Source organism: Sorangium sp. So ce363 (assembly GCF_051520435.1).
GTDB classification, from domain to species: Bacteria; Myxococcota_A; Polyangia; order Polyangiales; family Polyangiaceae; genus Sorangium; species Sorangium cellulosum_B.
The window spans coordinates 11,283,233-11,513,918 of record NZ_CP150333.1 but is presented as its reverse complement, the minus strand read 5'-3'; the positions used below and the strand labels follow the sequence as shown (position 1 = coordinate 11,513,918).

Annotated in this window: 158 protein-coding genes, 2 tRNA genes and 9 pseudogenes (1 of these 169 only partly in view); 93 read left to right on the top strand and 76 right to left on the bottom strand. The window is 71.1% G+C overall.

The annotated features are described in order from the left end of the window. The 3 genes from WMF12_RS43330 to WMF12_RS43320 form a co-directional block, all read right to left on the bottom strand. Positions 1-265: the 5' portion of a GNAT family N-acetyltransferase gene (locus tag WMF12_RS43330; RefSeq protein ID WP_437854559.1), read on the bottom strand. Its footprint begins 215 nt before the window's first position; the window shows 265 of its 480 coding nt (coding positions 1-265); the start codon lies at positions 263-265; its stop codon lies off the left edge, out of view. A gap of 111 nt (positions 266-376) precedes the next feature. Further along, positions 377-1,297, bottom strand: a complete 921-nt coding sequence (locus tag WMF12_RS43325; RefSeq protein ID WP_437854558.1) for a hypothetical protein — start codon at positions 1,295-1,297, stop codon at positions 377-379. Positions 1,298-1,391: 94 nt separating this feature from the next. After that, positions 1,392-2,246, bottom strand: a complete 855-nt coding sequence (locus WMF12_RS43320) for a M55 family metallopeptidase (RefSeq protein WP_437854557.1) — start codon at positions 2,244-2,246, stop codon at positions 1,392-1,394. A 203-nt stretch (positions 2,247-2,449) separates the two neighbouring features. Between WMF12_RS43320 and WMF12_RS43315 the strand changes: the two genes are divergently transcribed. Then, entirely contained in the window at positions 2,450-3,475 is a 1,026-nt protein-coding gene (locus tag WMF12_RS43315; protein WP_437854556.1) for an NADP-dependent oxidoreductase, read from the top strand. On the opposite strand, the gene WMF12_RS43310 is transcribed toward WMF12_RS43315, so the two are convergent. Genes WMF12_RS43310 through WMF12_RS43300 form a run of 3 tightly spaced genes read right to left on the bottom strand, consistent with a single transcriptional unit; the run spans position 3,476 to position 5,866 of the window. Beyond that, the gene (locus WMF12_RS43310) at positions 3,476-3,628 is read right to left on the bottom strand and encodes a hypothetical protein (RefSeq protein WP_437854555.1); all 153 of its coding nucleotides are present in this window, start codon (positions 3,626-3,628) and stop codon (positions 3,476-3,478) included. It lies immediately after the preceding gene. Positions 3,629-3,661: 33 nt separating this feature from the next. Beyond that, positions 3,662-4,870, bottom strand: a complete 1,209-nt coding sequence (locus WMF12_RS43305) for a hypothetical protein (protein WP_437854554.1) — start codon at positions 4,868-4,870, stop codon at positions 3,662-3,664. A 9-nt stretch (positions 4,871-4,879) separates the two neighbouring features. Further along, complete coding sequence (locus WMF12_RS43300; protein ID WP_437854553.1) at positions 4,880-5,866, bottom strand: ArsA family ATPase; 987 nt, start codon at positions 5,864-5,866, stop codon at positions 4,880-4,882. 78 nt (positions 5,867-5,944) lie between these two features. Here WMF12_RS43300 and WMF12_RS43295 point away from each other — a divergent pair, with 78 nt between their 5' ends. From WMF12_RS43295 to WMF12_RS43280, 4 genes are all read left to right on the top strand, one after another. Further along, complete coding sequence (locus tag WMF12_RS43295) at positions 5,945-6,712, top strand: phosphoadenylyl-sulfate reductase (RefSeq protein ID WP_437854552.1); 768 nt, start codon at positions 5,945-5,947, stop codon at positions 6,710-6,712. 129 nt (positions 6,713-6,841) lie between these two features. Then, positions 6,842-7,504: an HAD family hydrolase gene (locus tag WMF12_RS43290; protein WP_437742556.1), complete on the top strand. Its 663-nt coding sequence runs from the start codon at positions 6,842-6,844 to the stop codon at positions 7,502-7,504. 75 nt (positions 7,505-7,579) lie between these two features. Further along, positions 7,580-9,160, top strand: coding sequence for a lactate racemase domain-containing protein (locus tag WMF12_RS43285; RefSeq protein WP_437528366.1), 1,581 nt, complete (start codon positions 7,580-7,582; stop codon positions 9,158-9,160). A 21-nt stretch (positions 9,161-9,181) separates the two neighbouring features. Further along, entirely contained in the window at positions 9,182-10,060 is an 879-nt protein-coding gene (locus WMF12_RS43280) for a 5'-3' exonuclease (protein ID WP_437854551.1), read from the top strand. A 10-nt stretch (positions 10,061-10,070) separates the two neighbouring features. On the opposite strand, the gene WMF12_RS43275 is transcribed toward WMF12_RS43280, so the two are convergent. After that, positions 10,071-11,867 carry a DUF885 domain-containing protein gene (locus WMF12_RS43275; RefSeq protein ID WP_437854550.1) on the bottom strand — a complete coding sequence of 599 codons (1,797 nt, stop codon included), beginning with the start codon at positions 11,865-11,867 and terminating at the stop codon, positions 10,071-10,073. Between the two features lie 47 nt (positions 11,868-11,914). Continuing rightward, a complete protein-coding gene (purB, locus tag WMF12_RS43270; protein ID WP_437742554.1) occupies positions 11,915-13,213 on the bottom strand; it encodes an adenylosuccinate lyase in 1,299 nt (432 codons plus the stop codon). Positions 13,214-13,395: 182 nt separating this feature from the next. Here purB and WMF12_RS43265 point away from each other — a divergent pair, with 182 nt between their 5' ends. Further along, positions 13,396-14,139 (top strand): universal stress protein, encoded by a 744-nt coding sequence (locus WMF12_RS43265; protein WP_437854548.1) that lies wholly within the window; start codon positions 13,396-13,398, stop codon positions 14,137-14,139. 94 nt (positions 14,140-14,233) lie between these two features. Here the strand turns inward: WMF12_RS43265 and ggt are convergent, their stop codons facing one another. The 4 genes from ggt to WMF12_RS43245 form a co-directional block, all read right to left on the bottom strand. Then, entirely contained in the window at positions 14,234-16,123 is a 1,890-nt protein-coding gene (gene ggt / locus WMF12_RS43260) for a gamma-glutamyltransferase (protein ID WP_437854547.1), read from the bottom strand. A 155-nt stretch (positions 16,124-16,278) separates the two neighbouring features. After that, positions 16,279-16,950, bottom strand: coding sequence for a hypothetical protein (locus tag WMF12_RS43255; RefSeq protein ID WP_437854546.1), 672 nt, complete (start codon positions 16,948-16,950; stop codon positions 16,279-16,281). Positions 16,951-17,329: 379 nt separating this feature from the next. Continuing rightward, positions 17,330-18,424 (bottom strand): WD40/YVTN/BNR-like repeat-containing protein, encoded by a 1,095-nt coding sequence (locus WMF12_RS43250; protein ID WP_437854545.1) that lies wholly within the window; start codon positions 18,422-18,424, stop codon positions 17,330-17,332. A gap of 7 nt (positions 18,425-18,431) precedes the next feature. After that, a complete protein-coding gene (locus tag WMF12_RS43245) occupies positions 18,432-19,532 on the bottom strand; it encodes a hypothetical protein (RefSeq protein WP_437854544.1) in 1,101 nt (366 codons plus the stop codon). Between the two features lie 157 nt (positions 19,533-19,689). Here WMF12_RS43245 and WMF12_RS43240 point away from each other — a divergent pair, with 157 nt between their 5' ends. Together WMF12_RS43240 and WMF12_RS43235 are read left to right on the top strand one after the other, a co-directional pair. Beyond that, entirely contained in the window at positions 19,690-19,911 is a 222-nt protein-coding gene (locus WMF12_RS43240; protein ID WP_437296083.1) for a hypothetical protein, read from the top strand. A gap of 91 nt (positions 19,912-20,002) precedes the next feature. After that, positions 20,003-21,208 carry a protein kinase domain-containing protein gene (locus tag WMF12_RS43235; protein WP_437854543.1) on the top strand — a complete coding sequence of 402 codons (1,206 nt, stop codon included), beginning with the start codon at positions 20,003-20,005 and terminating at the stop codon, positions 21,206-21,208. 183 nt (positions 21,209-21,391) lie between these two features. On the opposite strand, the gene WMF12_RS43230 is transcribed toward WMF12_RS43235, so the two are convergent. After that, a complete protein-coding gene (locus WMF12_RS43230; protein WP_437296081.1) occupies positions 21,392-22,693 on the bottom strand; it encodes a citrate synthase in 1,302 nt (433 codons plus the stop codon). A gap of 76 nt (positions 22,694-22,769) precedes the next feature. Between WMF12_RS43230 and WMF12_RS43225 the strand changes: the two genes are divergently transcribed. Continuing rightward, positions 22,770-23,441 (top strand): hypothetical protein, encoded by a 672-nt coding sequence (locus WMF12_RS43225; protein ID WP_437742547.1) that lies wholly within the window; start codon positions 22,770-22,772, stop codon positions 23,439-23,441. Positions 23,442-23,519: 78 nt separating this feature from the next. On the opposite strand, the gene WMF12_RS43220 is transcribed toward WMF12_RS43225, so the two are convergent. The 6 genes from WMF12_RS43220 to WMF12_RS43195 all read right to left on the bottom strand — a co-directional run bounded on the left by WMF12_RS43220 (position 23,520) and on the right by WMF12_RS43195 (position 29,177). Next, positions 23,520-24,956, bottom strand: coding sequence for an ABC1 kinase family protein (locus WMF12_RS43220; RefSeq protein WP_437854542.1), 1,437 nt, complete (start codon positions 24,954-24,956; stop codon positions 23,520-23,522). A 149-nt stretch (positions 24,957-25,105) separates the two neighbouring features. After that, positions 25,106-25,441 carry an HU family DNA-binding protein gene (locus tag WMF12_RS43215; RefSeq protein WP_012240887.1) on the bottom strand — a complete coding sequence of 112 codons (336 nt, stop codon included), beginning with the start codon at positions 25,439-25,441 and terminating at the stop codon, positions 25,106-25,108. A 310-nt stretch (positions 25,442-25,751) separates the two neighbouring features. Continuing rightward, a complete protein-coding gene (locus WMF12_RS43210; protein ID WP_437854540.1) occupies positions 25,752-26,699 on the bottom strand; it encodes an NAD(+)/NADH kinase in 948 nt (315 codons plus the stop codon). Continuing rightward, positions 26,699-27,361 carry an NUDIX hydrolase gene (locus WMF12_RS43205; protein WP_437854539.1) on the bottom strand — a complete coding sequence of 221 codons (663 nt, stop codon included), beginning with the start codon at positions 27,359-27,361 and terminating at the stop codon, positions 26,699-26,701. Before WMF12_RS43205 ends, WMF12_RS43210 begins: the two co-directional genes overlap by 1 nt. Positions 27,362-27,462: 101 nt before the next feature. Beyond that, the gene (locus WMF12_RS43200) at positions 27,463-28,203 is read right to left on the bottom strand and encodes a CPBP family glutamic-type intramembrane protease (RefSeq protein WP_437854538.1); all 741 of its coding nucleotides are present in this window, start codon (positions 28,201-28,203) and stop codon (positions 27,463-27,465) included. After that, the gene (locus tag WMF12_RS43195) at positions 28,203-29,177 is read right to left on the bottom strand and encodes a decaprenyl-phosphate phosphoribosyltransferase (protein ID WP_437742542.1); all 975 of its coding nucleotides are present in this window, start codon (positions 29,175-29,177) and stop codon (positions 28,203-28,205) included. Before WMF12_RS43195 ends, WMF12_RS43200 begins: the two co-directional genes overlap by 1 nt. Positions 29,178-29,655: 478 nt before the next feature. On the opposite strand from WMF12_RS43195, the gene WMF12_RS43190 reads away from it, so the two are divergent. The 3 genes from WMF12_RS43190 to WMF12_RS43180 are packed head-to-tail and all read left to right on the top strand — an operon-like array spanning position 29,656 to position 34,023. Next, the gene (locus WMF12_RS43190; protein WP_044967114.1) at positions 29,656-30,621 is read left to right on the top strand and encodes an AAA family ATPase; all 966 of its coding nucleotides are present in this window, start codon (positions 29,656-29,658) and stop codon (positions 30,619-30,621) included. A gap of 10 nt (positions 30,622-30,631) precedes the next feature. Next, complete coding sequence (locus WMF12_RS43185; RefSeq protein WP_437742541.1) at positions 30,632-31,852, top strand: DUF58 domain-containing protein; 1,221 nt, start codon at positions 30,632-30,634, stop codon at positions 31,850-31,852. Next, a complete protein-coding gene (locus tag WMF12_RS43180; RefSeq protein ID WP_437854537.1) occupies positions 31,849-34,023 on the top strand; it encodes a transglutaminaseTgpA domain-containing protein in 2,175 nt (724 codons plus the stop codon). The genes WMF12_RS43185 and WMF12_RS43180 overlap by 4 nt, the downstream gene beginning before the upstream one ends. A 93-nt stretch (positions 34,024-34,116) precedes the next feature. Here the strand turns inward: WMF12_RS43180 and WMF12_RS43175 are convergent, their stop codons facing one another. Beyond that, positions 34,117-36,105, bottom strand: a complete 1,989-nt coding sequence (locus WMF12_RS43175) for a hypothetical protein (RefSeq protein WP_437854536.1) — start codon at positions 36,103-36,105, stop codon at positions 34,117-34,119. Positions 36,106-36,293: 188 nt separating this feature from the next. Here WMF12_RS43175 and aspS point away from each other — a divergent pair, with 188 nt between their 5' ends. After that, a complete protein-coding gene (gene aspS / locus WMF12_RS43170) occupies positions 36,294-38,243 on the top strand; it encodes an aspartate--tRNA ligase (RefSeq protein ID WP_437854535.1) in 1,950 nt (649 codons plus the stop codon). A gap of 199 nt (positions 38,244-38,442) precedes the next feature. Further along, a complete protein-coding gene (locus tag WMF12_RS43165; RefSeq protein WP_437742537.1) occupies positions 38,443-39,828 on the top strand; it encodes a DUF4388 domain-containing protein in 1,386 nt (461 codons plus the stop codon). 219 nt (positions 39,829-40,047) lie between these two features. Here WMF12_RS43165 and WMF12_RS43160 read toward each other — a convergent pair. From WMF12_RS43160 to mxcH, 6 genes are all read right to left on the bottom strand, one after another. Further along, positions 40,048-40,134: transfer RNA gene (locus tag WMF12_RS43160), tRNA-Ser, on the bottom strand. Between the two features lie 323 nt (positions 40,135-40,457). Beyond that, on the bottom strand, positions 40,458-40,727 hold the full coding sequence (locus tag WMF12_RS43155; RefSeq protein WP_437854534.1) for a hypothetical protein: 270 nt from the start codon (positions 40,725-40,727) through the stop codon (positions 40,458-40,460). Then, on the bottom strand, positions 40,720-41,067 hold the full coding sequence (locus tag WMF12_RS43150; protein ID WP_437854532.1) for a hypothetical protein: 348 nt from the start codon (positions 41,065-41,067) through the stop codon (positions 40,720-40,722). The genes WMF12_RS43155 and WMF12_RS43150 overlap by 8 nt, the downstream gene beginning before the upstream one ends. Further along, complete coding sequence (locus WMF12_RS43145) at positions 41,060-42,673, bottom strand: PepSY-associated TM helix domain-containing protein (RefSeq protein WP_437854531.1); 1,614 nt, start codon at positions 42,671-42,673, stop codon at positions 41,060-41,062. Before WMF12_RS43145 ends, WMF12_RS43150 begins: the two co-directional genes overlap by 8 nt. A 48-nt stretch (positions 42,674-42,721) precedes the next feature. Then, a complete protein-coding gene (locus WMF12_RS43140; RefSeq protein WP_437854530.1) occupies positions 42,722-44,020 on the bottom strand; it encodes a hypothetical protein in 1,299 nt (432 codons plus the stop codon). A gap of 53 nt (positions 44,021-44,073) precedes the next feature. Further along, a complete protein-coding gene (gene mxcH, locus WMF12_RS43135; RefSeq protein ID WP_437854529.1) occupies positions 44,074-46,737 on the bottom strand; it encodes a TonB-dependent siderophore myxochelin receptor MxcH in 2,664 nt (887 codons plus the stop codon). A 134-nt stretch (positions 46,738-46,871) separates the two neighbouring features. Here mxcH and WMF12_RS43130 point away from each other — a divergent pair, with 134 nt between their 5' ends. The 14 genes from WMF12_RS43130 to WMF12_RS43065 all read left to right on the top strand — a co-directional run bounded on the left by WMF12_RS43130 (position 46,872) and on the right by WMF12_RS43065 (position 94,308). Further along, positions 46,872-47,015: a hypothetical protein gene (locus WMF12_RS43130; protein ID WP_437854528.1), complete on the top strand. Its 144-nt coding sequence runs from the start codon at positions 46,872-46,874 to the stop codon at positions 47,013-47,015. 583 nt (positions 47,016-47,598) lie between these two features. Further along, entirely contained in the window at positions 47,599-48,633 is a 1,035-nt protein-coding gene (locus tag WMF12_RS43125) for a sulfotransferase family protein (RefSeq protein WP_437854527.1), read from the top strand. A gap of 393 nt (positions 48,634-49,026) precedes the next feature. Next, positions 49,027-54,375, top strand: a complete 5,349-nt coding sequence (locus WMF12_RS43120; protein WP_437854526.1) for an amino acid adenylation domain-containing protein — start codon at positions 49,027-49,029, stop codon at positions 54,373-54,375. Next, positions 54,372-59,312 carry a type I polyketide synthase gene (locus WMF12_RS43115; RefSeq protein WP_437854525.1) on the top strand — a complete coding sequence of 1,647 codons (4,941 nt, stop codon included), beginning with the start codon at positions 54,372-54,374 and terminating at the stop codon, positions 59,310-59,312. Before WMF12_RS43120 ends, WMF12_RS43115 begins: the two co-directional genes overlap by 4 nt. Continuing rightward, complete coding sequence (locus WMF12_RS43110; protein WP_437854524.1) at positions 59,309-61,129, top strand: cyclic peptide export ABC transporter; 1,821 nt, start codon at positions 59,309-59,311, stop codon at positions 61,127-61,129. The genes WMF12_RS43115 and WMF12_RS43110 overlap by 4 nt, the downstream gene beginning before the upstream one ends. After that, a complete protein-coding gene (locus WMF12_RS43105; RefSeq protein WP_437854523.1) occupies positions 61,126-63,504 on the top strand; it encodes a penicillin acylase family protein in 2,379 nt (792 codons plus the stop codon). Before WMF12_RS43110 ends, WMF12_RS43105 begins: the two co-directional genes overlap by 4 nt. Positions 63,505-63,536: 32 nt before the next feature. Next, entirely contained in the window at positions 63,537-63,758 is a 222-nt protein-coding gene (locus WMF12_RS43100; RefSeq protein WP_437742527.1) for an MbtH family protein, read from the top strand. Between the two features lie 110 nt (positions 63,759-63,868). After that, complete coding sequence (locus WMF12_RS43095; protein WP_437873949.1) at positions 63,869-64,801, top strand: TauD/TfdA family dioxygenase; 933 nt, start codon at positions 63,869-63,871, stop codon at positions 64,799-64,801. Between the two features lie 9 nt (positions 64,802-64,810). Then, positions 64,811-72,625: an amino acid adenylation domain-containing protein gene (locus tag WMF12_RS43090; protein ID WP_437854522.1), complete on the top strand. Its 7,815-nt coding sequence runs from the start codon at positions 64,811-64,813 to the stop codon at positions 72,623-72,625. A gap of 3 nt (positions 72,626-72,628) precedes the next feature. Continuing rightward, positions 72,629-78,985 (top strand): amino acid adenylation domain-containing protein, encoded by a 6,357-nt coding sequence (locus tag WMF12_RS43085; protein WP_437854520.1) that lies wholly within the window; start codon positions 72,629-72,631, stop codon positions 78,983-78,985. A gap of 3 nt (positions 78,986-78,988) precedes the next feature. Next, positions 78,989-87,982 (top strand): amino acid adenylation domain-containing protein, encoded by an 8,994-nt coding sequence (locus tag WMF12_RS43080; RefSeq protein WP_437854519.1) that lies wholly within the window; start codon positions 78,989-78,991, stop codon positions 87,980-87,982. Then, on the top strand, positions 87,979-91,980 hold the full coding sequence (locus tag WMF12_RS43075) for a non-ribosomal peptide synthetase (protein WP_437854518.1): 4,002 nt from the start codon (positions 87,979-87,981) through the stop codon (positions 91,978-91,980). The genes WMF12_RS43080 and WMF12_RS43075 overlap by 4 nt, the downstream gene beginning before the upstream one ends. Beyond that, positions 91,977-93,431: a diaminobutyrate--2-oxoglutarate transaminase gene (locus tag WMF12_RS43070; RefSeq protein WP_437854517.1), complete on the top strand. Its 1,455-nt coding sequence runs from the start codon at positions 91,977-91,979 to the stop codon at positions 93,429-93,431. Before WMF12_RS43075 ends, WMF12_RS43070 begins: the two co-directional genes overlap by 4 nt. A 655-nt stretch (positions 93,432-94,086) precedes the next feature. Then, positions 94,087-94,308 (top strand): hypothetical protein, encoded by a 222-nt coding sequence (locus tag WMF12_RS43065; protein WP_437854516.1) that lies wholly within the window; start codon positions 94,087-94,089, stop codon positions 94,306-94,308. A gap of 300 nt (positions 94,309-94,608) precedes the next feature. Here WMF12_RS43065 and WMF12_RS43060 read toward each other — a convergent pair. The 4 genes and pseudogenes from WMF12_RS43060 to WMF12_RS43045 all read right to left on the bottom strand — a co-directional run. Then, positions 94,609-95,402: pseudogene (locus WMF12_RS43060) on the bottom strand (asparagine synthase-related protein); the annotation flags it as partial. A 171-nt stretch (positions 95,403-95,573) separates the two neighbouring features. Then, positions 95,574-96,773, bottom strand: a complete 1,200-nt coding sequence (locus WMF12_RS43055; protein WP_437873979.1) for a hypothetical protein — start codon at positions 96,771-96,773, stop codon at positions 95,574-95,576. 444 nt (positions 96,774-97,217) lie between these two features. Continuing rightward, on the bottom strand, positions 97,218-97,838 hold the full coding sequence (locus WMF12_RS43050; protein ID WP_437854515.1) for a hypothetical protein: 621 nt from the start codon (positions 97,836-97,838) through the stop codon (positions 97,218-97,220). A gap of 140 nt (positions 97,839-97,978) precedes the next feature. Further along, positions 97,979-98,281 carry a hypothetical protein gene (locus WMF12_RS43045; protein ID WP_437854513.1) on the bottom strand — a complete coding sequence of 101 codons (303 nt, stop codon included), beginning with the start codon at positions 98,279-98,281 and terminating at the stop codon, positions 97,979-97,981. Positions 98,282-98,580: 299 nt separating this feature from the next. On the opposite strand from WMF12_RS43045, the pseudogene WMF12_RS43040 reads away from it, so the two are divergent. From WMF12_RS43040 to WMF12_RS43030, 3 genes and pseudogenes are all read left to right on the top strand, one after another. Then, positions 98,581-99,350: pseudogene (locus WMF12_RS43040) on the top strand (transposase); the annotation flags it as partial. Between the two features lie 199 nt (positions 99,351-99,549). Beyond that, positions 99,550-100,722 carry a helix-turn-helix domain-containing protein gene (locus WMF12_RS43035; RefSeq protein WP_437873948.1) on the top strand — a complete coding sequence of 391 codons (1,173 nt, stop codon included), beginning with the start codon at positions 99,550-99,552 and terminating at the stop codon, positions 100,720-100,722. Between the two features lie 34 nt (positions 100,723-100,756). Further along, positions 100,757-101,467: pseudogene (locus WMF12_RS43030) on the top strand (hypothetical protein); the annotation flags it as partial. A 30-nt stretch (positions 101,468-101,497) separates the two neighbouring features. Here WMF12_RS43030 and WMF12_RS43025 read toward each other — a convergent pair. Further along, positions 101,498-101,758, bottom strand: coding sequence for a hypothetical protein (locus WMF12_RS43025; RefSeq protein ID WP_437854511.1), 261 nt, complete (start codon positions 101,756-101,758; stop codon positions 101,498-101,500). A gap of 128 nt (positions 101,759-101,886) precedes the next feature. Here WMF12_RS43025 and WMF12_RS43020 point away from each other — a divergent pair. The 7 genes and pseudogenes from WMF12_RS43020 to WMF12_RS42990 form a co-directional block, all read left to right on the top strand. After that, a pseudogene (locus WMF12_RS43020) lies at positions 101,887-102,798 on the top strand (hypothetical protein). 5 nt (positions 102,799-102,803) lie between these two features. After that, positions 102,804-103,289 (top strand): TIR domain-containing protein, encoded by a 486-nt coding sequence (locus tag WMF12_RS43015; protein ID WP_437854510.1) that lies wholly within the window; start codon positions 102,804-102,806, stop codon positions 103,287-103,289. Then, on the top strand, positions 103,286-103,984 hold the full coding sequence (locus WMF12_RS43010; RefSeq protein WP_437854509.1) for a hypothetical protein: 699 nt from the start codon (positions 103,286-103,288) through the stop codon (positions 103,982-103,984). The genes WMF12_RS43015 and WMF12_RS43010 overlap by 4 nt, the downstream gene beginning before the upstream one ends. Beyond that, positions 103,981-105,126 (top strand): pyrophosphatase, encoded by a 1,146-nt coding sequence (locus WMF12_RS43005; protein WP_437854507.1) that lies wholly within the window; start codon positions 103,981-103,983, stop codon positions 105,124-105,126. Before WMF12_RS43010 ends, WMF12_RS43005 begins: the two co-directional genes overlap by 4 nt. After that, complete coding sequence (locus WMF12_RS43000; RefSeq protein WP_437854506.1) at positions 105,123-105,680, top strand: TIR domain-containing protein; 558 nt, start codon at positions 105,123-105,125, stop codon at positions 105,678-105,680. Before WMF12_RS43005 ends, WMF12_RS43000 begins: the two co-directional genes overlap by 4 nt. Before the next feature lie 2 nt (positions 105,681-105,682). Then, positions 105,683-106,747, top strand: coding sequence for a nucleotide kinase domain-containing protein (locus tag WMF12_RS42995; RefSeq protein WP_437854505.1), 1,065 nt, complete (start codon positions 105,683-105,685; stop codon positions 106,745-106,747). Between the two features lie 341 nt (positions 106,748-107,088). After that, positions 107,089-107,525: pseudogene (locus WMF12_RS42990) on the top strand (transposase); the annotation flags it as partial. 28 nt (positions 107,526-107,553) lie between these two features. Here WMF12_RS42990 and WMF12_RS42985 read toward each other — a convergent pair. Beyond that, a pseudogene (locus tag WMF12_RS42985) lies at positions 107,554-108,078 on the bottom strand (toll/interleukin-1 receptor domain-containing protein); the annotation flags it as partial. Between WMF12_RS42985 and WMF12_RS42980 the strand changes: the two are divergent. The 6 genes from WMF12_RS42980 to WMF12_RS42955 all read left to right on the top strand — a co-directional run bounded on the left by WMF12_RS42980 (position 108,042) and on the right by WMF12_RS42955 (position 114,704). After that, positions 108,042-109,280, top strand: coding sequence for a hypothetical protein (locus WMF12_RS42980; protein ID WP_437854504.1), 1,239 nt, complete (start codon positions 108,042-108,044; stop codon positions 109,278-109,280). The pseudogene WMF12_RS42985 and the gene WMF12_RS42980 sit on opposite strands and share 37 nt — an antisense overlap. After that, complete coding sequence (locus WMF12_RS42975) at positions 109,277-110,887, top strand: hypothetical protein (RefSeq protein ID WP_437854502.1); 1,611 nt, start codon at positions 109,277-109,279, stop codon at positions 110,885-110,887. The genes WMF12_RS42980 and WMF12_RS42975 overlap by 4 nt, the downstream gene beginning before the upstream one ends. 126 nt (positions 110,888-111,013) lie before the next feature. Beyond that, on the top strand, positions 111,014-111,193 hold the full coding sequence (locus WMF12_RS42970; RefSeq protein ID WP_437854501.1) for a hypothetical protein: 180 nt from the start codon (positions 111,014-111,016) through the stop codon (positions 111,191-111,193). Positions 111,194-111,527: 334 nt separating this feature from the next. Continuing rightward, positions 111,528-113,597 carry a hypothetical protein gene (locus WMF12_RS42965; protein ID WP_437854500.1) on the top strand — a complete coding sequence of 690 codons (2,070 nt, stop codon included), beginning with the start codon at positions 111,528-111,530 and terminating at the stop codon, positions 113,595-113,597. Continuing rightward, positions 113,587-113,715 carry a hypothetical protein gene (locus WMF12_RS42960; protein WP_437854499.1) on the top strand — a complete coding sequence of 43 codons (129 nt, stop codon included), beginning with the start codon at positions 113,587-113,589 and terminating at the stop codon, positions 113,713-113,715. Before WMF12_RS42965 ends, WMF12_RS42960 begins: the two co-directional genes overlap by 11 nt. Positions 113,716-113,744: 29 nt before the next feature. Then, on the top strand, positions 113,745-114,704 hold the full coding sequence (locus tag WMF12_RS42955; protein WP_437854498.1) for a hypothetical protein: 960 nt from the start codon (positions 113,745-113,747) through the stop codon (positions 114,702-114,704). A gap of 67 nt (positions 114,705-114,771) precedes the next feature. On the opposite strand, the pseudogene WMF12_RS42950 reads toward WMF12_RS42955, so the two are convergent. Then, positions 114,772-115,104, bottom strand: a pseudogene (locus WMF12_RS42950) (ATP-binding protein); the annotation flags it as partial. A 15-nt stretch (positions 115,105-115,119) separates the two neighbouring features. Between WMF12_RS42950 and WMF12_RS42945 the strand changes: the two are divergent. From WMF12_RS42945 to WMF12_RS42930, 4 genes and pseudogenes are all read left to right on the top strand, one after another. Beyond that, positions 115,120-115,484, top strand: a pseudogene (locus WMF12_RS42945) (integrase core domain-containing protein); the annotation flags it as partial. 36 nt (positions 115,485-115,520) lie between these two features. After that, positions 115,521-115,835: pseudogene (locus tag WMF12_RS42940) on the top strand (transposase); the annotation flags it as partial. Positions 115,836-116,105: 270 nt separating this feature from the next. Next, positions 116,106-118,958 carry a TIR domain-containing protein gene (locus tag WMF12_RS42935; RefSeq protein WP_437854497.1) on the top strand — a complete coding sequence of 951 codons (2,853 nt, stop codon included), beginning with the start codon at positions 116,106-116,108 and terminating at the stop codon, positions 118,956-118,958. 268 nt (positions 118,959-119,226) lie between these two features. Continuing rightward, a complete protein-coding gene (locus WMF12_RS42930; RefSeq protein WP_437854496.1) occupies positions 119,227-120,375 on the top strand; it encodes a nucleoside 2-deoxyribosyltransferase domain-containing protein in 1,149 nt (382 codons plus the stop codon). 87 nt (positions 120,376-120,462) lie between these two features. On the opposite strand, the gene WMF12_RS42925 is transcribed toward WMF12_RS42930, so the two are convergent. Continuing rightward, positions 120,463-121,137: an RNA polymerase sigma factor gene (locus tag WMF12_RS42925; RefSeq protein WP_437854495.1), complete on the bottom strand. Its 675-nt coding sequence runs from the start codon at positions 121,135-121,137 to the stop codon at positions 120,463-120,465. 112 nt (positions 121,138-121,249) lie between these two features. On the opposite strand from WMF12_RS42925, the gene WMF12_RS42920 reads away from it, so the two are divergent. After that, positions 121,250-122,419, top strand: coding sequence for a hypothetical protein (locus WMF12_RS42920; RefSeq protein ID WP_437854494.1), 1,170 nt, complete (start codon positions 121,250-121,252; stop codon positions 122,417-122,419). Positions 122,420-122,505: 86 nt separating this feature from the next. On the opposite strand, the gene WMF12_RS42915 is transcribed toward WMF12_RS42920, so the two are convergent. Both WMF12_RS42915 and WMF12_RS42910 read right to left on the bottom strand, forming a co-directional pair. Then, complete coding sequence (locus tag WMF12_RS42915) at positions 122,506-125,682, bottom strand: efflux RND transporter permease subunit (RefSeq protein ID WP_437854493.1); 3,177 nt, start codon at positions 125,680-125,682, stop codon at positions 122,506-122,508. Between the two features lie 7 nt (positions 125,683-125,689). Then, positions 125,690-126,778, bottom strand: a complete 1,089-nt coding sequence (locus tag WMF12_RS42910; protein WP_437854492.1) for an efflux RND transporter periplasmic adaptor subunit — start codon at positions 126,776-126,778, stop codon at positions 125,690-125,692. 321 nt (positions 126,779-127,099) lie between these two features. On the opposite strand from WMF12_RS42910, the gene WMF12_RS42905 reads away from it, so the two are divergent. After that, entirely contained in the window at positions 127,100-127,732 is a 633-nt protein-coding gene (locus WMF12_RS42905; RefSeq protein ID WP_437854491.1) for a TetR/AcrR family transcriptional regulator, read from the top strand. Positions 127,733-127,765: 33 nt separating this feature from the next. Here the strand turns inward: WMF12_RS42905 and WMF12_RS42900 are convergent, their stop codons facing one another. Further along, positions 127,766-129,160, bottom strand: a complete 1,395-nt coding sequence (locus tag WMF12_RS42900) for an MATE family efflux transporter (RefSeq protein WP_437854490.1) — start codon at positions 129,158-129,160, stop codon at positions 127,766-127,768. 286 nt (positions 129,161-129,446) lie between these two features. Between WMF12_RS42900 and zigA the strand changes: the two genes are divergently transcribed. Next, a complete protein-coding gene (zigA, locus tag WMF12_RS42895; RefSeq protein WP_437854489.1) occupies positions 129,447-130,733 on the top strand; it encodes a zinc metallochaperone GTPase ZigA in 1,287 nt (428 codons plus the stop codon). A 97-nt stretch (positions 130,734-130,830) separates the two neighbouring features. On the opposite strand, the gene rpmG is transcribed toward zigA, so the two are convergent. Continuing rightward, on the bottom strand, positions 130,831-131,001 hold the full coding sequence (gene rpmG / locus WMF12_RS42890; RefSeq protein ID WP_437854488.1) for a 50S ribosomal protein L33: 171 nt from the start codon (positions 130,999-131,001) through the stop codon (positions 130,831-130,833). A 426-nt stretch (positions 131,002-131,427) separates the two neighbouring features. Between rpmG and WMF12_RS42885 the strand changes: the two genes are divergently transcribed. From WMF12_RS42885 to WMF12_RS42830, 12 genes are all read left to right on the top strand, one after another. Then, positions 131,428-133,899, top strand: a complete 2,472-nt coding sequence (locus WMF12_RS42885; RefSeq protein ID WP_437854487.1) for an AAA family ATPase — start codon at positions 131,428-131,430, stop codon at positions 133,897-133,899. After that, positions 133,896-135,137 carry a hypothetical protein gene (locus WMF12_RS42880; RefSeq protein ID WP_437854486.1) on the top strand — a complete coding sequence of 414 codons (1,242 nt, stop codon included), beginning with the start codon at positions 133,896-133,898 and terminating at the stop codon, positions 135,135-135,137. The genes WMF12_RS42885 and WMF12_RS42880 overlap by 4 nt, the downstream gene beginning before the upstream one ends. A 191-nt stretch (positions 135,138-135,328) precedes the next feature. Then, positions 135,329-136,726, top strand: a complete 1,398-nt coding sequence (locus tag WMF12_RS42875; RefSeq protein ID WP_437854485.1) for a hypothetical protein — start codon at positions 135,329-135,331, stop codon at positions 136,724-136,726. Continuing rightward, complete coding sequence (locus WMF12_RS42870) at positions 136,716-138,767, top strand: phospholipase D family protein (RefSeq protein ID WP_437854484.1); 2,052 nt, start codon at positions 136,716-136,718, stop codon at positions 138,765-138,767. Before WMF12_RS42875 ends, WMF12_RS42870 begins: the two co-directional genes overlap by 11 nt. Beyond that, complete coding sequence (locus WMF12_RS42865) at positions 138,767-141,190, top strand: DEAD/DEAH box helicase (RefSeq protein WP_437854483.1); 2,424 nt, start codon at positions 138,767-138,769, stop codon at positions 141,188-141,190. Before WMF12_RS42870 ends, WMF12_RS42865 begins: the two co-directional genes overlap by 1 nt. Positions 141,191-141,646: 456 nt before the next feature. Then, positions 141,647-142,513 (top strand): fumarylacetoacetate hydrolase family protein, encoded by an 867-nt coding sequence (locus WMF12_RS42860; RefSeq protein ID WP_437854482.1) that lies wholly within the window; start codon positions 141,647-141,649, stop codon positions 142,511-142,513. Between the two features lie 11 nt (positions 142,514-142,524). After that, positions 142,525-144,030 (top strand): aldehyde dehydrogenase (NADP(+)), encoded by a 1,506-nt coding sequence (locus tag WMF12_RS42855; protein ID WP_437854481.1) that lies wholly within the window; start codon positions 142,525-142,527, stop codon positions 144,028-144,030. Then, positions 144,027-145,976 (top strand): YjhG/YagF family D-xylonate dehydratase, encoded by a 1,950-nt coding sequence (locus WMF12_RS42850; RefSeq protein WP_437854480.1) that lies wholly within the window; start codon positions 144,027-144,029, stop codon positions 145,974-145,976. The genes WMF12_RS42855 and WMF12_RS42850 overlap by 4 nt, the downstream gene beginning before the upstream one ends. 443 nt (positions 145,977-146,419) lie before the next feature. Next, positions 146,420-147,670, top strand: a complete 1,251-nt coding sequence (locus WMF12_RS42845) for a sugar ABC transporter substrate-binding protein (protein WP_437854479.1) — start codon at positions 146,420-146,422, stop codon at positions 147,668-147,670. A gap of 81 nt (positions 147,671-147,751) precedes the next feature. Continuing rightward, positions 147,752-149,320: a sugar ABC transporter ATP-binding protein gene (locus WMF12_RS42840; RefSeq protein WP_437854477.1), complete on the top strand. Its 1,569-nt coding sequence runs from the start codon at positions 147,752-147,754 to the stop codon at positions 149,318-149,320. Next, the gene (locus WMF12_RS42835; protein ID WP_437854476.1) at positions 149,317-150,372 is read left to right on the top strand and encodes an ABC transporter permease; all 1,056 of its coding nucleotides are present in this window, start codon (positions 149,317-149,319) and stop codon (positions 150,370-150,372) included. The genes WMF12_RS42840 and WMF12_RS42835 overlap by 4 nt, the downstream gene beginning before the upstream one ends. Before the next feature lie 5 nt (positions 150,373-150,377). Continuing rightward, positions 150,378-151,346, top strand: coding sequence for an ABC transporter permease (locus WMF12_RS42830; protein ID WP_437854475.1), 969 nt, complete (start codon positions 150,378-150,380; stop codon positions 151,344-151,346). A gap of 221 nt (positions 151,347-151,567) precedes the next feature. On the opposite strand, the gene WMF12_RS42825 is transcribed toward WMF12_RS42830, so the two are convergent. From WMF12_RS42825 to WMF12_RS42785, 9 genes are all read right to left on the bottom strand, one after another. After that, a complete protein-coding gene (locus WMF12_RS42825) occupies positions 151,568-152,488 on the bottom strand; it encodes an SMP-30/gluconolactonase/LRE family protein (RefSeq protein WP_437854474.1) in 921 nt (306 codons plus the stop codon). 12 nt (positions 152,489-152,500) lie between these two features. Continuing rightward, positions 152,501-153,400 carry a M20/M25/M40 family metallo-hydrolase gene (locus WMF12_RS42820; protein ID WP_437854473.1) on the bottom strand — a complete coding sequence of 300 codons (900 nt, stop codon included), beginning with the start codon at positions 153,398-153,400 and terminating at the stop codon, positions 152,501-152,503. A gap of 92 nt (positions 153,401-153,492) precedes the next feature. Continuing rightward, the gene (locus tag WMF12_RS42815) at positions 153,493-155,997 is read right to left on the bottom strand and encodes a GH25 family lysozyme (protein WP_437854472.1); all 2,505 of its coding nucleotides are present in this window, start codon (positions 155,995-155,997) and stop codon (positions 153,493-153,495) included. A 298-nt stretch (positions 155,998-156,295) separates the two neighbouring features. Further along, positions 156,296-157,930 (bottom strand): pyridoxal phosphate-dependent aminotransferase, encoded by a 1,635-nt coding sequence (locus WMF12_RS42810; RefSeq protein ID WP_437854471.1) that lies wholly within the window; start codon positions 157,928-157,930, stop codon positions 156,296-156,298. Next, the gene (locus WMF12_RS42805) at positions 157,923-158,651 is read right to left on the bottom strand and encodes a cupin domain-containing protein (RefSeq protein ID WP_437854470.1); all 729 of its coding nucleotides are present in this window, start codon (positions 158,649-158,651) and stop codon (positions 157,923-157,925) included. The genes WMF12_RS42810 and WMF12_RS42805 overlap by 8 nt, the downstream gene beginning before the upstream one ends. Positions 158,652-158,727: 76 nt before the next feature. Next, a complete protein-coding gene (locus WMF12_RS42800; protein ID WP_437854469.1) occupies positions 158,728-159,498 on the bottom strand; it encodes a TauD/TfdA family dioxygenase in 771 nt (256 codons plus the stop codon). A gap of 95 nt (positions 159,499-159,593) precedes the next feature. Beyond that, on the bottom strand, positions 159,594-161,519 hold the full coding sequence (locus tag WMF12_RS42795; protein WP_437854468.1) for a methionine--tRNA ligase: 1,926 nt from the start codon (positions 161,517-161,519) through the stop codon (positions 159,594-159,596). Positions 161,520-161,870: 351 nt separating this feature from the next. Further along, a complete protein-coding gene (locus tag WMF12_RS42790; RefSeq protein ID WP_437742483.1) occupies positions 161,871-162,053 on the bottom strand; it encodes a hypothetical protein in 183 nt (60 codons plus the stop codon). 120 nt (positions 162,054-162,173) lie between these two features. Continuing rightward, the gene (locus tag WMF12_RS42785; protein WP_437854467.1) at positions 162,174-164,066 is read right to left on the bottom strand and encodes a hypothetical protein; all 1,893 of its coding nucleotides are present in this window, start codon (positions 164,064-164,066) and stop codon (positions 162,174-162,176) included. A 174-nt stretch (positions 164,067-164,240) separates the two neighbouring features. On the opposite strand from WMF12_RS42785, the gene WMF12_RS42780 reads away from it, so the two are divergent. The 3 genes from WMF12_RS42780 to WMF12_RS42770 all read left to right on the top strand — a co-directional run bounded on the left by WMF12_RS42780 (position 164,241) and on the right by WMF12_RS42770 (position 167,580). Continuing rightward, positions 164,241-164,489, top strand: a complete 249-nt coding sequence (locus WMF12_RS42780; protein ID WP_437742481.1) for a phosphopantetheine-binding protein — start codon at positions 164,241-164,243, stop codon at positions 164,487-164,489. Between the two features lie 4 nt (positions 164,490-164,493). Beyond that, on the top strand, positions 164,494-166,104 hold the full coding sequence (locus WMF12_RS42775) for a class I adenylate-forming enzyme family protein (protein WP_437854466.1): 1,611 nt from the start codon (positions 164,494-164,496) through the stop codon (positions 166,102-166,104). Positions 166,105-166,383: 279 nt separating this feature from the next. Continuing rightward, the gene (locus WMF12_RS42770) at positions 166,384-167,580 is read left to right on the top strand and encodes a cytochrome P450 (protein ID WP_437742479.1); all 1,197 of its coding nucleotides are present in this window, start codon (positions 166,384-166,386) and stop codon (positions 167,578-167,580) included. 23 nt (positions 167,581-167,603) lie between these two features. Here WMF12_RS42770 and WMF12_RS42765 read toward each other — a convergent pair whose 3' ends face one another. From WMF12_RS42765 to WMF12_RS42750, 4 genes are read right to left on the bottom strand one after another with little or no spacing between them, the layout of a single operon-like run. Continuing rightward, positions 167,604-168,830, bottom strand: a complete 1,227-nt coding sequence (locus tag WMF12_RS42765; protein WP_437854465.1) for a beta-eliminating lyase-related protein — start codon at positions 168,828-168,830, stop codon at positions 167,604-167,606. Then, a complete protein-coding gene (locus WMF12_RS42760; RefSeq protein ID WP_437854464.1) occupies positions 168,827-169,081 on the bottom strand; it encodes an acyl carrier protein in 255 nt (84 codons plus the stop codon). The genes WMF12_RS42765 and WMF12_RS42760 overlap by 4 nt, the downstream gene beginning before the upstream one ends. Position 169,082: 1 nt before the next feature. After that, a complete protein-coding gene (locus WMF12_RS42755; RefSeq protein WP_437854463.1) occupies positions 169,083-170,801 on the bottom strand; it encodes an HAD-IIIC family phosphatase in 1,719 nt (572 codons plus the stop codon). Further along, positions 170,798-172,453 (bottom strand): hypothetical protein, encoded by a 1,656-nt coding sequence (locus tag WMF12_RS42750; RefSeq protein ID WP_437854462.1) that lies wholly within the window; start codon positions 172,451-172,453, stop codon positions 170,798-170,800. Before WMF12_RS42750 ends, WMF12_RS42755 begins: the two co-directional genes overlap by 4 nt. Positions 172,454-172,589: 136 nt before the next feature. Here WMF12_RS42750 and WMF12_RS42745 point away from each other — a divergent pair, with 136 nt between their 5' ends. The 3 genes from WMF12_RS42745 to WMF12_RS42735 are packed head-to-tail and all read left to right on the top strand — an operon-like array spanning position 172,590 to position 175,476. Beyond that, positions 172,590-174,146, top strand: a complete 1,557-nt coding sequence (locus WMF12_RS42745; protein WP_437854461.1) for an amino acid adenylation domain-containing protein — start codon at positions 172,590-172,592, stop codon at positions 174,144-174,146. A 5-nt stretch (positions 174,147-174,151) separates the two neighbouring features. Beyond that, a complete protein-coding gene (locus tag WMF12_RS42740; protein WP_437854460.1) occupies positions 174,152-174,412 on the top strand; it encodes an acyl carrier protein in 261 nt (86 codons plus the stop codon). Continuing rightward, the gene (locus WMF12_RS42735) at positions 174,409-175,476 is read left to right on the top strand and encodes a GNAT family N-acetyltransferase (RefSeq protein WP_437742472.1); all 1,068 of its coding nucleotides are present in this window, start codon (positions 174,409-174,411) and stop codon (positions 175,474-175,476) included. Before WMF12_RS42740 ends, WMF12_RS42735 begins: the two co-directional genes overlap by 4 nt. 17 nt (positions 175,477-175,493) lie before the next feature. On the opposite strand, the gene WMF12_RS42730 is transcribed toward WMF12_RS42735, so the two are convergent. Genes WMF12_RS42730 through WMF12_RS42715 form a run of 4 tightly spaced genes read right to left on the bottom strand, consistent with a single transcriptional unit; the run spans position 175,494 to position 178,917 of the window. Continuing rightward, positions 175,494-176,006 (bottom strand): hypothetical protein, encoded by a 513-nt coding sequence (locus tag WMF12_RS42730; protein ID WP_437854459.1) that lies wholly within the window; start codon positions 176,004-176,006, stop codon positions 175,494-175,496. A gap of 14 nt (positions 176,007-176,020) precedes the next feature. Beyond that, the gene (locus tag WMF12_RS42725; RefSeq protein WP_437854458.1) at positions 176,021-177,112 is read right to left on the bottom strand and encodes an SIS domain-containing protein; all 1,092 of its coding nucleotides are present in this window, start codon (positions 177,110-177,112) and stop codon (positions 176,021-176,023) included. Continuing rightward, complete coding sequence (locus WMF12_RS42720) at positions 177,112-177,918, bottom strand: BtpA/SgcQ family protein (RefSeq protein ID WP_012240823.1); 807 nt, start codon at positions 177,916-177,918, stop codon at positions 177,112-177,114. The genes WMF12_RS42725 and WMF12_RS42720 overlap by 1 nt, the downstream gene beginning before the upstream one ends. A gap of 9 nt (positions 177,919-177,927) precedes the next feature. Next, a complete protein-coding gene (locus tag WMF12_RS42715) occupies positions 177,928-178,917 on the bottom strand; it encodes an aldose epimerase family protein (protein ID WP_437854457.1) in 990 nt (329 codons plus the stop codon). 207 nt (positions 178,918-179,124) lie between these two features. Between WMF12_RS42715 and WMF12_RS42710 the strand changes: the two genes are divergently transcribed. Then, positions 179,125-180,129, top strand: coding sequence for an NAD-dependent epimerase/dehydratase family protein (locus WMF12_RS42710; RefSeq protein WP_437854456.1), 1,005 nt, complete (start codon positions 179,125-179,127; stop codon positions 180,127-180,129). Positions 180,130-180,176: 47 nt separating this feature from the next. Here WMF12_RS42710 and WMF12_RS42705 read toward each other — a convergent pair whose 3' ends face one another. Further along, complete coding sequence (locus tag WMF12_RS42705) at positions 180,177-180,668, bottom strand: N-acetyltransferase family protein (RefSeq protein ID WP_437854455.1); 492 nt, start codon at positions 180,666-180,668, stop codon at positions 180,177-180,179. A gap of 120 nt (positions 180,669-180,788) precedes the next feature. On the opposite strand from WMF12_RS42705, the gene WMF12_RS42700 reads away from it, so the two are divergent. Further along, a complete protein-coding gene (locus tag WMF12_RS42700; RefSeq protein ID WP_437854454.1) occupies positions 180,789-181,283 on the top strand; it encodes a hypothetical protein in 495 nt (164 codons plus the stop codon). A 355-nt stretch (positions 181,284-181,638) separates the two neighbouring features. On the opposite strand, the gene WMF12_RS42695 is transcribed toward WMF12_RS42700, so the two are convergent. The 5 genes from WMF12_RS42695 to WMF12_RS42675 form a co-directional block, all read right to left on the bottom strand. Further along, the gene (locus tag WMF12_RS42695) at positions 181,639-182,973 is read right to left on the bottom strand and encodes a hypothetical protein (protein WP_437854453.1); all 1,335 of its coding nucleotides are present in this window, start codon (positions 182,971-182,973) and stop codon (positions 181,639-181,641) included. Positions 182,974-183,467: 494 nt separating this feature from the next. Then, complete coding sequence (locus WMF12_RS42690; protein ID WP_437854452.1) at positions 183,468-184,082, bottom strand: hypothetical protein; 615 nt, start codon at positions 184,080-184,082, stop codon at positions 183,468-183,470. 9 nt (positions 184,083-184,091) lie between these two features. Beyond that, entirely contained in the window at positions 184,092-184,892 is an 801-nt protein-coding gene (locus tag WMF12_RS42685; RefSeq protein ID WP_437854451.1) for a hypothetical protein, read from the bottom strand. Then, positions 184,867-186,252 carry a hypothetical protein gene (locus WMF12_RS42680; RefSeq protein ID WP_437854450.1) on the bottom strand — a complete coding sequence of 462 codons (1,386 nt, stop codon included), beginning with the start codon at positions 186,250-186,252 and terminating at the stop codon, positions 184,867-184,869. The genes WMF12_RS42685 and WMF12_RS42680 overlap by 26 nt, the downstream gene beginning before the upstream one ends. Positions 186,253-186,272: 20 nt before the next feature. Beyond that, positions 186,273-186,908 carry a PGRP and LysM peptidoglycan-binding domain-containing protein gene (locus tag WMF12_RS42675; protein WP_437854449.1) on the bottom strand — a complete coding sequence of 212 codons (636 nt, stop codon included), beginning with the start codon at positions 186,906-186,908 and terminating at the stop codon, positions 186,273-186,275. Between the two features lie 163 nt (positions 186,909-187,071). On the opposite strand from WMF12_RS42675, the gene WMF12_RS42670 reads away from it, so the two are divergent. The 7 genes from WMF12_RS42670 to WMF12_RS42640 are packed head-to-tail and all read left to right on the top strand — an operon-like array spanning position 187,072 to position 195,125. Further along, on the top strand, positions 187,072-188,091 hold the full coding sequence (locus WMF12_RS42670) for a DUF2169 domain-containing protein (protein ID WP_437854448.1): 1,020 nt from the start codon (positions 187,072-187,074) through the stop codon (positions 188,089-188,091). 15 nt (positions 188,092-188,106) lie between these two features. Further along, positions 188,107-188,997 carry a hypothetical protein gene (locus tag WMF12_RS42665; RefSeq protein WP_437742459.1) on the top strand — a complete coding sequence of 297 codons (891 nt, stop codon included), beginning with the start codon at positions 188,107-188,109 and terminating at the stop codon, positions 188,995-188,997. Positions 188,998-189,017: 20 nt separating this feature from the next. Then, positions 189,018-190,214: a DUF2169 family type VI secretion system accessory protein gene (locus WMF12_RS42660; RefSeq protein ID WP_437854447.1), complete on the top strand. Its 1,197-nt coding sequence runs from the start codon at positions 189,018-189,020 to the stop codon at positions 190,212-190,214. Between the two features lie 15 nt (positions 190,215-190,229). Next, complete coding sequence (locus WMF12_RS42655; protein ID WP_437854446.1) at positions 190,230-190,838, top strand: hypothetical protein; 609 nt, start codon at positions 190,230-190,232, stop codon at positions 190,836-190,838. A gap of 14 nt (positions 190,839-190,852) precedes the next feature. Further along, positions 190,853-191,815: a hypothetical protein gene (locus WMF12_RS42650; protein WP_437854445.1), complete on the top strand. Its 963-nt coding sequence runs from the start codon at positions 190,853-190,855 to the stop codon at positions 191,813-191,815. A gap of 41 nt (positions 191,816-191,856) precedes the next feature. Then, entirely contained in the window at positions 191,857-194,052 is a 2,196-nt protein-coding gene (locus tag WMF12_RS42645) for a type VI secretion system Vgr family protein (RefSeq protein WP_437854444.1), read from the top strand. Between the two features lie 17 nt (positions 194,053-194,069). Continuing rightward, complete coding sequence (locus tag WMF12_RS42640) at positions 194,070-195,125, top strand: hypothetical protein (RefSeq protein WP_437854442.1); 1,056 nt, start codon at positions 194,070-194,072, stop codon at positions 195,123-195,125. 367 nt (positions 195,126-195,492) lie between these two features. Here WMF12_RS42640 and WMF12_RS42635 read toward each other — a convergent pair. From WMF12_RS42635 to rpe, 3 genes are all read right to left on the bottom strand, one after another. Continuing rightward, positions 195,493-195,579, bottom strand: a tRNA-Ser gene (locus WMF12_RS42635). A gap of 157 nt (positions 195,580-195,736) precedes the next feature. After that, the gene (locus WMF12_RS42630; protein WP_437854441.1) at positions 195,737-197,308 is read right to left on the bottom strand and encodes a hypothetical protein; all 1,572 of its coding nucleotides are present in this window, start codon (positions 197,306-197,308) and stop codon (positions 195,737-195,739) included. Next, entirely contained in the window at positions 197,305-198,018 is a 714-nt protein-coding gene (gene rpe, locus WMF12_RS42625) for a ribulose-phosphate 3-epimerase (protein WP_437854440.1), read from the bottom strand. Before rpe ends, WMF12_RS42630 begins: the two co-directional genes overlap by 4 nt. A gap of 174 nt (positions 198,019-198,192) precedes the next feature. Here rpe and WMF12_RS42620 point away from each other — a divergent pair, with 174 nt between their 5' ends. Continuing rightward, positions 198,193-198,627, top strand: coding sequence for a GNAT family N-acetyltransferase (locus WMF12_RS42620; protein ID WP_020741352.1), 435 nt, complete (start codon positions 198,193-198,195; stop codon positions 198,625-198,627). A 172-nt stretch (positions 198,628-198,799) separates the two neighbouring features. After that, on the top strand, positions 198,800-199,303 hold the full coding sequence (locus WMF12_RS42615) for a cyclic nucleotide-binding domain-containing protein (RefSeq protein WP_437854438.1): 504 nt from the start codon (positions 198,800-198,802) through the stop codon (positions 199,301-199,303). A 65-nt stretch (positions 199,304-199,368) separates the two neighbouring features. Here the strand turns inward: WMF12_RS42615 and WMF12_RS42610 are convergent, their stop codons facing one another. Both WMF12_RS42610 and WMF12_RS42605 read right to left on the bottom strand, forming a co-directional pair. Further along, complete coding sequence (locus WMF12_RS42610; protein WP_437854437.1) at positions 199,369-199,854, bottom strand: hypothetical protein; 486 nt, start codon at positions 199,852-199,854, stop codon at positions 199,369-199,371. Positions 199,855-200,009: 155 nt separating this feature from the next. Then, positions 200,010-200,426: a hypothetical protein gene (locus tag WMF12_RS42605; protein WP_437854436.1), complete on the bottom strand. Its 417-nt coding sequence runs from the start codon at positions 200,424-200,426 to the stop codon at positions 200,010-200,012. Between the two features lie 213 nt (positions 200,427-200,639). On the opposite strand from WMF12_RS42605, the gene WMF12_RS42600 reads away from it, so the two are divergent. From WMF12_RS42600 to WMF12_RS42590, 3 genes are read left to right on the top strand one after another with little or no spacing between them, the layout of a single operon-like run. Further along, entirely contained in the window at positions 200,640-201,338 is a 699-nt protein-coding gene (locus tag WMF12_RS42600; protein WP_437854435.1) for a YggS family pyridoxal phosphate-dependent enzyme, read from the top strand. Beyond that, a complete protein-coding gene (locus WMF12_RS42595) occupies positions 201,335-201,919 on the top strand; it encodes a TlpA family protein disulfide reductase (RefSeq protein ID WP_437763446.1) in 585 nt (194 codons plus the stop codon). Before WMF12_RS42600 ends, WMF12_RS42595 begins: the two co-directional genes overlap by 4 nt. Then, complete coding sequence (locus tag WMF12_RS42590) at positions 201,916-203,304, top strand: replication-associated recombination protein A (RefSeq protein WP_437854434.1); 1,389 nt, start codon at positions 201,916-201,918, stop codon at positions 203,302-203,304. Before WMF12_RS42595 ends, WMF12_RS42590 begins: the two co-directional genes overlap by 4 nt. Before the next feature lie 29 nt (positions 203,305-203,333). Here WMF12_RS42590 and WMF12_RS42585 read toward each other — a convergent pair whose 3' ends face one another. Both WMF12_RS42585 and hpt read right to left on the bottom strand, forming a co-directional pair. Further along, on the bottom strand, positions 203,334-203,663 hold the full coding sequence (locus tag WMF12_RS42585; protein WP_437854433.1) for a tetratricopeptide repeat protein: 330 nt from the start codon (positions 203,661-203,663) through the stop codon (positions 203,334-203,336). After that, the gene (gene hpt, locus WMF12_RS42580; protein ID WP_437528234.1) at positions 203,660-204,181 is read right to left on the bottom strand and encodes a hypoxanthine phosphoribosyltransferase; all 522 of its coding nucleotides are present in this window, start codon (positions 204,179-204,181) and stop codon (positions 203,660-203,662) included. Before hpt ends, WMF12_RS42585 begins: the two co-directional genes overlap by 4 nt. A gap of 149 nt (positions 204,182-204,330) precedes the next feature. Here hpt and WMF12_RS42575 point away from each other — a divergent pair, with 149 nt between their 5' ends. After that, positions 204,331-204,777, top strand: coding sequence for an acyl-CoA thioesterase (locus tag WMF12_RS42575; RefSeq protein ID WP_437295991.1), 447 nt, complete (start codon positions 204,331-204,333; stop codon positions 204,775-204,777). A 47-nt stretch (positions 204,778-204,824) separates the two neighbouring features. Here WMF12_RS42575 and WMF12_RS42570 read toward each other — a convergent pair whose 3' ends face one another. After that, on the bottom strand, positions 204,825-206,123 hold the full coding sequence (locus WMF12_RS42570) for a hypothetical protein (RefSeq protein WP_437854432.1): 1,299 nt from the start codon (positions 206,121-206,123) through the stop codon (positions 204,825-204,827). After that, the gene (locus WMF12_RS42565; protein WP_437854431.1) at positions 206,120-206,875 is read right to left on the bottom strand and encodes an HAD family hydrolase; all 756 of its coding nucleotides are present in this window, start codon (positions 206,873-206,875) and stop codon (positions 206,120-206,122) included. Before WMF12_RS42565 ends, WMF12_RS42570 begins: the two co-directional genes overlap by 4 nt. Before the next feature lie 219 nt (positions 206,876-207,094). Here WMF12_RS42565 and WMF12_RS42560 point away from each other — a divergent pair, with 219 nt between their 5' ends. Then, positions 207,095-207,487: a hypothetical protein gene (locus WMF12_RS42560; RefSeq protein ID WP_437854430.1), complete on the top strand. Its 393-nt coding sequence runs from the start codon at positions 207,095-207,097 to the stop codon at positions 207,485-207,487. Between the two features lie 101 nt (positions 207,488-207,588). On the opposite strand, the gene WMF12_RS42555 is transcribed toward WMF12_RS42560, so the two are convergent. Further along, positions 207,589-210,588, bottom strand: coding sequence for a carboxypeptidase regulatory-like domain-containing protein (locus tag WMF12_RS42555; protein WP_437854429.1), 3,000 nt, complete (start codon positions 210,586-210,588; stop codon positions 207,589-207,591). 100 nt (positions 210,589-210,688) lie between these two features. After that, entirely contained in the window at positions 210,689-211,951 is a 1,263-nt protein-coding gene (locus tag WMF12_RS42550) for a LeuA family protein (RefSeq protein WP_437854428.1), read from the bottom strand. Positions 211,952-212,109: 158 nt separating this feature from the next. On the opposite strand from WMF12_RS42550, the gene WMF12_RS42545 reads away from it, so the two are divergent. The 6 genes from WMF12_RS42545 (at position 212,110) to WMF12_RS42520 (ending at position 219,606) form a co-directional block, all read left to right on the top strand. After that, a complete protein-coding gene (locus tag WMF12_RS42545) occupies positions 212,110-214,404 on the top strand; it encodes a heme lyase CcmF/NrfE family subunit (RefSeq protein ID WP_437854426.1) in 2,295 nt (764 codons plus the stop codon). Beyond that, positions 214,401-214,973, top strand: a complete 573-nt coding sequence (locus tag WMF12_RS42540) for a cytochrome c-type biogenesis protein (RefSeq protein WP_437742437.1) — start codon at positions 214,401-214,403, stop codon at positions 214,971-214,973. The genes WMF12_RS42545 and WMF12_RS42540 overlap by 4 nt, the downstream gene beginning before the upstream one ends. Next, entirely contained in the window at positions 214,970-215,719 is a 750-nt protein-coding gene (locus WMF12_RS42535) for a hypothetical protein (protein WP_437854425.1), read from the top strand. The genes WMF12_RS42540 and WMF12_RS42535 overlap by 4 nt, the downstream gene beginning before the upstream one ends. Further along, positions 215,716-217,284 (top strand): carboxypeptidase-like regulatory domain-containing protein, encoded by a 1,569-nt coding sequence (locus tag WMF12_RS42530; protein ID WP_437854424.1) that lies wholly within the window; start codon positions 215,716-215,718, stop codon positions 217,282-217,284. The genes WMF12_RS42535 and WMF12_RS42530 overlap by 4 nt, the downstream gene beginning before the upstream one ends. A 30-nt stretch (positions 217,285-217,314) precedes the next feature. Beyond that, the gene (locus WMF12_RS42525; RefSeq protein ID WP_437854423.1) at positions 217,315-218,187 is read left to right on the top strand and encodes a formylglycine-generating enzyme family protein; all 873 of its coding nucleotides are present in this window, start codon (positions 217,315-217,317) and stop codon (positions 218,185-218,187) included. A gap of 177 nt (positions 218,188-218,364) precedes the next feature. Further along, positions 218,365-219,606, top strand: coding sequence for a CinA family nicotinamide mononucleotide deamidase-related protein (locus tag WMF12_RS42520; protein ID WP_437742433.1), 1,242 nt, complete (start codon positions 218,365-218,367; stop codon positions 219,604-219,606). Positions 219,607-219,656: 50 nt separating this feature from the next. Here the strand turns inward: WMF12_RS42520 and clpB are convergent, their stop codons facing one another. The 4 genes from clpB to dnaN all read right to left on the bottom strand — a co-directional run bounded on the left by clpB (position 219,657) and on the right by dnaN (position 227,802). Then, complete coding sequence (gene clpB / locus WMF12_RS42515) at positions 219,657-222,266, bottom strand: ATP-dependent chaperone ClpB (RefSeq protein WP_437854422.1); 2,610 nt, start codon at positions 222,264-222,266, stop codon at positions 219,657-219,659. A 306-nt stretch (positions 222,267-222,572) separates the two neighbouring features. Next, positions 222,573-225,071, bottom strand: coding sequence for a DNA topoisomerase (ATP-hydrolyzing) subunit B (gyrB, locus tag WMF12_RS42510; RefSeq protein ID WP_437854421.1), 2,499 nt, complete (start codon positions 225,069-225,071; stop codon positions 222,573-222,575). A 452-nt stretch (positions 225,072-225,523) separates the two neighbouring features. Further along, on the bottom strand, positions 225,524-226,675 hold the full coding sequence (gene recF, locus WMF12_RS42505) for a DNA replication/repair protein RecF (RefSeq protein WP_437854420.1): 1,152 nt from the start codon (positions 226,673-226,675) through the stop codon (positions 225,524-225,526). After that, complete coding sequence (gene dnaN, locus WMF12_RS42500) at positions 226,672-227,802, bottom strand: DNA polymerase III subunit beta (RefSeq protein WP_437854419.1); 1,131 nt, start codon at positions 227,800-227,802, stop codon at positions 226,672-226,674. The genes recF and dnaN overlap by 4 nt, the downstream gene beginning before the upstream one ends. A gap of 371 nt (positions 227,803-228,173) precedes the next feature. On the opposite strand from dnaN, the gene WMF12_RS42495 reads away from it, so the two are divergent. Together WMF12_RS42495 and WMF12_RS42490 are read left to right on the top strand one after the other, a co-directional pair. After that, complete coding sequence (locus tag WMF12_RS42495) at positions 228,174-229,910, top strand: serine/threonine-protein kinase (protein WP_437854418.1); 1,737 nt, start codon at positions 228,174-228,176, stop codon at positions 229,908-229,910. A gap of 24 nt (positions 229,911-229,934) precedes the next feature. Then, entirely contained in the window at positions 229,935-230,591 is a 657-nt protein-coding gene (locus tag WMF12_RS42490) for an ATP-binding cassette domain-containing protein (RefSeq protein ID WP_437854417.1), read from the top strand. The last annotated feature ends 95 nt before the right edge of the window (positions 230,592-230,686 follow it).

Genomic DNA, 230,686 nt, shown 5'->3' with positions numbered 1-230,686 from the left:
TTGGGGCAACCCACATGCTGATCAGCTCGCACAGGTCGCTGCTCCGGTGGGCCGCGCCCCGAACCACGCCGACATCGCGGCCATCGAGAACTGCGACGAACGTCGCAAACTCGACCACCTGCGCCTCCCAGCGAGCGGCGTTCCACTGCGCAGCCTCGCCGTACGTCGTGCCAAACGCGTGCGGGGCCTCCTCGAGCGCCTGCAAGCGGATGCTTCGCCACCGGGCGCCATCCCCGGGCCGCAGCTGCTCGATCCGCGCCGTCATCGGGCCGATCGTAGCGCCTTCCCTCGTCGGCGCGAACATACCGCTCCGCATTGTCGACACCGGACACGCGTCAGGCGTCAGGCTAGATCCAATTGGTCGCGCCCGGCGGAGTCAGCCCGCCACGGGCACCCACACGTCCTCGGCCGGCACCTCGATCAGGCGCGTCGGCCACGGCCCTTCACTCGGCGCGTCGAGCGGGTGAATCGACCACACCTGCATCGCGAACGCGTGCATTCGCACGCGCCGCGCCGGCCCGTGCAGGGGGAGCGTCACCTCTTCTGCTCCGGCCGCCATCGCAGCGGCCGCGTCGAGCACGGCGCGCGCGATCTCGTCTTCCACCATCTCCCCGCAGTCCCACCCTGCCGCGCATCGCCGCCCGAAGAGCAGCCCTGGCTCGCTCACCGCCCCTCCGGTCAGCGCGCGGAGGGCCCGATCGGCCCAGCGCGTCCGGCAGAGGTCGAAGAAGCGGGCGCGACCCATCCAGCCGGGCGGCTCCCCCGCGGCCTCCGCGGCGCGGCGCTCCGTATCATGGCGGGATACCCATGCCTGGAACGGCGCGGACCCACCGATCCGGTGCGCCCAGAGCGTGTCCGAGTGCCGCGTATACCCCGCGACCCAGAACGGCGCCCCGCGCGCCTCGAGCGCGCGGCGCTGGGCGGCGTCGAGCGCGTGCAGCCGCGCGCGCCTCAACAGGGTGAGGGCGTCGAGCTCTCGGGGGTCGCTCAGCGGCGGGACGTCGAGCTCCGCCATCTCGCGATCGAGCGCCTCGATCTCCGCGAGGCGCTCCTCCGGCAGCCGGATCCCGGCCTCCGCCCGCAGCTCGGGCGCGAGGGCACGCGCGTCGACGAGCGGGAGGTCGGACTTCCAGTCGTCGAGCTGCTGGAACTCCGGAAACCCTGCGTCGGGCCCGAGCGCCACGTGGAGCGCGCCTCCGAACGAGAGGCTCGCCCGAGCGCGGACGCCGATCACTCCGGGGACGGCGAGGCGATCGACGTCGAGCCGGATGGGGCGATCGTGCGCGCGAGGATCCATCGGAGACGTCTCGACACGCTACGCGGGCCCAGCGCGGGCTCCAACCGGCCGCCTTCAGGAGCAGATCGCCCGCTCTCCCTGCCTGGCTGCCCCCTCAGACCACCACCGTCCCGGCGATCTTCGTGATCGCGAGCACGGCCCGCAGCACCTCGCGCGCGCTCGGCGCCACGTAACGCACGCGGCGCGCGTCCAGGCGGATCACCCCGGGCACGATCTCCGCCGCATCCGCGTAGGCGGTCGTCAGCAGCGCCACCGTCACGCCGATCGGCAGCGGCAGCGTGTACGGCCGCACGCGCGCGAGCCCCCTCAGCGCCTCGCTCGCCGCGGCCCGGATCCGCCGGCACGCCTCGTCCGGGTGGATCGACCGAGCGCTGTACCGCGTGATCGACTCCTTCACCGCCACCGTCGTCACGCCCGGGAACCTCTCGCGCGCGTGCGCCGTCACGGCCTCGTCCCCCGTGACCAGCGCCACGGGCACCCCCGCCTCCCCCACGACGAGCGCGTTGATGGCCGCCTCGTCGACCCACAGCCCGGGATCATCCGCCGCGCTGTTCGCGGGGTGCAGCCGGACCTCGCCCACCACCGCGCCGTAATAGGTGTGATCGAGCACGCTCGCGCGCAGCCCCGCGCCCCCGTGGTACCCGACGAAGAACGCGGCGTCGGGCGGCCCCGCGTCCACGCCCTGGACCATCGACAGCGGCTTCAGCGCGCCCGAGATCACCTCGACGCGCGGCTCCAGCTCCTCGAACAGGAGGTTGCGCATGTCCGCGTGGCTGTCGTTGACGACCACCCGCGTGGCCCCCGCCTCGAACGCGCCGAGCGCGGCGGCGTTCGCCTCGCGGCTCATCCACCGCCGCGCGCGCTCGTAATCGCCGCCGTCCCGGCGCGTCTGGTCGACATGCACCACCCCCGCGCACCCCTCCAGATCGATCGAGATCAGCACGAACATCGGTGTCCCTCCTCGCGCCGCCGCGGCGGTCACGCCAGGGGAATGGCCCCGGCGTCGTTCCAGCGCAACGGGGTGAGGACGCAGGGGCCAGCGGCGAGGTGAGCGCGACAGCCCGACCGTGCGGACGCTGTGAGCCCATACGTCACCGCCTTGCCATCGGCTTGCATCTTCCGGTGGAGCCTCCGGGCGTCTAGCTTCGCATGATGAGCACCTCGTCCCTCTCCAACCGCCACTACATCCTGAAGGCGCGCCCCGAGGGCCCGCCGGACCGCAGCCATTTCGAGCTCCGCGAGGCGCCGGTCCGGGAGCCTGGCGACGGCGAAGTCCTCGTCCGCACGCGCTACCTGTCCGTCGATCCGACGAACCGGCTCTGGATGAGCGACATGAAGCAATACATGCCGCCTGTGAACCAGGGCGAGGTGATGCGCGCGCTCGGCGTCGGCGTCGTCGAGCGCTCCCGTCACCCCGACTATGGCGTAGGAGACCTCGTCTCCGGCCTCCTCGGCTGGCAGGACTACAACGTCGCGGCTCCCGGCGATCTCGCCCTCACGCGCTTGCCCGCGCTGGACGTCCCGCTCGGCGCCTTCCTCTGCCCACTTCACGTGACCGGCGGCTTCACCGCCTACGTCGGCCTCTTCGATATCGCGCAGCCGAGGCCCGGCGAGACCATCGTCGTGTCCGCCGCCGCCGGCTCCGTGGGCTCCCTGGTCGGCCAGATGGGCAAGATCGCCGGCTGTCGCGTGGTGGGCATCGCCGGCAGCGACGCCGGGTGCCGCTATGTGACCGAGGAGCTCGGCTTCGACGCCTGCATCAATTACCGCACCGAGGATGTCGCGGCGGCGCTCGACCGCGCCTGTCCGAATGGTGTCGACATCGATTTCGAGAACGCAGGCGGCGACATCCTGGACGCCGTGCTCGACAAGATGAACCTCTTTGGCAGGGTCACGATCTGCGGCCTCATCTCGACCTACAACGACAAGCAGCCCCGCCCGGGGCCTGTGCGCTTCCCGCTCATCCTGATGCAGCGTCTCCGGGTGCAGGGCTTCGTCATCGTCGATCATCAAGCGCGCTTCCCCGAGGCCTTCGAGAAGATCCACGGCTGGATCAAGGAGGGCAGGATCACCTGGCGCGAGCGCGTGGTGGAAGGCCTCGAGAACACCCCGGATGCGCTCGCGATGCTCTTCCAGCCGAACAAGATCGGAAAGCTGCTGATCAAGGTCTCCGAGTAGTCAGCCAGGCCGGCGCACGCCCATGTCGACGAGGCGGAGCAGGGCCTCATCCCTGAAGTACGGGAGCTCGGCGGCGTAGTCGATGAAGCAGAGAGCCAGGCGGCCATATCGCGCGGGATAGGTCGCATCCCCCCCGAGCGGGCGCTGAAACACCAGCGCCAGCGAGATCTCGAGCTCACCAGGAAACTACCGCAGCCCCCCCGGCGGATCCGGCTCCCGCAGCGCGATCAGCGCCGGCGAGAGCTGCACCGGGTACCTCGCCGGCGCGCGCAGGAGCGCGACCGCGTCCGGCAGCAGCTGGCGCGCCGCCAGGGAGCGCTCGCGCCCGGCGCTCGCCGGCTCCGGCAACTCGAGCGCGCGCCCGCCGCGCATCGCCGCGCGCGCGAGCGGGGCGAGCCTCGCGACCCCGAGCGCGCGCGGCGCAAGCATCCGCTCGTGCGCGAGGTGGATCACGTCGAAGGCCGCGCGCCCCGCCTCGTCGTAGTAGCGCGCCACCATCTTCCGCCCCGCGATCACGTCCCCGCGATCGCTCGCGCCCTGCCGGAGCGCCCACGCGCCCGCCTCCTCGAGCGCCACGAGCTCGCAGCGCGCCGCCGGCAGCCCCTCGACGGCCTCCCCGAGCCCCGACGCGACCCAGCCGCCCGCGCTCGTGCCCACGCGCCTCGCCTCGAGGAGCAGCGCCTCCTCGTCATCGCCCCCGAGGTCGACCATCGGATCGGCGTACCAGGGCCAGCGGCCCTCGAGCGGGGACGGCGGCGGCGCGAGCTCGCCGAGGTCGATCCCCGCCTCGCAGCGGAACGGGATGCCGAGCGCCGTGGCCGCGAGCGCGCTCGTCGTCGCCACGGCGCCGCCCACGTGCGCCGCGCGGGCGAGCGCGAGCGCCTCGTCGGCGAACGGCACGCTCGCCGACGACCCGTCGATGATGTCGCCGCCGCCCGCCGCGATGTGGAGCCGCGCTGCCCGCGTCGCCGCGGCCGTGCCGCGGCGGAGCGCCGGAGCGAGCAGCGCGCCCACGAGCAGCGCCTCGACGAACGGCCCCTCGACCGAGGCGACGGGCGTCCCCGGGAAGGCGATCGTCCCGTCGGGCATCGCGTCGATGTCGACCGAGAGCGGCGCGCCGGCGAGCCGCTCCTCGAGCGCGTCGCTCAGGCCACACGCCGCGCGCGCCGCCGAGACCGCCGCCGCGTCGAAGCGCGCGCCGTCCCCCGCGAGCGCCTCGAGCGCCGCCTCGACCCCCGCGACCACGAGAAAACCCGTGTGGGGCGGCATCGCGGCGAAGGCGAGCTCGAAGCTCGCGCGCCGGTCGGCGACCCCCGCGTGGACGAGGCGATCGGCGTCGAGCAGCGCGCGTCCATCGCGGAGCAGCGGGCTCGCTCGCAGCAGGGGCGCCGGCATCGGCCTCCGTCAGAGCCGCTCGGCCAGCATCCGCGTGCCGGCGACCGTGGAGGCCTCGTCGAAGAGGAACGGCAGCATCACGGTGGGCAGGTCGAGATCGCGGCGCAGGCGGGCCAGGCTCTCGCGCTGCACCGACTCGCGCATCGCCCGCCGCGCGCCGGCCACGAAGGCGCTCTCGACGGTGTCCGCGGCGCGCGCCGGCGCCTGGATGTCGAGGCGCGCCGGGTCGACCAGGAGCGCCCGCTGCTCCTCGGGCGAGAACAGCGCCGGCAGCACGCCGTTGATGATCACCCGGTGGACGGGCAGGCCAAGGTCGCCCCGGACCTCCGCCACGAGCTCGACGGTCTCGGTCGCCGGCATCTCCTCCGGGAGCGTCACGACGACGACCCCGCTCCGCGCGGGATCCCTGAACATCGCCCACGCCGCCTCGGCGTCCCGGCGCAGGATGCCCGGCGGCGCCACGTCGAGGATCACCTTCGGCACCCGCAGCATGTCCACCCCGTGCCCCGTCGCGGGCGCGTCGAGCAGGACCACGTCGAAGCGGTTCGAGCCGTCCGGGAGCAGCTCCGTCGTGTGGAACCACGCCTTGCCGAGCATCGCCCACTCGAACAGCCCGGGCACCGCGCGGAAGAAGGTGCGCGTGTACTTGTTGTCGAAGACGAGATCGGCCGCGGCGCGCATCTTCAGGACCATCTCGCCGTACTCCCGGAGGGCCCTGTCCGGCGCGATGTTCACCGCCGACACGCGCTCGGCGACCTGGATGACCTCCGGGCCGATCGGCTTCGAGCCGAGGATGGCGGAGAGCCGCTCCTTCGTGTGGCACATCGCGACGAGGACGCGCTTGCCGCGGGCGGCGAAGGCGAGGGCGAGGGCGCCGGAGATCGTCGTCTTCCCGACCCCTCCCTTGCCGGTCACGAACAGGAAGCGCCGGCGCTCGAGCTCCGGCAGGTCCTGGCCGAGACCGCCCGCTTTTGAGGCTTGATAGACGCTGGTCATTCCTCGCCAGCGGAGTTACGCGCAAGCTCAGGCGAAGGCAACCCGGATCAAGGAAACGGGCTCTGCTATGCATCGCTCATGCGCATCACCGAGCGACACCTCGAGCCGCTGAACCGACGCTTCCAGGGCGCGTCCCCCGTCGAGCTCCTCCGCTTCGTCCGCGAGTCCTTCGGCCCGCGCGCGGCCATCATGAGCAGCATGCAGCGCGCCGGGACCGCGCTCTGCCACATGGCCGACCGCGCCGGGCTCTCCTTCGACGTGGTCTTCGTCGACACCGGCGTGCTCCACGCCGAGACGCTCGCCACGCGCGACGAGCTCGCGCGGACCCACCCGAACCTGCGCGTCGTCACGCTCTCGCCCGAGCGCAGCTTCGCGCAGCAGACGCGCGAGGAAGGGCTGCTCTACCTCTCGAAGGAGGGCCAGGAGCGCTGCTGCGACCTCCGCAAATCGGCCCCGCTGAGCGCCATCCGGGGCCGCTACGACGCGCTCGTCGCGGCGCTGCGGCGGGGCGAGGGCGGCGCCCGCGCCAAGGTCGCGCCGTTCGGCCTCGACCCCGCGAACAACACGCTCCGCGTCCACCCCTTCGCGTCGCTGACCGGCGAGGAGCTCGACGCGTACTTCGCCGCGCACGAGGACGCGCTCGAGAACCCGCTGCACGGGATGGGCTTCCGCACCATCGGCTGCTTCCCCTGCACGACGCCGGTGCTGCCCGACGAGCCCGAGCGCGCCGGGCGCTGGCGCCACCTGGCGAGCGTCGAGTACTGCGGGATCAACCCGGTGGACCGGGGAGACACCGACGGCGGCGTCGACCTCGACGACCGGTACGAGCGCCTGTTCGCCGCGTGACGGCCCGACGACCTGCACGAGCCCATCGACGCGGCGTGGCACCTCGACGCGGCGTGACGATCGCCTGCGAATACCGGTTCGCGGCAGCTCGATCTTGACTCAAACGGCATGCAGGGAGATTTGCCCCGCATGCCGGCGAGCTACTTCGACGTAGACGGCACCCTGGTCACGACCAACCTCGTGCACCCGACGGTGTTCTACATGCTGAACCAGCCGACGCCGATGCACAGCCTGGCGAAGCTCGGCCGCGCGATCGTGAAGGCGCCCTGGATGGCGATGGCGGAGCTCCAGGATCGGCGCCTCTTCAACGAGCTGCTCTTCAGCTCGTTCGAGGGCGTCTCCGAGGATCGCCTCGTGGCGCTCGCGGAGGAGGCGTTCGCGAAGGTGCTCAAGCCGGCGATCTACGCGAAGGCGCGGGACCTCGTGAAGTGCAGCCTCGACAAGGGGCACGACGTCGTCCTCATCTCCGGCGCGCTGGATTTCCTGATGCAGCTGCTCGCCGATCACCTCGGCGCGACGGGCATCATCGCGAACCGCCTCGAGGTGAAGGACCGGTTCGCGACGGGCAAGCTCCTGCGCCCGGTGGTGGCCGGGCCCGAGAAGGCGCGGCTCATCCGCGAGCACGCCCACGCGCACGGGCACGACCTCGACGAGTGCTTCGCCTACTCGGACAGCTACTCGGACGTCCCGATGCTCTCGGTCGTCGGCTACCCGGCGGCGGTGAACCCGGACCGCAAGCTCAAGATGCTGGCGCAGGCGTACCACTGGCCGATCCTCCACCTCGCCGCATGACCCCTGCCTCCCCCCGCCGGCGGCGGGAGGCCACCACCCAGCCCAACACGTCGCACCCCCTGCTCTGAAGGTCCCATGAGCCATCCTTGCGTCGTCACGCTAGACAGCCGCAGCGCCCCCCGGGTGCTCTTCTCAGGCGACCAGCTGGTCGAGGTCGACTTGCCCACCGGCACCCGGGTGCTCTACGCGAAGCCGCCCATCGAGCCGCTGAAGGACGTCGACGCCGCGATCCGCTACGCGATCAACCACCCGTACAACTCGGAGCCGCTCTACGCGAAGCTCCGCCCGGGGATGAAGGTCACGATCGCGGTGGACGACATCTCGCTGCCGCTGCCGCAGATGAAGCGCCCCGACATCCGCGAGCGGGTGCTCACGATCGTGCTCGATCTGCTCGCCGACTACGGCGTCGACGACGTGGAGATCATCATCGCCACGAGCGTCCACCGGCGGATGAAGGACTGGGAGGTCCGCCACATCGTCGGCGACCGGATCTTCAACGCCTACTGGCCGAAGAGGCTCTACAACCACGACGCCGAGAACGCCGCCAACATGAAGTACGTCGGCACGACCGACGTCGGCGAGGAGGTCGAGCTCAACAAGCGCGCGGTCGACAGCGACCTCGTGATCTACGTGAACCTCAACCTCGTGCCGATGGACGGCGGGCACAAGTCGGTCGCCGTCGGCCTGTGCGGGTACCGGAGCCTGCGCGCGCACCACAACCCGCGGGTGATGCGCGACTGCTACTCGTACATGGATCCGAAGAGCTCCGCGCTGCACACGAGCGTCGAGCGCATGGGCCGGCTGGCCAACAAGAAGCTCAACGTCTTCACGATCGAGACGACGATCAACAACCGCATGTTCGATCGCCCGCTCGAGTTCCTCGCGAAGAACGAGGACGACCTGAGCGCGGGCGAGAAGAGCGCGCTGCGCGCCCTCCGCTTCACGCTCTCCAAGGTGCCGCAGCCCGCGCGCCAGGCGATCTTCCAGCGCGTCCCCTCGCCGTTCGGGGTGACCGGGGTGTTCGCCGGCGAGACCGAGGCCGTCCACGAGCACACGCTGAAGCGCAGCTTCGACCAGTACCTCGTCCCGGTCACGGGCCAGGCCGACATCCTGATCACGGGCATCCCGTACATCAGCCCGTACAACGTGAACTCGTTCCTGAACCCGCTGCTCGTGCAGGTGATGGCGAACGGCTACCTGTTCAACCTCTACCGCGGCGCGCCGATGCTCAAGAAGGGGGGGACGATGATCATCCTCCACCCCTGCACCGACCTGTTCGACAACGAGCACCACGCCCCGTACATCGAGTTCGTGCACCGGCTCCTGCCGGAGACGCGGGACGCGATGGAGCTGCACAAGCGGTACGAGAAGAAGTTCTCCGAGAACCCCGCGTACATCGAGATGTACCGCTTCGGGCACGCGTACCACCCGACCCACCCGTTCTTCATGTGGTACTGGGGCGAGGCGGGGCGGCAGCACATCGGCCGGATGATCGTGGTCGGCGCCGACAACGAGTACATCCCGCAGCTGCTCGGCTGGGAGACGGCGCGCACGATGGACGAGGCGCTGCGGATGGCGAAGCAGTCGGCCCCGCCCGCGCCGGAGATCCTGGCCCTGCACACCCCGCCGATCTTCATGGCCGACGTGACGGCCTAGCGCGCCCGCGGAGGTGCCACCGTGCGGCTGCACCTCATCGACGGCACCTACGAGCTCTTCCGCGCCCACTACTCCAAGCGGCCCGAGCACCGCGCGCCCGGCGGCTGGGACGCGAAGGCGACGGTGGGCGTCGTCGCCTCGCTCCTCGCGCTCCTGCACCACGCAGACGAGGAGGTCACGCACCTCGCCGTCGCGTTCGACAACCCGATCCGCTCGTTCAGGAACGACCTGTTCGCCGGGTACAAGAGCGACGACGGGATGGATCCCGCGCTGCGCCAGCAGTTCGATCCGGTCGAGGCGGCGGTGCGCGCGCTCGGGGTCGTCGTCTGGTCGATGGACGCGTTCGAGGCGGACGACGCGCTCGCGACGGCGGCGGCGCGGTTCCGGGGCGCGGTGGAGCAGGTGCGCATCCTCAGCCCGGACAAGGACTTCGGGCAGTGCCTTGCCGGCGATCGGGTCGTGCAGGTCGACCGCCGGAAGGAGAAGGTCGTCGACGAGGCGGCGATGCGCGCCGCGCGGGGCGTGGCGCCGGCGAGCATCCCGGACTTCCTCGCGCTCACGGGGGACGACGCCGACGGCATCCCTGGCCTGGCAGGCATCGGCGAGCGGACGGCGGCCGCGCTGCTCGGCGCCTACGGCCACATCGAGCAGATCCCGGACGACCCGGCCGCGTGGTCGGTGGCGGTGCGCGGCGCGGACCGGATCGCGCGCGCGCTGGTCGAGCAGCGGGAGGACGCGCTGCTCTACCGGACGCTGGCGACGCTCCGGACCGACGTGCCGCTCGCGGAGGGCCTCGACGACCTGCGCTTCCGCGGCGTGCCGCGCGACCGCTTCGAGGCGTGGTGCGACGCGATGGACGTGCGCACGCTGAAGGCGCGACCGACGCGCTGGGCACCTTAGAGCGGGGCCTTTATAAAGCCTGCTTCCTCATCGGCGCCCTGAGCTCGGCGAGCACGCGCTCGCGGACGAGCGGCAGCGGCGGCGAGCCGTGCGAGAGGAGCGCGTCGTGGAAGCGGCGCAGCGAGAACGCCGGGCCCAGGGCCGCCTTCGCCTCCTCGCGGAGCTTCAGGATCTGGAGCTTGCCGAGCGTGTAGGCGAAGTAGCCGGGGTCGAACGTCGCGCGCACCGCCTGCTCCCGCGCCGTCGCGCGGTCCTGGAAGCAGTCGTCGACGAAGCGGCGCTCGGCCTCGTCGAGGCTCATGCCCTCCGCGTGCACCCCGAGCGACACGACCACCCGGCAGTTGCGCAGCAGCGCGTCCGCGAGCTGGCCGAGGCGACTCTGCGGGTCCTCCTTGCCGAACCCCTGCTCGATCATCATCTGCTCGACGTAGTGGGCCCAGCCCTCCACGAACGAGTAGCTCCCGAACATCTTCTGCGTCTCCGTCGGCGCCCGGTTCCCCCACAGGCCCTGGACGAAGTGCCCCGGGTAGACCTCGTGCACGGTCGTCGAGAGCAGCGTGCCCCGCGGCATCACGTACTCCTCCTGCTCCTTCCGGGGCCACGAGGGGTCCGGCTTCGTGATGTAGTAGAACGCCTCGAGCCCCTTCCGCTCGAACGGCCCCGGCGCGTCGAGGAAGGCGGCGTTCCAGCGCATGTAGGGCGGCGTCTCCTTCACGATCGCCCGCTCGTCGGACGGGAGGCTCACGATCTCCTTGTCGACGAGGAACTTGCGCGCCGACTCCATCATCCGCGTCGCCTCGGCGAGGAGCTGCTCCGCCTTCGGCCGGGAGGTCTTCACCTTCCTGGCGAGCTCCTGGTACGCCGCCTTGTTCGCCGCGAGGTCGTCCTCGCCCATCTTCTTGAACTCGGCGAGCGGCATCGAGAGCCCCTCCTGCGCGAGGAGGAGCTTCCGGTACCGCGCCTCCCCGAGCACATGGCTCGCGTCGCCCTTCGGCAGCTCGACCTTCGCGAGGTGCTCGGCGAGCTTCTCCGCCGCGTCGGCGAGCGCGGCGTTCGTCTTCTCGAAATCGGCCTGGAACGCGGGATCGCCCACGCCCTTGAGCAGCTTGACGACGTCGCCGCGCAGGTACTCGGCGTAGCCCCGGAAGATCTTCACGGCGACCTCGATCACCGGCTTCGGCATCGGGCTCACGAGGTTCTCGAGGACGCGCGGCGCCTGGGCCAGCGCCGCCTTCTCGTGCTCGAGGAGGCGCCGCGCGCGCTCGGGCAGCGGCGCGTACGCGCGATCGAGGTAGTGGTTCACGCCGAACAGATCGCCGTAGAACTGCGGCCGCCGGCGCCACTCCTCGACGTCCCTCCCGGTGAAGATCTTGAGGTCGATCTGCTGGAGCAGCAGCGCGCGGTCGAGCGCCTCGTCCGGGGAGAGCGCCGCGGCGTCGACGGCGGCGAGCGCCGCGCGGTCGCGCTCGAGGCGCGCGAGCCGCCGCTCTATCGCCGCGGCGGCGTAGTCGGAGACCTTGCCGTCCTGCTCGTGCAGCCCGCGCGAGCGCGCGAAGGCCGGCTCGTCCGCGACCCACTCGCGCAGGATCCGATCGCGCAGCGCGGTGAACGGCTCGCGCGGCGCCTCCGCTGGCCGCGTGGGCTCGGCGCTCGCCACAGCCTGAGGGGGCGCCGCGGCCTGAGGGGGCGCCGCGCCGAGAGAAGGAGGCGGCGCCGAGGCGCTCCCGCTGCAGGCGGCGAGCGCTGCGAGCGGCGCGAGCGCCGCGAGCCGGCGCCAGCGCGAGCGGACAGGTGTGGGTGCGGCCATGACGGGGCGAGCCTGTCAAACCGGCCCGCGCAGGTCAACGCCGCAGGTCAGTCGCGGAGCGCGCGATCGATGATCGTGTCTACGTGCGAGAGCGCGTGGTCGAGGTCGAAGCAGCGCGCGATTTCGTCCGGGGCGAGCAGCGCCGCGACGTCGGCGTCGGCGTCGAGGTTGTCGCGGAAGCGCCCCTCGCCCGCGATCGCGCGCATCGCGCAGCGCTGCACCAGCTCGTAGGCCGCCTGCCGCGGCCTGCCCTTCTGGACGAGCGCCAGGAGCACCGCCTCACTGAAGAAGAGCTCGCCCGTGCTGTCGAGGTTCTGGCGCAGCTTCTCGGGGTAGACGACCAGCCCCTCCACGAGCCCGGCGGCGCGGTCGAGCATGAACCCGAGCGTCGAGGTCGCGTCGGGCGCGATCATCCGCTCGACCGACGAGTGCGAGATGTCGCGCTCGTGCCACAGCGGCACGTTCTCGAGCGCCGGGATCACGGCCGCGCGCACGATGCGCGCGAGGCCGCACAGGTTCTCGCTGAGGATGGGGTTGCGCTTGTGGGGCATCGCGCTCGAGCCCTTCTGGCCCACGGTGAAGCGCTCCTCCGCCTCGCGGACCTCGGTGCGCTGCCAGTGCCGCACGTTGGTCGCGAGCCGCTCGATGCCCGCCGCGATGAGCGAGAGCGCGGTGAAGAGCTCGGCGTGGCGGTCGCGCGCGACGACCTGCGTCGAGACCGTCTCGGGGCGCAGGCCCAGGGCGGCGAGCGCGCGCTCCTCGATGCGCGGCGACAGGTGCGCGTACGTGCCGACCGCGCCGGCGATCTTCCCGACCGCGATCGCCTGGCGCGCCGCGAGCAGGCGCGCCCTGCCGCGCTTCATCTCCGCGAGGTGGCCGGCGAGCGCCAGGCCGAACGTGATCGGCTCGGCGGCGATGCCGTGGCTCCTGCCGATCATCGGGGTGCGCCGGTGCTCGTCCGCGCGCCGCGCGAGCGCGCTGCAGAGCTTGTCGAGCCGCGCCGAGAGCAGGTCCGTCGCGCGGACGAGCAGCACCGCGAGGCTCGTGTCGAGCACGTCGCTCGAGGTCATCCCCCGGTGCAGCCACCGCGCGCCCTCGCCCGCGAGCTCCTCGACGTGCGTCAGGAAGGCGATGACGTCGTGCTTGACCGTGCGCTCGATCGCCTCGATCCGCGCGGGATCGAGCGAGAGCTGCTTCGCGCGGATCCCCTTCGCGATGCCGGCGGGCACGAGCCCTTCGGCCTCCATCGCCTCGCAAGCGGCGAGCTCCACCTCGAGCCAGGTCGAGAATCGGGTGGCGGGCGACCAGAGCTCTTCGAATTCAGCAGGAGTGTAGCGGGGGATCATGGGCGGGACGCTGCGAAGGTCTGGAGGGTGCGTCAAGGATGGAGTGGTCCAGGGAGGTCCGGGCGCGCGGGGGCCGGCTCGCGCTGCTCGCCTGCGCGCGCCGCGCCGCGCCGCGCCGCGCGCGACCCGCGCCGTCGGGCGGGGCGCTTGCGGACGCGCGGCGCGCGGCAAACGTTGGCGCGATGCCAACCGAAGCACCGGCGCCTGCGCGCGCCGATCAGGGCAGGTCGTTCGCCCGCACGCCCCACGCGGCGGGCGACGCGCCGCCAGAGACGCTGCCCGCAGGGGCGAGCGAGCCGAACGCCGTCAGCCAGGCGCCGCTTCCCCCGCGGGCCGAGCCTGGGCGCCGCGAGCCGGCGGGGCGCGCTGGCGGCGCGGCCGCCGCTGCCAGCGCGCCGGCTGTCGTGAACGAGCCGGCGCCCGCGAGCGAGACCCGCGCGAGCGTGCGCGGGGGTCGCCGGGTGAAGCCGTACATCGTGGTGGTCGCGATGGACCTGTCCGAGCCGGGCGGGCGGGCGTGGCGCTTCGCCTTCGATCTGGCGGCGCTCCGCGGCGAGACGGAGATCCACGCGGTGGTCATCGGCCCGCGGCAGGTCGCCCCTGCAGTGCGCGACGTGACGACGCCGGGCGCGTCGTCGCCGCCGTCGCTCCGCGTGCTCCAGCACCGGTTCGCGGACGGCCAGGCCCGGCTGATGGCGATGCACTTCCGCACGGGCCGGCCGGACCGGGCCATCGTCTCGCTCGCCCGAGAGCTCAGCGCCGATCTCATCGTCGTGGCCACGCACCCGCAGTCGCCCCTGCAGCGGCTCTTCGGCGGCTCGACGGCCGATCGAATCGCGCGGAACGCGCCGTGCCCGGTCGTCGTCGTGCGCCCCAAGGAGGACGACGACGCCGACGCGGCCAACTACGACCCCAGGCTGCGCTGACGCGGAGGCGCGCGGCGGACCACCGAGCGCTCGATCTGCGCGCTCGGTGTCGCTCGGGCGCGGGCTACCGCGCGCTCGATGCCCGCGCGACGGACTACCGCGCGCTCGACGGCTGAGCGTCGGCCTGCGCCGCCGGGTCGAGCTTGTCCGGCGCGCTGACGCCCTCGGCCTTGCCCCCTTCGCGCGTGTCCGCGTAGCCCCACGCGACGCCGGCCGCGTCGACGAGGAGGTTGTTCGCGTCGCCGATCGGCATCGGGTCCATCACGAGGACGTGCCCTCGCCGCGCGAGGTCGTCGAGGGCGGCCTGCGGCGGAGGCGTCAGCCGCTCGACGCGCACGCGATCCGGCATCCACTGGTGGTGGATGCGCGCGTGGCGGACTGCCTCGTCGATGGTCATCCCGTGATCGACCAGGTTGCGGAGGACCTGCGCGACGGTGTTCGGGATCGTGTCGCCCCCAGGAGATCCGAGGACGAGCGCGACCTTGTCGTCGCGGCTCACGAGGGTGGGCGTCATCGAGCTCGCCATGCGTTTGCCCGGCGCCACCGCGTTGATCCCCGTCTCGGAGAAGGCGCCCATCGCGTTGGCGAGCAGGATGCCCGTGCCGGGGATCACGATCCTCGCGCCGAAGCTCGCCGACAGGGTGGTCGTGCACGAGACCGCGTTGCCCTGCGCGTCGATCACCGAGAAGTGCGTCGTCTGCGGGGACTCCTGCGCGACGGCGCCCAGGGGCGCCGCGATGTCGCCCGCCGGCGTGGCCCGCTCCGGGTCGACGGGCGGCCTGCGGCGCATCAGGTAGGCCCCGTCGAGGAGCTGCGCGAGCAGCTGCGCCGTCTCGGGCGCGACGAAATCGGGGTCGGCGCTCACCTTGCGCCGATCCGCGTACGCCCGCTTCGCCGCCTCGACGAACAGGTGCAGCGACAGCCCCGAGTCGGCGGGCGCCTCGTGCGCCTTGAGCCGCTCGAGCGTGAGCATCATCTCCGCGAGCGCGACGCCGCCCATCGAGGGGGGCGGCATCGTGTCGACGGTGAAGCCGCGGTACGAGAACCGGAGGGGCGCGCGCCACTTCGCCTGGTAGGCGCGCAGGTCGCTCTCGCTGATGTGGCCGCCGCGCTCGCGCATCGCGCCGGCGATCTGCCGAGCGATGGCGCCCTCGTAGAACGCGCGCGGCCCCTCCGCGGCGAGCGTCTCGAGGGTGCGGGCGAGATCGAGCTGCCGCACCAGCTCGCCCTGGGCGACCGGCGCCTTGCCCCGCCCCCAGATGGCGCTCGCGGCCCGATCGGCCTTCAGCCGCGGCCACGCCCAGCGCAGCGTCAGCGCCTGCCGCGCGCCGAGGCGGTGCCCCTTGCGCGCGAGGGAGATCGCCGGGGCCAGCAGCTCGGCGAGCGGGCGGGTGCCGAACCGCTCGTGGGCCAGGGCGAGGCCGGCGACCGAGCCCGGGACGCCGGCGGACGCATAGCCGTACGCGCCGGCGCGCACCATCGCCATGTTCGACTCGGTGGTCACCGACGCGGGCGCGGCCTCGCGGAAGTCGATCGCCTGCGTCTCGCCGTTCGCGAGGCGGACCAGCATGAAGCCGCCGCCGCCGATGTTGCCCGCGCTCGGGTGGGTCACCGCCAGCGCGAACGCCACGGCGACCGCGGCGTCGACCGCGTTGCCGCCGCGCCGCAGCACGTCCGCGCCCGCGCGCGTCGCGTGCTCCTCGACCGAGGTCACGAGCCCGGCGTCGCCGCGCACCGCCCGCGGGCCGCCCGAGGCGAGCGCGATCGGCGGCACCGGCGGCGTCGGCTCCGGCGCCGCGGCGTCGGCCGCGGGCGCCGCCGCGGCGCTCGCGGCCTGCGGCGCGGCGCTCGCGCTGGCGATGGCCGGCGCGCCCGAGGCCGCGGGCGCCGCCGGGTGCGGCGCGGGCGGCGTGCGGGCCTCGCAGCCTGCGAGCAGCGCCAGGGCGAGCGCCCAGCGCGGCTTCGAACGACGGGGCAAGGTCATCAGGGTGCGCGCGAATCTACTACGGTGCCGGAGAGAGCCGGGCCGGGCCGCGCGGGGCGACCCGGCCTGGGGGATTCGTTCAGGACGCGAGGGGGCGCAGCCGGCGCGCGCCGGATCCGCCTCCGGCGCGCGCCGTCAGGAACGCCGGGCCTCGCTCAGGACCGCTTGCGGCGGCGCGCGGCGGCCACGCCCACGCCAGCGACGAGCGCCGCGAGCCCGGTGCCCGCGAACGGCGCGGATGAGGACCCCGGCGCGGCGGCGCAGGAGACGCTGGCCTCGGCCTCGGCGTGGGCGTTCACCTCGATCTCGAGCGTGCTCAGGTAATCGAGGCAGTCCTGGAGGCTCCCGACGACGTCGACATACTGACCGTTGCAGAACAGGGCGCCTTCCGGCTCCGAGCACTTCGCCTCACACCCGCCCTGGAGATCGACCGTGCAGTCCGCATTGCAGTCGATGTCGCAGTCGAAGTTCGCCTCGGCCTTGCACTCGCCCTCGCAGCTCGCGTCGCATTTTGCCTGGCAATCCGCGCTCGGCGGCGTCCCCTCGCAGCTCGCGCCGCACTCGCCGTCGCAGCTCGCCTTGCAGGCCCCCTCGCACTCCGCCTGGGAGCCGCTGCCGCTGGCGCTCGCCGAACACTTGGCGCTGCAGTCCCCCTTGCAGCTGGCCGAGCAGCTCGCCTTGCAGTCGAAGCTTCCGGGATCGACGGTGCAATCAGCTTTGCATTCCCCGGAGCAGTCGACGTTGCAGTCGGCGCTCGCGCTGGCGTTGCACTCGCCCTCGCATTTCCCGGCGCACGCCGCCGTGAGGTTGACCGGCGTGCAGCTCACCTCGCAGCCGCCCGAGGTACGAAACTCGCAGTTTGCGCTCGCTGCGAGCTGGATATTTCCACAAGCCTCCGGGCCGGGCGCCGCCGACGCCGACGAGGCGATGGCCAGAGGGATCGCAAAAGTAAACGCACTCACAAAAAGCTGAGCAATGGTCCGTCGCATGCCAATTCTCCTGGGTTCAGAGCGCGGGATCCGCGTGTGGTCTCCGCAGGTGTTGCAATCGGACGACCAGCGCCACCCTTTGAAGCATTTCCCAAGAAAAAAGTCTCGCTGCTCGTGACCGATCGGCCACAGCGTATCTCCGAGTTCACGGTCCCATGATGCGCCATGCCACACGAAGGGCATGTCCGGGCAGGTGAGGACACCTGCGACGTGGTGATCAGCGGCTCACAGTGTCGGCGATTTGCCCTGTTCCGTAGCGCGCCACCACGCCCTTGCGGGCTCTGCCGGGTGTCGGCCGGCTAAGGAAGTCCCCGCCGACCGCCCAGAAGGCCCCTTCCCCGTCGGCCCAGACGGCGTGGAGATCGGCGTAGGGCTCCTCGGTGAACTCATCGATCCAGGCCCCGTCGACGAGGCGCTGCTTGAGCCCTCCATAACCGACGATCGCGACCTCCCCCGGGCGGCCGCAGGCGACGCCGTTCACGTCGTTGGTGAGCTCTATCTCGAGCCTGTGCCACGACGCGCCGTCCGAGCGGAGCACGTCTCTCCCGCCGACCGCGTATACCTCTTCACGGCTGCAGCCGGCGGCCGTGAACAGGGTGCCCTGCGCGATCGGCGGATCGGATTGCACTTCCCAGGTCGAGCCCGAGCGGTGCCAGATCACGCCGAACTCGCCCACGGCGTAGAGATCCTCGGACGATTCGCCCCACACCTTGTAGAGCGCCCGGCCGGTCGCCGCCGGCAGCGGCTCTCGCGACCATGCGCTGCCATCCCAGCGGAGGACGATGTCTTTCTCCGCGTCCGCGCCGCTGCCGGGCATGCCGCCGACCGCCCAGGCATCGTCGGGTGAAAACGCGATCACGCCCCACAGCGTCGCCTCCGTCCCCGTCTCGTGCTCGGTGAACGTCGCGCCGTCCCACCGCGCGGCGCGACCGCGCTCGCCGACCATCCAGACGTCCTGCGGACCGGAGCCGGCCACCCACCAGAAGGTCGTATCCCCGCCCGCCGGGAGCTCGCGCCACCTCGCCCCGTCGTAGTGCAGCGCGAGCGCCTGGAGGCCCGTGTTGCCGAGCGGCCCCCCGACGGCGAACACGTCGTCGGGCGCCGTCCCCCAGATCGAGAGGACCGCGCGGTCGAGATCGCCCTTGTCGAGCAGCACGCGCCACGCCGGCGGCTCCTGCTCGGGCGGCCTCGCAGGGTCGCCGGGGCAGCCGGCGAGGGCGACCGCGCCGAGCGTCGCCAGAGCCATGGAGTGAAAGCAGGTGCGCATGGGATAGAAGACCCGCCTGGAGAGGTCCTGCCGGCGCGCCGCCATGGAGGGCTCAGTTGCAGAACACGTCGGTCTGCTTCGGATAGTAATAGACGAAGATGTTGCAGTGCTCGTTCTTCTCGACGATCGGCCCGAACGTGTAGCAGCAATCGAGCGACTCTGCGGCGGTCCCGTTCTTGGACACGTCGTAGTCGTCGAGGCCCTTGCACCCCACGGACGGGTCCGGCTGCTGCCACTCGTAGGTGCATCCGTACCAGACGCCGCCGTTCGTCGGGAGCTCCCTGTCGAGCTCCGGCGAGATGAGCATCGGCGGGTCGTCCCACGCGTCCGATGTGTAGAAGCGATCCGAGGCCGGAGGCGTGCCGATGGTCTTGCCGTCCCATGCATACATATCGAACCGCGTGCCCCGGCTGTGGAAATGGCCGTTGGCGCCGATGATCTTCACGGGAGAGGGGCTGTTGATCTGGCACGAGCCCTCGAACGTGGGCGTCGGGTTCGACTGACAGACACGGATCGACTGCTTGGTCGCGAAGACGGTGCCCATCTCGGCCTTGACCTCGGCGGCGGGCAGCGCCCAGAAGTTCACCCGGACGCGGCCGACCGCCTCGGGGGTCTTCTGCGACGTCGCATTCACGTAATGCGTCTGCAGCATCAGCCACTCGTCGGGCGCGAGGACGTTCGCGACGCCCTCGGGGAACTCCCAGTCGACCTGGCCGTTCTGCTGCGAGTTCGCGATGAGCGGCCAGTCGGCCCAGTTGGGGCTCTTGAAGCACTCCCCGACCCCGTTCTGGTTCTTCTGGATGAGCCCGCCCTCCGGCCCCAGCCCCTTCACGGTCTTCACGCGGAAGATGTTCATGTGGTGCGAGCCGTCGCGCTGCGCGATCTGCACGCGGTGGAGGTTCACGGGCGCGGTCGGGTCCAGCCCGTTCGACGCGGCGAGCTCGCTGACCTTGAAGAAGTAGCAGTCCTGCTGCTCGACCCCCGCCGGCACCTCGGTCTCCTCGGTCTGCATCTGGAAGCCCTGGCCGACCGGCGGCACATCGAGCAGCGACTCGTCGACCGGCGCGGGCGTCACGCCCCCGCCCCCGTCAACGCAGGCCACGATCCCCAGCACGACAGGAAGCAAACCAAGCGTCAGGCATCGAACAGCCATGAGTCCCTCCGGGCAATCGCGTCGCGATGAGGAGAGATATACACGGCTGCACAATTTCAGGGCGTTCGTGTCAGGCGGCGGGCATGGTTCCGTCGGGCTCCGGGGCGCCGTGGCCGAGCGCTGGCCGGTGCTGCTAGGATGTGGGAGAGGTTCAACCATGGCGGCGCCCAAGAAATGCGGTCCACACACCGAGCTCGCCTCGAACGAGGCGACACGCATCACCCGGTGCGGGTGTGGCACCGTGCACGTGACACTCATCGGCCCTGGCGTGACGTTTCGCATGCCAGCGGACGCGTTCCGGGGCGTCGCCTCCGGGCTCAAGGCAGCGGCCGAGCGGCTTGACGACGACCCCCGTTTCGGCACGACCTCCATCAATTAGCTTGCGCGCCCGCAGCGGAGCGGCCTACCAGTGGCTTCGCCGCTGAGATCTCTCTCCTCGGATGGCCGCTGGTCGAAAGAGGGCGCCTCTCGTGTACGACGACGACGCGGAGCACTGGGTCGGCAAGACGTTCGCCGGGACGTGGTGGATCGAGCGCGTGCTTGGCACCGGCGGCATGGGGAGCGTGCTGCTCGGGCGTGCGGCGGACGGCTCTCAGGTCGCGCTCAAGGTGCTGCACCCGGAGCTCAACGCGATCACGGAGGTGCGGAAGCGCTTCCTGCGCGAGGGGTTCATCGGCAACACGCTCGGCGGGGCGGACGCGGTTCCCGGCGTGGTGCGCGTGCTCGGCTCCGGCGAGACGCAGGAGGGCCTCGCCTACCTGACGATGGAGGCGCTCCAGGGAGAGACGCTCTTCGATCGGATGGCGCGCACCGGGACGATGCCGGCCGGCGAGGTGCTCGCGCTCGCGGACCAGGTGCTCGAGACGCTGGCGATCGCGCACGCGCGCGGCGTCGTGCACCGCGATCTCAAGCCCGAGAACATCCACCTCGGCAACGATGGGCGCGTGCGCATGCTCGACTTCGGCATCGCGCGCGTCGTCGACGGGCTCACCGGCCTGCCCGAGAAGACCGCGACAAAGACGGGCATGATCATGGGCACGGCGACGTACATGGCGCCGGAGCAAGCGACGGGGCTGATCCACGACATCGACGGGCGCACCGATCTCTTCGGGCTCGGAGCGACGATGTTCCGGCTGCTCGCGGGCCGACAGGTGCACGGCGAGGTGACGGAGGCCATGGAGGTCATCGCCGCCGCGACCGAGGCCGCGCCGCCGCTCGCCTCGATCGCGCCCGGGATCTCGCCCGCCGTCGCGGCCGTTGTCGATCGCTCGCTGGCGTTCATCAAGTTCCATCGCTACCCGAACGCCGAGACCATGCGCGCGGACGTCCGCGCTGTACGCGCAGGCGCGCTGCCTCCGTACGCGCAGGCCGTCATCGAGGGGCGGATCCGCGCCGGCCAGCCGAACTCTCAGCCGGCGCCTCCGCTGCATGCCGGCGGTTCGCCGAGCGCGCGCCCGCAGCCGACCGTGGTGGAGCCGGCCGCGGCCCCTCGCCATTCGCACTCGATGAGCCGACCGGAGCGAACGCTCGACGACAACCCGTCAGCGCCCTCCCGCGCTGGCGCGTCGCTCTCGCAGCTCTCGACGGGCAAGCTGCTCCTGCTCGTCGGCGGCGCCTCGCTCGTCACGGGCGTCATCGTGGCGGTGATCGTCGTCCTGCTGGTGTTCAGCCGCTGAGGGCCACGAGCGCGCCGCCAAGGGCGCGCTCGTCGACGTGGAGCGGAGGGTGTCGACGACTCCGGCGTCGTGCTGTTGCTGAGCCGCTGAGGGGCCACGAGCGCGCCGCCAAGGGCGCGCTCGTCAGAGGTGCAGGGGATCGTCGGTGGAAGGTGCCGGCGGGGCCGCTGGGCCCCGCTGCGGTCACTCGCGCTCGTCGAGCGGCGTGTAGTCGACGGCGTTCTCGCCGGTGTAGATCTGCCGCGGACGGCCGATCTTGCCGGTCGGATCGTCGTTCATCTCCTTCCAGTGGGCGATCCAGCCGGGGAGGCGCCCGAGCGCGAACATGACGGTGAACATGTTCGTGGGGAAGCCGAGCGCGCGGTAGATGATGCCGCTGTAGAAGTCGACGTTCGGGTAGAGCTTCCGCTCGACGAAGTACGGATCCTTCAGCGCGGTCTCCTCGAGGCGCTGCGCGATGTCGAGCAGCGGATCCTTGATGCCGAGCTTCGCCAGGATCTTGTCGGCCGCCGCCTTGATGAGGACGGCGCGCGGATCGTAGTTCTTGTACACGCGGTGGCCGAAGCCCATCAGGCGGAAGTTCGAGGTCTTGTCCTTCGCGAGCTTGACGAACTTCGAGACGTCGCCGCCGTCCGCGCGGATCGCCTCGAGCATCGTCACGACCTCCTGGTTCGCGCCGCCGTGGAGCGGGCCCCAGAGCGCGCAGATCCCAGCGGCGACCGAGGCGAAGAGGTTCGCCTTCGAGCTCCCGACGAGGCGCACCGTCGACGTCGAGCAGTTCTGCTCGTGATCGGCGTGCAGGATCAGGAGCAGGTTCAGCACCTTCACGATGTCCTCGTCGATCTCGTACGGCTCCGCCGGGACCGAGAACATCATGTTCAGGAAGTTCGCACAGTACGAGAGCGAGTTGTGCGGGTAGACGAACGGCTGGCCGATCGACTTCTTGTACGAGAACGCCGCGATCGTGCGCACCTTGGAGAGCAGCCTCGCGATGGTGATGTCGAGGTGCTCGGTGTTCTTCACGTCGATCGCTTCCGGGTAGTAGCTCGACAGGGAGAGCACCATCGCGGACAGGATCGCCATGGGGTGCGCCGTCGACGGGTAGCCGTCGAAGAAGCGCTTCATGTCCTCGTGGATCAGCGAGTGCCGGGTGAGCAGCGTCGAGAACCGGGACAGCTCGCTCTTGCTCGGCAGCTTGCCGTAGATCAGGAGGTACGAGGTCTCCACGAAGGTCGACTTCTCGCCGAGCTGCTCGATCGGGATGCCGCGGTAGCGGAGGATGCCCTTCTCCCCATCGAGGAACGTGATGGAGCTCGTGGTCGAGGCCGTATTGACGAAGGCCGGGTCGATGCAAACGTACCCGGTCTTCGAACGAAGGGACGCGACGTCGATCGCCTTCTCCCCCTCGGTGCCCGTGATCACAGGCAACTCGATCGTCTGCTCCCCACCGTTCTTCTTCAGCGTTAACTTCGCGGTCTCCTGCACGCCTCCTCCTTCCGCCGCAGCGCGGCGTAAGCTATCACGGGCCGAGGGAAGAATGCTTCCCCGAGAAAATGAGGTGATGCATTTGAGCGAGCCGGTCGTGCGGGGGGAGCTGGCCCACCACCCGGAGGCGCCTCGGTTTGCGGCCGAGGTGCGGCGTGTCCACGGGCGTTACGCCGACGAGGTTGTCGCTCGCTACCGGCTCTGCCCGTTCATGCGCGACGCCGCAACCGGATTCGGACGCTTTTACGTCCTGCTCGATCGCGAGCCCGTCCTGGAGACGGCGCTGGCGGTCATGGAGGAGGCCGACTCCGCGGTGGTGCACCTGGTTTTCCCGTGCATCCATGCTCCGTCGCCCCAGTTCGAGCGCTTCGCGTCGCGCCTGGGTGAACAGCTGCGGCGGCGCCTCAGCCCCGCGCCGGTGCTCGCCGCGTTCCACCCCGAGATGGCGGGGGACGAGACGAACTCGCACCGGCTCGTCGGTCTCCTCCGACACGCGCCAGATCCGTTTGTACAAACGATTCCAGAGGGGCTGAACCATACTGGGACCGTCCTCGCGGGGGCAGGCGTCGAGCCTGCGGTCGACCCCGCCGAGGACAATTACCGACGCCTTGAAGGGGCAGGGATCGCCGCAGTCAAGATGAGGCTCGCGGAGATCATGGCTGATCGGGACTCGAGTTATGCGCCCTTCCTCGCGCAGCTCGGGCTCACCCGCCCCGGCCCGCGCTTCAGCCCGCTCCCAACACCGTAGCGCACGGGGGAAGAGCGCAAATGAAACACCTGCGAAACGCGCGCGAAACGCGTGTTGAGCGGGGTGATGGCCCTCGGCTCAATCCGCAGGCGAGCGGCGCGGCGCCGGGTCCGACCCGTCGGAGCCGGACCCGGCCTTGGCCTCGCGCTGCGCCATCAGCGGCATCAGGTACGGGAAGCCGGCCGCCATCGTATCGAGGTGGGGATCGATCTGGGCGGCCAGCCAGAAGAGGAGCACGCAAGCGCGCTCGACATAGAACCAGTCCTCCGGGTACTCGAACGACCGCATCAGCTCCTGGAGCTCACCGCGCTCCAGCTCGGGGTCCGCGAGCCGCTCCAGCTGCTCGGGGCGGGCGCGCATCAGCGCCGCCGGCGTGCGATCCCGGATCTTGAGCAGCTTCGCGAAGTAGGTCTTCACGGTCCTCTCGAGGAGCGCGTCGTTGCCCCCGGGCGCGACGAAGCCCATCCTCCGGAAGCCGCGCACGACCGCCGCGTCGTCCTGCGCGAAGATGCCCTTCAGGATGTCGAGCAGCCCGTCGATGAGCTCGTCCCGGGCCTCGCAGCTCGCGCCGAAGTCGAGGACGACGAGGCGAAAGCCGCCGCCCTCCTCCGCGCGCCGCGCGGCGACAAGGAAATTCCCCGGGTGCGGATCGGCGTGGAAGAAGCGATCCGCGAAGAGCATCTTGTAGAAGGCCTGCACGAGCCTGAGCGCGACGTCCGAGGGCTCGACGCCCGCGCTCCGGAGCGCGTCGAGGCGGGTGATCTTGATTCCTTCCATGAAGGTCATCGTGAGCACGTCGCGCGTCGTGAGCTCGTGGATGACCTCCGGGAACGCGATGCCCGCGTCGCCCTCGAAGTTCTGCGCCATCCGCTCCATGCACGCGGCCTCGTGCAGGTAGTCGGTCTCCCGGCGGAGCAGATCGACCAGCGACTCGTGCACCCGCTCGATGTGCCCCACCGGGACGAACCGCTTGTAGACGAGGATCGCGAGGCGCAGGACGCGCAGGTCGACGGCGATGATCCCGCGGATGCCGGGGTAGAGGAACTTGACCGCGACCTTGCGGCCGTCGCGGAGGCGCGCGACGTGGACCTGCCCCAGCGACGCGGCCGCGAGCGGCGCGCGCTCGATCGACGCGAACAGCTCGCCCGCAGAGCGGCCGAAGCTCGCGCGCAGCGCGGCCTCGAGATCGCTGAACGGGTGCGGCGGCACCTGGTCCTGGAGCTGCTCGAGCTCCTTGCCATAAGCACGAGGCAAGAAGCCGCCCATGATGGACAGCACCTGGCCGAGCTTGATGAAGACGCCCCGCAGCTGGAGCATGGCGCGCAGCAGGCGCCGGGCGTTGTTCTGATCGACGCGGGCGCGGCGCGCGACGAGCCAGCGAGGCGGCTCACCTGCAGGCGAGCCGCGCCCGAGGCGCCTCGCGAACACCCGCACGAGCCCCAGCTGAATGAGGTAGCTCGTCAGGATGACCGAGAACGCGAGCAGCGCGCGGAAGAGTCGGACGGCGAGCGTCATGTGCGGCAAAGCAGCCGCACCATGCTACCGCAGGGGCCGCGCGGGGCCAGCGGTGCTCGCCCTCGCCCGCCGGCGATGGGTGAATCCCGGCGAGGGGGCCGCCGCGGACCTCCGCCGCGCAGCGGAGCCCTCCGGCGAGCCGGGCAGGCTCAGGACAGCGAGTCCTTGATCGCCTTGATGGGGCGGGCGCGGACCGACTTGCTGGCCGGCTTGGCCGCGAACGTCATCGGCTGCTTCGTGAAGGGGTTGATCCCCTCGCGCGCCTTCGTCGCGGGCTTCTTGACGACGCGGAACTTCGCGAAGCCGGGCATCGTGAAGATGCCGTTCTTCTTGAGCTCCTTGTACGCGATGTCGGTCAGCGACTCGAGGATCGCCTTGACCTGCTTGCGCGAGATCTCGTTCTCGTTGGCCTCGACCACCGCGTTGATCAGCGCGCTCTTGCTGAGCGACGTGCTCTTCTTCCCATCCGCCTTCTTGGCCGCCATGTTCATTCCTCCTGAGGTTTGTGCCCTCTTGCGGGCCAAAGGAACCACAACGGCCGCCGCAGATCCAGTGTCGAATCGTCGATCGGAGCTACAAAAGAAGGGGTTTCATGCCCCGGGGGGCGCGCCGCTCCGCCGGAAGGACGGCCGGGGGGCCCTGGCACGGGCCGTCAAATCCGCGGGAAAACAGCTCAAATCGACCCTTCTTCAGGCCTCGCGCGCCCGCCGCGAGGGAGGTCGCATGCCGGGCGCTCGCCGTAGGAGATCACCCGAACCCCTTCCGTTGAAGGCGATCCTGGTCGCCCGGGCGGGCCTAGCGGCGGCTCACCGCCGAGCCCGCGCCCCACTTCCGCTTGGCGGAGAGGCCCAGGATCGTCAGCGACTGGGGCGCCTGCGTGAACTCGATGACGTCGCCGAAGCCGACGCTGACCGAGTGGATCGGCCCGTCGAAGAAGAGCTTCGCGTCGTGCGTCTTGCTGCGCACGACGAGCGAGGCGCCCGGCTGGATCAAGGCGTGACGGAGGCGGTACTCCTCGCCGTGGGGGGTGTAGGGCTCGCGGACGACGAGCTGGAGCCGCTTCGACGTGAGCGGCAGGACGCGCCCGCCCGCGGAGCGCTGCGCGGCCGTGGACCCGGCCGCAGGACCGATCCAGAAGCCGCTCGACTTCTGCTCCTCCTCGGCCCGGCCGAGCCGGAGCACGTAACGCGACGTTGCCGCGGGGGAGATGTGGCAGAAGAGCGCGTCGTTCAGGACGCGCCCCGTGGCGAGCTTGTCGTTCACCGTGACCTGCATGCGGGTGAGCACGGTGCTGCGGAGCGAGCCGCTCAGCGCCCCCGCGATCGCGTCGGCCGCGTCGCCGCTCGTCGCGCCGCAGAAGAAGCCGACGGAGTGGCCCGGCGCGCTGTTGATGCCGAGGATCGGCACGTCGCCGACGTTGTGGGACGCGCTGAGGAGCGTCCCGTCGCCGCCGACCGTGATCACGAGGTCGAGCTCGCCCGCGTCGAAGGACTGCGCCGCGCTGGCGACGACATCGATCTGGACCCCGAGGTCGTCGAGCGCCGCCTTGACCTCGCGCACGGTCTGCTCGTGCGCATCGTGCGACGCCTTGAGGCGCGCGACCGCGGAGTCGCCGGCCTCGATGAGCCGCGTGATGCGCGGATCCTTCCGCTCCTCGCGGTAAATCTTCCAGGCGGAGCGCTTCACGACGAGCGCGACGCGGGGCGGACGCCGCGGCGCGGGCGCGGGGGATCGTTCCGCCATCAGAGCTCCGCGAGGCGCCGGAGCGCCACCTCCGTCTTCGCGTCCTCGATCACGCCGCGCCGGGTGAGCTCGATCGCCTCGTCGAGCGGGACCGCCGCGATGGCCGCGAACCGCTCGAGGGGAGAGCCGTCCTCGAGCGGCGTCCCCTGGCGAGCCGGGTCGACCTCGACATGAAAGAAGAAGTGCCGCTCGCCCACCATGCCCGGCGCCGGGAACGTCGACGGGCCGAGCGGGTGGAGGTCCGACGGAGGCACGTCGAAGCCGACCTCCTCAAGCAGCTCGCGCGCGGCGGAGCGCTGCAGGCCCTCCGGGCTCCGCTCGTCGAGCTCGACGAGCCCGGCGGGCAGCTCCCAGATCGCGCCGAGCGTCGGCGCCTCCGGGATGGGCCACGCCTCGGGCGGGCGGGTCGCGGCCGGAGGCCGGAACGCCGAGCGGAGGAAGACGTGACGGCGCCCGTCCGCGCCGCGGTAGTGCGGGGCGATCACCACCGCGTCGAGGCGCCCGCGATCGACGCTGTCGTAGGTGAACGGGTCGCTCAGCGAGCCGTCCGGGAACTCGACGCGGAACACCTGGCGTCGCACGTTGAGGAAACCAGGGCCGTCCAGCGAGGGGACCGTCCGGACCAGCTTGAGAGCGAGCTTCGGGAAGGGAGGTAGCCGCATGCGTCGAGGCGCAAAGCATAGCGCCAAACGGCCGCCGATCGCGATGCGCCTCGTCCCCGCGCCCGGCGCGACCTCGCCCCCGCGCCCGGGGGGCCTCGGGCTCAGCGGAGCACGAGGACCCAGACGTCGTAGAGCGCGTGGGTCCAGACGGCCGGCGCGAAGCCGCGGAAGACGTAGATCGCCGTGAGAACGAGCCCGCACACCATGCGGAACACGAAGGAGGGGAGGTTCCAGGGATCGCCCAGCGACCCGACATAGTGCCAGCCGGAGAAGACGGCGGCGGCCACGACCGCCCAGCCGACCATCAGCACCACCCCCTGGACCCCCCTGCCGAAGAAGAACTTGATCCCGAGCGCGCCCAGCCCGTAGAGGCCGGCGCGGAAGGCGATCTCCTCGTAGAAGCCCGCGCCGAGCGACATCACGACCCCGGTGAAGATGTCGTTCGACGGGGCGGGCGGCCCGAGCCGGAGGGAGCCGACCACATAGGAGCCGGCGAAGCGCATCAGGATGGCGTAGAGCGCGCCCTCGGCGGCGAGCAGCGCGAAGCGCCTCGTCTGGAGGGCGTGGCCGCGGCCGAGGATGGAAAGGACGAGGACGAACGCGGCCCCGACGGCGACGGTGAGGCCCGCGTAGAGCGGGAGGCTGTGCTTGGCCAGCGCGCGGAGCTCGGCGGTGACCGGATCCGCCGCGTTGCGGATGGGGAGGAAGGCGACGCCGAGGTGATACAGGACGAAGATCGGCATCGTCAGCGCGAGATCGGTCAGCGCATCGCTCTTCGCGGTGGGCTTGTCGCCGGCAGGGGCCGCCCCCGGCCGGGCGAGCTCCGGTCCGGCGCCGAGCATCAGGACGGCCTCAGGCGGTACACGATCACCAGCACCTCGGCCGACCACATGACGACGTTCAGCACGAAGGGCGTGTCCCGGAGGATCTCCTGGGTGGGGCTCTCCGACCTCGCGCTGCCGGCCACGAGCTGGAGAAACCGGATCCCGCCGAAGAGCGGGTGGATCGCCGTGAGCCAGAGGTACGGGTTCTGGAAGAACCGCTGCGTGTCGTGGTCGAGCGTGTACGCCAGGTAGGTGGCGAAGGTGGCGAGGCCCGTCACGGCGAGCGCCGCCGTCAGGGCGGAAGGCGAGTAGCCGTCGAGCGCCGCGCGCTGCTTCGAGGCGTTGGCCGAGGCGAGCTCGTGGCGGCGCTTGCCGAAGCCGAGGAAGAGCGCGAGCAGCGCGGTGCAGGCGATCATGAAGCCGGAGAGCGGCGTCCTCGTCGCGAAGCCGCCTGCGAGCACGCGCAGCACGAAGAAGATCGCGATGCAGCCGACGTCGAGGTAGGCGATCTTCTTGAGCCGGAACGAGTAGGCGACGTTGAGGACGTAGTAGCTGGCGGCGACGACCGCGAAGAGCGGCGGGCCGAGCAGGCTCGCGCCGAGCGCGATGACCGCGAGGCCGACCGCCATCGCCTTGGCGACCGGGATCGGCACGCGGCCCGAGGCGATCGGCCGGAAGCGCTTGACCGGGTGGACCCGATCGGCCTCGACGTCGACGATGTCGTTCAGGATGTAGACGGCGCCGGCGAGCAGGCAGAAGATCGCGAAGGCCCCGATCGCGCTCGTGATGATCGAGGGGTGGGTCAGGTGCTTGGCGAACACCACGGGGGCGAGGACGAAGAGGTTCTTCACCCACTGGTGGGGCCGCATCGCGCGGACCATCCCGCGCACACGCCAGAGCAGCGTCCCCTTCGGCGAGTCGGGCAACAGAGGCGGCTGCGCTATCAAGCCGCCCGAGGGGGGCCCGCTCTCCGGCGGACGGGAGCTCGGCACGCCGGCGCTCCGCGGAGGCGACGACGGAGGCTTGCCGGCGGGGACGGAGCTCACCGAAGCGGGCGAGCCGCCCTGCTCGGCAGGCGCCGGCGCGTCCGGCGCGCCCGCATCCGGGCGAGCCTCGGCGCCGGGCGCCTCCTGATCAGGGAAGCCTGCGGCACTGTTGCGAAAAAGGGGCCCCGAGGCGGTCACGGCGCGCGGAGCATACTCGGGCGCCCTGGTCCCGGCCATTCCGCGGCAAGTTAAAAGCACAGGGGGCGCTGGCGCCCGGGACCGACGAAACCGAGCGCCAGCGGCAGCGCCGAAGCCCCTCCACCCCTCCAGGCCACGAACCGGGAAGAACGTGGCGCAGCGCACCCGGTCCGGCGGCCTCGCGGTGAGGTCGCGAATCTGGGTTCGCACCCGCCAGCCCGGCTCGTGGAACGCAAAATGCGCATCCCCGCAGGCGCGCCGTGACCTCGTGCTACCATCGCCCCCGATGACATCAGCGCTCTCGGTCGCGCGTGAAGCTTCGCCTCTTCTCCTGAAGCTTCGCTCTGCCGTGGAGCAGGCCCTCGAAGGGAAGCCAGAGGCGGTCGAGCTGGCGCTCATCGCGCTGCTCGCCCGGGGCCATGTCCTCATCGAGGACGTCCCCGGCGTCGGCAAGACGACGCTGGCCCGAGCGCTGGCCAAGGCCGTGGGGGGCGAGCTCCGTCGCGTTCAGTTCACCAGCGATCTCCTGCCGAGCGACGTGCTCGGGGTCAGCGTCTTCGACCAGCGGCTCGGGCAGTTCGTCTTCCGGCAGGGGCCGATCTTCGCGAACGTGCTGCTCGCCGACGAGATCAACCGGGCGAGCCCCCGGACGCAGTCGGCGCTGCTCGAGGCGATGAACGAGGGGCAGGTGTCCATCGAGGGGACGGCGACGCCGCTGCCGTACCCCTTCTTCGTGCTCGCGACCCAGAACCCGCAGGATTTCGCGGGCACGTTCCCGCTGCCGGAGTCGCAGCTCGACCGGTTCATGGTGCGGATCCGGATCGGGTACCCGCCGCCGCAGGTGGAGATGCGGCTGCTCCTCCAGGGCGGCGAGCCCGACCGGGCGCGGAACGTGCCGCAGATCATCGATCCGGCCCAGCTCGTCGCCCTGCAGCGCGAGGTCGATCGCGTCGAGCTCGACTCGTCGCTCGCGACCTACCTGCAGGCGGTGCTCACGGCCACGCGGTCGAGCCCGACCCTCTCGCTGGGCGCATCGCCGCGCGCCGGCATGAACCTGGCGCGCGCGGCCCGGGGGCGCGCGGTCCTCTACGGACGCTCGTACTGTATCGCGGACGACATCCACAACCTTGCGGTGGCCGTGCTGGCGCACCGGGTCCGGCTCTCGGCCCACGCGGAGGGCTACATGCCGACCCGCGACGAGTGCGAGGCGGCGGTGCGCGACCTCGTGGCGCGGGTGCCGGTCCCCCTCTGAGGGGTGGGCGATGGGCGCAGAGGACAGGGAGCGGGGATCTCTCAGCGGCAGCTCCCGCGGCGCAGAGCGCGCCGGCGCAGCGGCGCGGAGCGCCGTCCGGCCGAGCAAGCCGAGGCGCGACAGGCCGCTTGTCGAGCAGCGCCCGCTGCTGCCCCCGCGCGGGGACAAGGCGTCGTTGTGGACGAGGGTCCTGCTCTTCCTGAGGCCGCCCCGGAAGCTCAAGTTCACCCGGGAAGGAAAGTACTACCTCGGAATCACGCTGGGCGTCGGCTTCGCGGCGATCAACACGGGCAACAACCTCCTCTACCTGCTGCTCGGGATGCTGCTGTCGCTGATCGTCGTCTCCGGCGTGATGAGCGATCTGTCGCTGCAGCACCTCACGGTGACCCGGCGGCTCCCGGCCCGCGCCCAGGTGGGCCGGGCTCACCTCGTCGAGATCGAGGTCTACAACCACAAGAAGCGCGTGCCGTCGTACGCGATCGAGGTCGAGGATCTGCGCGCCGGCCAGCCGGCCGACAAGCGCTGCTTCTTCCTGAAGATCAGCCCCTCCAGCGCGCAGGTGGCCGCGTACCGGCGGACGCCGGCGAGGCGCGGCCGCGACCGGCACACCGGGTTCCGCATCGCGACCCGCTTTCCCTTCGGGCTGTTCGAGAAATCGCGGGAGGTCGAGGCCGAGGGCGACCTCATCATCTACCCCGCGGTCGATCCGGTCCGGCTCCCCGTCGAGGACGCGGGCCGGCGCGAGGGCGGCGCGAGCCTCAGCGGGCGCGGGGGCGGCGACGAGACGTTCGGCCTCCGGCCGATGCGCGAGGGGGACGATCCGCGCGACATCTACTGGAAGAAGAGCACGATGCGCGACCAGCTGGTGCTGCGCGAGCGCACCCGCGAGACGCGACCGGACGTGCAGATCGTCGTCGACACGGTGCGCCCCGCCGGGGAGGGCGACGCGTTCGCGCCGACCTTCGAGCGCAGGATCCGCGAGGCGGCGTCGCGCGCCGTCGCCCACGTCAAGCGCGGCGACGCCGTGGTCGTCGCGACGACGTTGGGCGAGCGGGTGCGCGGCGATCGCAACATCGGCTCCGACGCGATCCTCCGCTTCCTGGCGCTGCTCGATGCGGTCGACGACGGCCGGGCGCCCGAGCGCAACGCCCGCGCGCCGCTGCGCCAGGGATCGAGCCCGAGCCCGAGCAGCGGTGAGCGCCGCGCCGGCGCGCCGAGGAGCGCGTCGTGAGGTTCGGGATGGTGCACCGGGTCATGACCGACGCGCTCGCGGCGCTCGGCGTCATCGCCCTCGTCGCGAGCGGGCAGTTCAACCGCTACGTGAGCTGGGCGATCCTCATCTGCCTCGGGCTCGCGCTCGTCGTGCGCGAGTCGTGGCAGCGGCACCCGGCGCTCCGCCACCTCGACACGGGCATCCTGCTGGCCGTCATCGCCGTCCAGGTGGTCCGCATCGTCGCCACCGACGCGAGCGTGCTCGACGTGCTCGTGGAGTTCGCCGCCGCGCTGCAGATCATCCGGCTCGCGACGCGCAAAGGGGCGGCGCACGACCAGCAGGTCATCGTGCTCGCGCTGCTGCACCTCATCGCCGGGACCGTCCTCGGCGGCGGCATGGGCTACGGGCTGTGCTTCCTGGGGGTGCTCGTCGTCGCGCCGGGCGCGCTCGTGCTCAGCCACCTGCGGCGCGAGGTCGAGGGCAACTACCGGCAGGGGGCGCGCGACCGGACGGGGCTGCCCGTGGACGTGCCGCGCATCCTGCGCTCGAGGCGGGTCGTCGGGCGCTCGTTCCTGGCCGTCACCTGCCTGCTCTCGGTCCCGATCTTCGCCTTCACCGCGCTCCTGTTCGTGATCTTCCCGCGCGTCGGCCTCTCGCTGCTCCTGCTCAACCGCGGCCACACCGGGCGGATGATCGGCTTCTCGGGCAAGGTCGACCTCGGCGCGGTCGGCGTGCTGCGCAGCGACCCCAAGCTGGCGATGCGGGTCGAGATCCCCGAGCTCCCGGAGCCGCCGCCCCCGCGCCTCACCATGCACCTGCGCGGCACCGCGCTCGACGCGTACGACGGCCGCACCTGGACCCAGAGCGAGACGTTCAAGCGCCCCGCGGAGAGCGACGGGGGGCTCGTGCCGATCGAGCGGTACCCGGACCCGGCGGTCGACCCGGTGATGCGCATCGATCTCGAGCCCATCGATCCGCCCGTGATCTTCCTCCCGCCGAACGCGACGGGGCTCCGGCTCAAGCACCGCGGGCAGCTCGGGGTCGACGCAGGCACGATGGCCTACCGCGGGCCGGAGGGGGAGCTCAGGTACCAGCCCACGGACGATCGCGGGCTGGTCTACGACATCTTCCTGTCGCGGAAGCGGGCGCCGACCTTCCAGCGCCTCCCCGGCGCCGAGCGGAGGCGCTACCTGGAGCTCCCGAGGGATCTGCCGTCGCGCGTCGTCGATCTCGCGCAACAGTGGACGCAAGGCGTGGATCGTCCGGCCGATCGGGCGCGGGCGATCCAGGAGCACCTGCGCACGGAGTACCGGTACGACCTTGCGTCGCCGTCGGGCGCGGACCCGCAGCCGCTCGATCATTTCCTGTTCGAGTCGAAGCGCGGGCACTGCGAGTTCTACTCGACCGCGATGGCCATCCTGCTGCGCGCGGTGGACGTCCCGACGCGCAACGTGACCGGCTTCGTCGGCGGCACCTACAACCGCTTCGGCCGGTTCTATGCGGTGCGCCAGGGCGACGCCCACTCGTGGGTCGAGGTGTACCTCGACGGCGAGGGGTGGATGACGTTCGACCCGACGCCGCCGGCCGACGCGGCGCCGAAGAGCGAGCTGGTCGGGGCCTGGGCGTACCTCCGCGATTTCATCGAGGCGACGAGCCAGCGCTGGGACAGGCACGTCGTCGGCTACGACCTGAACCAGCAGGTGGGCCTGCTCCAGACGCTGACGTCGCGCTACCGGAGGTCCGGATCGAGCGGCGACCTCTCGCTGTCGCGCCCGCGGATCCTCGCCGTCGCCGCCGTCGCGCTCGCGCTGGGCGGCGGCGTGCTCTACTGGCGCTTCCGCCGCACGCGCCGCGGGCGCGAGGAGCGCCGCGCGGACGCCGGGCGCACCCCGAGCGCGATCCTGGCGACGGCGCTCTACGAGAGCCTGGAGGCCGCCATGCTCGTCCAGGGCGTGCCGCGCCCGCCCAGCCTGCCGCCGCTGCGCCACGCCGAGGCGCTTGAGCTCGCGGAGCACCCGCTGGCGCGCGAGATCCTGACGCTCACGCAGGTCTACCTGCGCGCCCGCTTCGGCGGGGCGACGCTCTCGGAGGACGACAGCCGCGACTTCGAGCGGCGGGTCAAGGCGCTGCGCGGGGCGGAGCGGCGAGCGCGCTCTGCGAGCGAGAGCGGGCTCGCCGCGTCGACCTGATCGCGGCCGAGGAGACGCGCGGCGCGCCCGGAGCCGCGGCGCGCGGGCCACGCGGGTTGCGCCGCGCGCGCTGCTCCAGCCGCGCGGACCGCATCAACGGCGGCGCAAAGGTCGCTTCGCGATGAACGCCTGCCGGATACCGGCGACGGCGCGGCGGCTCGGGCCGCCGGCGATGAACGGATCCTCGGGCGCGAGCTCACCCAGCCGGTCGAGGAACGACTGCGCCACGACGCGCTCGCCGAGGAGGCTCACGACGTCCGACTGGCTTCGCATCGTGGACGCGAGGACGGCCGCCGTCGACGTGTCCGGCACCGCGGCGATCGAGAGCGACTCGAGCACGCGCCTGAGCGGCACGATCGACTGCGCCGTCGCCAGCTTGCGATCCGAGGCGCCGAGCGGCTGCGGGGCGTACTCGAGCCAGATGCCGGCGACGTTCAGGTGGCCGAGCAGCTTCTTGGACCAGCGCGGATCGAGCTCCACGTGGAGCGGCCGGACGTCGGCCAGCGTGGAGAGGGCGAACTCGCCGGGCTCGCCCGCGAGCGCGAAGTCGCGCAGGAGCGGCGCGAGCTTGCGCTCGTCGGCGAGCAGGCTCGCGGCGACGTGGCCGCGATCGAGCAGCGGGATCGGGACCACGAGGACATCGGGCCGCTCGCCGCGCGTGATCCGCGCCGCCCACACCCGCCACGTGATCGCCGGGGATCGCACGAGGATCGCGGACCCGGGATCGAGGCTCCCGTACGCCTCGTCCGTCCAGACCTCGGCGGCCGTCTGCTCGCTCCGATCGGCGGCGAAGCCTGCCTCCTCGCTCGTCAGCGCGACCAGCGTCAGCTGGAAGACGACGAGCAGCGCCGCGCCGCTCCGCGAGAACGGCACGCGCGTGTGGAGCAGCGCCCGCACCGCGGCGTGCGCCCCGAGCGCCGAGCCGACGGCGATCGCCGCGACCGCGAGCGAGCGCAGGGGGGTGAGCGGATCCGCGGAGAGCACGCCGGCAGCCCGCGCGGGCAGGAGGGTGTCGAGCGCGAGCAGGACGAGGAAGGGCGCGACGAGCCACCGCGCGCGCGGGCGCAGGAGCGAGAGCGAGAGCCCGGCCGCGGCGACGAGCAGGGAGACGACGCCGATCTCGCGGCTCCACGCGGCGAGCGCCGTGGTGCGGGCGCTCGCGACGTCGAGGGCGGCGAGGCTGCCGGCCGTGAGCGCGCGGCCGATGTCGGCCCAGGCGCGCGGCGCGAGCGGCCTGAGCACGAGCGGCGCGATCAGGAGCGCGGCCGTGAGCGCCCCCGCGCCCGCGGCGGCGCCCAGCATGCGCCGGGGCGGGCCGCCGGCCGAGGCCTCGGCGGGGCGCCCGCCCGCGCGCAGGGCGCCGCCGCGCGCGAGGAACATCGCGTACGACGCCGCAAAAGCGGCGAGGCCTGCGGGGGGACTCTCGGCGAACGTGGCCCCAAGGAGCGCGCCGAGCGCGATCCACGCGCGCCCGGCGTGCCGCGCCTGCTCGGCGCAGGTCGACGCGAGCGCGAGCGTCACGAGCGCGCAGCAGGTGGCGATCATGGCGCCGCCGCCGACCGTCGCCTCGCGCTGCCAGGTCGGCGACAGGGCCGCCGTGAGGACGGCGATCGCGGAGAGCACCGAGGCGAGCCGCGGGCTCACGGCGCCGCCGAGCGTGTCCGGCGCGGCGGGCGCGGCGGGCGTGGATCGCGCGCCGGCGGGGGTCGGCTCGGCTGCGCCGCCGCGGAGCTTGCGCCAGAGCGAGAGCCCCGGGAGGGACGCCGGCCGCGCGGACTCCAGGAGGAGGCGGCGGACCATCCCGTAGAGCAGGCGCGACGCGAGCGCGAGCGCGAGCGCCGATCCGAGGGCGGTGCGGAAGGTGCGGGAGCCCAGCGGGAGCAGGCTCAGCGCCTGCGAGAGCGCCGTCGATAGGCCGCCGCCCACGCCGACCGCGACGAGGCCGAGATCCCGGACGGCCGTGAGATCTTCCCGCCATTGCCCGGAAGAGGCGGCGCGGGCCAGCGACAGCCCGAAGGGCAGCGCGGCCGACAGCAAGGCGAGCGACCGATCGAGCCAGCAGCGTTTCTCTCCGGAGCCCACCGAGCGGCCATGCCAGATCGGCCGCGGCCGGGCCAAGTTCCAGCGCACCCCGGCGCCGCGCGCGGTTCGGCGGCGGCGCGGCGCGCGCGGGGCCGATCCGCGCGCGCACGGCGCGGAGGATACGGAGAGGCGGTGAGCGGCGACCTGGGCTAGAGTCGCCCCTTCCACGGAAAATCGGAGGTCGGCTCGTGTCCCGTTTCATCGATGAGCTCAAGAGGACGCACCGCTGCGGCGATCTGCGCGAGGCGGACATTGGCAAGCAGGTCGTGCTGTTCGGCTGGGTCGCGCGGCGCCGCGATCACGGCGGTTGCATCTTCATCGACCTCCGCGACCGCACCGGCGTGACGCAGATCGTCTTCGATCGCAGCTACCTCGAGGCGATCAGGAAGCACGGCCTGAAGGTGGAGGAGAAGGACCTCGTCGACGCGCACGCCGCCGCCGAGCGGGCCCGATCCGAGTGGGTCATCGGCGTCCGGGGCGTCGTGGTCAGCCGAGAAGGCAACGTGAACGACAAGATCGACACGGGGGCGATCGAGGTCTGGGTCGCCGAGGCGACGATCTTCAACAGGGCGGAGACGCCGCCGTTCGAGATCGCGGACGAGATCGAGACGCGCGAGGAGATCCGCCTGCAGCACCGGTACCTCGACCTGCGCCGCGCCCCGCTCCAGCGGGCGCTGCGGATGCGCCACGAGATCAACCGGACGACGCGCAATTACCTGTCGGACAACGGCTGCCTCGAGCTCGAGACGCCCTTCCTCGTGAAGTACACGCCGGGCGGGGCGCGCAACTTCCTCGTCCCCTCGCGGATCTCGGCCGGGAAGTTCTACGCGCTCGCCGAGAGCCCGCAGCTCTACAAGCAGCTCTTCATGGTCGCGGGCTTCGACCGCTACTTCCAGATCGTGAAGTGCTTCCGGGACGAGGACCTGCGCATCGACCGGCAGCCGGAGTTCACCCAGATCGACGTCGAGCTGTCGTTCGTGAACCAGGACGACGTCTTCGGGCTGATGGAGGGGCTCGTCTTCGCGGTGTTCAAGGCCGCCCTCGGCAAGGACCTCACCGAGCTCTACCCGACCGGCCGCTTCCCGCGCATGCCGTACGCCGAGTCGATGCGCCGCTTCGGCAACGACAAGCCCGACCTCCGCTTCGGGATCGAGCACACCGACCTCACGGACCTCATCATCGAGCACAACGGCGGCGGGGTGCCGTTCTGGGTCGAGCTCGCCGAGAAGTTCAAGTCCGGCAAGCTGCGGCGCGACCTGCCCGCCGAGATCGTGAAGGGGCTCGTGATCCCGGCGAGCGCCAACCTGTCCCGCCAGCAGACCGAGGATCTCGAGCGCGGGCTCCGCGACGTGAAGGGCTTCCGCGGCCTCGCGCGCGCCAAGCTCGCCGAGGACGGCTCCTGGACGCAGTCGCCGCTCACGAAGTCGATCACGCCGGAGCTCCGGCAGAAGCTGAACGAGGTGCTCGGCGCCAAGCCGGGCGACGTCCTCTGCTTCCAGTTCGGCAAGGAAGCCGTTGTGCACACCGTGATGGCGAAGCTCCGCATCGACGTCGCGAAGAAGATGGGGCTCATCCCGGAGTACGGGCATGGCGACCAGTGGAGGTTCCTCTGGGTGACCAACCCACCTCTGTTCGAGTTCGACGAGGACACGGGGCGCTGGGCCGCCGCGCACCACGCGTTCACGCGGCCGATCGACGAGCACGTCGCGCTCCTCGAGAGCGATCCGGCGCGCGTGGAGTGTTACCGTTACGATCTCGTGCTGAACGGGTTCGAGATCGGCGGCGGCTCGATCCGGCTGCACGATCCCGAGGTGCAGGCGCGCGTCTTCAAGACGCTGGGCATCGACGAGAACGACGCGCGCGACAAGTTCGGGTTCCTCCTGGACGCGCTCCGCAGCGGGGCGCCCCCGCACGGCGGCATCGCGCTCGGCATGGACCGGCTCGCGATGCTGCTCAGCGGCGCGCCGACGCTCAGGGACGTCATCCCGTTCCCGAAGACCAACCAGGGCACGGATCAGATGACCGGCGCGCCCGTGATCGTCGACGCCGCGCAGCTCACCGAGCTTCACGTGAAGACGGCGGTCGCGGCCGCGGACGCCCGGCAGGGCGCGACGGGCACCGGCAGCGCCGGCGCCTGATGCCAAGGCGGGGGACGCGCGCGCGATCGGGTGCACCTCCGGCGGCGGCGGCGCGGCGGCGCGGCGGGCCTGTCGCCGGTCGCGCGCGCCGCCGCGACCGCGCTCGCTGTGCTCTGCCTCGCCGCGCGTGGCCGTCCGCGTTGGCCTTTATGTTTGCAGGCCGCGCACTTCTGGTAGGGTAGGGCCTGTATCCTTCGCCATGGCCTCCCCGGCGCGAGTCCTCGTTGTCGATGACAGCCCGACCATCCTGAAGGTCGTCAGCGCCATCCTCGCTCGCAATGGGTTCGACCCGACCGTGGCGCGCGACGGGCTCGCGGGGATCGAGCTGGTCAAGAAGGGGCCGAAATACGACCTCGTCCTCCTCGATTTCGTGATGCCGAGGATGAACGGCTACGCCTTCTGCCGGGAGCTCCGCTCGAACCCGTCGCACCGCAACGTGCCCGTGGTCCTGATGAGCGCCAAGGGCGACAAGCTCAGGGGGCAGTTCGTCCAGCAGACCGGCGCCGTCGACGCGATCACCAAGCCGTTCGACGCGCGCGCGCTGGTCGCGGTGATCGAGGGCGCGCTCTCGAAGGCGGCGGAGGGGCGCGCGCGGCCCGTGCCCGAGGGCGCGAAGATGCCCGACGAGGACACGATCGCCGAGAGCGTGCGGCCGAGCCTCCTCGCCAGGAACATGCGCCAGCGCACCGGCGCGGAGTTCGCGCAGCAGCTGTCGACGGTGATGACGCCGGCGATCATGAGCCTCTCGCCCGAGGCGCGGACCAACGAGGCCGCGGTGATGCAGGCGGTCGCCCGCGTGATGACGAGCGAGGTCGTCTCCAAGCTGACCCTGACGCTCCGCGACCTCGACGATACGCCGGCGGACGCGAAGGAGGTGATGAGCGGCGACGTCTCGGCGATCCCGCTCGCCGAGATCCTCCAGCTGCTCCAGATGCAGCGGCAGACGGGCGTGCTCCGGGTGACCACGAACCGCGCGTCGGTCACGATCTCGCTCCGCCAGGGGCTCATCGATCTGGTGCAGGCGCGCAACTCGTCGGACGAGTTCAAGCTGGGCCGCTACTTCATCGAGCGCGGGCTCCTGACGCGGGAGCGGCTCGAGGCGCTGCTCCGCGCGAAGCGGCCGCACGCCCTGCTCGGCCAGGTGCTCGTGGAGGCCGGCGTCGCGACGAACGACGACCTCATCGCCGTGCTGGAGCGGCAGTCGAGCGAGCTCATCTACGAGGTGCTGCGCTGGCCCTACGGTCGCTTCTCGTTCACGCGCGAGCCGTTCCGCCCCGAGGTCGAGCAGGCGCACCTCGGCCTCCCGGTGTCCGCGCTGGTCCTCGAGGGGTTCCGGCGTGTCGACGAGTGGCGGCTCATGGAGGGGACGATCAACTTCGACCAGGTGGTGGTCGTCGACCAGGTCGCGCTCGACGGCGTGGGCTCCGGCAAGCTGACGCGCATCGAGCAGCTCGTGCTCGGCGCGGTCAACGGCTCGCGCACGGTGAACGAGGTGATCAAGGAGAGCGCGGTCGGCTCGTTCGACGCGATCAAGACGATCTACCAGTTCCTCCAGTCGCGGGTGCTGAGGACCAGGGCGGCCTGAGCGCCGGGGCCGCGAGGGCCACGCGGTCCTGCGTGAGGCCCGCGTGAGGCCGCGACGGCGCGATGACCACCCACGCGCTGCTCGCCGCAGCGGCGCGCGCGCGGCCCGCATCACCCGCGGGTCGTCTGTTTGTGTTCGCGTGTTCGCGTGTTCGCGTGTTCGCGTGTTCGCGGTGCTCAGGCCGCCGCACGACGGGCGTAGCGCTGAGCGTTCTCGCGGCGGAGAGGGCGGGATTCGAACCCGCGGATCAGTTTCCCGATCGCACGCTTAGCAAGCGTGTGCCTTCAGCCACTCGGCCACCTCTCCTGGTACCCAGGATGGTCCACCCGCCCCGTGCTCAGCGCAGGAGCAGCGCGGACCTCGATGCATGACGATAGAAAGAACGCTGGCTCGTCCGACGCTCGGCGCGGCGGCGAGGGAGCGGCAACATACCAAAGAGGTTGTCGCCGTGCACAAAAGATCGTGCAGGGGGATGCCGGTAGCGACGGATCCCGAGGGGGCGGGACGGACGGCCCGGGAAGCGGGCCGCCAGGCTCGTCCTTTGGCGCTCGGATCGGCCGATCACCGTCGGGCGAACGGGGAGCGCTGAACGCGCCGGGACAGCTCCGGTCGCCAGGACCGCGCGTCCGTCATTGCGGCACCACATAGGCCAGGGCCAGCAACACGGCGCCGAGCGCCGCGCAGACCCCCCACGCGCGGGCCGCGCTGCGGGCCAGGAAGGCGAAGCACATCGCCACGAGCCAGAGCGGTACCACGAGCGAAAAGCCGAGCGCGGACCGCGTATCCTCGGCGAGCGGCGCGAATCGCGCGAGGCACACGCTCGCCAGGACGGCGAGCGGGAGAGTCCCGATCAGCGCCGCGAGCACGCGCAGCGCGGAGTCGAGGCGGCGGCTAGCCATGGCGCGCTCCGAGGAGCGAGAGCGCGGCGATGGCCGGCGGACACAGGAAGGCGAGGCCCCAGACGGCGCGCGGCCAGACCGGCGCGAGCAGGACGAACGCGCTCGCGGCGCAGAGGAGCGTCGCGAAGGGGACGAGGAACGCCGCCGCGCCGGCCTCGGCCCGGCTCCACAGCCACACCGACAGGGAGAAGAAGGCGGCGGCCAGGACCCGGGCCGAGGCGCGCCATTCGCGCCTCGCCCGCAGCCACGCCGCGACGCCGAACGGCAGGCGCTCCGGCCGCGCCCCATGGAGCAACGCGAAGGCGAGATACGCCGAGAGGACCGACGCGGTCTCAACCATGGGACGCCGTCTGCCGCCTGGCCACGAGCCCTGCCCCGCCGTGGGTCAACGCCGGCTGCGGCGCGCGGCGCGTCACCAGCAGCCGCGCCGCAGGTCGCGAGGTTGCCCGGCGAAGCGCCCACGCAGAGGCGCAGAGCGCCGCGGCCGCCAGCAGGAGCGCGACATCGACGGCGACGACGGCTCCGAGCTTCGGCCCCGCGCCGAAGAGCCCCGCCCCCGACCAGCGCGCCGCGAGCGCGGGGACCGGCAGCAGCAAGAGCCCCGCGAGCCCGAGCTGGCGCGACCAGAGGCGCCCGCCGTCACGCGCGGCGAGCGCCCAGGCGATGCAGAGCACGAGCACCCCCAGGAACGTCAGCTCCTCGGCCGTCGCGCGCGCGCCCCAGTCGAGCGGGAACGCCCGGCTCACCAGGAACAGCGCCGCGGTCGCGACGACGGTCCCAGCGCCGAAGCCCACGGTGAGCCGCGCGAGGAGGCGGTTGCCGAGGCGCTCTTGCCGCGCCTCCCGTCGAGCGAGCCAGATCCAGTTGCCGGTGAGGATCGTCGCGCACGTCGCCAGGGCGAGCACGAAGAACAGGATGCGAAGCGTGGTGCCGCCGAAATCGGCGTAGTGGAGGCCATAGATCCAGCGAAACACGTCGCTGCGCGCGCCCTCGGCGCCCGGCGCGTCGAGCGAGAGGACCGCTCCGTCGATCGCCCGCAGCCGCATGCGCACGCTGCCACGCGTGAACGGGACGCCCTCGAGCGAGCCGCGGATATCGACGGTCCCGCTGTCGAGACCGAGGTGCCAGATACGCAATCTCTCGGGCACGAGCCGGGGCTCCGCGGCGCGCGCGCGGGCCATGAGCTCGTCCAGCGTCAGGCCACGAGCGGGTGTCCCCTGCGCCGGCTCGTCCGCGAAGGACGCCCCCCAGGCGGAGAGGTCCGCCCGCGCGGCGTCGCCGCCGAACACGGGGCCCGTGAACACCCCGACGAGCACCCCCAGGAACACGATGAACGCGCCGGAGTACGCGTACAGGAGCTGAAACGGAAGGCCTATCACGCCAAGCACCTTGTGCATATCCGACCACAGGACACGGCGCGTCTTGTCCGGCCGGAACTGATGAAACTGCCGGACGATGTCCTTCAGGTGGATGAGCACGCCGGTCGCCAGCGCGAGCAGGAGCGCGACGCACAGGAGACCGGCCACATAGAACAGCCACACTCCGGTCGCTCGGTGCCAGAGGTAGTGCAGGTCGTAGAGGAAGTCGGACAGCCGCTCTCGCTCGGGCACGAGCCCCTCGTGGACCCACGCCGTGACCGCCTCGCCCTGCGAGAAGTAGAGTAGCCGCGCGGCGCCCAGCCCACCTTCCGGCACGTCGAACCAGAGCTGCTCCGGCGTCGTCCCCGCAGCGGCGAGCCCCTCATCGAGCGTGGCCTGGAGCCCTACCTGCTCGACGGAGGAGCGCTGCTGGGTCAGGGGCTCCTCCCACACCGCGAGCTGCCTGCGGAAGAGCGTGATCCCCCCCGACAGGAACATCACGTAGAGCAAGAGCCCACCTATCACGCCTGCCCATGCGTGCACGCTCCAGAAGGTCGTGAAGGCATGGCGGGAGAGCTTCTTGGCCATCGCGAGTCACCCTGTTCCCTCGCGCGGAGCGCCGCGCGCCGCGCGAGATTATCTCACCTTCGCCAGCCCGTGCAGGTATCCCGGCGTCTTCAGGCCGAGCTTCGGGCCGCCCTCGGCCGTGAGCTCGATCAGCGTGCTCTCCGTGGAGCCGCTCCCCTCATCGATCGTGAAGACCCGGCCGTCGACCTCGAAGAAGGAGACGTTCGCGGGCGAGGGGGCCAGCTCCCCGACCGCCGTGGCCTCGTTGGTCGCGGTGTCCCACCGCCACCAGTGCCACGCCGGCTGGCTCGTGACTCCTGACGTCTTGGTCTCCTCCTCGATCGTGGCGAGCTCCGGTTCGAACACCCGGAGGAAGAGGCTGTCCCCGCCCGCAGGGATGGGATCGCCCGCGATCGCGCCGTCCGAAAGCTCGCTCAGGAGCAGATGGAAGTCCGGGTCGAAGGCGTCCGCGTCCTTCAGGATGCGCAGCGCGCAGGGCTCGGACTCCAGGCGCTCGAGGTGATAGGCCGCCCCCGCCAGCGCCGAGCTCACGAAGTAGGCGTCGCCGGAGGCCGTCTCGATGGGCTGCGTGATCCCGCCGCACCGGTCGTCGACGTCGAACCGCACGACGGTGTCCGTCTCGGTGTCGATCGCGATGAGCCCGGTCTCCGGAAGAATGGTGTCGGTCGTCTTCCAGTCGAACCACCCCACCGAGATGAGCAGCGTCTTGCCGCGCAGAACAGACCCGTATCCGTACAGCGCCAGGTAGCCCTCGCGGTGCGTGTCCGGCAGCGGGATCGTCCCTTCTACCTCCATCGTCGTGGGGTTCCACACGACGATCTGCTCGCCCGCGCGATCCGGATGATAGACCTTCGTCGACGAGATGAGGTAATTCGTAGGCCAGAGGGACTGCACGCCGAAGGGCTGGAAGCTGATCGAGTCTCCCTTGACCAGCTTGTTGGAACCATCGAGCGTGTAACGCGAGATCGTCGGCGCCTCGGCCTCACCGATGCCGAACCAGCCCAGCCCCTCGAACGCGAACAGCCGTGCCGATCCGGGGATCTCGAGCGCCTGGGACGGGTCGACCTCCGTGCCTGGCTCGATCGACGGCAGCACGTGAAAGTAAGAGTTGGTCGCGGTGTCGTCCCAGACGCGCGTGGCGACGATGAACGCGTCGCCGCCGTCCTGCCCGCCGCCACCGCCGCCCTGCCCGGCGCCGCCCTGCCCGCTGCTGCCGCTGTGATCGACGGGGTTCGACGTCTCGTCGTCGCCGCAGCCGCTGCCGAGCACGCCGGTCAGGAGCACGAGCACGAAGGCCGTCGCGCTCGTTCGGGTCGATGACCGCTGCTTCCGCTGAATCACACTCATCCGTGTCTCCTTCTGTCGTGCGAGCGAAAGGGCTCACCTCGACATCGTCGTCATCACATCTCCAGCGTCGCCTTGGAGAACAGCGTCCGCCCGGGTCGCTGGATACCGTAGAAATCGAAGGCCCGCTCGTTGGTGAGGTTGTGAGCCTCGATGGTGAAGCTCACCGTGCGCGGCTCGTCGCGCGCGACGTAGGTGAGCGCGAGCGAGTGCAGGAGCTGCGAGTCCACCTTGGCCTTGGAGTCGATCCGCCCCCAGTTCTCGAAGCCGAGGTAGAACTCGTGCACGTAGCGCGTATCCCAGGTGAGCGAGATCGCGTCGCGCGGCGCGACGACCTCCTGGAGCTGCACGCGCGCCGAGCCGTTGGCGAAGAGCCACGGCCGGTTCGGCATCCGTTCACCCTCGGAGCCAGCGAAGTTCCCTTCGTCGGACACCTTGCGAAAATCGTCATAGGTGATGTTGCCGTCGAGGGCGAGGTGCTCCCCCGGCGACGTCCAGCCGGCGGCGGCCTCGATGCCCAGCGACCGTGCCCCCGAGACGTGGATGTACTGGATCGATTCCGTGCGGTTGTTCAGCACGATGAGCCGCTCGACCGCGCGGACGAACCCGTTCGCGTCGAGCCGCCACGCGCCCCACGCGGTGTCGCGCGCGTCGATCGTGAAGCCGAGGTTCCCGTTGTGGCTCGTCTCGGGCTTGAGCGCGAGGTTGGAAACGATCATCATCCCGTCGCCGAACACCTCGACGGGCCGCGGGAGCCGCGTCGTCCACTCGTACGACGCCTTGGCGTAGAGCCATTCGGAGAAGCGATAGCGGAGGCCATCGCCGACGCCGAGGCGGTGGGTGTCGCGCTCCCGCTGGTCGAAGTACCCGTGCAGCCCCGGGAGGCGCCCCGTCATGCGGAGAAGCTGCACGTAGTCCTTCACGAAGGAGCTGTTCTCCAGGCGATCGTCGAGCAGGTTGAGCTGATGCTCGACGCCGAGCACCAAGGTGAACAGGCTGTGCGCGCCCCTGAGCTGCTCGCGGGCGTCATTGTCCAGCCTGCGCTCTTCTGCCGTGCGCGTGATGAACGTCGGAGACACGGAGAGCTGCAGCGCGTGCTCCGGGTGGGGCCGGTAGCGGAGGTTCAGGCGGCCGAGACCGCTGTGCTCCAGGAACACCCGATCCCGGGGGGACGTCTCGTCCTCGCCTGGATTGGGGCGCTTGCTGCGGCAGCGACCGAACCAGTCGTAGTTGCACTCGCTGACATCGAGGAAGGCGGCGCGCCCGTACGTGTACCCGACGAGCGCGTCGAGGGCGACGCCGCGGCCGAGCCCTTGCTCGTACTGGAGCGTCGCGCCCGGCGCGGTCTCGCCGTTCGTGACCTCGCCATAGGGCGTCTCCATGACGCCGAATTTGTGCTGATGCTCCTTGTCGTAATCGGTGACGTAGGCGCGCAGGAGCAGGCGCCGCGCCCAGGGCCGATTGACGAAGCCGACCTCGGCGCTGGCGCCCGCCGCCCGGTAGGCGTCGTGGAATCGGCGGACGCGGGTGAGCTCGGAGTCCCTGCGCCCGGTCTTGAAGTCCACCACATGGACATCCACCGGATAGTCGTTCTTCGCGTAATCGAAGAAGCCGCTCACGCGGGTGAAGAAGCCGCTCGGCTCGTGCAGGTGCCGCGCCGAGAGCGTGAGCCGGTGGGTGTCGTAGGAGCCGACCTCGTACGACGCCGCGCCATGGGTGCCGCGGACGTCTCGATCCGTGACCAGGTTGACGGCCCCGCCCAGCGCGTCGGCGCCGAAGCGCACCGGGACCACGCCGCGGTAGATCTCGACGCGCTCGACCAGGTTCACAGGCACGTTCGAGACGCCGAACGGGTACCCCGCGAGATCGAGCGGCACGCCGTCGATGAAGAAGCGTATCTGTTCGTCCGTGAGGCCGTTCAGCGAGAAGCGCGCCCAGGAGCCGAGCCCCGCGCTCTTCCGCACGCCGACGCCCTGGGTGCGGGCGAGCACCTCGCCCATGTCCGCGGTCCTCCTCTGCGCCTCCTCGGTCTCGATGACCGTGACCGCCTGCGCGGATTGCCGGAGGCGCTCGGCCATCGCGGCGCCGCGCACGGTCACCTCGGCGGGCGCTGCGCTGTTCGCCGGGTCGGACCCCGTGGCCGGCGGGGGAGCCGCGTTGTTCGCCGGGTCGGACCCCGTGGCCGGCGGGGGAGCTGCGTTGTTCGCCCGGTCGGGCCCCGTGACCGGCGGGGGAGCGGTCGCTGCCGTACCCGTGGCCGCGACCCCGCTTCCCCCCGTCGCCGAGGAGGAGGGCTCGGCCTTCGGCTCCTCGGGGAGCCGGAACTCGTAGCTGTAGAGGATCCGTGCGGCGATCGGCGTGCCGTCCCGGCGGGCCGGCGTGAAGCGGGACCGGAGCACCGCGGCGCGGGCGGCCCCATCGAAGCCGTCGCCTATCGGGCTCGTGACCTCGGCCTCGGTCACGCGCCCCTCCGCGTCGACCAGGAGCTTCAGCACGACCGTGCCCTCCCGGCGCGCCGCTCGGGCCGCCTCCGGGTACTCGGCCTCGGCGAGCTCGAGCAGCTGCGGCGGCTCGATCCGGGGGCCCCCGGCGCCGGGCGGCGGGCGATCGAGGCCCGGCGAGCCAGGGGCAGGCGCGCTCACGGTCGGCGCCCGGTCATCCGCGGCGCGCTCGGGCTGAGCGTACGCTGGCGCCTGCACGCTGGGCAGCAGGAACGTCAACAGCCCTGCAAGCGGGCCTCGAAGCGCAAACGGACTTCGCGCCACCCCATCGACCTTCGACCTGGCCCGCGGTTCGGGACGCGGGGGCCGGGAAACCGAGTTGACGTCCATGGACGAGTTTGCCAGTAGTCAAGATGAAAACAGAAATCAATTTCATTCTTGCTTCAGATGCGGTTGTTGCTCCAACATTTCGTCTTTTATGTAATCCGTACTACCGGTCGCCTCCGGCGATGCTGACGGATGCACGCGATCGCCTGGTGGCGCCGATCCCAACGTGACGGCCACCACAGGCCCGTCGCGCGCCGGGGTCGGGAAATCCCACGGCGCACAACCGCGGCTCGGTGCCCGTCCAGGGGCGCACCTTGCCCCTTGACAAGTCCGTCACGGTAAAGTAACTGGCGTTGATGAAAATGAAAACGATATTCATTTTCTATGTGCAGTAGAACAGTATAGTGGATTACATCATCGGCGCCGGGTGGCTCCGCGACGCGGGCCGGCTAGCTCCCGGCGAGCAAGGCGTCGTCGAGCATTTCCGGGGACGGTAGTGCCGGGTGGCGAATCTGCGAACCGCACGTGGGGCATGAGGTCGGCCGCCGTGCGTCGATGCGAAGGCACCATCGATAGGAGTGGCGCCCCGCGGGCCGTCCTCCCAATCAGCACTTTTGACGTCGATTGTCGGCAGGGTCAATTGGCAGAGGAGCACGGCCACGGACGAGCACCACGGGCGATTCGACCTCGAACAGCCTCCTCCGTGTGCGTCGCGCGCTCCCACCGAGCGATCCGCCGGCTTGACCTCCGCCGAGCGCACGCGCGCTCGCGCAGGCAACGAACCGCAAACAAGACCACAACAAGGGGCAACGCATGGATCTTCGGCACATCAATGAGCTCCAACAAGTCATCGAGCGCCTCACGGAGTTCACATCTCAGGTCAAGGAGAAATCCGGGGATGTAACGCTCCGTCAGGAGGCCCAAGGTCAACTCGACGTCTTGGCTCAATTGCCCGGCGTCCTGAGGTACTTCTTCATCGATGAGGAAAAAGACAGCTGTCTTATCCGATCTCCGGACGCGGAGATCGCGCGAAAACCCACCTATTCGGACAAGGAGTTCTCCTGTACGCCGATCTTCATCATTGGAAATCGGAGGTCTGGGACGACGCTGCTGTCTTACCTGCTCAACGCGGCAGACGGCCTGTCAGCCGTCCCGGAGGCGTTCGTCGCGGGCGAGATCGTCGCGATGGACCGGCTGTTCACCACCGGCCATCGCGCGATGAAATTGCTCAACGAGCCGTTCACGCATTTTCTCCTGAGGATGGGCCGCCTGATTGACGCGATCTACAGCGAGTACGCGACGAGCAAGGGCAAGCGGCGATGGGCCTCGAAGGAGCTGTTCATCCCTCACAGGCTGGACCTCCTGGACGCGATATTCGACTACCGCGCTCAGTTCATCTACGCGGTACGGCACGGGTTCAGCGTGGCGCACTCGTGCGCATCGAGGTTCCCGATGCGTGACGGATTGCCGCTGAACCGCGACACGAGCCTGGACGTCGAGACATACCTCAACGAATGGGTCTCGAACAATGAGGCGACGATGAACTTCTACGAGAGGAACACGGATCGCTGTTTCCTCGTCCGATACGAGGAGTTCACGAGGGATCCGCTGTCGACAGGCAAGAAGCTGTTCGAGTTTCTGCGCGAGCCATGGACAGACGATCTTGTCAACAAGAAGCTGGGCAAGCAACAGCTTCGTGGCATGGGCGACAACAAGATCTTCGCCACAGGGGGCAAGGTCCTCGCCGCAGAAGAGCCCTGGCGCAAGTGGCCCAAATCATTGCTGAGCACACTCGGTCGTACGGCGAATCCTACCCTGCAGCGTCTCGGGTACGACACCGCGGGATGAAGCGCCTCGGATCGCTCCTCACGACCTCAGCTCGGCGTCGATAGCGGGATCCGTCGAGGCGTCGAGCTCCGATGCGGATTTTTGTCGTGCGATGCGCGCCGGTCCCGGACGTGCCGCAACCGCCGCGCCATTCGCTCGCGGCGGGGCTCTTTTGAGCAATGCCGTTCATTTCCCTTGACTTGACCCGGGTCAGCGATCCACATGACGGCCTACACGATATTGAAAGTTATGTTCATTTTCATTCATGGCGCATAACCTGCGACATGTAGGCAGAGCGTTTCTCGGCGCCTCGCGATGACCGCGCAGTGCATCGCGAGGCGCGGAGCCCGAGAGCCTGGGGTGCGAGCCGGCCCCGTCGTCGGGCTTTCTTTTTCGACCTGAGCTGAGGTGGCGATGACGTCGGACCGATCCCATGGGCATGCGATCAGCGATCGCGGCGCGGCCGAGCCCGCGACGCTGGTCGCGCTGCTGCGGCGCCGCGCGGAGCAGCGCCCGGCAGGGCACGCCTACACATTCCTGGTCGACGGGGAGGCGGACGCCCGCTCGATGACGTACGGCGAGCTCGATCGGCGGGCGCGCTCGCTCGCCGCGGAGCTCCAGGCCGGCGCGCAGGCGGGTGAGCGCGCGCTGCTCCTCGTGCCGCCAGGGCTCGACTTCATCGCCGCCTTCTTCGGCTGCCTCTACGCGGGCTTCGTCGCGGTGCCCGTCCCGCTGCCGCAGCGCAAGAGCGGGCTGATGCGCGTGCTGGCCATCGTGCGCGACTGCCGGCCGAGCGTCGTGCTCACCACCGAGGCGTTCCTGGGCGCGGTGACGATGCTCCGCGACGACCCGAGCTTCGCCGAGCTGAGCCACCTGCGCTGCATGGCCGTCGACACGATCCGGGACGGCCAGGAAGACGCGTGGCGAGCGCCGCGCGTGACGGCCGAGACCGTGGCGTTCCTCCAGTACACGTCGGGCTCGACCGGGACGCCCAAGGGCGTGGTGCTCACGCACGGCAACCTGCTGCGCAACGAGCTCATGATCCAGCGCGCGTTCGCGCACACCGCGGAGAGCGTGATCGTCGGGTGGCTGCCGCCGCACCACGACATGGGGCTCATCGGCAACATCCTCCAGCCGCTCTACGTGGGCGTGCCGTGCGTCCAGCTCGCGCCCGAGCACTTCCTGATGCGGCCGCGGCGATGGCTGGAGGCGATCTCGCGCTACCGGGCCACGACGAGCGGCGGGCCGAACTTCGCCTACGAGCTGTGCATCCGCAAGATCCCCCCGGAGCAACGGGAAGGGCTCGATCTCGGCTCATGGCAGGTGGCCTTCAACGGGGCCGAGCCGATCCGGGCGGCGACGCTCGACCGCTTCGCCGAGGCGTTCGCGCCTGCAGGGTTCCGGCGCGACGCGTTCTATCCCTGCTACGGGCTGGCCGAGGCGACGCTGCTCGTGAGCGGCGGAGCGGCCGGCGCGCCGCCCGTCGTGCGCGCCGTCGACCGCGCGGGTCTGGCCCAGGGACACGCGGTGTTCGAGCCGCGCAGGCCAGAGGACGGTGTCTCCCTCGTGGGCTGCGGGGGATCACCCGCAGGCGACGAGGTGCGGATCGTCGATCCAGAGACGCTCAGGCCCTGCAAGGACGAGCGCGTCGGGGAGATCTGGGTCGCCGGAGCGAGCGTGGCCCAGGGCTACTGGGAGCGGCCGGAGGAGACGGCGCTGACGTTCGAGGCCCGGCTCTCCACGGGAGAAGGGCCGTTCCTGCGGACCGGCGATCTCGGGTTCTTCTCGCGCGGCGAGCTGTATGTGACGGGCCGGCTCAAGGACCTGATCATCGTCCGCGGGCGCAACCTCTACCCGCAGGACATCGAGCTCACCTCGGAGGAGAGCCACCCGGGCCTCCGCGCCGGCGGCGGCGCGGCGTTCTCGGTGGACGTCGACGGCGAGGAGCGCATCGTCATCGTCCAGGAGCTCGGGCGGCGCGCGCCCGCGTCGGAGCCGGCGGAGCTCGGGGCGGCGATCGAGCGCGCCGTGGCCGACCGGCACGAGGTCGCGGTCCACGCGGTCGTGCTCATCAAGCCGGGGAACCTGCCGCGGACCACGAGCGGCAAGGTGCAGCGGAGGGCGTGCCGCGCCCGGTTCCTGGACGGCTCCCTGGACGCGGTGTGGCAGTCGACGCGCGTCGACCGCGCGCCGCGCGCGGAGGCCGAGAGCGCGGAGCCGCCGCAAACGGCGCTGGAGAGCGCGCTGGCAGGCATCTGGGCCGAGGTGCTGGGGCGCGGGCGGGTCGGCCGCAGCGAGGAGTTCCTGAGCCTGGGCGGCGATTCGCTGCGGGCCATGCAGGTGAGCGGCCGGGTGAGCGAGGCGCTGGGCGTCGACGTGGGGCCGGCGCAGCTCTTCGAGTCGACGACGGTCGCGGCGCTCGCGGCCTGGATCGAGGCGAGGCAGGCCGGCGCGTCGACGGACGGATCGACGGGCAGACCCGCGGCGCTCGCGCCGGTGGAGCGGCCGGAGCGGCTGCCGCTGTCCCTCGTGCAGGAGCGCCTCTGGTTCCTGGAGCAGCTGGTCGCGGGGGCGCCGGTCTATCACATCGCGGCGGCCGTGCGGCTCGCCGGGGCCCTCGACGCGGGGGCGCTCGAGGAGGCGGTGACGGCGCTCGCGGCCCGCCACGAGGCCCTTCGCACGAGCTTTCCCTCCGTCGAAGGGAGGCCCGTCCAGAGGATCGCACAGCCCGCGTCGGTCGCGCTGCCGCTGGAGGACATGAGCGCTCTTGCAGAGGAAGCGCGGGAGTCCGCCCTGCAAGCGCGCCTGCGCGAGGAGGCGCGGCGCGCGTTCGACCTCGCCGAGGCGCCGCCCGTGCGCTGGGCGCTCCTCCGCACGGGCGAGCGAGAGCACGTGCTCTCGGTCACTTGCCATCACCTCATCGCGGACGGCTGGTCGATGAACGTGCTCCTGCGGGAGCTCTCGCTGCTCTACGGCGCCTTCGCCGCGGGGCGGCCCCCGGCGCTCGCGCCGCTCGCGCTGCAGCAGGCGGATCACGCGCTGTGGCAGCGCCAGAACGAACAGGCGGCGGCGCGCGAACGGGAGCTCTCGTACTGGCGCGACCGGCTGAAGGGGCCCGTGCCTCCCCTCGAGCTCCCCACCGATCGGCCGCGGCCCGCGGTCCAGACCTACGCAGGGGCGCGCGAGGAGCTCGCGCTGTCACCGGAGCTCGTGGCGCGGCTGAGCGCGCTCGGGCGGCGGACGGGCGCCACGCTGTTCACGATCGTGGCGGCGGGGCTCTTCTCGCTGCTGCACCGGTACACGGGCCAGGGCGATGTGTGCATCGGGACGCCGGTGACCGCGCGGCCGCGGGCGGCGCTGGAGGGCGTCGTCGGGTGCCTGCTCAACACCCTGGCGCTGCGCGTCGATCTCTCGGGGAATCCGAGCGTCACCGAGCTCCTCGCCCGCGTCCGCGCGGCGGTCCTCGAGGGGCAGGCGCACCAGGAGGTGCCGTTCGAGCGCGTCCTCGAGGCGCTGTCCCTCGAGCGGAACCTCAGCCACACGCCCCTGTTCAACGTGATGATCGCCATGGATCCCGCGCCCGAGCAGGCGCCGGCGATCCCCGGCCTCTCGATCGGCGTGCAGCGGGTGGACACCGGCACGGCCCAGTTCGATCTGACGCTCAGCCTGGTACCCGACGGCCAGGGAGCGCGCGGCGCCTGGGAATACAACACCGATCTCTTCGACGGCGCGACGGTCGCGCGGATGACACGGCACCTCGTCGCCCTCCTCGAGGGCTTCGTCGCCAATCCAGAGATCCGGCTGGCCGATCTGCCGATGATGGATGCGGCCGAACGAAGGCAGGTCCTCGTCGGCTGGAACGCGACCGAGCGCGCAACTCCGGACGAGCGGCGCGTCCACGAGCTCTTCGAGGCGCAGGTGGAGCGGGCGCCGGACGCCGTGGCGGTGATCTTCGATGAGAAGCGGCTGAGCTATCGAGAGCTCAACGAGCGCGCCAACCAGGTGGCTCACGCGCTCAGGAAGCGCGGCGTGGGGCCGGACGTGCTCGTGGCCATCGCGGCGGAGCGCTCCGTCGAGCTCGTCGTCGGGCTGCTCGGCATCCTCAAGGCCGGCGGCGCCTACGTGCCCATCGATCCGGATTACCCGATCGACCGCATCGCGTTCATGCTCGAGGACGCGGGAGCGCCGGTCCTGCTGAGCCAGTGGCCCGTGGCGTCGCGCCTGCCGGCGCACGGCGCCCAGGTGCTGTGCCTGGACGCGGATCGCGCCGAGATCGACAGGGAGCCGACTGGCAACCTCGCGACCCCGCTGTCGCCGGACAACCTCGCTTATACGATCTACACCTCCGGCTCGACCGGGCGACCCAAGGGCGCCGGCAACAGCCACCGTGGCCTGCTCAACCGCCTGCAATGGATGCAGGAGCGTTACGGCCTCACCCCGGACGACCGGGTGTTGCAGAAGACGCCCTTCAGCTTCGATGTCTCGGTCTGGGAGTTCTTCTGGCCCTTGATGATCGGCGCCGGCCTCGTCGTCGCCAGGCCCGGCGACCACCGCGACGGCGAGCGGCTCGTCGAGCTGATCACGCGCAACGGCGTCACCACATTGCACTTCGTCCCGCCCATGCTCCAGGCCTTCCTGGAGACGCCGGGCGCGGCCTCGTGCCGGTCGCTGCGCCGGATCATCTGCAGCGGCGAGGCGCTGCCGGCGGAGCTCGCGCGGCGGTGCTTCGAGCGGATCGAGCAGGCAGAGCTGCATAACCTCTATGGCCCGACCGAGGCCTCGATCGATGTGACGTCCTGGGCCTGCGAGCGAGGGGACACCTCCGCCTCGGTGCCCATCGGGTACCCCATCGCCAACACCCAGATCTACCTGCTCGACCGCCACGGCCAGCCCGTGCCCGCGGGCGTCGCCGGCGAGCTCCACATCGGCGGCATCGGCCTCGCCCGCGGCTATCACCGTCGGCCCGCCCTCACGGCGGAGCGCTTCGTGCCCGATCCGTTCGGCTCCGCCCCGGGAGGGCGCCTGTACAGGACTGGCGATCTGGCGCGCCACAGGCCCGACGGAGCCATCGAGTTCCTCGGCCGCCTCGACTTCCAGGTCAAGATCCGCGGCCTGCGCGTCGAGCTCGGTGAGATCGAGGCCCGCCTGCTCCAGCACCCCGGCGTCGGCGAGGCCGTCGTCCTCGCCCGCGACGAGGCCCACGGCGGAAAGCGCCTCGTCGCCTACGTCGCCGGCCGCGACGGCGCGGCGCTGGAGCCCGAAGCGCTGCGCGCCTGGCTCGCCGAGGCGCTCCCAGCCTACATGGTGCCAGCGCCCATCCTCGTGCTCGACCGCATGCCGCTGTCGCCCAACGGCAAGGTCGACCGCCGCGCCCTGCCCGCGCCCGAGCAGCTCGACGCGCCCGCCAGGGCCGTGACGCCGCCGCGAACCGACCTGGAGCGCACCATCGCGGCGCTCTGGCGAGAGGTGCTGTCGGTCCCGCAGGTCGGCATTCACGACAACTTCTTCGATCTGGGCGGACACTCGCTCTTGCTGGCCAAGGTCCACAGCCGGCTGCGCGACACGGTGGACCGTGATCTGCGGCTGCTGGTCCTGTTCCAGCACCCCACCATCGCCTCGCTCGCGGCGGCGTTGAGCCGGGATCCCAGCGCCGAGACGGCGCCGCCGGGCGGAGCGCCGGAGGGCGAGCGGGCGAGAGCCGCCCAGCAGCGACGCGGAGAGATCTTCGCGCGTCGGCGCGGCGGACTGGAGACCAAGAAATGATCACACCGACCAGCGGCGAGCCCCGCCCGGGCCTGGACATCGCGATCATCGGCATGGCCGGGCGCTTCCCTGGCGCGCCGGACGTGGCGACGTTCTGGCGAAACCTCTGCGCGGGCGTCGAGTCCGTCTCGATCCTCACCGACGAGGAGCTCCGCGGCGCGGGCGTCGACCCCGCGCTGATCGCGCGGCCCGAGTACGTGCGGGCGCGCGCGGTGCTCGACGACATCGAGATGTTCGACGCGGAGCTCTTCGGGTTCACGCCGCGCGAGGCCGCGGCGCTGGATCCGCAGCACCGGCTGTTCCTGGAGTGCGCGTGGGAGGCGTTCGAGAGCGCCGGGATCGACCCCGAGCGCGCGGGCGGCCCGGTCGGCGTGTACGCCGGATCGAGCCTGAGCGGGTACCTGGCCCACCTCTTCCCCGACGGGCCGCGCCTGCAATCGGCGGCGGACGTCGCGGCGCTCCTCGCGCTCGACAAGGATTTCCTCACGACCCGCGTGTCGTACAAGCTGAACCTGGAAGGGCCGAGCATCGCCGTGCAGACGGCGTGCTCCACGTCGCTCGTCGCCGTGCACCTGGCCTGCCAGGGGCTGCTCGGCGGCGAGTGCGATCTGGCGCTGGCGGGCGGCGCCTCCGTCGGCGTCCCGCAGAAGAGCGGTTACCTCTACCAGGAAGGCGCGATCGCGTCGCCCGACGGCCACTGCCGCGCGTTCGACGCCGGCGCCCGCGGCACCGTCGGCGGCAGCGGCGTCGGCGTGGTCCTCCTGAAGCGGCTCGACGACGCCATCGCAGATCGGGACGCGATCATCGCGGTCATCAAGGGCTCGGCCATCAACAACGACGGCCGGGCCAAGGTCGGGTACACCGCGCCGCGCGTCGACGGCCAGGCGCGCGCGATCCGCGCGGCGCACGCGGCCGCGGGCGTGGACGCGGACTCCATCACGTACGTGGAGGCGCACGGCACCGGGACGCCGCTCGGCGATCCGATCGAGATCGCCGCGCTGACCCAGGTCTTCCGCGCGACGACCGACCGGAAGGGCTTCTGCGCGATCGGCTCGGTGAAGACCAACGTCGGGCACCTGGACGCGGCCGCAGGGGTCACCGGGTTGATCAAGGCGGCGCTCGCCGTGGCCCACGGGCACATCCCGCCGAGCTTGCACTTCCGCGCGCCGAATCCCGCGCTCGACCTCGAGAACAGCCCCTTCCGCGTGGCCGCCGAGCTCGCGGCCTGGTCGAGCCCCGGCGCCCCGCGCCGCGCCGGCGTGAGCTCCTTCGGCATCGGCGGCACGAACGCGCACGTCGTCCTCGAAGAGGCGCCGCCCCCGCCCGAGGCGGACCCGCCCAGGCCGTGCGAGCTGCTCGTGCTGTCGGCCCGGTCGAGCGCGTCGCTCGAGCGCCTGACCGACGCGCTCGCGGAGCACCTGGAGACCCACGGCGATCTCGAGCTCGGCGACGTGGCGCACACGCAGCAGCTCGGGCGCCGGGCGTTCGGCCACCGCCGCGCGGTGGTGTGCCGCTCGCGGGAGGAGGCAGCGCGCGCGCTGCGCGATCGCGGCGACGCGGTGCGCACCGGCGGGCCCGCGGCCGGGCCGCGGCCGGTCGCGTTCCTGTTCCCCGGGCAGGGCACCCAGCGCCCCGACATGGGCCGCGATCTCTACGAGACCGAGCCCGTGTTCCGGGCCGAGGTCGACGCCTGCGCTGCACTGCTCCAGCGCCACCTGGGCGCTGACCTGCGGGCGCTGCTGTTCCCCGCGCCCGCGGACGTCGATGACGCCGCGAGGCGGCTCGATCGGACGTCGATGACGCAGCCGGCGCTGTTCGTCGTGGAGTACGCGCTCGCCCGGCTGTGGATGGCCTGGGGCGTGACGCCCGACGCGATGCTCGGGCACAGCGTGGGCGAGTACGTGGCCGCCTGCCTCGCGGGGTGCCTGTCGCTCGAGGACGCCGTGGCGCTGGTGGCGGCGCGGGGGCGGCTGATGGAGGCGACGCCGGACGGGGCGATGCTCGCGGTGTCCGCGGCCGAGGCGGAGGTCGCGGGCTGGCTCGGCGACGAGGTCGCGCTGGCCGCCGTCAACGGGCCGCGGCAGTGCGTGCTGTCCGGAGGGGCGGCGGCGATCCAGCGGGTGGAGCAGGAGCTCGCGGGCCGGGGGATCGAGGCGCGCCGGCTGCGCACGGCGCGCGCCTTCCACTCGCACCTGATGGACGGCGCCCTCGCGGCGTTCCGTGAGGCGGTGGGCAGGGTCACGCTGCGGACGCCGCGCATCCCGTGGATCTCGAACGTCACCGGGAACTGGATCACCGCGGCCGAGGCGCAGGACCCCGCGTACTGGGTCCGGCACCTCCGAAGCACGGTCCGCTTCGCCGATGGTGTGCGGGCCCTGCGGGAGCAGTCGGAGCGGATCTTTCTGGAGGTCGGGCCGGGGCAGACGCTCACGGCGCTGAGCCGGCAGCTCGCGGCGGAGTCGCTGGCGCTCGCGTCGATGCCCATGGGGCGCGAGCCTGCACACCAGGGCGCGGCGGGGGCGGCGCTGCTCGACGCGGTCGGACAGGTCTGGGCGGCCGGCGCTGCGGTGGACTGGGCAGGCCTGCAGGCGGGGCGACGCCGGCGGCGCGTCGCGCTGCCGGCGACCCCGTTCGAGCGAAAGCGGTACTGGCTGGAGCGGCCCGAGGGGAGGGGGGCGACCTCAACCTCGGTCGGCTCGACCTCAACCTCGGTCGGTTCGACCTCAACCTCGGTCGGTTCGACCTCAACCTCGGTCGGTTCGACCTCAACCTCGGTCGGCTCGACCTCAACCTCGGTCGGTTCGACCTCAACCTCGGTCGGTTCGACCTCAACCTCGGTCGGTTCGACCTCAACCTCGGTCGGTTCGACCTCAACCTCGGTCGGTTCGACCGTCGGTTCGACCTCAACCTCGGTCGGTTCGACCTCAACCTCGGTGCGGGCGTCGTCCGATCTGGATGGATTTTTCTACGTCCCATCGTGGAAGCGCTCCCCCCTGGAACCGCTCGCACCCGCGGCGGACGCCGACGAGGCGCGCTGGCTCGTCTTCACGGACGAGGAGGCGATTGGCCACCGGCTCGTGGAGCGGCTCGAGCGCGCCGGCCGGCGGGTCACCCGTGTCCGGAGCGGCGAGCGCTTCGAGCGCGTCGCGGAGCGCTCCTTCACGCTCCGCCTGGACCAGCCCGAGGACTACGCCGCGCTCATCCGCGACCTCGGCGCAAGCGCGGGGCCGCCCACGCGCGTCGTGCACGCCTTCAGCCTCGTCGATCGGCGCGGCCACCACGACGCCACACGAGAGACGCAGCTCGACCCGGACGCGTTCCGCGAAGCGCAACGCCGCGGCGCCGCCAGCCTGCTCTGGCTGGCACGCGCGCTGGGCCAGCAGCCCGGCGGCGCCCACCTCGTCGCCCTCGCCAGCGGCCTGCACGACCTGACCGGCCGGGAATCCCTGCGCCCCGAGCACGCCCCGCTCCTCGGCGTCTGCAGGAGCGTCCCGCTGGAGTACCCGCACGTGCGCTGCCGCGTGATCGACCTCGAGGCCCCCGCCCCGGACGCCTCCGAGGCCGATCGCGTCGTCGAGCGGATCCTCGCGGAGGCGCGCTCCGACGCCGCCGACACCGTCGTCGCCTACCGCGGCCACCACCGCTGGGCGCCGGACGTCGAGCCGGTCGCGCTGAGGCCAGCCCAGGCGGCGCCCCCCTTGCTGCGAGAGCGCGGCGTCTACCTCATCACGGGCGGGCTGGGAGGCATCGGCCTCTGGCTCGCGGACCACCTCGCCCGCACGACGCGCGCGCGGCTCCTCCTCACGGGTCGCTCGGCCCCGACCGACGAGCAACGCGCGCGGCTCCTCGCGCTCGAGCAGGCCGGCGCCGAGGTGGTCGCGCTGCGCGCCGACGTCGCCGACCCCTCGCAGATGCGCGCCGCCGCGCGCGAGGCGATCGACCGGTTCGGCGCCCTGCACGGCGTGATCCACGCGGCCGGGATCGCCGCCGGCGGGCTCATCGACCGGCTGACCGCGGACACGCTGGACGCGGAGCTCAGCCCCAAGGCGCTCGGCGCGCTGGCGATCGACGAGATCGCCCGCGCCCTGAAGCCGGATTTCGTCCTGCTCTGCTCCTCGATCACCGCGCTGAGCGGCGGCCTCGCCCACGCAGGCTACGCGGCCGCCAACGCGTTCCTCGACGCGTACGCGCAGGCCTGCGCGCGCAGGGCCGGGCCGTACACGGTCTCCGTCAACCTCGATCGGTGGCGCAACGTCGGCATGGCGGCCCGCGCCGAGGCGCGCCTCCTCGCCCTCGGGATCGACGACGTGATCCGCGACGGGATGAGCCCGGAAGAAGGCCTGCAGGTCTTCCACCGCGTCCTGAGCCAGGCGGCGCTGCCGCAGGTGATCGTCTCGGTACGCCCGCTCCACGGCCTGCCCAGCGACGACGAGGGCGCCGCCCTGGCGCGGCGGCTCGGCGCCGGCGGCGCCGCCGCGGCAGACCGCAGCCACGAGCCGCCCCGACGCGCCGAGGCGGCGGCCGCGAGCCCAGCCGAGGGCCTGTCGCTCGAGGCGATCACAGCGCAGGTGACCGCGATCTGGGCGCGGGCGTTCGGCATCGATCCCATCGATCCCAGGAAGGACTTCTTCGCCCTCGGCGGCGAGTCGCTCCTCGCCCTGCAGATCCTCAACCGCGTCCGCGAGGCGTTCCAGGTGGAGGTGCCGCTCCGCGAGTTCTTCGAGCGGCCGACCGTGGCCGCGCTCGCGGAGCGCATCCACAAGGCGCGCGGCCAGGCGCCCGCGGGCCCGAGCCCCGAGCCGGCGCTGGTCGCGCTGCCGCGGACCGCGCGGCGGGTCCCCGGCGCGCGGGTCCCCGGCGCAGAGAACGCGCAGGCCCCGGCCCGCCAGGACGGCGAGCCGGTCCCCGCGAAGGAACCGAAGGAGGACGGGCGATGAGCGTGCTCGGCTTCCTCGTGCGCCGCGACCTCCGGCGCCTCCTGCTCGCCATCGCCGCCGGCGCGATCAGCGGGCTCGCGGGCGCCGGCATCATCGCGCTCGTCCAGGAGGCGCTCTCCGCGGACGGCCGCCCCGCCGCGCGCCTCGCCTGGGCGTTCGCGGCGCTCGCCGTCCTCGGCGTTCTGAGCAAGGCCGTCTCCCAGGTGCTCCTGACCCGGCTGGGACAGGCCATGATCGCAGAGCTGCGCATGCAGCTCGGCAAGCGCATCCTCGAGGCGCCGCTGCGCCGCATCGAGCAGATCGGCCCCCACCGGCTCCTGGCGGCGCTCAACGACGATCCGGCCGTCATCACGCAGGCGTACGTCTTCCTGCCCCTCCTCTGCGTCAACGTGGCCACCGTCCTCGGCTGCCTGGCCTACATCGGGCGGATCTCGTGGTCGGCGCTGGCGATCGTGCTCGGCGCCATGGCGCTCGGCGCCGTGCTCTTCCGGGCGCACAACGGGCGCGCGATCCGCTCTTTCACGCGCGCCCGCGAGACGAGCGACGCCCTGTTCCAGCACTTCCGCGCGCTCACGGGCGGGATCAAGGAGCTCAAGATGCACGGCGGGCGCGGGCGGGCGTTCATGGAAGGCGCCCTCGGCACGAGCCTCGCGACGTACCAGCGGGACTTCGTGGCGGGCACGACCGAGTTCTCCGTCGCGATCGGCTGGGGCACGCTGCTCTTCTACGCGATCCTCGGGCTGACGCTCTTCGCCCTCCCGGCCTGGGCAGGGCTGACGTCGACGGCGATGTCGGGCGTGGTGCTGGCGATGCTGTTCCTGCTGACGCCGTTCGCGCAGACGGTCGAGCTCCTGCCCGCGGTCGGGCGCGCCAGCGTCGCGCTCTCGAAGGCGAACGCGCTCGGCCTCTCGCTGACGCCGGAGCTCACGGGCGCGCCCTCCGCGCCGCCGCGCGGCGGCGCGGAGGGCGCGCCCGCGGCGTGGAAGCGCCTCGAGCTGGCCGGCGTCACGCACCGCTATTACCGGGAGAAGGAAGACGGGAGCTTCCAGCTCGGGCCCATCGATCTGACCTTCCGGCCCGGCGAGATCGTGTACCTCGTCGGCGGCAACGGCAGCGGCAAGACGACGCTGTCCCTCCTGCTCCTCGGGCTCTACACGCCGGAGTCCGGCGAGATACGGCTCGACGGCGTGCCCGTCGACGACGCGGGTCGAGAGCGGTACCGGCAGCTCTTCTCGGTCGTCTTCGCGGAATACCACCTCTTCGAGAAGCTGCTCGGCCTCGGCGGCCCCGACCTCGACGAGCGCGCCCGCCGCTACCTCGAGCGGCTGCAGCTGGATCACCGGGTGCGCGTCGAGGAGGGCGCCCTCCGCGTGACCGGGCTGTCGCAGGGGCAGCGCAAGCGCCTCGCCCTGCTCACCGCCTACCTCGAGGACCGGCCGTTCTACGTCTTCGACGAGTGGGCCTCCGACCAGGACCCGCAGTTCCGGAAGATCTTCTACACGGAGCTCCTGCCCGAGCTCCGGGCGAGGGGGAAGACCGCCCTCGTCATCACGCACGACGACCAGTACTTCGCGCTCGCGGATCGCTGCCTGCGGCTCGACTTCGGCCGCCTGACCGAGCTGCCCGCGGCCCCCGCCGGGGACGGCGAGGAGCCGCGAGCGGCGCGGGAAGCGCTCGCCGCGAGCGCCCGCGCCGACGAAGGCGGTCGGGCCCGCTCCGCGGAGGTCCACCGCGTCCACGCCGAGCAGCAGCAGGTCGCGCTGGAGCCGGGTGTCCGCAGCCACGCGGCGCTGAAGGCAGCGGAGCAAGAGATATGAGGCGCAACGTCCGCTCACTCCTCCTCTCGGCGCTCGCCTCGCTGGCGCTCGCCGGCTGCGCGGAGAAGACCCAGGGCACCGCCCGCGCCCCGGCGCCGCGCGCCGACAAGGCAACGACGTTGGCCGGCCTGGAACACGCGGTGACGGTCACGTCCGATCACCTCGGGATCCCCCGGATCCGCGCCGCCTCGCGCCTCGACGCCCTGCGGGCGCTCGGCGTCGTCACGGCGCGCGATCGGCTGTTCCAGATGGACCTACTCCGGCGGAGCAGCGCGGGGCGGCTCGCGGAGGTCCTCGGGCGCGATCTGGTGGAGGCCGACGCCCAGCAGCGGTCCTACGGCGTCCCGAAGGCCGCGGCGGCGATCCTCTCGCGCCTGCCGGAGCGCCAGCGCGCCGCGCTCGACGCGTACGCCGAGGGCGTCAACGCCTATCTCCGGAGCGCGGAGACGCTGCCCGTCGAGTTCCAGGAGCTGGGCTATCGGCCCGAGCCGTGGCGCTCGGAGGACAGCGTGCTCGTGGTGCTGGGGATGTTCAACGCCCTCAGCGCCACCGAGGACCTGGAGCGGACGCGCACGGTCCTGACACGCACCCTCCCGAAGGGCGTGACGTCCTTCCTGCTCGACGACACGGACCCTTACACGAGGTCGCTGCTCGGCGCGCAGGCGCCCGCGTCTCCGCCGCTTCCGCGCGAGGAGCTGCGCGCGCTGGTGGCGCAGAGCCGAGGGGACCACGCGCGGACCGCCGGGCTGCTCAGCGAGGACGCCGGCGAGGCGCCGGTGGGCTCGAACGGCTGGGCGGTGGCCGGCCAGAGGACGCGAGACGGCCGCGCGATCCTCGCGAACGACATGCACCTCGAGCTCGGCGTGCCCAACATCTGGTACCGCGCGGAGCTCCGTTATGGCGACACGGAGCTCGCGGGCGTCGTGCTGCCCGGCTTGCCCATCGTCATCGTGGGGACCAACGGCCACGTCGCCTGGGGGATGACCAACCTCGACGGTGATGTGAGGGATCTCGTGCAGATCGAGGGCCGCCCCGAGCACCCCGACGAGTACCGGACACCCTCCGGGTGGAGGCGGTTCGACGTCGCAGAGGAGACGATCAAGGTCCGCGGCGAGCCCGACGTCACCGTCACGGTCCGCAGCACGATGTGGGGCCCCGTCTCGCCGCGGCCGCTCCTCGGAGCGCCGGTCGCGGTCCGCTGGACGGCGCTCGATCCGGCGGGGGTCGACCTCGGGCTCCTGGAGATGGATGAGGCCCGGAGCGTCGATGAGGCGGCCGCCGTGATGAACGCCGCCGGCGGGCCCGGGTGCAACATCCTCCTGGCCGACCGGCGCGGCCGCGTGGCGTGGACGGTCACCGGGCGCCTGCCGCGGCGCCGCGGGTTCGACGGCTCGGTCAGCGTCTCCTGGGCAGACGGGCGCGCGGGCTGGGACGGATACCTGCCGCCCGCCGCGCTGCCGCGCGCCGTGGATCCCCCGTCGGGGTTCGTCGTCAACGCCAACCACCGCGTGCCGCTCGGCGAGGGCGCGCCGGCGCTCGGCCGCGACTACGCGAACGGCTACCGCGCCTACCGCATCACCGAGCGCCTGCGTGAGGCGCGGCAGGTCACCGAGGCGGACCTGCTCGGGCTGCAGCTCGACACCCGCGCCGAGTTCTTCGGCTTCTACCGCGACGTCGCGCTGCGCGCGCTCAGCGAGGAGGCCGTGTCGAGGCGGCCAGCGCTCGCCGAGGCGCGGCGCGCGCTCCTGGCATGGGACGGCCGGGCGGACGTGTCCAGCGTCGGGCTGCCGCTCCTTGCGCGCTTCCGGCGCGTCCTGGCCGACGAGGTGTTCGCCGCGTGGCTCGGCGCGAGCCGCGCAGCGGAGCCGACCCTGGAGCTCGCGCCGCCGGACATCGACACGCCGCTGCAGCGCGCGCTCGGCGAGCGGTCGGCCGATCTCGTGCCCGCGCCGGAGGGCAGCTGGGACGCCTTCGTCCTCGCGGCGCTGGAGAAGGCCATGACGGCTGTCCAGCGGCAGCACGGCGGGCGACCCCTCGATCAGCTCGAGTGGGGCGCGGTGAGCCGGGTGCGGATCGCGCACCCGCTCGGCGCGGCGCCGGAGCTCGCCGCGCGCCTCAACATGCCCGACGAGCCGCTCCCGGGCTGCATCACCTGCGTGCGCCTGGTGGGCCGCACGCTTGGCGCCAGCGAGCGGCTCGTGGTCTCGCCGGGCCACGAGGCGGAAGGAATCCTGCACATGCCCGGCGGGCAATCGGGCGATCCGAGGTCGCCCCACTACCGCGATCAGCAGCGCGCCTGGGTCGACGGACGCCCGCTGCCGCTCCTTTCGGGGCCGGCCACACACACGATCACGCTCGTTCCCGAGCGCCCATGACATCGATCATCACATCTCGAACGGAGGAGTCCATGGCCAGCGAAGAACATGAAGACAACACCATTTACAAAGTCGTCGTGAACCACGAGGAGCAGTACTCGATATGGCCCGAGTACAGGGAGAACCCCCTCGGCTGGCGTGACGCGGGCAAGGCCGGCACCAAGGCAGAGTGCCTCGATCACATCAAGGAGGTCTGGACCGACATGCGTCCGCTCAGCCTCCGCAAGCAGATGGAGGAGGGCCGGTCGCCGTGACCGACTCGAGCGCTTCGTCAGCGCCGCGCGAGGCGCCGCGAGAGACGCCCGCGGACACCGCGCTCCGCGAGGCCGCGGGCCTCTCGCGGTCCTGCTTCCCCGGCGGCGCGCTGCCGCTCGTCGTGAGCCCGCTCGGCCGCGGCGACGTCAGCGTCCCGGCGCTCGCCGCGGCCATCCGGGCGTGCGCGGAAGAGGAGCTGATCCGGCACGGGGCGGTGCTGTTCCGCGGCTTCCCGGTCCGATCGACCGCCGACTTCCACGCCTTCGTCCGGCTCGTGACGCCGGATCTGCTGGACTACACGTTCGGGTCGACGCCGCGCTCCCACGTGCAGGACCGGATCTACACGTCGACGGAGTACCCCGCTCACCAGCACATCCCTCTTCACAACGAGCAGTCGTACACGCTCGATTGGCCGCTCAAGATCTGGTTCCACTGCGCGGTGGCCGCGCCCGAGGGCGGCAGCACCCCGCTCGCGGACAGCCGCGAGGTCTTCCGGCGGATCCCGGCCCGGCTACGGGAGCGCTTCGCGGCGAAGAAGGTCATGTACGTGCGCAATTACGGCAACGGCCTGGACCTGCCGTGGCAGAAGGTCTTCGGCACGAACGACCGGGCCGAGGTCGAGCGCTTCTGCCGGGCGGCAGGCATCGAGTGCGTGTGGAAGGCCGACGGCGAGCTGCGCACACGCCAGGTGTGCCAGGCCGTGGCCACCCACCCGCGCACCGGAGAGCACGTGTGGTTCAACCAGGCCCACCTGTTCCACGTCTCCAACCTGGAGCCGGCCGCGCGGGAGGCGCTCCTCTCGATCTTCGCCGAGGAAGACCTGCCCCGCAACGCCATGTATGGAGACGGATCGCCCATCGAGGGCGCCGCGCTCGACGAGATCCGCGACGTGTACAGGCAGCTCGCCGTGGAGTTCGCCTGGCAAGAGGGCGACGTGCTCCTCGCGGACAACATGCTGGTCGCCCACGGGCGCGCGCCATTCCGCGGCCCGCGCAAGGTCCTTGTCGCCATGGCCGAGCCGTACCGGGCCAAAGCCTCCTGAGGTTCTTTCATGCTTGAGGATGTCTTCGTTTTTCCGATGAGCTTCTCCCAGGAGCGGCTGTGGTTTCTCGCCCAGCTCGATCCGGAGAGCGCTTCCTACAACCTGGCCACGGCCGTGCGGCTCACAGGAGCGCTCGAGGTCTCCGTGGTGGAGCGGTGCCTCTCCGAGATCGTGCGCCGGCACGAGATCCTGCGCACGACGTTCACGGTCGTCGACGGCGAGCCCGCCCAGGTGGTCCACCCCGACATGGCGCCGCGGCTCGGGCGCGTGGACCTCGGCGCCTTGCCGGCGGCGCAGCGGGATGCGGAGCTCGGGCGCCTCATCGAGCGCGAGGCGCGGCAGCCCTTCGACCTCGTGAGCGGTCCGCTCCTGCGGCTCACGCTCCTGCGGCTCGGACCGGAAGAACACGTCCTCCTCTGGGTGGTTCACCACATCGTCTTCGACGGGTGGTCCACAGGCCTGGTCCTGCGGGAGTTCGCCGCGCTGTATGCGGCGTTCGCCGAGGGCCGGCCCGCCCCGCTCGCCGACCTGCCGCTGCAGTACGCGGACTTCGCGCACTGGCAGCGCGAGCGCGTCAAGGGCGGCCTGCTCGAGGACCAGCTCGCCTACTGGACGCGGCAGCTCTCGGGGCAGCCCCCGCTGCTGGAGCTGCCCACGGATCGCCCCCGGCCCCCGGAGCAGCGCTACCGGGGCGCGCGGCGCTCCTTCCGGGTGCCCGGCGCGCTCGCCGCGGCGCTCGGCGCGCTCGCGCGGCGCGAGGAGACGACCCTGTACGCGGTGCTGATGGCCGCCTTCCAGGCCCTCCTCGCCCGCCACGCGGGGACGTTCGATATCAGCGTGGGCACGCCGGTGACGAACCGGAGCCGCGCTGAGCTGGAAGGGCTGGTCGGCTGCTTCGCCAACACCGTCGTGATCCGCGCCGATCTCTCGGGGGATCCGCCGTTCACGGCGCTGCTCGCCCGGGTCACGAGCGCCGTGCGAGAGGCGCAGACGCGCCAGGAGGTGCCGTTCGATCAGGTGGTGGAGGCCGTGAGCCCGGCCCGCGATCTGAGCCACGCGCCGCTCTGCCAGGCGATGTTCGCGCTCCAGCCGGCGGCCCGGCAGCCGCTCTCGATCACGGGCCTCGAGGTGCGCCTCCTCGACCTCGAGGTGGGCGGCGCCCAGTTCGATCTCTCGCTCGACATCGCGGCGGACGACGAGGGGCTGACGTGCGCGCTCGATTACGACACCGACCTGTTCGACGAGCGCACGACCGCGCGGATGGCCGACCATTTCCTGCGCCTCCTCGCGGGCGCGGCGGCGAGCCCGGGGACGCGCCTCTCGGAGCTGCCGATGCTCGCGCCCGAGGAGCAGCGGCAGGTGCTCGGGTGGCGGACGACAGGGGCGCCCCACCGGCCCCCGCGCGCCGTGCACCGGAGGGTCGAGGAGCAAGCGGCGCGCGCGCCCGAGGCGACGGCCGTCGTCCACGAGGGGCAGGAGATCACGTACGGCGAGCTCGATCGGCGGGCCAACCAGCTAGCGCAGCTGCTCCGGCGGCGCGGGGTGGGGCCGGAGGTCCGCGTGGGCCTCTGCCTGCCGCGCTCGATCGGGGCGATCGCCGCCTCGCTCGGCGTGCTGAAGGCGGGCGGCGCCTACGTCCCGCTCGACCCGAGCGACCCCCGGGAGCGGCTCGCCGCGAGGATCGACGGCGCCGGGATCCGCGTGGCGATCGCCCAGGGCGACGCCGAGCTGCCCCCCGGCGTGGAGGTGATCCGCCTCGACGCCGACTGGACGTGCGTGCGCGGTGAGCCCTCCGCGCCGCCGGCCGGGGAGCCGGCGCCCGAGCAGGCGGCGTGCGTCCTCGATCCCTCCGACGCGACGGGGGAGCCGAGGGGCGTCGTGATCCCGCACCGCGCGCTCGCGAGCGCCGTCGACGCCGCGGCGGCGGTCCAGGAGATCTCGCCAGGCGACCGGGTGCTGCAGCTCGCGCCGCTGACCTCCGGCGCGAGCGCCGAGGAGATCTTCCCGTGCCTCGCGCGCGGCGCGACGCTCGTGCTGCACGCCGAGGCGGCGCTCGAGTCCGCGGCCGGGTTCCTGGCGACGTGCGGCGCGCGGGGCGTAACCTCCGCGGTGCTGCCGACCCAGCGCTGGCACCGCCTCGTCGCGGCGCTCGGCGAGGGGCTGACCCTGCCGCCGTGCCTCCGGCAGATCGTCCTCACCGGCGAGGCGCCCTCGCCCGGGCGCGTGAGCGCGTGGCGGGCGTCGCCGGGGGCCGCGCGCGTTCGCCTGCTGGGCGCGTACGGTCCGATCGAGACCGCGGCGATCGCGGCGGTCGGCAACCTGGCGGCGGCGGATCCGCGCGAGGCGCGGGCGATCCCGATCGGCCGGCCGCTCTCGAGCGCGCGGGCGTACGTGCTCGACCCCGACGGTCAACCGGTGCCGGCCGGCGTCGTCGGAGAGCTCTACCTCGGCGGCCAGGGGCTCGCGCGCGGGTACTGGGCGCGCCCGGCGCTGACCGCGGAGCGCTTCGTCCCCGATCCCTTCGCGGAGGAGCCGGGAGCGCGGCTCTACCGGACGGGGAACCGGGCGCGGTGGCGGGCGGACGGACAGCTCGAGCTCGCCGGCCGCATGGACCACCCGGAGACGGTGCGCGGCTTCCGGATCGAGCCCGCGGAGCTCGAGGCGCGCCTGCTCGACCTGCCCGGCGTGCGCGACGCGGCCGTGGTCGTGCGGGAGGACCGGCCGGAGGCGCGGCGGCTCGTGGCGTACGTCGCGGCCGGCGCAGACGTGACGCCGGAGCAGATCCAGCGCGCGCTCAAGGAGCAGGTGCCGGACTACACGGTGCCCTCGGCGTTCGTGGTGCTTGCGGAGCTGCCCCGCACGCCGCGCGGCACGGTCGACCGGCGCGCGCTGCCGGCGCCCGTCGCGCCGAGCGGCGAGGCCGTGACGCCGCGCACCGAGGCCGAGGCGGCGCTCGCGGGGATCTGGGCGGAGCTCCTGGGACGGCGAGCCGTCGGGGTCCAGGAGAACTTCTTCGAGCTGGGCGGCGACTCGATCCTCGCGCTCCAGGTCGTCTCGCGCGCGCGGGCCGCGGGCCTCTCGCTCACGCCGCGACAGATCTTCCAGCAGCAGACGATCGCCGGCCTGGCCGCGGTGGCGACGTCGGCCTCGGCGCCGGTCGTGGAAGCGCCGCTCACGGGCGACGCGCCGCTCACGCCGATCCAGCGCTGGTTCTTCGAGCAGAGCGGGCCGAGCCCGCACCACTGGAACCAGACGGTGCTGCTCGAGCTGCGGCAGCGGGTCTCCGTCGAGGCGCTCACGGCCGCGGTCCAGGCGGTGATCGACCATCACGGCGCGCTGCGCCTGCGGTTCACGCGCGAGGCGGGCGGGTGGAGCCAGTATTTCGCGGACGCCGTCGCCGCGGAGGTCGCGCGGGTCGACCTGTCGCACCTCCCCGCCGAGGCGCAGCCCGCGGCGCTGGCCCGCGCGGCAGGGGAGCACCAGGCGCGCCTCCACCTGACCGAGGGGCCGCTCTTCCGCGCGGTGCTGTTCGATCTGGGCCCGGAGCGCCCCGGCCGCCTCCTGCTGATCGCCCACCACCTCGTCGTCGATGCCGTCTCGTGGCGGATCCTGATCGAGGATCTCCAGACCGCCTGCCGGCAGCACGAGGGCCGCGAGGAGATCCGGCTCCCGGACGAGATGGTCTCCTTCGGTGAATGGGCATGGCGCCTGGGCACGCACGCCCGGTCCGAGGCGGTGGCCCGGCAGGCGGACGCGTGGCTCGCCGCGAGCCGGCCGACGGCGGCGCTGCCCGCGGACGATCCGGCGGGCTCGTCGCTCGAAGCGGACACGGTCCATCGGACGCAGCTCCTCGGCGCCGAGGACACGCGCGCGCTGCTGCAAGCGGCGCCCGCGTACCGGATGCGCGTGGACGAGGTGCTGCTCGCGGCGTTCGCCGGAGCGCTCGCGCAGTGGACGGGTGATCCCGCCGTGCGCGTCGACCTGGAGGGACACGGTCGCGACGCGCTGGACGAGCTGGACCTCTCCCGGACGGTCGGGTGGTTCACGAGCATCTATCCCGTCCGGCTGGAGGTCCCGGCCGACGCGGCGCCCGAGCGCGCGCTCAAGGCGCTGAAGGAGCAGCTCCGCGCGGTCCCCCGGGGCGGCGCGGCGTACGGGGTGCTCCGGTACCTGGGCGAGGACGAGCGGGCGGCGCGCCTCCGGGAGCGCGCCGCGCCAGAGGTGCGCTTCAACTACCTCGGGCGGTGGGACGACCTCTTCGCGTCGAGCGCGCTGTTCGCGCACGCCGAGGGCGAGGTCGGGCGCGACCACGATCCGCGCGCGCCGCGGCGCCACGAGCTGGAGGTCGACGCGGCCATCGTCGGCGGGCGCCTCCGGGTGATGTGGAGCTACAGCGGGGCCCGCTACCGGCCCGAGACGATGGCGCGCCTCTTCGAGGACTTCGCGGCGCGCCTGCGCGCCCTGGTCGAGCACTGCCTCGCGCCGGGCAGCGGCGGCGCCACGCCGTCGGATTTCCCCCTGGCGCGGCTCGATCAGGCCAGCCTGGACCGGCTGCTCGGGCCCGGGCGCGACGTCGAGGACGTCTATCCCCTGAGCCCACTCCAGCAAGGGCTGCTCTTCCACAGCCTGTGGGAGCCCGGCTCGGGCGTCTACGTCCAGCAGGTCACGTGCACGCTGGACGGGGCGCTCGACGTCGACGCGTTCCGCCGGGCCTGGGAGGCCGTGATCGAGCACCACGGCGCCCTGCGCACCACCTTCGCGTGGGAGGGCGCCGACGAGCCGCTCCAGATCGTGCGGCGCGGCGCGGCCGTGGAGATCGAGGTCGAGGACCTCCGCGGCGCCGGGGACGAGGAGCAGCGGGCGCGCCTGTCGGCCCGTATCGAGAAGGATCGCGCGAGGGGCTTCGATCTGGCGCGGGGCCCGCTGACGCGCGTCTCGCTCCTGCGCCTCGGGGACCAGGTCCACCACGTGCTCTGGAGCCACCACCACCTCCTCCTCGACGGGTGGGCGGCGGCCCTCGTGCTGCGAGACGCCTTCTCCGCCTACGACGCCCTGCGCGCCGGCCGCGCGGTCGCGCTGTCGGCCCGGCGCCGCTACCGCGAGTACATCGCCTGGCTGCGCGAGCGGGACGCGAGCGCCGACGAGCCGTTCTGGCGAGGCGCGCTGTCGGGCTTCAGCGCGGCGACGCCGCTGCCGCTGGAGCGCCCGGCGCGCGAGGCGTCCGAGGCGTCGGCCGAGGGGAAGAGCGGTTACGGGGCGAAGTTCGTCTCGCTGTCGGAGCCGGCCACGGCGCGCCTGCAGCGCTTCGCGCAGCAGCACCACGTGACGTTGAGCACGCTCGTCCAGGCCGCGTGGGCGCTCCTGCTCAGCCGCGCTGCCCGGAGCGACGATGTGGTCTTCGGCGTCACGGTGGCCGGGCGATCGGCGCCGCTCGCCGGGATCGACGCCATGGCGGGGCTCTTCATCAACACGCTGCCCCTGCGCGTGGCGGTGCCGCAGGCCGCGACCGTCACAGGCTGGCTGCGCGATCTCCTGACGACGACCACCGAGCTCGGCCCGCACGAGCACACGCCGCTGTCCCAGACGCGGGCCTTCAGCGCGGTGCCCGCGGGACAACCGCTGTTCGAGAGCCTGCTGGTCTTCGAGAACTATCCCACCGATCCTCGGACCCTGCAGGGCTTGCCCGGGCTCGGGGTCCGCGACGTCGCGTTCACGGACCAGACCAACTACCCGCTCACCCTGCTCGCCCTGCCGGGAAATCGGCTCCAGCTCTGCCTGTCCTACGACAGGCAGCGGTTCGACGAGGAGACCGCCTCGCGCCTGCTCGACCTCGTCGAGGGGGCGCTCGGACAGCTCGTCCGCCGCCCCGAGGCGCGGGTCGGTGAGCTGTCGCTCCCCGGCGAGCTGGAGTCCCGGCGCGTCGTGACCGAGTGGAACGCGACCGAGAAGGCGTATCCGGGCGAGCGGCTCGTGCACGAGCTGTTCGAGGCGCAGGCCGAGCGGACCCCGGACGCGACGGCCGTGATCTTCGGCGAGCGGCGGCTGAGCTATCGAGAGCTCAACGTGCGCGCCAACCGCGTGGCCCACGCCCTGCGCCGCCGCGGCGTCGGGCCCGACGTGCTCGTGGCCATCGCCGCGGAGCGCTCGATCGAGCTGGTCGTCGGCCTCCTCGGCATCCTCAAGGCCGGCGGCGCCTACGTGCCCATCGACCCGGATTATCCGGCCGACCGCATCGCGTTCATGCTCGACGACGCGGCCGCCTCCGTCCTGCTCAGCCAGTGGCCCGTCGCCTCCCGCCTGCCGCCGCACCGCGCCGAGGTGCTCTGCCTCGACGCCGATCGCGCCAAGATCGACCGCGAGCCCGCGACCAACCCCGCTGTCGCGGTCTCGCCGGACAACCTCGCTTACACCATCTACACCTCGGGCTCGACCGGCCGGCCCAAGGGCGCCGGCAACAGCCACCGCGGCCTGCTCAACCGGCTGCAGTGGATGCAGGAGCGCTACGGGCTCACCCCGGATGATCGGGTGCTCCAGAAGACCCCCTTCAGCTTCGATGTCTCGGTCTGGGAGTTCTTCTGGCCCTTGATGACCGGCGCGGGCCTCGTCGTCGCCAGGCCCGGCGATCACCGCGACGGCGAGCGGCTCATCGAGCTCATCACACGCAACGCCGTCACCACCCTGCACTTCGTCCCACCCATGCTCCAGGCCTTCCTGGAGACGCCCGGCGCCGCGTCCTGCAGGTCGCTGCGCAGGGTGGTTTGCAGCGGCGAGGCGCTGCCGGCCGAGCTCGCGCGGCGGTGCTTCGAGCGGCTGCCCGACGCCGAGCTGCACAACCTCTATGGGCCCACCGAGGCGTCCATCGATGTGACCTACTGGGCCTGCCAGCGACAGGACACGTCGGCCTCGGTGCCCATCGGGACACCCATCGCCAACACCCAGATCTACCTGCTCGACCGCCATGGACAGCCCGTGCCGGTGGGCGTCGCCGGCGAGCTGTACATCGGCGGCGTCGGCCTCGCCCGCGGCTATCACCGGAGGCCCGCGCTCACCGCAGAGCGCTTCGTGCCCGATCCGTTCGGCGCCGCCCCCGGAGGCCGGCTCTACCGCACCGGCGATCTCGCGCGCCACCGGCCCGACGGCGCCATCGAGTTCCTCGGCCGCCTCGACCACCAGGTCAAGATCCGCGGCCTGCGCATCGAGCTTGGCGAGATCGAGGCGCGCCTGCTCCAGCACCCGGATGTGCAGGAAGCCATCGTGGTCGCGCGCGATGAGGCCCACGGCGGCAAGCGCCTCGTCGCCTACGTCGCCGGAAAGGGCGGCGCCGCGCCGGAGCCGGCGCCGCTGCAGGCCTGGCTCGCCGAAGCGCTGCCGGCCTACATGGTGCCCGCGCCGATCCTCGTGCTCGACCGGCTGCCGCTGTCGCCCAACGGCAAGGTCGACCGGCGCGCGCTGCCCGCGCCGGACGCCGCGGCGGCGGCGCGCCGCGCGTACGTCGCGCCGCGGACCGAGGCGGAGCGGATCCTCGCCGAGGTCTGGGCGGAGGTGCTGCACCGCGATCGGGTCGGGATCGAGGACAACTTCTTCGAGCTCGGCGGCGACTCGATCGTCACGTTGCAGGTCCTCTCGCGCGCCTTCCAGCGAGGGCTTCAGCTGACGCCAAAGCAGCTCTTCGAGAACCCCACCGTGGCCGAAGCCGCGGCCGTGGCGACCGTGGCCGCCGCGCCCATGCCGGCGCCGCCCGAGCCGCCGCGAGACCCCGAGACCCCTGACGCCGGCCTCTCCGCGGAAGAGTGGAGCGATCTCCTGGACGAGCTCCAAAGGTGAACCGTGTCTACCAAGCCTGATCCCTCTGCAAACATCGAAGGCGTCTATCCCCTCTCTCCCATGCAGGAGGGGATGCTGTTCCACACGCTGCTGCGCCCGTCCTCGGGCGTCTACCTCATGCAGAATCGCTATCGTATCGAGGGCGATCTGCAGCTCGACGCGTTCGTCAGGGGCTGGCGAGAGGTGGTGGCGCGACACGCGATCCTGCGCACCTCCTTCGTCTGGAGGAGCCAGAAGCGCCCGCTCCAGGTGGTCCACAAGACGGTCGAGCTGCCGTTCGAGGTGCTCGACTACCGGGGCCTCACCGGAGAGGCCCAGGAGGCGCGCCTCTCCGAGGTGCTCGGCGCCGAGCTCGATCAGGGGCTCGACTTCGGCAAGGCGCCGGTGATGCGCCTCCGCCTCGTCCGCCTGAGCGACAAGACCTATGAGCTCGTCCACAGCTTCCACCACATCCTCCTCGACGAGTGGTGCACGTCGCTCCTGATGATGGACTTCCTCGCTCACTACGAGGCGCTGGCCCGGGGCGAGGCGCCGCGCCCCGCGCCCGCGCGCCCCTACCGCGATTACATCGAGTGGCTCGGGCGAAAGGATCCTCAGGCCGGAGAGGCCTTCTGGCGGGACGCCCTCCAGGGCTTCTCCGCGCCGACGCCCCTCGGGTTCGAGGAGCGCTCCGCCCAGGCGGCGGCCGCGGATCACGCGCAGATCGACAGCCTCGTGATCCGGCTCGGCGCGGAGCCTTCGGCCGCGCTGCGCGCGCTCGTGCAGCGCCACCGCCTCACGCTCAACACGCTGGTGCAGGGCGCCTGGGCCCTGCTCCTCAGCCGCTACAGCGGCGAGCCCGAGGTGCTCTTCGGCGTCACCGTCGCCGGACGCCCGCCGGAGCTGCCAGGGGTCGAGTCCATCCTCGGCCTCTTCATCAACACGCTGCCGCTGCGCGTCCCGGTCCCCGCGGAGGAGCCGCTCCTGCCGTGGCTCGCCGCGCTCCTCGATCGGAACCTCAAGCTGCGGCAGCACGAGCACACGCCGCTCGTGGACATCCAGCGCTGGAGCGAGATCGAGCGGGGAAGGTCGCTGTTCCAGAGCCTCCTCGTGTTCGAGAACGCGCCGATCGACCCCGCGCTCCGCGAGGGGCGGATCGTCTTCCGGATCGCGGACTTCCGCGCCCGCGTCCACACGAACTACCCGCTCACGGTCATGTCGTGGCCCGGCGCCGAGCTGCCCCTCCAGCTCGTCTACGACCGGTCGCGCGTACGGCCCGAGCTCGCCGAGCGGCTGCTCGGGCACCTCCGCGCGCTCCTCGAGGCCATGGCGGCGCGGCCCGACGCGCGCCTCGGCGACCTGCCGCTCCTCACGCCGGCAGAGCGAGAGCAGGCGCTCGTGGCCTGGAACACGGCGCCCGCGGCCGAGGAGGATCTCTCGTCCTACGCCGCGCGCTTCCGCGCCCAGGTCGCCCGGACGCCGGACGCCGTCGCCGTGTCCTGCGCGGATCAGCGGCTGACGTACGCCGCGCTGAACCGCGACGCGAACCGCGCGGCGCACGCGCTGCGCGCGCGTGGCGCCGGCCCCGAGCAGCGGGTCGCGCTGCTCGACGACCGCGGCATCCCGCTGCTCACCATGATCCTCGCCGTGTTCAAGGCCGGCGGGGCCTACGTGCCGCTCGACCCCGCCTACCCGGCCGAGCGCGTGGCGCAGATCCTCGCGTCGAGCGAGCCCCGGGTCGTGCTGACCCGCGAGCGGCACCGCGAGGCTTTGGAAAGAGCCATTTCTTTGCTGCCCGGGCCGCGCCGGCCGGCGATCGCGATCCTCGAGGACGCCCTCGACAAGGCCTCTTCCGACGAGGACCCCGAGGAGCGCGGGGGGCCCGATCACCTCGCCTACGTCATCTACACGAGCGGCTCCACCGGGGTGCCCAAGGGCGCGATGGTCGAGCGGCGCGGGATGCTCAACAACATGCTGAGCAAGGTCCCGCGGCTCGGCCTCGCGGCGGGCGACGTCATCGCGCAGACGGCGTCGCCGTGCTTCGACATCTCGGTCTGGCAGTTCCTCACCGCCCTGCTCTTCGGCGGCACGGTCGACATCGTGCCCGACGAGATCACGCGCGATCCGGGCCGCCTGCTCGAGCACGTCGAGCGCCGGGGGATCGCCGTCATCGAGGTCGTCCCCGCCGTGCTCCAGGGCATGCTGGACGCGGCGCTCGAGCGCCCCGCGCCGCCGGGCCTCGAGCGGCTGCGCTGGGTCCTGCCGACCGGCGAGGCGCTCCCCGCCGCGCTCGCCCGGGCGTGGCTCGAGCGCTTCCCGGCGGTGCCCCTCATGAACGCCTACGGGCCCGCGGAGTGCTCGGACGACGTGGCGCTGCACGCGCTGACGGCGCCGCCCGCGGCGGACGACGCTCAGGTCCCGATCGGGCGGCCCGTGGACGGCCTCCGGCTCTACGTCCTCGATCGCCTGCTCGCCCCGTCGCCGGTCGGCGTGACCGGCGAGCTGTACGTGGGCGGCGTCGGCGTCGGGCGCGGCTACCTGGGCGACCCGGGCCGGACCGCCGCCGCGTTCCTCCCCGACCCCTTCAGCGAGGCGCCGGGGCGCCGGCTCTACCGGACCGGGGATCTCGGCCGCTACCGCGACGACGGCACGATCGAGTTCGCCGGCCGGCGCGACCACCAGGTCAAGCTGCGGGGCTACCGCATCGAGCTCGGCGAGATCGAGGCGCGGCTCGCCGAGCACCCCGACGTGAAGGAGGCCGTGGTGCTCGTCCGCGAGGACCGGCCGGGCGTGCGGCGGCTCGTCGCCTACGTGGCCGCCGCGAGCCCTGCGCCGGCCGCGGAGGCGCTGCGCGCGTGGCTCGCGGAGCGCCTGCCCGAGTACATGGTGCCGCCGGTCGTCGTGTCCCTGCCGGCGCTCCCCCGCACGGCGAACGGCAAGGTGGACCGGCGCGAGCTGCCCGTCCCCGAGTCCGGCGACGCGATCCGCCACGTGGCGCCGCGCACGGCCACCGAGGAGCTGCTCGCGGGGATCTGGGCCGAGGTGCTGGGCGTGGAGCGCGTCTCGGTGGAGGACTCGTTCTTCGACCTCGGCGGCCACTCGCTGCTGCTGACGCAGGTCCTCTCGCGCGTGCGCCGCGTGCTCGACGTCGAGCTGCCGCTCCGCGCGTTCTTCGAGACGCCGACGGTGGCCGCCCAGGCGCGCGCCGCGGAGGCGGCGCGGCGCGGCCCTCCGGCCCCGCCGGCGCCGCCGCTCCTCCCGCAGCCGCAGGGCGGCCCGTCGCCGCTCTCGTTCGCGCAGGAGCGCCTCTGGTTCATCGCGCAGCTCGAGGAGACCGCGGCGTCCTACAACGTCCCGGCGGCCGTGCGCCTGCTCGGGCCGCTCGACGTGGCCCGGCTCGAGCGCAGCTTCGCCGCGGTCGTCCGCCGCCACGAGTCCCTGCGCGCCACGTTCGCGGAGCGCGACGGCCACGCGGAGGCGCTCGTCCACGCCGAGCGGCCGGTGGCGCTCTCGTTCGTGGATCTCGGCGCCGCGCCGGAGGAGGCGCGCGAGGCCGAAGCGCGGCGCCTGCTCGAGGAGCAGGCCCGCCAGCCCTTCGACCTGACCGGCGGGCCGCTGCTCCGGATCGCGCTCGTGCGCCTCCGCGAGCGCGAGCACCTCCTGCTCGTCGTCCTCCATCACATCGTGTCGGACGGCTGGTCCATGAACGTCCTCGTCGGCGAGGTGACCGAGCTCTACGCCGCCGACGCCGAGGGGCGCGCCGCCGCGCTCCCGCCGCTCCCGATCCAGTACGCCGACTACGCCCGGTGGCAGCGCGGGTGGCTCACGGGGGCGGTGCTCGATCAGCACCTCGCCTACTTCCGGCAGCGGCTCGGCACGGAGCCGCCGGTCCTGCGGCTGCCCACCGATCGGCCGCGCCCCGCCGCGCGATCGTACCGCGGCGCCCGCCACAACTTCGCGCTCCCGCGCGAGCTGTCGGCCGCGCTGTCCGCGCTCGCGCGCGGCCAGGGGGTCACGTCGTTCATGCTGCTCCTGGCCGCGTTCCAGGCGCTGGTCGCGCGCAGGAGCGGCCAGACGGACCTGTGCATCGGGACGCCGATCGCGGGCCGCACGCGCGTCGAGATCGAGGGGCTCATCGGGCTCTTCGCCAACACGCTCGTGCTGCGGGCGGACCTCGGCGGCGACCCGCGCTTCGCCGATCTCCTCTCGCAGGCGCGCGAGGAGGTGCTGGCCGCGCAGGCGCACCAGGATCTGCCGTTCGAGCAGCTCGTGAAGGCGCTCCGGCCGGCGCGGGATCTCGGCAGCACCCCGCTCTTCCAGGTGATGTTCTCGCTCCAGGAGGCCGCGCGGCGCGCGCGCCCGCTCGACGGCCTCGAGATCCTGCCCGTCGAGGTGGATCCGGGCAGCGCCCAGTTCGACCTCTCGCTCCACATGGTGACCGCGCCGGAGGGGCTGCGCGGCTCGTTCGAGTACAGCACCGAGCTCTTCGAGGAGCGCACCATCCGCCGCATGGCGGACGACCTCCGCGCGCTCCTGGAGGCGATCGTCGCGCGGCCGACCGCGCGGCTCAGCGAGCTGCCGCTGCCGGAGCCGCCGGCACCGGCGCTGACCGAGCAGCCCGAGGCAGCGCCGCCCGGGGAGGTGGGCCTCGAGCTCGAGGCGGCGCCGCCGTCCGGCGCGGGAGAAGCGCGCCCGGCCGCGGCGCACGACGTCGCGGCCATCGAGGCGCAGCTCGCCGAGATCTGGGCGGCGGTCCTGGGTCGCGAGCGCGTTGACCGCGACGACAACTTCTTCGAGCTGGGGGGCGACTCGATCCTGAGCCTGCAGGTCGTCTCGCGCGCGAAGCAGGCGGGCCTCCGCCTGACCGCCCGCCAGATGTTCCAGCACCAGACCCTCGCGGCGCTGGCCGCCGCGGCGGGCCTCTCCACGGGCGCCGCTGCGGCGCCGGACGAGGAGGAGCCGGCGGGGGGCGACGTGCCGCTGACGCCGATCCAGCGGCGGTACTTCGCGCGCGACCTGCCGAACCCGCACCACTGGAACCAGGCGCTGCTGCTCACGGTCGCCGAGCCGCTCGTGTGGCCGGCGCTGGAAGCGGCGGTGCAGGCGCTCCTGCGCCACCACGGCGCGCTGCGGCTGCGCTTCGTGCCCGGAGAGCGCGGCGTCCGCCAGACGCTCGCGCCGTTCAACGAGCCCGCCGCGGTCGTGCACCGGGTGGACCTCGCCCGGGTGCCCGAGGCCGAGCAGCCGAGGGAGATCGAGGCGCACGCGACCCGGTGGCAGGCGAGCCTCGACCTCGCGGACGGGCCGCTGCTGCGCGTGGTCAGCTTCGATCTCGGCGCCGGCAGGCCGGGGCGGCTGCTCCTGATCGCGCACCACCTCGTCGTCGACGGCGTGTCATGGCGGGTCCTCCTCGAGGATCTGGAGGCCGCTTACGATCAGGCCCGCCGCGGGGCGCCGGCGCAGCTGCCCGACAGGACCACCTCGTTCGCGCGGTGGGCGGAGCGCCTCGACGCCGCGGCGCAGGACGCCGCGCTCGAGGAAGAGGCGGCCTTCTGGCTCGGTCTGCCGTGGGATCGCCTCGCGCCGCTGCCGGTCGACGATCCGGCGGGGGACCGCGCGGAGACGGCCATGGCGACGCTCAAGGTGGGGCTGAGCGGGGTGGAGACGCGGTCGCTGCTGGAGGCGGTGTCGGAGGCGTACCGGACGCGCATCGACGAGTTCCTCCTGGCCGGGCTCGCGCTGGCCCTCGCCCGGTGGACCGGCCGCGCGCTCGCGGGCATCGAGGTCGAGGGCCACGGGCGCGAGGCGCTCGACGGCGACGACCTGGATCTATCGCGCACGGTCGGCTGGTTCACGAGCGTCTACCCGGTGCTGCTCGAGGTCGCGCCCGACGCGGCGCCGGGCGCCGTGCTCAAGACGGTGAAGGAGCAGCTCCGCCGCGTCCCGCGGCGCGGCCTCCCCTACGGCGCGGTGCGGGAGCTCGGGAGGGGGGCGATCGCCGACCGGCTGCGCCGCCTGCCGGCGCTCGGCGTCGGGTTCAACTACCTCGGGCAGTGGGACCAGGTGGTGGGCGCCGGCGCGCGGTTCTCCCTGGCCGAGGAGCCGCCCGGCACCGAGCACGACCCGCGCAGCCCGCTCGCGTACGAGATCGAGATCGACGCGGCCGTGTACGACGGCCGCCTCGAGGCGACCTTCCGCTACAGCGCCGCGCGGTACCGGCAGGCGACGATCGCGGCGGTCAGCGCGCGGTGGCGCGACGCGCTGAGAGAGCTGATCGCGCACTGCCTTTCACCCGAAGCCGGCGGCTACACGCCGTCGGACTTCACCGATGTCGCGCTCGCGCCGGACGAGCTGGACTCCATCCTCGAACGACTGGACTGAGCCATGGCGAACAACAAGAAGGACGTTGAGTCGATTCACTATCTCTCCCCGCTCCAGCAGGGGTTGCTCTTCCATGCGGTCTCGGACCGGTCCACGGACCCGTACTTCGTGCAGGCGGCCTTCCTGCTGGAGGGACCGCTCGATCCGGACGCCTTCGAGCGCGCCTGGCAGGCGCTCGCGGAGCGGCACACGATCCTGCGCACCGGCTTCGTCTGGGAGGGCGTCGCCAGGCCGGTGCAGGTCGTCCGGCAGCGGGCGACGATCCCGGTGGCGCGCCACGATCTCCGCGGGCTCGCCGCGCGCGAGCGCGAGGAGGCGCTCTCCGCGCTCATGGCCGCGGACCGGCGCGCCGGCTTCGACCTGCTCAAGGCCCCCCTCATGCGGGTCACGCTGGTGCGGCTCGCGGACGACGCCCATTGCTTCATCAACAGCCATCACCACCTCTTGCTGGACGGGTGGGGCTTCGCCCTCCTGCTGAGAGAGGCGCTGTTCGCGTATCAGGCGCTCGTGCGGGGCGCGATCCCCGAGCTGCCGCGGGCGCGCCCGTACCGGGAGTACCTCGCGTGGGTGCAGGCCCAGGACGAGGGGGCGGCCGAGCGGTTCTTCCGCGGCGCGCTGGCCGGGTTCCGGACGACGACGCCGCTCCCCCTGGGGGCCGCCCCGGCCGCGGCCGCGGCGGGCGACGGCGCGTTCCCCTTCGCCGAGCAGGAGCTGCGCTTCTCGCGGGAAGAGACGCAGGCGCTCGCGGCCTGCGCGCGCCGCCTGCGCGTCACGCTGAACACCCTCGTGCAGGGCGCGTGGGCCCTCCTGCTGTCCCGGCACAGCGGAGAGCCCGACGTGGTCTTCGGCGCCACGGTGTCCGGCCGGCCCCCGGAGCTCCCCGGCTCCGAGGCCATCGTCGGCATGCTGATCAACACCCTGCCGGTGCGGGTCCGCGTGGACGAGCACGAGCCGCTCGCCGCGTGGCTCCTGCGGCTGCAGGACCGGAACAGCGAGCTGCGCCAGCACGAGTGGACCCCCCTGTCCCTCGTCCAGCGCTGGAGCGAGGTGCCGGGCGGGCAGTCGCTCTTCGACACCCTGGTGGTGTTCGACAGCTACCCCGAGGAGGACGTCGGCGGCGCGCTCCTCGACCTGCGCGTCCGCGCCTTGCCCCGGCCCGGCGGCGGGCGCGAGGGCGGCGCCCTGCTCACCGCCGGACGCAACAACTACCCGGTGTCGCTCATCGTGGAGCCGGCGGGCGATCTGGGCCTGATCCTCTGCTACGAGCGCCGCCGCCTCGCGCACGACGCCGCGGCCAGCCTGCTCGCCCAGTGCCGCGCGCTGCTCGAGGCGATGGCGGCGCGGCCGCACGCACGCCTGGCCGAGCTGCCCCTCGTGGGCGCCGCCGAGCGGCGGCGCCTGCTCACCGATCTGAACGCGACGGCCACGGCCTCCCCGCCGGCGGCCTGCGTCCACGAGCTCTTCGAGGCGCACGCCGCCGCGCGGCCCGACGCGCTCGCGGTCGCCTGCGAGGAGACGGCGCTGACCTACGGGGAGCTCGACCGGAAGACGAACCAGCTGGCGCGGAGGCTGCGGGCGCTCGGCGTGGGGCCCGAGGACCGGGTCGTCCTGTGCATCGAGCGCTCGGCGGAGATGGTCCTCGCGCTGCTCGGCGTGCTCAAGGCGGGCGCCGCGTATGTGCCCGTCGACCCGAAGTTCCCGCGCGATCGGCTCCGCGCCGTCGTGGAGGACAGCGGCGCGCGCGTCGTGGTCACCCAGGAGCAGTGGGCCGGCGTGTTCGACGGGCCGGGGCCCTCGCTGCTCTTCCTGGACCGCGACGCGAGCGCCCTCGCGGCCGAATCCGACACACCGCTCGGCGAGACGGCCCGGCCCGGCAACCTCGCCTACCTCATCTACACGTCGGGCTCGACGGGGCGACCGAAGGGCGTGGCCGTCGAGCACCGCCACCTCGTGAACTACGTGCGCGGCGTGCTCGCGCGGCTGCCCCTCGCCGAGGGCGGCGGCATGGCGCTCGTCTCGACCGTGGCCGCGGACCTCGGGCACACGTCGCTCTTCGGCGCGCTCTGCTCGGGCCGTGCGCTGCACGTCCTGTCCGAGGCGCGGATCTTCGATCCCGACGCGACCGCCGAGTACATGAGCCGCCACGGGGTCGACGCCCTCAAGATCGTCCCCAGCCACCTCGCCGCGCTCCTCGAGGCGGCGCGCCCCGAGCGCGTACTGCCGACGCGCTGCCTCGTGGTCGGCGGAGAGGCCTCGAGCTGGGAGCTCATCGAGCGGATCCGGACGCTCGCGCCGGGCTGCACCGTCGTGAACCACTACGGCCCCACCGAGACGACCGTTGGCTCGCTCACATGGCAGGTCGACCCAGCGGGCGGCCGCTCCGGAACGACCGTGCCCATCGGACGGCCGCTCCCCAACACCCAAGCGTATGTCCTTGGTGTAAATTTTGAACCGGTACCGGTGGGCGTGCCCGGGGAGCTCTACCTGGGAGGAGCCGGCGTGACGCGCGGCTACCACGCTCGCCCCGAGCTGACGGCGGAGCGCTTCGTCCCGGATCCGTTCGGGGGCGTCCCGGGGGGTCGGCTGTACCGCACCGGGGATCGGGTGCGCCTCCTTGCGAACGGCGCGATCGAGTTCCTCGGGCGCACCGATCACCAGATCAAGCTGCGCGGCCACCGCGTGGAGCTGGGCGAGATCGAGGCGCGGCTGCGCGAGCAGCCCGAGGTGCGCGAGGCGGTCGTGGCGGCGCGGGACAGCGGCGGGGCCGTGCGCCTCGTGGCCTACGTCGTGGCCCGCGAGGCGGCGGCGCTCGACGCGGAGGCGCTCCGCGCGCGGCTCGCGAAGCAGCTGCCCGACTACATGGTGCCCGCCGTGATCGTGCCGCTGCCGGCGCTGCCGCTCACCCCGAACGGCAAGATCGACCGCGCGGCGCTGCCGGAGCCCGAGCGGGCGGGCGCGCCGGAGGCCGGCGGCTTCGTCGCGCCCCGGAACGAGGTCGAGGCCACCCTCGCCCAGATCTGGGCCGACATCCTGCGCGTGGAGCGGGTCGGCATCCACGACAACTTCTTCGCCCTCGGCGGCGACTCCATCCGGAGCCTCCAGGTCATCGCGCGCGCCAACCAGCGCGGCATCAAGCTGAGCCCGAAGCACCTGTTCGATCACCCCACGGTGGCCGCCGCCGCTGCGGTCGCGGCGTCCGGCCCCGCGGGCACAGGCCAGGCGGGAGCGCCGCCGCAGGGCGAGCCGTGCCAGGCGGCGCCGTGCGCGCCCGCGCCGCCGCCGTCGCCGTTCTCGCTGAGCGGCCTCACGCAGGACGAGATCGCGCGCAGCCTGCCGGAGACGTCGGGGCTCGATGACGTCTACCCGCTCTCGCCGATGCAGGAGGGCATGCTCTTCCACACCCTCCTGAACCCCGGCTCTGGCATCTACCTGATGCAGCAGCACTACGTGTGGCGCGGCCCGCTCGACGCCGGCCGCCTCGTCGAGGCCTGGCGCCGGGTGGCGGCGCGGCACCCGATCCTGAGGACGTCCTTCGTCTGGAAGGACCTGGAGCGGCCGCTCCAGCTCGTCCACCGCGAGGTCGACCTCTCCGAGGTGATCCAGGTCATCGACCTCCGCGATCTGACCGAGGCCGAGCAGGAGAGGCGCGTCGCCGAGACGCTCGAGGCCGAGCTCGCCGCCGGGCTCGACATGACCCGGGCGCCGCTGATCCGGATCCGGCTGTTCCGCCTGGCGGAGGACGCTCACCGCATCGTGCGGAGCTTCCACCACATCCTCACGGACGACTGGTGCTTCTCCGTGATCATGATGGAGTGCCTGTCTTATTACGAGGCATCGGTCGCGAGCCGCGCGCTGGAGCTGCCCGAGCCGCGCCCCTACCGGGACTACATCGCCTGGCTCGCGCGGCAGGACCTCTCGGCGGCCGAGCGGTTCTGGCGCGAGGAGCTCCGCGGCTTCGCCGAGCCGACGCCGCTCGGCATCGATCGGGCCGCCCCCGACGGCGCGAGGGCCGGGGTGAGCGACGAGTTCGTCGAGCTGCCCCCGGCCATGACCGAGGCGCTCCTCCGGATCGCGAACCAGCATGAGCTGACGCCCAACACCCTCGTGCAAGGGGCCTGGGCGCTCCTCCTGAGCCGCTACAGCGGCCAGCGCGACGTCGTGTTCGGCGTGACCGTGGCAGGCCGCCCGACCGATCTGCCCGGCGTGGAGACGATCGTCGGCCTGTTCATCAACAGCCTGCCGCTCCGGGTGCGCGTGTCGCCCGAGCAGCCGCTCCTGCCGTGGCTCAAGGGCCTCCTCGCCCACAACTACCGGATCCGCGAGTTCGAGTACCCGCCGCTCGTGGAGATCCAGCGGTGGAGCGAGCTCCCCAAGGGCCTTTCGCTGTTCAACAGCCTCCTCGTCTTCGAGAACGCGCCGAAGGATCCGCGCCTCGGGGAGCAGGTGGGCGACGTCGGCCTCTCCTACGAGCAGGACCGGGTCCACACGAACTACCCGATGACGGTCGTGGCCTACCCGGGCGCGGGGCTCGGCATCCGGCTCTCGTACGACCGGCGCCTGTTCGATCGCGACGCCGTCGCGCGGATGCTGGGCCACCTGATCCAGCTCCTGGGAGAGATGGCCCGCCGCCCGGAGGCGCGGCTCGGCGACCTCTCGCTCCTCGACGAGCGCGAGCGCCAGAAGCTCCTGCGGGAGTGGAACGACACGAGGGGCGCGGAGCCCGCCGCGCCGAGCTACGTGGCGCTCTTCGAGGCCCAGGCGCGGAGGACGCCGGACGCGGACGCCGTCACGTGCCGCGGGCGCCGGCTCAGCTACGCGGCCCTGAACCGCGCCGCCAACCAGGTGGCCCACGCGCTGCGCGCCCAGGGGGTCGGTCCGGACACGATCGTGGCCGTGCTCGAGTCGCGCGACATCGAGCTGGTCGTCGCGGTGCTCGGCGTGCTCAAGGCCGGCGGCGCGTACCTCCCGCTCGATCCCCACCAGCCGGAGCAGCGCATCGCCGGCGTCGTCGAGGCGAGCCGGGCGCCGGTGGTCGTGACCTCGGACGCGTGGGTCCCGCGGCTCGCGAAGGCGCTCGCGCACCTGCCGGAGCCGGCGCGGCCGCGGTTCGTGACGCGCGAGCGCCTCGCCGCGCAGCGCGGGCCCGCGCCCGAAGGCGACCTGCCGCGGCTCGCCGGCCCCGGCCACCTCGCCTACGTGATCACCACGAGCGGGTCGACCGGCGTGCCGAAGGGCGCGATGGTCGAGCACGCGGGGATGCTCAACAACGTGTGGGGGAAGATCCCCGCGCTGGAGCTCGGCCCCTCGGACGTGATCGGCCAGACCGCGTCCCAGTGCTTCGACATCTCCGTGTGGCAGCTGCTCTCGGCGCTGCTCTGCGGCGGCCGCGTGCACATCGTCCCCGAGGAGATCGTGGGCGATCCGCGGCGCCTGCTGGAGGAGGCCGAGGCGCAGGGGATCACGGTCCTCGAGCTGGTCCCGTCGCTCCTCAGGGAGCTCGTGGCGGCCGATGAGGACGCGCCGCGCCTCGCGCGCCTCCGGTGGATGCTGCCCACCGGCGAGGCGCTGACGCCCGACCTCTGCCGCCAGTGGTTCGCGCGCCACCCCCGCGTCCCCCTGATGAACGCCTACGGTCCGGCCGAGTGCGCCGACGACGTCGCGCTGCACGTGATGACGGCGGCCCCGGGGCCGGAGGTCACCCACGTGCCCATCGGCCGGCCCGTGCCCAACGTGGGGCTCCACGTCGTGACGGGCGACGACCTCGCGCCCGTCGGCGTGACCGGCGAGATCTGCGTCACGGGCATCGGCGTGGGGCGCGGTTACCTGAACGACCCCGCCCGGACCGCCGAGGCCTTCGTGCCCGACCCGTTCGGCGGCGCGCCCGGCGCGCGCATGTACCGCACCGGCGATCTCGGCCGGCGCCTCGCGGACGGCACCCTCGAGTTCGCGGGGCGGCGGGATCATCAGGTGAAGATCCGCGGCTTCCGCATCGAGCTCGGGGAGATCGAGGCGCGCCTCGCGCGGCACCCGGAGGTCCGGGAGGCCGTGGTCACGGTCCGGGAGGAGCGCACCTCGGGCAAGCGGCTCGTGGCCTATGTCGTCGGCGAGGGCGGCGCGACCCCTGCGCCCGAGCGCCTGCGCGACTTCCTGAAGGAGGCGCTGCCCGACTACATGGTGCCGCCCGTCTTCGTCGCCCTGCCCGCGCTGCCGCTCACCCCGAACGGCAAGGTGGACCGCAAGGCGCTGCCGGCGCCGGAGGCGCCCGCGGTCGATGCGGGGAGCGCGGCGGCCGGCGCCCCGACGACGCCGACCGAGGAGGCCCTCGCGGGCATCTGGGCGGAGGTGCTGGGGATCGAGCGGGTCCCCGTCCACGCGGGCTTCTTCGAGCTGGGCGGGCACTCGCTGCTGGCCACGCAGGTCGTGTCGCGCGTGCGCAAGGCGCTCGGCGTCGAGCTGCCGCTCCGCAGCCTGTTCGATCACCCCACGGTGGCGGAGCTCGCCCGCGACGTCGATCGGCGCCGCGCTCCGGCCGGCGGCGCGCCCGCGGCCGCGGCGCCGCCGCTCGTCGCGGTGCCGCGGCAGGGGCCGCTGCCGCTCTCGTTCGCGCAGCAGCGCCTGTGGTTCCTGGCGCAGCTCGAGCCCGACAGCGCCGGGTACAACATGACCGCGGCCGTGCGCGTCGAGGGGGAGCTCGACGTCGCGCTCCTCCGGGAGAGCCTCGCCGCGCTCGTCCGGCGCCACGAGTCGCTGCGGACCACGTTCGGCGTGGCCGCCGGCGAGCCGGTGCAGGTGATCGCCCCCGAGGGCGCGCCGGCGTTCGAGGTGGTGGACCTGTCGGCGACGCCCGCCGCGGAGCACGGCGCGGCGGTCCAGCGCCTGGCCGCGGACCGCGCGGAGCGGCCGTTCGACCTCGCTCGCGGGCCGCTGCTGCGGCTGACCGCGATCAAGCTGCGCGACGACGAGCACGTGCTGGTCGTCGTCGTCCACCACATCGTGGCGGACGGCTGGACCATGAACGTGCTGGTCGCGGACCTGGCCGAGCTGTACGCGGCGGCGAGGGCCGGGCGGCTGCCGGCGCTGAAGCCGCTGCCGGTCCAGTACGCGGATTTCGCGGTGTGGCAGCGGAGCTGGATGCAGGGCGCGACCCGCGAGGCGCTGCTCGGCGCCTGGCGCGAGCGGCTCTCCGGGCCCCCGCCCGCGCTCGATCTGCGCCCGGATCACCCGCGGTCCGCCGCGTCGACCTACCGCGGCGGGCGCCACACGGTCGCGGTGGACCGCGCGCTCTCCGAGGCGCTGCGCGCGCTCGGCCGGCGCGAGGGCGCGACGCTCTTCATGACGCTGCTCGCGGCGTTCAAGGTCGTGCTCCTCGGCCGCACGGGCCAGAGCGACGTACTCGTCGGCACCGACGTCGCGGGCCGCAACCGCGCGGAGACCGAGGGGCTGATCGGGTTCTTCGTCAACCTGCTGGTCCTGCGCACGGATCTCGGCGGCCTGCCCACGTTCCGGGAGCTCCTTCAGCGGGTCCGGGAGGTCACGCTCGACGCGTACGCGCACCAGGACCTGCCGTTCGAGCAGGTCGTCGACGCCGTGCGGCCGGCCCGCGAGCCCGGCCGCCACCCCCTCGTACAGACGCTGTTCGTGCTGCAGAACGTGCCGGCGTCCGAGATCTCGCTGCCCGGGGTGCGCTTCAGCCCGGTGGATCTCGACCGGGAGGTGTCGCGGTTCGACCTCGGCGTGTTCGTCGAGGAGGGCGACGAGGGGCTCACGTGCGCGTGGAAGTACCGCGCCGATCTGTTCGAGCCGCCGACGATCGAGGCGATGGCGGCCCACTTCATGGCCGTGCTGCGGGCCATCGTGGACGACCCCGAGCGCCGCGTGACGGCGCTCGCGGCAGCGGAGAGGAAGGAACGCACCATGGAAGGACGCGCGCGCGACGAGGGCCGGCTCCGGAGCCTCAAGCGCATCACCCCCCGCAAGGTGGACGTGGGTCCCCGCGCGCTGGTCTCTACCGGCACGCTGGGCGACGGGCCGCTGCCGCTGGTCGTGAGGCCCGCGGTGGACGACGTGGAGCTCGCGGCCTGGGCCCGCGAGGAGCGGGCGTTCGTCGAGGAGCAGCTGCTCCGGCACGGGGCCGTGCTGTTCCGCGGCTTCCCGATCAAGTCGGCCCCGGAGTTCGAGCAGGTCGCGCAGGCCATCTGCGGCGAGCTGTTCGGCGAGTACGGCGATCTTCCGCGGGAGAAGACGGGGCAGCACATCTACAGCTCGACGCCCTACCCGGCCGACAAGGCCATCCTGTTCCACAACGAGAGCTCGCACCTGCCGCGCTGGCCGCTCAAGCAGTGGTTCTTCTGCGTGCAGGCCGCGCCGGAGGGCGGCGCGACGCCGATCGTCGACTGCCGGAGGCTCTACGAGGCGCTCGCCCCCGACGTCCGGGAGCGCTTCCGGCGGTCGGGGCTGCTCTACGTGCGGAACTTCACGCCGGGCTTCGACGTGGGCTGGCAGGACTTCTTCCACACCACGGATCCCGCGGTCGTGGAGGAGCGCTGCCGCGCGGGCGGCATGCGGTGCGAGTGGCTCGCGGGCGGCCGGCTGCGGATCAGCCAGCGCGGGCCGGCCGTGCTCTCGCACCCGAAGACGGGAGAGCAGGTGTTCTTCAACCAGATCCAGCTGCACCACCCGGCGTACCTGGAGGCGCCGGTGCGCGAGTCGCTGCTGGCGATGGTCGGCGAGCAGTGGCTGCCTCGCAACGTGACCTACGGCGACGGCGCGCCGATCGAGGTCGAGACGACGCGCGCGCTCGGCGAGGCCTACGAGCGCTGCGCCGTGCGGTTCCCGTGGCAGGAGGGCGACATCATCCTGCTCGACAACATGCTCGTGGCCCACGGCCGCGATCCGTTCTCGGGCCCGCGGAAGATCGTGGTGGCCATGGGCGAGATGATCACGGCCGAGCGGGCGGCGCAGGCGTCGCGGGCGTCGGATGGCGCGGTGGCGTCATGACGATGCAGGTCAGCGAGCTCGGGCCGAGCGTGCAGGGCGTGCGCCTGTCGCCGCAGCAGCGGCGCCTGTGGGCGCTCCACCGGAGCGGAACCACGGTGTTTGCGCGCGGGTTGATCCGCCTGGAGGGCGACCTCGACGCCGCGCGCATGGCCGGCGCCCTCGGCGAGGTCGTCGCGCGCCACGAGATCCTGAGGACGACGTTCCGCCGGGATCCGCGCCTCAAGTTCCCGCTGCAGGCCGTCGGCGGGGCGGCGCCCGCGTGGCACCGGGTGGATCTGGGCGGCCGCGCGACCGGCGAGCAGGAGGCGCACGTCGAGGCGCTCTGGCGCGAGGCCGCGCGGCTCAAGGTCGACCTCGAGCGCGGGCCGCTGCTCCACGTGTGGCTGGTGCGCCGCGCCGAGCGGCTGCACGACCTGCTCGTCGCCGCGCCCGCGCTCTCTGCCGACGCGTGGACGCTGGACCTCCTGTTCCGCGAGCTGGCCGAGGCCTACGCCGGCGGCGCCGGCGAGCGGCAGGAGGCCGGGGTGGAGCCCGTGCAGTACGCCCAGTTCGCCGAGTGGCAGAACGATCTCGTCGACTCGGCGGAGAGCGCTCCGGCTCCTTCGGGGATACCCGTCGTCCTCCCGTTCGAGGGCGCCGCCGAGGAGGGCGGCGCTTCCGGCGAGGTCGTCGACGTCGACGTCGACGCGGCGCTGCTCGGCCGGCTGGAGTCGCTGGCCCGCGGCGAGGGCGCCTCGCTCTCGTCGGTACTGCTCGCGGCCTTCCAGCTCCACCTCGCGCGCCTCACCGGCGCGCGGGAGCTCGTCGTCGCGGTGGCATCGGCCGTGCGTAGGATCGAGGACGTCCAGGAGGTCATGGGCCCGGTGGCCAAGTGGCTCCCGGTCCCGTGCCGCGTGGACGAGGCGCAGCGGTTCGCCGAGCTGGTGCGCCGGGCTCAGGCGGGCGTCGACGAGGCGACCGAGGAGGAGGAGCACTGGAACCCCGACCTGCCGGACGCCGGGGGGCCCGGGAGCACCGTCGGCTTCGAGTTCTCCTCGCTCCCCGAGCCCAGGGTGGCGGGCGGCCTCGCGTGGCACGTCGAGCGCCAGTGCATGGGCGCGGGCGGGCTCAAGCTCGCGCTCTCGGCCCAGCGCGGGCGGGGCCGCGTGCGCCTCTCGCTCTGGCACGACGCGCGCCGCTGCGGCGCGGAGGGCGCCCTGGCGATGGCCGAGCAGTACCGGGCGCTGCTCGGCAGCGCTGCCGAGGCCTGGTCGGAGTCCGCCCCGCGCCTCGGCCTGCTCGGCCCCACGGAGCGGGCGCGGCGGCTCTCCGAGGGCCGGGGGGCGGCGCACGACGTCGCGCCCCCGCGGTGCCTGCACGAGGCGTTCGAGGAGCATGCGGCGCGGCAGCCCGAGGCGCTGGCGGTGGTCGCGGGCGACCGGCGGCTGACCTACCGCGAGCTCAACCAGCAGGCCAACCGGCTCGCCCACCACCTCCGCCGGCGCGGCGTCGGCGGCGGCAGCCCGGTAGGCCTCTGCGGCGAGCGATCCGTGGACATGATCGCTGGCCTCCTCGGCATCCTGAAGGCCGGCGGCGCCTACGTGCCGCTCGACCCGCACGCCCCCGTGCAGCGGCTCACCCAGCAGATCCGGCGCGCGGGCTTCTCCGTCCTGCTCACGAACGCGCCCGTCCGCGCCCGGCTGCCGGACCTGCCGGACACCGATTGCGCCGTCCTCTCCCTGGACGACGCGGCGCTGCTCGACGGCGAGCCCGAAGGCGACCCGGCCGTGCCGGTGCTGCCCGACGATCTCGCGTCCGTCGTCTTCACGTCGGGCTCGACCGGTGAGCCCAAGGGCGTCGGCGTCACGCACCGCGGGATCGCCAGCTACACGCGCTCGGTGTGCGAGGCGCTCGGGATCATCGAGGCCGGGCTGCACTTCGCGACCGTCTCGACGTTGAGCGCCGACCTCGGCAACACGAGCATCTTCGGCGCGCTCGCCTCGGGCGGCTGCCTCCACGTGATCGGCTACGAGACGGCGACCGACGGCCGGCTCTTCTCGGAGTACTACCGGCGCTGGCCGATCGACGTGCTGAAGATCGTGCCGTCGCACCTGAGCGCGCTGCTCGACACGGGCGAGGGGGCGGCGGTGCTGCCGCGGCGGCTCCTGGTGCTCGGCGGAGAGGCGCTGCCGTTCGCCCTCATCGAGCGGATCGCGGCGCTCTCGAGCGGCTGCGCCGTGGCGAACCACTACGGGCCGACCGAGACGACGGTGGGCGCGCTGGTCTTGCCGCTGCGCGAGCTGCGCGACCGGCGCGGGTGCGCGTCGGTGCCGATCGGCCGCCCGCTGGCCAACGCGGAGGCGTACGTGCTCGACGAGCGCCTGGAGCCGGCGCCCGTGGGCACGGTGGGCGAGCTGTACCTGGGCGGCGCCGGGCTCTCGCGCGGATACCTGGGCCAGCCGGATCTGACCGCGGAGCGGTTCGTGCCGCACCCGTTCGGCGTGGGCGCGCGCCTCTACCGGACGGGTGATCGGGCGCGGTACCGGCCCGACGGCGCCATCGAGTTCATGGGCCGGCGCGATCACCAGGTGAAGATCCGCGGCTTTCGCGTGGAGCTCGGGGAGATCGAGGCGCGGGTCCGGGAGCACCCCGCGGTCGGGCAGGCGGTCGTCATCGCCGCGCGCCAGGACGGCGCGGTCGCGCCGACCATCGTCGCGTACGTCGTCCCCCGGGAGGGAGCGCTCGACGAGGCCGCGCTGCGCGCGTTCCTCAAGGACCGGCTCCCTGAGTACATGCATCCGAGCGACTTCGTGCTGCTGCACGCATTGCCGCTGACCGCGAACGGAAAGGTCGATCGCAAGGCGCTGCCCAGCCCTGCCGCGCGCCGGCGGCGCGAGTACGTCGCGCCGCGGACGCCGGTCGAGGAGACGCTCGCGGCGATCTGGGCCGACGTCCTGGGGCGCCCGCAGGTCGGCGTCGAGGACAACTTCTTCGACCTCGGCGGGCACTCGCTGATGGCGATCCCGCTGATGCACCGGATCCAGCAGGCGCTCGGCGGCGCGCTGTCGTTGATGGCGATCTTCGAGGCGCCGACGATCGCCGGGCTCGCCAGGCTGCTCGACGCCGGGCGTCCGGCGTCGAGCGTCGTCGAGCTCCGCGCGGGCGGGTCGCGCCCCCCGCTCTTCTGCGTGGACTCCTCGGGCCTGCACGTCATGGCCTACCAGGGCCTCGCTGCGGCCATGAGCGAGGAGCAGCCGGTGCTCGGGCTCGATCTGGGCCCGTCGCTCGCGGAAGACGCCGGCGCGCTCTCGCTGCCTCGGATCGTCGAGCGGCTGTCGCGCGAGATCCGGGAGCGGCAACCGCGCGGGCCGTACCGCCTCCTCGGGTGGTCCGTGGGCGGCGTGCTGGCGCTCGCCGTCGCGCGGACGCTGGAGGAGCAGGGCGAGCGGGTCGCCTTCCTCGGCATGCTGGACTCGCAGCCACGCACGCGCCTCTACGCGACGGGCGAGCCGGATGTCGTCGAGGAGCTGGCGGCGTACATCGATCAGGGCCGCAGCGCGGAGCTGCTCGCGCTCGCGCCGGCGGAGCTCGACGCGCTGCGAGCGCGGCTGAAGGGGCTGAGCGACGGCGATCGCGTGGCGGAGGCCGTGCGCTGGGCGCAGGCCCGCGGCTTCGCGTCGAGCGACATCCCGCCCGCCGCGTATTACCACCGGTACGCGCTGCTCCGAGGCGCGGCCCTGCTCACGAAGGATCTGCCGCAGCGGTGCGTCGCGGCGCCGATCCACGTGTGGTGGAGCGCCGAGACGATCGCGCACCACGGCGGCCCGCCCATGGACTGGCAGCAGTACACGGCGGGAGCGGTGCGCACAGCGATTCTTCCCGGCGATCATATCGCCGCCGTGCAGGGGGCCGACGCGCATGCGCGCGTACGCGAGACCCTGGAGGTCCTGGACCCGGCAGAGCGCGCCCTGGAGCGCCCGGAGCGGAACAACCCTTCTCACCAGGGAGTCACCCCATGAGTCTGTCTGCAGCTTCCAGTTTGCCTGTGTCGGACCCGGTGCCGGCGGTCTCCAGATCGCCCCTTCACGCGGGCCTCGCCGCGGAGCTCGGCGAGCGCCACCGGCGGCGCGCGCTGTACGAGCTCGGGGATCACCCCTTGCTCGAGCGGCAGCGGCAGCGCGAGTCGAACGCCCGCTCGTACCCGCGGCGGCTGCCGCTGGCGCTCTCGCGCGCGCAGGGCGTGTATGTGGAAGACGTCGAGGGGCGCGTGTTCCTCGATTGTCTGGCCGGGGCCGGCACCCTGGCGCTCGGGCACAACCACCCGGCGGTCACCGACGTCCTGGTGCGGACGCTGCACTCCGGTCTACCGCTCCACACGCTCGACCTCACCACGCCTGTCAAAGATCGCTTCACGCAGGACGTGCTCGGCGTGTTGCCGGCGACCTTTGCCCGCCATGCGCGCGTCCAGTTCTGCGGCCCCACGGGGGCGGACGCCGTCGAAGCCGCGCTGAAGCTGGTCAAGCTCGCGACCGGGCGCGGCACGGTGCTGGCCTTTCAGGGCGCGTACCACGGCATGACGCAGGGCGCGCTCACCCTGATGGGCAACCTCGGGCCCAAGGCGGCGCTCGGCTCCAGCCTGCAAGGCGTGCAGTTCCTGCCGTATCCGTACGAGTACCGCTGCCCGTTCGGTCTCGGCGGCGCCGCCGGCATCGCGGCCTCGCTCGCGTACATCGGCAACCTGCTGTCCGATCCGGAGAGCGGCGTGCCCACGCCTGCTGCCATCATCGTCGAGGCGGTGCAGGGCGAGGGGGGCATGATCCCGGCGCCGGTCGCCTGGCTGAAGGGGCTGCGGGAGCTGGCGACGCGCCATGATATCCCGCTGATCCTCGACGAGGTGCAGACGGGCTTTGGCCGCACCGGGCGCATGTTCGCGTTCGAGCACGCCGGCATCGAGCCGGACGTGCTGGTCCTGTCGAAGGCGCTGGGCGGCGGACTGCCGCTCTCGGTGGTGGTGTATCACGAGCGCTTCGACACCTGGCGTCCGGGCGCCCACGCCGGCACGTTCCGCGGCAACCAGCTCGCGATGGCGGCGGGCTCGGTCACGCTGTCGGTGCTGCGCGCGGAGCGCCTGGACGCGGCGGCCGCGGAGCTCGGCGCGCGGCTCATGGCGCAGCTCACCGCGCTCGCCAAGGAGCACGCCTGCATCGGCGACGTGCGCGGGCGCGGCCTGATGGTCGGCGTGGAGCTCGTGGACGCGGCGGCCGCGCCCGACGCGCTCGGGGCGCGCCCTGCCCACCGCGACCTCGCCGGGCGCGTGCAGCGCGAGTGCCTGCGGCGGGGGATGATCGTGGAGCTCGGCGGCCGCCACGGCAGCGTGGTGCGGTTCCTGCCGCCTCTGACCATCACCGCCGCCCAGATCGACGAGGTGACGCGGATCTTCGGTCAGGCGCTGGCGGCGGCTTGTCTGTAGTTGAGCAGCTCCAGGCCCGTCCCGCTGGTGTCGGTTTTCATCCGCTGGCCACGCGGGTGCCGGAGGTCACCCATCCCTTCGAGGCCGGGATATCCCATGCACGGTTCTACAGTTTTGAACGTTTGCATTCAGAGCAAAAATGGAGGAGCCATGACAGTTAGACATTGCATCGCGATCGCCGTCCTGTCCGTCTTCATTGGGATCTGGGGGGTTAATGCATCGGCAGCGGAGAGCCAGAGCGCGTCGGCAAAAGAGATCCCGGGTGACGATCGTTTGAAGCCGGACGAGGCCACGCCTCTATCGTGTGACCCAATCGCCTGTGACATTGATTGTTATACGCGGACGCTGGGCTACTGCCTTGGGTTCTGTCGCAATGGCGCTTGCGTCTGCATAAACGTTGATTACGGCTACGTATGCAATTGATGTCGACGCGAGCCTAGCGCCGGTCGCGTGGCATTTGCGCGGGCCGCATATGCGCGCATCGCGCGTCGAGACGCCGAGCCATCCTGGCCCATGACATTAGCTGTTCGACTCGACCCTGGAAAGCCGGGGGTTGACGACTTAGAAGGACTCCCACATCCTGACCTTCCGTCCCATTCATCACTGGACTGATCAGAAGCTCCGCGTTCATGCGCTCATCTGTGTGCTGGCTCTGATGATTCTCAGCCTCTTGCGCAGGAAGCTCGAACAGGCAGAGATCTCGCTCAGCATCGCGAGCATGATCGAACGGCTCGCCGGCATCCACGAAGTCTCCGTCCTCATTCCGACGACGGCAAAGGGAGGAATCCCTCGCGCCAGCACGGTGCTCTCCGATCTCAATGCCGAGCAGCTCGCGCTCTTCCAGCACCTCGACCTCGCGCGCTTCCGCGCCGCGTAGAGCACGCGCAGGTCATACGCCAACGTATCGCTCTCGCGCGGCGAATACTGGCTTGCGTGAATTTTTGTGGCTTCGCCGCGGCAAACTCGGGCTAGATCTTCTGGACGCGGTGTTCGATTATCGCGCTCAGTTCATCTATCTGGTACGGCACGGGTTCATGACGGCTCCCTGTCGCGACCGACGTCGCTCCTCCAGAGCTCCGCCTACAGCGCCGCGTTGTGCACTCCCGCCACCGCACGCCCCGACGGATCCGCCGCGGCGGCGAAGCTGGCATCCCAGGCGATCGCGGCGGGCGACGAGCACGCCCAGGATTTCCACGTCCAGGAACGGCACCCGCGGCTCCACGCCCCAGGCCATCATCGACTTGGTGGCGCGCAGACAGTCGTAGTTGTACAGCGCGTCCAGCTTTCGTATCAGCTCCTCGTGGAACTCGCGCGCGTTCGGCGCCTTGTGGAAGTACAGGTAGCCGCCGAAGATCTCGTCCGAGCCTTCTCCCGACAGCACCATCTTCACGCCCATGGCCTTGATGCGCCTGGCCAGCAGGTACATGGGCGTGGACGCCCGGATGGTGGTGACGTCGTAGGTCTCGATGTGGCGGATCACCTCGGGCAAGGCGTCCAGGCCTTCCTCGAAGGTGTACTCGAACCCATGGTGCACCGTGCCCAGCGCCTCGGCCGCGACGGCCGCGACGGCCAGGTCGGGCGAGCCCCTCAGGCCGATGGCGAACGAGTGCAGGCGCGGCCACCGCGCTTCCGACGCGTCGTCGTCCTCCACCCGCTTGCGGGCGAAGCGCGCGGCCACCGCAGCCACCAGCGAGGAGTCCAGGCCGCCCGAGAGCAGCAACCATACGGCACGTCGGTCATCAGCTGGCGGCGCACGGCGCGCTCGAAGGCCTCGCGCAGCTCTCGCTTGTCCACGTCGGCGCCTTCCGCCGCGTAGTCGCGCCACGGCTTGCGGTAGTACTGCGTGAGCTCGCGCGTGGCGCTGTCGTAGTGGTGGCCCGGCGGGAACTGCGCGACATCGGCGCAGAGGCCCGCCAGCGCCTTCATTTCCGACGCGACGCACAGCCTTCCCTCGCGGTCGTGCCCCCAGTAGGTGGTCGCGTGTCACGAGCGCTTCGCACCTGGGCGCGAGTGCCTGCGGCGGGGGATGATCGTGGAGCTCGGCGGCCGCCACGGCGGCGTGGTGCGCTTCCTGCCGCCGCTCGTCATCACGGCGCCTCAGATCGGGGCGCAGGGGAATCCGAGGCGCCGGGCCGGGGTGCCTCAGCGTCGCGCGCGGCCGAGGACGAACCGGCTGCTCGCTGGCTCCGCGTACGTCGTCCACACGAGCGCGGCGCCGTCGTCCGCCGGCGCGGCCGCGAGCCAGGACAGCCCTGCCGGCTCTCTCGCGAACGCATACCGAGGGACGGCGAGCGAGCCATCGGCGTCCACGTGGAAGAGGCTGACCTGCGTCGCCTCCTCCTCGACGAGCGCCACGATGGCGCGGCCGTTCGACACGGTGATCGCGTGCTCCTGCGTGGCCTTCACGGGGTCGCGCGTCGCGATCGTCACGGGGTCGCCGGCGAGGGCCGCCTGTCCGTCGAGCCAGCCGACCTCGAAGCGCTCGCCATCGAGCCACACGCCGCCGACCCGGCCTGCTCCGGCGGGCGCGAGCGCCACGTCACGGATGCCGGCGAGCTCGCGCGCCGGGCCGACCTCCCCTGACGCGTCGATCGGCACGAGCACGGTCGCTCCCGCGTCCTCGCCGTCGTCCGTGATCACCCCGGTGGACACGACGAACCCCGGATCCGCGAAGGCCGCCGCGGCCGTCTCGCCATGGGCCGTGTCGGCGACCGTCGCTTGCCATGTCGCCTCTCCGTCTTCGTCGAGCAGCTCGGCGACGATCTTCGCCGGCGCCCACGCGACGTCGGTGCTCGCATAAACGAGCAGCGGCGGTGCGCCGGGCCTCGCCGCGAGCACAGGATAGGCGGCGTTCTTGATCAGACGCACCGCGATCTCGTCTCCGTCGGGATCGAGGCGGTAGAGCCACAGCTCAGGGTCGTCGCCCGCGCCGCCGACCGCCATGATGAAGCCTCCGGGGCTGGGCGCGAGCGCCACCCGCAGCGCCGAGCGCGCGTCCACGCAGTCCCACTGGCGCTCCAGCTCGAGGCTCGTCGAGAAGCGGGCGAAGCGGACTTTGTCGTCGAAGCTCAGCCATGCCGCGGCGAGCCCCTGTTCGTCGCTCGCCATCGCGATGTCGCTGACGTTGTATCCATCGACGCGCGGGCGCGCGCACGCGAGCTGGTTCGGGGCCCCGAGGCACGAGTCGCAGTCACGGACGTCGATCGAGCAGGTATCGCTGCATGCGGTGCGGCCTCCCGCGTATCCGAGGGAGCTGCACGTCTCGCTGACGGCGCCGTCGCATGCCTCGGTCGCCTCGACGCACTGGGGGGGTTGCCGTCGAGGATCCAGCAGACATCGCACGTATCCGGCACACCGTTGCCGCAGAACTTCGCGTCGGTGTCGCACACCGGGTAGATGTCGGGCGCGCTGCATGTCTCGGGGAACGGCTCGGCTTCGCCCGTGCCGCCGGGAGCGCCTGTGGCGCCTGGGTCTCTGTCGATCTTGACCGAGCCGCAGGCGCCGAGCGCGCCTGCGATCAAAGATGCCATTGCGCACAGATAAGTTCCGGATCGCATAGTGGTGTCCGCAGCAACGACCAAGCCAACGAAGAGAAAGAAAACAGCGGAGCGCGCGAGCCCGGCTTTGCTCGGCTTCAACTCGGCTTCGGGCCGAACGCGTGGCCCGCATCATGGCCCTCAATGGCCCATGATGACCCATGACAAGCCGGTTCGCGGCGCATTTTGTGCCTTGTTTCAGGAGCTCGCCGAGATCGAATTCCTCGTGGATCGATTCGGCGGATGTCCTTCACAGCCGAGCGAGCCGTCCGTCTTCGAGCAACACCCAGGGGGCAGAAGCCGAGTACGCCTCGGTCCCGGCGATGGGCAGGCTTGGCGCATCCGTGGGCTGGTCGAGCCCCTCGTCTCGGAGCCGCATCCCACGTTCGGTGAGGCGATAGACCCCCGAGAGCATGGGGTAGCCAGCATGAGGCGGCTTCGGGCCAGGAGCGCGCTCCACCGCGACGCCCGAGCCGTGCTTGGCCCATTGAGCGAGACGGTCTCCCAAGAACAGGTCCCCTGTGCAGGAGCGGAGATGCCACAGGTGCATTCGCGTTTCCGATTCATGAACCGCCAACGCCAAGGCCGTCTGCCACTCAGACGAGAGGAGCGCAAAGACAATCTCGTCGAATCGGCTGAGACGCAGGCATCCTTCTGCGGTCTTTCTTGGGAAGAAGCGCGAGAGAAGCGCCCATAAGGGAGCGAGCTCTGCAAAGCCTTCGACACCGGCGATGCAGCTGTCGACGAACAACAAGGGGTTCTCATCGACGTAGCCGTCCCAGAGGCGAACGGCCCGATCGTAGCGTTCAACGGACCAGGATTGCGCCTCGTCGAGGCGGTCCAGAAGAACTTCATCCGGGTGGTCGGACACCGACTCGGAGCAGGTAAACGGACGTGCCAAGACCTCTTGGATCGCTGCTCTCGATAGTGGGACTGGTTCAAAATCGAGGACAAGGACGTCGTGATGCGCGATTCCAAGATGGCGCAACCAGCTACAGGTCCTCCAGAGGCTCACCCGCTCGTGGAGGCTTGCCGATACCACAAGATGATGGGCGGCTCCCAGCGGACATCGGACGAACCCAGCCGATCCCACTTTTCGCCTGAGTCATCGGTGTCCGAATGCTCTTCGGATGAAGAAGAGAACCACGCCTCACGCGTCCGGGTATGCTCGTGCGGATCCCGGCGGCTCGGTCCGATGATTAGGCAGTCAGATGAACGCACGACGTTGGTCGCGCCAAGCTGCACCAGGCGCTCTGTGGTTGGCGTATCGAAGGCAACATGCGTCGCCGCGCGGAAGAGGGCCGCTTCTGCCATGATCAATAGAATCCACCCGCGCTCCCAGACTCCACTGTGTCGCAGGTGTAGGCCAAGTCGCATGCCGATGCGAGCACCACCGCGAGCTCGCCACACAGCACGAGCGCGCTCGCCTTCAGCTTCAAGCCGCACCCCATGATTCCTCCCCTTCCGGATGAGCGCACCGTTCTCTCAGCAGAAAGGCGGTGTCAACAGGCAACCTGGACCACATTACGTCCGTGCGGCCCGTGCAGGGATTCGAAGTCCACGGCCAGCACCCAGCCGGCGACGCCGACCCGGGGGCCTCCAGCTTCCTGGCGCTGCTCACCTACCGCGTCGGCAAGCGCGACCAGGCGACGACGGACGCCTTCATCGCTGACTTGCGAGCTCGCATGCTCGTGATGCCGCAGCTGACCAGTGACGGCTCCGCGCCGTACATCCCCGCCGTCGGCGCGTCGTTCGGGAAGTCGATCGACTACATGCAGACGGTGAAGAACTACCGCTCTGGCAGCCGTGGACGTCGCGATGACGACCACCGCTAAGAGCCGCCGCGCGACCCCTTCATCACGAAGTTCGTGGTCTACGGCGCGCCCGACCCGGGCAAGGCGTCGACGTCCTACGTCGAGCGTCTGAACGGCACCACGAGGCACCAGACCGGGCGCATGCGGCGTCTGTGCTTGGCCTTCTCCAAGCGCATCGAGCACCACCGCCCATCGGTCGCACTGGTGTACGCCTACTACAACCTCTGCCACGTCGTGAAGACGCTCAGGGTCACCCCCGCGCTTCAGGCCGGCACCACCGACCACGTGTGGAGCCTGGACGAACTCCTGGAGACGCTCCTGGCTGAGGCGGACGGGCCCGCCCCCGAAGCGCAGCCGCTCGCTCATCGCGAGCCTCCCACGCCTGCGAGGCCGCTCCCGAACGGTCGCGGGTTCCTGTGCCTCGTGACCGAGCCGACGCCCGCGTTGAAGCGCCCGCCGCGCCATCCGGAGCCGCCCCGGGATCGCCTCCGGTCCAGGCCGCACCTCGGCCTCCGCCGGTCCAGCTCGACCTGTTCGACCTCCTCGACAGGCCGCCCGCCGATGAGTGAGCTTGCGTACGGGTGCGCCACTTTGCTCGCTGGTTGCGGCACTTTGAGCAAAAGGCCGCACCACGTCTCCAGATGGGCGCGCGGGACGTCCAGATGGGTCGGGGGGCGCGAGCGGCGGGGGCGCCGACGGCGGCGGGGCACCAACGGCGGGGCGGCGGTAACGGATCACATGGCGCCGAGGGCCTTGCGCGTGGGAACCATGTTCGCGGGCGAGCTCGTCGAGGCCGGGCTGGGCGTCGCGGCCGATCGCCTCGTCGCCGCCGAACGGCAGCTCGCCGAGACCGAGCACGACCTCGCCGACCTCGAGGTCGCCGACGCGGAGGCGACGTGGATGCTCGGCGCGCTGCGCGACTTCGCGAACGTCTGGTGCCTGATGACGACCGAGAAGCGCGGGTGTCTGCTGCGTGCGCTCGTCGCCACGGTGCGCGTAACGGCGCATAAAGGAGGACACCGGCGTCGTCGAGGTCGTGAACTTCAGCGCCGACGCCCGCTCGCAGGAGGCCGCCGCATGACCAGCCCCGACTCGCCGATGCCGCAGGACCGCCACATCCTCACTGGCCCGCTGTTCCGCCGCCGCTGCTCGCGCGTGCTCCTCACTGAGCAACCGCCGCCCCCAAAACCCGAATCCGTGCGGCGCCCCGCGAAGGTCGCCCGGATGCTCGCCCTCGCGCACCACCCGCAGGGTGCCATCGACCGGCGCCTCGTCGCCGGCCGGACCGCCGTGGCGCGGAAGCTGGGCCTCACGCGGGCGCGGGTGACGCAGTTGCTCGACTTGCTCCTCCTCGCGCCCGACTTCCAAGAGGCCGTCCCGGCGCTCGAAGCTATCGACGGGGCCGAGCGGACGCTGCGCGCGGGGACGTGGGGGGAGCAGCGGGAGGCTTGGGTCCGGCTACAAGGAATAAGGAATCTGAGCCGCGACGCCGCGCGCGTCTTGATGGCGACCTATCCGCCGTCATACTCTGGAAACGGTTGGAAGCCTGCCCCGTCCACCGCCCGGGGGCCTGAATGGATGAGCGACGACATACTCACGGTCCTAGAGGTCGCGGACAGGACCGTCCAAACGATGGCCCAGAAGGGGGAGATCCCGGCGCACAAGGTTCGTGGGCAGTGGCGGTTCCGGCGCACGGACATCGACGACTGGATCCAGGAACAGACGACCGCGCGCCGCGAAGACGGCGGGCACCAAGCCAGCCCGCCCTCGCGCTGCCCGTCACGCTCGCCGAGCTCGAATCGCACCATCTGGGAGGCCGCGAACATCCAGCGCAGCAGTGCTGTGCTGAACAAGACCAGGCCGCTGCAGCCACCAGTTCCGTCCCCTCAACCGCTGCCACGATCGGCGGGCCAGACCTCCTACATGGTGCGCGACTTGTGATCGTACTGAAAAGCCAACGAGCCGGAGGCCCGCGATGACCACCAAGGTCCCGTTGCTCGTTCAGTTCGTGTTCCACCCAGCGTCGAAGGAGGTCGCTGAGGCGGCGGAATACCTTCACAACGTGCTGAACGCCGACCCGGCGGTATCGAGCCTTCAGGTGCCCACCTACTTCACGCCCGACGACGGCTCTCGAGAGCCGCCAGAGCCTCGTGTGGCTACCGAGACAGACCGCGCGCTGGTCGTATTGCTTGCCGATGACCATTTGGCCGCAGCCGCACGGCGTCCGACGAAGAGCGGAACGACATGGGGCGAGTACGCTACGAAGCTCCGGTCGCTCACGGAAGCTGCTGGGCACCGATTCATCCCGGTGCAACTCACGGTAAGCGCCTGGCCCGTTGACTCTCGCTTGAGTGATACGAACTTCCTGCGCGCGTGGGCGATCGACAAAGTCGAGCAGCGGCACAAGTTCATCGCCCGGCGCCTCGTTCACCTGCTAATTCGCCGGCTTCGGCCGCGCACCGAGAACGAGGACGCACCTCCGGTCACGATCTTCCTCAGGCACACGAAGATGGAGCTCGAGAACGAGCCGCGCGTCGTGAAGACGTTGCTCGCCCACTTGACCGCGACCCAGCCTGAGAAGACCTGGTTCGACAGCGGCGACATCTCGACGGGCTCGCGGTGCAGCAACGCGATCGAGAAGGGCGTGGAGGATACGGCTCTGCTCGCCATCGTGACCGAGTCGTACTCGTCGCGTTCGTGGTGTCGGCGCGAGGTGCTACTCGCCAAGCACTACCAGCGTCCCGTCGTCATCGTTGACGCAGTGCAGGAGCGGGAGGTCTGCGGCTTCCCTTACGCGGGCAACATGCCGGTCATTGGCTGGAAGGGGCAGGCACAGGACGTCGTCGACCTCCTCCTCCGCGAGGCCTTGCGGCACGCTTATGCCGAAGAGAGCCCGGCGCAGCGAAAGCGCAAAGGGGACGCGATCCTTCCGGCTGGTTCTGAGCTCGTGACCGTCGTTCACCGCGACAAAAGCCAACCGGTTCTCTGTACCCCGATCCGCCGCTCGGCCCCGAGGAGCTCGCCGTTCTGGAGCCGACCGGGGTCCGCGTCGAGACGTCTCTGGGGCGCCACGCACGCGCCCACGATCTCCGATGTCGAGGTCTCATGGTCGCGCTGTCGATCTCGGGCGCCGAGGACCTTGGCCGGCTCGGCTTGCGCAGCTCGCACCTGGATTCGATCTTCCTCGAGCTGTCTCGCTACTTGCTCGTGGCCGGGGTGCGACTGGCCTACGGCGGGCACCTCAAGACCAACGGCTACACCCTTCGGCTTGCGGACCTTCTGCGCGATCCGATCGTGGAGCAACTCCGGGGCGCCTCACGTCAAGACCAGGCCGCTCCAGAGCTCATCACGTACCTCGCATGGCCGACGCTCAGCACGGTCCGAGACGAGGCTCGACTTGGTCCGCTCGTCGAAGTGCGATGTTGCGATCGGCCCGCCGACATCGACGAGTCGCCCGATGCGAGCTTCGTCGCGTGACCGGACGTCGAGGTTCCCTGTGACACGGCCCTCCGGCGCCTCGCTTGGTCGAGACGCCTCACAGTCATGCGTGAGCGCCAGACGGCCGAACTTGGAGCTCGCATTGTGATCGGAGGGAAGCTCAGCCGCCCTGGAGATGCCTCTGTGGGTCGCATGCCGGGGGTGTTCGAGGAAGCGCTGCTCGGCATCCGAGCGCAGCACCCGGTTTATCTCCTCGGGGCGTTCGGAGGCTTCGCCCGGCTCGTCCTCGATGCCCGCGATGGTGTGCATCGCCCGGAGCTGACCTGGGCGCACCATCGGACGCTTCCACACTCGGAGGAGCTGAAGCAGCTTTATGCGGTTCGAGGACTCACGTGGGATGACTACGACTCCATCGCTTCCGAGCTGAAGGCGTGCGGCGTCTCCGGGCTCAGGAATGGGCTGACCGTCGACGAGAACCGAGAGCTCGCGACGTCTCGGTCGGCAGAGCGCATCGTGGAGCTCGTGCTCCGCGGCCTTCAGCAATGCTACCCGCCGGTGGCCACCGGCGACGCGGAGTGAGGAGCATGGCGGACCAGAAGAACATCTTCATCTCGCATGTGCACGAGGACGACAACCTGCTCCCGAAGCTCAAGGACCTCATCGGGCGTGCCGGCATGGAGGTGCGCGATGGATCCATTAACAGCAATAAGCCGAACGAAGCGCAGAACGAGGACTACATCAAGCGCGAGATCCTTGCGCCCCGCATCCAGTGGGCCAGCACGTTGGTCGTGCTAATCACGCATGACACCGCGCAAAGCGACTGGGTGAACTGGGAGATCAAGTATGCGATCGAGCTGGGAAAGAACGTCGTCGGAGTCTTCGCGCAGGGCGCCACCGACGCCGACATCCCCGAGGAACTTCGGAAGCACGGCGACGCCGCAGTCGTTGGTTGGCAGGGCGACCGCGTCGTGGACGCGATCAACGGCAAGATTCGTGGGTGGGACGACCCCGTCACGGGCAATCCGCGCACCACGCCGGACTGGGTCGTCAAGAGGTATAGCTGCGGATGAAGCTCTACTCGTACATCGTCGCACGCGACTACGGCTTCGCACCGAACCCGTTCTATGGGTTCTGCACGTTGGCGACGTGCAAGCCAAAGATCCGCGCCGGCGCGAGTGTCGGGGATTGGATCATCGGAACTGGAGCCAAGTCGAGGTATGACTTGGCCGGGCGCCTCATCTACGCGATGCAGGTGGGCGAAGTGCTCGACTTCGACACGTACTGGAACGACCCTCGTTTTCTCGCCAAGCGCCCCAACCTCAACGGCAGTCTCAAGGTCATGTACGGGGACAACATCTACCACCGCGTTGGCAAGATATGGGTCCAGTCTGACTCGCATCACAGCTTGGAGAACGGTCGTCCGAACAAGGCGAACATCAAGTGGGACACTGGCGTCGATCGGCTACTCGTCGCCACCAAGTTCGTCTACTGGGGCGCTTCTGCGCCTACCATTCCGAAGCGGTTTCGCCCCTTTCGAAAGACGGACGAGGACGTCTGCTGCAAAGCGCGAGGGCATCGCATCTTTGGGGTGGAGCTCGCCACCGCTTTCGCTGCCTGGCTTGAGGAACAGGGCAAGTGGGGCGTGCACGGTGAGCCGCTCGAGTTCGCCAAGCACAAGCGAGTTGCCACGGCCGTCGGCGCCAGCGCGCCGATTCAAGGGACACGTGGCGCGCGACAACGGACCGCCCGAAGGAGCAAACGATGAGCGAGGCGACTGCGGTGGGTTGGCTCCACGCGTTCGCCGCGCTGGCGGAGAGGACCGACCGGTTCGCTGGCAAACCTGATCACGCAGCACTATTGGCCGCGGGCCTGATCGGCGAGGCTGGAAGCGTGGTCGCGGAGCTGAAGAAGGAGCGCCGTGAACGGGAGGCGTATCCGGTCTACCGAAATCGGATGCTCGAGGAGGTTGGCGACTTCCTCTGGTACTTCGTCCGTTTGGCCGCAGTCGTCGCTCCCGGTCTGATCGATGAACTGGAAGGCGATGCGGGGGCCGCGAACCCGGCGATGGGTGGTCCCCGTCTCTCGGCGTTCCTCGACTTTGGTTCATCCGTGGGCGATGTCCTCGCGTCGATCAGTTCCTCGGGCACCGCCGACATCAGGCCGCGCCTCCGTCGCGCATGGGCTCTACTGAGCGAGATCAGCAAGGACGCAGGCATTTCGCTGCGCGAGGCCGCCAATCGCAACACGGACAAGACAAGAAGCCGCTGGCCGGACGAGAGGCAGTATACGCCCCTCTTCGATGACGGCTTCCCCGAGGAGGAGCAGCTTCCTCGGCGGCTTCATGTGGAGTTCCGGGAGCGTTCGCGCGGTTCCCAGAAGGCTGTCCTCCTCCGATGCAACGGCATCAACTTCGGCGACCGCCTGACCGACAACATCAAGGACCCCGATGGGTACCGCTTCCACGACATCTTCCACTTCGCGTATGCGGTGCATCTCGGCTGGTCACCCGTGGTGCGCGCGCTCATGCGGAGCAAGCGCAAGAGCCGACCGGACATCGACGAGGCACAAGACGGCGCACGAGCGGGCATCGTAGAGGAAGCCGTCTCTGCGATCGTCTTCAGCCGCGCGAAGCAGCTTAAGTTCTTCGCGGGCCTCGACCACGTCGACCTTGATCTGCTGAAGACCGTCAGGGAGTTCGTCGAGGGCTTCGAGGTCGCTGCGGTGCCCCTCTGGCAGTGGGAGGCCGCCATCCTCGTCGGCTACCGCATCTTCCGCGCGCTGCGCGACGGCGGCGGTGGCCGCGTGACGCTCGACCTCGTCGAGCGCCAGCTTGTCTATGCACCCCACGCTGCACACCACGAGCAGGCGAAATCGGAGCTGCCTGTATCGTCGCAAGGAAAGACATGAGCAACAGACACAAGGTCTTCGTCAGCTATCACCACGCGCTCGACGAGTCGTACAAGAAGATCTTCGAGCTTCGCTTCGGGAACGCGTTCGGAGCCATCGTTCCGGGCTCGGTGCAGGACGGTGATATCGACCCGAACGTCCCGACGGAGACCATCCGGCAGAAGATCCGAGACGAATACCTCCGTGACACCTCGGTCACCGTCGTGCTGATCGGCGCGCTGACCTGGCAACGGAAGCACATCGACTGGGAAATCGGGGCGTCAATTCGGGACACGAAGGCGAACCCGCGCTCTGGCCTGCTCGGCATCCTCCTGCCCGCGTACCACGCGCATCACACTCGTCTTGAGCGTGGGAAGTACAACCCGAAAACCATTCCCCCTCGGCTCTACGACAACATCAAGGCCGGGTTCGCGAGCATCCACAACTGGACGGAGGACCCCACCACTGTCCAGGGATGGATCCATCAGGCGTACCATCGCAAGAGCAGTGCGCTCCCGGACAACTCTCGGGCGTCGTTCGGCAAGAACCGCTCGGGCGACGAGTGGACCGACTGAGCATGCGAACGCCCTACGAAATCCAGCTCCGGAACGGGCGGGTGCTGCGTACGACACCCGTGTTCGACACGTACTGGCGCTTCGCGTCTGAGCGCCAAGAGATGTTCATGCGCCGTGTTTTAGGGAGCACGCCGCCGTGGACCGAGGACCCGATCCTCAGCGCGCATCGCTTCACGAACACGTACCGCGCTTCGGATCGGGTGAGTCAGTACCTGATCCGCCACGTGATCTATGAGGGCTCGCAGAAACCCGAGGAGGTCTTCTTCCGAACGATCCTGTTCAAGATCTTCAACCGGATCGACACGTGGGAGGCACTGCGCGCACAGCTCGGGACGGTGAGCTGGCGAGAGTTCACGTTCGATGCGTACGCGAAGGTGCTGGATCGGCTCATCGGCGACGGCCAGCGCATCTACTCGGCGGCGTACATCATGCCGTCGCCTGCGTTCGGGAGCCCGCGCAAGCATCGGAACCACCTCCGGCTCGTCGAACACATGATGGCCGACGGGGCCACGCGGAAGCTCGCCAAGGCGACCTCGCTGCGCGCGGTCTTCGAGCTGCTGCGCGGCTATCCGTCGCTGGGCGACTTCCTCGCGTTTCAGTTCGCGATCGACGTTAACTACAGCGAGCTGATCGACTTCTCGGAGATGGAGTTCGTCGTCGCAGGGCCTGGCGCACGGGACGGCATTCGGAAGTGCTTCAAGCATACCTCGGAGCTGACGGAGGCTGAGGTCATCCAAGTCATGGCCGAGCGCGCGGATGCCGAGTTCGAGCGGCTCGGCATGAGATTCCAGAGCCTATGGGGACGGAGCCTTCAGCTCATCGACTGCCAGAACGTCTTCTGCGAGGTGAGCAAGTATGCGCGCGTGGCTCACCCGGACGTCGAGGGCGAGTCGGGGCGAACCCGCATCAAGCAGAAGTTCACGCCGCGCCCGGCGCCGATCCCGCAGTGGTATCCGCCGAAATGGGGGATCACCGTCGACGTGCCCGCGACGACTCCGAACGGAGAAGCGGGCAGCGCTTCCCAGCGGAGGCCTGCCCACGCAGGTGAGGTGGCAGCGAGGCCATGAGAACGGCGCCGGCAACCGTTGCACGGTCTGTAACGATTCAAGGCGCGGGACGGCGCGCGTGGGCGCGTTCTGTCCGCGAGCCGTGCGATCGGCACCTCACGCACCAACGTGGGGGCCGCGCGGCGGTCGTCGTGGTTGACCCGGCGATCAACAGCATGCACGCGGGCGACCACCGCGCCGCGCCCGTTCTCGTCCCGTGGCCAGTTACGCCGCTTTGCATCATTTCCTAAGAACCTATCCCAGTAGGGAGCACCTGGGATCTTGGGAGACTATGTTCAGGAACATGCGGTGGTCCTGGCCAAACGTCTTGACATTGGCGTGTGACGCCGCAACCGCGGCAGATGAAGCAGTTCAAGGATGATGGCTGGAGGCTGCCCAACGCGATCTGGGCAGAGATGGAACCCTTGCTGCCGCCGCGCAAGGCGCACCCGCTCGGTTGCCATAACCCGCGCGTTCCCGATCGCGTGGCCAATGACGCCATCTTCTTCGTCCTCCGGACGGGCTGCCAATGGGGGGCGCTCGATGCGACCGGTATCTGCAGCCATTCCTCAGCGCATCGACGATTCCTTGAGTGGATTGAGGCGGGCGTGTTTCGGGAGTTCTGGCGCCGCGGGCTGCTGGCGTACGATGAGTTCATCGGCATCGACTGGAGCTGGCTGGCGATGGACGGTGCGATGACCAAGGCGCCGCTTGGGGGGAAAAAACCGGGCCCAATCCCACCGATCGCGCCAAGAGGGGCGCCAAGCGCAGCTTGCTGAGAGAGGCGTCGGGCGTCCCCGCCGGAGCGTGCCACACCAGATCTCCACCTCCTCCCGCCCCCAGGCCGACGCCGCCGCTTCCGGCGATGCCAGGAGGACGAGGAACTCAGAGTCCTCGAGGGCACTGCGGACAAGGGTGGGGAGATCGATGCCAGGCCGCAGGTGGCGCTCGTCGCGGGAGATCCGGATAGGAGGTCGCAGGAGCGGCTTCGCATAGGCCATGAGCGCTGCCTCCAGCCGCTCGGCGAAGACGCTGCTCCGCTGGTGCGTGTAGGATGGTGCTTGTAGGAGATGAACGCGCGATAACGTCGCTCCGGGGCGTACGTCGGAAGAACCGCCCGCTCGGTGACGATGGCCGCCCCGGCCGCGGGCGCGCTGGAGTTCACCGCCGTGGTGCTGCGCTCCACAACCCTTGCCTCGACGGAACGATCGTCGGACATGGGCAGGTACTCTAGCACGTATTCCACCGCCGCAGACGGCCGGGCACGCTCCCCGCCGGGGCGCTTCCGGCGCCGATCGTGGTATGCTCGGGCCCCATGGAAGAAGCGGCCGTCCGCGATCCGCTGCATGCATTCTTGCGCGTCCGAGACCAGGTGCTCGCCGGCGCCGAGCCGTTCGAGGGCGGCGAGCACCTGTGGATCGGCTACGAGGGCTCCCGCATTGCCATGGAGCGGGTGGGCGTCGAGTCCTTCGGGCCCTTCCGGCGGAGGAGCGCGACCGACGAGCTCACGTACGGCGAGATCGTGGCCTTCGCCGGGGATTTCTACGAGTCGCCGGCTGCGCTCTTCGACGAGAAACCCTCCGCCCTGCCCTGGCTCTGGGAGGACAACGATCTCAGCGATCTGATCGAGTCCTTCAAGCGCGAGGTGATCTGGATCGGGCTGCCGCCCGGGCTCCGGGGGACGTCGTATCCCGACGAGAACGCGGCGCTGTGGTGGAATGCCAAGCAATATGCCGAGCTCGCCCTGCGGAACACGAGCCACTTCGGGTGGCACAACGCGCTCGCGTACGTCAAGTGGCACGAGGTGGCGCTCAGGCTCGCGTCGACAGCCGCGAAGGAGGCCGACCGCAAGAAGCGCTCACAGCTCTGGAATGAGGCGGTCTACACGAACGGGTTTGCCGATCACTTCCTCACGGACGGCTTCGCGGCCGGGCACGTGCGGACGCCGGCGGCGCCGATCCGCCGGTGGGCTGGGGAGAACGACCTGTCCGAGAAGCTCGCCGGCGCGCTCGTGAAGCTCGTCCATGACCAGGACGGGCACGTTGGCGAGCTGCATGGCCAGGTCGACCACCGTGCAGGCGGACGTGGGCTACGTGTCGTCAACGCGCGGGGCGACGACTGGTACACGCGCTGCGACGGGCAGCTCTTCCTCGTTGGCACGCGCGATCGGGCCGTCGAGCAGGCGGCGCAGGCCGTGGCGGCGTCGGTCGAGGATCTCCTCCGCGTCTACAAGGGGGCTACCGTCACCGAGGGCGTGTTCGAGGCCACCAAGCGGATCCCCTGGCCCCATCCCGAGGAGCGGCCCCTGATCGAGAAGTTCCCCGCCAACCTCGACGACGCGACGGCCGAGGAGCTCTGCGACGGCATCCGGTGGTACGTCAAGCTGCCGGCAGTCGGCGCAGGCATCCGTCCACAGGACGTGCAGGCGTGCTGCTCGGCGCTGCCCTCGCTGATGCAGGCGTTCCGGCATGATGTCGCAGAGCAGGCAGCGAGCAACCCACTCGTTCGCCGCCTCGCGCCAGCGTTCATCGAGGGCTACAAGGCGATTCGATGATGCCTGCCGACCACGAAGATCGGCTCGAGCGCCTTCGCCGGCGCGGCGAAGTGCTCTTCCGGGACATGAAGCGCGCGCCGCGAGAGCACAGGCAGCTGATGGAGCACGCCTGGGAGGAGGCGCTCCGGGCCACGGACGGCGCGCTCGCCTTTCCCGATGCGGCATCTGCCGCCGCGCTCAAGACGTCGCGGCTTGACGCGATCCTGTGCCTGCTCGAGCGTGTCACCCGCCCGTCCAGCTGGCTCGACGAGCAGGCCATGTGGTTCAACTGGGCGCAATGCTGCCTGCTCGACGCGATATCGCACGCGGCCGGCGCTGCGCCCCGACCGCCCCCGCCGATCCTGGCGGTGGAGCCTATCGACTCGCCGCTCTACGTCCCTCGCGCGCGGGTCCCAGCGGCGTGGCTATCGCAGGCCACGCCCGCGGATCTGCCGCTCCCTGTGGTCCTCTGCCCCGGCAACCTCCTCGAGGAGCCGTGGGCGTGGGCGACCTTGTTTCATGAGCTAGGGCATCACCTGGACGCCGCGCGGGGCGACACCTTTTCCGTGGTCCGTGTGCTCGAGGAGGAGGACACGCGCGACGAGCTCGGCTCGTGGGCGAAGGAGAAGTGGGTTGGGGAGGTGATCGCCGACCTGTACGCCGGCATGCTCGGTGGGCCCGGCGCTGTCGAGACGTTGAGAGCTTCGCTCACAACGACGGCATTCTCGGCGAGCCATCCGTCCGACGCTGACCGGATCGCGATCCTCGATGCCGCCTGGACCGGCGTGCGGGACGGGGAGGCGCCCCAGGGAGACCGGCCCCGCGACATCGTCGCGCGAGCACTCGTGAATCGATTCCAACCCTGGCAGCGCCAGCTCCAGGACGACTGCGCGCGCCTCGAAGGCCCGCTCGACTCCGCGCGGCTCCTCCCGGGCACGCTGCGCCTGCGGCACGAGGCCGGGACCGGGCCCGAAGCGTTGCGCAAGGCGTGCCAGGAAGCGTTCACGTCTGGCCATCTCGGCCGCCCGGAGTGGGTGTTGACCCAGGCTCACCTCGAGACGCTCGCCCGCGCGATGCGGAACCTCGTCGAGACGCGGGTCCAGCCCGGCACCGAATCCCTGAAGGTGCCCCCCGTCGAGCTGTTCCTCCGCCACGACCGGATGAGCTTCATCGGCGCCACCCACGGCCAGTTCCTCGCGACGCTGCGCGAGGCGATGAAACACCGAACGAAGCGCTACGAGCACATCGAGCTCTTCGCGCTCGCGGACGAGCCGCTGCGGGAGCTGATCCTCGGCGGCAAGACGGGAGACGTGCTGATCGAGGAGCGGGACGAGAGCCTCCGGGCAATCCGCGACTATCTCACCCGGGAGAACGTCCCGCATTGCATCTACATCTACACGCAGCCGTACGTCTTCGCATCGTTCTGGGACAGCGAGCGCGTGGAAGCTCGCCCGGGCGACGCGCCCCCCGCGCACATCCACGTGAGCAGCGCGCTCTGGGGCATGGACCTCCGCAGCGCCGTGGGCCAGGACCTCGAGGCCCCGGCCGGCGTGCCGCTCCCCCCGGCGATGAAGCGCCTGGTGGAGGCGCTGGAGCAGCTGCGGAAGATGAGCCGCAAGCTGGCGTGAGAGGCCGGCCGAGGCGCCGCGCTCATGCGACATGCGGCGGCAGAGCGCCGGTGAGCCGTCGATGCGACAGCGAGCTGTCGGGCGATGGCGGTGCGTGTTATATAATCCGGCGACCCCGAGTATTCAATGGCTCTCATCACGATCCCCGAGCTCGCTCGGCGCGCGGCGCTGCCAATCAAAAAAAAGCGTGCCGGCGCCCACGCAGCTGCCGCGCTGCACATCCTTGAAGCGCAGTACCGCGGCGAGGAGTTCCTGGGGCTCTATCCCTACATCGATCTGACTTGGACGCGCGACACTGACGAGTAAATACTCTGGGCAAATCGGGACGCAGACACGCATATCGAATTCGATTTATGGCTCGACGGCGATGATTTATAGCTGAGAAGAACGCCAGCGGGGCGTGTTGTCCCGCTCCACGGCTGGCGAGCGAGGTCATCCTGCGCCCCCAGCGCGACATCCGAGCAGGGGACGTGCGCCCGATGCGAGGACGTCGACTGCCGGTCGGCGTGACGCGACCGCATCTCCGGGATGCACATCACCCCGCTCCCGAGCGCGAGGGCGCCATGCGCATGCCACAAGCCGTGACCGGGGGTTCCTCAAGTGGCTGCGCGGATGGTAGCGTGCTGAACCACACGGATCGATGCACGTCCCGTCCTCGAGGTCGAGCATGCGCTACGAGCCGCCCCTCCACGTCCACATCGTCTTCGCAGCAGGCAACCCTCACGGCGCAGCGTGGTCCCAGCGGCTCGCACGCTGGTTGACAGGCGATCGTGACGTCTACGCGGTCCCCGAGGCGAACATCCCGGTGTCCGTGTGGTGCGGCCCCGACGATTCCCCGCTGCCCGATATCGCCTGGGGCGAGGCGGCCCGCACGGCGCTCGTGCTCCTCGTCGACGACGCGATGCTCGCGAGCAAGGCCTGGCGCGAATGGGCCGCACGACAAGCCCGCGCCGTGCGCGCGGTCGACCTCCTGCTCACGTGCACGGTGACGCCGAACTTCGCAAATCTCGGTGCGCTCTATTCGGCGAAGCAAGCCATCCGGCTCGACCGGGTGCCTGAGCCCGATCGGGAGAACGACCTCGTGCTGTACGCGACGCACGCGATCGCCCGCTGGTTCGCGAACCGCTCAGGGCCTCCGCGGGCGGTGCAGCTCTTCATCAGCCACTGCAAATTGCCTCATGGCCAGGTGAGCGGCCGGGAGGCCGCGCTTGCGCTCAGGCAGTTCATCGAGGCACGACCGGCGGGAAAGAGCTTCTTCGATGAGGTCGGCATCAGCGCTGGCGATGATTTTGAGTCGGATCTCGCAGCGGGGTTCGAGAACGCGGTCGTCATCGTGCTCCAGACCGATCGCTTCTCGAGCCGTTACTGGTGCGGCTGGGAGGTCATCACCGCGAAGACGCAGAAACGGCCGTTGCTCGTCGTCAACGCACTCGAAGAGGGCGAGCCGTCGAGCCTCGGTTACCTCGGTAAATTGCGAACCATTCGCTGGGACATCTCGACCCCCGAGAAGCTCAGCAATCCGGCGATGCACCGGACGATCGTGGCGAGCGCCCTGCTCGAGCTCCTGCGCAGCGAGCACGACGCCGCGACGATAGAGGCCGTCCGGAGCCACGTGCTGAAGGGCGAGCTTGTCGAGATTTGCTGCCGTTCGCCCGAGCTACCGACATTGCCTGATCGGAGGCCGGACGGGTCGACGTTTTTCCTGTTGCATCCGGATCCGCCCCTGCCCCGGTACGAGATCGCGCTGATCACGCGGCAGCGTCCCGACGTGCGGCTCACGAGCGTGACCCAGGCGCTGGCCGGCTGTCATGCGGGAGGCGCGCCGCTCGCGGGCAAGCGAATGGCCATCTCCATCTCGGATTCCCCGCAGAGCGAGTCGCACATCCTCGATGCCGACGCGCGCGACCGCCTCTGGGTGAAGCTTTCGACGCACCTGCTCGCCGCAGGCGCAGAGCTCGCCTATGGGGGAGATCTTCGCGTGAAGGGGTACACCGAAAAGCTCCTGGATCTCGCGCGGAGCGCCGCGGATGCCGGACGACCGCTGCCCGCCGGCGTCGTGCACTGGTACGCGGCCTGGCCCGTAGCGGCAGCGCTCGACGTCGGCGCACGCGCGAAGATCCCGCCGGCCTTCGAGCTGCACGAAGAGCTGCGGCCGAAGGAACTCGACCCGGCGCGGTTCCCGGGGCCCCCTCCGCCGAACGATCTCGTGCCCGAGCACCACTTCGCGTGGGCGTTGAGCATGCGCGACACACGTCTCCGCATGGCGAAGGAGTGCCACGCGCGGATCCTCGTCGGCGGGCAGCTGCGTGGCGTTTCACCCTGGCCGGGGTTGCTCGAGGAGCTCGAGACCTTCGTCGGCAAGCCCATCTACCTCATCGGCGCCTTCGGAGGAATGGCGCGGGCGCTCATCGAGGCGCTCCATGACAAGAACCCTGCCGCGCTCACGCAAGCCTTCCAGGACGAGAACGGAACGCGCGCGTTGCTGCGAGAATATTATACGTCCCGCGCCGGAACAGCGGGCTTCGAGGACGTGCCCCCAATCGATCTGCCTGGCCGCGTTGGAAGGCTCAATGCGCTCGGCGTCCGCGGGCTCGACAACGGGCTCACGGACGAGGAGAACGAGCGGCTTTTCGTCACGCGCGACACGACCGAGATGATCGCGCTCGTCCTGAAGGGGCTTCGGACCAAGCTGGCGCCTGATGAGCAGTAGCGGCCCGCAAGCTGAGCACCAGGTCGACCGGCTCGTGCAGCGTCGCTGCGTGGTCGACGGCGCCGAGCGTGACCTCGTGGCCGCGTTTGTCGTCGCTGCGTCCTTCGCCGCCTGGTAGTTTCGGAGACCGGACGCCTGGAGGTAGAAATGAGCGGGACCTGGGCTGGGCTTGCGCGTTCGTTTCACTTCGTCTCGGCCACAGACCTCCTCCGCGGCGAGCGCTTCGAGCACTTCCAGTCGCGGCGAGACCGGGGCGGCCGGCTCGACTTCGTCGAGCCTCCGCTGTGCCTGCTTTTCGTCTCTCACCGCTGGGAGACGGTCGAGGATCCCGACCCGCGGCAGCGCCAGTTCCGCGCGCTGCGCCGGTTCCTCGAGCTCGTCGTGCCGTGCGTCCGCGCCTGCCTGGTGCCCCCCGACAAGCGCGCGGAGCACCTCCCCTCGCTCGACACCGAGGGCACGGTGCAGGCCCTCGACGCGGCCTTCCGGATCCTCGAGCTCGAGCCGCTGGAGCCCGCGTTCGTGCCCGCGGAGACGCGGCGCTCCGAGGCGACCACGGCGGCGAGCAAGCTCGGGCTCGAGACGCCTGCCTTCGCCGAGTGGCTCACGAGCCGGATCGCGGTCTGGATCGACTACACGTGCGTGCCGCAGCCACCGCGGGGCGATGACGAGACGTCCTACCTGCTGGAGACGCTGCGGCGGCTTCCGGACCTGATGCGCGCTTCGACGCTCCTCGCGCTGCGATATGCCGGGGACGACTATGGCTCGCGCGGGTGGTGCGCGACGGAGTCGTTCCTGGCCAGCCCGGGTCCGAGCGGGCGTAGCTTCGCGCGCAACCTGTTCATCGACATCGACGCACTTCTCGAGGAGCGGCCCCTCTACATGCCTTCCGGCGTGAGGACGGACAGCCGGCCGGGATCCGAGGAAGCTGCGATCATGCAGGAGAGCTTTGACCTCGCCATCCGCGCCGTGACGCAGGCGCGAGACCTTCTTATGGCCGATCCTCTGCCGTACATCCGGAGCTCGCCGCCTCGCATGTGGTCCGAGTACGTGAGCTTGCTGTCGGTGCGGGTACCGCCCATCGTGATCACGCAGATCGCGCGATCGTGATCACCGCGATCGCGCATCGTGATCGCCCTCGGAGCGAAGCGACGCTGGTCCGTCGGGGGTCTGGGGTTCAGGTCTCTGTGATCTCCGTGGTCTCCTTGCCTTTGCGGCGCGAGGGGCCCTTCAGCGCGACGCGGTGGGCGTTGTGGACGATGCGGTCGAGGACGGCGTCGGCGATTGTCGGATCTCCCAGGTGATCGTGCCACTTTCCGACGGGAATCTGGCTGGTGATGACCGTCGATCGCAGGCCATGGCGGTCCTCGAAGACCTCGAGCAGGTCGCGGCGCTCCTGGTCCTTGAGCGGCGCGAGCCCCCAGTCGTCGAGCACGAGCACGTCGATCTTGGCCAGCCGCCCCAGCAGGCGCGTGTACATCCCGTCGGCGTGCGCGAGGGCGAGTTCTTCAGCAGGCGCGGCACTTCTTTCAGCCGCCCTCGCGTCAGCGACGACAACGCCTACGCCGAGGCCCTTTTCCGAACCCTCAAGTACCGGCCCGAGTACCCACGCCGCCCGTTTGCCACCGTGGAGCAGGCACGCCACTGGGTCGAGCGCTTCGTCGCGTGGTACAACGGCGAGCACCTGCACAGCAGCATCCGCTTCGTCACGCCCGACGACCGACACCGGGGCGCGACGGCGCGCTGCTCGCCGCCCGCCATGCCCTCTATTAGCGGGCTCGCCGCAGGACGCCCTTGCGCTGGACTGGCCAGACTCGCAACTGGACGCCCATCGGTCCCGCGACCCTCAACCCCGACGCTCACGAGGCTCAAGCACTCATGAGGATGTGACCAGGTCAACGGCCAACTGTCTTGACACCCCCCGCCCTCAACCGCAAGCAGATCGCGGCGCTCGTCGGGGTTGCTCCCTTCAACAACGACAGCGGCAGAGAATACGGCCGCCGCAGCATCTGGGGCGGCCGGGCAGCCGTGCGCTCCGTGCTCTACATGGCCGCGGTCGTCACCAAGACCCACAACCCCGTCATCGCCGCCCTCTACGGCCGGCTCACTGCACGGGGCAAGACGTCGAAGGTCGCCCTCGTGGCTTGCATGCGCAAGCTCCTGACCATGCTCAACGCGATGCTGCGTGACCAGTGCGCGTGGAGCCCGCCACTTCTCGCCCACCCGGGAGAAATGGCTTGACGAGGGAAACACCTGCTATCCTATGGCACTGGACAGCATTTGGGCCTTGCGGCGCAGAGCCAATCCGTGAGACCTTCCGTGAGGGAGACCACAAGATGCGACGGGCTAGATAAACCTGGTACGGCGGCTTCGGCTGACCAATCGACTTATAGTTGTGCTGACGAACATTTTCCGCCGGAACGAGGATGAGCGAGGTCCCAGTCACCTCCCTCGAACCGGTTACCCAGCTTGGCACCATGGCTCAGTTGTCTTTCCGGAAAATCTGGCGATATGACGAGCACGATGACTCCCGAACGTTCCGCGCGAGAACCCCCGCCCCTAGTCTACGATGGCTTCATCTCGTACAGTCACACCGATGATCGGCAGCTCGCGTCGGCAGTTCAGGCTTCGCTTCAGCGTTATGCGCGTCGCTGGTACCGTACGCGGGCACTCCGGATTTACCGCGACGAGACGAACTTGCAAGCGACGCCGGGGTTGTGGCAAACGATCGTCGCTGCGCTCGAAAGATCGCGCTACTTCCTCCTGATGGCTTCGCCCAAGGCAGCGTCATCTCCTTGGGTCGGCAAGGAACTTCGTTGGTGGCTGAAGAATTGCGATCCGTCGAGGATCTTCGTCGTCCTGACCTACGGCGAGATCGTATGGGATCAGGAGCAGTCCGATTTCGACTGGTCTCGCACCACGGCCATCCCGCGAGTTGCGGAGCGGGCCTTCAAGGCCGAGCCACTTTACATCGATCTGCGCTGGGCTCGTGCTGACGCGCATCTCTCCTTATCTCATTCCGAGTTCCGCCGGACGATCGCGAAACTGGCAGCTCCCCTGCACGGCCTGGACCTCGATGAAATGGAAGGCGAAGAGGTTCGGCAGCACCGGAACACCGTGTGGATCGTGCGGACGACGGTCATCGTCCTCATTGCCCTCGCCGTCACGTCTACGGTGTTCTGGCGCAACTCAGTTCGCTATGCGCAGATCGCGACCCAGGAGCGCGACGCTGCACAAAGGGAGACTGCGTCGCTGTATCTCGAGCGGGCCATCTCAGCGGCAAGCCAGAGCGACTGGAATGCCGCGGCCGTATTCTTCTCCACCGCCAGAACCTTCAACGACTCCGAGCAGGCGAGCTGGGGAGCTGGAATCGCCGAGTCGCTGATATTCGAGCCGATCGTCAAGCTGCGTGCGCCGTCCGCACTCTTTCACGTCGCAGGACCGACGATCGGCGGGCACTTTTCGGTAACGAGGCAGTTGGGCATCGGCGTGAGCCTCTGGGATTTGGACACAGCGAGAGAGATCTCCATGCTGCAAACGAGCCAGGAATTTGCCTATTCCTGCTCGGTGTCGATGGACGGAGCCTTGTTGGCATCGGCGACAAAAAGTGGTGCCGTTATCGTATGGGACGTCAGGTCAGGCAAGGAAACCCACCGATGGCGTGTCCCTGCGGACTACATCGACGTCGAGATTTCCCACGACTGGCCGGTGGTGACGTTCTCGCCTGACGGGCACCTTCTCGCTGCCGCCGTCGGGCTGGTGGCCCATGTTTTCGACCTGGAGCAAGATCGGGAGATCAAGCAACTCAAGGACTCCGAGCACATACGCATGATGTCCTTCGCGCCTGACGCGAGGTCCCTGGCTCTCGGCAGCATGTCCGGCCTCCGCCTGTGGAACGTGATCGAGGAAAGTGCGGAGGCTTCGTCGGTCCTGGATCCACGGCCGGTGACCGCAGTGCAGTTCTCCCCGGATGGCGGGGTCGTCGCTGCCGCAGGGCTCGACCACGTCATCCGCATATGGAACGCGCGAACACGAGTACCGGCGACGCACCTGCGCGGACACGATGCACCCATCGTCTCTCTCTCGTTCTCTCCCGATGGAAGCTACATCGCGTCGGCGAGCGAGGACTGGACGGTTGGGGTCTGGGACGTCCGCGGCGGCGTCATGGCGCGCCTTACCGGTCACACGGGGCCCGTTTCGTCGGTTCTATGGTTCGACACATCTAAGGGACCTCGAATTGTCTCCACGGGTATGGACGGTATTCTGCTCGAGTGGGCACCTCGCCTGCAGCGAGCTGATAGCCTGATAGCGGCCGAGCACGCGCCCACACGCCTGGCATTCTCCAGCGACGGCCACATACTCGCGACCGCGGGGCGCACCATCAAACTATGGGATGTGGATTCGCGGCGCGAGATCAAGGAGTTGCGGCCCGAGGACGGTCATCGTGTGGCGCGGCTCGCCTTTCTGGCAAAGGACACCAAGCTGCTCAGCGCTGAGATGGAAAACGGGGTCGCGCTCTGGGATCCCGCGAGTGTGAAGGTCGTGCAGCGCTGGAGTTACCCGGGATGGGTCGAAGCGGTGGCGGTCGCCCCAGACGGGCGGACAATCGCTTGGGGTGGCACCGCGTCAGATGGGGCATGGGACAGCCCAGCGCATCTCTTCGATCTCGCATCGGGCTTCGAGTTGGCTCCGCTCCGCGGCCACGTTGGAAAAATAAACGATATGGCATTCTCGCCAGACGGAAACACACTCGCGACCGCCTGCGCTGATGGCTCGGTTCGATTGTGGGACTACCGGAACGCGCGCGCCATCAAGACGTTCCGCCACGACGACGAGGTATTTGCCGTGACCTTCTCAGCAAGCGGGAAACATCTGGCCACGGCGGTGCGAGACAGGACGGTCCAAGTCTGGGACGTGGCGACTGAGAAGCGCGAGCACGAATTTCGCCTGGAACAATGGCCACAGTCGGTGTCGTTCTCTCCTGGTGGGCATCTGCTGGCGACCGGCGACGCCGGCGGGACGCTGCACGTATGGGATTTGTCGCGCAAGGATGCGCTCCTGCGTTTGCGCAATTTCGGGACGTACGTGTTTTCCGCCGGCTTTGCGCCCACGGGGATGGTCCTAGCTGCCAGTGACGCCGAGCGTGTGCACCTCTTCACGACGTCTCGTGACGCCCCGTTGGACCAGCAGCAGCGGATCCTGAGAGCAGTGCGCGTAGTCGTCGAGGGAGCGCGGCTCGCAACGGCGGAGCCCGTGCTTATTTCCCCTCCGGCATCGGACGCCGGCCTTCCCCACATCGAGGCCGTGCCGATCGAGCAAGTGATCAAGGAGCTCGAACAGGAGCTGGATGGATCCAAAGATTGATTCACGGCTGTGCTTGCTTGTCTCCTTGGTGGGATTTCATGGGGAAACCCAGCCCGAGAGCATGGCGACGCCATAACGCGCGGCGCTCCGGCCAGCGGGTCTCTGGCGTTCTGCTGAGGCCCCTGGACCTGCGGGACGTCGCGGGCGTACCACGGCGCTGAGGCGCTGACGACTCACCTGTTTGACCTACGCGCCGCGGCGGAAGAGCAGGTCCGTCCGCCCACGGTTAGCGTTCGCCTGAGCCACGTGGCACGGCTATGATCGACGCATGGACGTCGTCCGCACAGGTCAACCGTTCCCCGACGCAGTAACCCGCGCCATCTTCCTGGCCGGACCGGCGCCGAGCGACGCGCGCAGCCCGTCGTGGCGCAGCGAGGCGCTCCGCCTCCTCGCGGAACGGGGCTATGACGGCACCGTCTTCGTCCCCGAGCCAGGCGACGACATGGCGCCCAGCCCCGACGGCGATCCACGCGCCTGGGAACAGGAGGGCTTGCGGCGCGCAGACTGCATCCTGTTCTGGGTCCCGCGCCGGCTCGACACGGCGTCGACGCTCATCACCCATGTCGATCTCGGCGCCTGGCTCCACTCCGGAAAAGTGGTCCTCGGCGCCCCCGACGATCCCAAGCTCCACTATCTCCGGCAGCTCACCGATGGCGCGCAGGTCATCCCTGCGCCGACGCTGGCGGCGGCCGTGGACGGCGCCCTCGCCCGTGTCGGCGCTGGCGCGGCGCGGCGGCAAGGGGAGTGTCAGGTCCCCGCGGATATCTTCCGCACACCGGCCTTTCAGGCCTGGTACGGCGCGCAGCAGGCGGCGGGAAATACCCTAACCGGCGCCACCGTAAAGTGGGTCTTCCGGGTGGGCGCTCGGCAGCAGATCCTGTACTACGCGCTTCTTGTGGACATCGTGGTCGCCGCCGAGAAGCGTCACAAGAAGAACGAGGTCGTCCTGGCGCGACCGGACGTCGGCGCGGTGGTGCTCCACCACCGCGGGGCCAGGCCGCGCGATACGCGGGTGGCGCTGATACGTGAGTTTCGCAGCCCCGCAGCCACGGCGGACGGCTACGTGCGCGAGTGTCCGGGAGGATCGTCGTTCGAGGTGACCGACGATATGCGGCGCGTTGCGCTCGACGAGGTGCGCGAAGAGGTCGGCTTGCAACTCGATGCGTCGCGCGTGCGCGTCGTGGGAACACGCCAGCTCGCGGCCACGACGTCCTCTCACCGGGCGCACGTCGTCTCCGCAGAGCTCACCGCCCCCGAGCTTGACGTGCTGTGCGCCGCCGCTGAGGCGGTGCACGGAGCGGACGCTGACGAGCGCACCACGGTCGAGATCTGGACCCTGGACGACCTGCTGCAGAAGCCCGCCGTCGATTGGAGCACGCTCGGCATGATCATGGCGGCCCTCGCTGCCGGCGATTAGGCAAGGACTCGGACGGAGGCGTTCCCTCTCCGACGTTTCCATCGCTCATGGGGCAGGGCACCCGCCCGGACCCCGCTCCAGGAGCGGTCAGCCCGCTCCGCCGTGCCCGTGCCCGCAGCCTCGCTTCGGCTCGGGCTCGCCCTTCGACGGCGGCGGGGGCACCGGGCCGCACGTGCAGTCGAGGCACCCGTGCTCCGCGCAGCTCCCGCACGACGCGACCACCTGCTTGCGGAGGGCCTCGCGCGCGCGGAAGAGGCGCACCGCCGCGTTGTTCGCGGTGATCGACGCCTCCTCGGCGAAGGCCTGCACCGAGAGGCCGTCGACCTCCACGCGCTGGATCGCGGCGGCGTACTCGGGCTTCAGCGTGCCGGCCAGCGCCCGGACGCACTGGCAGACCGCGCGGTGCTCCACCTCGGGCTGGGCCGCCTCGTCGAGCTCGGCGGCCAGCGCGGCCATCGCCCGCTCCGACGCGCCCTTCCGCCGGAAATGGTCGACCACGGCGTTTCGGAGGGTCCGATAGAACCACGCCGTGGCCGACTCCTCGTCGCGCAGGCTGTCGATGCGCCCTATGCCCCGCACGAAGGCGTCCTGCAGGATGTCCTCGGCGATGGCGCGATTGCCCACCTTCCGTTCCAGGAAGCGCAGAAACTCGCGGTGACTCTCGACGAGAGCCGCGACCGCCCCCGCCGCCCGCGCGTCCTCGGCGCCTCCCCTCGCCTGCTCCGCGCCCTCCGGGCTTCGCTCTGGCTCGCGCTCGCTCATGACGCACCAGGCTACCCACGAGGGCCGCCCTCCGCCACCGCGCCACGGCACAAAGCGATGGCCGGCGTGACCGGTCGGGTCAGAATGTCCTCCTCTTCACCGGGAGGCTTGAATGACGCTTCAGAGGGTGCTCGTCCTGGCCAGCGTGGGGCTCCTGCCGGCCTGTTCAGGGGCAGATGCCGACGCCCCGCTGGCGTCCACGCCGCGCTGTAGTGCATCGCCGGAGTGCGCCGCCACGCCCGACATGCCGCTGTGCGACCAGGCGCTCGGCGCGTGCGTCGAGCTGCCGCCGGGATCTCCGATCGGCGTGAAGGATGGCAGTCCGTCCTCGGTCGCGCTCGTGTCCGTCTTCGAGCCGAACCGGCAGCGCGAGCCGACCGACCTCGCCTTCAACCCGGAGCGGCCCGAGGAGCTCTGGGTCGTCAACCGCAAGGACGACAGCATGATCATCATCACGAGGCCCGGCGCGCCGGACGGCTCGTGGGTCCGCCTCCGCGACCCCGCCGCGGCGCACTTCATGGACCAGCCGCCCGCGATCGCCTTCGGCCACCCAGGCACGTTCGGGGTCTGCGGCGACAACGACAACGGCGGCAACTACTTCATGGGCCCGTCGCTCTTCTCCTCGGATCTCTCGATCTTCGCCACGGAGACGCCCGACGGCCTCGGGTCGCACCTCGACATGCTCCACTCGAGCTCCTTCTGCAAGGGCATCGCGCACGAGCAGGCCAACGTCTACTGGGTCTTCAACGGCAACGACAAGGCGCTCGACCGGTACGACTTCGCCCACGATCACGGCCCCGGCCACGACGACCACTCCGACGGCGAGATCTACCGCTATGCCGCCGGCGAGGTGCTCGGGGTCGAGGCCACGTCGAGCCATATCTTCTACAGCGCCAAGGAAGAGCGCCTCTACGTCGCCGACACCGGCCACAAGCGGCTGCTCAAGCTGGATCCGACGAGCGGCGTGCCCGGCGCGAGCTTCGACGGGCAAGAGCCGGTCAAGGTGCGCAGGCACATGGACGGCGCCACGCTCACCGAGTTCGTCCCCCCGGGGACGCTCGAGGCCCCGAGCGGCCTCGAGGTCCACGAGGACCTCGTCTACGTCACGGATCACGCGACCAGCAGGATCTATGCGTTCGACACCGCGGGGCAGGTGGTCCGCACCCTGGACACGGGCCTGCCCGCGGGCTCGCTCGCGGGGATCACCTTCGGGCCGGACGGCAAGCTCTACCTCGTCGACACGCTGACGAGCCGGGTCTACCGCATCGATCCGATCCTCTGAGGCGGCCGATCGCGCGCGGCGCGCCGCGCGCCGGCCGTGAGGGCCTCGGCAGCGCGGCGCGCCTGCGCCCCTACGCCCCTACTCCATTACTCTCCGCCCGCCGGCGCGCTCGCTTCCGGCCCGCCGAGCAGCGCGTCCAGCTCGGCCTCGCCCTTGTCCTCCGCCGCCCTGCGCCGGCGGCGGCGGAGCCACTCGGCCGCGTCGTCGAAGAGCGAGTACGCCACCGGCACCGCGAGCAGCGTGAGGACCAGGGAGAGCGACTGGCCGCCGAGCACGATGGCCCCCGTCGTCCGGTTCTGGCCCGAGCCGACCCCGTGCGAGAGCACGAGCGGGATCATGCCGGCCACAAAGGCGATCGTCGTCATGAGGATCGGGCGGAGCCGGTCCTTGTTCGCCTGCAGGATCGCCTGGAGCCGCGGCATCCCCTCCGCGCGCAGGTGGTTCGTGTGATCGATCTGGAGGATCGCGTTCTTCTTCACCACGCCGAAGAGGACGAGCAGCCCGAGCCCGGAGAAGAGGTTCAGCGACTGGCCGAAGAGCTTGAGCGAGAGCAGCGCGAAGGGCACCGTGAGCGGCAGCGAGAGCAGGATCGTGATCGGGTGGAGCCACGACTCGAACTGCGCCGCGAGGATGAGGTACATGAACACGAACGCGAGCCCGATGACGACGACGAAGCTCGCCGCCGTGCTCGCCGTGTTCTTGGAGCTGCCCACGGGCTGCGCGGAGTAGCCCGCCGGCATCCGCTGCTCGGCGATGATCCTGTCGAGCGCCGCCTGCACCGCCGAGTCGCCGACGCCGGGGGCGGCGTTCGCGCTGATCGTGATCTGCCGGCGCCGGCCGAGGCGGCCGATCGACGAGGGGCCGCTGTCGGGCTCCATCGTGACCACGCTGTGGAGCGGGACGGCGCCGTGCTTGGACGACGGCACCGTGAGGAACGCGAGGCTCTCGGCGTCGGCGCGGTGCTTCGCGTCGGCGCGCACGCGGACGTCGTACTGCTCGCCGGCCTCCGAGTACGTCGACACCTTGAGCCCGCCGACGAAGAGCTGGAGCGCGCCGGCCACGTCGGCCACCTGGACGCCGAGATCCGCGGCGCGGTCGCGGTCGATGGTCGCGCGGAGCTCGGGCTTGCCCACGACGAGGCTGTTGTCGACGTCCACGGCGCCGGGGACCTTCCGCAGCTCCTCGGTGATGCGCGCCGCGTACTCGCCCAGCCGGTCGAGATCCGGCCCCTGGATCGCCACCTGGATCCTGGCCGAGGACTGGCCGCCGGACGAGATCGCCTGCACCTCGCCGGCCGTGACGCGCAGCTCCTTCGGCAGCTTCGCGAGGATCTCCTCGCGCACCCGCTGCATGATCGCGAGCTGCCCGAGCGCGCGCTGCTCCGGGTCGACGAGCATCACGTAGACCTTCGCGACGTTCGCGGCCTGCTGCTCGCCCTCCCCCACGGTCAGGAGGGTCCGGGTGACGCCCGGGAGCCGGCGCACGTCGCCGGCGATCCGCTCGGCGATGAGGCGGGTCGAGGTGAGGCTCGTCCCCTCGGGCGCGCGCATGTTGATCTCGAACTGCGCCTGATCGTCCTCCGGGAGGAAGCCGGCGGGCAGCGTCTTCGCGATGGGCGCGCACGAGCCGAGCGCGACCGCCGAGGCGACGACGATCACCCAGCGACGCTTCATCACCCATGAGAGCGCGGCCATGTAGGCGCGCTCGATCGGCCGGTAGAACACGTCGACGGCGCGCTCGAGGATCGAGGGCCGCGCCGGCGCGGCGTCATGCGCGTTGCGCGCGTGCCCCGAGAGCCACCGCGCGGCGAGCGAGGGCGTGAGGGAGAAGCTGACGATCAGCGAGACCCCGATCGCGAACGCCATCGTGAGGCCGAAGCTCTTGAGGAAGCGCCCCACGATCCCGGGCATGAACGCGACCGGGATGAAGACCGCCATGAGCGACAGCGTGGTCGCCAGCACCGCGAGGCCGATCTCCTTCGTCGCGAGCACGGCGGCCGGGAACGGCTTCATGCCCTTCTCGTCGATGTACCGGACGATGTTCTCGAGCACGACGATGGCGTCGTCGATGACGATGCCCACGGCGAGCGCGAGCGCGAGCAGCGTGAGGAAATTCAGCGTGAACCCGGCGATCCACATCACCGCGAACGTGCCGACGACCGAGATCGGGATCGCGAGGGCCGCGATGAGCGTGCTGCGGGCGTTGCCGAGGAAGAGGAGCACCACCGCCGCGGCGAGGAGGGCGCCGAGCACGAGGTGCTCCTTCACGGCGGCGATGCCCGTGCGGATCACGCGCGAACCGTCGCGCACGACCTCGATCTTCGTCCCCTCGGGCAGCGAGCGCTGCACCTCGTCGAGGCGCGCCTTCACGGCGTCGACGACGGCGACGGTGTTCTGGCCCGACTGCTTGACCACCGACAGGAGGACGGTGCGCCGCTCGTCGAGCTGGGCCCAGGTCTTCTCCTCCGCGCGGCCGTCCTCGACGCGGGCGACGTCCGAGAGGCGCACGGCGTGGCCGTCCTGCTCCCGGAGGACGATGCGCCCGAGGGCCTCGGGCGACTCGACGCGCCCCATCACGCGGAGCGTGAGGTCCTCGGGGCCGGTCTCGACGCTGCCGCCCGGCGTCATCAGGTTCTGCGCCGCGATCGCCCGCTGCACCTCGGCCGCGGTGATCCCCTGCGCCCGCAGGGCGATCGGGTCGAGCCAGACGTTGATCTGCCGGCTCTGCGCGCCGATCAGGCTGACCTGGCCGACGCCGGAGATGCTCTCGATCTGCCGGCGCACCCTCTTGTCGACGATCTCGCTGAGCTCGCGGATCGGCTGATCGGACGCGACGGAGACGAGCAGCACCGGGGCCGCGCCAAGGTCGATCCTGCTCACGATCGGCGGATCGACGCCCTTGGGCAGGCTGGGCAGGACGACGCTTATCTTGTCGCGCACCTCCTGGGCCGCGACGTCGGCGTCCTTCTCCAGCACGAAGCCGACGACGACCTGGCTCACGCCCTGGGTCGACGTCGAGCGCAGGTCCTCGATGCCGCTGATGGTGTTCACCGCGCCCTCGATCCGGTCGGAGATCTCGGCCTCGACCTCCTCGGGCGCGGCGCCGTCGAGGCGCGTCGTGACGACGACGTACGGGACGTCGATGTCGGGGAACTGGTCGAGGCCGAGCCGGGTGTAGCCGGCGACGCCGAGGACCACGATGACGAGCATGAGGACCGACGCGAAGACGGGCCTCTTGACGCAGACGCGAGCGAGCCACTGCATGACGACCTCACTCCACGGCTTGGCCGTTCTGGAGCGCCTCGGACGGGTTGATGACGATCGCTTCCCCTGCGCGGACGCCGCGGAGGACGGCCACGGCGTCGCCCTTCTCCACGCCGGTCTGCACGACGCGCTCCTCGAGCCTATGGTCGACGACGGCGAACAGGTGCGCGCGCCCGTCCCGCGGGACGATGGCGGATCTCGGCACCACCGGGCTCGGCGCTTCGGCCGTGGCGAGCGCGACGGACGCGAACATGCCCGGCCGCAGCGCGCCGTCGGGGTCCTGCACCTCGGCCTCGGCGACGAGATCGCGCGTGGTCTCGCGGACCGCGGCGCCTACCCAGCGCACCGTGCCCGCGAACGACCGCCCCGGGTACGCCGGCACGGTGAACGTCAGCGCGCCGCCGGCCTTGACGGCCGCGAGGCTCGCCTCGGGCACGGTGAACCGGAGGCGCGGCGCGCCCTTCGAGACGAGCGCGACGACCCGGGAGTCCTGGCGGACGTACTCGCCGACGTCGACGAAGCGCTCGGCGACCACCCCGTCGAACGGCGCGCGGATCTGGCCGTCGCCGACGCTCTGCGCGGCGGCGCGGGCGCGGGCGGAGGCGGCCGCGACCGAGAGCGGGGCGCTCCGGCACTGGTCGGCGATCCGGTCGTGCTCGACGCCGGAGATCGCGCCGCTCTCGAGCAGCGCCCTGTAGCGCTCGCACTCGCGCTTCGCCGTCTCTTCCTGGGCGCGCGTCAGCGCGGCGTTCGCCTGCGCCTCCGCGGCGGAGAGCGCGGCGGCGCGGACGTCGAGGCGCGCGAGCAGGTCGCCCTTCTTCACCTCGGCGCCGCGCTCGACGAACGTCTCCACCACGCGGCCGACCGCGTTGGCGGCGAGATCGGTCTCCCGATCCCCGCGCAGCGTGCCGGTGAGCGCGATGCTGCGCGGCATGGGCTGCTCGCGCACCTCCGCTGTCTCGACGCGGGCCTTGGGCCCGTTCGTCTCGGCGGCGGTGGAGGCGCTGGCCCTGGTCCCGCAGCCCGCCGCTGCGGCGGCGAGCGCGAGGAGCAGGAGGAGGCTTCGGGCGCGGCCTTTCGTCGTGGTGTGGCTCAAGGGTCCCTCGGGGCAGCGTCGGTCGCGGAGCGGCCTGATGCGGGCGGAGCACGGCCCTCGGCGGAGCACGGCGCCACGCGCGTCGGCGCACGCGCCGGTGCGCTGCGCCGTCCGCTCGTTCCCCCGTCGCCCAGCCTCCGACCTCACCGCTCGGGCGCGCCGGCGCCCAGGCGATCGCAACCGACAGTTGCGATGGGTATAACACGGCCGAAGCCGACCGCAACCATCGGTTGCGATGATCGCAACGAAAAGGTGCGATAGCCGGCCACGCCGTGAAATTGGGCTGGCGTGTGCCGCGCGGCGGAACTTCAATGGCGGCCGATGCAGGCGACGACGGCGAAGCGCACGGCGAAGCGGGGCTCCGCGAAGGCGCGCGCGCTCGTGCGCGGCGAGCCCGTCGTGCGGGGCATCCTCGCCGCCACGCTGGAGGAGCTCGCCAGCGCGGGGTATCGCGCGCTCCGGATCGAGGACGTGGCGACGCGCGCGGGGGTCAACAAGACCACCGTCTACCGGCGCTGGCCGACGAAGGAGGACCTCGTGCGGGCCGCGCTCCTGTCGGTCACGGACGAGAAGATCATCCCGCCGAACACGGGCTCGCTCCGTGGAGATCTCGTCGCGCTCGGGCGCGCGATCATCGAGATCCAGACGTCGCCGGTGGGGCAGAGCCTCTTTCACGTGTTCCTGTCGGAGGGGCCCGACTCGGAGCTCATGACCATCGCCCGCTCGCTGCGCGCGGTCCAGGAGGCAGGGCTGCGGGCCATCATCGAGGCCGCGGTCGCGCGCGGCGAGCTCGCGCCGAGCGCGGATCCGCTGCTGCCTTGCGAGCTGCTCGCGGCCTATCTCCGGCACCGGATGCTGGCGGAACGCACGGTCGTGGACGAGGCCCAGCTCGCTCACGTGGTCGACGTGATCCTCCTCGGCGTGCTGCGCCCGGACAGGCGGAAGCGGGCCTGAGCCGCGGGGGCGCGGGGCGGCGCCGGGCGCGGGTCAGACGGCGAGGGACTTCCAGCGGCCGCGCGCGAAGGCGACGGCGAGGAGGGCGCTGCGGCAGATCCAGTCGGCGGTGCTCCCCATCCAGACGCCGACGAGCCCGTGGCCGAGGGTCACCGCGAACAGCCACGTCCCGCCGAGCCGGACGAGCAGCGAGCAGACCAGCGTGACGGCGAGCACGGTCCGGGTGTCGCCGGCGCCGCGGAGCCCCATCCCCATGACCGTGGCGAACGCCATGAACGGCTGCGCCACGGCGGCCACGGGGAGCGCGCGCTCTCCGAGGGCGAGGAGCGCGGGGTCGCTGGAGAACGCGAGCAGGAGCGGGCGCGGAACGAGCGCGAACAGGACGCCGAACGCGGAGAGGGCGACGATGGCCATGAGGGCCGCGACGAGCCCCACGCGCGCCGCGTCGCGGGGGCTGCGCGCGCCGAGGCGCTGCGCCATGAGCGCCCCGGCGGCGATGCCGAACCCTTCGGCGGAGAGGAAGCAGACCGACTCGACGGCGATGAGCGCCTGGTTCGCGGCCATCGCGGTGGCGCCGAGCAGCCCGATGATCGCGACGAACCCCATGTAGCCGGCGTGGTAGGCGGAGCGCTCGGCGAACGCCGGCAGCGCGACCCGGAGGACCCGCGCGAGCGCCGCGGCGTTCGCCCGCGGGGCGGCGCCCGGCGCTGACCGGAGGGGCAGCGGGCTCGATCGCGACAGGAGCGCCGCGGTGAGCAGCAGCGCCTCGGTCGCCATGGTGCACGCGACGCCGACGGCCGCGCCGCGCACGCCGAGCGCGGGCAGCCCGAGGTGGCCGAAGATCAGGACGGCGCTGATCGCCACGTTGACGAGGTTGCCGAGGGTGGCCACGGCGAGCGGCGTCCTCGTGTCGCCGACGCCCTGCAGCGCCGCCGCGGCGGTGGCCTCGACGAACGCGAACGGGAGCGCCGGCAGCACGATCCCGAGGTACGCGGCCGCCTGCTCGATGACCGCCCCGCCGGCGTGCGGGAAGAGCGCGCGGAGCAGCGGGCCGCAGGCGACGAACAGCGGCAGCGCGATCGCCGCCCCGAGGGCGAGGGCGAAGAGGAGCGAGGCGCGCGCCGCGGCGGCGGCCGCGGCGCGATCGCCGCCGCCCACGCTGCGCGCGACGACGGCGAGCGTGCCGGCGGAGGTGGCGCTGAAGACGGAGACGATGGTCCACGTGAGCGTCCCGCAGATCTGCATCGAGGCGAGCGCGGTCGTGGAGTAGCGACCGACCATGCCGCGCCCGACGAGGAAGACCAGCGTCAGGAGCAGCATGTGCGTGATCGCGGGCCAGGCGAGCCGCCAGACCTGCCCCGCCAGCACGGCCCACTCCCGCGCCGCGGGAGCGGCGCGCTGGGCCGTCGGGGAGCCTGTCGCGGCCACGCGGCTACCGTAGCGCCGAGCCGGCGCCCGTCGAGGCGAGCGACCAGGCGGCACGGCGGCCCGCGCTGGGCGCGGCGATCGGGTCGGTCTCGGCGCGCGGGTCGGCGGCGCGCCGGCCCGCGCGTGAGGTGTCCGGCGTACCTCTCGGCGACAGAGGATATTTTATTGTAAATGCAATCAAGTTGCTTTAAAGCGAGCGCACGCCAGACCGGGGCCCGGCCGATCGCGCCGTAGCCGCGGGTTCGCCTTGTTCACCCCACGCCGCGCGCGCGGCAGGCGTACCCGCATGCGCTGGAGCGCGCCGGCGCTGGCGAGAGAGGACCTCGACGTGACGCAAAAGCTTCCTGTGACCGTGCTGTCCGGCTTCCTGGGCGCCGGCAAGACCACGCTGCTGAACCATGTCCTCGCGAACCGCGATTCGCTGCGCGTCGCGGTGATCGTCAACGACATGAGCGAGGTCAACGTCGACGCCGCGCTCGTGCGGGGCGGGGGCGCGGCGCTGCGCCGCGTGGAGGAGCGGCTCGTCGAGATGTCGAACGGCTGCATCTGCTGCACGCTCCGGGAGGACCTTCTGATCGAGGTGGCTCGCCTGGCGGCCGAGGGGCGCTTCGACTACCTGCTGATCGAGTCGACGGGCATCTCGGAGCCGCTCCCGGTCGCCGAGACGTTCACCTTCGACGATCCGGCGACGGGCAAGAGCCTCTCGGAGGTCGCCCGGCTCGACACGCTGGTCACCGTCGTCGACGCGCAGCGGTTCCTCGCCGACTGGACGAGCGCCGACGACCTGCGCGCGCGCGAGGCCGCGCTGGACGGCGACGACGAGCGCACGGTCGCGGATCTGCTCGTCGAGCAGATCGAGTTCGCGAACGTGCTCGTGCTCAACAAGACGGATCTCGTGAGCGATGACGAGGTCGAGCGGCTCACGGCGATGCTGCTGCACCTGAACCCCGGCGCCCGGATCGTCAGGGCCTGCCGCGGCCGGGTCGATCCTCGGGAGATCCTCGGCACCGGGCGCTTCGATTTCGAGGAAGCGGCGCGCTCGCCCGGCTGGATGCGGGAGCTGCGCGGAGAGCACGTCCCCGAGACCGAGGAGTACGGGATCGAGAGCTTCGTCTACTCCGCGGAGCGCCCGATGCACCCGGAGCGGCTCTGGGCCTTCCTCCACGGGGCGGCCGCCTGGGATGGAGTGCTCCGCTCCAAGGGGTTCTTCTGGCTGGCGACGCGCATGGACATCACAGGCGCCTGGTCGCAGGCGGGCGGCGCCGCCTCGTTCGAGGCGGCCGGCCTCTGGTACGCCGCCTTGCCGGAGGAGGAGCGGCCGGAGGACGACCGGCCGGCCGCCGCGTGGCATCCGGTCTGGGGGGACCGGCGGCAGGAGATCGTCTTCATCGGCGTCGACATGGCCCGAGAGGAGCTCACGCGCGGGCTCGACGCCTGCTTGCTCACGCCGGACGAGATGGCCGCGGGGCCGTCTGCCTGGAGCCGGTTCCAGGATCCCTTCCCGGCGTGGGAGGACGCGAGTGAGCCGGATGAACAGGAGCGCGAGGCCGAGCCGGCGCAGCTCCTGTCCTGAGACGCTCCCTACAGGCCGGCTGACGCGGCCTCGGCGGGGCGCGCTGCTGCGCGGCGCGGCCACGCTGGCTGCATGGCCGCGAGCTGTGGAGTCGCGACTACTTGCCTCCTCCCTTCGAGATCTTCCCTTCCGTGAAGACCACATGTTTGCGGGCGATCGGATCGTACTTCTTCATCTGCATCTTCTCCGTCATCGTCCGTTTGTTCTTCGTCGTGTAGTAGCAGTAACCCGTTTCTGCAGACGAGACGAGCTTGATGATATCGCGCACGAGGTGCCCTCCTTGACAATCGGCGTCAGGTCGCGTTCCGCGGCAGCGGCGCCGGATCGGCATGACCTGCTGGATGCGACACCACTAGCGCCGCCTGGCCATTGATGCAACTTGATTGCATAAGTGGCGCTCCTCATGACATCTTGTTCCATGCGGCTTCGTCGCGGCATGCCGGCTCATGCCCGGGACCGGCTCGGGCATGGCGCGGGCGGGGTCCCCGACCAGGGCTCGGGGGCGCTGCGCGCCGGAGCGCGCCTCCACCAGTTGGGTCCGTTCACCGTCGGGCTGCTCAAGGGCGTTCAGCATGGAGGTGTAGCAACGAGGCTGACAGCAACCCTGGATCTGTGTAGATTTCTCCATCGTGCCCCCGCTCTCGACAAGCGCTGACGCTCTCGTGCACCTCGTCCGGCCAGGAGGAAACGCGCGATGCGCTCCGAAGCGCCCCTGATGGCCTCTGGAACGACGCACCCGCCCACCGCGGCGACCACCGATCGCCCCGATGCCAACCGCATCGCCCTGCGCGCGTTGCGATCCCTCCTCGACGCCGCGGCGCCGATGGATCTCACCGTCGAGGCAAGGCCCGTCCAGGTCGCGGTCGAGCGCCTCCCGGCTGCACCGTGGCCAGCGCGAGGGCTGGAGGGGCTCGACCAGGCCGTGGACGGGCCGTTGCCCCGCGCCGTGCGCCTGCGCTGCACCTGGCCGGGCGGCAGCACCGAGTTGCTCTTCAGCGTGGCCTGGTGGCAGACGATGGGCGCTTACCGGCACCTCGTGGGCATCAAGGTCAACGTCGTGTCGACCAACCGCGAGATCCTGTGGACCACGGTGGCGCTCCGGCTGCGCGATCGGCTGGACGGCGAGGTCGTGCCCGTTCCGGCCGCGTTCTCGACGTCGCGGCGGAGGGACGAGGACTCCGAGGAGGCGTTTCGCCAGCGGAGCCTGCCCTTGAAAGGCGCCGTCGAGCGCGCCGGATTGCCCCTCGTATCGCCCTGGAACATGGAGGCCTTCGCCGTTCGCTTGCCCGATGGCGAGGTCGTCCCCTCGCCCGAGGAGGGCTTTCGACGCCTCGCGCACCTCGCCTTGCTCAAGCTGCCCTTCTTCCTTCGCGACGGCGAGGGAGGCATCGAAGGCGAACCCCTGTTCGACCTCGCCGCGCTCGCCCTCGCGAACGGCGAGCCCCCGGCGGGCCCCGCCGTCGCGGAGGTCGTCGAGCCCGCGCGTAGGCCCTCTGCCGATGCGCGGCGCGATGGTGTCTGGCCGCTGCCGGGAGGGGTCCGACACTACAAGCAGACGCTCGACACGCTCCTCTCGGAGCTGCGCGATCGCCGGTTACCGGAGGCGGAGTTCTTCGCGCTGCTGCGCGATCGGTACGAGGTCACGGGCGACACGGCACGGCAAGGCTACGTCAATCTGCTCCTCTACCTGGGCCTCGTGAGGCTCTCCGACGATCGCCTCGAGCTCACGCCCGGAGGGGAGTCGTATCTGGAGAACCCGCGGCCACAAGCGCTCTTCGAGCGACTTCACGAGACCTACACCGGATTCCTCGAAGTGCTGGTCATCGCGAACGCCCTGGGCCGGATGGACACGACCAACGCGAGGAACCTGTTGACGGAGCTCCTCGAGAAGGACTGGAGAACCAGCAACCAGGTATCCTTCCGTCGAAACTGGCTCCTGTCGCTCGGGGCCACGGAGCGTCAGGGCGACGGGGACGCCCTGACGGATCTCGGCCGGCAGATCCTCGCCGATCACGCGACAGAAGAAGCCCGCATTCGGACGCGGCTCGACGAGCTGCTCGCCGATCGCAGCATCCTCAGTGCCAGCGCCGTGACCGGAGACGACGTGGACGAAGACCTGGTGACCCCGCCAGGGACGACCATTCCCGCCCCGCCCGAGCCGCACGCGAGCACGGCTCCATCGGCCTGGTTCGATGAGACCCTCGATCTGACGACCGAGCTCGCCGGTCCCTTCGCGTCCGATCTCGAGCTCCCGGCCGGCCTGCTTGCCCAGGCCTGCGCTGCCCTCTCGGCAGGCAAGCACCTGCTCCTCGTCGGCCCGCCCGGCACGGGCAAGACGCAGCTCGCCCAGGCGCTCGCGAGGGCCGCCGCGAATGACGGCTATTGCACGGGCGCCTTCGTGGCCACGGCGTCGGCCGACTGGACCACGTTCGACACGATCGGCGGCTATGCGCTGCAGCAGAACAGCGCCTTGACCTTCCGGCCGGGGGTGTTCCTCCGCGCGGTCGAGCGATATCAGTGGCTGGTGATCGACGAGCTGAACCGGGCCGACGTCGATCGCGCCTTCGGTGAGCTGATGACGGTCCTGTCGGGGCACTCCATCGATACCGCCCTGCTCGGCGAGGACGGCAGGACCATATCGATCGGGCCACACGAGTCCCACACCTACCGCGTGTCGCCGACGTTCCGGGTGATCGCGACCATGAACACCTGGGACAAGACGTCGCTCTTCCGCCTGTCCTACGCTGTGCAGCGGCGCTTCGCGATGATCCACGTCGACGCCCCCGACGACGCGACCTATGCGCGTCTGCTCGAGGCGCACGCCCGCCGCGAGGGCGTCGCGCCGCCGCTGGCCGAGGGCGCCCTCGGGCCGCTCACGCGGCTGTTCAGCACAGCAAGCCTGCTCGCCCACCGCGCGATCGGCCCCGCCGTGGCGCTCGACATGGTGCACTACATGCGGCGCCGACAGGCCTCTGGAGATGGGCTCGCGGAGGCCATGGCCATGTACCTCTTGCCGCAGCTCGAGGGGCTACCGCAGGAGCCGGCGGCGAAGGTGCTCCGGGCCCTTCTTTCGAGCCTCACGGGCTGGACGTCAGCAGAGGCAGTGGTCCGGCTGCGGCGTCGTTATGAGGAGCTCTTCCCGCACCAGACCTTCGGCGAGGTATGAGCGACGGCGGCTGGGAGGCGTTCGTCCGCGCCCATTTTCCGGGCTATCTGTTGCCGAGCTCGCGGGTCGAGGCCATCGCGGTCGAGGAGGCGGCGCGGTTCCTCGCGCGGATCACGGGGAGGAACCATGAGCTCGCCTTGCTCCGCGCGGTGAGCACGGTGGCGCCGCGGATCGCCGAGCTGCGCGCGTTCGCCATGCAGCTCCTGCCCGACCTCGCCCGGAACCTGCCTTCCCGGGCCGACATCACGACGCGCGACTGGCGAGGCGGCTTTCAGGGCCGGCTCGACGTCCGGCGGACTTCCTATCAACAGGCCAGCGGGGATCGTTCGCGCTACGTGACGCAAGCGCGGGACCCGAGCTTCGCCCTGCCGGAGAACATCCTCGTGCGGGCGGTGGCCGAGCGGCTGCTCCGGCTCTTGATCGACCTGCGCAAGGCGGACGTACTCGCGAAGCACGGGTGGGGTGCTGACGCGCAGGGAGCCGAGGGCGAGTTAAGGCGCATCTTGAGCGCGACGGCGCTGCGTGAGGTGCCCTCGGAGCCGATCACCCCGCAGCACGAGCTCGGCGCGCAGGGGGCGGCGCACCGCGGCTATGGCGCAGCGCTCACGTGGCACAAGGCGCTGCGGCAGGGCCTCGACGCGACCGAGGCGAACGCCATCGCCACCATGCTCGCCGAGGGCGCGCTGACGCCCATCGAGGAGCACACACGCTTCGAGATCGCCGTGGTGATCCGGCTCCTGCAGGCGCTGTGGAGCAAGCTCGAGGCAGCCCAGGGGGCGAAGGGCGAGCGCTTCGAGTTCCATCGGTCCCTCGTGCACGCGAATCGCGACGAAGTGGCGTCGTTCGAGCGAGGCGACGGCGCGCGCGTGCAGGTCTATTACAATCAATGTCACCTCGACCCAGGCCCGCGTGACGATGGGGCAAAGTACTATATGGGCGGGCGCGCTGGACGTCTGCGGCCCGATATCACCGTGGTGGTCGAGAAAGATGGGCAGCGGCGGGCCGCGGTGGTCGAGATCAAGCTGACCGAGAATGCGAGCTACGTCCTCCAGGGCTTTCACGAAGCCATCGTGTATCGATGGGAATACGCTGGGGCGCTGCGGGGGTGGCCGAAGGCGATCCTGGTGACGTCGGCGGATGTGCCGGGGGCGGTGCGGCCGGGGGATGATGTGATCGCGGTGGGGTGGAGCAAGTGGGTGCCGGAGACAGTGGTGGAGGGGCTCCTGGAGGGGGTGTGACGCAGAGCGTCCACCGACATTTCGATCGAGGTCGCGCCCCCGAACGCAGCCCTCTCGGGAGGGAGCGACCATGTTAGCTTCGCCCATCTAGGATGCTGGACGAATCCATCGCCTCGTTTCTCCCGTCCTGGCTCGTGCGCCTCGACGCACCCCCCTCGAGCCGTGACCCTCTGGGCCTGCAAGCGCACGCCATGGCGCAAGCCGATCGGCTCTTGCCGGGTCTCAACGTCTTCACCTCGCGGGCCCGCTACTACACCTTCCTCTGCTGGGCTCTCTCTCGCGCGCAGGCCGATGCGCCGCCGCGCACGCACCTCGAGCGCGCGCTCCGCTTGGAGCGCCTCCTCGTCCTCTGCGAGGCTCTGCAGCACGAGGACGATCCTCTCGCGTGCGCCTACATCGGCCGTCGGCGCGGTCGCCGCTTCGTGTCCGAGCGAAGAGGCGCAGGGCTGTGGGAGCTGCCGACGCGCGTCCTCAAGAACCAGGTATCGAACGGCGCGCTGCGCCTCTACCGCACCTCGCTCGCGAGCCTGGGCCTCATCGAGGAGGACGACCTCGATGAGGGCCTAGGCCTGCGCCTCACCGATCGCGGACAGCAGCTCGCGAACCAGCTCGAGAAGGTGATCGACGAAGGCGTCGTGGGCTGGGCGCTCGAGGGCGGCACGCAGCAACAGAAGCGGCGCAGCACCCTCCTCGAGGCTGGCGCGCGCATGTGCCTGAGCAGCCGCATGGGCGCCTACGAGCGGCGCTACCTCGTCGCGGCGCTCCTCGGCGCCGACGGCGACGGCATCGAGCGCCGCGAGACGGTGCAGGTCCTGTTCGAGCACAAATTGCTCGGCTTCGCGTCCGTGGGCAGCGACTCGACCGACAACGACGCGGACCTCATCACCGACGATGGCGGCAGGCCCGCGGAGGAGGCCGCCCTCTTCGAGACGCGAACGAACTGGAGCGTCCTCCGGCCTGCGCTGGCGCTCCCTCCCACGAACCGCCTTCAGTCCGTCCAGATCGCCGGCGCCTACCAGCTCGCCGCCCTCGGCCTCAATGCGCTCTTCGCCTCTGCGCTCGAGCCGACCGCGGAGCAGGGCCGTTGTCCCCTTGCGACCTGGCGCGAGCGCATCGCCGAGCGCGCGGGCATCGATTTCGAGGCCGCGTCCGCGGCCGCCTGGGCAGGGCACCGCTCGCCCACGGAGGTGGCCCAGGATCTGCTCGACGAGACCCGTCGGCCCTGGCCCGAGATCGGCGCGCTCGCCATCGAGCTCCTCCTCCGCCTCGGCCTCGACGAGCGTTACGCGCGCTGGCTCGGCGACGACCCAACCCCGATCGTCGAGCGCCTGCTCCTGTGGACCCGTGACGCGGCCATCGAGCGTGCGGGGGAGCTTGCGGCGCGGCTCCTGCCGGATCTCGTCGAGCATCACCGCGATGTCTCGGCCAAGAAGGGCAAGGGCGAATGGCTCTTCCTCGACGGCGAGGAGCTCGTGAAGCACGACCCGCGCCCGCTGCGCCCGCTCCTGCACTCGCTCCGCTTCGCGCAGCTCTCGCAGCTGGCAGCCGATCTCAACCTGCACCCGAAGGACGTGGCCGATGAAGCGTGAGACCCGCCTCTTCGACGAGCTCGATCGGTTCGCCGGCGGCGGCGAGATCACGCACGCGCTCGGTCTGTCGTTCGGGTACGACGGCGACCTCGCGAACGAGCGCCTCTGGAAGCCGCTCGTCGAGAAATATGGGCTGCGGCATCCGCTCGTGATCGCAGACGGGGTGGTGGACGCGGGGACCGCGCTCGGTGTCCACGTGCTGCGGGCGAGGCGCCCGAGTGGCGTCTTCCATTCCAAACTCTTCCTCGCGGTCCGGGACGGCGCGGTCTTCGCCGCCATCGGCAGCGCCAACCTCACGCGGGGCGGGCTCGGCGCGAACCTCGAGCTCCTCACGCCGCTCGTGTTCGCGCCCGACGCAGAGCGGTCACCTCCTCGATCGGTCCTCGAGGAGATTCTGGCGTTCGTCCGACGCGTGGCCGGCAACCTGCACGTCGCTGAGGACTCCATCGAGCGGGTCCTCGACGTCGTGGACCAAGCGACGCTCGTGCTCGATGATCTGCCAGCGCCGCGGCGCGGCCTGGATCTGCGGTTCTTTCATTCCTACGAGGTGCCGATCTGGGAGCAGCTCCGCGATCTGCATGGCGACGATCCGGTGCAGCATCTCCTCGTCGTGAGCCCGTTCCTGGAGGCCGACAAACCGGAGGCGGAGGGGGCCGACTCGCTCCTGCGCCATGCGCTCGGGGAGGGCCTCCCGTGGGCGCCGCGGGCGAAAACGCCGCGCCTCTCGCTCTGCACCGACGCCATCGACCCGAACAAGCCCATGCCGCTGCCTCGCCTGGCCCTCGAGGAGCTCGCGGCCGCCGTGGAGATCCGGGCGCAGGCGCTCAGCGCCGAGCCGCGGCGACTCCACGGAAAGCTCGTGGCCATCTTCGGCAAGAAGCGCACGACGGTGCTCTGGGGCTCGCCCAACTTCACACCCTCGGCGCTCCTGCGGGCGGCGCGAGATCGCGGAAATGCCGAGTGCGCGCTGGCGCTCTCCATGCCTGCCAGCTCGGCGGATACCGCGGACGTGCTCGAGGAGTTCGACCTCGGCGATCTCTTTCACGTCTACCGCGGCCCGTTGCCCCTCGCGCTCATCCCCGCCCCGCCCCCGCCATTGATCTTCGATGTCGGCGAGGCGCTCTATGATCCGAAGACGCGCGTCCTCGTGGTCTGTGGCGAGGCCTGGAGCCCGAGCGTGGATCGCATCCGCGTGCTGGCCGTGGAACAGCAGGGGACGCAGGTCCTCTTCGAGGGCGCGTTGCTCGGGGCGGGGAAATACGCCTTCGAGATCCAGGGGCCGCTGCTCGAGGAGGAGGACCCGGAGACCGGCAGGCGGAGGCTGCGGACGCTCGCGCTGCGGCTCGAGGCGCTCGACAGCGGCGGCGCCGTGCTGGATGCGCGCGAGGTGCGCCCGAACGTGCGGTTCGAGGACGCCCTCGCGTTGCGGGAAAACCTGCTCATCGAGACCGAGGCGATCGCCGCGGACGCCCTGCTCATGCCCACGGCCACACCAGAGCAGCGCGCCACGGCCATCGACGCGCAGATCGAAGCGTGGAAGGCCGCTCGACAGGGCGAGCAGAAGGGGCCGACACTGCACCAGGCGTCGCTCGATACGTTCTTCCGGAACGTCCGGCTGGGGCTGGACAAACAAGAGAATGGGCTCGTTGGGCGACGTTGCTCGCGCTTCGCGCTGCGCAGATGGTCGGGCGATCTAAGGCGCTCGTTGACCTCGGCCTGCGCAGGTTCCATCGATGGACTGCGCTGCGCGTACCTCGTGGCGCGCGTCGCCGAGCACGTGGCCCGTGTGCTCGACATGGTGCCACCATGCCATGAGGATCCGGCGCCGGCGTATGCCGCGATGGAGGCGGAAAAGCTCGCGGCAGCGCTCGAATCGGTATCTCTGGCGGGGGGCGTGCAGCAGGAGCTCCTCGACGAGGTGCGTGTTGCGCGGGACAGCGCCGCCGCGTTGCTGCGGCGGATCGCCGCCGGAGAGCAGGTGGCACCACCGAAGGGGAACGACGCGGAGAGGCCGAAGCGGCGCGCGCGGAGGAGTACGTGATGAGCGTGGATATCCACCAGCTCGCTGCCGGGATCGGGCTCGACCGGGAGCACCAGATGCGCGCGATGCGGGCCGCGCTGGAGGCGCTGCTCGTCCGGGGCCAGCGTGGGATCGTGCTGGCTGACGAGGTCGGGTGCGGCAAGACGTACGAGGCGCTCGGGATCACGGCCTTGCTCTGGCGGCATTTCCAGCGAACGAGCACGCCCATCCAGCGCGTGCTCGTCGTGGCCGAGCCGGCCCTGATGAACAAGTGGTTCGACGAGATCGAGAAGCCGGAGACCCAGGGGCGAGGGTTCCAGCAATACGTCGCCGGCGACGACTGGAAGCCCTTCCGGCAGATGCTGCGCGACGTCACCCAGATCGGCAAACGCTGGGAAGCTGACGAGATGCGGGGGGTGCGCGAGGCAGGGAGGTTCCAGGTCCCGCCGGGGCGGTTTTACCTGGTCAAGCCGCTCCTGCTCACCGGCGGCCGCGCCGGCGAGTCCTCGCCGATTGTGCGCTGGCTGCGCCGGACCGATTGGGACGTGGTGATTGCCGACGAGGCGCACCACTTCACCGGCCTGCACACCGAGCGAAGCCGCGTGTTCTTCCCCGAGCAGACTGCGGAGAGCCGCGAGCGAGGGCTCCTCGGCCGGTTCACGCTGGCGCTGACGGCGACCCCGTTCCAGCTCGCGACGAAGGAGATGCTCAATCTGCTCCGGATCGTGCGCGCGCCCGAGGAGGACATCGAGCGGACGCGGGACGGGTTGGAGCGCTACGAGAATGCCCTGGGGCAATTCTACGCGCGGCGGCGCCTGTCGCCCTCGGACGAGGCGCGCAGCCGGTGGGTGGAGCGCCTGTACGAGCTGCGCACGAAGGACGCGTCGGGCGGGCAGCACCCGGGCACGCCGGGCTTGCAGGAGCTCTTGCGTCGCTATCTCCTCCGCAACGTCAAGGACCTGAGCGAGCGCGACTACACGCTGACCGAGAAGAAGGATGGCGGCTACGAGCCGCGCCCCTTCGGCAAGCTCGACGATTTGCGTCCGCTCGTCGGGTCGAGCCCCCTCATCCCCCTCGAAGGCAATGACGCCTGGGTCTACCTGCACCTGCGCGATCTGCTCGTCGACGCCCAGCAGGCGGCGCAGGTGCGCCAGGGGGAAGATGCGCACGAGACGCCGTCTTTCGTCGCGGGGGATCTCCGGCAATGCCTGTCGAGCTACGAGCAGCTCGCGGCGAGCGCAATCCTCCAGAAGAACCTGCCCCGCGCGGAGAGGACCCGTGCGATGGTCAAGCGGTTGCAGGATTCGGGCCACGCGCACCCGAAGATCGCGGCCCTGTGCGCGGTGGTCGGAAGGATCCTCGATCGGGAGCTGGAAGCGCTCCTTGCGCGGCCCCAGGCAGGGCTCGGCAAGATCCTCGTCTTCAACACGCTGATCCACACCGCCGGCGCGCTCAAGCATGCGCTCGACAAGGCGGTGGAGGCGCGGATCGATCCGTTCGTCGAAGAGCAGGTGAAGGCCGCCGGCTGGGCCAGCCTGGACGACGCGCGGGTGATGATCCGCGCGGCGCTGGAAGAGGAGCGTGAGGCCGTCAAGGCGCAGCTCGGCGGGAGGTTCGACCGCCGGTTCCTCGTGGTCACGCGGGAGCTGCTCGAGGGCACGGGGCTCGAAATGAAGGCCGACGAGGGTGAGATCGTCGACATCATGTTCAACCGGGCGGAGAACCACTGCACGCAGCCGCTCTTCTTGCTTCGGCTCGCCCTGTGGTTCAGGGCGAGGGGGGAACAGCCGGATCCCTTCGAGGTGCAGACGTTCCTCATGCAGCGCGTCGGGCACAGGTTGCGTAAATCGCTCGAGACGATCGTCGATGATTACCTCGACGACACACCCAAGCAGGGCGACGCGTTCAGCGAGGAAAACCAGGACCGCGCGCGCCGCGAGATCCGCCGGCTCGCGCACGTGCTTTCACACCCTGGATACGTGGCTCGCTTCGACGGCGCGCAACGCGACGAGGACCGCGAGATGCGTCGGGAAAATTTCAACCGTCCCTATGCTCCGCTCGTCCTGCTCACGAGCCGCGTGGGCGAGGAGGGCATCGATCTGCAGCAGCATACCCGCTACCTGCTGCACTACGATGTCGAGTGGAACCCGGCCAAGATGGAGCAGCGCGAGGGGCGGGTCGACCGGGAAGGCCGCAAGACGCGAGGGCCGGTCAAGGTGCAGTTTTTCCTGCTGAAGGATACGTACGAGGAGCGAATCTTTCACACGGTGATGCAGCGGGATGCATGGTTCCAGGTCCTCATCGGCTCGAAGCGCAAGGAGCTCGCCCGCGGGGTCGAGGACGACGAGCCGGAGGCCACTGCCGGCATCGACACCGGGACCGAGGAGCAGGGGCGGCTCACGGCCGAGGAGAGAACGAAGGTGATGATCGATCTGCGGCCGTGAAGCCGACGTCAACGGGCGTGACGTGCGGATCTCGCCACAACCGGGCATCGAGCGGTTCATGCCCGACTTCGAGTCAGCATTCCCTCCAGAGATCGCCGCTGCGCGGCGTTCAGCCGGATCCCAGGCCGTCGGAGCCGGAGCTGGGCCTCCGCCTCGCTCGCGTTCGCGGCGAGCCCCCGGTTCAACAGCAGGGCTGCCGCGATCGTCGCCGAGCGACCATGGCCGGACGGCGCGAACGGCAGGCAGGCCCACCACGCCAGCGCGCCGTCGACCCGCTTTCCTGGCAGGGCGGGCTGCCGCGCCAGGTAGGCAGCGCCGACGAGGGCGAAGCTCAGCGCCGGCCAGAGAAGTGTTGACGCGATTCCAGGATTGCATCGAGAGTGCGTGGGTGGACGCGCAGCGCGGCGCGGCCCTGGCATCGCGATCGACAGGGCGACCCTGTAGGAAGGTGCGGACATGAAGCTGTTTCGGTTTGCGAGCGGTGGCGGTCCTCGGCTCGGGCTCGAGGACGAGCGGGGAGCGCGCCACGACCTCACGGCGGCATCCCCGGAGGCGTTCGCGTCCGTCGCCTCGTGGCTCGCCTTGCCGGATCCCCTCGGCGCGGTGCGCGACGCGCGCGCGCGCGCCGCGGCCCACCCCCTCCCGCCCGACGTCCCGCTGCTCGCCCCGATCGACGGGCAGGAAGTCTGGGCGGCGGGCGTCACCTACGAGCGCTCGCGCGCCGCGCGCAAAGAGGAGAGCGCCGGCGGCGGCGACTTCTACGACCGCGTGTACGAGGCCGAGCGCCCCGAGCTGTTCTTCAAGGCGACGCCCCGCCTTGTCGTCGGCCCGGGCGCGCCGGTGCGCGTCCGGCGCGACTCGATCTGGAACGTGCCCGAGCCGGAGCTCTCGCTCGTCGTCTCCGCGGCGGGCCGCATCGTCGGCTACACGGCCGGCAACGACGTCTCGTCGCGGTCCATCGAGGGCGACAACCCCCTCTACCTGCCGCAGGCGAAGGTCTACGACGGCTGCTGCGCGCTCGGCCCCGCCATCGCGCTCGCGGACGAGCCCGGGCTGGACCTGCGCGCGCTCTCCATCGAGCTCGCGATCCGGCGCCGGGGCGAGGCGGTGTTCGCGGGGAAGACCTCGACCGCGAGCATGCGGCGCTCGCCCGAGGAGCTCGTCGCCTACCTCACGCGCGAGCTGAGCTTCCCGGCGGGCGTCGTCCTCATGACCGGGACCGGCATCGTCCCGCCAGACTCGTTCACCCTGGAGCCCGGCGATCTCGTGGAGATCACGATCCACGGCGTCGGCACGCTGGCGAACCCCGTATCTCCACGTTGACAAGGCGCCCCATGGAATTCCTCGCCCACAACGCCGCCACCGGCGAAACGCTCGGCGCCTACCGTGACGCCACCGCCGACGAGATCGACGCCGCCGCCCGCGCCGCCGTGGCTGCGGCGCCGGCCCTCGCCGGCCTCGCGCCGGAGATGCGCGCCCGGCTCCTGGAGACCGCCGCCGACGAGATCATGGCGCTCGGCGACCCCCTGATCCAGACCGCGCACCGGGAAACCGGGCTGCCCATCGCCCGCCTCGAAGGCGAACGCGCCCGCACCACCGGCCAGCTGCGCCTCTTCGCCGCCGTCGCGCGCGAGGGCTCCTGGGTCGATGCCCGGATCGATCCCGCGCTGCCGGACCGCAAGCCGCTCCCGCGCCCCGACGTGCGCCGCATGCTGCGGCCGCTCGGTCCGGTCGCCGTCTTCGGCGCGAGCAATTTCCCCCTCGCGTTCTCCGTGGCCGGCGGCGACACCGCCTCCGCCCTCGCCGCGGGCAACCCGGTCGTGGTCAAGGCCCACCCGGCGCACCCCGGTACCTCCGAGCTCGCGGCCTCGGCCCTGCGCTCCGCCGTGCAGAAGGCGGGCCTGCCCGCGGGCGTGTTCGGCATGGTGCACGGCGCCTCGCCCGAGGTCTCGCTCGCGCTGGTGCGCCACGAGGCCATCCAGGCGGTGGGCTTCACCGGGTCCACCCGCGCGGGCCGCGCCCTCTGGGACGCCGCCGCCGCCCGGCCGCGGCCCATCCCCGTCTTTGCCGAGATGAGCAGCATCAACCCGCTGGTCGTGCTGCCCGGCGCGCTGCGCGAGCGCCGCGACGCGATCGCCGAAGGGCTGATCAACTCGTGCACGCTCGGCGTCGGCCAGTTCTGCACCAAGCCCGGCCTTGTCCTGGGGCTGGCCTCCCCCGAATGGGATGCGTTCGCGCGGTCGGTCGCCGACCGGGCCCGCGCCATCACGCCGGGTGTGATGCTGCACGCCGGTATCCAGGCGTCGTTCGACCGCTCCGTGCGGGAGCTGAGAGGCGTGGAGTGGCTGACCGACGCCGGCGCGCGCGTCGCTCGCGTCTCCGCCGCCGACTTCGCGCGGGAGCCGCACCTCGCGCACGAGATCTTCGGACCGTACACGCTGCTCGTCACCGCTTCGGACCGCGGAGAGCTGCTCCAGCTCCTCGGCGCGCTCGACGGCCAGCTCACCGCCACGCTTCACGGGACCGCCGGCGACCTCGCCGCCGCCCAGGACCTCGTCGATGTCCTCGGCCGGGTCGCGGGCCGCCTCGTCTTCGATGGCTACCCGACCGGCGTGGAGGTGTCGCACGCCATGCACCACGGCGGGCCGTATCCAGCGAGCAGCGACGCGCGCTTCACGTCGGTTGGAACCGCGGCCATCCTCCGCTTCGCGCGCCCCGTTTGCTACCAGTCGTGCCCGCCCGCGCTGCTCCCGCTGGAGCTGCGCGACGAGAATCCGCTCGGAATATCGCGTCTCGTCGACGGCCGGGCCACCCGCGACCCCATCGCACCCCGCGCATGAGCCACGACCCGGTATTCGAGTCCGGCAGCGAGGCGATCTACACCCTGCGCACGACCGCGCCCGGACCGTCGGGGCGCCTCCCGCTCGGCGCCGAGCAGCTGCGCGCCATGTCCAGCGGCGAGCTGTTCGGCTGGACTCAGAATGCCGGGATGGGGTGGGATCCTGCGCGCCTGAACGGGAAGCAGTTCCTCGTGCTCAGCACGCAGGGGGGGATCCGCGCGCCCGACGGCACGCCGATCGCGCTCGGGTACCACACCGGGCACTGGGAGGTGGGGCTGCTCATGGAGGAGGCAGCCCGCACGTTCACGGCCGGCGGGGCCATCCCGTTCGCCGGCTATGTCAGCGATCCGTGCGACGGGCGGACCAACGGCACCGTCGGCATGCTCGACAGCCTCGCTTACCGCAACGACGCCGCCATCGTCTTTCGGCGACTGATACGCTCGCTGCCCACCCGCCGAGGCGTGCTCGGCGTCGCCACCTGCGACAAGGGCCTGCCGGCCATGCTGATGGCGCTCGCCGGCACCCTCGATCTCCCCACGGTGCTCGTGCCGGGAGGCGTCACGCTCCTCGCGGAGGAGGCCGAGGACACCGCCAAGGTCCAGACGCTCGCGGCGCGTTATGCGCGCGGGGAGGTGAGCCTCGACTACGCCGCCGAGATGGGCTGCCGCGCCTGCGGTTCCCCCGGCGGCGGCTGCCAGTTCATGGGCACGGCCGCGACGAGCCAGGTGGTGGCGGAGGCGCTCGGCCTCGCCCTCCCGCACGGCGCGCTCAGCCCGTCGGGCGCCGAGATCTGGCGCGACCTCGCCCGCCGCTCCGCGCACGCGCTCATGGCCCTCGAGCGACGTGGAGCGACCACGCGGGACATCGTCACCGACGACTCGGTCCACAACGCCATGGTGCTGCATGCCGCCGTCGGCGGGTCGACCAACCTGGTGCTCCATGTGCCGGCGATCGCCCACGCGGCCGGGCTTCGGCGCCCCACGGTGGACGACTGGGCGCGCATCAACGCCCTCGTTCCGCGGCTCGTGGACGTGCTGCCCAACGGGCCGAAACACCACGCCACGGTTCAGGTCTTCCTCGCGGGAGGCGTCCCGGAGGTCATGCTCCATCTGCGCGAGCTCGGCCTGCTGCGGCTCGGCGCGCGCACCGTCAGCGGCCGGACCCTGGGCGAGAACCTCGAGTGGTGGGAGCGCAGCGAGCGGCGCCGGCGCCTGCGCGACAAGCTACGGCAGCTGGACGGCATCGATCCGGACGACGTGATCATGTCCGCCGGGGAGGCACGCGAGCGCGGCCTCACCAGCACGGTGACCTTCCTGCGCGGCGACCTCGCGCCCGAGGGAGCGCTCGTGAAGAGCACCGCGATCGCTCCCCAGGTGATCGGACCGGACGGCGTTTATCTGCACGAAGGGCCTGCGCGCGTGTTCGGCAGCGAGGACGCGGCGATCGAGGCGATCAAGACGGGCGCCGTGCAACCGGGTGACGTGATGGTGCTGATCGGCATCGGCCCCGGTATCGGGATGCCGGAGACGTACCAGATCACCTCTGCCCTCAAGCACGTGAAGGAGGGGCATCGTATCGCCCTGGTCACGGACGGTCGTTTCTCCGGCGTGTCCACCGGGGCGTGCATCGGCCACGTCAGCCCGGAGGCGTGGGCGGGTGGACCCATCGGCCGCGTGCGCGACGGCGACCGCATCAGGCTGCGGATCGACACGCGCAAGCTGGAGGGGACGGTGGACGTCGTGGGTGTGGACGCAGGCGGTCTTGCCGCCCGCTCGCCCAATCCAGCCCTTCAACCCGACGGCCGAGTGAACGCGGATACGCGGTTGTGGGCTGCGCTTCAGGATGCCAGCGGCGGCAGCTGGGGTGGTTGCGTCTATGACGCGGAACGCATCATAGGGCTCCTCGGTCACGCCATCGCCGCTGAGCGGAGCTCCTCTGGCACATAAGCTTTTGATATAGCGCCATTTTTCCAGGAGAAAGGCGATTCGCGTGAAGTTTCATCATTCAGCCAGCGCGTGCAGCGTGGCTGTACGAGATGGGAACGTTCACAACGAGGAACTTGACTTCCGGATCGCGTTTGGATTTCCTAGGCCACGAAACCAGAAGATCTCTCGTGGTAGGCCCCACGAGCGTCGCCGATCGCGTCATTGAATTTCGAGGGCGCTCGCGAAATCCGCGTGGTGCCCGGGAATGACGCGCGACACCGTCGCTCGCCAGACGCGAATCGTTTGTACCCCAGTGCTTTTGCCGTGAGCAATACGGCGGCACGCAGACATTGCCCTCGTGGTTCGTGAGGGCGAGAACGTGACGACGTGGGATGGGCCGTAGAGGTCTCTATCCGACCACGTCTCTTTGCTCGAAAGGTAGCGGCACGATGTCGATTGGCCAGTTGAAGTCACGTGGATCGGCGCGGCGCGCGGCGGCGGTGTTGAGCTGCGCGCTCGGGCTCTTGGGTCTGTCTGGTCTGTCTGGTCTGTCTGCTTGCAAAGACAAGCCCGACAGCGCTCCGGCCGCAGCAGGCTCCGCCAGCGCCGCGGCCGCGCAGGCGCCGAGCGTCGCGGCCGCGCAGGCGCCGAGCGGGCAAGGGCCCAAGGTCGTGCCAGGGCCCGGCTATAACCCCGAGTGCTTCGCGCCGTGGAAGCAGGACACCAAGTATCTGCAGTGGACGGCGCGAAAGCCGCCGTTCCGCCTCGCGCTCGTCAACGGCTACGTCGGGAACGCCTGGCGCATCCAGATGGTCAAGACGGCCAAGGCCTTCGCCAAGGATCCGGCCATCGCGCCGCTGATCAAGGAGTTCAAGGTGGTGTCGACCGGCACCGACGTCGCGGCCCAGCTCGGTGCGATCGAGGACTTCATCAACCAGGGCTTCGACGGCATCGTCACGCTCGCCGTCAGCCCCGACGGCTTCGATCGCGTGATCCGGCTCGCCGACAAGAAGGACGTCGTCCTGGTTCCGTTCGACAACGTGCTCGACACGGACAAGGTGATGCAGGTCAACGAGGACCAGCTGGCGATGGGGCGCCAGTGGGGCGAGTTCCTCGACAAGCAGCTCGGCGGGAAGGGCAAGGTGCTCGAGGTCCGCGGCCTGCAGGGCAACTCCGTCGATCGCGACCGCCACCTCGGCTTCCGCCAGGTCATGGAAGCGCCGGGGAAGAGCTACACCATCGTGGAGGTGGTGGGCAGCTGGGACGACGGCAAGGCGCAGAAGGCGGTGGCCGACGCGCTGGCCGTGCACCGCCAGTTCGACGCGCTCTTCGCGCAGGGCGGCTCGACGGGCGCCGTCCGCGCGCTGCTCGACGCCGGACACAAGCCGATCCCGGTCGCCACGGAGGCCGAGAACGGCGTGCGCAAGCTGATCGCGAAGCACCACGAACAGGGCATGAAGGGCCTGTCGCTCGGCCAGTCGCCGGGGCTCGCGGCCATCGCGATGAAGGCGGCGCTCGAGGGCCTGCAAGGCAAGGTGCTGCCGCAGATGATCTCCGTGCCGATCCCCGCCGCCGATCACACAACGCTGAAGGACGGCGAGAGCTTCTTCTCCCAGCTCTCCGACAACTTCTTCACGCCCAACGAGTTCCCGCCCTGCGGGGTCAACATCTCGGGCGTGAAGATCATGAACGAGTCGGAATCCGACGTGAAGTAGACGTGAAGCAGACGTGAAACGTGAAGTAGACGTGAAACGTGAAGTAGACGTGAAGTAGCGCCCCGCGGGCGCCCCAGCATCATGACCGAACCGGTGAGCCCTCCGCTTCTCGAGCTCCGGGCCGTCTCCAAGCACTATGGCGGAGTCACCGCCCTCAGCGGCGTCGACTTCGCCTGCGAGCCGGGGAAGGTGCACGCCATCCTCGGCGAGAACGGCGCGGGCAAGAGCACCCTGATCAAGATCATCGGCGGCGTGGTCAAGCCGAGCGCCGGGGAGCTCTTGCTCCACGGCAAGCCGGTCCGGTTCGACCACCCGATCGAGGCGAACGCCGCCGGCATCGTCTGCGTCTTTCAGGAGCTGTCCCTGATGCCGACGCTGACCGTGGCCGAGAACATCGGCATCACCATGCCGACGAGCCGCCTGGGGCTCTTCGATCGCAAGGCGCAGGTCCGCAGGGCCGAGGAGCTCCTGGCGCGCGTCGGCTGCGAGGGCGTGAACCCGAACGCCTGGGTGAGCGACCTGCCGCTCTCGCGCCGCCAGATGGTCGAGATCGCGAAGGCGCTCGGCAAGAACCCGCGGCTGCTGATCCTGGACGAGGCCACCTCCGCGCTGACCAACACCGACGTCAAGAAGGTCTACGAGCTCCTGGCCGAGCTCAAGGCTCAGGGCGTCGGCATGCTCTACATCTCGCACCGCATGCACGAGATCAAGGAGCTCGCGGACGTGATGTCGGTCTTCCGCAACGGTCGGCACATCGAGACCTTCGCCAAGGGCCAGCGCAGCGACGACCAGATCGTGGAGCTCATGATCGGCCGCGACATGGGTCACGTCTTCCCGCCGAAGCCGGCGGCCCGCAGCTTCCCGGCGACGCTGCTCGAGGTGAGCGGCCTGAGCTGGGAGCGGCAGCTCGAGGACGTGTCGTTCAAGCTCGGCAAGGGCGAGATCCTCGGCATCGGCGGGCTCGACGGCCAGGGCCAGCGCGAGCTGTTGCTCGGCTTGTTCGGTGTGCTCAGGGATGTGCGCGGCGAGATCAAGATCGACGGCAAGCCGGTCAAGCTGACGAGCCCGCGCCAGGCCAAGGGCCGCGCGCACGGCATCGCCCTCGTGCCCGAAGACAGGAAGACCGAAGGCCTGATGTTGCCGATGTCCATCGCCACGAACCTGTCGCTGGCGTCGCTCGACAAGTTCACGCGCGGCCTGGTGCTCGACCGCCGGCGCGAGGCGGCGCGCATCGACGAGATGGTGCGCCGCATCCAGATCAAGATCGGCTCGCTCGATCACCCGGTCTCGTCGCTGTCCGGGGGCAACCAGCAGAAGGTCGTGCTGGCCAAGTGGCTGATGACGGAGCCGCGGCTGCTGATGCTCAACGATCCCACCCGCGGCATCGACGTCGGCACGAAGCAGGAGATCTACCAGCTGCTCCGCGAGCTGGCGGACGCCGGCACGTCCATCCTCTTCTACAGCACGGACTACGACGAGCTGATCGGCTGCTGTGACCGCGTGCTCGTCCTTTACCGGAACCGCGTGCAGGGCGAGCTCGTGGGGCCCGACATCACCGAAAAGAACATCCTGGACCTGGCCCTCGGTCTGCGCGGCGGGCCTGATCGCGCGAAGCGCGAAGACGAACGCGCGCCATCGGAGGCACGATGAACGACTGGAAGCTCCGCCTGCGCCAGAACCAGGGCCTGCTCGTGGCCGTCGGTCTGTGCATCTTGTTCTACGGGCTCTACTCGCTGTCCCATCCCAAGGGCTTCAGCGCGCCGCTGCTGGGGCAGAACGCCAACGAGTCGTTCGTGCTGGTGGCGGCGGCCATGGCCCAGACGATCCCCGTGCTGACCGGCGGCCTGGATCTGTCCGTGGGCGCGGTGATCACGCTCGTCAACTGCGTGGCCTCGCACGTCCTCGCCGGCAGCGCGCTCACGATGTTCCTGGGCATCCTGCTGTGCCTGGCCGTTGGCATGGCGGCGGGCCTGCTCAACGGCTGCCTCGTGGTCTATGGCCGTCTGCAACCGATCATCGCCACCCTGGCCTCGGGCACGATCTTCCTCGGCGTCGCGCTGTTCCTGAGGCCGACGCCCGGCGGCCAGGTCGACGGCGATCTGGCGTTCGCGGCCACCTTCGATCTCAACGAGCTGCTGCAGGTCGCGGGCGCCGCCCCCCTCGAGGGCGCGCTCGGCTTCGTCGGCAAGATCCCGTCGCCCGCGATCTGGATGGCGCTGCTCGCGCTGCTCTGGGCCTACTACCGCCGCACCCGCTACGGCCTCGGCGCTTACGCCGTCGGCGCGTCGCAGGAGGCGGCGTACATGTCGGGCGTCCGCATCAAGCGCGTCAAGCTGGCCGCGTACACGCTGTCGGGGTTCTTCGCCAGCGTCGGCGGCCTCTACCTCGCGCTGCAGACGACGTCGGGCAACGCCGACATCCCACAAGCCGGCTCCTACACGCTGAACTCCATCGCCAGCGTCGTGATCGGGGGCACCTCGCTGTACGGAGGGATCGGCGGCGCCATCGGATCGCTCTTCGGCGCGCTGGTGCTCCGCTCCGTCGCCTTCAACTTCCGCGTCTTCGACGAGGGCTCGGCGCTGGGCCTCCTCGCCAACCCGCTCTACCAGCCGCTGTTCGAGGGCCTCATCCTGCTCGCGGCCGTCTGCCTCGGCGCGCTCTGGGTCATCCGCGTCAAGAACCGGCTGCACGTCTTCAGGTGAGCTCGATGCAACAGCCCCTCTCCCTCAAGAGCCGACTCGGCGAGATCGACAAGCCGACCTGGTACGCGCTGCTGTCGATCGGCGTCGTGCTCGTGACCGGCTCGATCGGCACGCTGGTCACCCAGGGCACGCTGAGCTTCCTGAGCCCGTACTACATCCTGCAACAGCTGCAGATCGCGGCCTTCCTGGGCGTGGCCGCCACGGGCATGATGATCGTGATCCTGCTCGGTCACATCGATCTCTCGCTGCCGTGGGTGCTCACCTCGAGCGCCATGCTGGCCGCAGGGATCGGCGGCTGGGCCGCGTTGCCCTGCGGCCTGGCCGTCGGCGCCGCCGCGGGTCTCTTGAACGGGCTCGGCGTCGCCTACCTGCGCGTGCCCTCGATGATCTTCACGCTGGGCACGAACACCGTGCTTCAGGGGCTGATGGTGCTCTACACCGGCGGCTTCGCTCCGCGCAGCGAGGCACCGGAGTGGATGGAGGTCCTGGCCGTGGGCAAGACGCTCTCCATCCCGAACTCGCTGTTCGTCTGGATCTTGGTCGGTGGCGTCGGCACCTTCGTGCTGAAGAGGACCGCGCTCGGTCGCTACATCTATGCCGTGGGCAACCAGGAGCAGGCCGTCTACCTGTCGGGCGTCAGAACGCACCTGGTGCTGATCGGCGCCTTCGTGATGTGCGGCGTGTGCTCCGCCATGACCGGTATGCTGCTGGCCGGTTTCTCGCACAAGGCCTACCAGGCCATGGGCAACGACTACCTCATGCCGGCCATCGCCGCGGTGGTGATCGGCGGAACCAACATCATGGGCGGGCGCGGGACGTACCTCGGCACCGTCCTTGGCACCATCCTGATCGTGCTGCTCCAGAGCATGCTCAGCGTGCTGCAGATGCCCGAGGCCGGCCGCCAGATCATCTATGGCGCCGTGATCATCGCCATGCTGCTGGTCTACGGCCGACAGCATCAGGAGGGACGCTGACCCGTTCCAGGCCGCGTCAAGCGGTGCAGGCGCCGGACCGCGGTCATCGCTGCTAGCTAGAGCGACAAACGGGTTGAAACCACGAGAGAAAGCAGGAATTTCACAGGGAGGCGGGGAGGCGGGGAGCGAGAGACGGGAAGAGCGAGAGATTCATTTTTTTCTTCCTCCCCGCCTCCCCGCCTCCCTGTGAAAATTCTCCGGGTTTCAACGTGATCGGTATTCTAGCGCCCGGCGCCGCGGGTGTTCAGGTAGACGGCGTAGAGCGAGGTCGTGCCGCAGATGAACAGGCGGTTGCGCTTGGCGCCGCCGAAGCAGACGTTGGACACCGTCTCGGGGATCAGCACCTTCCCGAGGAGCGCGCCGTCGCTCGCGTGACAGTGCACGCCGTCGCCGGCCGACAGCCACAGGTTGCCGTGCACGTCGACGCGGAAGCCGTCGTACACGCCCACCGGGCAGATCGCGAACACCTCGCCGCCGGTCAGCGTGCCCTTCGCGTCGACGCGAAACTTGCGCACGTGGTGCGGGCCGCCCTTCACGTGCGTCGCGCCGGTGTCGGCGATGTACAGCAGCGACTCGTCCGGCGAGAAGGCGAGGCCGTTGGGCTGCACGAAGTCGTCCGCGGCGACCGTCAGCGCACCGGAGGCCGGGTCGAGGCGGTAGACGCGCTGCGCGCCCTGCTCGCTCGGCGACGCGTCGCCCTCGTAGTCGCTGTCGATGCCGTAGCTCGGGTCGCTGAACCAGACGCTGCCGTCGGACTTCACGACCACGTCGTTCGGCGAGTTCAGCCGCTTTCCCTCGAAGTGCGACGCGAGCACCGTGCGCGAGCCGTCGTGCTCGGTGCGCGAGACGCAGCGGCCGCGGTGCTCGCAGGACACGAGGCGGCCCTGCAGGTCGACCGTGTGGCCGTTGGTGTTCATCGCGGGCTGGCGGAACACCGAGACCGAGCCGTCGGTCTCATCCCAGCGCATCATGCGGTCGTTCGGGATGTCCGACCAGACGAGGTAGCGCCCCGCCGGGAACCACGCCGGCCCCTCCGCCCAGCGGCAGCCCGTGTACAGCTTCTCGACGTGCACGTGCGGCAGCGCGAGCTTGCGGAAGCGCGCGTCGATCACCTTGAAGCTCGGGGTCAGCTCGATGACCATGGGGTTCTCCTTCTAGCCGGTCCGGACTTGCCGCGTCACCGTCGCGAGGACGAGCTGCGTCACGCGGCGCATGAAGCCATAGTCGAGCGTCTCGGGGGTGTCCGTCGGGCGGTGGTAGTTCGGGTTGCGGAACTCCGCCGTGTCGGTCCAGAGCATGGCGGGGATCTTCGCCTTCCAGAACGGCGAGTGATCGCTCCGGTGGAGCACGGGGAGCCACTCTTCGAGGCCGAGGTAGACCTTGAGGCCCACGACCGGCAGCTCGGGCACCAGCGCCTCTGCCTGCTTCGCGGCGAGCTCCACGAGGTGGTTCGAGCGGTGGTTCGTGAGCAGCCCGATGAAGTCGCCGACGTCCGGCGCGCCGGGGACCGGGACCGGCATCCGCTGGGATCCCGGCTCGTGGCTCGCGTAGCCGACCATCTCCAGCACGTGCACGGCGGCGATCGGCGCTCCGCCCTGCGATCGATGGCGCGCCACGAACTCGACGCTGCCGAGCAGCCCGTCCTCCTCGCCGTTCCAGGCCACGAAGCCCACCGGCAGGGCCGGCTCGAAGCGCGAGAGCGCCCTCGCGCAGGCGAGCATCGCGGCGATCCCGCTCGCGTTGTCGTCGGCGCCGGGCGTGTCGGGCACGCTGTCGTAGTGCGCCCCGACGAGGATCATCGGGCGATCGACCGCGGCCCGAGGGATCGCGACCACGTTCGCGAGCTCGCCCTCGACCTCGACGGCATAGCCTTGCTCCTCGAGCGCACCTGCGACGTACTGCGCCGCGCGGCGGTTCTCCGCGCGCTGGCGGAACATGTGCCGCGGCCTCGCGAGCGCGACGATCGCGTCGAGCAGCTCCGCCTCGCTGACCGACGCGAGCGCATCGATGAGGCTGCCGTGATCGCCCATGGCCTTCGTGCGTCTCAGCTCCATCGCGGGGACTCCTCCTGCTACCCGCGGAGTGTAGCCGAGCCCCACCCCTCACCTCACCCCGACGTTCGGCCGCGGCAAAACGACCGCAACGGTCACCCGAGCGGGTGCACTTCGTACCTCGGAACGCTGATGATCCCCTCGTCGCTCACGAGGCCGCACAGCGCCGGGTCGAGCAGGACGTCGGCCACGCAGCGCTGCTCCGACCCGAGGGCCATCAGGCCGCCGATCAGCCGCACCCCGTGGCTGTAGTCGGCGTAGGTGTCCTCGTGCGGCAGCCGCCGCCGGAGCGACGTGTCCAGCGGCTGCCACGGCTTGCCGTCCGCCTTGTAGAAGCCGAAGATCGCCAGCCGGCGCGCGTGGTGGTGCAGCCGGTTGGTCACCACGACGTCCTTCTTGTGTCCCGCGAGCAGCTCGCCGAGCTCGCCGACCCGGTGCTGCTCGATGGCCAGGTGGTGGTCACGAAAGCGCTCCACCTTGGTGCCGTCCTGGGGATCGAACGGGATGGCCGTCTGCTTCCGCGAGGCGGCATAGATGTCCTTCACGAGCTTCTTCGTCGGCAGCACGCAGCCGCACGCATCCGCCACGCGCTGGGCGGTGACGCCGGTGAGCGGCATGCGCAGGAAATCGGTGTCCGGGCCGATCGCCAGGTAGTCGGCGCACACGTACGCGACGCCCCGCTTTCCGTCGGGCGCCTCGACCGTGACGCGATGGAAGCGGCGCAGGAAACTGGGCACGTTCCCCCGCAGCACCTCCTGGAGAAAGAGCTCCTCCCGCGCCGCGAGCGACAGGCCCCGGACCTGCTCGTAGAACCTCGTGCCGGTGAGCGCGCCCGGATCGCGCGGCGGCAGCCAGTCGAGTCCCGTCCCGTCGAACACGGGCGCCAGACGCGCGGACCCGGGCTGCGCCTGGCTCGACGCGAAGAACGCCACGGCGCCCCCGGCGTCGTTCGCCCGAGCCGCCGCGACCGGCTCGGGGGTGGCGGTCACCGTGAACCGGAAGCCGCTCTCCGCGAACGTGTAGCTGCGGACGCCGGCCGCGTCGTGGCCCGGCGTCGCCATCGCCGCCGACCCGCTCACCGCTCCCTGGAGCTCTGCCTGCCGCCCCGCCGCGCGCGCCGCGCCTCCGGCGGCCGCCCCCTGGCCGACGACGCCCAGGAGCGCTCGGCCCAGCGCGCGCGGCAGCTCGAGCGCGCAGGGCGGGCGCGGCAGCGCGCGCTGCATGGCGTCGCGCGTCTCGGGCCCGACCGCGCCGGTCACGGGCAACCCCATCTCCTGCTGGAAGATCCGCGTGGCCGCCTCGGTCTCCGTGCCGAACTCGCCGTCCGCGCCGGACCGCGGCAGGAGCCCGGCGCGCCACATCAACAGGTGCTGTTGCCAGGCCTTCACCTCGGGCCCCCTGGCGCCGCGCGCGAGCCCGCCGCCGGGCGGCGAGGCGCCGTAGTCGAGGCCCGGGATCCGGCCCGCGTGTGTCCAGCCGCGGTCCAGCGCCGGGAACACGCCGACGCCATGCGCGGTGTCGCGCGCCTCGATGGTGCGGCCGTCGCCCAGGCTCATGGCCACGTGGGCGTGCTCCGGGCGCCCGCCCGTGAACGGATCCGCCGAGAAGCGGAACAGGAGGGCGCCGCGGGTCGCGATCGCCGTGTCCACCGGCATGAGCAGCCGCGCCGCCTTCACGTGGCGCGCCTGCATCCAGGAGCCGTCAGGCATCGTGGGCTCGACGGCGAGCTGGGCGCAGCCCCACTCGATGAGCTCGGAGCAATCGAACGCGGAGGGGTTGGGGTCGGTGAGGCGCACCTCGTGTCCGAAGATGTATCTGTCATCCGCCTGCGAGAGCAGCTTCTGGCAGAGCGCGTCGGCCGTGGGCAGCGGCTCGGACGTCACGGACCCGGCCTCGAGCCGGGCGAGGCGCCGCAGATCGCTCGCCGTTCCATTGAACAGGTTGGCGTCCACCGTGTTGGTCCGGACGCCCGGCATCACGGCCTTGGCGGTGATCTGCCAGAACGACCACGCGGACCAGGGGTCCCAGGCCCTGAGCGGCTTCCTGCGCGCCCAGTCCGCCCATTCCTTCGGGTTGGCCGGGGGCCTCGCCCGCACCGAGTCGAGGCCATAGGTATAGTTCGCGATCCAGAGCGGGCAGTCGACGAACTCGGAGCTGCCGCCGAGGTGATCGTGCCAGAAGTTGTGGCGGGTATAGAGGATGACGGAGCGGCCCGGGTAGCGCGCCTTCACCTCCTGGACGAAGCGGCGGGTCCACACCTGGAGAGCCAGGGTGTCCTGCGACGTCCAGACATGGCCGTTGTTGCCCGCGTGCTGCGTCTCCTCGAGGTCGAGCACCATGTCGAGCTCCCCGGGCTCGAGGTCGCCGACCGCGCTGCAGAGCCTCTGCGCCTGCTCGGCGGCGTCGAGGCGCGGTAACGCGTAATGGTAATACCCCCGGAGGAGCCCGCAGCGCGCGGCCTCGGCGCGGTTGGTCGCGAACCTCCTGTCGACCCCCTCGATCCCATACGTCGCCCGGATGAAGACGAAATCGAGCCGTGAGGCGAACGCGTCCCACTGGATATTTCCCTGGTGGACGGAAACATCAGCACCGCTCAACATAGGCTCCCACCTCCCCCGCGCGCGCGGAGCGCGGCCTCGTGCCCGAGAGCCGTGCCCTGCGTGCGCGCCCTTACGCTCATGTCGCGCCGCCCGGGCGACGTGATGCCCGGGGTAGCTCAACTGCTATCGCAGGGCGGCGCGTCCGTCGAGCAAGGTCGACGCCGTGGATCATCCGTCCCCGCGGTCATCGCGGCTGTGGAGGCGGCGATCAGCGCGTGTGTTGGAAGCCTATGGCACCGTGCAGCAGAAGATGCGAGACGCCTTCACGCTCGTGAACCACGGCGGCCGCGCCTTCCGATCAGCGGCCCCCCGGGAGGCCGAGCTGGGCCTCCAGCCGCGCGATTGCCGACGAGAGATCGTGCCATTGGCGCGCCGTCGTGACCCTGACGATCCCGCCCGAGAAGCAGAACGTCAGGATGCCTGGAAAGACCGCCACGCGGCTCTGCCGGAGGAGATCGCGGAAGCACCGATACGAGTCGTTCCACCCCGGTAGCTCGACGGCGAGGTTGATCGAGCAGCGCGGCGAGATGACTCGCGCGGACGCTCGCGCGAGCCGGCCGATGGAGGCATCGCGCAGCGTCTGCAACGCGTCCTGCCGCGCGCGCCGCTCGGTCCGATATCTCTCATAAGCTATCGAGAGCTGCGCGCGATCCAACCCGTAGGAGCGCTCGAACTCGTCGACCTCGGCCGCTCCCGGCTCCGTGACGCCGGTGATGAGCCAGCGCTCCATCCGCGCCAGCACCTCCACCAGCGTGTAGAAGAAGGAAGGCGGCCCGCCGAAGGTCGTCGAGGCGTATTCGTAGTAGTCGGCCATGAACCCCGCGTCGGCGAGGAACCAACCTATCTTCAGCCCCGGCGCCGACCATGTCTTCGAGGCGCTGAAGACGCGGATCACGTTGGTGGCCGCGCGCCGCTGCGAGCACCGCCCGAGCGGGCCGAGCCACTCGTGGCACTCGTCGAGCACGATCATCGTCGACGGAGACGCGGCGCCGATCAGCCGCCCGAGATCGGCGTCGGAGACCGCCGCCCCCGTCGGGTTCGCGACCGTCTGCAGGAGGACGAGCGGGGTGCGCGGCGTGAGCGCGGCGATCAGCGGCTCGAGCGACGTGTGGCCGGCCCTCGACGGGAGGGGAACGAGCTCGACGTTGCGCCGACGGGCTATCGACTCCACGAGAGGGGGATAGTTGGGGATCCCGCACAGCACGGGCGCCCCCTCCCTCGGCGCGCCCGAGAGGATGAAGTCCGCGAGCGCGCTGATCGCGAAGGTCCCGCCCATCGTCAGCGCGACGTTGTCGGCCGTGTAGACCGCCCCGTCGATCCGAGCGTTCTCGTACATGGCGACAGCCTCACGCGCCGGGCGGCGCCCGCACGAGTCGGAGTAGCCGTACCAGTCCCGCTCGAGCGCGAAGCGGACGCAGTCCTTCAACGCCTCCGGGAGGCCCCACGCCTGCTCGTCGACGGACCCGCTCGAGAGGATGATGTGATCGTCGGACCGGAGCTCCCCGTAGAGGTCGTCGCGAAAGAACCAGTTGAAGAGCTCCTTGATGAAGCGCACGGTCGCGCGCGAGGTGAGCACCTCGCTCGGGTGGACCTGCCTCCGCAGCGTCGCGGCGCGCCAGCGCTCGGCGAGCGATGGCCTGTGCGCGTGCCTGCCGAGCTCGTGCTCGACGCGTCCGAGCCAGAGATCCCGCAGCTCGATCGGATCATCGGGGTTCTTCGCCCGCGCGTACACGTCGAGCATGCGCTCGTCGACGGTCGGCACGAACGTATCGTCGAAATCCCCGAGGGAGCGGGCGCGCCGCGCGGCCTCGTGCGCCTCGTCGGGCAGATCGAAGGGGCGCGCGCGCGGGGCCCTGGCGAAGAGCTGGAGCTCTTGCCCAGCGAGCTCCGCCGGCGCTGGGGGCCGCGGAGCCCTGGTTCGCTCCTCACTCATTGGGCTGCTCGGCTGTGCGAATCCGCTCCACGTGCCGCGCGGAGATGCCGTCCACGATGGTCCGGTTGATCATCGGGTGATCGTCGTGAACGGGGCCGAAGTCGCTGTCGGGGTGGAAGGCGACGACATCCATGCTCTCCGCTTCGGTCTGGAACGCGTGCTTCGAGCCCGGCGGCAGGTGGAACACCAGCCCGGGCGAGAGCGGCACCCGCCGGTCGCCCAGCCTGCAGACGCCGCGCCCTCGCATGATGAGCCCCGCGCGGAGCGAAGGATGGGTGTGGAGCGTCTGGTCCGTACGAGGGGGGAAATGCAGGTGGTTGAGGCACGGCTCGCCCCGGACCTGAGGGGCGATGAGCAGGGAGTCGGTGCAACCGTCGATGTAGCGGAGCCGCCCGGACGCCTCGATCGGCCCGGCGATCTGGAAGAACCCTTTGCTCCGAACGTGGGTGATCCCGAACGCCTCCCCCTCGCCGTGCAACGCCAGCTCTCCCGGGACGCAGAACACCATCCCCGCGCCGATCTCGAAGACCCCCGAGCGGCAACGGAGGGTCAGCCTCCCCGAGAAGACAGCGCCGTAGTGAGTCCCCTCCGCAGGAGGTTGCCACGGCCCCGGGCGATAGCTCCAGAGCTCGCAGGGCCACGTCGGGTGCGGGAGCCTCTTCAGGCTGCCGCACTCGATCCGGTGAACCGAAAAATCCGTCGCTGGATCCATCCCCGCCATGGGCTCAGCCTACCAGGCGTCCTGGTCGATTGTCGCCTCTCGCGACGTCGTGGAGCTCTCCGGCCGGCTTGGCCCGTCAGGCGGAGGGGCCGGCGAGGATCCGCAGGCGCTGGAGATGGCGGCGCCGGCTCGATCCGGCGCTTCGCCCGGCCGTCCGCCCATGGAAAAAGAACGTGTTGTCGATGATGACGAGCTTTCCGCGCGTCCAATGGACGCGGATTGCGACGCTGGGAGCGTACATCGACGCCAGCAGGTCGCGAAGCGCGCCGTTGATGGCGTCCGCGGAGGGGGCGTGCCCCGCGTGCGTCCACTCGAGCGGCTGCGAGAGGAAGTCGCGGAACGAGAACACCCACCGACCGTCGACGCGCCGCGCGATCCATGGACCGTCGGGGCTCCTTCGATATCGTGTCTGCTCCAGCGTCGCCAGCGCGTCTGGCGACAGCCCCTCTGCGACGGCCGCCATCGGGACGAGGACGGTCTGGGCCGCGGTCCCTTCGTCGCCGGGATCGCGGCACATCAGGACGATGTACCGAGGCTGCTCCTCGGCCCGCCGGCCGCTGCCCTCGCTGTGGAGCGTCAGCGGGTTCGTCGCGAAGGGCTGGAGAGAGACGTCCTCCGTGCGCCCGTGCTCGGCCACGAGGTTGAGGATCACGCCCCTCTCCACGTACGGGAGCACCGCTGGATCCGTCTCCGGAGAGGCGATCCCGAGGAGCGATCCCAGGGTGGTGAATCGATCGTTCGAGAGCGGCTCGTCGAGCTGGACGGCGACGAGGCCGCGCTCGCCGAGCTCGCGGAGGAGGCGCTCGCGGACCGCGTCCGGAAACTCTGCGGCCGACGCGCGGAGCACGTCTGCGCACGGCTGCAGGGCGGCGCCGCCCTCGAGCAGATCTCGCCTCCGCCCGACGTGGGCGTCGCCCGCGCGCTCGGTGAAGGTGCCCTCGATCAGGTCTCGCCCTCCCTCGACGGCGCCGGGAAATACGGCTGCTTGGCGCCGATCTCGTGGCCCGCGGGGATGGGCGTGCCGAGCTCTTCCAGGCGGAACACCTCGGGCGGCAGCCGGAGCGACACGCGGAGGCGATCCATCGTCTCGGGGACGAACGGGTAAAGCATGATCATCAGGGTCTTCAGCACGTAGAACGACGTGTAGAGGGCGTCGCGGCGCCCCTGCTCCGGGTGCCGATCGTCGTGCGGTTTGTACTGCGTGAAGAGGCTGTTGATCGTGCGGGCGTAGTTCTCGATCTCGAAGAGAAGGTTCGGGTAGTCGGCCCGATCCATGGCGCGCACGTAGCGCTGGACGATGCGCACCGTGTCGGCGACCACCTTGTCGAGCAGGGCGCCCTCGGGGACCTTGCCGCCGAACTTGGAGTGCACAGCCGAGATGGGGCGCTCGAACGCGGCGTTCATCGGCCCGGCGAGGAACTTGTTGCGCTCGTCGAGCTTCTCGAAGTCGAAATCCGAGGGTTTCTCCGCGAGCGAGAGGAGCGCGAGGTAATACCGGATCTGATCGACGGAGTAGCCCTTCTCGTCGAGGAGCTGATTGCCGGTGAAGAAGTTGCCGCGGCTCTTGCTCATCTTCTCGCCGCCGACGAGGAGGTGGAAGCAGCCGAAGACGTCGGTGAGCTGGAGCTCGCCCGCCGCCGGCAGCCGGTGCGGGTCCTCCTGGGTCCCGAGCCACATGGCCCCCTGCATGAGCACGTAGAAGTAGACGTTGTCCTGCCCCAGGAACTGGACCACGCGGGCCTCGGGATCGCGCCAGAACTCCGCATAGCGCGCCGGGTCGACCCCCTTGTCGCGGAGCGCCACCTTCGAGAACGAGATGGGCGCGATGAGCGAGTCGGGCCAGACATAGAGCGTCTTGCCCGCGAGGTCCGGATCCTCGGTGATCGGGATCCCCCAGGCGATGTCGCGCGTGATCGACCGGTGCGCCCACTCGTCGACGAGCTCGACGCGGACGCCGTGCTGCTCGAGGATCGCGCGGCCGCTCTCCAGATCGGCCTTGTTGCCGAACTGGACAACGAGCTCCTTCCCGCGGGCGAGCTTGCTCTTGTGCTTGGGGAGGCTCGCCTTGATCTCCTTGTAGGTGGCCTCGTGCGCCCGGTCGAGGCGCACCGAGGGCATCACCGTCTCCAGGACCTCGGACAGCATGGCGCGCCGCCACGTCTTCTCTTTGCCGCTGATCCATTCGCGCAGCGTCTCGGACACGGACCACATGTCGAGCCACCAGTGAACCGTCTCGCGGAGCTCGGGCACCGCGTCGCTCAGCGTGCTGCGCGGGTTGAGGAGCGCGGCGGGGGCGTGCTGCTGGCCGCAGCGGTCGCACTCGTCGCTGTAGGCGTCCTCGTTGTCGCACTGCGGGTTGGGGCAGCGGCCGCGCACGTAGCGGTCGGGGAGGAATCGCCCCATCTTCGGATCGAACCACTGACGCGTTGCGCGCTTCTCGAGGAGGCCGTTCTCCGAGAACCGCGTCAGGAACTCGTGCGCCAGCTCTCGCTGGAGCGGAAAGGTCTCCGGCTGCGAGGTGCCCGAGAAGGCGTCCAGGCTGATGCAATACCGCTCGAGCGTCTTCTTCTGCGCCTGCTGGATGCGATCGATGTACTCGCGGATGGGGAGCCCGGCCTGGACCGCGGCGATCTCGCTGGTCGACCCGTGCTCGTCGGTGCCGCACACGTACAGCACGTTCTCTGCCCCGATGAGCATTCGACACCACCGAGCGTAGATGTCGGCGGGCAGCTGGGCTCCAGCGAGGTGCCCGAGGTGCAACGGGCCATTCGCGTACGGCATGCCCGCGGTCACCACCATCCGCTTGGGCCTGCGGAGCTGCCCGATGATCGAAGCGACGTCGGAGGGAGGGCCTTTACGCGTTTCCATTGGTAAATCCAGGGTTTCCTTTAGCCCGAAGCCCCTCCCCTGACAACCGCAAAGGGCGGCCACGCCGGAGCGGCGAGAGCGCGCGTCACCCGTTTTGACCGGATTTCCACGACCGGATCGGCGCGGACTCGCAGGTCGATCGCTCCAAAGGGAGCCGCGGACGATGCTGCTCGTTCGCCACGTGGTGAGCGCTGGCCAGCGGCGGCGCTGTGTCGTGGGGCGGAGGGAGTCGGGGGGCGAGGCGCCGGTGATCCGCGCTGAATGTCGGGCCGCGCTGAATGTCGGGAGGCTTCGCGGGGCGTGGAGTCGAGGGCTAGCGTCGCGAGCCCTCGTGAGAGCGAGCCCTCTCGACTACCAGCAGGCGACGGAGCCCGGGTTGACTCGCAGGCCGGCCTTGATGAGCTCGAGGTTCACCTCGTTGAGGCGCGCCTGCGCCTTACGGTACTCCGAGAGCGCCTTCAGCTTTTCGCTGTAGAGCTTCAACTGCTCTTGATTGAGGTTGTGCGCGAGATCCTTGAGGTCACGTTCCGCCATGGCTGATTCCTCCCATACCTGCGATTGATCGCAGCAATCGAAGAGGCTATGGGATCGGTCGGCGGACTGTCAAGGGCGATGGGGGACCGCGCCTCGGGCGATTTCTCGCCGAGCGCTGCGTCATGGCGTATCGGAGGTCGCGAGGAATGCGCGCCGCATATGAATCGACACACGCGAAGCTTCGATGAACATCGCCAGCCTGAATATCGGGCCCACCTGCGATGTTCCCGTCAGGCGGCATTCCGGTAGGGGCAGATCGTCTTCACCTCGCGGCCACTCGGTCGACACGAGATCGGGGCCGATCGGCGCCGACACGAGGGCGCCGCTCCAATCGCGCTGGGGCCCCCCCCGCGAGAGCCCGAGGCCGTGATCGGCGCGCTCGATCACGGCGTCGCAGCTCGCCGGGCGGTCGTCGACGGCGCCGCAGCTGGCGCAGCTGGCGAAATAGCGGGGCGCGCCGCCGGGCGCGCTCACGTCGTAGACTCCCGCCCAGAGGTCGGCGCCGCAGTCGCCGCAGGTCCTGCCGGCCAGCTCCTCGCGGAGAGTGGCCGTCGGCAGCCACGAGTCCAGCCAGCTCGACCACATCGTCCTCGTCAGCACCCCGAGGAGCGTTCGTCGCAACGCGGCCTCCAGCTCGGCGCGCGGCCCCGGCGTCGTGCTCGAGCGCGCGAGCTCGCTCGCCTCGACCGCCGCCCGACACGCATCGACCGCCGGGGAGAGATCGGGCTGCCACGCTCTCACGTTCTCGAGGAAGCGCAGAATGAGCGGCGCCTCGGTGGCCTCGACGGGGGCCGAGGGCGAGGGCGCCGTCATGTCGAGGGCGGCCTCGTCGAGGGCGGCCTCGTCGAAGGCGGCCTCGTCGAGGGCGGCCTCGTCGAGGGCGGCCTCGTCGAGGGCGGCCTCGCGCGCTGGGTTTGCGACGACCGCGGGATCGCCGAACAGAAAGAGGCGATCTCGGATCATCGCGTGGGACTGTCTCCCGAGCGTCTCTCGCCACGCCGCGAGCGCGTCACCCACGCTCACCCCTTCATGCAGCGTGGCGACGAGGGGGATGACCTGCACCGGCCCGGTGTTCACGATCGCGCGCAGCGCGACGAGGCAACCGACCTCGGCCGAGGCGAGGAGCTGGGGCATAAGCCCCCAGGCGTCGACAACGCTCCAGTGCCGCCCCATGATCCCGAAGCAGCTGTTCCACATGAGGACCCGGCTCGACAGCGCGCGCGCCGGCACGAGCCGGCCGGACGCCAGCGCCTCCGCCACCCGCATCTTCTGCCGGTGGCATTGGCCGGTGATCACGCACTTCGGCGACGGACCTCCGGGGACGGAGCTCGGGTCGAGGTCCACGAGGGCACAGAGCGTCGCCCGCTCGCCGAGCAAGGCGTCGATCCCGTCGGAGTGCGTCGTCAGCGCCATGACGGCGTGCGGCCCGGTCTCGAGATCGCCGGGCGTCTTCAGCGCCCCCCGGAGCTCGACGGCGCCGACGCGGACGGGCTCGATGTGCCCTGTCATCGGGCTCAGCACGGTGGCCCGATCGAGCGGCGCAGGATCGAGCCGCGCGGCCGCGGCGCGGATCCGGGCCTGTCGCGAGAGGGAGCCCGCGTCGGCCGCCCAGAGGATCCCCAAACGAGCATTCCTGCGCGCGCGCGTGATCTCGTCGAGGAGATCGTGCGGCGCGGACGGGGCGACGCAGACGACGACGTCGACCGCGTCCATCGCCGTCGCCTCCCGCGGCGAGCCCACATGAACGTAGCGGCGCCCGGTGAGATGGGCATACAGGCGGCCTGCCCGCTCGGCGCCCTCGTCGTACCCCGCGACGAGCCGTTCGCCGCCGTCGCGTGGGCCCCTCGAGGCCGGCTGAACGTCGACGATCTCCCGCCCGAACAGCGTCGCGACCTGGGCGAGCAGCGCCCTCTCGTCGGGGCCGGCGTAGGGCCACACCGGAGCTCCCCGCTCGTCGCTCAACAGCGGATCGTCCCCGGCCTGCGCCACCGGCAAGGCGAGCAGTCGCTCCATCGGCTCACGCGGAGCCTATCAAGGACCTCCCGGGGGATCAATCGGCGGCCGCCGCGGCTGTCTTGGCGCATTCGTCGACGGTTCTCCGTCGGGTCGGCGCCTCTTCGCCGGCAGCTCGGGCAGGGAGAAAAAACGTGCAGATCGACCCCTCGCCGGAGAGGTAGTCTCCAGACGATGGATGACCTCCTACGAGCGGTGTTGGACATCGCGGCGCGCCACGTCGACGCGGAGAGAGCCTCCGCCGTGGGCCCCGACACGGATCTCTCGGCGCTCGGGCTCGCGTCGCTCGAGATGGTCGGCTTCATCCTCGATCTCGAGCGGGGCCTCGCGGTCCGGTTCCCCGCGGACCTGATCGATCCCGCCACGTTCCGCGACGCGCGGACCATCGCCGGCCACGTGCGCGCGCTGCGCGGGCCCGGGTGACCCCATGTCGACCGACTTCGATCTCGCCCACAGCTACGGCGGCGTCCCCTTCGATCGAACGCTCCCGATCGAGCCGACGATCCTCGCGCACGTCGCCGCTCGCGCGCGGTCGCAAGGCGACGATCCCTTCCTCACGGCGGCGCGGGCCGACGGAGGGGTCGTGACGCTCACCTACCGTGATCTCGAGGCCCTGAGCCGCCGGGTGTCGTCGTGGGCCCGCCGGCGGCTCGGGGTCGGCTCCGGCGACGTCCTGGCGCTCGTCCCGACGAACGAGGCGAGCTCGGTCGTCGCCCTCTTCGGCGCGTTGCGCGCCGGCTGCGCGCTCCTCCTCCTCAGCCCGGCGGACCCCGCCGGGCGGCTCCGACAGCTCACCGAGGCGCTCGGGGCGAAGGCGGTCCTCCGCTCCCCCGACGTTGCGGCCGACGTCCTCCCGGAGGCGATCCCGGTCCCCGAGGCCGCTTCGCTCGAGGACGGCGCCGCGTCCGATCCCGATCCCGCCGTCGAGCCCCGGGCAGACGCCCTGTTCTTCGGGACGTCGGGGTCGACCGCGACGTCGAAGCTCGTCGCGCAGTCGCACTACGCCGCGGCCGTGAACGCGGAGGCGCTCCGCCGTCACCACGGGCTGAAGCGCGGGGACCGCCTCCTCGGCTGCCTCCCCATTCATCACGTGAACTGCCTTCATTTCACCATCTTCGCGACGCTCGCCGCGGGCGCGCACGCCGTCCTCGCGCACGCCTTCGATCCGTTCGGCTACCCGCGGCTCGTCGAGCGGTTCCGCCCGCGCATCGCCAGCGTCGTGCCCAGCATCCTCGAGGCGCTGCTCGGGATGTGGCGGCAGCCCGCGCTGCCGGGCGATTTCGAGTACTTCGTCTCGGCCGCCGCGCCGCTGACCGCGCGCACGGCCCGCGCCGTCCGCGAGAAGCTCGGCGCGCGGATCCTCCAGGGCTACGGGCTCACGGAGACCACCAATTTCTCGACGACGATGCCGGCGGACCTCTCCGAGGACGCGTATCGGGCGCACATGCTCGACGTGGAGATCCCCTCGATCGGCACGGCCTTGTACGGCAACGAGGTGGCGGTGCTCGACCGCGGCGGCGAGCGCGCGGCGCCCGGCGAGATCGGGGAGATCTGCATGCGTGGGCACAACGTGATGACGTGTTACGCCGGCAACGACGAGGCGACGGCCGAGGCCTTCCGGGGCGGGTGGTTCCATTCCGGGGATCTGGGCTACGAGATCGAAGATCGAGGGGACGGCCGGCGCTATTTCACCATCACGGGGCGGAGCAAGAACATCGCGAAGGTGCGGGGAGAGTCGGTGTCTCTCGACGAGATGGACCGCGTCCTCCGCGCGCTCCCGCACGTCGAGGACGCCGCGTGCGTCGCGCTCCAGCACCCCCTGCTGGGAGAGGAGATCATCGCCGCGATTGTGGGCTCGCAGGGCGCCGTCGGCGACGCGGAGATCCTGGCCCACCTCCGCGCCGTCTTCGCCCCGACGGTGCTGCCCCGCCGCCTGGTGAGGCTCGAGGCGATCCCACGGACGCCGACGGGGAAGCTCCTCCGCGCGGATCTCGCGCGGAGGCTCGCCGCGCTCGTCGGGGCCGCTCCGGGGCGCTGATCAGCCGCGCTCACTGCCCCCCTTCGAGCAGCGCGGCGCTCACCGCGTGGAAGCAGCGCTCGAGCTCCGCGGTCGAGTCCAGGTGGTTCAGCGCATCCAGGGAGTCGTCATCTCATGACCGCCGCTCTAGTTCGAGGTCGCTTCGGCGCCAACGCGGGCGTGCGACTCCCGCCGTGGAGCGCTGGTTGACAGCGCGCCACGAGGGTGCGACCGTCGCTCTCATCCCCGCTCCCGAGATACCGTCTTTTCCATCCACGCGATAACACGGAGACGCTCCCCATGTCGACTCCCCACACGCTGCAGCCCGACGATGTCATGGAAGAAGGCGGCGACGTCGTCCGGCGCGCGCAGGAGGCCTGCTGGTATGCCGAGACCTCGATGGGGAAGGCGGTGCTGCGGTATCGCGAGGTCCACGATCTCCTCCGCGACGCTCGGTTCCGTAACATGGGCACCGACGTGCTCACGAGACAAGGAGTCACCGATGGCCTCGTCCGGCGGATGTACGAGGGGTTCCTCCTGAGCACGGAGGGCGCCGCGCACGCGCGCCTCCGGGGCCTGCTCAAGAAGGGCTTCACGCCCGACGCCGTCGACGCGCTCCGCCCGCGGATGCGGGAGAGGATGCACGCGCTGCTGGACGAGATCGGCGATCGAACCGAGTTCGATTTCGTCACCGCGGTCGCCGAGCGATTCCCCGGCCAGGTCATCATCGAGCTGCTCGGGCTGCCGGTCTCCTTCGAAGATCCCGATTTCCGGCGGTGGTGCTCGGATCTCGGTTACATCGTCGGGCTCGAGGTGAAGAAGCACCTGCCCCGGCTCGAGGCCGCGTTCGAGGGCCTCCGCAGGTACATCGAGCCGACCATCGCGGCGCGCAGGGCCGAGCCGAGGGGCGACCTGATCTCGACGCTCGCCGCCGCCGAGCAGAACGGGGATCGGTTCAGCGAGGAGGAGCTCGTGTGTCAGATCGTGGCGCTCCTCTTCGGCGGCCTCGACACCACCCGGCGCACGATCGGCAAGGCATTCCTGGTGATGCTGGAGCACCCGGACCAGCGGCGGCTCCTGCAGGAGCGGCCCGATCTGGCGGAGCCGGCGGCGGAGGAGATCCTCCGCTACGCCCCGGGGACGCGCGTCGCGATCCGGGTCGCTACCTGCGATCTCGAGCTCGACGGAGTCCCGATCCGGGCCGGCGAGCTGGTGATCGCCGCGACGGGCGCGGCGAACCGCGATCCCAGGGTGTTCGAGGCGCCGGAGACGTTCGATATCACCCGGCGAGGCGCCGCCCCGCTCTCGCTGGGCGCCGGCCCCCACCACTGCCTGGGCGCCTACCTGGCGCGCGCCGAGCTGCAGGAGGCGGTGCCGATCCTGACCCGGCGCCTCACGGAGGCGGCGCTCGCCAGCCCGGTCGTGGTGCGGACGGCGCGCGAGGGGTCGCCCGGCCCGCGGGTGATCCCGCTCCGATGCCGCGTGCGCCCGCGCTGACGAGCGCCTGCTGCGCCGCCGGATCACCGCCCGGCGGGCAGCCCCGCGAGCCCGTCGAAGAGCCGGTCCTCCCACCCGGGGGGGTACCACGAGGCGATCATCAACCGCAGCATCACGTGGCCTCGATCCGCGCACCGGAGGGGCCATCGGCCCGCTCCGTGGCGCAGGAAGACCTCCGCCGTCTCGGGCGGCGTGGAGAGAAACACCACATTGCCGGCGCTCTCCGGGCTCATCACGAAGCCTCGTGATCCGAGCTCCGCGCGGATGCGCGCGGCGCGATCGACGTGGCTCCGGAGCGTCTCCCAGAGCAAGGCTCGGTGCGACGTCCACGCCGCCTCCCACCGCGCCGACGTCTCCCAGGCCTCGAACTCCGCGAGCCCGATGGGCTTCACCGAGGCCCGGAGTCGGTCGAGGCTCCCCTCCTCCGCGCGGGGGAAGAAGACGAACGCGCCCGGCCCACAGTCGATCTTGGGGAGCGAGAACGTCACCGCGTCGGCGAGCCCCATCAGATCGAGGAGCCGAGGGTGAGGATCGGAGTCCTCCGCGAGCTTGTGCGGACCCCAGACGAGATCGAGCGCGAGCTTCATCCCCTCCCGGTCGCAGGCGGCGCGGAGGGCCCGGAGCTCGTCGATGGACGGCGCGAAGCCGAACAGCGACGGCCACGAGAGGAGGAGCACACGGGGGCTGGGGAAGTGATCCCGCCCGAGGGTCGTCTCCGCCGCTCGTGGGCAATGGGCGAGGAGCGCGTCTTCGAGGTCTTCGAGGCGTATCGTCCCCCTTTCGTCCGTCCGGATCGCGACGGGGAAGAGCTGCCCGCCGCTCATGACCGTGACGGCGCCCGCCTCGAGGATCATCGCATGTCCGACGTCCTCGGCGAAGAGCGCGCCCGGCCCGCTCCCCGCGAGGAAGCGCGCCGCGACGGCGCCCGCCGCGGTCGCCGAGGGGCAAGGGAGCCACACGCCCGGCCCGAAGAAGGGGGCGAGCGTCTCGGAGAGGCGCTTCGTGATTCGATCCCTGGCGTAGGGCCCGAGATCCCGGCGAATCAGCTGCTCCGACAGCGCGCGGAGGCTCGATCCGGCCAGCGCCGTCCGGAGCGCGATCTTCCCGGGCTCGACGGCGCCTGCCACAGAGTCGCCCGCGGAGGAGCGGCCGTATCCCTCCAGCACGCGGCGGAGCAGCCACGGAGGCGCCCCGAAGTGATCGGCGATCACCCGCAGCGCCCCCTCGATCTCGTCGTCCCTCCGGATCATCGCGCCTGCCCCTCCCGCCGCGCTCGGAGCAGAGCGCAGATCGCCCCGACGTTCTCCAGACCTCGAATCTCCCGGGTCGTGAACCGGACCCGGAAGTGCTTCTCGATGGCCAGGACGATTTGCACGTTCGAGAGCGAGTCCCACCCGGGCACGTCTCGCGCGACCGTCTCCTCGCGGAGCTCGAGGCTGTCCGCGTCGAGGATGCCGGCGATGATCCTGGTCAGCTGGGCGAGGATGTCGTCCCCTTCCACGTCACGCCCTCCGGATGAAATGCTCGCGAGGCCGGTAGGTCTCCAGATCGAGATACCAGAGGTCGCCGCGGCGCTCGAAGCCGAGCGTCGCGTAGTGGTCCCTCACGAGCGCGTTCTTCGGCGTGGGCAGGTGCTCGCCGACGATCCCGCGCGCCCCTCGCCCGCGCGCCGCCTCGACGAGCACGTCGAGCACGAAGATCTCCAGCCCGCGCTTCAGCACCCGGCAGCTCATCAGCCAGGTGTCGACGAACATGGCCTCTCCCCGCGCCTCGAGGATGACCACGCTCACCAGACCGTAGGCGCCGAACCGATCCTCCAGGCTGAACGCGAACGGGAGGTGCCCCGCCGAGCCGCTGATCCGCCGCAGCTCACCCTCCGCGTGGCGCACCGACCGCAGGTTGAACTGGTTGGATCGCTGCGTGAGCTGCGCGACGCGGGGAAGGTTGAAGGGCGTGAAGCCCTCGACCTTCGCCATCATGTCGAGGCCCCGGAGGAAGTCCTCCGGAGCTCCGGACGAGCCCTGGAGGGCGCGCCTCTGGCTCTCCTCCCGATAATACGCGGTGCGCCGCGCGTCCTCGCCGGTGAAGGACGCCGCCTCGAAGAGGTTCAGCCGCCGGAGGAAGGGCATCACCTCGACAGGATCGGCGGGCAGCTCGGGCACGCACACCTCGGGCAGCGCCGCGCGCACGGCCGCCCGCTCCACGGCGCTGTCGTCGAGGAAGACCATGCCGTCGAACCCGATCCCGATCACGCTCTGGATGTGCCGGAGGTGGTCGACCTTGCTCTCCCAGCCGGCGCAGAAGACCGCGATGTCCTCGAGCCGCAGCACCATGTCCGGGTGACTGTCGAACACCTCCCTCGCGACGCGCTCTTCGTTCTTGCTGGACACCGCGAGGACGACGCCGCGCCGCTCGAGCTCCTTCGCCCAGCACTGGATCTCCGTGAACGCGGGCCCGAGGCCGAGCTCGCCGAGCTCGATGCCCGGCAGACCGTCCTCCGCCGCGATCCCGCCCCAGAGCGTGTTGTCGAGATCGAGGACCAGGCACTTTCGGGCGCGCCCGAGGATCGCGTCCACGACGTCCAGCGTTCTCTCGGCGACGACCGGGAGGAAATCGACGCCGAGCGCCATCCTCGCGGTGGCGGCGAGCCGCCGGTCCTCCGCGGCCGCCCTGCCGTGCTCCGCGAAGAGGAGCGCGAGATCGAGGAGGAAGAAATCGTCGCGCGAGCTCGCGAGCTCCATCAGAAGGACGTTGATCCGGCGGAGCTGATGGACCCAGGACGAAGGGATCTTGTTGGCGAAGCTGCCGAAGACCCCGTCGTCGATCTCCGGGACGTTGACGTGGATGATCCGGGCCGAGGTGCTCTCCGCGAGCGCGTCCGCGAGGCTCCGGACGTGCGCGACGTGCCGATCCGCGAAGGAGGCGCGCTCCGTCGAGGGCAGCGCTCGAAACGCCGAGAGCAGCCGCTCGGCGGATCGCCAGACGACCACGAACTCCGGCCGAGAGCGGCGCAGCTCGGAGGAGGGATCGAGGATCGCCTGATCGATCTGATCGAACTCGCCCTCGAGCACCGCGAGGGAGAGGCGGCGATCGGCGGCCTCGCCCCGGAGCGCCAGGGCGTAGAGCTGAACTGCGGAGTCGGCAAGGACGGCCAGGCGGACTCGGCGGAATTCCGGAGAGGGCCTCTTCGCCAGCCTCCGAAGCTCGTCGAACGTCTTCACGCGCAGGCGCCCACCGAGACCCAGCTCGCGCAGCCGGAGCGCGCCTCCCGGATGACGTCGAGGGCCGCGGCGTTGCTCCCGACGTCGACGAACTCCGTCTCCATCCCCGGGGTCGTCTGGAGGGTCAGGTGCAGGAGCGTGCCGGCGACCCGGTACGGCAGGACCTGGCAGGAGCAAACCCAGTTCACGAGCCGCCCGTCCTTGACCAGGCCTGCCGCCACGATCCCGTAATCGCTGGTCGAGGCGCGGCATCTCCCCACGTAGATGGCGTCCAGCGTGTCGAGCTCGGGCCGATCGCCGGTCAGGTTCATCTCGGTGCACAGGACGAGCAGCTCCTCCACGCGCGGATACTCCGCGGGCGTGGCCGCCCGGACGTCGACGACGATGTTCAATCCGCGCAGGAAGGCCTCGACGCGCTCGGCGGCGGCGCCCGATCCCGCCGGCGCGACCGCCGGAGGGGAGCCGGCGATCGACGCCGGCCTCGGGGCCGGGCTCTCCCAGCGGACCAGCCGAGGACCGTGGAGGAGGAACTCTCGATATCGATGCGCCGGCCCCTCCGGCACGGTGATCTCGGGCGCGTTCGCTCGGACCTCCTCGCGATCCGCCTCGGTGGCGCCGAGGAACGCCAGCGCGTGGAGCTCGAGCCCCAGGCGCTCGGCGACGCGCCGGCACGCCTCGGACGCGGGGCGTCGAGGGTCGGCCTCGAGCGCCGCGAAGTCCGCGACGTCGAGCGCGAGGCCGTCCACCAAGGCAGGGTGCGCAGAGAAGATCGAGCTCCGTACCTGCTCGGGGATCCCCTCGTACATCCACGCGAACGGCCCCGGATCGCCGTCGGCGACCGGAGCGCGCTTCTGGAACCGGCGCTGGGTCGCGTCGCGATCATTGCGTGTCGTCAGCGCGAGCGCGACTCCCCGCCTCGCGACGATCCGGAGCGCCTCGTGGAGGCCCCGCTCCATGGACCACCACGCCTCGAGGACGGTGGCCGCGGGCGCTCGATCCGGCGGGAGCCAGGCGGGGTTGCGAGCGTGGAAGTCGTCCGCGAGGAGATCTCCCCGGATCAACAGGTCGAGATCCACGACGACGCACTCGATGGGCGGGAGCGCGCGGGCGGCCCACAGGCTCGCGACCCACTGCGCCTCGTGGAACACCGCCTCGGCGACGGCGTTCGGGCCGGCCTCCTTGCCCGCGCCCGCCCCCAGGGCCTCGCCGTGGCCGAGGCCGCCGATGACGTCGTCCATCGGGATCCCGTGGCGGGCCCAGAGGCCCTGCACGTCGAGGACGCGGTGCGCGCGTATCACCGACGCGAGCTCGTCGAAGGCAGCGTCGATCTCCGCGTCTCCGCCGAGCAGCCCAAACGCACCTGCGGAGGGGCGGCGCACTCCCCTGTAGACGACGGGTGTCTCGCTCAGCGCGGCGACGACCGCCCGGAGCGGGTCGAGATCGAAGCGGGGAATGGGGCGGCCGGCGATCGCGGCGACGCAGATCGGCGCGATCACGTCGAAGCCGAAGAGATCGACGTAAACGAGCGTCGGATCGAGGCGGAGAGCCGCGTCCACCTGCGTCCACCCGAGGACCTTGACCTCGGCGCCGGTGAGCTGGCGGAGCGCCGGCGCGACGCGGAAAGCACCGCAGTTTCCCATGAGAAGGATCATGGCCCCTCGCTCTTCGCGCGGTGAGTGGAGCACATCCCCTGGGGCTCGTCAACGCTCGCGCCCCGGGCCCCGCGCCGCTGATCCGGGGCTGTTGCCCGGCGTTGACGGCCACTTTTGGACCTGATTGAATCGCGCGGTGGTGGCCAATGACGCGATCCGACGTCTCGAAGAGCTGGTATCGAAAGAGGACCTGCACCACCCCGACGCCACTGCGCTCGTCGACGGCTCGGCGCGGCTCTCGTATGGAGAGCTCGATCGCCGGAGCGACGAGCTCGCGCGCGCGCTCGTCGCCCGCGGCGTGCGGCCGGGCGACCGCGTGGCGCTCCTCGCGCCCAAGTCGGCCGAGGCGATCGTCGCCCTCGTCGGCACCCTGAAGGCCGCGGCCGTCTGCGCGCCGCTCGACGTGACGAGCCCTGCCCCTCGTCTGGTCCGGATGCTCCGGGCGCTTGCGCCCTGTCGGCTCGTGATTCACCCCGAGAGCGGCGGCCTCGCCGCGCGGTGCCTCGACGAGCTCGGGGACGCCTCCGTCTCCGAGGTCGTCCGCCTCGGCGAGGACATCGCGGCTGCGCGCGCCGAGCGGCCGGCGCCGGGGGCTGCTCCGGACGATCTGGCGGTCATCCTCTTCACGTCGGGCTCGACCGGGGAGCCGAAGGGTGTCCCCCTCACCCACGAGGCGGTGCTCCACTTCGTCTCGTGGTCCACTACCCATTTCGGAGTCGGCGCCGACGATCGCGTCTCCTGCCATTCACCACTGCACTTCGACGCCGCGCTCTGGGACATCTTCCGCGCGTTCCACGCGGGCGCGGAGCTGCATCTCGTCCCTGCGCGCGCCAACCTCCTGCCGCGATCGCTGGCGGAGTTCATCCGCGGCGCGAGGCTGACGCAGTGGGACTCGGTGCCTTCGGTCCTTGTCGGCATGGCGAGCAGAGACGTGGTGGCCCACGGCGACTTCCCCGAGCTTCGAAGGCTGATCTGGTATGGTGAGGTGTTCCCCACCAAGGCCCTTCGCTACTGGATGGAGCGCCTGCCCCACGTGACGTTCACGAACACGTACGGTCCCACCGAGACGACGATCACCGCCAGCCATTACACGGTGCCGCGCGTCCCCGACGACGACGCGCCCATCCCCATCGGCGAGGCGGTCCCCGGCAAGCGGCTCTCGGTGCTCGACGCGGATCGCCGCCCCGTGGCGCCCGGGGTGATCGGCGATCTCTATATCGGCGGCGTCGGCCTGAGCCCCGGCTACTTCCGCGATCCGGACAAGACCGCATCGGCGTTCGTCGAGGCGCCCCCCGGCTCCGGCGAGCGCCTCTACCGGACAGGCGATCTCGCGAGGATCGACGCGGCGGGGATCGTCCACTTCCACGGCCGCGCCGACCGGCAGATCAAGTCGCGCGGGTGCCGCATCGAGCTCGACGAGATCGCCGTCGCGCTGGGGCGCATCGCCGGGCTCGCGGAGAGCGCGGTCGTCGCCGTCGCCGTCGACGGCTTCGAGGGCGCGCGGATCTGCGCCGCGTACGTCCCGATGCCCGGAGCCACGCGCAGCCCGGCGGAGCTCCGCGCGGAGCTCTCGAGCTGCCTGCCCCCGTACATGCTGCCGGCGCGCTGGCTCGCGCTCGACGGGCTGCCCAAGAACCCGAACGGAAAGATCGATCATCGCGCGCTCGAGCGGCGGTTTCTCGAGGAGAGGTAGCGCGCATGTCGGAACGAACCCCGCCGATCGCCGCCGTCCAGCAGATCCTCGGCGAGTCGCTTCACCTCGGGCCCGTGGGCGCGGACGTCGATCTCGTCGAGAGCGGCCTGATCGACTCCGCCGCCTTCATGGATCTCTTCGTCCTCCTGGAAGATCGCTTCGGGATCAAAATCGAGGCCGGCGACATGGATCTCGAGCACTTCCGCACGGCCGCCCGGATGGCGGCGTTCGTGGCGGGCAAACAGGCGGGTCCTCCGGGGCGATGAGCGGCGCTCGAAGCCCCTGCCGGATCACGGCCTATCGCCCGGGCGACCGGGATGCCGTCGTCCACTTCCAGCGGCTGCTCTGGAACGGGGGGCCGAGCCTCAACGCCGCCTACCTGGACTGGAAGTACGGCCGCAATCCCTATCTCGATCATCGCTATCTCATGCTCGCCTGGGACGGCGACGAGCTGGCCGGGATGGTCGGCGCCTTCGGGGCCTGCTGGGAGGCGAACGGCGGCGATCGCGTGGTGCTGCCCTGCCTCGCCGACGCCGTGGTGGCGCCCGACCAGCGAGGCGGGCCCCTGTTCGGGCGCATGCTCGACGAGCTGGTCGCGCGGCTCCGCGCCGACGGGATCCCGTGGCTCCTGGATTTCGGGAACGGCCTCGCGGTCCCTGCCCTGCTGATGCAGGGGTGGAAGGCCATCGGCCCGTGGCCGCTCGCGAGCGCCAGGCGAGGAGGGCGCGTCGTCGACGCTCGCTCCTGGCCGGACGCGGAGGGCGGCGGCCTCCAGGGTTCGCGGTCCGGCGTCTCGATCCGCGCCAGCCGCGCGCCTCACCCGCCGACGATCGCCGCGCTCGCGGCGGAGGTCCCGTTACCGGACGGCGTGCGGCGTCATGTGCGCGATCTGGAGTACATCACGTGGTGGAACCAGAACCCCTTGGCTCGCTATTTCTACCTCACCGCGGAGGCGGAGGGGGCGCCGTGCGGGTATCTGGTCGGCCACCGCTCGCTGGACCCGGACGACCACCCGACCCCGACGACGATCCTCGACTGCGAGGCGAGAAGCGACGAGATCTGGCTGGATCTGCTGGAGATGGCGTTGACCCACCTGCCGGGATCCACGGTGCTCCTGTGGGCGCGCGACATCTCCCCCGGGCGCCGCCACGGACTGGGCTCGGTCGGCTTCGAGGTGAAAGAGCCCACGGGACAGGTCACTCGTGACTGGCAGTTGCCGAGTCTCATCCTGCGCTCGACCGGGGTCCTGGATCCTTCGTCGCCGCTCGCCGCGCTCGACTCGCCGGCGGCCTGGGATCTGCGGGCGGTGTGCGGGCGGAGCTGGCGTTGAGCGCGGGGCGCGCCCGCTCAGCGCAGGACCTTTTGCAGGTACACGCGGCGCCGCCCGTCCTCCGACTGCGCCCGGCCGTGCTCCTCGAAGCCGAACATCCCGAGCAACGCCCGCACCTGCGTCAGATCCGGGTTCGCCTCCGAGCGCAGCACGTCGGCCCCGCCCGCCGTCGCCAGCTCGACCGCCCTCCGGAGGCAGCGGGCGCCGGCGAGGGAGCCTCTCGCCAGCCCCGCGGGGTGGACGACGAGGCGCGAGAGATACGCAGGCTTCCCCGCGGGCGGGAAGATCGCGAGGTCGGCCTCGAACGGCGGCTCCCACGTCAGCGTGAACATGGCGATCGCCTCCGCCCCCTGCCGCAGGAGGTGCACCGAGCCTGCCTGCACGCGCCGCCGCGTCGTCTCCAGGCGCCGCGCGGGCGCCGGGTTCTCGGGCGTCGCGTGGTGGGCGTCGCTGGCGCAGAGGAGCGCGTGGACCTCCTCCGCGTTCGAGGCGACCTCCCACGATCCCTGCGGAGACGCGATCTCGGTCACTGCATGTCCCTCTTTCACCGCTTCTTCTGGAACGGCAATCGACCCAGCCGCTCCGCGACATGGGAGGCCACGTAACCGGCGAAGAGGTGATAGAGCAGCGGCGAGAACGCCTCGCGCACCTCGCCCGCCACGGGCAACGTGAGGATCGCGTGCCTCGACACCTCGGTGTCGGCCTCGTGCACGACCGCGAACACTCGCCTCCCGAGGCCTCGCGCCGCCTCCGCGATCTCGCTCGCCCGGCGGTGGGCGCGCCCCGGAGGGGCGATGACGAAGAGGGGCATGTCGACGGGATAGGCAAACCGCTCGACGTGCCACCACTCCTCCACGTCTTCCCCGACGGTGAGGAGGCCGGTCGCCTCCACCATCTTCGCGGCGCCGAAGCGCGCGGTGCCGTGGCTCGGCCCGCTTCCCAGCATCACCATGGCAGGGGCGTCGGCGACCCTCTCGGCGGCCTCGCGACACCGTCCTTCGACGGCGCGGCGCGTGGCGTCCACGGCGTCGGCAAGCGCGACGATCTCCCGGCGGAGGGCGCCCGCGTCGGCGGTGCCCCGCGCCTCGGACAGCCGGATCGCGACCAGCAGCATCCCGAGCAGGCTGGCCTGGTACGTGCGAATCCCCGGCGAGCGCTCCTTTTCCGGCAGCGTGGCCACGACGGCTCGATCGGCGGCCCGGGTCACGGCGCTGTCCGCCGTGCAGGTCAGCGCGATCGTCGCCGCCCCGCCCTCCCTGGCGCGCTCCACGGCCTGGATCACGCGCGGGGTGCCCCCCGAGGCGGAGGTCGCGATCACCAGCGCTCTCTGGGGCGAGCATCGGCGCATCCGCGCGCCGCCGTACTCCAGGAAGCGCTGCGAGCTCATCGCCGCGCAGGCGACCCCGCCGATCTCCTCGAAGGCCATCTCGGCGGCGCACGCGGCGTGGTGGGAGTCCCCGCTCCCCACGAGGTAAACCTCGTCGATCGACGCCCACGCCGGGGGCGAGAGCAGGGCGCGCACCTGCTCTTCGAGCGGGCCCGCGAGGGCGCGCAGATCGCTCGCCAACGCCTGGATCTCGCGGGCCATCACGGCCGGCTCGAGCTCCCTCGTCGTCGCCTGCGCCGCCGTTCCCATCAACGCTCCAGCCCGCGGACGATCTCCACGTACGCCGCGACCCGGTCCCGATCGATCCGGCCGCCCCACCCGCCCTGCTCGAGGCAGGCCCCCACGAAGGCCCCGTCGGCCGCCGCCATCAACCTCGCCGCGTTCGCGTGGTTCGTGTGGCCCGCGAGGAGGATCGGCAGATCGGGTGCGGCCGCCCGCACGGACGCGATCATCGCGAGCGTCTTCGCCTCGTCGGGGTCGCCCAGCGACACGGCGTCCGCGCCGACGTGCTTCGCGCGCCTCGCCACCTCTGCCACGGGCTTCGCCCCGCCGAGCCACGTGAACTGCGTCGACGCCACGTCGGCGATGATCTTCACGCCCCACGCGTCGATCTTGTCGCGGTACTCCATCACCTCGAGCGGGTTGGCCTCGACAAGGCCGTGCTCGGTGAGCGTGGCGCCCACCAGCGCTCCGGCGCGGACGAAGCTCCCCCGGGCCACCTTCGCCACCGCGAGCGACGCCCGGATCGCGTTCCGCATCAGCTGCACGCCGATCTGGAAATCGTCGCCCGTGGCGCGCCCGATCGCGTCGACGATCAGCCCCATCGCGGTCGTGCGCGCCGGATCAGACTCGTCCTTGACGCCGTAGACGCGCTCGACGGTCTGCACCAGGCACCCGTCCGCGCCGCCCTCGCTCAGGGCGATCGCCGACTGGACCGCGACATCGAGCGTCCGCTCGAAGCTGCCTTTCTCGTGGAAGGGCGTGCCGGGCAGCGGGGCCAGGTGGATCATGCCCAGCACGGCCTTCCGTCGTCCGAGGGTCGCGAAGGTCCGCATGATGGCCGTTCACCTCGAGAACGCGTGGGTCGTGACGTGGCGGTGGATCATCCCGGGATCGAGCCGCGCCGAGGGGAAATCAGCGCGGTTGGGCGCGTCGGGGAAGGCGCCTGTCTGCAGGCACAGCCCCGCGCGCGGCCCGGCGAGGCCGTCACCCGAGTAGACCGCGAGCCCCGGCTGATCGGTGACGACCCGCATTCGCCGGCCGGTCGAGGGCTCGAAGAGCTCCGCGGCCCACGTCGGATCGTCGAGCACGAAGCAGTCGTCGATCCGCGCATCGCCGATCTGCCGCGGCGCCCGGTAGTCGAGCCGCGTACCGGCGACGCCGGCGGGCGGGCCCCGCGGGATGAGCTCTTCGTCGCACGCGAGGACGCGTGCCGCGTTGAGCGCGAGCCGGTGATCGTCGATGGTGCCCGAGCCGGCGAGGTTCCAGAAGGCGTGATTGGTGAACGCCACGATGGTGCTCGCCGTGGTGGTCGCCCGATAGTCGAGCGTGAGCCGACCGTCGCCGTCGACTCGATAGGTGACCTCGGCCGACAGGGCGCCGGGGTAACCCTGGTCGCCGTCGGGGCGCTCGAGCCGGAGCCGGAGCGCGAGCTCACCCTGGCGGCGCTCGGCGTCGGCGCTCCACACGAATCGATCGAATCCGATGCTTCCCCCGTGGAAGTGGTGCCGGCCGTAGTTGCGATCGAGCTGGTGCTCGACCCCGTCGAGCTCGAACCGACCCCCCGCGACGGCGCGCGCGAAGCGGCCGAGCGTGGACCCAATGTAAGGGTTCTTCGATCGATCCTCGTAGCTCTCGAGATCCGGGAGGCGAACGACGACGTTGTCGACCCGGCCGTCGCGATCGGGGACGAGGAGCTCGACGAGCGTCGCCCCGTAGGTCCACACGGTCACGGCGAGCCCCTTCTCCGTGTCGAGCGAGTACGCATCGACGCGGGTGGGGCCTTGCCCGGCGTGCCCCGCGGTGGTGCCGATCGTCGTCCGCCGGATGTTCATCGCCGATCGGCCGCCAGCCTAGACGTCGCGAGGCCCGAAGTCCAGGGCCGGCCCCGCCTGCGGGCCCGACGACCGGCCGGCGGGGCCGAGCGCCGTGCTACGCTCCGGCGGCGTCTTCAGCGTCTTCCAGGGTACCTCGACGATCGATGTGGCGTAGCCGCTCGGGATCCGAACCCTGGGGTCATGAGAGGCGGCAGGAGGTCCAGCGTGCGGGTCTTGATCCTCGGAGGCACCGGCTTCATTGGGGCTCGCGTCGTGAACGCCTTGCGCGGGCACGACGTCTGGACCTACGAGCGCGGGCAGACCGGACACGTCTCACCGACTACGTTGCGCGGCGACCGCGCCGAGATCGCCCGGCACCGCGATCGACTCGAGCGACTCGGGGTCGACGTGGCACTCGACATGATGCCCCGCAACGGCGCGGACGCGCGCGGCGTGCTCGATGTCTTGAGGAGCGTCGCCCCGCGCCTCGTGGCGGTGAGCAGCGGCAGCGTGTACCGGGTCTTCGGCCGCCTGCTCGGTCGGGAGGCCGGGCCGCCGGAACATACGCTCTGCGACGAGCGAGCCCCTCTGCGAACATGCCTGTTCCCCTACCGCGGCGCCTCGCCTCGACCCGCCTCCGACCCTCGCGGTTGGCTCGACGACTACGACAAGATCCCGGCCGAGGAGGCCTACCTCGCCGCCGGGGCGAGCGTGGTGCGGCTGCCGATGGTCTACGGCCCGGGCGATCCGGACCGGCGGCTCGCCGGCTACCTGCGGCGGATGGTGGACGGGCGCCGAGCGATCTGGCTGCACGCGGCCGGCGCGGCCTGGATGAACTCGAGATCGTACGTGGAGAACGTCGCCGAGGCGATCGCGTGCGTCGTCCTGCGGGGCGCGCCCGGGCGCGTGTACAACGTGGCCGAGCCCGAGGACTGCTCGGAGCGCGTGTGGATCGAGCGGATCGCCCGCGTCGTCGGTTGGGGGGGCGAGGTCGCCGTGGCTCCGGCGAGCGAGCAGGCCTGGGCGCGCCCCGCCATCGATGAATTGCCCCCCGAGGCCCGCTTCGAGCACCACGTACGCCTCGACAGCGGCCGGATCCGGCGGGAGCTGGGCTTCATCGAGCTGGTCACGGCGCCGGAGGGCCTGGAGCGGACCGTTCACGCCGAGCTGCGCGCAGGGCTGCCCTTCGTCGACTACACCCGCGAGGACGACTTCGAGCGGCGGGCATAGGGAGCGTACCCTCCCATCGAGTCACCGGAGCCGGGTGGGGGAGCCGTTCAGGCGAGCGCGCGGGACATCCGGAGCTCGTCGAGGCCGTCGCTGGTCTTCGCGCCGCCGTCGAGCGCGAAGCCCGCGCGCTCGTAGAACCGGATCGCGCGCGCGTTGCCGCGCAGGACCCAGAGCTCCGCCTGTGGGAAGCCTCCCGCCGAGAGCCAGGCGAGCGCGTCGACGATGAGCGTGCGCCCGGCGCCGGTCCCCCAGGCGTCGGGGTGCGCATAGAGCGCGTAGAGTTCGCCGTGGCGCGGGTCATCGCGGCTTGGCCCGGCGCTGGCGAAGGCCACGACGCGAGCGTCGCGCTCGAGCACGGTGGTGCGTGATCCGGGCAAGGGCTCGGCGAAGTTTCGTTGCCAGCGTTGCGTCCGAGCCTCGACGGTGAGCCCGTCGAGCACAGTGTCGGGCATCAGGCCGCGGTAGGCGGCCTTCCACGCGGCGACATGCACGACGGCGATCGCCGCGGCGTCGACGTCGGCGGCGGGACGGATGGACATGCGCTGAGGCTGCCACCCCGAGGCGGCCGTGGCAACGGGCGGTCCGAGCGCACGTTGCGCCATCTCCTCTCGAAAGGCTGCGGAATACAGCGGTTTCACGCGATAGCTCTCGCCTCACCCGTGGACCGCTCGGTCGCGCTCGTCGACTATGCGCTTCGCCGTCGGTTCGCGTTTCTGCGCGTCGATCCCGATCCCGAGCTGGTCGCCGATCGGCGTCAGCCGCTCCCCTCGTCACCCGGCTTCGGTGCGTCGACCCCGACGGGTGGATCGAGGGGCTTGCCCGTCTACGGGTCGAACCGCTGGAGCCGCTTTCCCCCCGATGCGCTCTGCCCCGCGGCCCGCGCCTGGCCGGGCTGGAACGGCATGTCAGGACGCGGAACGAACTCCGCGATGTCGGCCGTGTCCTGGGGGATGCCCGCCCGTTCCGGTGGGCTCGGCGGGCCGCCGCGCCGGAGGGGCGCTGGCGGGCTTGGCCGCGTGGCGACCACCTCGGAGCGGGGCGGCGCCGGGGGCCGGCTGCCGTCGCTGGCGGGCCGGGGCTGCGCGTTTGCGGCCCAGGGCGAGACCTCGTTGCGTTCGGTCGGCGAGCGCGGCGAGACAAACGCCGGCCCCTGAGGGGGCGCGAGCGCAGGCGGCGGAGCGTGCGCCGGCGCGGCGTCCTCCGCCGCCGGGCGCTGCAACGGCCCGAGCGACGCGAGCGACGGCCGCTTCGCCTCGATGCTGCGCCGGGTCCGCGCGAAGGCCGAGGTGAAGCGGAGCGCCTCGATTCCCTGGTTGCGCTTCGCCGAGAGCGCGAGCTCCGCCGTGTGCTCTGCGTCGGCCCGATCCAGTCCGCCGGCGCGACGCCGAGGCGCGCGAGCACCTCGTGGAGATCCGCGCCGCGGAAATAGACCGCATGGGCCAGGACCTCGGCATACCGCTCAAGCCGCATGACGCTCCCGTCCTTTTCGCTCACGTTTGCTCTCCCTCGTCACGGCGCGTCCGCGTCGGGCGAGACGGGCCTCTTCAGGCGGCGCAGGTTGTCGCACGACTCTTCTCGATAAGGGCACACCGTCGTGAAGAGCTCCACCGCCTTCTCGACGTCCTTCTGCGTCCCGCGGCCGGTCTCGTACATCTCCGCGAGCCGCTCGCAGCTCATCAGCCAGCCGACGTCGCGGTTGTCGATGCGGCAGCCCAGCTTCGTGACCTCGAAGAGCTTCTTGTCGACCTCGGGCCCGCTCCCCTGCTTCCGGATACGCCCCGCCATGCGAACGCACGCCAGGTCGCGGCCGTGCTGGCAGGCGGCCATGTCGAAGAAGCTCGCCTTCTCCGGGTCCTTGGGCACGCCCTTGCCGCGCTCGAACAGCTCCGCGAGCTCCTCGCACCGCTTGAAGTCGCGGCTGACGGCGCACGCGCGGTAGGTGAACTCCGCCACGGCCTCCGGTCCTTGCGGATCAAAGCCGTCCTCCTCGACACAGCCCATCGCGAGCGAGCAGGCTCCCCGGCGGGCGCGGCACTCGGCCTGGGAGAACCTGCAGAGTTTGCTGCCGAGCTCCTTCGTGAAGCTCTTCCGCTCGGCCGGCGTCCTGTCCGACCAGGGGTAACGAAGCACGGGCCAGCACGCGCCCATCTCGCCCGCGCCGCACATCGTGCGGAGCGTCATCGCCAAGGTCTCCGCGCGGGCTTTGTCTCCGCTCCGCTGGGCCACTTCCATCAGCGTCGAGCACGCGGCGATGTGGGACGCCGCGCAGGCATCTTCCGCGGTCTTCTGTGCGGTCTTGCCCACGGTGCCCTGAAAGAAGCTCAGCTCCTCCGGATGACGGAGCACATCCAGGGCGAGGGCCAGGCAGCCCTGCTGTTCGCCGTGATCACAGGCCATCTTGTGGTGAACAGCCTCCACCAGCTCTGCCGTCGCTTTGATCGGCCAGTCGTGAACATGGTAGTACTCCACGGCGAACTGCATGCACGCCTTGGTGTTCTTGCCTTTGCACGCTTTCGTATAGAGATCATCCGCGCGCGACGCATCCTCCGCCACGCCGAAGCCGTGGAGGAATAGCCAGCCCGCAGCGCGGCAACCCTCCATGTCCCCCCGCTCGCAGCGCAGAAGGTCCGCCGAGGGATCCTCCGCCGGCGGCAAGGAGAAGAGCACGATGTCCGGAGCCTTCGCCGGCTCGAGCGGCGCAGCGCTCGGGGCCGGCGGCGGCAGCGCGACGACCTGCCGCGCCTCGGGGGCCCTCGACGGCGCGCTCGATGCGCCGCATCCGGTAAGCAGCACCGAGATAGCCATCGCGACGAAGGCCGCGCCGTCAGGCAGACGCTTGAGCATCGCCGTCTCCCATAAGCGAGGGCGCCCCGTCCAGGAACATCGAGGGTGTGAGCGCGTCGATTCGCTCCTTGGCCTCTGCCCCCGTGCCGAACCTTGGATGCCAATAGATGTCATTCCAGGCGGTCTCCTTGAGCTTGTTCTCGATCGCTTTGGGCCAGGCGGCGCTCTGTTCTGGCCCGCCTGAGCCACCTAACATGTACTTAGCGCGGTGCCCGGCGAGCACACCGTAGCGCCCGACGGGGCGACCACCACAGGCAGCAACGCGGGGAGCGGCGCCTTCTCCGAGCGCTGGCCGCGATGTAGATCGACGCCGTGTCCCAGCCGTTCCGATCCGGTATCATGAGGCGCGAGATGAGTCCTCTTGTTCTCCTTGGTCTGTTTGTTGTGGTGGCAGGACATGGTCCAGCGCTACCACGCGCACTTCGCCGGGCGCGGTGAACCTTCTCGAGGGTCCACGACCGATCCGGCTGGACGACGTCGTCAGGCTGGAAGAGCTACCGGCTGCGTCCCGTGCCCGTGAAGGGCCATGGCCCCCACTCGCGACCATCGAGGTCCGGGAACACGACGTCGCAGATCCCCGGATCCACGTCGTCGATCCGCGCGGTGCCGTTCGGATCGAGCCGGCCGTGGACGCGTTGCCCGTCCGGCAGCGTGACGATGAACGACACGCCGGGCATGGGCCGGTTGCCGGCGTCGACCAGCGCGATCTCCACCCACGTTTTCTGCGGGCGGCGGGGAGGGCTCGTCCTGGGGGGCTCCGCCGGGGGGATCTCCGCTGGCGTCGTCGGGCTCGCGCCGGGCGCCCGAGGCTCCGCCAGCACGATCAGCTCCTCGCGCTCGAACGCACCGCGGAGCGCGGGGAGCACGACGTCGGCGAGGAACTCGTCGTCGAACGGGTGAATGCCGATCGGCCGAACGTGGGTGACATACACGTCGACAAGGACAGCGCGGTTCTCCGGCGCAAGCGCCCAGCGGTCGAGGAGGCTGAGGACGTGGAACGGCGCCAGCGGTTCGAGCCCCTCGTCGGGCGTCGCGTCGCGTGGCACGACGAAGAGCGACTCTGCGCCGAAACCGTGGAGGATCCAGAGAGGGTGGATGGTGTCCTCCATGGGGTTCGCTCAGGGACCCACGCGCCGTGCGGCCCACGCGCGGCGAAGCGGCTCGCCGAGCCAGCCCTGCTCGGGCGGGTAGCCGACGAGCCTTCCCATCATGATCTTGTGGTGCATGAAATAGAGCGCGTCGCGCGCGACCCCGCCGTCGAGCTTGGGCTCCCCGGGCGGCGGGGCGCTGAAGTAGTTGAAGGGATCGGTGGAGAAGCGGAGCGACTCGTCCCCCACACCCGGAAAGAAATGGAGCGGAGCCAGCCCCATCGTGAAGAGCGCCGCGGCGATGCGGCGGATCACCTCGGGGCGCCGCGGCTCAGGGCCGAGGTCGGTGTTCACCCAGGTCACGATGATCGCGCTGGTCTCGTGGACATCGAGATCGAGCCCCGAAGCCATGTAACGGTGATGGAGGATGTCACGGTGCTCGCCGAGGTGGAAGCGATGCCGTACCGCTGCGCCCGGCGCGTAGGGGCTCGCGGCAGGAAGGAAGATCGCGCTCGGCCAGAGCCCCGACGCCGCCTGGACGGCGCGCAGCTCCTCGTCGGTCTGGACGTCGAGGTACGCAGTCTCCTGCGCGGCCTCGATGAACCAGCGCCCCCAGAACACCATGTCTTCAGGTCGTACGTTCGGTTTTGCCATGAGGCGGCGCTCCTCGTCTCGCTTCGCGCGCAGGTGGTCGGCCCGGGCTGTGATCGCCGGCAGGCCCGGCGCTGCCTGTGGAGCGTCCGGCGACGCGCGCGGCCCGCCGCAGCCCGCGACGACGAGCGCGAGCGCGAGCGCGAGGCCGAGCCTATCGGTACGTGCAGACGATCTCATCGACCCGGTTCATGATCGCGCCCGTCTCCGGCGAGCGGATCTGCGATAGCCACACCAGCCCATAGAACACCTTGATCACGTCCGCGGGCTCCTTGAAGTTTCCCGCGGGTACCCCGCCGCCGAGGTATCGCGTCGTCCCGCCGTGGGTGAATTTGAGGCAAGCCTCGTAGGAGTTGAAGACGCTTCCTGGCGGGATGAGCTCGCCCACGGCGACCTCGCGATCTGCCAGGGCCAGAAGCTGCACCACCGGCGCGCCGTCGATGAGGTGGCTTCGCATCTGATTGCGGTTGAGCCCACCGGCGACCCGCATCCGCCCCGCCATGAAGCGGTATTTGCTCGCGTCCGGGTCCGGCGGGAGGAGGCTGTCCTCCAGCGCGGTCTTGCCCTGATCGACGTCGGCGTGCGCGTAGACGACGGCCATGTGCGCCTCGCCCGGGCAGCCGATCTGCAGCAGCATCCCGCGCACGTAGCGGACGATGGCTTGACACTCGGCCCGCTGCGCCCGGAAGTCGACGATCGGCCACGCCCCCGCCTGCGCCATGCCTGGTGTTTCGTTGTAATAGTGCGGGTGGCCGAGCTCCGCGGGGACCGACGCATCAGGCTCGATGGTGTAGCCTGGGACGGTGGCGATGAGGATCCGCGCGATCACGTGAGGATCGTGCGGATCCATCGGCTCGCCGGTGTCGGGGTCGTCGGCCCTGGGCGCCTGCAGCGCCATCTCGCGCGTGATCCGCACGGCCGCGGCCAACCGCTTGTGGGTGATGCCGTCCTCCAGCGGCGCGGGCTCGGGGCCGAAGGGCGTGTGCAGGGGGACGCCGGCGGGGACGGGGGTGTCGAAGGTGACGAAGAGATCGTGCGGTCCAGTCGCCCCGAGATCGAATGTCTGCGCTCCGATGGTCGCCGTCCAGCGGAGGGAGCGGGCGAGGCAGTCGGCGACCTCGTCGGGGAGCGCGCCCTTCGCCGTGAGCTCGACGCGCGTCGTCGGGACCGCGGCGCCGATCGGAAAGGTGCCTTCGAACTCGAGGAAGGGCTCGGCGCCGGAGGGCTTACCGTGGAGCGTCCCCTCGAGAGGGCCGACGTCGGCGCCCTCGATCCTCAACTCGACCGCGACGGTGACCGTCGTGCGCTTGGTGAAACTGGCCGGGAAGCTCCGCTCCGGCGTCCAGTGCGCGCCGCCCATCTGGGCCGTGTAGAGCGTCCCGCCCGGGCGCCAGTCGGTGAGGTTGTCCGCGATGAGGCCGTGATCGGAGAGGAAGGTGAGCCGCTCGATGGTGACGCGCTGGACCTTCTTCCTCAGCGCGTTCCTGTGCGTCAACCCGCGGGCCGTGCGCATCACTCGAAGCTTGCCCTGATCGGTCATCGCGCGGCGGCTCCTCGGGGCTATCCGTCATGAAACACGCGCAAGTCAGCGCGCGTCGCGTCGTCGAGCGCCCCGTCGCCACGGGACAGGCCGCGGAAGCGCTGGTAGGCGGCGAGGGCCGCCTCCGTCTCCGCATCGAGCACGCCGCTGACCGGGCAGGCGAAGCCCAGGTTGTCGAGGCGGGCCTGAACGCCGCCGATCGTCTCGATCGGCTCGAGCTCACCGAGGAGGAGCGACCATCGATCTTCGAGCTCGGGCGCGCCCCGGGGGCGGAGCACCAGCTCGGCCTCCGTCGCTTCGGGCGGGATGGGATGATCGATGAGGCCGCCCGGCGCCACGGTGCCTGTGAAGGAGCGCCCGCCGACGCGGAGCTCGTAGTCGTTGGGGAGCGAGCCCTCGTAGACGAGGCGGAGCCGCGTCGGCGCGGCGGTCGCTTGAAATACGGTGCGTGCGCCGGTAGCCGCCTCCTCGACGCGAGGCTCCTTGTCCGGAATATACACCTTGTCGCCGCGGACGAGCAGGTTGGGATTGGGCCGGAGCGCGCGGAGCGCGTCGTTGTGAGGGTCCTGGTAGAGCGTGCGCCAGTCGAGGAAGCCGTGCAGTTGAGCGATGCTCGACAGGCACTCTCCGCGGTCGACGACGTGGATGAACCCCATGCGCTGTGGTGAGCGCCGCGCGACCGGGCGCCCGATCTCCGTTACGCCAACTCGCGAGCCTGGTCAAGGCGCGGCGCGGGCCGTGCCGCGAAGGCCGTGTTGCGTCGAGCGGGGAGCGGGTGGTAACTTCGACGTTGGCCGCGCTCCCGGTCGCTTCGTCTTCATGGATCTCCACAACGACACGCCCCTCTGCGCGCGGCTCCACACGGGTTTCACCGGCCCGACCGCCGCGGTGGGCATGCTCGTCGCGCGGATGACCTGGCGGCTCGATGACGCGGGCTCGCTCGCGCCGAGCGACGATCGATGGCCCGTCTTCACCGAGGCGCTCACGACGGAGGTCGGCGTCTTCCCGCCCGACCTCGTGCCGGGCCACGCGGGCTGCGACGTGGTGATCACCGGCGTCGCGCGCACGGCGGCGCCCGTCACCTCGCTCGCGCTCTCGTTGAGGGTAGACGCGTTCGAAGCGCGGCTCGACGCCATCGGCGATCGGATCTGGCATGAGCGCAGGGGCGAGCTCGTGCCCAGCGATCCCGCGCCGTTCACCGAGATGCCATTGGCCTGGTCGCGCGCGTTCGGCGGCGCAGCCCGCCACGAGGGCGCCGATGCGCCGTATCCGCTGAACCCCGCGGGCCGAGGGTTCTATCTCCGGCGGGAAGACGCGCTGGGCATGCCATTGCCCAACCTGGAGCGGCCCGACGAGCGAATCGCAACATGGCACGACCGGCCTCTGCCGGCCTGCTGGGCGCCGGTGAAGGACTCCTTGGGGTGGCACCTCGTCCGCGTCGCGCGCGAGGCGGCGAGCGCGCCAGACGACGAGGCACGGGCCGAGCTCCTGGCGAGCGCGTCCGAGCGCGCGACGATGTCGGCGGCGCAGCCCGACATGATCGCGCCCGAGGTGCGCGAGGGGGCCGAGGTCGTGCTCGCTGGCGTCGCCCCCGACGAGCTCCGTTTCCGCATTCCGGCGCTCGACCCGCGCGTCCGCGTCGACACCGGACAGGTGATCTTCGAGGCGACGGTGCCGGTCGCGGGGCTCTGGGTGCTCCTGGGCCAGCGGCTGGTCGTCGTCACGTACCGTGTCGAGTTTCAGTACCCCTATCTCCGCCGGAGGCGGCGCGCCGCCGCGCTCGTCCTTGGCCCGGGGCGCGCCGCGCCGCAGGCCGAGGAGCGGCGCGGCGGCCATTGAAAGGATCGACCACCCATGGGCGTCCCCTGCATGCCGGTGCGGCCTTCGTGCTTCGTTCAGAGCATCGACCTTCACGGCGCGCTCGGCACGCTCATCGCCCCGCCGGCCCCGCCCGTGCCGTTCACGCCCTCCGACATCACGATGTGGTTCGCGTTTTCGAACACGCACTACGGCACCGGCGACCGGCCGGTCGCGAGCGTCCTCATCTGCGGCGAGCCGGCGATCAACAAGGGCGCAGACACCAAGGAGAACCGCCCCCATCTCGTGATCATCGGCGCCGTCCCGCCGAACGTCGTCGTCGGGCCCATCGTGGATCTCGGCTTCTTCGTCCTCGTGATCATGGTGGGCGCGACCAAACCCGTGTGGGGCCCGACCACCGTGAAGGCCGGCGGCAAGAGCGTGGCGGTGATCGCCGTCCCCTACTCGCCCTTCTGCCCCTTCAACCAGCTCGTCTGCACCGATCCGTTCGACATGCCGCTCGGCATCTCGATGCAGGCGCCGACGAGCGTCTTCGCCGGGATGTCGCTCGCCGATTATCTCCTCTGCATGGCCAGCATCGCGGTGGACATGCTGCTCTCGTTCCTCTTGAACCTCCTCTTCGGCGGGCTGAAGGGAACGGGGAAGTTCTTCGGAAAGAGGGTTTTCAAAGCGATCATGCGGCGCATCGCGCCGAAGCTGCGGGGTCTCCTCGGCAAGGGGCTGGCGCCCGTATTTGATTGGATCGTCGAGAAGGTCAGCGAGAAGGTGGGGAAGGTCCTTGGAGAGCAGGCGGGCGAGGCGATCGGGAAGTGGCTTGGTAAGACCGCGGAGGAGAAGGCCAAGAAGGCGACGAGCGACAAGCTCGGCGGCCTGAGCCCCGACGATCTGCTCGGCTTTGGAAACGACCCGCCTCTCTGGGCGCGTTGAGCGCCGCCATGGCACGACGCATGAGCACCGAAGCCCCGGTCACGTCGATTTCCCAATTCACCAAGGACACCCAGGGGAGGCGCTACGCGCACGTCCTGGCGAAGCGCACCTATCGCCTGCCGCGGACGCGCGCCCCGGAGGTCGCGCCCGAGCAGCTCGCCATCGTGAGCGAGCTCGTCCACCACGGCGACGACGAAGAGAGCCCGGTCAAAGACGAGCCGGACTTCTTCGCGTGCCCGCGGGGCGGGACCGACGTCCTCGTGCAAGGGAGCGCCTTCAGCCCGCGCGGACCTTGCCGCGACCTCACGGTGAGCGTCGCGGTCCAGCGCGCCGGCGCGACCCGCGAGCAGGCCGAGCGGTCGGCGCGCCGTATCCGGGTCTTCGGTGATCGGACTGCGCGCTTCTACGCGGGCTCGATCTCGTTCTCGGATCCCGAGCCTTTCGAGGTGATGCCGCTCTCGTATACGCGCGCCTATGGGGGTCGCGATCGGGCCGCCGACGCGACCCGACCGGACGACTTCGCGACCTGGATGGCGAGGCTCGCCGAGGAGGACGTCGAGGACCTGTCCCCCTACGAGTACCCGCGCAACCCGCTGGGCCGCGGATACCTCGTCTACCCCGACGCCGCGGCGGTGGAGGGCGCGGCGTTGCCCAACCTGGAACTGCCTCATGACCTTTTGACACCGGAGCGCCTCGTCCTCGGGAGCGCGGAGCGCTGGCCCACAGCGCCGCGCCCGGCGGGGTTCGACTGGACCGGGCAGGACTGGTTTCCGCGCGCCGCCCTCATGGGCGTCGCGCCCACCTTCGAGGGTCGCGCAGAGGACGTGCCCGAGGTGAAGGAGGGGTATCTGCCCGCCGCGCTGCTCGAGGGCGACGTCTTCGATCACCTCGGGAACGAGCACTCGCCGCGCTTCTTCCACGGCGCGCCCGCCTGGATGATCTTCCCCGACTTCACGGGCGGCGAAGTGATCCGGATCGAGCACATGCACCCGGAGCGCCCGGCGATGGACGTGCCCTTGCCCCACGAGCGGCCGCAGATGATCCTCGAGCTCTTCGGCGGCGCGCCCCGGGAGCTCGCGCCGGGGCTCCGCACCGTGATCCTGCGACCGGACAGAGAGCTCCTTGTCTGCGTGTGGGTGGGAACGATGCCGGTCGACAGGCCGCCGACCGAGATGCAGCTCGAGAAGACGCGCCACGCGGTACGGTGGAGCCGATGATCTGGGTGAGGGGGAATGAACACGCGCCGTGAGCCGCTCGCCGGGCAGGCGATGGAGATCGATGACGTACCCCTCGTCGAGGCGGTGGATACCGTCGCGACGGCGCGGCGGGACGAGCGAATCCCGATCCGCTGGGGCAAGACGATCCAGGTGACCTCGGCGCCCGATCACGAGCGCGTGGTCCTCGTGAGCGGGACGGGGCGCGTCGAGCTCACCCTCGAGATCACCGCCTCCGGCGCGAAGGTGGTGCTCGACGCGACCGACGTCGAGCTCCGCGCGAGCCGTGAGGTGGCGGTCGCCTGCGACAGCTTCAAGGTCGCGGCCCGCCGCTTCGAGGTCGACGCGGCCGAGGTCGCGGTGATCACCGCGCAGGACGCGGCGATCACCGCGACCGAGGGCGACGTGGCGATCACCGCGAACGACGACGTGAAGGTGAACGGCGAGCGCGTGCTGCTCAACAGCGACGGGGAGTTGCGGGTGCCGGGCTGGATGAAAGCGCAGCTCTCCGCCACCCTCGGCGCAGCACCCGCGGCGCCCGCCGAGCCGGCGACCGTGGCTGCATCGGACGTGTCGGGGGACGAGGACCTGCTCCGCGCGTTCGACGAGGGCGCGCGAGAGGGGTGAGAGACGGGCGCGCGATGGATGCCGAGGAGCTCACATGGAACCGGAAGGGGCAGCTCGGGCCCGGGCAGCGCCGCGAAATCGAGGCGCAGCTCGGCGTGTGGCTCGCGCGTCCTGAGTACGACGGCTGGCGGCGCGATCTCGCGGACGGGCGGGTCGTCGCGTTCGAGGGTGAGGTGGTCTTCGATTTTCAAGCGATCCGCGACAAGCGTTCGGCGGATGCGCCCCAACCTGGCCGGCTTGAGCCGGTGCAGGCGGCCTATTTCGCTGTGGCGCCGCGGCAGGCTCCCGCGCTGCTCGCACCCTGGCTCGGACTCCCACCGGGCCCTTACCGGCTCTACCTCGCGCCCCACGCGCGGACCGTCGTCGGCGCCGAGCCGATGGCCTCGCCCGAGGTGTACCAAACGAACCTCCACGCGGTCCTCCGCGGCGCGCAGGACCTCACGGAAGCGGCGCTGGCAGCGAACCGGAGCGGCCGAATGAGCGCCGAGCAGAGCGCGGCGCTCGGGGCACGGCGGGGCACGGACGCGGCGTTCGCGTCGAGGCTCGGGTGCGCCGGCGTGTTCTTCCTGCTCCTGGCGACCGGGGGTGCGCTCCTGGATGGGCTCTCCGGCCCGAGCTCCGCTGGCCGCGCCGCGCAGTGGCCGGCGCTGCTCGCCGTCGCAGGGGGTGCGTTCGCGCTCGCCATCGTCGCGGCCGTCCACCGGCGCTTCGCGCGAGCCGCCGAAGCGGAGGACGCGCGCGAGGGGCGCGCCGTCGCCGTCGAGGGGCCGTGCACGAAGCAGCTCGTGGTCCAGCGCCACGGCCGGATCCGGCGATCGCTGCGGATGGGCGATCGCTCGTTCGACGTATCGCACCAGGGCGAGCTCTTCGCGGCCGTCGTCGAGGGGCCGATCTACCGTGCCTACGCTGCGCCGCGCTCGGGGCGGCTCCTCGCGATCGAGCCCACGCGGGTGCAGCTCTCGTTCGGGTCGGGATAGAGTGAGCGTGCGGCACAGGTCACAGAGCGCTGGAGTGTCGAATGGATAAGGACTTCACGTTCGCCTGGGAGGGGGCCAGCTCCTCGGAAGGCCCCTGGCACCACCTCGAGGTGCTCGAGTTCCGAGGGACCGAGGCCATCAACGCTCTCTACGAGTTCGAGATCGATCTCGTGCGCCGCGGTCACGCGCCCGACGTCGATGTCTCCGACCTGGTGGGCGCGCGCGCCGCGCTGCGGATCCGCACCTGGACCGACCCGCCATTCCGGATCATCCATGGCCTCATCAGCACGGCGCGGGAGCTCGGCGATGTCTCGTTCGGGACGCGCTATCGTGTTACCCTGGTCCCGCCCTTCTTCCGCGCCACGATGATGAAGAAGAGCGTCATTTACCTGGAGAAGACGCTCAAGCACATCCTCGAGCAGGCCCTGACGCGGACCGCCTGGGGCGCCGGGCTCACGCTCTCGAAGAGCGACTCGCCGCCCGGCGACGACGGCGATGAGAGCGCGTTCAAGCCCGCTGCGGCGACCTACCTGTGGTCGATCCACGACCTCAGACGCCTCGTCGACGACGCGGCCAGGCCCTACTGCGTGCAGTACCAGGAGACTGACTTCGCCTTCATCGCGCGGCTCCTCGAGGAAGAGGGGATCTCCTACCACTTCGAGCACACGCGCGACGAGTGCCGCCTGGTGATCACCGATGCCGACGACGGCCGCCCCCTCCTCCCGGACAAGAGCCCGCTCGGACCGAGCATCCTGGGGCGCGAGGTGCACGCGTTCCAGGTCGGCGCGCGCGTGCGCCCCAAGGCAGCCTCTCTCAGCGATTTCAACTGGTGCAAGCCCCAGCTCGATCTGATCGCGTCGTCCCCTGCGGGCGTGACCGACTTCCAGGTCTACCAGCACCCGGGCCGCTACGAGCACTCCAGGGAGACGGGCGAGGTGCTCGCCGAGAAGATCGAGCAGCGCTTCGACACCGAGCGGCAATTCGCCTCCGGCGAGGGGCATTGCCGGCTGCTCGGCGCAGGCACCCTGTTCACGCTCGATCACCCGAACGCGCGCTGGTCCGGGAGGTATCTGGTGACCGCGATCCGGCACCACGGCCATGAGCGCGGAAGCTTCGCGACGCGCGGCTCGGACACCGCGCCGTACACCAACGTCTTCGAGGCGATCCGCTGTGGCGGCGTCGCCAAGACAGGCGAGTCCAACTTCCGCCCGGCGCGCGCCACGCCGCGCCCGCGGATCGTCGGGAGCCAGACGGCGATCGTCACCGCGGAGCCGAACGCGGCCGAGGCCGAGATCAACGTGGGCGGGCCCGAGAACGCCGGCTGCGTGCGGGTGCGCTTTCACTGGGATGTCGACGTGGGACGTCACGAGAAGGAGGCGACCTCCTGCTGGGTTCGCGTCAGCAACCTCTTCGCCGGCAGCCGGGGGCACGGCGCGATCTGGAACCCGCGCGTGGGCGACGAGGTGATCGTTGATTTCCTGGAGGGCGATCCGGACCGGCCGATCGTCACGGGGCGTGTGTACAACGGCGCTAACCCAGCGCCCGAGAACGCGGCCAGCCGGCCGACGTACAGCGCGCTCAAGAGCTATACGAGCCCGTTCGACGGTAACTACAACCTCCTGTCGTTCGAGGACCAGAAGGGCCAGGAGCGGATCGACATCCATGCAGCGCGCGACTACGTGACCAAGGTCAAGCACAACCAGAGCGTCGACGTGGTCGGGTCGCAGTCGACCAGCGCGGGTTCGATCTCGGTGAGCTCGGGCTCGACGATCACCATGACCGCGAAGACCGACATCAAGGAGCTTGCCGGCGCGAACATGCAGCTCGCCGCCGAAGGGGGCGACTTGGAGGCGACGGCCTCGAGGGACATGCACCTGGGCGCCGGCAGCAACATCTCGTTGCGCGCCGGCACGGAGATGAACGTCCAGGCCGGCAACAACGCTGTCGTGACGTCCCCCTGGATCGATCTGCAAGGCGGCGAAAAGCTCCGCGCCGGCGCGGCGGTCGTCGAGATCAACGCCGGCAGCAACCTGAACGCCAACGCCGCCTGGATCGACATCAACGGTTCCGCGAAGATCCGCGTCGGCACCGCGCTCTACGAGCTCAACGCCGCCACCGTGCTGGTGAATGGCGGCGCGGTGTCGATCCAAGGGGATGTGAAGATCACGGGAGGGACGGTTGACATCAGCGGAAGCACGGTGACGGTCACCGGAGGCACGGTGAAGCTCAACTGCTGACAAAGTCGAGGAGAGCGATGATCGACGCGAACGGCGCGACGCACGGCGGGCTCGGGAGCGGAGAAGACGACGGCGAGGAGACGACGCACGGCGGGCTCACGATCGCGCGGTACGGAGAGATCATGGCGCACGTGCGCTATTTCCCTCGCGCCAAGAAGCATGAAGTGCTCGCGTGTCTCGGGGTCGACGAGGAGGACTGGGAGGAGGCCGTCTCCTCGTGGACCGACGCGCTCGCCGACGCGAGCGAGCGGGAGGACGAGGGGCTCTCGCGGCAGTTCGGGCTCGCGGTGGCGCAGACGAAGGACCGGCTCGCCCGCGAGAAGCCGCCCATTGCGTCGCTTGGTCCGCTGCCCGGCGAGCGCGAGAAGAAGCCGGCGACGGCGCAGCAGCTGCCACTGCGGCCGGTTGTCGAGCTGAGCGCGCCGCCTCCGGCCCAGCCGATACGGAACCTCGCGCCGCCTCCGCTCGGGCTTGTGGCGCCGCCCGTGCCTCCCACGCCCGTCGCGCCGGCCTTCGTGATGCCGAAGGGCATGAGGCACTGGACCCACATTCATGGGACGCAGCCCGCGCTCGCAAATGCGCCTGTGAAGCCGGCGCTTCCGTTCTCGTCCGGCGAGCCGGGCGACAGGTCTGGCTCGCCATCCCACGCGGCTGCCCCCGCGGAGGCCTCGCGGGCGCTGGGCCCCGCCGCGCCGCGGGTGGGGGGCGAAACGCTCGATATCTCGTCGGTCGTAGCGGCCGTGCTGGCGCAGGGGAGCTCCGTGAGGCCGGCGTCGGCCGTCCCGCAGGGGACACCCGACGTGCGGACCTCACTCGCGCCGCACGACGTGCTTCCCGCGGACGCGGCGCCGGGGCCACCCACGCTGACGCTGGAGCAATATGCATCGCTCTGCGTGGAGTTCGCGGCGGCGCCGGGTCAGGCGCAGGAGATCTCGTCGCGGTACGGGCTCACGCAGGAGCAATGGACGAATGTCAACGCTTACTGGACAGGGCGGATGTCGAGCGAGCCGGCGGTGCGGGCGGCGTGGGAACGGGCCTGTGTAACCTACAGGCAGTGGCTGATGCGCAGATAGAGGAAGCCCACGCTTCAGCTTCAAGCGATTCCAAAGGCCTTCAGCAAGGCCGCGGGAGATCCATGACCGTCGCTTGGCACGCCCCTACTCGGACACGACCAGCTCCGGCCGGGGGAGAGGGTCCTTAAGCAAGCACGACGCATCCGGTCGATGCCTCATCAGGGCCACGGGCTATCGGAATAGCTCGGCGCAGGGCGATAGTGAATCTGGGCCGCGCGCAACGGAGCCACTCACACAGCTAGAGCCGGACCCAGGGACCTGCCGTGCCCAACGTTGGCCAAATCTCGGGTCCACCCAGTCGGCGGCTGACCCCTTCCCGTCCCTCTTCTCAACCGCGGCAATTATCGGAACCCACAGCAGATTTCAGCGGAGGAGAAGGGATTCGAACCCCTGGTTGAGTTGCCCCAACGGCGGTTTTCAAAACCGCTGCCTTCGACCGCTCGGCCACTCCTCCAAACATCCAGAACGACTCGCTTTTCTGCCTCTTCTACCGCCCCCTGTCAACGCCGCCCTGAGACCCGCACCCCTACCCTGCCCTTCTCCGGGCAGCGCCTGAGCTCTCCATCCCCGGCTCCGCCGCTTCCGCCCCCACCGCCCTTCGCCCCCCGCCCTTACTTCTCCCTCCCCACCGCCGCCCCCGCCAGCGCCCCGGCGCCCTGCACCCCCGCCCCGCCCTTCATCACCTCCGCCAGCCACTTCCCCGCCCCCGCGCACGTCCCCGCCGCGCTGACCTCCCCTCCCCCGCGCCTCGCGTAAGGCCCTGCCACGATCGCCACGTCGCTCCCTCGCGCCGTCCACGCGATCGGCCCGAGCGACGGCCGCCGCCTGCACGCCTTCCCGAAGCGGCGCTCGATCACCTTCCCCGCCTCTGCCGCGTCGCCCGCGCTGTCGAACCGCAGCCGCCACGCGAGCGCGAACTCTTTCCGCGACGGGTCCTCCGGGTCGTCCCGCCGCACCACCGCGAATCGATCCCCGCCCCACCCCGCCGCCGCGCCGATCGCCGCATCGCGGTGGGCATACGCCGCGAACGCGATGCGCAGCGCCTGCTCGCCCATCACGTCGTCGAAGACGACGCGGAACCCCGGGCCGAGCGCCGCGGCCGTCGGGACCGCCACCGCGACGGCGGGCTCGCGCGCGGCGAGCTTCTCCGGATGGAGCAGCTGCTCGGTGGTCTCCGGCAGCGCGCGCCAGACCGCATCCACCGAAGCCCACCCGCCCTCCCGGCGCAGCGCCTGCACGAACGCGAAGCCGTCCGTGTACGGGGCGCCCAGCGACTCCTGCAGCACGAGCGGCGTGTCGCCCACGGACGACAGCGCCGTCGACATCGCCACGAGCCTGCGGAGCATCGACTCGTCGACCTGGAACGCCGAGCCGACAAGCACGTCGAACATCGCGCTCATCGCCTCGCCCTCGACGAGCGCGTGTGTGGCCGCCAGGCGATCGCTGTCGCCGAGCTTGAAATCGAGCAGCCTCCCCAGCGAGAAGCTCTGGTCCTGGAGCGCGTGGACGAGCTCGTGTGCCAGCGTCTCCTCGGCCTCGGCCTCGCTGAGATCGTCGACGAGGTACATCGTCGCGTCCTCCGGCTCGTAGAAGCCCGCGATGCGGCCCTCGAGCAGGCGGTACATCCCGGCGGTGAAGTCGTAGTCGGCCGGGATGAGCTCGAGCGCCGCGAGCACCTCGCGCTGGTGATCGAGCACGCCCTCGGGGATCTCTCGCTCCACGTGCGCGCGGACCCGCTCCAGGATCTGCCCGCGGGCGAGCACGCGGCTCCGCACCTCGCGACGGACCGGCAGGCCCCGCGCCTTCGCCACGCGCGCGAGCACGCGTGCGATCTCGCCGTCGGTCAGGCGAGCCGCGTCCTCGTCGAGCTCGTCCGCATCCACCGGGCCTGCGCCCCCAGCCGGCCGAGGCGCGGCTGACGCCGCAGGGAGCGTCGCAGCCGAGGCCTGCGCTCGCGGCGGCGCCGCAGGCGCGGCCGTCGGCGCGCACCCGGCGAGCACAGCCGCCCCGACCAGCCCGACCAGCCCAACCTCCCCAACCGGCGCCGCCGCGAGCGCCGCCACCGCCGCAAACGCCGCACCGCGCCAGCGGCCACGCTTCGACGTCGCGCCCATCGCGCCCATCGCGCTCATCGCGCAGCGCGCCTGACCCGCCGCGGCAGCGTCCTCGACGCGCCGGGTCACGACGGCTCCCTGGCGGGCGTGCGGAGCGCGCGGATCGCCTCGGCATACCGCGCGACGCGCACGTCGAACGGCAGATCCTCGCCCCGCGCCACCGCGCCGAACACCGCCGAGCCCGCGACGAGCGCCCGCGCCCCGGCGGCGATGACCTGCCCGGCGGTCGACGGGGCGACGCCGCCGTCGACCTCGAGCGCGATGTCCAGGCCTGCCTGGTCGATCGTCTGGCGCAGGCTCTGCAGCTTGGTGAGCGCCCCCGGGATGAACCGCTGGCCGCCGAACCCGGGGTTGACGCTCATCACCAGCACCAGATCGATATCCGCCATCACGTGCCGGATCGACTCCTCCGGCGTGTGGGGGTTCAGCACGACGCCAGGGCTCGCGCCTGCGTCCCTGATCTGCTGGAGCGTCCGGTGCAGGTGAGGCGACGCCTCGACGTGGACCGAGATGCGATCGGCGCCGGCGGCCGCGAACTCCGCGACGTAGCGCTCGGGCTCGACGATCATCAGGTGGACATCGAGGGGAAGACGCGTCGCGGCGCGAACCGCGCGGACGACGAGCGGCCCGATCGTGATGTTTGGCACAAACCGGCCATCCATCACGTCAACGTGGATCCAGTCGGCGCCAGCGGCCTCAGCGGCCCGTACTTCCTCCGCGAGACGACCGAAGTCAGCCGACAGGATCGACGGAGCGACGATGATTTTCTCGTGACGCACAGGGTAGCGCTAGCAGGCGTGACGCGCGGCGGCTAGCCGAGCATCCACGAGCGCGCTTACGGGGAGGCCGGCGCGGCTGCTAGGCTGCGCAGGTCTTCGCGAAGCGTTCGTGTCGTGCGCGCGGACGCTGCAGATCGAAGGCTGGGGATCCGAACCGTTCGAGTGAGGTGATGCATGGAGACACGGCCGCTGACGAAGCCCGACTACGACCGGATCGTGGGCGAGATCGATCGGTGGTGGGCGGGCCCAACCAGCGCGCTCGCGCACCCGATCTTCTTCTACGAGCTCGGCAGGCTCGCGCGCGTCGTCGAGGATCGCGGGCTGCTCGTCGGCTTCCTGCTCGGGTTCAGGTGCCCGGACGCGGCGATCGGGTACGTGCACCTCGTCGGCATTCACCCGGACTATCGCCGCCGCGGCGTCGGCAGGATGCTCTACGCGGCGTTCGAGGAGGACTGCCGCCGCGAGGGCTGCCGGCAGCTCAAGGCGATCACGACGCTGGGCAACGAGGGCTCGGTGCGCTTCCACGCCGCGGTCGGCTGGTCGGCGGCCGAGGTCGAGGACTACGCCGGGCCTGGGCGTCCGCGGATCGTGTTCACCAAGGACCTCTAGTGCGGATCGCGCGGAGCACGGGCGTGTTGCGGCGTACGCTCTCGACGGGGTACATCTGCTCGGGACCGCGAGGTGGAGCGATGCGAGAAGGCGGGCATGTTCGCGACGTGGTGGTGGGCGTTGTCGGGTCAGCCGGCAGGACGGTCGCCGCGGGCGCCCTCGGTGCATCCAGGTGAGCCATAACCCTTCGCTGATCACGCAGCTGCGCGAGATCGGGCTGTTCGGAGGCCTGGGCGATCACGTCCTCCAGGGCCTCGCCGACACGCTGGAGCTGCTCGATCTGGAGCCGGGCGCCGTCGCCTTTCGCGAGGGCGACAGCGGCCGCGAGATGTTCGTGCTGCTCTCGGGGGAGATGGAAGTGCTCAAGCGGTCGAAGCGCGACGTCGAGGCGCGCATCGCGGTCCTCGGGCCGAACGACTGGTTCGGCGAGATGTCGATCCTCGACGTGATGCCTCGCTCGGCGACCGTCCGGGCGATCGCCCCGTCGCGCTTGCTGCGCGTCACCGCGCACGATCTCGACGCCCTCTACCGGCGCGATCTCAAGTCGTACACGCTGCTGGTGCTGAACATCGCGCGCGAGATGTCGCGCCGCCTTCGCGTGGCGGACAGCCTGCTCGCCGAGCTGGTAGCGAACATGCTCGACGAGTACGCGCGGCCGCGGCGACCCGGGATCTGAGCCGGCGCCGCCGCGTCAGTCGACGTCGAGCGCTCTGCCCGCGGGCGCCGGGCCCATCGGTCGCCTCATCCGCCGTCTGGACCGATCGCTCCACCGGCGCCGGCTTCGCCGCCCGCGCCGCCTGCACCACCGCCGCCGGCGTCGCCACCGTCGCCGGCTTCGCCGCCCACACCACCAGCACCGGCTTCGCCGCCTGCGCCGCCCGCACCACCGTCGCCCGCTTTGCCACCCGCGCCGCCCGCACCACCGGCGCCGACTGGGTTGGCCGGTTCGCCCCCCGTGCCGGTTCCGCCGGTGCTAGCGGCCCCAGTCGAACTGGACCCAGTCGAACTGGCGCCGCTCGAACCGGCCGCGTCTGGCAGGAGACCACCGCCGCCCGCGCCGTCGTCTTCGCCGGGATCGCCGGCGGCGACGCCCCCTCCTGCGCCGGTCGCGCCGAGGTCTTCGCAATCACCGCACCCGATGCCCCCCTCGGCGGGAGGCTCCGGTTGTGGATTGAACACACAGCCCGCAAGGACGACCCCGAACACAAGGACGACAAGCTGGCGCATAAGCTCCCTCCTCATAGCACCCTGCGCATCTCCCTGCCCGCTTGTGCGGCGCCCTCGTCCGCGGGAATGCTGCGTCGAGCGCGATCCGTCGGCTGCTTCTCGCTCGCTCTTACCGCCGGGTCGACGCCGCCGTCAGGCCCGGGCCGCGTGCTCCTTCAGCCGCATTCCACGGCTCCGGCGCCTCCAGCGCCGCCAACACCGCAGGGCTCGCCGCCCGCGCCGCCCTGACCGCCCGCGCCGCCCGCGCCGCCCGCGCCGCCCGCGCCGCCCTGGCCGCCCTGGCCGCCCGCGCCGCCCTCGCCCCCTCCAGCACCGCCCTGAGCGCCCGCGCCACCCTGGCCGCCCGCCGCGCCCCCATCGCCACCGCCGCCCGCGCCCGTGGTCTCCCCGCTGCCAGCGCTGGTCCCTGCCGCCGTGTTGCCGGCGCCACCCGAACCTGAGCCGCCGACCGCCGCACCGGTTGACGACGACCCGGAGGGATAGGGATCCCTGTCATCGAACGGCGGTTCAGGCTGCGGGTTGAACGAGCATCCAACCGCGAGGAGCAGGGGGAGGAACAGCAGGCTTCGCATGGCGGGTACGCCGAGTATGGCAATCAACATGCCACGTGAAAATAGCCAGAAAGCGCCTTGCTCGGTCCGCCGTCGACGCGGTGCTCAGGCACACTCTGGCACGCCGCTCGGGCGGTTGGATCCGGCACTTCCCTCCGCGCCACGACGCGCGCGGAGCGTCCGCTGCGGGTGTCCCCCTGGTGTCCACGGCGGCAGCTCGCGGTATCGTGCGGCGTGATTTCGGAAGACCTGGGGAACGTCGCATCGCGGCTCGACGAGGTGCGGCGCCGGATAACGAGCGCCGCCGCGCGGGCAGGGCGCGGGCCAGAGGAGGTCCGGCTCATCGCCGTGTCCAAGGGGAAGCCCGCGGAGGCCATCCGCGCCGCCTACGCCGCCGGGCAGCGCGATTTCGGCGAGAACTACGCGCAGGAGCTCGTCGAAAAGGCCGAGGCGCTCGCCGATCTCGACGGGCTCGTGTGGCACGCCATCGGCCAGCTCCAGAGGAACAAGGCGAAGCTCGTCGCGCGCGTCGCGCACGTCGTGCAGTCGGTCGACCGGGAGGAGCTCGCCGTGGAGCTCGATCGACGCGCGGCCGCGCTCAACCGCACCCTCGACCTCTTGATCGAGGTGAACGTCGGCGGCGAAGCCTCGAAGGGCGGCTGCGCCCCCGACGATTTCGCGCCGCTCCTCGCCGCGATCACCCGGTGCGCACACCTCCGGCCGATCGGCCTCATGACCATCGCGCCGTTCCTCGAGGACCCGAGCGACGTCGTGCCGTTCTTCGCGCAGCTGCGCGCCCTGCGCGACGCGCACGGCGGCCGGGCCGTGCTGCCCGAGCTCTCGATGGGCATGTCGCACGATTTCGAGGCAGCCATCGCGGAAGGCGCGACGTGGGTCCGCGTCGGCACCGCCATCTTCGGAGCCCGCGGATGACGGCGACGTCCGCCGCGTCGCGCCTCGGCGCGGCCCTCCCTGGCGGTGGCGTCGCGCGCGGCGCCACGTTGGCTACGTGCGCGCTGCTCGCGCTCGCGTGCGGGCCGGGCGCGATGCCCGCGTCGGTGCGCCACCCGCTCGTCGGCAGCGCCGCGCCGGAGTTCCACGCAGAGTCCACGGCGGCGGTCACCGTCGGCGTGCCCGGCACGCGCAGGACGCGGGTCACCGTGATCGACTTCTGGGCGTCCTGGTGCGCGTCGTGCAGCCGGACCATGCCGGCGCTCGACCGGCTCTGGCGCGACCGCAAGGCGGACGGGGTGGCCGTGATCGGCGTGAACGTCGACGACTCGGAGGCCGCCGCGGAGGCCGCCGCCTACGAGCTCGGCGCGACGTTCCCCATCGTCGCGGACCTCGATCAGCGGCTCTCCGGGACCTACGGCGTCGCGCAGGTCCCCCTCACGTTCGTGGTCGACGGCGCGGGCACCGTGCGCTGGGTCGGGCACGATCCGGCGAGCGCGCGCCGCGCCGTCGAGGTCCTCCTCTCGGAGCGCCCCGCGGGCGCGCGGTCGGTCTTCGAATGAGCGCGCCCCGGGGCGGCGGCGGCGCGCGACGGCGGCCCGCGGGCGACGAGCCGACGCTCTTCGACGCCGCCCGGCAGCGGGAGCCGGAGCTCAGGGCCGCGGTGCCCCTCGCCGAGCGCATGCGCCCGCGCTCGCTCGAGGACATGCTCGGCCAGGCCCACCTCCTCGGCGAGGGCAAGCTGCTCGCTCGCGCGATCGCGGCCGACCGGATCCCCTCCATGATCCTGTGGGGCCCGCCGGGCGCCGGAAAAACCACGCTGGCGCGCGTCGTCGCGCACACGACGAACGCCCGCTTCGTCCCCTTCAACGCCGTGCTGGGCGGCGTGCCGGAGCTCCGCGAGATCCTCGCCCAGGCGCGCACCGCGCGCTCCTACGAGGGCAAGCGGACGATCCTGTTCGTCGACGAGATCCACCGCTTCAACAAGGCCCAGCAGGACGCCTTCCTCCCGCACGTCGAGGACGGGACGATCACGCTCATCGGCGCGACCACCGAGAACCCCTCGTTCGCGGTCAACGCGCCGCTGCTCTCCCGGTGCAAGGTCTTCCGGCTCCAGGGCCTCGACGCCGCGGAGCTCGTCGAGCTCCTGCGCCGCGCCCTCGAGTCGCCCGCCGGGCTCGCCGGCGCGATCGCCGCCGACGACGACGCGCTCTCGGCGATCGCGGCGCTCGCGCAGGGCGACGCGCGCAGGGCGCTCACCACGCTGGAGATCGCCGCGGACGAGGCGGGGCGTGCGGGCGCCTCCACGATCACGCGCGAGCTCATCGCCGGCGCGAGCGAGCACAAGACGCTGCTCTACGACAAGGCGGGCGAGGAGCACTACAACGTCATCAGCGCCTTCATCAAGTCGATGCGCGGCTCCGATCCCGACGCCGCCATCTACTGGCTGATGCGCATGATCGAGGCCGGAGACGACCCGCTCTTCCTGCTGCGCCGGATGATGATCTTCGCCTCCGAGGACATCGGCAACGCCGACCCGCGCGCGCTGGAGATCGCCGTCGCCGCGGACGCCGCGTTCCGGCGCATGGGGATGCCGGAGGGGCTCTACCCGCTCACGCAGGCGGCGCTCTACCTCGCCACGGCCCCGAAATCGAACGCCTGCAAGACCGCCTGGCACGCGGCGCAGGCCGCCGTGCGCGAGCACGGCGCGCTCCCGGTCCCGCTCACGCTGCGCAACGCGGTCACGCGGCTGATGCGCGACGAGGGCTACGGCGAAGGCTACCGCTACGCGCACGACGAGCCGGGCGGCGTCGCGCGGGGTGAGGCCTACCTCCCCGAGCCGCTCGCGGGCAGCCGGTTCTACGAGCCGACCGATCGCGGCTACGAGCGGACCATCGGCGAGCGCCTCCGCCGGATCCGCGGCGAGGGGGAGGGCGAGGGCGGCTGAGGCGCGGCGCCGGCCGAGCCGTCACGGCGTCACGCGTCGTCGTCGTCGCCGCCCGCGCCGGCGAGCGCCTGCTGGAGCTCGCTCAGCGCGTGCTGATCTCCCTTGCTGCGCGCGGCCCCGATGCCGTCGACCAGCCAGGCGCGCCCCTCGTCGAGGCGGCCTGCCTTCACCAGCATCGTCCCGCACATGAGGTACATCGGCACGTACGCCGGATCCATCGCCCGGAGCGCGCCGAACGTGGCGAGCGCGTCGTCGTGGCGGCCCTGGCCCGCGTACTCCAGCGCGAGCGCGTACCAGTGGAATGGATCCTTCGACCCATCCCGGGTCATCTTCTCGAGCATCAGCAGCCGCTTGCTCACGTCGCCTCCACAACCCCGATGAACGGCAGGTTCCGATAGCGCTCGGCCCAGTCGAGCCCGTAGCCGACCACGAATTTGTCCTCGATCGTGAAGCCCAGGTAGTCGATCGGCACCTCGACCCGCGCGCGCGCCGGCTTGTGCAGGAGCGCGCAGACCTTCACGCTGTTCGGCATCCTCGTGCGGAAGAGCTGGAGCAGGTGCGAGATCGTGAGGCCCGTATCCACGATGTCCTCGATGAGGAGGATGTCCTCGCCCTCGATCGGGCGGGTGAGGTCCTGCGTGATCTGGACGACGCCTGTCGAGGCCGTGCCCTCGCCGTAGCTGCGCACGCCGAGGAACTCGACGCGCACCGGGAGGTCGATGTGGCGCGCGATGTCGGCGGTGAACACGAAGCTCCCCTTGAGCACGGAGACGAGCACGAGCCGGCGCTCCGCGTAGTCCCGGGTGATCTGCGCGCCGAGGTCGCGCACGCGAGCGCCGATCTGTTCGGCGGACAGGAGCGTCCGGACATTCGCCATGGTGCCCGCTAACATCGCGGCGCCCGCGCCACCAGCGCCCAGGCGGGCCCGCCGTCGCCGCGCTGCGATCCCATGTCGTGCGGCTGGTGTCGCGCGGTCGCTCTGCTGCTGCCCGGGTCGAAACTGGGTTAGTCTCTGCGCCTCCCGCGATGCCGCTCCCTTCTCTGCCTGACGCGCCCCCGCACCTCACCTCGCGCACGCCCCTGGCCGTCCGCTTCTGCGAGACGGATCTCATGGGCATCGTCCACCACGCGAACTACGTCATCTACCTGGAGGCTGGCCGCATCGACTGGCTGAAGCGCCGCGGCCTCTCGTACGAGGAGATGGTGCGGCGCGACCTTCACCTCGCCGTCGCGGAGCTGCGGATCAAGTACCGCCAGGCCGCGCGGTTCGGCGACGACCTCGTGGTCGAGACGACCTGCCGCGAGGTCCAGCGCGTCACCGCGCGCTTCAGCTACCGGATCCTCCGGGGCGAGGACGTGATCTGCGACGGCGACATCCTCCTCGCGTGCCTGGGCTCGAACCTGACGCTGACGCGCATCCCGGACGACATCGTCCAGCTCCTGGCGAGCCCCGAGACGACGGCCGATCGCTAGGGCAGGGGACGCCGTCCTCGCTTCCGCCGCCGTCCGCCGTCCTCGCTTCAGCCGCCGTCCGCCGCCTCGGCCCCGCTGCGCACGATGCGCGCCGGCATCTCGACCGTCTGCGGCGGCTCGATGCGCTCGCCGAGGAACGTGCGCCACTGGACGACGTAGCGCCCGCGCAGGGGCCCGATCACGTAGCGCTCGCTCGCCTGCGGCACGGCGACCGCGGGGATCCCGTCGACGAGCAGGTAGAGCAGCGCGTCCGTCTGGTTGACCGCGACGAACCCCTCGCCAGGCGCGCCCGGGTCGACGCTCGCAGGCAGCTGGAGCGGCTCTGATCGGATGGCCGCGAGCTCGTCGCGCGTCAGGAAGACGCCGCCCTGCGCCGACGGGAGCCCGGCGGCGGCGTACGCGGCGCTCGGGGGCGGCATGAGCATGTCGGTCGAGATCAGGTCCGTTCGCCGGGCGATCGACGTGACCTCGAACGCGACGCCGCCGCCGCCTTGCCAGGCATAACTCGCGTAGAGCGGCACCTCGCCGGCCACGCACTCGGGCGACTTCGGATCCACGCCGAGGATCTCCAGCAGCGCCCGGCAGAGCAGCGGCCCCCCGTCGCCGGCCTCGGTGACCCTGCCGAGCTCGACGTACAGCGTGCCGAGGCCCCCGTGCACCTCGACCTTGCGGACGTCGATCTCGAGCCGCTTGCCGTCGCCGACAGGACGCGCCGAGCCCGTCGACAGCGGCGTCACGTCGACGCGCCGCTCGCCGAGGAGCGTGCGGAGCGCCCCCGGCGGCACGACCCGGTACTGGGTCAGGGACGGCCAGAGCAGCACCTCGCCGTACACGTCGTGGCGCGCGCGGAGCTCGGAGCCCGCGGGCAACGGGAGCGCCCGTGACGTGAACTGGACCCGCATCCGGCCCGTCTCCGCGAGCTCGACCTTCCACGTCAGCTCGGTGAGCTTCTGCGCCGCGTGGATCCCGGAGGCCGCCACCTCGGGCGCCTTGGGGGGCTGCGGCACGTCACGGAAGCGGAACGCCGCCTCGAGCATGACGCCGGGGAGCTCGCGGGGCGAGAGCGCGTCGTCCGGCAGGGGGGTGGCGGGCGAGAGCGGCAGCGGCGACTGCGGGCTCGCCTCGGACATGATGAGCCGGCCGTAGTCGTCGGCGATGATCTTCGCGGTCGCCTCGGCGGCGGAGGCGTCGATCAGGTCCGGCGTCTCGTTCGCGAGCGGCGCGGGGAGGATCCTCGCGTTCGGGCTCGCGCCGGCCTCCACGGGATCGACGGGCGGGTGGCGCGACGGCTCGCACCCGGCGGCGGCGAGCAGCAGGAAGGCCGCGGCGGCGCGCGCGGCGATCACGGCTCCAGCTCGAACGTGTGGATGACGCGCACGCGCGCGTCGAGCGGCGGCGGGTCGGGCGCGCACTGCGTGTCCAGGAAGACCGCGGTGCAGCGGGGATGGCAGCCCAGGAGCAGGTTGCAGTTGGCCGCCTCGTTGTCGAACACCGCGATGACCCGCCCGAGCCGCGAGAGCTGCGGCGCGACGCTCCGCTTGAACTCGGTGTCGGGCATCTCGAACCTCGGCTTCACGACGAGCTCCGTGCCGATGACCCCGATGGGGAAGCCGAGGTCGCGCAGGCTCGCGAACGAGCCGAGCGCCATCTTCGGCAGGTCGCGGCCGGTGAGGTACACGAGGGTCGCCCCCGCCGCGTGGCAGTCGCGCGCGTACTGGCTCGCGCCCGGCACCTCGACGTCGTGCCGGATGTGCGGATCGTTGAAGAAGCGGGCCCTCCAGAAATCGAACGCGTGCAGGTGGAGCGCCTCGTCGTCGACGCCGAGCTGCCGCAGGTTGTCCTGGAACCCGTACACGATGCCGTCGGGCGACGCGCGCTCGAGGAGGGCGGCGGCGTGCGGGTGCTTGCGGCGCCACTCCTCCGCCAGCTCATGGAGGATCGCGACCACCCGCGGCCGGTTATCCATGAGGGTGCCGTCCAGATCGAAGACGATCACGGGGGGCCCCTCCGACCGATCGGCCGCGCGCTCGACGATGGATCTCAGGAGCCGCGTCCGCTCGAGAGGGACGAGGCGCTTCTCGTGAAACAGCGTGCTCAAGGTCGTCGCGCCGTGGAAACGCGCACCGTCCGCGCGGCTCCTCGGGCCGGAACCCTAGCGCGAACTCACCCTCCCCAGAAGCGGCGGCGCCCCCACCCCTTCGCCGGGCCCTGCGGATCTGCGTAAGTGTGCAGAAATATCCTACATTGTTGGCCTAGTCATTCCGTTCTTCGTAGGATTTTCCAAATCGGGACCCGTCGAGGCTCCGAAGGAAGGCCCATGCAGAACCGCATCAAGACCGCTCTGGCCCTGGCGATGGCGCTGACCGCCGTGGTGGGCTGCTCGAAGACCCCTCGCGATCGTCTGCAGGGGCGCTGGCATGGCGATGCCATCGAGAACGCCCCTGTGGATCAGCTCACCAAGGCGACCGGATGGGTGAAGGGAACAGCGCTCGAGTTCAACGGCAGCAAGGTGACGGTGACCGTGCCCGCGGAGACGCCGCGCAGCGGCACCTTCAAGGTGACGAAGGCGGACGGCGATCAGATGACCGTCGCTTTCCTCCGCCCCGAGGGCGGGCTCGATGAGGCGGCGTTCCGCTTCGCCACGGATCAGACGCTGCGCTGGGAGATCGGCGACGGCCGCGCCATCGTGCTGACGAAGGCGAAGAACTGAGCTCGGCCGGCGCCGCGCCCATCCGGCGCCGCTGCCGAGCACCGCTGCCGGGCGCTCGCTCCGGGCGCCTCCGCCGGCGCCCCGAGCGAGCGCCCGGCCGTCTATCGCCGCACCCGCTCCCTCCGCACCCGCGTGAGCCACCGCGCCTCGCCGCGATCGCCGTCCCGCGCGAGCAGCACCACGACATCCTCCGAGAGCGGCCCGGTGAGGCGCCGCCGCGCTTCCTCGATGGAGCGCACCTCGACGCCGTTCACGGACAGGAGCCGATCGCCGGGCTCGATGCCGGCCTCCTCGGCCTCGCTCGCCGGGGGCACCGACACCACGGTCACGGTCTTTCGCTCCTCGCCGAGCGTCACCGCCAGGCTCCCTGCGCCCTTCGGATCTTGCCGCGCGCCGTCTCCTGGCAGCGCGATCCTCACGCGCTCGGTCGTCCTTCCAGCCCGGACCTGCACCGGCTGCGACTCGGCGCGCCCGAGATCCGCGCTGTACGCCTCGATGACCGCCGTGCCCTCGGGCAGCCCGCCGAGCTGGAACCGCCCGTCGCGGTCGGTGGTCACGACGCCCGGCGGCAGCGGGCCGAGCGGCAGGTACGTCGGCACGCGGTCGCGCGCGACGCGGGCCCCCGCGACCGCGTCCCCGCGCTGATCGACGACCTGGCCGGCGACCTCTCCCGCCTCGGACAGGTCGATGCGCCCGAGGTCCGTCGGGCGATCGGGATCGCCGGCGATCGTCACCCGCAGCGTCGCCGGCGCGTACCCGTCGCGGCTCACCGTCACGCGGAACTGGCCCGGCGCGAGGTCGGCGAGCGTGAAGGCGCCCTCCGCGTCGCTCGTGGCGCGGCGCGGCCCGGTCGTCGAGAACAGCGTGATCCGCGCGCCCTCGATCCGCTCCCGCCCGCCGCGCCCGGTCACGGTGCCGGTCGCCTTGAGGGCGGCGCCCATCTCGAGCCGCAGCTCCTTCGGCGCGGCGTCGACCTGCTCGACGCGCGGGGACTTGCCGGAGCGCACGAGGCTGATCCGGAGCGGCAAGCCGGCGGCGTCGGGCAGCAGCGCGTCGCCGTCGTCGTCCGTGAACAGCGTCTTGCGGAGCGGAACGGCCACGTCGAGCGAGAGCACGCGCACCTCCACCCGATCGAGCGGGTAGCCGCGATCGTCGGCGACGTGGATGGCCACCGCCTCGCGCACCTTCGGGAGGACGACCTCGATCTCCTTGCGATCGCGCTCCGGCACCTCGACGACGAGCCGCGCCACGACGTCGCCTGGCGACTCGGCCCGGGAGACCGAGACGAGCACCTCGTCGGGGACCGCGGCGAAGGCGAACGTGCCGTCGTCCGCGGAGTACGTCACCCGCTCGAGCGAGCCGGCGGTCGCGGCCAGCTCCACGCGCGCGCCGGCGACCGGCTTGCGGTCCTCCTCGAGGACGCGGCCCTCGAGCAGGCCGCCCTGGCGCATCACCACGCGCACGTGGGCCTCGCCGCCCGGCTGCAGGGTCACGATCTCGCTGGGCGTCTCGACGTACTCCGGGTGCCGGACGATGGCGTGGACGCGCCCGGGGGTGACGGGCTCGGCCCGGAACGTGCCATCGGCGCGCGTGACCCACGGCTCGCCCGACCGCACCGAGGCGGCCGGCAGGACAGCGTCGCCATGCGGCAGGTCCGGGATGGGGCCCGGCATGACCCCGAGCTCGCCCGCGGGGATCAGCGGCGCCGGGCCGGGCAGGGCGCGCTCGAAGTGCTCGTCCCTGAACTCGGACATCGCGGTGGTCTCGTCGATGGGCATCCCCTCGGCGTCGGCGCCCACGACCTCGATCGTCGCGCCCGGGACCGGGTAGCCGCGGTCGTCGACGACCTCACCCACGAGCGCGCCGCCGCGGAGCAGGGGGATGCGCACCTCGGTCGCGCCCGCGTCGACCTGCACGGCGTTCCTCGGCACGAAGCCGGCCGCCAGGGCCGAGGCGCTCGCGTACCCCGGCGCGATGGGCCCGAGCGTCACGGACCCGTCGTCGCCCGTGCGGCCGTGCAGCGGGAACGCCGACAGGCCCTGCTCGACGAGCACGACGTTCGCGCCCTTCACGGCCGGCGCGTCCTCGCCGTCGCCGTCGGTCACGAGGAGCCTCACGTGGCGGCCGGGCCCGAGGACGAGCTTCACCTCCTTGCCCTCGCCGCGCCTCACGGGCACGGCCAGCGCGGTCGCGCTCACGGCGGCGCCGCGCCGGGCCTTGAGGTCGTACACCCCGTCGCGGAGCCCGGCGATCCGCGCGGCGCCCGTCGCGTCGGTGGTCGTGCTGCGCGCTGGCCAGAGGCCGGTGCCGGCGGCGAGCACGGTCGCGCCGTCGGCCGGCTGCCCCTCCGCGTCCACCACGCGGACCGTGAGGGCGCCGAGCCGATCCATGCGGAGCCGGAGCGGCGCCGGCCCGGGCACGATGCCCGTCCGCACGGTGTCCTCGAAGCCGAGCGCCGACGCGCGGACGACGTAGGGCGTCGCCCCGAGCCGATCGAACCGCGCGCGGCCGCCTTCGGCGGTGGTCGCCGCGAAGGGGAGGGGATCGGCGGTCGCGACCGTCACCTCGGCGCCGTCGATCGGGCGCTCGGCCTCGTCGACGACCAGCACGTCCAGCACCTTCGCGGGCCGCAGCACGAGGTCGACGGCGCGGGGGCCTGGCTCGAGCGCGACGCGGGTCGAGGCGCGGGCCCGCTCCGCGCCGTACGCCATGATCCAGGCCTCCCCGGACGGCAGCCCGGCGAAGCGAGCCTCGCCCGACGGATCGGTCTTCAGCTCGCCCGCGAAGTAGGCGCGGTCCTCGCGCATGGCGAAGACGCGCACGGTGGCGTCCTTCAGCGGGCGCCCCTGCTCGTCGCGCACGGTGGCGGTGAGCTCTGCCGCGCGCCCTTCCACCCACGCGGGCACCGGCGGCGCCGGGATCGGCGCCCGCGGCAGGAACCGCGGCCCCAGATCGCGCAGCGTGGTCGCGGCGAGGAAGCAGACCAGCGCGGCGATCGCCGCCAGGACGGTATCGAGCCGCGACCGGCGGTCGGCCCGGTCACCTTCCGCTGCGGGTTGCTTGTCCTGTTCCGCTGCGGGTTGCTTGTCCTGCTCGGCCACGGCCTGGATTTCTACTCCGGATCCGTGAAAACGCCGAACGTCCCGCCGCCGTTCCCGCCGCCAGCGCCTGATCGCGCGGCGCCGCGCCGGCGTCCCGAGATCAGGCCTGGCGGCCGCGGTGCAGCTCGATCACGGCCTGGATCTCCTCCTCGGACAGGATGTGATCCGTCGCCTTGGCCTTCGCCAGGATGGCGTCGACGAGCTCCTTCGAGGGCTCGATCTTCCGCTGCCGGAGCCAGTAGTTCACGTTGGAGGCCCCGGACATGTAGCCCACGCAGATCTCCTGCTTTCGCCCGAACATGCCGGCGGGGACGCCGGAGTAGATCCGGTCGGCCATCCAGGAGTCGCCCTTCGACTCGGCCTTGATGATGGCCGCCGCGTGCACGCCGGTCGCCGTGCGGAAGGCGTCCCGTCCGACCAGGGGATAATTGATGGGCACCTCCCAGCCGACCGCCTGCGCGGCCGTCGTGCAGTACTCGAGGAGGTGGGTGAGGTCCTGGTGCTCGAGGAGGCCGAGGAGCTTCATGTTGAGCAGGATGAGCTCCATCGCGGCGTTGCCGACCCGCTCGCCGATCCCGAGGGCGGTGCCGTGCACCCGGTCCGCGCCGAACTGGAGCGCCCAGATCGCGTTCTCGAGCGCGAGGCCGCGATCGTTGTGGCCATGCCAGTCGATGCCGACCGACGCCCCGGCCCCCGCGACGATGGCCCGCGTGAAGTTGATGAGGTTGCGAACCCCGTCCGGCGTCGCGTGCCCGACGGTATCGCACAGGCACAGCCGGGACGCGCCGTGATCGATGGCGACCTTGAAGAGCGTCGCCAGCACCTCGGGGCGCGAGCGCGTCGTGTCCTCCGTGACGTAGGCGACGGGGAGCCCGGCCTTCACGCCCGCGTCGATCGCCGCGGCGCTCCGCTGCGCGATGAGGTCGACGTCCCACGCCTCCGCGAGCTGGCGGATCGGGCTCGATCCGATGAAGGCGTAGATCTCCACGGGGATCCCTGCGCGCTGGGAGATCTCGATCATGGGCGTGATGTCCGAGACGACCGTGCGGCCCGCGCAGGCGACGCGGAGCGGCAGGTTGTTGTCGGCCACCTCCCTGCACATCCGGAGCACGTCCTCGAACGCCCGCTGCGAGCTGCCGGGCAGGCCGACGTCGGCGATCTGGATGCCGATCTTGGCCATCAGGTGGAGCAGCTTGAGCTTGCTCTCGATGTTCGGATCGGCGACCGAAGGGTTCTGCAGGCCGTCGCGCAGGGTCTCGTCGAAGAAGCCGATGTTCTCCGGGATGACCCGCCCGACGCGCCCCACCTCGTTCCAGTCGTAGATCAGCTCGGTCGGGCGGTTACCGGAGGCAGCGATCGCCATGCACTATTATAGTGCGCCGCGCTCGACGCCGGGCCTGAAGCGAAGCTTTTCCGGGGCGCTCGACATGACGCACGGCGCAGGTGGAGACGCGCGATCGGTCGCGCGCTGCGGTGCGCTGGCCCTGCGCGCCCGGCAAGCCTAAGCTTGCGCCCACGACGATGTGGCAATCCCTACCTGAGTTCGGGACCGGCGTCCTTTACGCCATTCTGGTGACCGCGGCGTATACCTTCGCCGTCGGGCTCGCGTCGGCGCGCGGGCGGCCGCGGCTGCTCCAGGCCGCGCGGCTCGGCGCGTACGGCACGATCGCGCTGGTCGGCCTCGCGGTGCTCGTGCTGGCGTACGCCTTCGTCAGCCACGATTTCCGGATCGCCTACGTCGCGCAGTACAGCGACCGGTCCATGAGCACGCCGTACCTCATCGCCGCGCTCTGGGGCGGGCAGGACGGCTCGCTGCTCTGGTGGATGTTCCTGACCGCGCTCTTCTCGGGGGGCTGCGTCGTCTGGCTGCAGCGCCGGTATCTGGAGCTCCAGCCCTACGTCATCGCGACGCTGATGAGCGTCCTGATCTTCTTCGCGGCGCTGATGATCTTCGCGGTGAACCCGTTCCGGACGAGCGTGGCGGGCGCCCCGCTCGACGGCAACGGGCTGAACTACCAGCTGCGCAACTTCTACATGATCATCCACCCGCCGAGCCTCTACATCGGCTTCACGAGCGCGGCGGTCCCGTTCGCGTTCGCGATCGCCGCGCTCGCCACGGGCCGGCTCGACAGCGAGTGGATCGTGGCGACGCGCAAGTGGATGCTCTTCTCCTGGCTGTTCCTCTCCATCGGCAACGTGCTCGGGATGCTGTGGGCTTACGAGGAGCTCGGCTGGGGCGGCCCGTGGGCCTGGGATCCGGTCGAGAACGCCGCGTTCCTCCCGTGGCTCACCGCGAGCGCCTACGTCCACTCGACGATGATCCAGGAGCGCCGCGGCATGCTGAAGGTGTGGAACATCTCGCTCATCTGCGGGACGTTCTTCCTCACCATCTTCGGCACCTGGCTCACGCGGTCCGGCCTCATCGCGAGCGTCCACTCGTTCGCCCAGTCCGGCATCGGCATCTGGTTCGTCGGCTTCATGGCCGTGATCCTGGCCATGTGCACCGCGCTGATCGTCTACCGCCTGCCGCGGCTGCGCAGCGACGGGCAGTTCGAGTCGATGCTGTCGCGCGAGGCCGCGTTCCTCTTCAACAACTGGGGCTTCTTCAGCATCATGATCTTCATCGCGGTCGCGACGGTGTGGCCGCGCATCAGCGAGTGGCTGCTCGACCAGAAGTCGACGCTCGGGCCGACGTTCTACAACATGTGGCTGCCCCCGATCGCGCTCGTGGTCTTCCTGCTCATGGGCGTCGCGCCGCTGCTCGGGTGGCGGAAGACGTCGCCGGAGCTCTTCCGGAAGAGCTTCCGCTGGCCGGTGCTGGCCACGGTCGTCACGGCGGCGCTCCACCTGACGCTCGGGAAGAGGGTGGGCTTCGCCCCGTTCGTCGCCGTGGACCCGATCTACCCCGGCCAGCTCGGCGACGCGCTCGCGAAGCTCGCGTCGACCTACCCGTTCTTCACGGTGGCCATCGCCGCGTTCAACATCGCCGTGGTCGCGCAGGAGTTCGCCCGCGGCATCGCGGCGCGGCAGAAGCGCGGGAAAGAGCCGCTCTTCACCTCCTTCTACAACCTGATCGCCAGGTCACGGCGCCGCTACGGCGGCTACATCGTGCACGTCGGCATCGCGGTGATGTTCCTCGGGTTCGCCGGCCGCGCGTGGGGCGTCGACAAGGAGATCAGCCTCCACCCGGGCGAGTCCGTGCAGATCGAGGAGTACCGCCTCACCTACGCCGGCCCGCGCATGGAGGTCGACAGCGAGAAGCGGATGGTCTTCGCCGACCTCGACGTCGAGCGCCACGGCGCGCCGATCGGCCGGATCAGCCCCGCGAAGTTCATCTACAAGGCGTCCCCGGAGGCGCCGTCGACCGAGGTCGCGCGGCACATCACCGTCAAGAACGACCTCTACGTGATCATCGGGATGGCGAACCCCCAGACGAAGGTCGCTTCGTTCCAGATCCACGTGAACAACCTGATCTCGTTCATGTGGTTCGGCGCGGGCATCCTCATCCTGGGGGCGCTCGTCGCGATGTGGCCTGACATCGCGCTCGAGGAGGCCGGCGCGTTCGGTTATGTGCGGGCGGCGGGGTCCGTCACCGCGTCCGTCGTGTTCGCCTTCCTGCTCGCCGGCGGCCCATCGCAGGCCTACGGGCACCCCGTCCAGGAGGGGCTCGGGCGGCCCGTCTTGCTCGCGCCGGGCGCGGCGGACGGCGACGTCCGCGCCCCGGGCTCGGGCGCGTCGGTTGATCCCGGGCGGGCGCCCGCGATCGGTGCCATGCTCCCGACCGCTGCCGAACCGAGGCAGCCGGCGTTCGAATGAGCCGCACGCGAAGACTCATCCAAGGCATCACCCTCCTCGTCGCGGGCGCCCTCGCCCTCGTCGTCCTGCTGCGCTCGCCGGAGTTCGCCCACAGCCAGCAGCTCGGCGAGGGGATGCAGCGCTCGGGCGTCGTCGGCATCGCGAACGACATCGAGCGCAAGCTCTTCTGGAGCCTGATCTGCACGTGCGGCTGCCCGCGCGAGACCCTCGGGACGTGCACGTGCGGCACCGCGCACGAGCGCCGCGACCAGCTCCGCGCGGCGCTCGCGTCGGGGCTGTCGATCGAGGCCATCCAGGCCGCCTACGCCGAGCGCTACGGGGCGGAGGCGCTGGCCGTGCCGCCGAACAAGGGGAGCCAGCGGCTGCTCTACCTCCTCCCGCTCGGCGCCATCGTGGTCGGCGCGGGCATCGTCGTCGCGACGCTGCGCCGATGGAAGCGGCGCAGCGACGAGGCGGGCGCCGCCGGCCAGCAGCGATCCGCGAAGGGCGTTGTCCCCGGCGCCCGTGACGATTACGACGACAAGCTCGACGAGGAGCTCAAGAGCCTGGACCGCGAAGACCGCGAATGAGCGCCGAACAGCCCGCCAAAAGCGCCACCTCGGCCACGGCCGACGAGACCGTGACCCGGGGTACTGACTCGCCGCTGGAGCGGCAGATCGTGCACTACGCCCGCTTCGGGGCGCCGCTCGCGGCGCTCGTCGGCGCCGGCATCGCGGGGCTCGTCGCCGGGCCGCCTGCGGCGATCCTCGTGCTCGCGGGCGGCGCGCTCGTCGCCGTCATCGCCATCTTCTGGGCGAGCCTCCGCGTGCTGATCGGGGAGACGCCGCTGAGCGGCGCCGACGCGTACGCGATCGGCGCGCCGCGCGCGGAGGAGGAGCAGAAGCAGGCTGTCCTGCGCGCGCTCAAGGACCTCGAGTTCGAGCGGAGCGTCGGGAAGATCAGCGATGAGGACTACGCCGAGCTCGTCGCGAAGTACCGCGCCGAGGCGAAGCGGCTCCTTCGCCTGCTGGACGCCGACGCGCAGCCGCGGCGCGAGCAGGTCGCGGCGCTCGTGGCGAGGCACCTCCAGCGCGCCGGGCTCCAGGACGACGGCGCGCCCAAGGAGCCGGACGAGGCCGCGGCGACGGTGGAGCCCGCGGCGACGCAGGGCGTGGCGTGCGGGGAGTGCGGCACGCTGAACGACGAAGACGCGGTGTTTTGCAAGAAGTGCGGGACGAAGCGCGCGCTCGGCGCGCCTCAGGACGACCCGGCTGCGACGGACGACGCCGCGGCCAGCGTCGATGAGGATGAGAACGACCGCAGGAGGGCCTCGTGATGCGCTGGACCGGGTGTACCGCGCTCGCCGCGATCGCCTCGCTGAGCATCACCGCCGCGCAGGCGGTGCAGGCGCAGCCGGCGGCGTCGGCGCAGCCCACGGCGGACAAGGCCGCGCCGGCGCAATCCGCAGCGGCGAAGCCGGGTGAGAAGCCGGCGGCGACGCCGGGCGGCGCCGCGCCTGCCGGCGCCGGCGGTCCTGCTGCGACCTCGACGGCGGCGGACGCAGGCGCGCCCGACGCTGCGAGCGAGCTACCGCCGGGGCATCCCGAGGTGGGGCAGGGGCTGCCTTCGGGCCATCCGCCGGTGGGGAAGCCTCCCGCGGCAGATGCGGCCTCCCGGCGCGCCTCGGAGCAGCTGACGGGCCTGTTCGATGCGCCCGAGGACACCGTCCAGGAAGACACAGGGCTCCCGCCCGGCGTCCTCGTGCTCACCGTGCAGGACGCGGATGGGAACCCCGTCCCTCGCATCTCCGTCGACGTCGACATCTTGCAGAGCTCGGTGGCGAAGGGCGACTCGCGCGAGCGCATCAGCCGAGAGACGGACGACGCGGGCACCGTCCGGCTCGAGAACCTCGCGATCGCCGGCGGCACGAGCTACGGCATCTCGGTCACGCGCGACGGCGGAACGTTCTCGATCCCGCATTTCGGGCTCAGCGCCGAGGCCGGAAAGCGGGCTGTGCTCCACATCTACGATGCCACGCCGAACGTGAGCGGCCTCATGGTCGGAACGCAGGGCATCGTCTACCTCCAGCTCCGGCAAGACTCGATCTCGGTGGAGCAGCTGTTCCAGGTCTTCAACCTCGGCCGCGTCGCCTGGCTGCCCAACGAGACGTTCGCGCTCCCGCGCGACTACAAGGCCTTCAACAAGACCGAAGGCATGGGCGAGGAGATGCGCTTCGACGAGGTCAAGGGCACCGGCGTGGCGCTGCGCGGCACCGTGAGCCCTGGCCGGCACGAAGGGCAGTTCCGCTGGCAGGTCCCGCTCCATGACGAAGAGCGCCAGACGATCCGCATCGAGCTGCCGCCGCGCATGGCCCAGATGCGGGTGATGGCCGAGGCGTCAAAGTCGATGACGCTGAACGTCGCCGGCTTCCCCGCGGCCCAGCGCACCCAGAACCGGGACGGGAAGAAGATCCTGATCACCGAGATGCAGGGCGTCCGCACGGAGGGCGGGATGAAGGTCATCGAGATCACGCTCGGTGGTCTGCCGACGCCGGGCGTGGGCCGGTGGATCGCGCTGGTGCTGGCCGGCGCGACCGTGATCGGCGGGGCCGCGCTGAACCTGGTCCGGCGGCGCGACCAGGACCGCGGGCCCGACGACGAGGAGCGGCGGGAGCTGCTCGAGGCGCGGAACGCGCTCCTCGACGAGTTCGTCGAGCTCGAGCGCGCGCGGAAGCGGGGCGACGTCGGCCCGAAGACGTACGATCGCGTCCGTGCGGCGCTCCTCGACGCGCTCGCGCGCATCGTGGCCATGATCGAGGCCAGGCCGGCGCGCGGGAAGGCCGCTGGCGCGCGCGAGGCGGCCGGCGCGCTCAAGGCCGACGCCGGATCGCCGCGCTCCTGAGGGGTGGGGGCAGCACCGGACGTCGGGCGGATGCCGGGGTGGAAGGCCGGTCTCGCCGCGGGCGCGGCCCTCCTGATCGGCGCCATCGTCGCGCTCGCGCTCCGTCGCGCGGAGCCGCCGGCGCGCTGCGCGCCGGGGATGGTCGCGCTCGGCCCGCGGTGTTGCGGCGAAGGCCAGCGCCTCGATGACGCCGGCCGCTGCGCAGGCGCGCCGGGGCGATGCAGCGCCGGCCTCACGGTGACCGCCGCTGGCTGCGTCGCGCCGGGCGGGGCCGTCCGCATCGCCTCCGGGACGCTGCGCCTCGGGCCAAGCGACTGGGAGGCGCAGGGCCTCGTCGACCCGCGCGCGGTGTTCGTCCCGGCGTTCTCGCTCGACGCGTTCGAGATCACCGAGCAGCGCTACGCCGCTTGCGTCGAGGCCGGCGCGTGCACCCCGCTCCCGCTGCGCGGCGAGCCCGGGGTCCCCGTCACGGGCGTCACCCTGGCCGAGTCGGCTCGGTATTGCGCCTTCGCGGGCGGGGCGCTCCCCTCGCGTGATCAGCTCGCCTTCGCCGCGGCGGGCGACGCGGGCCGGCGGTACCCGTGGGGAGACACCGGCGCGGTCTGCCGGCGCGCCGCCTTTGGCCTGCGAGCGGGCCCGTGCGGCTGGGGCGCGACGGGCCCCGAGCTCGCCGGCTCGCGCCCCGACGGCGCCGCCGTGCACGCCGGCGGTCGGGTGTTCGATCTGGCCGGCAATGTTGCCGAGTGGGCGGCCCCTGATCCGCTCGAGGGCGAGTTTTCGGGAACTCACGGCGGATCATGGACGGATGGGGCCGCGGCGGCGCTCCGCACCTGGAATCGTCGCCTTGTCCCGGTATCCATCCGAGCGCCGGATCTCGGCTTCCGGTGTGTCTATCCACCGTAGCGCTCGCAAGCGCGCCCCGCTCGGCGGCGGGCGGGTGGGGGAGGGGACGGGGTTGGGGGACAAACGGGGTGGGGGGACAAATGGGGTAGGGGGACAAAACCACCCCGCTTTCCGACCGCAAAACAATCCGGAAACGCGCTCCGGCGGCGCCGGATGGAGTTAGAGTCCCGAGTCCCAATGGCTGTCGCGCTTCTCTCGATCGGGACCGAGCTCACCCGGGGCGAGATCATCAACACCAACGAGGCCTGGCTCGCTGCCGAGCTCACCGCAGCGGGCTTCACGGTCAGCGAATCCAGCACCGTCGACGATGACGTCGATCGCATCGTCGCCGCGGTCCGCCAGCTCGCGAGCGCGCACCGGCTGGTGATCGCCACCGGCGGCCTCGGCCCCACGACCGACGACCTCACCGCGCGGGCCGCGGCGCGCGCGATGGGCACCGACCTCGTGCGCGACGAGAGCACGCTGCTCGCCATTCGCCGGCGCGTCGAGAGCCGGGGCAAGACGATGAACGCGGGCCACGAGAAGCAGGCCGAGGTCCCCGCCGGGTCGGAGATCCTTCCGAACTCCTCCGGCAGCGCGCCCGGCTTCGGCATCCACCTGGGCGAGTCCACCGTGTTCTTCCTCCCGGGTGTGCCGCGGGAGATGAAGAGCATGTTCGCCGAGCAGGTGCTGCCGCGCGTGCGGCCGGCTGCGCCGAACAACACCTTCCAGGTCCGCCTCCGCACCTATGGTCTTCCCGAGTCCACGCTGGGCGAGCTCCTGAAGGGCGTGGAGGAGGCCCATCCCGGCATCACGCTCGGCTACCGCGTGCACTACCCGGAGGTCGACGTGAAGGTCCACGCCCGCGCCGCCACGCAGTCGATGGCGCACGAGCTGGCCCTGAAGGCGACGGCCGATGTCCGTGAGCGGCTCGGCACCGCCGTGTACGGGGAGGGGGGCGACGCCTTCCCGGAGATGGTCGGGCGTTCCGTGCGCGCCCGTGGCTGGAGGCTCGCCGTGTCGGAGTCGTGCACCGGCGGCCTGATCTCCCACCTGCTCACCAGCTATCCGGCGAGCGACTACCTGGTTGGCGCCGCGGTCACCTACGCGAACAGCGCCAAGACGCGGCTGCTCGGCGTCGCGGAGGACACCCTGCGCGGCCACGGCGCGGTGTCGGCAGAGGTCGCCGCCGAGATGGCGCAGGGCGTCCGCCGCCTCTGCGAGGTCGACGTCGCCATCTCTGTGACGGGCATCGCCGGCCCGACGGGCGGCACGGCGACCAAGCCGGTGGGCCTCTGCTACTGGGCCGTGTCGCACCCCGGCGGCCTCGTCGTGCGCGACCGGGTGTTCTCGGGGGATCGCGAGGAGGTCCAGCTCGGCGCCGCCTACGCCGTCCTGGACCTCCTCCGCCGCATCGCCGGCAATCTCCCTGAGCGCTGACGCAGGCCGAGCGCTGACGCAGGCCGAGCGCGGGCGCGGGCTGGCGAGCGTCAGTTCGGCGCTGCGCGCGTGAAGGTGAGCCCTCCGGCCCCGCGGTCGATCCGCACCGTGTCTCCCTGCTTGAACTCGCCGGCGAGGATCCGCTTCGCGAGCTCGTCCTCGATGCTCCGCTGGATGGCGCGCTTCAGCGGCCTCGCGCCGTACTGCGGATCCCACCCCTGCTCGATGAGGTAGCCCTTCGCCTCCGACGAGATGGTGAAGAGCAACCCGCGTCGATCCAGGCGCTTTCGCAGCAGATCGAGCTGGATATCGACGATCTGCTCCATCTGCTCGCGCGCCAGCCGCCGGAACACGATGAGATCGTCGAGGCGATTCAAGAACTCCGGGCGGAAGTGCTTCCGCACCTCCTCGATGACGGCCCTCCTCACGAGCTCGGCCTTCTCGTCCGCCGGCAGGTTCGCTCGCTCCTCGATCGCCGCGGCCGCCGGCGTCCCGAGGTTCGATGTCAGGATGATGATCGTGTTCTTGAAATCGACCGTGTGCCCCTGGCCGTCGGTCAGGCGTCCGTCATCCAGCACCTGGAGGAGCGTGTTCCAGATGTCCGGGTGGGCCTTCTCGATCTCGTCGAACAGCACCACGCTGTAGGGCCGCCGGCGCACCGGCTCCGTGAGCTGGCCTCCCTCCTCGTAGCCGACGTACCCGGGCGGCGCGCCGATCAGCCGGGCCACCGCGTGGCGCTCCCCGTACTCGCTCATATCAAGCCGCACCATGGCCCGCTCGTCGTCGAAGAGGATCTCGGCGAGCGCGCGCGCGAGCTCGGTCTTGCCGACGCCGGTCGGCCCGAGGAACAGGAACGATCCGATCGGCCTGCGCTCGTCGCCGAGCCCGGCCCTCGAGCGCCGGATGGCGTTCGACACCGCGCGGAGCGCGTCCTCCTGCCCGACGACGCGCCGGCGCAGCTCCTCCTCGAGGCGCAGCAGCTTCTGCATCTCGCTCTCGAGCATCTTGGAGACGGGGATCCCGGTCCATTTCGAGACGACCGCGGCGATGTCCTCGTCGGTGACCTCCTCCTTCAGGTAGCTCTGCTTCGACTGCACCTGGGAGAGGGTCGCGCGGATCGACTCGAGCTTCTTCTCGATCTCCGGGATCTTGCCGTAATGGATCTCCGCGGCGCGCCCGAGGTCGCCGGCGCGCTTCAGCCGCTCCTCCTCGAGCCGGAGCTCCTCGATCTGCGGCTTGAGCCGGCGCAGCTCGGAGATGAGCTCCTTCTCGCGCATCCACTGCGCCCGCATCGCGTCGCGCTGCCCCTGGAGATCGGCGATCTCGCGCCGCACCTCGTCGAGGCGGACCTTGCTCGCCTTGTCGCTCTCGCGCTTGAGCGCCTGTTCTTCCATCTGCAGCTTGAGCAGATCGCGCTCGACCTGATCGATCGGCGTGGGCAGGCTGTCGATCTCCATACGGATCTTCGACGCCGCCTCGTCGACCAGATCGATCGCCTTGTCGGGCAAGAAGCGCTCGGTGATGTACCGGTTCGACAGGACGGCGGCCCCGACGAGCGCCGCGTCCTGGATGCGGATCCCGTGGTGGACCTCGTACTTCTCCTTGAGGCCTCGCAGGATGGCGATCGTGTCCTCGACGCTGGGCTGCGTGACGAGCACCTGCTGGAACCGCCGCTCCAGCGCCGCGTCCTTCTCGATCCGCTTGCGGTACTCGTCGAGGGTGGTCGCGCCGATGCACCGGAGCTCGCCGCGCGCGAGCGCCGGCTTCAGCATGTTGGCCGCGTCCATGGCGCCCTCGGCCGCGCCGGCGCCCACCAGCGTGTGGAGCTCGTCGATGAACAGGACGATGCGGCCGTTCGAGCCCTCGATCTCCTTGAGCACGGCCTTCAGCCGGTCCTCGAACTCCCCTCGGAACTTCGAGCCTGCGACCATGGCGGCGAGATCGAGCGCCGCGATGGTCTTGTCCTTGAGCGACTCCGGCACGTCGCCCGCGACGATGCGCTGCGCGATGCCCTCGACGATCGCCGTCTTGCCGACGCCGGGCTCGCCGATGAGCACCGGATTGTTCTTGGTGCGCCGCGAGAGCACCTGGATGACGCGCCGGATCTCCTCGTCTCGGCCGATCACCGGATCGATCTTGCCCTGTCGAGCGAGCTTCGTGAGATCCCGTGTGTACTTCTCGAGCGCCTGGAACTTCCCCTCGGGGTCCCGGTCCGTCACGCGCTGATTGCCGCGCACGGCCGCGAGCGACGAGAGGAGCTTGTCGTACGAGAGCCCCGCTCGTTCGAAGATCGATTGGATCTCCTTGTCGGTCTTGATGCCGGCGAGCAGGACGTGCTCTGTCGAGATGTACTCGTCCTTGAGCGCCTTCGCCTCGTCTTCGGCCTTCTGCAGGACCGTGAGCGCGCGCCTCGACAGGTTCGGCTCGGCGCCGCCGCTGACGCGAGGGTAGGTGTCGATCTTCGCGTCGAGGAGGCGCAGCACGCCTGCCGGATCGGCGCCTGCCTTCTGCACCAGAGGCGCGCCGACGCCGCCGTCCTGGCTGACGATCGCCCGCACAAGGTGCTCGGGATAGAGCTCGGGGTTTCCCCGACGGCTGCCGAAATCGACAGCGTCTCGTATGGCCTCCTGGGCCTTCGTCGTCATTCGCTCGATTTTCATGGCCCCTCGAAGCTAAGGCGGGTGCCCCGCCTAGCAAGGGGACGCCCAGGCAAGCGGCTTGCCAAAAACGTCGAAGGGCGTTGAAGGGCGCTGAAGGGACGCCGAAGAGGCGCTGAAGGGATGCCGAGCGAACGGGGCAGGTGAGCGGTGCAGCGGCAGCCCCGTGTCAACCCCCGACCGTGCGCCTCGAGCGGGGTGCTCGGCGCGCCGCACGCCCGGGCGCGGAGCCGGGGCGCCGCGCCCCGGGGCGCAAGCGCCGCGCGCGGCGCGCAGGAGCCGCGCGCCGGCGACGCGGGAGACGTGGGCTCAGATATCGAGGTTCTTCACGTTGAGCGCGTTCTGCTCGATGAAGTTGCGCCGCGGCTCGACCTGATCCCCCATCAGGATCGTGAAGAGCTCGTCCGTCTTCACCGCATCGTCGATGCGGACCTGGAGGAGAGTCCGAGCGTCCGGGTTCATCGTCGTTTCCCAGAGCTCGTCGGCGTTCATCTCGCCGAGGCCCTTGTAACGGCTGATCGAGATGCCCTTCTTGCCGCGCTCCTCGATGTAGTCGACGAGCGACTCCCCGTTCTCGATGGTCTCCTCGCCGCTCGAGGTGCGCGCCCGGTACGGGGGCGCGCCGATGGACCGGAGGTCCTGCTCGATCGACCAGGCTTCCTGGTACTCCGGCGAGTTCACCAGATCCCAGTCGATGACGCTCTTTCGCGCGCTCGCGCCCGGGCGCGGCACGATCTCGATCCGGCTCGTCCCGTGCTCCGTGTCCCGGGGCGTCGACAGCGTGAGCGGGAACAGGTCCGGATAGCGCTGCTTCAGGTAGGCGCGGAGCTCGTCGGCGGCCGCGGCGACCTTCTTGGTCTCGCGCAGATCGTCGCGCCCGAGCCCGCTGGACCGCAGCAGCGCCGCCACGATCCGCGCGTCACAGCGCTTGTCGATGTTGGAGAGCACGGCGCGGAACCGCTTCAGCCGCTGCGCCAGCCGGTAGAGCGGCTGGCCTGCGATGCCCGTCTGGGCGCCGCTGGCGACGATCTCGAGCCCGTCCACGGCGTTGCCCACGAGGAACTCGTCGAGCGCGCCCTGGTCCTTCAGGTACAGGTCCCGCTTGCCCTTGCGCACGCGGTAGAGCGGCGGCTGCGCGATGAACAGGTACCCCTTCTCCATGATCTCCGGCATCTGCCGGAAGAAGAAGGTCAGCAGCAGCGTGCGGATGTGGGAACCGTCGACGTCGGCGTCCGTCATCAGGATGATCTTCTGGTAGCGGAGCTTGTCGATCTCGAAGCCGCCGGCGTCGTTGATCCCGCAGCCGAGGGCGGTGATCAGCGTGCCGACCTCGGCGGAGCTCAGCATGCGGTCGAGCCGCGCGCGCTCGACGTTCAGGATCTTCCCCTTCAGCGGGAGGATCGCCTGGAAGTGCCGGTCGCGCCCCATCTTGGCGCTGCCGCCGGCGCTCTCACCCTCGACGATGTAGATCTCGCTCTTCTCCGGGTCCTTGGACTGGCAATCGGCGAGCTTGCCCGAGAGCGAGGTCACGTCGAGCGAGCCCTTGCGGATCACCTCGCGCGCCTTGCGGGCCGCCTCGCGCGCCTTCGCCGCGACGACCGCCTTCTCGATGATCTTCTTCGCGCTCTGGGGGTTCTCTTCGAAGTACTGCCCGAGCTTGTCGCTGACGGCGGCCTCGACGATGCCCTTGACCTCGCTCGACACGAGCTTGGATTTCGTCTGCGAGTCGAACGACGGGTCCGGGTGCTTGATGCTGAGCACGCACGTCAGGCCCTCACGCGCGTCCTCGCCCTGCAGGCCCTGCTTCAGCTCCTTGAAGAGGTTGTGCGCGCTCCCGTAGTTGTTGATCGTCTTCGTGAGCGCGGCGCGGAGCCCGGTGAGGTGGGTGCCGCCATCCTTGTTGTGGACGTTGTTCGTGTAACAGAAGATGGCTTCCGTATAGGAGCCATTCCACTGCAGCGCGACCTCCACGCCGACCGGCGGAGTCGCGGAGCTGCCGCGGCCGTTCGCGCCGTCGCCTGTGGCGCCGGCCTCATGCTGCGACACGAAGCTGATCACGTCGTCGTGAATCGGCTCCTTGGTCTTGTTGAGGAGCGACACGAACTCGGAGATGCCCCCCTTGTACTCGTAGATCTCCGCTCTCCCGTCGGGGCGCTGGTCGTGGAGGTGAATGACGAGCCCGGCGTTCAGGAACGCGAGCTCGCGCAGGCGGCTCGCGAGGATGTCGAAGCTGAACTCGACCGTGCTGAAGACGAGCGGATCGGGCTTGAAGGTGAGCTTCGTCCCCGTCTTGTCCGTCACGCCGATCCCCTTGAGCGGCGCCTTCGGCACGCCCCGGGCGTACTCCTGAAACCAGAGCTTTCCTTCGCGCTTGATCTCGAGCTTCAGCCACTCGGAGACGGCGTTCACGGCGCTCACGCCGACGCCGTGCAAGCCCGCAGAGACCTTGTAGCTGGAGTTGTCGAACTTGCCGCCGGCGTGGAGGACGGTCATGACGACCTCTGCCGCGCTCACGCCCTTGGCGTGCATCCCGACCGGGATCCCGCGGCCGTTGTCCTCGATCGACACCGAGCCGTCGAAGTGGACGGTGACCCTGATCTCCGTGCAGGCGCCGGCGAGGTGCTCGTCGACCGCATTGTCGATGGCTTCCCAGACGAGGTGGTGGAGCCCCGATCCGTCGTGCACATCGCCGATGTACATGCCGGGTCGCTTTCGCACCGCTTCAAGGCCTTCGAGCGCCGTGATGCTGTGGGCGTCATACGACGCCTTGGTGAGGTCGGTCGGCTGGCTCAGGGTGGGTTCCGTCATCTCGGTCCTGGTGGCGCGCCCGCCGCCTCTCACCGGGGGCGCAGAGCGGCGGAGACCGCTCGGATTGCCGGAGTTCTTGCAGTGGAGGGGCCGGCTCGATGGCAGCTCGTCTGGTGAGACCCGGGCGCCGCGGCCGCGGCGCCGGATCGATTCCGGGGCCACGAGCGTTCATGTGCGGACCGCCCGTCGATGCCCCGTAAAGACTGCGGAAATGTAGCCGAAATCAGGGGCTCGGGCAAGCGTTTCGCCGGGTCCGGAAGGCTCGTAACACCGTATTTTCGGTGCCCGTCGCGGGCGCGTCCGGAGCATCCCAACTCGCGCGCTCCGGGGCCAGGATCAACGCGGTTGACGGCGGTCGCGGCGCGGTCGGCGGACGTTCGTCCATCGCGCGCGCCGCGCGCCGCGCACGTCCGGCAGCGGCGCGCCCGGCAGCGGCGCGCCCGCGACGAACGTCAGCCGACCGCGCCGCCTTCGACGTGGAAATCGCGCCGCTCCGAGGAAGGTACGCCCGGCGTGACGATGAGATCGCGCCGCGTGGTCGTCAGGAATACCTGTCCGCGCGCCATTCCGAGGAACATGAACAGCGCCGTGGTCCGGTCGGGATCGAGCTCGCTCGACACGTCGTCGAGCAAAAGGATGGGCTCTACGCCCCGGACGGAAGCTATGGCAGCGGTCTCTGCTGCTTTGAGCGCGAGCGTGAGGGCCCTGTGCTGGCCCTGGGAGGCGACAACGCGGGCGGGGTGGCCGTCGAGCTCGAGCAGCAGGTCGTCTCGGTGGGGGCCGTAGCCCGCGCTCGGCCGGTGCGCGTCGCGGCGGCGCTGCTCGCGCAGCGCCTCGCGCGCCTGCTCGGCGTCGCCGCTGCCGCCCGGCGCGTACCGTGCGACCAGGGTCAGGTCGGGCGCGGCGATGCGGGCGAAGGCGTGCGTGAGCTCCGGCGCCAGCGCCTGGACGGCGGCCTCGCGGGCGCGGGTCAGCGCCGCGCCATGGAGGGCGCAGAGCGCCTCGAACGCGTCGAGCTCGGCGCTCGCCTGGGCCTGCGCGCCCCCGCCGCGGTGGAGCAGCTCGTGGCGCGCGCGGAGCGCCTGCGCATAGCGGGCCCGGTGGTCGGCGCTCTGCGGGTCCATGAAGAGCGCCAGGCGATCGAGCAGCGTGCGCCGCGCGCTCGCGGGCCCGGTGGACAGCGCGAGCTCCTCCGCGTGGAAGGCGACGACCGGCGATCGCGTCGCGAAGTTCGCCAGGCTCGGAGGCCGGTTGCCGTCGATGCGCACGACGCACCGCTTGTTCTCCACGGCGGCGGTCTGCTCGCGCGCGAGCGGCTGCAGCGCGTCCCGGCGCTCGACGAAGCGCGCGCGCGCGCTCGCGATGGGGGCGCCGTGGCGGACCAGCTCGGCCAGCCGGTGGGTGCGGAAGCTCCTCGAGGTCGCGGCGAAGTAGATCGCCTCGAGCAGGCTCGTCTTGCCCTGCCCGTTGTTGCCGGCGATCACGTTGATGCGCGGCGCGGGCTCGACGTCGACGCGGCCGAGGTTCCGGAACTCGCGGATGTGGAGCCGCTCGAGGAGGAGGCTCGGGGAGGGCCCCTGGAGCTCGTCGGAGGGCGCGCTCAAATCCGCATCGGCATGATGACGGCGACGTAGCTCTGCTGGTTCGACTCGCTGCCGGGCCGGATCACGGCGGGGTCGAGCTCGCCGGAGATGCCGAGGATGACCTCCTCGTCGTCGATCGAGGCGAGCACGTCGAGGAAGTACTTGGCGTTGAAGCCGATGGTGACCTCGGGTCCGCTGTAGTCGACGGCCACCTCGTCGAAGCCGGCGCCGGTGTCGGGGCTCTCGCTGGTGATCCGGAGCGTCCCCGGCGCGATCGACAGCTTGACGCCGCCGGTGCGGTCGTTGGCGGCGAGCGCGATGGCGCGGAGGGCCTCGGCGAACGCGACGCGGGGGGCGCGGACCGAGCGCTCGGTGACCGACGGGATGACCTGCTGGTAGGGCGGGAACTGCGCGTCGACGAGCTTCACCGAGAACTGCATCCCGGCGATGTTGAAGAAGGCGTTCGGCCCGCTCTGGGTGATGGCGACCATCGGGGTCTCCTTCTCGGCGCGCGCCTCCTCGGCGAGGCGGCGGAGCTCCGTGATCGCCTTGAGCGGGATGAGCATGGTGGCCGTCGCGGAGCTTCCCGACACGGTCGCCTCCATCTTGGAGAGGCGATGGCCGTCGGTGGTCACCATCCTGACGCGATCGCCGGCCCACTCGAACAGGGCGCTGTTCACGTGGGCGCGGGTCTCGTCGTTGGAGATCGAGAAGTGGGTCCGGGTGATCAGGAGCGCGAGCTGCTCGACGGGGAGCTCCAGCGAGGGCGCGTCCACCGCCGGGGCGGGCAGCTGCGGGAACTCCGAGCCGGGGAGCCCGGGGAGCGTGTAGCGCCGGGGCGATCCCACGGCCTTGAGCGACGTGTGCGCGCCCTCGGTGGTGGTGATCTGGATCGGACCATCGGGCATGGCCTTCACGCGCTCCAGCAGGTCCCTGGCCGGGACGGCGACGGTGCCGCCGGTCTTGATGTCCGCGTGGGTCTGGCCGGTCACGCCGAGGTACAGGTCGGTCGCGGCGACGCGGACCGCGTTGCCCTCGGCGGCGAGCAGGACGTTGGCGAGCGCGGGCATCGCGCTCTTCTTGTCCGCCACGCCTTGGCAGCGCGCGACGAGGCGAAGCAGATCTTTCTTGGGGATCACAAGGTCCATAGCCGACTCCGGAGTCGCTCCCTTTAGCAGGGTTATCGCCCGGGGGTGCGCTGGAAATGAGCGCTCGCGTGACCTTGCGCAACGCCTCTTCTTTCCATGAAATAGATAGATAAAGACATCGTCTTCGTCGTAGGCGTTGTGGAGGGCGGGGATAACTCAGAATGCGCAACGAATCCAACGAGTTAGAAGCGGACGCCCTGGGGTAAATGGACCGTCCTCAGGGGTAGGTGGACAGGGGAGAGCTGGCGGATGGCCGATCTCCCCCGTTTTGCCCCCAGGGTTGCCGGCGGGGTTATCCCCAAGGATCCCCCAGGGGGCGTGCGGGGTGATGTGGAACCGAGCGTTACCTGCGTGCTCTGCCCCGATGCGCTGTGCAGTTCCGAGCAGCACCTGGATGGAGTATTTCAAATTGTACGGACTTGAGTTCGGTGCGGTGCATCCACTGCGGTAGCCACCACGATCTCGCGGTGGTCGTGTGTCCGGCGACCGGGCTGGTCGTCGCTCCGAGCGATCCGCCGCCGTCGCGCGCGGGCGCTCGCGCTGGCGCGGCTCCGTTGCTGCCGAGCCATCGGCCATCAGCGCATCCTTCGTCGAGGGTGGCGCCGCCGTTGCTGAGGTGGCCGGCGGGCGTGGCGCCGAGCTCATCGGTGCGCGGCGCGCTGGCGCCAGGTGCGGAGCAGCGGGCTTTTGCGTCGCGCGCTCCGTCGTCTGCCGTGGCGGGCTCGCGGACGCCGGCGTGGCCCGGGAGCCGCGGCGTGAGCCCGACCTCTTCCGGGCGCTCGCTGCTCGGCCACGTGATCGGCGACAAGTACGCGGTCACCGCCATCATCGGGGAGGGCGGCATGGGCGCGGTGTACGAGGCGGAGCACCTCCAGATCGGGCGGCTGGTCGCTGTCAAGGTGATGCATCCGCGGGAGACCCAGAAGCGCGAGGCCATCTCGAGGCTGGAGCACGAGGCGCGGGTCGCCGGGCGGATCGGTCATCCCAACATCTGTGAAGTGTACGATATGGGGTGGCTCCCTGACGGCAGTCCCTACCTCGTGATGGAACGTCTCCACGGGGAGACGCTGGCGCAACGGATCGAGCGCTGTGGTGTCGTTCCGCCGAACGAGCTCGTCGACATCATGCTTCAGGTGCTCTCGGCGCTGGTGACGGCGCATGATCGCGGGGTCGTCCACCGTGATCTGAAGCCAGAGAACATCTTCCTCTCGGAGCGCGCCGGCATGTTGCCGGTGGCCAAGCTGCTCGATTTCGGCATCTCCCAGGCCTCGGGCATGGATGGGGCGCTGACGGATCTGACCCGCACCGGCATGGTGATGGGCACGCCGTATTACATGGCGCCCGAGCAGGCACGGGGGGACGCGGAGCTTGACCGCCGGCTCGATCTGTGGGCTGCGGGCGTGATCCTGTACGAGGCGCTGACAGGCCAGCGCCCATTCGTGGCCCGCAACTACAATGCGTTGCTCGTCCAGATTCTCACGCTGTGGCACCGGCCGATGACGGAGCTCGATCCGACGATTCCGCCCGGCCTCTCGCGCCTCGTGGATCGCGCCCTGGCGAAGGCGCGGGATGAACGATTCCAGAGCGCGCGGGAGTTCCTGGAAGGGCTGCGGCGGTTCAAGAACAAGGTGCCGGTGTCACAGAAGCGCCGGCTGGAGCGCGTTGCCGTTCAGAATGTCGTCGACGAACAGTCCGACGACGGCACGATGATGTTCGCTCGGCTCGGAGAGGGCGAGCACGAGAGTGACCCTGGCAGAGTCGTCCTGGCGGACGCTCTCGGCACAGAGGCGGCGGCGAGGAAGGAACCGCAGACGGCGGACCGCAACAGCAGAGGGCTGCAGGTCCCTCATGGCGTGCGGTCGCTGCGGTCGTCCGACGGTGGCGCTGTGCGCAGACCGAGCGAGCCGGTCGCGGAGACGGATGACGGGCAGTCTCGAGACGATGAGTCGGAAGATCGACCGACGATTCCGTCGTTGAGTCCGCTCGAGGCGGGAGCGGAGCTCTCCGACGATTCCGAGGCGACTGTCGTTGATCCGCCAGCGTTCCCGGAGGACATCACCACGGTCGTTCAGGGCGAAGGTCGCGCTCGAGGCGGCGACAAGGGCTGACGGGAACGCGAGCGCAGGAGCGAGGTGAGCGCTGTGAGGACGATCGAGCGCGTGGTGGCTCGTGGCGTCGTGAAGACCTACGGAGCAACGGCGGCGTTGCGTGGGGTGAACGCGACGATCGAGGCAGGACGATTGACGCTCATCGAGGGGGCGAACGGGTCGGGCAAGTCGACGCTACTCGGGATCCTCGGGACCGTGATCCGTCCCACGTCGGGCGCGGTGAACTACGAGCCGCTGGGCGACGATGTCGGGACGGCGCGCGGCACCATCGGCTGGCTGTCCCACGAGTCGCTGGCGTACCCGGACCTCTCCGGTCGGCAGAACGTCGAGCTGGCGGCCGGCTTCCACGGGCTCGACGCGCACGAGGCGTGGCGTCATGCGGAGGAGCGCTTCGAGCTCGGGAGCTTTGCGCTGAGGCCGCTCCGCACGTGTTCGCGCGGCCAGCGACAACGAATCGCGCTCGCGAGAGCCCTGGTGCACCAGCCTTCGCTGGTGCTGCTGGATGAGCCGACCACGGGCCTCGACCGCGCAGGGGTGGCGCGGCTGCTCGCGGTCGTGGACGCGGAGGTGGCGCGGGGCGCCGCGGTGGTCGTGGTGTCCCACGAGCCGGAGGTCTTCCGGGAGCGTGCGGCCGCCCGTCTCGTGCTGGAGCGGGGTCGCGTCGTCACCGGCGCTTCCTGACGAGGCGGGCCGGTCCTTCGAAAGTCCCGCGAACCCGCCGGGTGGGGCCTCGGACCGGAGCTCAGAACCGGGTACTCGGATCCGGTAGCTCGGCC

Bases quoted from the DNA above. Each gene is read 5' to 3' on its own strand.
- WMF12_RS43325 (WP_437854558.1), bottom strand. From the start codon at position 1,297: ATGGATCCTCGCGCGCACGATCGCCCCATCCGGCTCGACGTCGATCGC.
- WMF12_RS43320 (WP_437854557.1), bottom strand. From the start codon at position 2,246: ATGTTCGTGCTGATCTCGATCGATCTGGAGGGGTGCGCGGGGGTGGTG.
- WMF12_RS43315 (WP_437854556.1), top strand. From the start codon at position 2,450: ATGAGCACCTCGTCCCTCTCCAACCGCCACTACATCCTGAAGGCGCGC.
- WMF12_RS43305 (WP_437854554.1), bottom strand. From the start codon at position 4,870: ATGCCGGCGCCCCTGCTGCGAGCGAGCCCGCTGCTCCGCGATGGACGC.
- WMF12_RS43300 (WP_437854553.1), bottom strand. From the start codon at position 5,866: ATGACCAGCGTCTATCAAGCCTCAAAAGCGGGCGGTCTCGGCCAGGAC.
- WMF12_RS43295 (WP_437854552.1), top strand. From the start codon at position 5,945: ATGCGCATCACCGAGCGACACCTCGAGCCGCTGAACCGACGCTTCCAG.
- WMF12_RS43290 (WP_437742556.1), top strand. From the start codon at position 6,842: ATGCCGGCGAGCTACTTCGACGTAGACGGCACCCTGGTCACGACCAAC.
- WMF12_RS43285 (WP_437528366.1), top strand. From the start codon at position 7,580: ATGAGCCATCCTTGCGTCGTCACGCTAGACAGCCGCAGCGCCCCCCGG.
- WMF12_RS43275 (WP_437854550.1), bottom strand. From the start codon at position 11,867: ATGGCCGCACCCACACCTGTCCGCTCGCGCTGGCGCCGGCTCGCGGCG.
- purB (WP_437742554.1), bottom strand. From the start codon at position 13,213: ATGATCCCCCGCTACACTCCTGCTGAATTCGAAGAGCTCTGGTCGCCC.
- WMF12_RS43265 (WP_437854548.1), top strand. From the start codon at position 13,396: ATGCCAACCGAAGCACCGGCGCCTGCGCGCGCCGATCAGGGCAGGTCG.
- ggt (WP_437854547.1), bottom strand. From the start codon at position 16,123: ATGACCTTGCCCCGTCGTTCGAAGCCGCGCTGGGCGCTCGCCCTGGCG.
- WMF12_RS43250 (WP_437854545.1), bottom strand. From the start codon at position 18,424: ATGGCGGCGCGCCGGCAGGACCTCTCCAGGCGGGTCTTCTATCCCATG.
- WMF12_RS43245 (WP_437854544.1), bottom strand. From the start codon at position 19,532: ATGGCTGTTCGATGCCTGACGCTTGGTTTGCTTCCTGTCGTGCTGGGG.
- WMF12_RS43240 (WP_437296083.1), top strand. From the start codon at position 19,690: ATGGCGGCGCCCAAGAAATGCGGTCCACACACCGAGCTCGCCTCGAAC.
- WMF12_RS43225 (WP_437742547.1), top strand. From the start codon at position 22,770: ATGCATTTGAGCGAGCCGGTCGTGCGGGGGGAGCTGGCCCACCACCCG.
- WMF12_RS43220 (WP_437854542.1), bottom strand. From the start codon at position 24,956: ATGACGCTCGCCGTCCGACTCTTCCGCGCGCTGCTCGCGTTCTCGGTC.
- WMF12_RS43215 (WP_012240887.1), bottom strand. From the start codon at position 25,441: ATGGCGGCCAAGAAGGCGGATGGGAAGAAGAGCACGTCGCTCAGCAAG.
- WMF12_RS43210 (WP_437854540.1), bottom strand. From the start codon at position 26,699: ATGGCGGAACGATCCCCCGCGCCCGCGCCGCGGCGTCCGCCCCGCGTC.
- WMF12_RS43205 (WP_437854539.1), bottom strand. From the start codon at position 27,361: ATGCGGCTACCTCCCTTCCCGAAGCTCGCTCTCAAGCTGGTCCGGACG.
- WMF12_RS43200 (WP_437854538.1), bottom strand. From the start codon at position 28,203: ATGCTCGGCGCCGGACCGGAGCTCGCCCGGCCGGGGGCGGCCCCTGCC.
- WMF12_RS43190 (WP_044967114.1), top strand. From the start codon at position 29,656: ATGACATCAGCGCTCTCGGTCGCGCGTGAAGCTTCGCCTCTTCTCCTG.
- WMF12_RS43185 (WP_437742541.1), top strand. From the start codon at position 30,632: ATGGGCGCAGAGGACAGGGAGCGGGGATCTCTCAGCGGCAGCTCCCGC.
- WMF12_RS43165 (WP_437742537.1), top strand. From the start codon at position 38,443: ATGGCCTCCCCGGCGCGAGTCCTCGTTGTCGATGACAGCCCGACCATC.
- WMF12_RS43155 (WP_437854534.1), bottom strand. From the start codon at position 40,727: ATGGCTAGCCGCCGCCTCGACTCCGCGCTGCGCGTGCTCGCGGCGCTG.
- WMF12_RS43150 (WP_437854532.1), bottom strand. From the start codon at position 41,067: ATGGTTGAGACCGCGTCGGTCCTCTCGGCGTATCTCGCCTTCGCGTTG.
- WMF12_RS43145 (WP_437854531.1), bottom strand. From the start codon at position 42,673: ATGGCCAAGAAGCTCTCCCGCCATGCCTTCACGACCTTCTGGAGCGTG.
- WMF12_RS43140 (WP_437854530.1), bottom strand. From the start codon at position 44,020: ATGAGTGTGATTCAGCGGAAGCAGCGGTCATCGACCCGAACGAGCGCG.
- WMF12_RS43130 (WP_437854528.1), top strand. From the start codon at position 46,872: ATGAAAACAGAAATCAATTTCATTCTTGCTTCAGATGCGGTTGTTGCT.
- WMF12_RS43125 (WP_437854527.1), top strand. From the start codon at position 47,599: ATGGATCTTCGGCACATCAATGAGCTCCAACAAGTCATCGAGCGCCTC.
- WMF12_RS43120 (WP_437854526.1), top strand. From the start codon at position 49,027: ATGACGTCGGACCGATCCCATGGGCATGCGATCAGCGATCGCGGCGCG.
- WMF12_RS43115 (WP_437854525.1), top strand. From the start codon at position 54,372: ATGATCACACCGACCAGCGGCGAGCCCCGCCCGGGCCTGGACATCGCG.
- WMF12_RS43110 (WP_437854524.1), top strand. From the start codon at position 59,309: ATGAGCGTGCTCGGCTTCCTCGTGCGCCGCGACCTCCGGCGCCTCCTG.
- WMF12_RS43105 (WP_437854523.1), top strand. From the start codon at position 61,126: ATGAGGCGCAACGTCCGCTCACTCCTCCTCTCGGCGCTCGCCTCGCTG.
- WMF12_RS43100 (WP_437742527.1), top strand. From the start codon at position 63,537: ATGGCCAGCGAAGAACATGAAGACAACACCATTTACAAAGTCGTCGTG.
- WMF12_RS43090 (WP_437854522.1), top strand. From the start codon at position 64,811: ATGCTTGAGGATGTCTTCGTTTTTCCGATGAGCTTCTCCCAGGAGCGG.
- WMF12_RS43080 (WP_437854519.1), top strand. From the start codon at position 78,989: ATGGCGAACAACAAGAAGGACGTTGAGTCGATTCACTATCTCTCCCCG.
- WMF12_RS43075 (WP_437854518.1), top strand. From the start codon at position 87,979: ATGACGATGCAGGTCAGCGAGCTCGGGCCGAGCGTGCAGGGCGTGCGC.
- WMF12_RS43070 (WP_437854517.1), top strand. From the start codon at position 91,977: ATGAGTCTGTCTGCAGCTTCCAGTTTGCCTGTGTCGGACCCGGTGCCG.
- WMF12_RS43065 (WP_437854516.1), top strand. From the start codon at position 94,087: ATGATTCTCAGCCTCTTGCGCAGGAAGCTCGAACAGGCAGAGATCTCG.
- WMF12_RS43045 (WP_437854513.1), bottom strand. From the start codon at position 98,281: ATGGCAGAAGCGGCCCTCTTCCGCGCGGCGACGCATGTTGCCTTCGAT.
- WMF12_RS43035 (WP_437873948.1), top strand. From the start codon at position 99,550: ATGTTCGCGGGCGAGCTCGTCGAGGCCGGGCTGGGCGTCGCGGCCGAT.
- WMF12_RS43015 (WP_437854510.1), top strand. From the start codon at position 102,804: ATGGCGGACCAGAAGAACATCTTCATCTCGCATGTGCACGAGGACGAC.
- WMF12_RS43010 (WP_437854509.1), top strand. From the start codon at position 103,286: ATGAAGCTCTACTCGTACATCGTCGCACGCGACTACGGCTTCGCACCG.
- WMF12_RS43005 (WP_437854507.1), top strand. From the start codon at position 103,981: ATGAGCGAGGCGACTGCGGTGGGTTGGCTCCACGCGTTCGCCGCGCTG.
- WMF12_RS43000 (WP_437854506.1), top strand. From the start codon at position 105,123: ATGAGCAACAGACACAAGGTCTTCGTCAGCTATCACCACGCGCTCGAC.
- WMF12_RS42995 (WP_437854505.1), top strand. From the start codon at position 105,683: ATGCGAACGCCCTACGAAATCCAGCTCCGGAACGGGCGGGTGCTGCGT.
- WMF12_RS42980 (WP_437854504.1), top strand. From the start codon at position 108,042: ATGGAAGAAGCGGCCGTCCGCGATCCGCTGCATGCATTCTTGCGCGTC.
- WMF12_RS42975 (WP_437854502.1), top strand. From the start codon at position 109,277: ATGATGCCTGCCGACCACGAAGATCGGCTCGAGCGCCTTCGCCGGCGC.
- WMF12_RS42970 (WP_437854501.1), top strand. From the start codon at position 111,014: ATGGCTCTCATCACGATCCCCGAGCTCGCTCGGCGCGCGGCGCTGCCA.
- WMF12_RS42965 (WP_437854500.1), top strand. From the start codon at position 111,528: ATGCACGTCCCGTCCTCGAGGTCGAGCATGCGCTACGAGCCGCCCCTC.
- WMF12_RS42960 (WP_437854499.1), top strand. From the start codon at position 113,587: ATGAGCAGTAGCGGCCCGCAAGCTGAGCACCAGGTCGACCGGCTCGTG.
- WMF12_RS42955 (WP_437854498.1), top strand. From the start codon at position 113,745: ATGAGCGGGACCTGGGCTGGGCTTGCGCGTTCGTTTCACTTCGTCTCG.
- WMF12_RS42935 (WP_437854497.1), top strand. From the start codon at position 116,106: ATGACGAGCACGATGACTCCCGAACGTTCCGCGCGAGAACCCCCGCCC.
- WMF12_RS42930 (WP_437854496.1), top strand. From the start codon at position 119,227: ATGGACGTCGTCCGCACAGGTCAACCGTTCCCCGACGCAGTAACCCGC.
- WMF12_RS42925 (WP_437854495.1), bottom strand. From the start codon at position 121,137: ATGAGCGAGCGCGAGCCAGAGCGAAGCCCGGAGGGCGCGGAGCAGGCG.
- WMF12_RS42920 (WP_437854494.1), top strand. From the start codon at position 121,250: ATGACGCTTCAGAGGGTGCTCGTCCTGGCCAGCGTGGGGCTCCTGCCG.
- WMF12_RS42915 (WP_437854493.1), bottom strand. From the start codon at position 125,682: ATGCAGTGGCTCGCTCGCGTCTGCGTCAAGAGGCCCGTCTTCGCGTCG.
- WMF12_RS42905 (WP_437854491.1), top strand. From the start codon at position 127,100: ATGCAGGCGACGACGGCGAAGCGCACGGCGAAGCGGGGCTCCGCGAAG.
- zigA (WP_437854489.1), top strand. From the start codon at position 129,447: ATGCGCTGGAGCGCGCCGGCGCTGGCGAGAGAGGACCTCGACGTGACG.
- WMF12_RS42885 (WP_437854487.1), top strand. From the start codon at position 131,428: ATGCGCTCCGAAGCGCCCCTGATGGCCTCTGGAACGACGCACCCGCCC.
- WMF12_RS42880 (WP_437854486.1), top strand. From the start codon at position 133,896: ATGAGCGACGGCGGCTGGGAGGCGTTCGTCCGCGCCCATTTTCCGGGC.
- WMF12_RS42875 (WP_437854485.1), top strand. From the start codon at position 135,329: ATGGCGCAAGCCGATCGGCTCTTGCCGGGTCTCAACGTCTTCACCTCG.
- WMF12_RS42870 (WP_437854484.1), top strand. From the start codon at position 136,716: ATGAAGCGTGAGACCCGCCTCTTCGACGAGCTCGATCGGTTCGCCGGC.
- WMF12_RS42865 (WP_437854483.1), top strand. From the start codon at position 138,767: ATGAGCGTGGATATCCACCAGCTCGCTGCCGGGATCGGGCTCGACCGG.
- WMF12_RS42860 (WP_437854482.1), top strand. From the start codon at position 141,647: ATGAAGCTGTTTCGGTTTGCGAGCGGTGGCGGTCCTCGGCTCGGGCTC.
- WMF12_RS42855 (WP_437854481.1), top strand. From the start codon at position 142,525: ATGGAATTCCTCGCCCACAACGCCGCCACCGGCGAAACGCTCGGCGCC.
- WMF12_RS42850 (WP_437854480.1), top strand. From the start codon at position 144,027: ATGAGCCACGACCCGGTATTCGAGTCCGGCAGCGAGGCGATCTACACC.
- WMF12_RS42840 (WP_437854477.1), top strand. From the start codon at position 147,752: ATGACCGAACCGGTGAGCCCTCCGCTTCTCGAGCTCCGGGCCGTCTCC.
- WMF12_RS42835 (WP_437854476.1), top strand. From the start codon at position 149,317: ATGAACGACTGGAAGCTCCGCCTGCGCCAGAACCAGGGCCTGCTCGTG.
- WMF12_RS42830 (WP_437854475.1), top strand. From the start codon at position 150,378: ATGCAACAGCCCCTCTCCCTCAAGAGCCGACTCGGCGAGATCGACAAG.
- WMF12_RS42825 (WP_437854474.1), bottom strand. From the start codon at position 152,488: ATGGTCATCGAGCTGACCCCGAGCTTCAAGGTGATCGACGCGCGCTTC.
- WMF12_RS42820 (WP_437854473.1), bottom strand. From the start codon at position 153,400: ATGGAGCTGAGACGCACGAAGGCCATGGGCGATCACGGCAGCCTCATC.
- WMF12_RS42815 (WP_437854472.1), bottom strand. From the start codon at position 155,997: ATGTTGAGCGGTGCTGATGTTTCCGTCCACCAGGGAAATATCCAGTGG.
- WMF12_RS42810 (WP_437854471.1), bottom strand. From the start codon at position 157,930: ATGAGTGAGGAGCGAACCAGGGCTCCGCGGCCCCCAGCGCCGGCGGAG.
- WMF12_RS42805 (WP_437854470.1), bottom strand. From the start codon at position 158,651: ATGGCGGGGATGGATCCAGCGACGGATTTTTCGGTTCACCGGATCGAG.
- WMF12_RS42795 (WP_437854468.1), bottom strand. From the start codon at position 161,519: ATGGAAACGCGTAAAGGCCCTCCCTCCGACGTCGCTTCGATCATCGGG.
- WMF12_RS42790 (WP_437742483.1), bottom strand. From the start codon at position 162,053: ATGGCGGAACGTGACCTCAAGGATCTCGCGCACAACCTCAATCAAGAG.
- WMF12_RS42785 (WP_437854467.1), bottom strand. From the start codon at position 164,066: ATGGAGCGACTGCTCGCCTTGCCGGTGGCGCAGGCCGGGGACGATCCG.
- WMF12_RS42780 (WP_437742481.1), top strand. From the start codon at position 164,241: ATGGATGACCTCCTACGAGCGGTGTTGGACATCGCGGCGCGCCACGTC.
- WMF12_RS42775 (WP_437854466.1), top strand. From the start codon at position 164,494: ATGTCGACCGACTTCGATCTCGCCCACAGCTACGGCGGCGTCCCCTTC.
- WMF12_RS42770 (WP_437742479.1), top strand. From the start codon at position 166,384: ATGTCGACTCCCCACACGCTGCAGCCCGACGATGTCATGGAAGAAGGC.
- WMF12_RS42765 (WP_437854465.1), bottom strand. From the start codon at position 168,830: ATGATCCGGAGGGACGACGAGATCGAGGGGGCGCTGCGGGTGATCGCC.
- WMF12_RS42750 (WP_437854462.1), bottom strand. From the start codon at position 172,453: ATGATCCTTCTCATGGGAAACTGCGGTGCTTTCCGCGTCGCGCCGGCG.
- WMF12_RS42740 (WP_437854460.1), top strand. From the start codon at position 174,152: ATGTCGGAACGAACCCCGCCGATCGCCGCCGTCCAGCAGATCCTCGGC.
- WMF12_RS42735 (WP_437742472.1), top strand. From the start codon at position 174,409: ATGAGCGGCGCTCGAAGCCCCTGCCGGATCACGGCCTATCGCCCGGGC.
- WMF12_RS42725 (WP_437854458.1), bottom strand. From the start codon at position 177,112: ATGGGAACGGCGGCGCAGGCGACGACGAGGGAGCTCGAGCCGGCCGTG.
- WMF12_RS42720 (WP_012240823.1), bottom strand. From the start codon at position 177,918: ATGCGGACCTTCGCGACCCTCGGACGACGGAAGGCCGTGCTGGGCATG.
- WMF12_RS42715 (WP_437854457.1), bottom strand. From the start codon at position 178,917: ATGAACATCCGGCGGACGACGATCGGCACCACCGCGGGGCACGCCGGG.
- WMF12_RS42705 (WP_437854455.1), bottom strand. From the start codon at position 180,668: ATGTCCATCCGTCCCGCCGCCGACGTCGACGCCGCGGCGATCGCCGTC.
- WMF12_RS42695 (WP_437854453.1), bottom strand. From the start codon at position 182,973: ATGCTCAAGCGTCTGCCTGACGGCGCGGCCTTCGTCGCGATGGCTATC.
- WMF12_RS42690 (WP_437854452.1), bottom strand. From the start codon at position 184,082: ATGGAGGACACCATCCACCCTCTCTGGATCCTCCACGGTTTCGGCGCA.
- WMF12_RS42685 (WP_437854451.1), bottom strand. From the start codon at position 184,892: ATGAGATCGTCTGCACGTACCGATAGGCTCGGCCTCGCGCTCGCGCTC.
- WMF12_RS42680 (WP_437854450.1), bottom strand. From the start codon at position 186,252: ATGACCGATCAGGGCAAGCTTCGAGTGATGCGCACGGCCCGCGGGTTG.
- WMF12_RS42675 (WP_437854449.1), bottom strand. From the start codon at position 186,908: ATGGGGTTCATCCACGTCGTCGACCGCGGAGAGTGCCTGTCGAGCATC.
- WMF12_RS42670 (WP_437854448.1), top strand. From the start codon at position 187,072: ATGGATCTCCACAACGACACGCCCCTCTGCGCGCGGCTCCACACGGGT.
- WMF12_RS42665 (WP_437742459.1), top strand. From the start codon at position 188,107: ATGGGCGTCCCCTGCATGCCGGTGCGGCCTTCGTGCTTCGTTCAGAGC.
- WMF12_RS42660 (WP_437854447.1), top strand. From the start codon at position 189,018: ATGAGCACCGAAGCCCCGGTCACGTCGATTTCCCAATTCACCAAGGAC.
- WMF12_RS42655 (WP_437854446.1), top strand. From the start codon at position 190,230: ATGAACACGCGCCGTGAGCCGCTCGCCGGGCAGGCGATGGAGATCGAT.
- WMF12_RS42650 (WP_437854445.1), top strand. From the start codon at position 190,853: ATGGATGCCGAGGAGCTCACATGGAACCGGAAGGGGCAGCTCGGGCCC.
- WMF12_RS42645 (WP_437854444.1), top strand. From the start codon at position 191,857: ATGGATAAGGACTTCACGTTCGCCTGGGAGGGGGCCAGCTCCTCGGAA.
- WMF12_RS42640 (WP_437854442.1), top strand. From the start codon at position 194,070: ATGATCGACGCGAACGGCGCGACGCACGGCGGGCTCGGGAGCGGAGAA.
- WMF12_RS42620 (WP_020741352.1), top strand. From the start codon at position 198,193: ATGGAGACACGGCCGCTGACGAAGCCCGACTACGACCGGATCGTGGGC.
- WMF12_RS42610 (WP_437854437.1), bottom strand. From the start codon at position 199,854: ATGCGCCAGCTTGTCGTCCTTGTGTTCGGGGTCGTCCTTGCGGGCTGT.
- WMF12_RS42605 (WP_437854436.1), bottom strand. From the start codon at position 200,426: ATGCGAAGCCTGCTGTTCCTCCCCCTGCTCCTCGCGGTTGGATGCTCG.
- WMF12_RS42595 (WP_437763446.1), top strand. From the start codon at position 201,335: ATGACGGCGACGTCCGCCGCGTCGCGCCTCGGCGCGGCCCTCCCTGGC.
- WMF12_RS42590 (WP_437854434.1), top strand. From the start codon at position 201,916: ATGAGCGCGCCCCGGGGCGGCGGCGGCGCGCGACGGCGGCCCGCGGGC.
- hpt (WP_437528234.1), bottom strand. From the start codon at position 204,181: ATGGCGAATGTCCGGACGCTCCTGTCCGCCGAACAGATCGGCGCTCGC.
- WMF12_RS42575 (WP_437295991.1), top strand. From the start codon at position 204,331: ATGCCGCTCCCTTCTCTGCCTGACGCGCCCCCGCACCTCACCTCGCGC.
- WMF12_RS42560 (WP_437854430.1), top strand. From the start codon at position 207,095: ATGCAGAACCGCATCAAGACCGCTCTGGCCCTGGCGATGGCGCTGACC.
- WMF12_RS42550 (WP_437854428.1), bottom strand. From the start codon at position 211,951: ATGGCGATCGCTGCCTCCGGTAACCGCCCGACCGAGCTGATCTACGAC.
- WMF12_RS42545 (WP_437854426.1), top strand. From the start codon at position 212,110: ATGTGGCAATCCCTACCTGAGTTCGGGACCGGCGTCCTTTACGCCATT.
- WMF12_RS42540 (WP_437742437.1), top strand. From the start codon at position 214,401: ATGAGCCGCACGCGAAGACTCATCCAAGGCATCACCCTCCTCGTCGCG.
- WMF12_RS42535 (WP_437854425.1), top strand. From the start codon at position 214,970: ATGAGCGCCGAACAGCCCGCCAAAAGCGCCACCTCGGCCACGGCCGAC.
- WMF12_RS42525 (WP_437854423.1), top strand. From the start codon at position 217,315: ATGCCGGGGTGGAAGGCCGGTCTCGCCGCGGGCGCGGCCCTCCTGATC.
- WMF12_RS42520 (WP_437742433.1), top strand. From the start codon at position 218,365: ATGGCTGTCGCGCTTCTCTCGATCGGGACCGAGCTCACCCGGGGCGAG.
- clpB (WP_437854422.1), bottom strand. From the start codon at position 222,266: ATGAAAATCGAGCGAATGACGACGAAGGCCCAGGAGGCCATACGAGAC.
- gyrB (WP_437854421.1), bottom strand. From the start codon at position 225,071: ATGACGGAACCCACCCTGAGCCAGCCGACCGACCTCACCAAGGCGTCG.
- dnaN (WP_437854419.1), bottom strand. From the start codon at position 227,802: ATGGACCTTGTGATCCCCAAGAAAGATCTGCTTCGCCTCGTCGCGCGC.